The sequence below is a fragment of the Vibrio sp. FE10 genome, assembly GCF_030297155.1.
Classification (GTDB): domain Bacteria; phylum Pseudomonadota; class Gammaproteobacteria; order Enterobacterales; family Vibrionaceae; genus Vibrio; species Vibrio apostichopi.
The window spans coordinates 1,038,086-1,268,771 of record NZ_AP028067.1; the positions used below are offsets into that span (position 1 = coordinate 1,038,086).

At 44.0% G+C, this 230,686-nt stretch carries 211 protein-coding genes, 7 tRNA genes, 1 other RNA gene and 5 pseudogenes (2 of these 224 cut by a window edge); 132 read left to right on the forward strand and 92 right to left on the reverse strand.

All coding sequences use genetic code 11. From position 1 onward, the window contains the following. On the reverse strand, positions 1-1,477 hold the 5' portion of the coding sequence (locus QUF19_RS04680; protein ID WP_286296733.1) for an MFS transporter. The gene continues 398 nt to the left of window position 1, outside the view; 1,477 of the gene's 1,875 nt are visible here — the first part of the coding sequence; it begins with the start codon at positions 1,475-1,477; the stop codon falls past the left edge of the window. A gap of 17 nt (positions 1,478-1,494) precedes the next feature. Next, entirely contained in the window at positions 1,495-2,085 is a 591-nt protein-coding gene (locus QUF19_RS04685; protein WP_017110059.1) for a TetR/AcrR family transcriptional regulator, read from the reverse strand. 197 nt (positions 2,086-2,282) lie between these two features. Here QUF19_RS04685 and QUF19_RS04690 point away from each other — a divergent pair, with 197 nt between their 5' ends. The 3 genes from QUF19_RS04690 (at position 2,283) to QUF19_RS04700 (ending at position 5,944) form a co-directional block, all read left to right on the forward strand. After that, positions 2,283-3,191, forward strand: coding sequence for a Tim44 domain-containing protein (locus QUF19_RS04690; protein ID WP_286296740.1), 909 nt, complete (start codon positions 2,283-2,285; stop codon positions 3,189-3,191). Positions 3,192-3,394: 203 nt separating this feature from the next. Continuing rightward, positions 3,395-4,414: a Gfo/Idh/MocA family protein gene (locus QUF19_RS04695; protein WP_286296745.1), complete on the forward strand. Its 1,020-nt coding sequence runs from the start codon at positions 3,395-3,397 to the stop codon at positions 4,412-4,414. After that, positions 4,415-5,944, forward strand: a complete 1,530-nt coding sequence (locus QUF19_RS04700) for an SgrR family transcriptional regulator (protein ID WP_286296750.1) — start codon at positions 4,415-4,417, stop codon at positions 5,942-5,944. It begins immediately after the preceding gene. A gap of 125 nt (positions 5,945-6,069) precedes the next feature. Here QUF19_RS04700 and QUF19_RS04705 read toward each other — a convergent pair. The 7 genes from QUF19_RS04705 to QUF19_RS04735 form a co-directional block, all read right to left on the reverse strand. Further along, positions 6,070-6,154, reverse strand: a tRNA-Tyr gene (locus QUF19_RS04705). A gap of 102 nt (positions 6,155-6,256) precedes the next feature. Then, a tRNA-Tyr gene (locus tag QUF19_RS04710) sits at positions 6,257-6,341 on the reverse strand. 102 nt (positions 6,342-6,443) lie between these two features. Next, positions 6,444-6,528: transfer RNA gene (locus tag QUF19_RS04715), tRNA-Tyr, on the reverse strand. 101 nt (positions 6,529-6,629) lie between these two features. After that, positions 6,630-6,714, reverse strand: a tRNA-Tyr gene (locus tag QUF19_RS04720). Between the two features lie 102 nt (positions 6,715-6,816). Next, positions 6,817-6,901, reverse strand: a tRNA-Tyr gene (locus QUF19_RS04725). Between the two features lie 102 nt (positions 6,902-7,003). Next, positions 7,004-7,088: transfer RNA gene (locus tag QUF19_RS04730), tRNA-Tyr, on the reverse strand. Between the two features lie 101 nt (positions 7,089-7,189). Further along, positions 7,190-7,274 (reverse strand) — tRNA-Tyr (locus tag QUF19_RS04735). Positions 7,275-7,824: 550 nt separating this feature from the next. Between QUF19_RS04735 and QUF19_RS04740 the strand changes: the two genes are divergently transcribed. Together QUF19_RS04740 and vexH are read left to right on the forward strand one after the other, a co-directional pair. Continuing rightward, on the forward strand, positions 7,825-8,922 hold the full coding sequence (locus QUF19_RS04740) for an efflux RND transporter periplasmic adaptor subunit (RefSeq protein WP_286296751.1): 1,098 nt from the start codon (positions 7,825-7,827) through the stop codon (positions 8,920-8,922). Further along, the gene (vexH, locus tag QUF19_RS04745) at positions 8,922-12,035 is read left to right on the forward strand and encodes a vibriobactin export RND transporter permease subunit VexH (RefSeq protein ID WP_286296754.1); all 3,114 of its coding nucleotides are present in this window, start codon (positions 8,922-8,924) and stop codon (positions 12,033-12,035) included. Before QUF19_RS04740 ends, vexH begins: the two co-directional genes overlap by 1 nt. Positions 12,036-12,249: 214 nt before the next feature. Here the strand turns inward: vexH and QUF19_RS04750 are convergent, their stop codons facing one another. Next, complete coding sequence (locus tag QUF19_RS04750; protein ID WP_286296755.1) at positions 12,250-12,573, reverse strand: DUF1244 domain-containing protein; 324 nt, start codon at positions 12,571-12,573, stop codon at positions 12,250-12,252. Positions 12,574-12,865: 292 nt separating this feature from the next. Between QUF19_RS04750 and QUF19_RS04755 the strand changes: the two genes are divergently transcribed. The 4 genes from QUF19_RS04755 to QUF19_RS04770 all read left to right on the forward strand — a co-directional run bounded on the left by QUF19_RS04755 (position 12,866) and on the right by QUF19_RS04770 (position 15,391). Next, positions 12,866-13,786: an IS5 family transposase gene (locus QUF19_RS04755; RefSeq protein WP_010430770.1), complete on the forward strand. Its 921-nt coding sequence runs from the start codon at positions 12,866-12,868 to the stop codon at positions 13,784-13,786. A gap of 179 nt (positions 13,787-13,965) precedes the next feature. After that, the gene (locus tag QUF19_RS04760) at positions 13,966-14,469 is read left to right on the forward strand and encodes a hypothetical protein (RefSeq protein WP_286296758.1); all 504 of its coding nucleotides are present in this window, start codon (positions 13,966-13,968) and stop codon (positions 14,467-14,469) included. 16 nt (positions 14,470-14,485) lie between these two features. Then, positions 14,486-15,034: a DUF3332 family protein gene (locus QUF19_RS04765; RefSeq protein WP_286296761.1), complete on the forward strand. Its 549-nt coding sequence runs from the start codon at positions 14,486-14,488 to the stop codon at positions 15,032-15,034. Between the two features lie 84 nt (positions 15,035-15,118). Continuing rightward, on the forward strand, positions 15,119-15,391 hold the full coding sequence (locus QUF19_RS04770; protein ID WP_286296764.1) for a hypothetical protein: 273 nt from the start codon (positions 15,119-15,121) through the stop codon (positions 15,389-15,391). Positions 15,392-15,490: 99 nt separating this feature from the next. Here QUF19_RS04770 and QUF19_RS04775 read toward each other — a convergent pair whose 3' ends face one another. Then, entirely contained in the window at positions 15,491-16,558 is a 1,068-nt protein-coding gene (locus tag QUF19_RS04775; RefSeq protein WP_102266338.1) for a PLP-dependent cysteine synthase family protein, read from the reverse strand. 129 nt (positions 16,559-16,687) lie between these two features. Between QUF19_RS04775 and QUF19_RS04780 the strand changes: the two genes are divergently transcribed. Together QUF19_RS04780 and QUF19_RS04785 are read left to right on the forward strand one after the other, a co-directional pair. Then, positions 16,688-17,161, forward strand: coding sequence for an Lrp/AsnC family transcriptional regulator (locus QUF19_RS04780; protein WP_017105254.1), 474 nt, complete (start codon positions 16,688-16,690; stop codon positions 17,159-17,161). Between the two features lie 72 nt (positions 17,162-17,233). Further along, positions 17,234-17,899, forward strand: a complete 666-nt coding sequence (locus QUF19_RS04785) for a hypothetical protein (protein WP_286296786.1) — start codon at positions 17,234-17,236, stop codon at positions 17,897-17,899. 123 nt (positions 17,900-18,022) lie between these two features. On the opposite strand, the gene tesB is transcribed toward QUF19_RS04785, so the two are convergent. Further along, positions 18,023-18,883 (reverse strand): acyl-CoA thioesterase II, encoded by an 861-nt coding sequence (tesB, locus tag QUF19_RS04790; protein ID WP_192890227.1) that lies wholly within the window; start codon positions 18,881-18,883, stop codon positions 18,023-18,025. Positions 18,884-19,051: 168 nt separating this feature from the next. On the opposite strand from tesB, the gene QUF19_RS04795 reads away from it, so the two are divergent. Further along, complete coding sequence (locus QUF19_RS04795; RefSeq protein ID WP_102266342.1) at positions 19,052-19,492, forward strand: YbaY family lipoprotein; 441 nt, start codon at positions 19,052-19,054, stop codon at positions 19,490-19,492. Positions 19,493-19,593: 101 nt separating this feature from the next. Here the strand turns inward: QUF19_RS04795 and QUF19_RS04800 are convergent, their stop codons facing one another. Beyond that, positions 19,594-19,896, reverse strand: coding sequence for an MGMT family protein (locus QUF19_RS04800; protein WP_102266343.1), 303 nt, complete (start codon positions 19,894-19,896; stop codon positions 19,594-19,596). 51 nt (positions 19,897-19,947) lie between these two features. Here QUF19_RS04800 and QUF19_RS04805 point away from each other — a divergent pair, with 51 nt between their 5' ends. The 5 genes from QUF19_RS04805 (at position 19,948) to QUF19_RS04825 (ending at position 24,725) form a co-directional block, all read left to right on the forward strand. Beyond that, positions 19,948-20,691, forward strand: a complete 744-nt coding sequence (locus tag QUF19_RS04805; protein ID WP_017110050.1) for a VP0952 family biofilm-associated protein — start codon at positions 19,948-19,950, stop codon at positions 20,689-20,691. 244 nt (positions 20,692-20,935) lie between these two features. Continuing rightward, an RNA gene (gene ffs / locus QUF19_RS04810) (signal recognition particle sRNA small type) lies at positions 20,936-21,032 on the forward strand. A 138-nt stretch (positions 21,033-21,170) separates the two neighbouring features. Beyond that, entirely contained in the window at positions 21,171-21,794 is a 624-nt protein-coding gene (locus QUF19_RS04815; RefSeq protein ID WP_239929125.1) for a Tn7 transposase TnsA N-terminal domain-containing protein, read from the forward strand. A 2-nt stretch (positions 21,795-21,796) separates the two neighbouring features. Next, positions 21,797-23,662, forward strand: coding sequence for a Mu transposase C-terminal domain-containing protein (locus QUF19_RS04820; protein WP_286296804.1), 1,866 nt, complete (start codon positions 21,797-21,799; stop codon positions 23,660-23,662). Beyond that, on the forward strand, positions 23,631-24,725 hold the full coding sequence (locus tag QUF19_RS04825; protein ID WP_286296806.1) for a TniB family NTP-binding protein: 1,095 nt from the start codon (positions 23,631-23,633) through the stop codon (positions 24,723-24,725). The genes QUF19_RS04820 and QUF19_RS04825 overlap by 32 nt, the downstream gene beginning before the upstream one ends. A gap of 3 nt (positions 24,726-24,728) precedes the next feature. On the opposite strand, the gene QUF19_RS04830 is transcribed toward QUF19_RS04825, so the two are convergent. Next, positions 24,729-25,037: a helix-turn-helix domain-containing protein gene (locus QUF19_RS04830; RefSeq protein WP_286296807.1), complete on the reverse strand. Its 309-nt coding sequence runs from the start codon at positions 25,035-25,037 to the stop codon at positions 24,729-24,731. A gap of 101 nt (positions 25,038-25,138) precedes the next feature. Between QUF19_RS04830 and QUF19_RS04835 the strand changes: the two genes are divergently transcribed. From QUF19_RS04835 to QUF19_RS04845, 3 genes are all read left to right on the forward strand, one after another. Continuing rightward, complete coding sequence (locus QUF19_RS04835; RefSeq protein WP_286296811.1) at positions 25,139-25,684, forward strand: VspR family transcription factor; 546 nt, start codon at positions 25,139-25,141, stop codon at positions 25,682-25,684. Next, positions 25,678-27,060, forward strand: a complete 1,383-nt coding sequence (locus QUF19_RS04840; RefSeq protein WP_286296814.1) for a DEAD/DEAH box helicase — start codon at positions 25,678-25,680, stop codon at positions 27,058-27,060. Before QUF19_RS04835 ends, QUF19_RS04840 begins: the two co-directional genes overlap by 7 nt. 401 nt (positions 27,061-27,461) lie before the next feature. Further along, positions 27,462-28,283, forward strand: a complete 822-nt coding sequence (locus QUF19_RS04845) for a hypothetical protein (protein WP_286296816.1) — start codon at positions 27,462-27,464, stop codon at positions 28,281-28,283. Between the two features lie 599 nt (positions 28,284-28,882). Here the strand turns inward: QUF19_RS04845 and QUF19_RS04850 are convergent. Continuing rightward, entirely contained in the window at positions 28,883-29,119 is a 237-nt protein-coding gene (locus tag QUF19_RS04850; RefSeq protein ID WP_286296820.1) for a hypothetical protein, read from the reverse strand. Positions 29,120-29,133: 14 nt separating this feature from the next. Further along, entirely contained in the window at positions 29,134-29,346 is a 213-nt protein-coding gene (locus QUF19_RS04855) for a hypothetical protein (RefSeq protein WP_286296822.1), read from the reverse strand. A 441-nt stretch (positions 29,347-29,787) separates the two neighbouring features. Between QUF19_RS04855 and QUF19_RS04860 the strand changes: the two genes are divergently transcribed. From QUF19_RS04860 to QUF19_RS04870, 3 genes are read left to right on the forward strand one after another with little or no spacing between them, the layout of a single operon-like run. Then, positions 29,788-30,141 carry a hypothetical protein gene (locus QUF19_RS04860; protein ID WP_286296824.1) on the forward strand — a complete coding sequence of 118 codons (354 nt, stop codon included), beginning with the start codon at positions 29,788-29,790 and terminating at the stop codon, positions 30,139-30,141. A gap of 34 nt (positions 30,142-30,175) precedes the next feature. Beyond that, the gene (locus QUF19_RS04865) at positions 30,176-30,412 is read left to right on the forward strand and encodes a hypothetical protein (protein WP_286296827.1); all 237 of its coding nucleotides are present in this window, start codon (positions 30,176-30,178) and stop codon (positions 30,410-30,412) included. Then, positions 30,405-31,766 (forward strand): hypothetical protein, encoded by a 1,362-nt coding sequence (locus QUF19_RS04870; RefSeq protein WP_286296830.1) that lies wholly within the window; start codon positions 30,405-30,407, stop codon positions 31,764-31,766. The genes QUF19_RS04865 and QUF19_RS04870 overlap by 8 nt, the downstream gene beginning before the upstream one ends. A gap of 345 nt (positions 31,767-32,111) precedes the next feature. On the opposite strand, the gene QUF19_RS04875 is transcribed toward QUF19_RS04870, so the two are convergent. Then, the gene (locus tag QUF19_RS04875; protein WP_286296832.1) at positions 32,112-32,903 is read right to left on the reverse strand and encodes a hypothetical protein; all 792 of its coding nucleotides are present in this window, start codon (positions 32,901-32,903) and stop codon (positions 32,112-32,114) included. Between the two features lie 257 nt (positions 32,904-33,160). Then, entirely contained in the window at positions 33,161-34,372 is a 1,212-nt protein-coding gene (locus QUF19_RS04880) for a hypothetical protein (protein ID WP_286296834.1), read from the reverse strand. Positions 34,373-34,790: 418 nt separating this feature from the next. On the opposite strand from QUF19_RS04880, the gene QUF19_RS04885 reads away from it, so the two are divergent. The 17 genes and pseudogenes from QUF19_RS04885 (at position 34,791) to tnpC (QUF19_RS04965) (ending at position 54,389) form a co-directional block, all read left to right on the forward strand. Beyond that, positions 34,791-36,002: a TniQ family protein gene (locus QUF19_RS04885; RefSeq protein ID WP_286296835.1), complete on the forward strand. Its 1,212-nt coding sequence runs from the start codon at positions 34,791-34,793 to the stop codon at positions 36,000-36,002. A 2-nt stretch (positions 36,003-36,004) separates the two neighbouring features. Continuing rightward, positions 36,005-38,092 carry a type I-F CRISPR-associated protein Csy2 gene (locus QUF19_RS04890; protein WP_286296837.1) on the forward strand — a complete coding sequence of 696 codons (2,088 nt, stop codon included), beginning with the start codon at positions 36,005-36,007 and terminating at the stop codon, positions 38,090-38,092. Positions 38,093-38,098: 6 nt separating this feature from the next. Further along, entirely contained in the window at positions 38,099-39,130 is a 1,032-nt protein-coding gene (csy3, locus tag QUF19_RS04895) for a type I-F CRISPR-associated protein Csy3 (RefSeq protein WP_286296840.1), read from the forward strand. A gap of 9 nt (positions 39,131-39,139) precedes the next feature. Beyond that, positions 39,140-39,745 carry a type I-F CRISPR-associated endoribonuclease Cas6/Csy4 gene (cas6f, locus tag QUF19_RS04900; RefSeq protein WP_286296841.1) on the forward strand — a complete coding sequence of 202 codons (606 nt, stop codon included), beginning with the start codon at positions 39,140-39,142 and terminating at the stop codon, positions 39,743-39,745. 609 nt (positions 39,746-40,354) lie between these two features. Beyond that, complete coding sequence (locus QUF19_RS04905; RefSeq protein WP_286296843.1) at positions 40,355-40,609, forward strand: hypothetical protein; 255 nt, start codon at positions 40,355-40,357, stop codon at positions 40,607-40,609. 1,230 nt (positions 40,610-41,839) lie between these two features. Continuing rightward, positions 41,840-43,051: a multidrug effflux MFS transporter gene (locus QUF19_RS04910; protein WP_269995611.1), complete on the forward strand. Its 1,212-nt coding sequence runs from the start codon at positions 41,840-41,842 to the stop codon at positions 43,049-43,051. Then, positions 43,051-43,983 (forward strand): hydroxymethylglutaryl-CoA lyase-like TIM-barrel protein, encoded by a 933-nt coding sequence (locus QUF19_RS04915; protein ID WP_286296850.1) that lies wholly within the window; start codon positions 43,051-43,053, stop codon positions 43,981-43,983. Before QUF19_RS04910 ends, QUF19_RS04915 begins: the two co-directional genes overlap by 1 nt. A gap of 2 nt (positions 43,984-43,985) precedes the next feature. Then, positions 43,986-44,735 carry an alpha/beta fold hydrolase gene (locus QUF19_RS04920; protein WP_269995615.1) on the forward strand — a complete coding sequence of 250 codons (750 nt, stop codon included), beginning with the start codon at positions 43,986-43,988 and terminating at the stop codon, positions 44,733-44,735. Next, positions 44,732-46,909 (forward strand): isocitrate/isopropylmalate dehydrogenase family protein, encoded by a 2,178-nt coding sequence (locus tag QUF19_RS04925; protein ID WP_286296856.1) that lies wholly within the window; start codon positions 44,732-44,734, stop codon positions 46,907-46,909. Before QUF19_RS04920 ends, QUF19_RS04925 begins: the two co-directional genes overlap by 4 nt. Beyond that, entirely contained in the window at positions 46,903-47,580 is a 678-nt protein-coding gene (locus tag QUF19_RS04930; RefSeq protein ID WP_269995619.1) for an RraA family protein, read from the forward strand. Before QUF19_RS04925 ends, QUF19_RS04930 begins: the two co-directional genes overlap by 7 nt. Further along, positions 47,577-48,455, forward strand: coding sequence for a DUF6282 family protein (locus QUF19_RS04935; protein ID WP_286296859.1), 879 nt, complete (start codon positions 47,577-47,579; stop codon positions 48,453-48,455). Before QUF19_RS04930 ends, QUF19_RS04935 begins: the two co-directional genes overlap by 4 nt. Before the next feature lie 304 nt (positions 48,456-48,759). Continuing rightward, on the forward strand, positions 48,760-48,903 hold the full coding sequence (locus QUF19_RS04940) for a hypothetical protein (protein ID WP_286296861.1): 144 nt from the start codon (positions 48,760-48,762) through the stop codon (positions 48,901-48,903). Between the two features lie 234 nt (positions 48,904-49,137). Next, positions 49,138-50,609 (forward strand): annotated as a pseudogene (ltrA, locus tag QUF19_RS04945) (group II intron reverse transcriptase/maturase). 223 nt (positions 50,610-50,832) lie between these two features. Then, positions 50,833-51,144: an IS66 family insertion sequence element accessory protein TnpA gene (gene tnpA / locus QUF19_RS04950; protein ID WP_286296862.1), complete on the forward strand. Its 312-nt coding sequence runs from the start codon at positions 50,833-50,835 to the stop codon at positions 51,142-51,144. Continuing rightward, on the forward strand, positions 51,141-51,494 hold the full coding sequence (gene tnpB, locus QUF19_RS04955; protein WP_286296867.1) for an IS66 family insertion sequence element accessory protein TnpB: 354 nt from the start codon (positions 51,141-51,143) through the stop codon (positions 51,492-51,494). The genes tnpA and tnpB overlap by 4 nt, the downstream gene beginning before the upstream one ends. Positions 51,495-51,645: 151 nt before the next feature. After that, positions 51,646-52,839, forward strand: coding sequence for an ISL3 family transposase (locus tag QUF19_RS04960; RefSeq protein WP_286296869.1), 1,194 nt, complete (start codon positions 51,646-51,648; stop codon positions 52,837-52,839). A gap of 14 nt (positions 52,840-52,853) precedes the next feature. Further along, positions 52,854-54,389 (forward strand): IS66 family transposase, encoded by a 1,536-nt coding sequence (tnpC, locus tag QUF19_RS04965; protein WP_286298820.1) that lies wholly within the window; start codon positions 52,854-52,856, stop codon positions 54,387-54,389. A 324-nt stretch (positions 54,390-54,713) separates the two neighbouring features. Here the strand turns inward: tnpC (QUF19_RS04965) and QUF19_RS04970 are convergent, their stop codons facing one another. Further along, on the reverse strand, positions 54,714-55,319 hold the full coding sequence (locus QUF19_RS04970) for an autotransporter outer membrane beta-barrel domain-containing protein (protein ID WP_286296872.1): 606 nt from the start codon (positions 55,317-55,319) through the stop codon (positions 54,714-54,716). Between the two features lie 80 nt (positions 55,320-55,399). Continuing rightward, positions 55,400-56,236 (reverse strand): annotated as a pseudogene (locus QUF19_RS04975) (IS5 family transposase). Between the two features lie 596 nt (positions 56,237-56,832). On the opposite strand from QUF19_RS04975, the pseudogene QUF19_RS04980 reads away from it, so the two are divergent. Both QUF19_RS04980 and tnpC (QUF19_RS04985) read left to right on the forward strand, forming a co-directional pair. Continuing rightward, a pseudogene (locus tag QUF19_RS04980) lies at positions 56,833-57,249 on the forward strand (ISL3 family transposase); the annotation flags it as partial. Between the two features lie 14 nt (positions 57,250-57,263). Beyond that, a pseudogene (tnpC, locus tag QUF19_RS04985) lies at positions 57,264-58,736 on the forward strand (IS66 family transposase). Between the two features lie 303 nt (positions 58,737-59,039). On the opposite strand, the gene QUF19_RS04990 reads toward tnpC (QUF19_RS04985), so the two are convergent. Both QUF19_RS04990 and QUF19_RS04995 read right to left on the reverse strand, forming a co-directional pair. Next, the gene (locus tag QUF19_RS04990; RefSeq protein WP_102434281.1) at positions 59,040-59,801 is read right to left on the reverse strand and encodes a transporter substrate-binding domain-containing protein; all 762 of its coding nucleotides are present in this window, start codon (positions 59,799-59,801) and stop codon (positions 59,040-59,042) included. A 250-nt stretch (positions 59,802-60,051) separates the two neighbouring features. After that, the gene (locus QUF19_RS04995; RefSeq protein WP_286296883.1) at positions 60,052-60,684 is read right to left on the reverse strand and encodes a LysE family translocator; all 633 of its coding nucleotides are present in this window, start codon (positions 60,682-60,684) and stop codon (positions 60,052-60,054) included. A gap of 90 nt (positions 60,685-60,774) precedes the next feature. On the opposite strand from QUF19_RS04995, the gene QUF19_RS05000 reads away from it, so the two are divergent. Then, on the forward strand, positions 60,775-61,692 hold the full coding sequence (locus QUF19_RS05000) for a LysR family transcriptional regulator (protein ID WP_286296886.1): 918 nt from the start codon (positions 60,775-60,777) through the stop codon (positions 61,690-61,692). 33 nt (positions 61,693-61,725) lie between these two features. Here QUF19_RS05000 and QUF19_RS05005 read toward each other — a convergent pair whose 3' ends face one another. Beyond that, positions 61,726-62,064 (reverse strand): hypothetical protein, encoded by a 339-nt coding sequence (locus QUF19_RS05005; RefSeq protein ID WP_286298821.1) that lies wholly within the window; start codon positions 62,062-62,064, stop codon positions 61,726-61,728. Positions 62,065-62,311: 247 nt separating this feature from the next. Here QUF19_RS05005 and QUF19_RS05010 point away from each other — a divergent pair, with 247 nt between their 5' ends. The 5 genes from QUF19_RS05010 (at position 62,312) to QUF19_RS05030 (ending at position 65,539) form a co-directional block, all read left to right on the forward strand. Beyond that, positions 62,312-63,145 carry an AraC family transcriptional regulator gene (locus QUF19_RS05010; protein ID WP_286296889.1) on the forward strand — a complete coding sequence of 278 codons (834 nt, stop codon included), beginning with the start codon at positions 62,312-62,314 and terminating at the stop codon, positions 63,143-63,145. A 104-nt stretch (positions 63,146-63,249) separates the two neighbouring features. Further along, positions 63,250-63,978: an AzlC family ABC transporter permease gene (locus tag QUF19_RS05015; RefSeq protein ID WP_102268972.1), complete on the forward strand. Its 729-nt coding sequence runs from the start codon at positions 63,250-63,252 to the stop codon at positions 63,976-63,978. A 2-nt stretch (positions 63,979-63,980) separates the two neighbouring features. After that, on the forward strand, positions 63,981-64,310 hold the full coding sequence (locus QUF19_RS05020; RefSeq protein WP_102434275.1) for an AzlD domain-containing protein: 330 nt from the start codon (positions 63,981-63,983) through the stop codon (positions 64,308-64,310). A 50-nt stretch (positions 64,311-64,360) separates the two neighbouring features. Further along, the gene (locus QUF19_RS05025) at positions 64,361-64,666 is read left to right on the forward strand and encodes an NIPSNAP family protein (protein ID WP_286296901.1); all 306 of its coding nucleotides are present in this window, start codon (positions 64,361-64,363) and stop codon (positions 64,664-64,666) included. A gap of 81 nt (positions 64,667-64,747) precedes the next feature. Beyond that, complete coding sequence (locus tag QUF19_RS05030; RefSeq protein WP_286296904.1) at positions 64,748-65,539, forward strand: ribonuclease H family protein; 792 nt, start codon at positions 64,748-64,750, stop codon at positions 65,537-65,539. Between the two features lie 142 nt (positions 65,540-65,681). Here QUF19_RS05030 and QUF19_RS05035 read toward each other — a convergent pair whose 3' ends face one another. Further along, the gene (locus QUF19_RS05035) at positions 65,682-66,827 is read right to left on the reverse strand and encodes a glycosyltransferase family 4 protein (protein ID WP_286296906.1); all 1,146 of its coding nucleotides are present in this window, start codon (positions 66,825-66,827) and stop codon (positions 65,682-65,684) included. A 307-nt stretch (positions 66,828-67,134) separates the two neighbouring features. On the opposite strand from QUF19_RS05035, the gene QUF19_RS05040 reads away from it, so the two are divergent. From QUF19_RS05040 to QUF19_RS05070, 7 genes are all read left to right on the forward strand, one after another. Next, positions 67,135-68,061 (forward strand): glycosyltransferase family 2 protein, encoded by a 927-nt coding sequence (locus QUF19_RS05040; RefSeq protein WP_286296909.1) that lies wholly within the window; start codon positions 67,135-67,137, stop codon positions 68,059-68,061. 15 nt (positions 68,062-68,076) lie between these two features. Then, on the forward strand, positions 68,077-69,513 hold the full coding sequence (locus tag QUF19_RS05045) for a lipopolysaccharide biosynthesis protein (protein WP_286296912.1): 1,437 nt from the start codon (positions 68,077-68,079) through the stop codon (positions 69,511-69,513). A gap of 113 nt (positions 69,514-69,626) precedes the next feature. Beyond that, complete coding sequence (locus tag QUF19_RS05050; RefSeq protein ID WP_434784914.1) at positions 69,627-69,965, forward strand: hypothetical protein; 339 nt, start codon at positions 69,627-69,629, stop codon at positions 69,963-69,965. Between the two features lie 130 nt (positions 69,966-70,095). Continuing rightward, positions 70,096-70,710: a LysE family translocator gene (locus QUF19_RS05055; RefSeq protein WP_286296919.1), complete on the forward strand. Its 615-nt coding sequence runs from the start codon at positions 70,096-70,098 to the stop codon at positions 70,708-70,710. A gap of 21 nt (positions 70,711-70,731) precedes the next feature. Further along, complete coding sequence (locus QUF19_RS05060; RefSeq protein WP_286296924.1) at positions 70,732-71,712, forward strand: phosphotransferase enzyme family protein; 981 nt, start codon at positions 70,732-70,734, stop codon at positions 71,710-71,712. Between the two features lie 36 nt (positions 71,713-71,748). Next, positions 71,749-72,525, forward strand: coding sequence for a phosphotransferase family protein (locus QUF19_RS05065; RefSeq protein ID WP_286296928.1), 777 nt, complete (start codon positions 71,749-71,751; stop codon positions 72,523-72,525). A gap of 39 nt (positions 72,526-72,564) precedes the next feature. Next, the gene (locus QUF19_RS05070; RefSeq protein WP_286296930.1) at positions 72,565-72,999 is read left to right on the forward strand and encodes a GNAT family N-acetyltransferase; all 435 of its coding nucleotides are present in this window, start codon (positions 72,565-72,567) and stop codon (positions 72,997-72,999) included. A gap of 56 nt (positions 73,000-73,055) precedes the next feature. Here QUF19_RS05070 and QUF19_RS05075 read toward each other — a convergent pair whose 3' ends face one another. From QUF19_RS05075 to QUF19_RS05090, 4 genes are all read right to left on the reverse strand, one after another. Continuing rightward, positions 73,056-73,523, reverse strand: coding sequence for a DUF3429 domain-containing protein (locus QUF19_RS05075; protein WP_286296933.1), 468 nt, complete (start codon positions 73,521-73,523; stop codon positions 73,056-73,058). Further along, on the reverse strand, positions 73,520-74,065 hold the full coding sequence (locus QUF19_RS05080; RefSeq protein WP_286296936.1) for a glutathione peroxidase: 546 nt from the start codon (positions 74,063-74,065) through the stop codon (positions 73,520-73,522). Before QUF19_RS05080 ends, QUF19_RS05075 begins: the two co-directional genes overlap by 4 nt. Before the next feature lie 97 nt (positions 74,066-74,162). After that, positions 74,163-75,485, reverse strand: coding sequence for an ABC1 kinase family protein (locus tag QUF19_RS05085; RefSeq protein WP_286296938.1), 1,323 nt, complete (start codon positions 75,483-75,485; stop codon positions 74,163-74,165). A 398-nt stretch (positions 75,486-75,883) separates the two neighbouring features. After that, a complete protein-coding gene (locus QUF19_RS05090; RefSeq protein WP_286296941.1) occupies positions 75,884-76,270 on the reverse strand; it encodes a thiol-disulfide oxidoreductase DCC family protein in 387 nt (128 codons plus the stop codon). Positions 76,271-76,432: 162 nt separating this feature from the next. On the opposite strand from QUF19_RS05090, the gene QUF19_RS05095 reads away from it, so the two are divergent. The 4 genes from QUF19_RS05095 to QUF19_RS05110 all read left to right on the forward strand — a co-directional run bounded on the left by QUF19_RS05095 (position 76,433) and on the right by QUF19_RS05110 (position 80,379). Further along, on the forward strand, positions 76,433-76,990 hold the full coding sequence (locus QUF19_RS05095) for a YceB family lipoprotein (protein ID WP_286296942.1): 558 nt from the start codon (positions 76,433-76,435) through the stop codon (positions 76,988-76,990). A 223-nt stretch (positions 76,991-77,213) separates the two neighbouring features. Next, positions 77,214-78,776, forward strand: coding sequence for a glutamate synthase-related protein (locus tag QUF19_RS05100; RefSeq protein WP_286296945.1), 1,563 nt, complete (start codon positions 77,214-77,216; stop codon positions 78,774-78,776). 249 nt (positions 78,777-79,025) lie between these two features. Continuing rightward, positions 79,026-79,832: an arylamine N-acetyltransferase family protein gene (locus QUF19_RS05105; protein WP_286296947.1), complete on the forward strand. Its 807-nt coding sequence runs from the start codon at positions 79,026-79,028 to the stop codon at positions 79,830-79,832. 19 nt (positions 79,833-79,851) lie between these two features. Further along, positions 79,852-80,379, forward strand: coding sequence for an NADPH-dependent FMN reductase (locus QUF19_RS05110; RefSeq protein WP_286296950.1), 528 nt, complete (start codon positions 79,852-79,854; stop codon positions 80,377-80,379). Between the two features lie 89 nt (positions 80,380-80,468). Here QUF19_RS05110 and QUF19_RS05115 read toward each other — a convergent pair whose 3' ends face one another. After that, positions 80,469-81,281: an enoyl-CoA hydratase/isomerase family protein gene (locus QUF19_RS05115; RefSeq protein WP_286296952.1), complete on the reverse strand. Its 813-nt coding sequence runs from the start codon at positions 81,279-81,281 to the stop codon at positions 80,469-80,471. 130 nt (positions 81,282-81,411) lie between these two features. Here QUF19_RS05115 and QUF19_RS05120 point away from each other — a divergent pair, with 130 nt between their 5' ends. Together QUF19_RS05120 and soxR are read left to right on the forward strand one after the other, a co-directional pair. Then, complete coding sequence (locus QUF19_RS05120; protein WP_286296954.1) at positions 81,412-82,371, forward strand: LysR family transcriptional regulator; 960 nt, start codon at positions 81,412-81,414, stop codon at positions 82,369-82,371. 102 nt (positions 82,372-82,473) lie between these two features. Continuing rightward, the gene (gene soxR, locus QUF19_RS05125) at positions 82,474-82,914 is read left to right on the forward strand and encodes a redox-sensitive transcriptional activator SoxR (protein WP_048658223.1); all 441 of its coding nucleotides are present in this window, start codon (positions 82,474-82,476) and stop codon (positions 82,912-82,914) included. A gap of 17 nt (positions 82,915-82,931) precedes the next feature. Here the strand turns inward: soxR and QUF19_RS05130 are convergent, their stop codons facing one another. Next, positions 82,932-83,696: a carbohydrate deacetylase gene (locus tag QUF19_RS05130; RefSeq protein ID WP_286298822.1), complete on the reverse strand. Its 765-nt coding sequence runs from the start codon at positions 83,694-83,696 to the stop codon at positions 82,932-82,934. Positions 83,697-83,976: 280 nt separating this feature from the next. Between QUF19_RS05130 and QUF19_RS05135 the strand changes: the two genes are divergently transcribed. Together QUF19_RS05135 and QUF19_RS05140 are read left to right on the forward strand one after the other, a co-directional pair. Further along, positions 83,977-84,357, forward strand: a complete 381-nt coding sequence (locus QUF19_RS05135; RefSeq protein ID WP_239847104.1) for a VOC family protein — start codon at positions 83,977-83,979, stop codon at positions 84,355-84,357. Between the two features lie 137 nt (positions 84,358-84,494). Then, on the forward strand, positions 84,495-84,914 hold the full coding sequence (locus tag QUF19_RS05140; RefSeq protein WP_286296970.1) for a globin: 420 nt from the start codon (positions 84,495-84,497) through the stop codon (positions 84,912-84,914). A 114-nt stretch (positions 84,915-85,028) separates the two neighbouring features. Here the strand turns inward: QUF19_RS05140 and QUF19_RS05145 are convergent, their stop codons facing one another. After that, the gene (locus QUF19_RS05145) at positions 85,029-85,796 is read right to left on the reverse strand and encodes a hypothetical protein (protein WP_286296972.1); all 768 of its coding nucleotides are present in this window, start codon (positions 85,794-85,796) and stop codon (positions 85,029-85,031) included. Between the two features lie 137 nt (positions 85,797-85,933). Between QUF19_RS05145 and QUF19_RS05150 the strand changes: the two genes are divergently transcribed. Beyond that, positions 85,934-86,323 carry a DUF4345 domain-containing protein gene (locus QUF19_RS05150; RefSeq protein ID WP_286296976.1) on the forward strand — a complete coding sequence of 130 codons (390 nt, stop codon included), beginning with the start codon at positions 85,934-85,936 and terminating at the stop codon, positions 86,321-86,323. A gap of 9 nt (positions 86,324-86,332) precedes the next feature. Then, positions 86,333-87,835, forward strand: coding sequence for an arylsulfatase (locus QUF19_RS05155; RefSeq protein ID WP_286296977.1), 1,503 nt, complete (start codon positions 86,333-86,335; stop codon positions 87,833-87,835). Positions 87,836-87,904: 69 nt separating this feature from the next. Here the strand turns inward: QUF19_RS05155 and QUF19_RS05160 are convergent, their stop codons facing one another. The 4 genes from QUF19_RS05160 to QUF19_RS05175 all read right to left on the reverse strand — a co-directional run bounded on the left by QUF19_RS05160 (position 87,905) and on the right by QUF19_RS05175 (position 92,938). Next, positions 87,905-88,930: a LacI family DNA-binding transcriptional regulator gene (locus QUF19_RS05160; RefSeq protein ID WP_286296979.1), complete on the reverse strand. Its 1,026-nt coding sequence runs from the start codon at positions 88,928-88,930 to the stop codon at positions 87,905-87,907. 275 nt (positions 88,931-89,205) lie between these two features. After that, positions 89,206-90,282: a porin gene (locus tag QUF19_RS05165; RefSeq protein WP_286296981.1), complete on the reverse strand. Its 1,077-nt coding sequence runs from the start codon at positions 90,280-90,282 to the stop codon at positions 89,206-89,208. Positions 90,283-90,481: 199 nt separating this feature from the next. Then, positions 90,482-91,498 (reverse strand): nuclear transport factor 2 family protein, encoded by a 1,017-nt coding sequence (locus QUF19_RS05170; RefSeq protein WP_102456875.1) that lies wholly within the window; start codon positions 91,496-91,498, stop codon positions 90,482-90,484. A gap of 144 nt (positions 91,499-91,642) precedes the next feature. Continuing rightward, a complete protein-coding gene (locus QUF19_RS05175; RefSeq protein WP_016787966.1) occupies positions 91,643-92,938 on the reverse strand; it encodes an MFS transporter in 1,296 nt (431 codons plus the stop codon). Positions 92,939-93,286: 348 nt separating this feature from the next. Between QUF19_RS05175 and QUF19_RS05180 the strand changes: the two genes are divergently transcribed. After that, a complete protein-coding gene (locus tag QUF19_RS05180) occupies positions 93,287-94,828 on the forward strand; it encodes a sodium:solute symporter family transporter (RefSeq protein ID WP_286296995.1) in 1,542 nt (513 codons plus the stop codon). 26 nt (positions 94,829-94,854) lie between these two features. Then, the gene (locus QUF19_RS05185; RefSeq protein ID WP_286296997.1) at positions 94,855-96,225 is read left to right on the forward strand and encodes an L-serine ammonia-lyase; all 1,371 of its coding nucleotides are present in this window, start codon (positions 94,855-94,857) and stop codon (positions 96,223-96,225) included. Between the two features lie 117 nt (positions 96,226-96,342). Here QUF19_RS05185 and QUF19_RS05190 read toward each other — a convergent pair whose 3' ends face one another. Continuing rightward, positions 96,343-96,828 (reverse strand): Lrp/AsnC family transcriptional regulator, encoded by a 486-nt coding sequence (locus tag QUF19_RS05190; RefSeq protein WP_016787969.1) that lies wholly within the window; start codon positions 96,826-96,828, stop codon positions 96,343-96,345. A 122-nt stretch (positions 96,829-96,950) separates the two neighbouring features. Here QUF19_RS05190 and QUF19_RS05195 point away from each other — a divergent pair, with 122 nt between their 5' ends. Further along, positions 96,951-97,550: a LysE family translocator gene (locus QUF19_RS05195; RefSeq protein ID WP_017092547.1), complete on the forward strand. Its 600-nt coding sequence runs from the start codon at positions 96,951-96,953 to the stop codon at positions 97,548-97,550. Positions 97,551-97,702: 152 nt separating this feature from the next. On the opposite strand, the gene ahpF is transcribed toward QUF19_RS05195, so the two are convergent. Together ahpF and ahpC are read right to left on the reverse strand one after the other, a co-directional pair. After that, complete coding sequence (gene ahpF / locus QUF19_RS05200; protein WP_286297000.1) at positions 97,703-99,295, reverse strand: alkyl hydroperoxide reductase subunit F; 1,593 nt, start codon at positions 99,293-99,295, stop codon at positions 97,703-97,705. A gap of 229 nt (positions 99,296-99,524) precedes the next feature. Further along, the gene (gene ahpC / locus QUF19_RS05205; RefSeq protein WP_017078889.1) at positions 99,525-100,082 is read right to left on the reverse strand and encodes an alkyl hydroperoxide reductase subunit C; all 558 of its coding nucleotides are present in this window, start codon (positions 100,080-100,082) and stop codon (positions 99,525-99,527) included. 505 nt (positions 100,083-100,587) lie between these two features. On the opposite strand from ahpC, the gene QUF19_RS05210 reads away from it, so the two are divergent. The 5 genes from QUF19_RS05210 to QUF19_RS05230 all read left to right on the forward strand — a co-directional run bounded on the left by QUF19_RS05210 (position 100,588) and on the right by QUF19_RS05230 (position 105,903). After that, a complete protein-coding gene (locus tag QUF19_RS05210) occupies positions 100,588-101,079 on the forward strand; it encodes a VOC family protein (RefSeq protein ID WP_054546732.1) in 492 nt (163 codons plus the stop codon). Positions 101,080-101,383: 304 nt separating this feature from the next. After that, positions 101,384-102,760 carry a uracil-xanthine permease family protein gene (locus QUF19_RS05215; protein WP_286297011.1) on the forward strand — a complete coding sequence of 459 codons (1,377 nt, stop codon included), beginning with the start codon at positions 101,384-101,386 and terminating at the stop codon, positions 102,758-102,760. A gap of 348 nt (positions 102,761-103,108) precedes the next feature. Beyond that, on the forward strand, positions 103,109-103,861 hold the full coding sequence (locus QUF19_RS05220) for a PDDEXK family nuclease (RefSeq protein WP_286297012.1): 753 nt from the start codon (positions 103,109-103,111) through the stop codon (positions 103,859-103,861). A gap of 76 nt (positions 103,862-103,937) precedes the next feature. Next, complete coding sequence (locus tag QUF19_RS05225) at positions 103,938-105,149, forward strand: PDDEXK family nuclease (RefSeq protein ID WP_286297014.1); 1,212 nt, start codon at positions 103,938-103,940, stop codon at positions 105,147-105,149. 301 nt (positions 105,150-105,450) lie between these two features. Next, positions 105,451-105,903 (forward strand): septal ring lytic transglycosylase RlpA family protein, encoded by a 453-nt coding sequence (locus tag QUF19_RS05230; protein ID WP_286297015.1) that lies wholly within the window; start codon positions 105,451-105,453, stop codon positions 105,901-105,903. Between the two features lie 118 nt (positions 105,904-106,021). Here the strand turns inward: QUF19_RS05230 and QUF19_RS05235 are convergent, their stop codons facing one another. From QUF19_RS05235 to istA (QUF19_RS05245), 3 genes are all read right to left on the reverse strand, one after another. After that, positions 106,022-106,429, reverse strand: a complete 408-nt coding sequence (locus tag QUF19_RS05235; protein ID WP_353505922.1) for a DUF2938 domain-containing protein — start codon at positions 106,427-106,429, stop codon at positions 106,022-106,024. 99 nt (positions 106,430-106,528) lie between these two features. Then, positions 106,529-107,251: an IS21-like element helper ATPase IstB gene (istB, locus tag QUF19_RS05240; protein WP_286291966.1), complete on the reverse strand. Its 723-nt coding sequence runs from the start codon at positions 107,249-107,251 to the stop codon at positions 106,529-106,531. A 10-nt stretch (positions 107,252-107,261) separates the two neighbouring features. Next, positions 107,262-108,794 carry an IS21 family transposase gene (istA, locus tag QUF19_RS05245; protein ID WP_286291968.1) on the reverse strand — a complete coding sequence of 511 codons (1,533 nt, stop codon included), beginning with the start codon at positions 108,792-108,794 and terminating at the stop codon, positions 107,262-107,264. A 400-nt stretch (positions 108,795-109,194) separates the two neighbouring features. On the opposite strand from istA (QUF19_RS05245), the gene QUF19_RS05250 reads away from it, so the two are divergent. After that, positions 109,195-109,584 (forward strand): helix-turn-helix domain-containing protein, encoded by a 390-nt coding sequence (locus QUF19_RS05250; protein WP_102533585.1) that lies wholly within the window; start codon positions 109,195-109,197, stop codon positions 109,582-109,584. Between the two features lie 185 nt (positions 109,585-109,769). Beyond that, entirely contained in the window at positions 109,770-110,783 is a 1,014-nt protein-coding gene (locus QUF19_RS05255) for a manganese-dependent inorganic pyrophosphatase (protein WP_286297018.1), read from the forward strand. Positions 110,784-110,937: 154 nt separating this feature from the next. Here the strand turns inward: QUF19_RS05255 and QUF19_RS05260 are convergent, their stop codons facing one another. From QUF19_RS05260 to QUF19_RS05310, 11 genes and pseudogenes are all read right to left on the reverse strand, one after another. Further along, entirely contained in the window at positions 110,938-111,693 is a 756-nt protein-coding gene (locus QUF19_RS05260) for an FRG domain-containing protein (RefSeq protein ID WP_286297019.1), read from the reverse strand. Between the two features lie 27 nt (positions 111,694-111,720). Beyond that, a complete protein-coding gene (locus QUF19_RS05265; RefSeq protein ID WP_286297021.1) occupies positions 111,721-112,521 on the reverse strand; it encodes a restriction endonuclease in 801 nt (266 codons plus the stop codon). A gap of 131 nt (positions 112,522-112,652) precedes the next feature. Then, complete coding sequence (locus QUF19_RS05270) at positions 112,653-112,991, reverse strand: hypothetical protein (protein ID WP_286297023.1); 339 nt, start codon at positions 112,989-112,991, stop codon at positions 112,653-112,655. A 680-nt stretch (positions 112,992-113,671) separates the two neighbouring features. Beyond that, positions 113,672-113,935: pseudogene (locus tag QUF19_RS05275) on the reverse strand (GNAT family N-acetyltransferase); the annotation flags it as partial. Position 113,936: 1 nt separating this feature from the next. Beyond that, entirely contained in the window at positions 113,937-114,395 is a 459-nt protein-coding gene (locus tag QUF19_RS05280; protein WP_286297026.1) for a pentapeptide repeat-containing protein, read from the reverse strand. A 117-nt stretch (positions 114,396-114,512) separates the two neighbouring features. Then, a complete protein-coding gene (locus tag QUF19_RS05285) occupies positions 114,513-114,905 on the reverse strand; it encodes an ArsR/SmtB family transcription factor (protein WP_008221742.1) in 393 nt (130 codons plus the stop codon). A gap of 76 nt (positions 114,906-114,981) precedes the next feature. Then, a complete protein-coding gene (locus QUF19_RS05290; protein WP_286297029.1) occupies positions 114,982-115,917 on the reverse strand; it encodes a permease in 936 nt (311 codons plus the stop codon). A 431-nt stretch (positions 115,918-116,348) separates the two neighbouring features. Further along, complete coding sequence (locus QUF19_RS05295) at positions 116,349-116,774, reverse strand: rhodanese-like domain-containing protein (RefSeq protein ID WP_286297031.1); 426 nt, start codon at positions 116,772-116,774, stop codon at positions 116,349-116,351. A gap of 74 nt (positions 116,775-116,848) precedes the next feature. Continuing rightward, complete coding sequence (locus QUF19_RS05300) at positions 116,849-118,297, reverse strand: FAD-dependent oxidoreductase (RefSeq protein ID WP_286297033.1); 1,449 nt, start codon at positions 118,295-118,297, stop codon at positions 116,849-116,851. A gap of 80 nt (positions 118,298-118,377) precedes the next feature. After that, positions 118,378-119,787: a cation:dicarboxylate symporter family transporter gene (locus QUF19_RS05305; protein ID WP_286297034.1), complete on the reverse strand. Its 1,410-nt coding sequence runs from the start codon at positions 119,785-119,787 to the stop codon at positions 118,378-118,380. Between the two features lie 259 nt (positions 119,788-120,046). Further along, on the reverse strand, positions 120,047-121,309 hold the full coding sequence (locus QUF19_RS05310; protein WP_286297035.1) for a metal-dependent hydrolase family protein: 1,263 nt from the start codon (positions 121,307-121,309) through the stop codon (positions 120,047-120,049). Between the two features lie 302 nt (positions 121,310-121,611). Between QUF19_RS05310 and QUF19_RS05315 the strand changes: the two genes are divergently transcribed. The 3 genes from QUF19_RS05315 to QUF19_RS05325 all read left to right on the forward strand — a co-directional run bounded on the left by QUF19_RS05315 (position 121,612) and on the right by QUF19_RS05325 (position 125,008). Continuing rightward, positions 121,612-122,091, forward strand: coding sequence for a hypothetical protein (locus tag QUF19_RS05315; RefSeq protein WP_286297036.1), 480 nt, complete (start codon positions 121,612-121,614; stop codon positions 122,089-122,091). A 380-nt stretch (positions 122,092-122,471) separates the two neighbouring features. Then, positions 122,472-123,953: a serine protease gene (locus tag QUF19_RS05320; protein ID WP_286297038.1), complete on the forward strand. Its 1,482-nt coding sequence runs from the start codon at positions 122,472-122,474 to the stop codon at positions 123,951-123,953. A gap of 398 nt (positions 123,954-124,351) precedes the next feature. Beyond that, positions 124,352-125,008, forward strand: coding sequence for a hypothetical protein (locus tag QUF19_RS05325; protein WP_286297041.1), 657 nt, complete (start codon positions 124,352-124,354; stop codon positions 125,006-125,008). A gap of 115 nt (positions 125,009-125,123) precedes the next feature. On the opposite strand, the gene QUF19_RS05330 is transcribed toward QUF19_RS05325, so the two are convergent. Next, the gene (locus QUF19_RS05330) at positions 125,124-126,878 is read right to left on the reverse strand and encodes an amidohydrolase (protein WP_286297043.1); all 1,755 of its coding nucleotides are present in this window, start codon (positions 126,876-126,878) and stop codon (positions 125,124-125,126) included. A 124-nt stretch (positions 126,879-127,002) separates the two neighbouring features. Further along, positions 127,003-127,179, reverse strand: coding sequence for a hypothetical protein (locus QUF19_RS05335; protein ID WP_286297045.1), 177 nt, complete (start codon positions 127,177-127,179; stop codon positions 127,003-127,005). A 52-nt stretch (positions 127,180-127,231) separates the two neighbouring features. Here QUF19_RS05335 and QUF19_RS05340 point away from each other — a divergent pair, with 52 nt between their 5' ends. From QUF19_RS05340 to QUF19_RS05350, 3 genes are all read left to right on the forward strand, one after another. Continuing rightward, a complete protein-coding gene (locus QUF19_RS05340; protein WP_286297047.1) occupies positions 127,232-128,194 on the forward strand; it encodes a helix-turn-helix transcriptional regulator in 963 nt (320 codons plus the stop codon). 149 nt (positions 128,195-128,343) lie between these two features. Further along, positions 128,344-128,862 (forward strand): lipocalin family protein, encoded by a 519-nt coding sequence (locus QUF19_RS05345; RefSeq protein ID WP_102433755.1) that lies wholly within the window; start codon positions 128,344-128,346, stop codon positions 128,860-128,862. 109 nt (positions 128,863-128,971) lie between these two features. Then, entirely contained in the window at positions 128,972-129,499 is a 528-nt protein-coding gene (locus QUF19_RS05350) for a cytochrome b (protein ID WP_286297051.1), read from the forward strand. Between the two features lie 144 nt (positions 129,500-129,643). Here QUF19_RS05350 and QUF19_RS05355 read toward each other — a convergent pair whose 3' ends face one another. Beyond that, positions 129,644-130,018, reverse strand: a complete 375-nt coding sequence (locus QUF19_RS05355; RefSeq protein WP_286297052.1) for a hypothetical protein — start codon at positions 130,016-130,018, stop codon at positions 129,644-129,646. 48 nt (positions 130,019-130,066) lie between these two features. Continuing rightward, the gene (locus QUF19_RS05360; RefSeq protein ID WP_102433752.1) at positions 130,067-130,372 is read right to left on the reverse strand and encodes a monooxygenase; all 306 of its coding nucleotides are present in this window, start codon (positions 130,370-130,372) and stop codon (positions 130,067-130,069) included. 182 nt (positions 130,373-130,554) lie between these two features. Between QUF19_RS05360 and QUF19_RS05365 the strand changes: the two genes are divergently transcribed. Further along, complete coding sequence (locus QUF19_RS05365) at positions 130,555-131,466, forward strand: LysR family transcriptional regulator (protein ID WP_286297054.1); 912 nt, start codon at positions 130,555-130,557, stop codon at positions 131,464-131,466. 22 nt (positions 131,467-131,488) lie between these two features. Here QUF19_RS05365 and QUF19_RS05370 read toward each other — a convergent pair whose 3' ends face one another. Further along, positions 131,489-132,103 carry a TetR/AcrR family transcriptional regulator gene (locus QUF19_RS05370; RefSeq protein ID WP_286297055.1) on the reverse strand — a complete coding sequence of 205 codons (615 nt, stop codon included), beginning with the start codon at positions 132,101-132,103 and terminating at the stop codon, positions 131,489-131,491. Between the two features lie 204 nt (positions 132,104-132,307). Here QUF19_RS05370 and QUF19_RS05375 point away from each other — a divergent pair, with 204 nt between their 5' ends. From QUF19_RS05375 to cyoE, 7 genes are all read left to right on the forward strand, one after another. Beyond that, on the forward strand, positions 132,308-133,423 hold the full coding sequence (locus QUF19_RS05375) for an efflux RND transporter periplasmic adaptor subunit (protein ID WP_286297057.1): 1,116 nt from the start codon (positions 132,308-132,310) through the stop codon (positions 133,421-133,423). An 8-nt stretch (positions 133,424-133,431) separates the two neighbouring features. Then, positions 133,432-136,530, forward strand: coding sequence for an efflux RND transporter permease subunit (locus QUF19_RS05380; protein WP_286297059.1), 3,099 nt, complete (start codon positions 133,432-133,434; stop codon positions 136,528-136,530). Positions 136,531-137,286: 756 nt separating this feature from the next. Continuing rightward, the gene (gene cyoA, locus QUF19_RS05385; RefSeq protein WP_286297060.1) at positions 137,287-138,183 is read left to right on the forward strand and encodes a ubiquinol oxidase subunit II; all 897 of its coding nucleotides are present in this window, start codon (positions 137,287-137,289) and stop codon (positions 138,181-138,183) included. A gap of 5 nt (positions 138,184-138,188) precedes the next feature. Next, positions 138,189-140,264 (forward strand): cytochrome o ubiquinol oxidase subunit I, encoded by a 2,076-nt coding sequence (gene cyoB / locus QUF19_RS05390; RefSeq protein ID WP_286297062.1) that lies wholly within the window; start codon positions 138,189-138,191, stop codon positions 140,262-140,264. Beyond that, entirely contained in the window at positions 140,236-140,871 is a 636-nt protein-coding gene (gene cyoC / locus QUF19_RS05395; protein ID WP_076671315.1) for a cytochrome o ubiquinol oxidase subunit III, read from the forward strand. Before cyoB ends, cyoC begins: the two co-directional genes overlap by 29 nt. Beyond that, positions 140,871-141,182 (forward strand): cytochrome o ubiquinol oxidase subunit IV, encoded by a 312-nt coding sequence (gene cyoD / locus QUF19_RS05400; protein ID WP_016786088.1) that lies wholly within the window; start codon positions 140,871-140,873, stop codon positions 141,180-141,182. The genes cyoC and cyoD overlap by 1 nt, the downstream gene beginning before the upstream one ends. An 8-nt stretch (positions 141,183-141,190) precedes the next feature. Beyond that, a complete protein-coding gene (gene cyoE, locus QUF19_RS05405) occupies positions 141,191-142,060 on the forward strand; it encodes a heme o synthase (protein ID WP_286297068.1) in 870 nt (289 codons plus the stop codon). Positions 142,061-142,196: 136 nt separating this feature from the next. On the opposite strand, the gene lepB is transcribed toward cyoE, so the two are convergent. The 6 genes from lepB to QUF19_RS05435 form a co-directional block, all read right to left on the reverse strand. Beyond that, complete coding sequence (lepB, locus tag QUF19_RS05410) at positions 142,197-142,844, reverse strand: signal peptidase I (RefSeq protein ID WP_286297070.1); 648 nt, start codon at positions 142,842-142,844, stop codon at positions 142,197-142,199. Then, a complete protein-coding gene (locus QUF19_RS05415; protein WP_286297072.1) occupies positions 142,831-143,073 on the reverse strand; it encodes a hypothetical protein in 243 nt (80 codons plus the stop codon). Before QUF19_RS05415 ends, lepB begins: the two co-directional genes overlap by 14 nt. Positions 143,074-143,462: 389 nt before the next feature. After that, positions 143,463-144,536: a helix-turn-helix transcriptional regulator gene (locus tag QUF19_RS05420; protein ID WP_286297075.1), complete on the reverse strand. Its 1,074-nt coding sequence runs from the start codon at positions 144,534-144,536 to the stop codon at positions 143,463-143,465. Positions 144,537-144,994: 458 nt separating this feature from the next. Further along, positions 144,995-145,984 (reverse strand): efflux RND transporter periplasmic adaptor subunit, encoded by a 990-nt coding sequence (locus QUF19_RS05425; protein WP_286297078.1) that lies wholly within the window; start codon positions 145,982-145,984, stop codon positions 144,995-144,997. Next, positions 145,984-146,616 carry a magnesium transporter gene (locus tag QUF19_RS05430; RefSeq protein ID WP_286297081.1) on the reverse strand — a complete coding sequence of 211 codons (633 nt, stop codon included), beginning with the start codon at positions 146,614-146,616 and terminating at the stop codon, positions 145,984-145,986. The genes QUF19_RS05425 and QUF19_RS05430 overlap by 1 nt, the downstream gene beginning before the upstream one ends. Before the next feature lie 562 nt (positions 146,617-147,178). Next, on the reverse strand, positions 147,179-148,144 hold the full coding sequence (locus QUF19_RS05435) for a hypothetical protein (protein ID WP_286297084.1): 966 nt from the start codon (positions 148,142-148,144) through the stop codon (positions 147,179-147,181). Between the two features lie 397 nt (positions 148,145-148,541). On the opposite strand from QUF19_RS05435, the gene QUF19_RS05440 reads away from it, so the two are divergent. The 4 genes from QUF19_RS05440 to QUF19_RS05455 all read left to right on the forward strand — a co-directional run bounded on the left by QUF19_RS05440 (position 148,542) and on the right by QUF19_RS05455 (position 152,149). Continuing rightward, complete coding sequence (locus tag QUF19_RS05440; RefSeq protein WP_286297086.1) at positions 148,542-149,477, forward strand: LysR family transcriptional regulator; 936 nt, start codon at positions 148,542-148,544, stop codon at positions 149,475-149,477. A gap of 204 nt (positions 149,478-149,681) precedes the next feature. Beyond that, complete coding sequence (gene gloA, locus QUF19_RS05445; protein WP_048658258.1) at positions 149,682-150,059, forward strand: lactoylglutathione lyase; 378 nt, start codon at positions 149,682-149,684, stop codon at positions 150,057-150,059. Between the two features lie 14 nt (positions 150,060-150,073). Continuing rightward, positions 150,074-151,171, forward strand: coding sequence for an alkene reductase (locus QUF19_RS05450; RefSeq protein WP_286297094.1), 1,098 nt, complete (start codon positions 150,074-150,076; stop codon positions 151,169-151,171). A gap of 111 nt (positions 151,172-151,282) precedes the next feature. Then, positions 151,283-152,149, forward strand: coding sequence for a DMT family transporter (locus QUF19_RS05455; RefSeq protein WP_286297095.1), 867 nt, complete (start codon positions 151,283-151,285; stop codon positions 152,147-152,149). Positions 152,150-152,267: 118 nt separating this feature from the next. Here the strand turns inward: QUF19_RS05455 and QUF19_RS05460 are convergent, their stop codons facing one another. After that, positions 152,268-152,696 (reverse strand): MarR family winged helix-turn-helix transcriptional regulator, encoded by a 429-nt coding sequence (locus QUF19_RS05460; protein WP_286297097.1) that lies wholly within the window; start codon positions 152,694-152,696, stop codon positions 152,268-152,270. A gap of 17 nt (positions 152,697-152,713) precedes the next feature. After that, the gene (locus QUF19_RS05465) at positions 152,714-153,355 is read right to left on the reverse strand and encodes a cytochrome b/b6 domain-containing protein (protein WP_286297098.1); all 642 of its coding nucleotides are present in this window, start codon (positions 153,353-153,355) and stop codon (positions 152,714-152,716) included. A 150-nt stretch (positions 153,356-153,505) separates the two neighbouring features. Here QUF19_RS05465 and QUF19_RS05470 point away from each other — a divergent pair, with 150 nt between their 5' ends. Beyond that, positions 153,506-153,928 carry a cytochrome c gene (locus QUF19_RS05470; RefSeq protein WP_286297102.1) on the forward strand — a complete coding sequence of 141 codons (423 nt, stop codon included), beginning with the start codon at positions 153,506-153,508 and terminating at the stop codon, positions 153,926-153,928. A 120-nt stretch (positions 153,929-154,048) separates the two neighbouring features. On the opposite strand, the gene QUF19_RS05475 is transcribed toward QUF19_RS05470, so the two are convergent. The 5 genes from QUF19_RS05475 to QUF19_RS05495 all read right to left on the reverse strand — a co-directional run bounded on the left by QUF19_RS05475 (position 154,049) and on the right by QUF19_RS05495 (position 157,938). After that, a complete protein-coding gene (locus tag QUF19_RS05475; RefSeq protein ID WP_286297104.1) occupies positions 154,049-155,191 on the reverse strand; it encodes a BamA/TamA family outer membrane protein in 1,143 nt (380 codons plus the stop codon). 298 nt (positions 155,192-155,489) lie between these two features. Beyond that, on the reverse strand, positions 155,490-155,984 hold the full coding sequence (locus tag QUF19_RS05480) for a peptidylprolyl isomerase (protein ID WP_286297106.1): 495 nt from the start codon (positions 155,982-155,984) through the stop codon (positions 155,490-155,492). A gap of 223 nt (positions 155,985-156,207) precedes the next feature. After that, positions 156,208-156,807: a thiol:disulfide interchange protein DsbA/DsbL gene (locus QUF19_RS05485; RefSeq protein WP_286297110.1), complete on the reverse strand. Its 600-nt coding sequence runs from the start codon at positions 156,805-156,807 to the stop codon at positions 156,208-156,210. Positions 156,808-156,894: 87 nt separating this feature from the next. Then, positions 156,895-157,227, reverse strand: coding sequence for a hypothetical protein (locus QUF19_RS05490; protein ID WP_286297111.1), 333 nt, complete (start codon positions 157,225-157,227; stop codon positions 156,895-156,897). Positions 157,228-157,329: 102 nt separating this feature from the next. Continuing rightward, positions 157,330-157,938 (reverse strand): TetR/AcrR family transcriptional regulator, encoded by a 609-nt coding sequence (locus tag QUF19_RS05495; RefSeq protein ID WP_102433730.1) that lies wholly within the window; start codon positions 157,936-157,938, stop codon positions 157,330-157,332. Between the two features lie 292 nt (positions 157,939-158,230). On the opposite strand from QUF19_RS05495, the gene QUF19_RS05500 reads away from it, so the two are divergent. After that, on the forward strand, positions 158,231-159,187 hold the full coding sequence (locus QUF19_RS05500; protein WP_286297113.1) for a glycosyl transferase family protein: 957 nt from the start codon (positions 158,231-158,233) through the stop codon (positions 159,185-159,187). A 107-nt stretch (positions 159,188-159,294) separates the two neighbouring features. Here QUF19_RS05500 and QUF19_RS05505 read toward each other — a convergent pair whose 3' ends face one another. After that, positions 159,295-159,591 (reverse strand): hypothetical protein, encoded by a 297-nt coding sequence (locus QUF19_RS05505; RefSeq protein WP_286297114.1) that lies wholly within the window; start codon positions 159,589-159,591, stop codon positions 159,295-159,297. Positions 159,592-159,755: 164 nt separating this feature from the next. Further along, positions 159,756-159,989, reverse strand: a complete 234-nt coding sequence (locus QUF19_RS05510) for a hypothetical protein (protein ID WP_102433727.1) — start codon at positions 159,987-159,989, stop codon at positions 159,756-159,758. Positions 159,990-160,290: 301 nt separating this feature from the next. On the opposite strand from QUF19_RS05510, the gene QUF19_RS05515 reads away from it, so the two are divergent. From QUF19_RS05515 to udp, 4 genes are all read left to right on the forward strand, one after another. After that, the gene (locus tag QUF19_RS05515) at positions 160,291-160,707 is read left to right on the forward strand and encodes a CBS domain-containing protein (protein ID WP_017109961.1); all 417 of its coding nucleotides are present in this window, start codon (positions 160,291-160,293) and stop codon (positions 160,705-160,707) included. Positions 160,708-160,904: 197 nt separating this feature from the next. Continuing rightward, positions 160,905-162,368, forward strand: coding sequence for an MATE family efflux transporter (locus QUF19_RS05520; RefSeq protein WP_286297118.1), 1,464 nt, complete (start codon positions 160,905-160,907; stop codon positions 162,366-162,368). Positions 162,369-162,536: 168 nt separating this feature from the next. Continuing rightward, positions 162,537-164,885, forward strand: coding sequence for a zinc/cadmium/mercury/lead-transporting ATPase (locus tag QUF19_RS05525; RefSeq protein ID WP_286297119.1), 2,349 nt, complete (start codon positions 162,537-162,539; stop codon positions 164,883-164,885). Between the two features lie 283 nt (positions 164,886-165,168). Then, the gene (gene udp, locus QUF19_RS05530; RefSeq protein WP_286297120.1) at positions 165,169-165,927 is read left to right on the forward strand and encodes a uridine phosphorylase; all 759 of its coding nucleotides are present in this window, start codon (positions 165,169-165,171) and stop codon (positions 165,925-165,927) included. Positions 165,928-166,150: 223 nt separating this feature from the next. Here the strand turns inward: udp and QUF19_RS05535 are convergent, their stop codons facing one another. Then, a complete protein-coding gene (locus tag QUF19_RS05535) occupies positions 166,151-167,317 on the reverse strand; it encodes a DUF1887 family protein (RefSeq protein WP_286297122.1) in 1,167 nt (388 codons plus the stop codon). A gap of 198 nt (positions 167,318-167,515) precedes the next feature. Further along, positions 167,516-169,507 (reverse strand): methyl-accepting chemotaxis protein, encoded by a 1,992-nt coding sequence (locus QUF19_RS05540; RefSeq protein WP_286297124.1) that lies wholly within the window; start codon positions 169,505-169,507, stop codon positions 167,516-167,518. 276 nt (positions 169,508-169,783) lie between these two features. On the opposite strand from QUF19_RS05540, the gene hinT reads away from it, so the two are divergent. The 7 genes from hinT (at position 169,784) to QUF19_RS05575 (ending at position 176,371) form a co-directional block, all read left to right on the forward strand. Then, on the forward strand, positions 169,784-170,134 hold the full coding sequence (gene hinT, locus QUF19_RS05545) for a purine nucleoside phosphoramidase (RefSeq protein ID WP_004736268.1): 351 nt from the start codon (positions 169,784-169,786) through the stop codon (positions 170,132-170,134). A gap of 275 nt (positions 170,135-170,409) precedes the next feature. Next, positions 170,410-171,801 carry a COG3014 family protein gene (locus tag QUF19_RS05550; protein ID WP_286297191.1) on the forward strand — a complete coding sequence of 464 codons (1,392 nt, stop codon included), beginning with the start codon at positions 170,410-170,412 and terminating at the stop codon, positions 171,799-171,801. Then, positions 171,801-172,184, forward strand: a complete 384-nt coding sequence (locus tag QUF19_RS05555; protein WP_102433721.1) for a YcfL family putative periplasmic lipoprotein — start codon at positions 171,801-171,803, stop codon at positions 172,182-172,184. Before QUF19_RS05550 ends, QUF19_RS05555 begins: the two co-directional genes overlap by 1 nt. Positions 172,185-172,322: 138 nt before the next feature. Then, positions 172,323-172,913: a penicillin-binding protein activator LpoB gene (gene lpoB / locus QUF19_RS05560; RefSeq protein WP_017107631.1), complete on the forward strand. Its 591-nt coding sequence runs from the start codon at positions 172,323-172,325 to the stop codon at positions 172,911-172,913. A gap of 154 nt (positions 172,914-173,067) precedes the next feature. Continuing rightward, entirely contained in the window at positions 173,068-173,922 is an 855-nt protein-coding gene (locus QUF19_RS05565) for a phosphotransferase (RefSeq protein ID WP_286297194.1), read from the forward strand. A gap of 108 nt (positions 173,923-174,030) precedes the next feature. Continuing rightward, positions 174,031-174,570, forward strand: a complete 540-nt coding sequence (gene ycfP / locus QUF19_RS05570) for an alpha/beta hydrolase YcfP (protein WP_286297197.1) — start codon at positions 174,031-174,033, stop codon at positions 174,568-174,570. Between the two features lie 511 nt (positions 174,571-175,081). Continuing rightward, complete coding sequence (locus QUF19_RS05575) at positions 175,082-176,371, forward strand: NAD(P)/FAD-dependent oxidoreductase (protein WP_102433718.1); 1,290 nt, start codon at positions 175,082-175,084, stop codon at positions 176,369-176,371. Between the two features lie 116 nt (positions 176,372-176,487). Here the strand turns inward: QUF19_RS05575 and QUF19_RS05580 are convergent, their stop codons facing one another. From QUF19_RS05580 to QUF19_RS05595, 4 genes are all read right to left on the reverse strand, one after another. Next, positions 176,488-177,033, reverse strand: a complete 546-nt coding sequence (locus tag QUF19_RS05580) for a GNAT family N-acetyltransferase (RefSeq protein ID WP_017107634.1) — start codon at positions 177,031-177,033, stop codon at positions 176,488-176,490. A gap of 136 nt (positions 177,034-177,169) precedes the next feature. Next, positions 177,170-177,937 (reverse strand): peptidoglycan binding protein CsiV, encoded by a 768-nt coding sequence (locus QUF19_RS05585; RefSeq protein WP_102551555.1) that lies wholly within the window; start codon positions 177,935-177,937, stop codon positions 177,170-177,172. Positions 177,938-177,999: 62 nt separating this feature from the next. After that, positions 178,000-181,461 (reverse strand): transcription-repair coupling factor, encoded by a 3,462-nt coding sequence (gene mfd, locus QUF19_RS05590; protein ID WP_286297209.1) that lies wholly within the window; start codon positions 181,459-181,461, stop codon positions 178,000-178,002. Positions 181,462-181,467: 6 nt separating this feature from the next. Beyond that, on the reverse strand, positions 181,468-182,037 hold the full coding sequence (locus QUF19_RS05595) for a hypothetical protein (protein WP_009847150.1): 570 nt from the start codon (positions 182,035-182,037) through the stop codon (positions 181,468-181,470). A gap of 227 nt (positions 182,038-182,264) precedes the next feature. Here QUF19_RS05595 and lolC point away from each other — a divergent pair, with 227 nt between their 5' ends. From lolC to lolE, 3 genes are read left to right on the forward strand one after another with little or no spacing between them, the layout of a single operon-like run. Then, positions 182,265-183,473: a lipoprotein-releasing ABC transporter permease subunit LolC gene (gene lolC, locus QUF19_RS05600; RefSeq protein WP_286297219.1), complete on the forward strand. Its 1,209-nt coding sequence runs from the start codon at positions 182,265-182,267 to the stop codon at positions 183,471-183,473. Next, positions 183,466-184,158, forward strand: coding sequence for a lipoprotein-releasing ABC transporter ATP-binding protein LolD (lolD, locus tag QUF19_RS05605; RefSeq protein WP_017083246.1), 693 nt, complete (start codon positions 183,466-183,468; stop codon positions 184,156-184,158). The genes lolC and lolD overlap by 8 nt, the downstream gene beginning before the upstream one ends. Further along, positions 184,159-185,403, forward strand: a complete 1,245-nt coding sequence (gene lolE, locus QUF19_RS05610) for a lipoprotein-releasing ABC transporter permease subunit LolE (protein WP_286297227.1) — start codon at positions 184,159-184,161, stop codon at positions 185,401-185,403. Between the two features lie 198 nt (positions 185,404-185,601). Here the strand turns inward: lolE and QUF19_RS05615 are convergent, their stop codons facing one another. After that, complete coding sequence (locus tag QUF19_RS05615; protein WP_102433713.1) at positions 185,602-186,114, reverse strand: DUF2062 domain-containing protein; 513 nt, start codon at positions 186,112-186,114, stop codon at positions 185,602-185,604. A 215-nt stretch (positions 186,115-186,329) separates the two neighbouring features. Here QUF19_RS05615 and QUF19_RS05620 point away from each other — a divergent pair, with 215 nt between their 5' ends. The 11 genes from QUF19_RS05620 to pyrF all read left to right on the forward strand — a co-directional run bounded on the left by QUF19_RS05620 (position 186,330) and on the right by pyrF (position 197,700). Beyond that, positions 186,330-188,441, forward strand: coding sequence for a DNA internalization-related competence protein ComEC/Rec2 (locus QUF19_RS05620; protein ID WP_434784920.1), 2,112 nt, complete (start codon positions 186,330-186,332; stop codon positions 188,439-188,441). 31 nt (positions 188,442-188,472) lie between these two features. After that, positions 188,473-190,221, forward strand: a complete 1,749-nt coding sequence (gene msbA, locus QUF19_RS05625; RefSeq protein WP_102308050.1) for a lipid A ABC transporter ATP-binding protein/permease MsbA — start codon at positions 188,473-188,475, stop codon at positions 190,219-190,221. Positions 190,222-190,235: 14 nt separating this feature from the next. Then, entirely contained in the window at positions 190,236-191,243 is a 1,008-nt protein-coding gene (gene lpxK, locus QUF19_RS05630; RefSeq protein WP_286297242.1) for a tetraacyldisaccharide 4'-kinase, read from the forward strand. After that, the gene (locus QUF19_RS05635; protein WP_004736429.1) at positions 191,224-191,403 is read left to right on the forward strand and encodes a Trm112 family protein; all 180 of its coding nucleotides are present in this window, start codon (positions 191,224-191,226) and stop codon (positions 191,401-191,403) included. The genes lpxK and QUF19_RS05635 overlap by 20 nt, the downstream gene beginning before the upstream one ends. Further along, positions 191,403-192,149, forward strand: coding sequence for a 3-deoxy-manno-octulosonate cytidylyltransferase (gene kdsB / locus QUF19_RS05640; RefSeq protein ID WP_076671356.1), 747 nt, complete (start codon positions 191,403-191,405; stop codon positions 192,147-192,149). The genes QUF19_RS05635 and kdsB overlap by 1 nt, the downstream gene beginning before the upstream one ends. 278 nt (positions 192,150-192,427) lie before the next feature. Beyond that, positions 192,428-193,108: a (d)CMP kinase gene (cmk, locus tag QUF19_RS05645; protein WP_017107644.1), complete on the forward strand. Its 681-nt coding sequence runs from the start codon at positions 192,428-192,430 to the stop codon at positions 193,106-193,108. A gap of 106 nt (positions 193,109-193,214) precedes the next feature. After that, positions 193,215-194,885 carry a 30S ribosomal protein S1 gene (gene rpsA / locus QUF19_RS05650; protein WP_017057038.1) on the forward strand — a complete coding sequence of 557 codons (1,671 nt, stop codon included), beginning with the start codon at positions 193,215-193,217 and terminating at the stop codon, positions 194,883-194,885. Between the two features lie 121 nt (positions 194,886-195,006). Further along, complete coding sequence (gene ihfB / locus QUF19_RS05655; RefSeq protein ID WP_010439923.1) at positions 195,007-195,291, forward strand: integration host factor subunit beta; 285 nt, start codon at positions 195,007-195,009, stop codon at positions 195,289-195,291. A 129-nt stretch (positions 195,292-195,420) separates the two neighbouring features. Continuing rightward, positions 195,421-195,693 (forward strand): LapA family protein, encoded by a 273-nt coding sequence (locus tag QUF19_RS05660; protein WP_017057039.1) that lies wholly within the window; start codon positions 195,421-195,423, stop codon positions 195,691-195,693. Positions 195,694-195,705: 12 nt separating this feature from the next. Further along, a complete protein-coding gene (gene lapB, locus QUF19_RS05665) occupies positions 195,706-196,881 on the forward strand; it encodes a lipopolysaccharide assembly protein LapB (RefSeq protein WP_029225966.1) in 1,176 nt (391 codons plus the stop codon). A 123-nt stretch (positions 196,882-197,004) separates the two neighbouring features. Next, positions 197,005-197,700, forward strand: coding sequence for an orotidine-5'-phosphate decarboxylase (pyrF, locus tag QUF19_RS05670; protein ID WP_286297302.1), 696 nt, complete (start codon positions 197,005-197,007; stop codon positions 197,698-197,700). 118 nt (positions 197,701-197,818) lie between these two features. On the opposite strand, the gene miaE is transcribed toward pyrF, so the two are convergent. Together miaE and QUF19_RS05680 are read right to left on the reverse strand one after the other, a co-directional pair. After that, complete coding sequence (gene miaE, locus QUF19_RS05675) at positions 197,819-198,613, reverse strand: tRNA isopentenyl-2-thiomethyl-A-37 hydroxylase MiaE (protein WP_269194707.1); 795 nt, start codon at positions 198,611-198,613, stop codon at positions 197,819-197,821. A gap of 104 nt (positions 198,614-198,717) precedes the next feature. Further along, complete coding sequence (locus QUF19_RS05680; RefSeq protein ID WP_286297305.1) at positions 198,718-199,482, reverse strand: DNA repair protein; 765 nt, start codon at positions 199,480-199,482, stop codon at positions 198,718-198,720. Between the two features lie 322 nt (positions 199,483-199,804). Between QUF19_RS05680 and cysB the strand changes: the two genes are divergently transcribed. Both cysB and QUF19_RS05690 read left to right on the forward strand, forming a co-directional pair. Continuing rightward, complete coding sequence (cysB, locus tag QUF19_RS05685) at positions 199,805-200,779, forward strand: HTH-type transcriptional regulator CysB (RefSeq protein ID WP_102433705.1); 975 nt, start codon at positions 199,805-199,807, stop codon at positions 200,777-200,779. Between the two features lie 210 nt (positions 200,780-200,989). After that, on the forward strand, positions 200,990-202,192 hold the full coding sequence (locus QUF19_RS05690; RefSeq protein WP_286297308.1) for a methyltransferase: 1,203 nt from the start codon (positions 200,990-200,992) through the stop codon (positions 202,190-202,192). A gap of 88 nt (positions 202,193-202,280) precedes the next feature. Here QUF19_RS05690 and QUF19_RS05695 read toward each other — a convergent pair. Both QUF19_RS05695 and ald read right to left on the reverse strand, forming a co-directional pair. After that, a protein-coding gene (locus QUF19_RS05695; protein ID WP_434784918.1) for an IS3 family transposase occupies positions 202,281-203,521 on the reverse strand; the annotation gives its coding sequence in 2 pieces (ribosomal slippage) (positions 202,281-203,149 and positions 203,149-203,521; 1,242 coding nt in all). A 146-nt stretch (positions 203,522-203,667) separates the two neighbouring features. Beyond that, positions 203,668-204,792, reverse strand: coding sequence for an alanine dehydrogenase (ald, locus tag QUF19_RS05700; protein WP_017107652.1), 1,125 nt, complete (start codon positions 204,790-204,792; stop codon positions 203,668-203,670). Between the two features lie 156 nt (positions 204,793-204,948). Between ald and lrp the strand changes: the two genes are divergently transcribed. The 5 genes from lrp (at position 204,949) to serS (ending at position 212,416) form a co-directional block, all read left to right on the forward strand. Further along, a complete protein-coding gene (lrp, locus tag QUF19_RS05705; RefSeq protein ID WP_004734558.1) occupies positions 204,949-205,443 on the forward strand; it encodes a leucine-responsive transcriptional regulator Lrp in 495 nt (164 codons plus the stop codon). Positions 205,444-205,606: 163 nt separating this feature from the next. Next, complete coding sequence (locus QUF19_RS05710) at positions 205,607-208,711, forward strand: DNA translocase FtsK 4TM domain-containing protein (RefSeq protein WP_286297333.1); 3,105 nt, start codon at positions 205,607-205,609, stop codon at positions 208,709-208,711. Between the two features lie 238 nt (positions 208,712-208,949). Continuing rightward, a complete protein-coding gene (gene lolA, locus QUF19_RS05715; RefSeq protein WP_029222615.1) occupies positions 208,950-209,546 on the forward strand; it encodes an outer membrane lipoprotein periplasmic chaperone LolA in 597 nt (198 codons plus the stop codon). A 64-nt stretch (positions 209,547-209,610) separates the two neighbouring features. Then, entirely contained in the window at positions 209,611-210,966 is a 1,356-nt protein-coding gene (locus QUF19_RS05720; protein ID WP_282570375.1) for a replication-associated recombination protein A, read from the forward strand. Between the two features lie 142 nt (positions 210,967-211,108). Further along, positions 211,109-212,416 (forward strand): serine--tRNA ligase, encoded by a 1,308-nt coding sequence (serS, locus tag QUF19_RS05725; RefSeq protein WP_102433702.1) that lies wholly within the window; start codon positions 211,109-211,111, stop codon positions 212,414-212,416. A gap of 109 nt (positions 212,417-212,525) precedes the next feature. Here the strand turns inward: serS and QUF19_RS05730 are convergent, their stop codons facing one another. From QUF19_RS05730 to bioA, 6 genes are all read right to left on the reverse strand, one after another. Further along, on the reverse strand, positions 212,526-214,193 hold the full coding sequence (locus QUF19_RS05730) for a response regulator (protein WP_286297354.1): 1,668 nt from the start codon (positions 214,191-214,193) through the stop codon (positions 212,526-212,528). A 175-nt stretch (positions 214,194-214,368) separates the two neighbouring features. Next, positions 214,369-215,091: an IS21-like element helper ATPase IstB gene (istB, locus tag QUF19_RS05735; protein WP_286291966.1), complete on the reverse strand. Its 723-nt coding sequence runs from the start codon at positions 215,089-215,091 to the stop codon at positions 214,369-214,371. A gap of 10 nt (positions 215,092-215,101) precedes the next feature. Next, complete coding sequence (istA, locus tag QUF19_RS05740; protein WP_286291968.1) at positions 215,102-216,634, reverse strand: IS21 family transposase; 1,533 nt, start codon at positions 216,632-216,634, stop codon at positions 215,102-215,104. Between the two features lie 167 nt (positions 216,635-216,801). Further along, the gene (locus QUF19_RS05745; RefSeq protein WP_286297356.1) at positions 216,802-217,926 is read right to left on the reverse strand and encodes an EAL domain-containing response regulator; all 1,125 of its coding nucleotides are present in this window, start codon (positions 217,924-217,926) and stop codon (positions 216,802-216,804) included. Next, a complete protein-coding gene (locus QUF19_RS05750; protein WP_286297359.1) occupies positions 217,923-221,339 on the reverse strand; it encodes an ATP-binding protein in 3,417 nt (1,138 codons plus the stop codon). The genes QUF19_RS05745 and QUF19_RS05750 overlap by 4 nt, the downstream gene beginning before the upstream one ends. A gap of 378 nt (positions 221,340-221,717) precedes the next feature. Continuing rightward, the gene (gene bioA, locus QUF19_RS05755) at positions 221,718-222,995 is read right to left on the reverse strand and encodes an adenosylmethionine--8-amino-7-oxononanoate transaminase (RefSeq protein WP_286297361.1); all 1,278 of its coding nucleotides are present in this window, start codon (positions 222,993-222,995) and stop codon (positions 221,718-221,720) included. Positions 222,996-223,155: 160 nt separating this feature from the next. Between bioA and bioB the strand changes: the two genes are divergently transcribed. From bioB to bioD, 4 genes are read left to right on the forward strand one after another with little or no spacing between them, the layout of a single operon-like run. Beyond that, positions 223,156-224,208, forward strand: coding sequence for a biotin synthase BioB (gene bioB / locus QUF19_RS05760; RefSeq protein WP_114633222.1), 1,053 nt, complete (start codon positions 223,156-223,158; stop codon positions 224,206-224,208). Continuing rightward, on the forward strand, positions 224,195-225,406 hold the full coding sequence (gene bioF, locus QUF19_RS05765; RefSeq protein ID WP_286298823.1) for an 8-amino-7-oxononanoate synthase: 1,212 nt from the start codon (positions 224,195-224,197) through the stop codon (positions 225,404-225,406). The genes bioB and bioF overlap by 14 nt, the downstream gene beginning before the upstream one ends. Continuing rightward, positions 225,407-226,210 (forward strand): malonyl-ACP O-methyltransferase BioC, encoded by an 804-nt coding sequence (bioC, locus tag QUF19_RS05770; RefSeq protein WP_286297368.1) that lies wholly within the window; start codon positions 225,407-225,409, stop codon positions 226,208-226,210. Next, the gene (bioD, locus tag QUF19_RS05775) at positions 226,207-226,890 is read left to right on the forward strand and encodes a dethiobiotin synthase (protein WP_286297371.1); all 684 of its coding nucleotides are present in this window, start codon (positions 226,207-226,209) and stop codon (positions 226,888-226,890) included. Before bioC ends, bioD begins: the two co-directional genes overlap by 4 nt. A gap of 112 nt (positions 226,891-227,002) precedes the next feature. Here bioD and QUF19_RS05780 read toward each other — a convergent pair whose 3' ends face one another. Next, positions 227,003-227,170 (reverse strand): hypothetical protein, encoded by a 168-nt coding sequence (locus QUF19_RS05780; protein ID WP_286297373.1) that lies wholly within the window; start codon positions 227,168-227,170, stop codon positions 227,003-227,005. A 277-nt stretch (positions 227,171-227,447) separates the two neighbouring features. On the opposite strand from QUF19_RS05780, the gene htpX reads away from it, so the two are divergent. Beyond that, positions 227,448-228,311: a protease HtpX gene (htpX, locus tag QUF19_RS05785; protein WP_102270769.1), complete on the forward strand. Its 864-nt coding sequence runs from the start codon at positions 227,448-227,450 to the stop codon at positions 228,309-228,311. 314 nt (positions 228,312-228,625) lie between these two features. On the opposite strand, the gene purB is transcribed toward htpX, so the two are convergent. After that, on the reverse strand, positions 228,626-229,996 hold the full coding sequence (purB, locus tag QUF19_RS05790; RefSeq protein ID WP_286297380.1) for an adenylosuccinate lyase: 1,371 nt from the start codon (positions 229,994-229,996) through the stop codon (positions 228,626-228,628). A 143-nt stretch (positions 229,997-230,139) separates the two neighbouring features. Continuing rightward, positions 230,140-230,686, reverse strand: the 3' portion of a protein-coding gene (gene hflD / locus QUF19_RS05795) for a high frequency lysogenization protein HflD (protein WP_004734565.1). Its footprint extends 71 nt past the window's final position; only the last 547 of its 618 coding nucleotides appear in the window; the start codon falls outside the window, past its right edge — the gene reads right to left on this strand; the stop codon is at positions 230,140-230,142.

Consider the following 230,686-nt stretch of genomic DNA (forward strand, 5'->3'; position numbering starts at 1 on the left):
ATGGTGGGAGCTTGGCGTAATCTTCTTCCATCACAAAACGGATTAAGCGAGGGCAAACGGCGCTCAGCAGTAATGCATCCATATAGCTCACGTGATTACAGACGATCAGCGCACCGCCTTTTTCTGGTAAGTGATGCAGGTTCTTATGCTTCACACGGTACATGGTGTGAGTCACTACCCAAGTGAAGAATCGGAAAGCATAGATCGGCACCTGATAAAACAGAGCAAACATAACTAAAGTATTGAACACCGCGAGTAGAGCGAACAATTGTGGAATTGAAAACTGTAGAATACTCAGGAACACGATACCAAGAACAGCGCTTCCCACCATGAACAGTGAGTTGTAGATGTTCAAACCTGCGATAACTTGCGCTCGCTCATTGGGTTTGGCTCTAAACTGCATCAAAGAGTACAAAGGCACGATGAAAATACCACCCGACATGCCAAGCATCAGTAGATAGGCAAACAGAGGCCATAATTCTGAGTAAGAGATGAAGCTTTTGAACGAATCGAATTCAGGAAGTGAATCTGGTATCGAAACGGCCATCAGAAACCCGAAAATAGAGATGCCTAGGCTGCCCATGGGCACAATGCCGATCTCAATTCTGTGGTTGGATAACTTGTCACAAGCCAATGAACCAATGGCAATACCGACTGAAAACAGTGCTAATAAAAACGCGACAGCGCTTTCCGTGCCGTTTAGGTAAACCTTGGTGAAGTTGGGAAACTGAGTGAGATAAGTCGCCCCTAAGAACCAAAACCAACTTATCGCCATCAGTGCTTGGAACGTAGGTCGATCTTTCTTAGCAATCGCGAGCGTTTGGCGTGTCAGTGTAATAGGTTGCCACTTCACTTTTAGGTTAGGTGCATTGCTTGGTGCTTCAGGGATAAAGTGACTGGCTAAATAACCGAGCACCGCAAACGTTACGATGCAGACTGCGGCGATCAGCTTTGAATTCTCTTCTGAGGCAATGATTCCGGCGCCTAAGGTACCGATCAAAATAGCTAAGAAGGTGCCAGTCTCGACCAAAGCGTTACCAGAAACCAGTTCTTTCGATTCTAACTGCTGAGGAAGTAGGGCGTATTTTACGGGGCCAAAGAAGGCACTTTGTGTTCCCATTAAAAACAGTAATAGCAGCAGAATCGCGTAGCTTTCGTAGATAAAACCAATGGCACCCAGTGACATGATCACGACTTCAAGCAGCTTAACCTTACGAATGAACCAAGATTTTTCGTACTTGTCTGCCAAGACACCCGCTAAAGCAGAAAAGAGAAAGAAGGGCAGGATAAAAAGACCAGCGGCCAAGTTAATGAACAAATTGCTGGAAATTGGCAAGGTGTCTACGCTTGCAAAGGCAACAAAGAGCAGCAGGACATTTTTGAAGATGTTGTCATTAAAGGCTCCCAAAAATTGGGTAATAAAATAGGGTAGGAACCTTTTTTGGGCTAACAGCGAGGATTGGCTGTCATTGTTCATTATCTGTCCTTCGATGATTACCAGTTGGTGAGGTAGTTTGAGATTAGGTTATTAATCAGTTCTTTACCATCAATAGGCTCAGAAGCGAAAAATTTATCATCAACACTCAGCAGGGTTATTCCGTGAACACCAGACCATAACACGCGGCTTGCTTTCACAACTTCACTTTCGGTGTGTTCAGGCGCAATGGCCATTAATAATTGCTCTAGCATGCCCGTCATTTTATCGATTCGATTGGATTGCCACTCAGGAAGGTTTTCACCATTCATGTTGTGCTCGAAGATAAGTTGCCAGCGATGAGGATTTTTCTGTGCGTAGTCGTGGTAGCAATAAGCGAGGTTGAATAACGCTTGCTGTGGGTTGCTTGATTTCTCTACGGCTGATGCAGATTCAGAGGCGAGTTCGTCTAGTGTTTGAGCAACAACGTGCAAAAGCAACAGGTTATAGTTACCAAACACATTCACTAGAGTACTTGGTACATACCCAATCATATTGGCGATTTTGCGTAAACTTAACTCGTGATAAGAGTGCTCTTCTAGGAAGTCCGTCACCGTCTTTAAGGTGAGCTGAACCAGTTGTTCTCGAGTGTGATCGTTTCTTCGTGCCATGAGTAGTATCTAGTAAATGAACATCGTTCAATATTTTAATGCTGCCCCAGAGTGCCGTCAATCCTTTAGCTACATTAGTAAACAATTAATAACCGCAATATTATGATACATGTGTAAACGCAGTGAATATTTCATTGTTCTTTGTTAACGAGTATGATTAAGGTGTCGAAAGATAAAGAAACCTATAAAGGATAATAATGAAACGATTTTTCTCACTAGTCGCGATCCTGTTGGTAACAGTCGCGGTGACGCCAATCGCGGAAGCGAAAAAGTTTGGTGGTGGTAAGTCATTTGGCAAAAGCTTTAAAACGGCTCCAGCACCAAAACAACAAAATACGAATTCGATCCGACAAGATCAAACTGGTAAGAACACAGCAGCTAACTCTAGCAAGAAAGGCCTTATGGGTGGTCTGCTAGGCGGTTTACTTGCTGGTGGTCTATTAGCTGCGTTCTTCGGTGGCGCATTTGAAGGTATCCAGTTTATGGATATCCTGATTATGGGTCTGATTGCTTTCCTTGCGTTCAAATTCCTACGCGGAATGTTGGGGGCGAAGCAAGGCTCCATGAACCAGCAGAATGCACGTGGCCAACAGCCGGCATTCGGCGGCATGGGTCAGAACAAGTTTGAACAACCGCAGCAAAAGCCAAATGTTCATAACTTCGAGCAAGCACAACCTCAATCTCAAGGCGCTGCTGGCGGCTTTGGTTTTGGTGCGCAAAGCGATGTTCCACACAACTACCCACCGGGCTTTGATCAAGCAGCTTTCATCAATGGCTCGCGTGAGCACTACCGTACACTGCAAGGTGCATGGAACCACAACGAATTGAATACAATTGAAGAATACGTTTCTCCAAGCCTATTCGAAGACCTGAAAGCTGAGCGTGATAAGCTTTCTGGTGATCAACATACAGACGTAATGTACGTTGATGCTGAAATCGTTCGTGCTGACCATGACGGTAGCAAGGCTCAATTAAGCCTACAGTTTAGCGGTCGTTACCGTGATACTGCGGATGGTGTTGAAGAAGATATCACAGATATCTGGCACTTAGAGCGTGATCTAACTACTGACAATGCACCATGGCTCATTGTTGGTATTCAAGGTTAATCTATACTAAATACCATTCAATTTAGTCTTTGAATCAAACGCCTACTGAGCAATCAGTAGGCGTTTTTTATGGAAAGAAAACGGTAATTTCCCTTTCTTTGTCAGCGGGTGAGATAAATCATGAACAGGTTGGGTTATTTGTTCTCTATTTCATTGAATGAGTTCTGAGTAAACTGATACCAAACAATTGATTAGGTAATATGATGAGCGAAAACACAACGTCGGTGAAATGGGGTATTGCTGGTTTAGGCAACATAGCGAAAAGGTTCGCAACCGCACTCACTCAGCACTCTGAATATGGCGAGCTTTACGCTGTCGCTTCTAGGGACTCTGAACGAGCAAACGCGTTTGGTCAGAACTTTGATTGTGAGTTGAGTTATGGTTCTTATGAAGAGATGGCCAACAACCCGGATGTGGACGCAGTGTACATTGCCACAGTTCATCCATACCACAAACCGCTAGCGGAGCTGTTTCTGAGTCACAAAAAACATGTCTTGGTAGAGAAGCCTGCGTTTACTAATCTCACGGATTGGTTGGCAATGAAAGCTTTAGCTGACAAAAATGGGGTCTTGTTATTGGAAGCGATGAAAACTGTGGCATTTCCAGCGTACCGTGAGCTCAAATCTTATCTTGTTGAAAACAATCTACAGATTACCTCGATTGAAGCTGGGTTTGGCAACGAACATGACTATGATTCCAACTTGTTTATATTTAACCCAGATCTCTCGGGTGGTGCGACACTTGATGTTGGGGTTTATGGACTGTGGTTTTACTATGATTTATGTCGAAGCCTAGGCGTAACGCCTTCAGAGCCTAAGGTTGATATGTCGAGTATGTACAAGCAATCGAATGTGGATACCGATTCTCTGTTTACGTTCTCTCAAGGTATTGAAGGGAAAATATCGGCGTCTATCGTTTCTAATTTACCTCGCTCTGCCACATTACGTGGGCCTGAACTAACGATTACGATCAGAGACAAGTGGTGGAACCCAGAGACCATAGACATTGAATATCAGGGCACAAAGCACACCATTCAGCATAAAGTTGCGGGCAATGGTTTCGAATTCGAGATTGATCATATGTCTCAGTTGGCACGTGATAACAAGACTGACTCTGATGTTCTACTTTCTGATGTCTCCTTACAGGTTATCGAGACAATGGAGCGAGCATTGCTGAATGCAGGCTTCGGACACCTCACTAAGATAAAGACTTCAGAAAAATAGATGGCAAACAAAAAGCGACAACTCGAACTTTATGAACAGATATTTCAGGCGTTTGGCCCTGGAACCTCGCGATGTCAGATCAGTCAATTAGCGGCGCTGTTATTCGTCAGTGAGCGTCATGTTCAAACCATTATCAAAACGATGGTAAGGGAAGGTTGGGTCAAGTGGCAGGCGAGTTCAGGTCGCAACAAAAAAGCGTTATTAACATGCCTCGTTGAACCTATCGATGCGTGTTATACGCTGGTTCGTGAGTTGTCAGACGCGGGTAGTGTGGAGCAAATGCTTCCAATACTGAGTTTTGGTGGAAGGGATGCTGGTCTAGAGCTGCAATCGTTTTTAAGTCATGCCAATCAAGTCGCGCGTCGGGCCTATATCCCATTTCATCGAAAGCTAGAACAACTCCATCCTCATAAGGTGCTCCGACGAACTGAGCGCTTTTTAGTGAGCCAAGTGTGCCAGCGCCTTACGTATGTAGAGAATGACCAAACTGAGAATAACCAAGCAGGGAATGACCAGGCTAAGAATAGCCAAGTTCGAGGTGATTTGTCTTATCACTGGCAATCAAATGAAGATGCGACAGTGTGGCGCTTTCAAATTCGCAATGACGTGCATTTTCACGATGGCAGCCTTTTATTGAGCAAGGATATTGTTCGCTGCCTTCAATCTTTGACTCAGAGTGAGCATTGGCGTCTTGGCTATCAGCATGTAGCCGCCGTGGATCTCTATTCAGAAAATACAGTGGAAGTGCGTTTGAGTGAATCGGACTGGCATTTACCAAGGCTTTTGTCTCGCACTGAAGCGTCAATATTTCAAACGTCGATATCTGGAAAGCTTAATGGATCTGGTGCTTTTTCTCTCGATGTTTTCTCAGAGAACATGCTCCGCCTCAGTCGTAATAAGCTCTATTCACATCATGTGTCTATTTTGAATAGTATCGAGCTGTGGGTGTACCCAGAATGGGCAACGAGTAAGGTATGCGCTGAAAACAAGCTGTGCCTTGAAATGCCTGAAAAAACCAGTGCCGTACCGAGTGAAAACTATTCTACATTTTTGAAGATCCAAGCCCCAAGTCAGACTAACGAAACAACCCAAACAGTGACGGTTGAAGATACATCGGAATGCCAAAAACTTTTTACAAGCCTTGCTTCACCTGATGATAGTTCGGTGTTAATCGAATACGGAAACTATACCAAGATCGACGGAGTGGTGTTGTGCAGTCTTATTGACGAAGGTGATCCGTTGAGCGCTTGGCTTAGTTTCTTATCTCGCTTTCCGTTTTCTACTCTCAATGTAGATTCGCAGATCTTGGAGACGATTCGAACGTATCTTTCGTTGATTCGTCAGCAGCCTGATTTCAGTCGTTCGCTAGCCATACTAGCTGAATGCCGTCAGTGGCTGTCTGAGGTAGGTATTGTTACTGAGCTTAAGCATGAAGCGTTTGGATTAGAAGTATCAGAGCGGATACAAGGCGTACAAGTGAATGGTTTTGGCTGGTGTGAATTGAATAAATTATGGATTTCAGACAGTTAAGCACTGACGGTTAAAGAAAGTGATAAATCAGAAATAAGTAATCAACAAGTCAGAAACCAACAAGCCAGAAACGAAAAAAGCCAACTCAATAAGTTGGCTTTTCGATTTTCCAATTAAGGAGAATATGGTGGAGGGAGACGGATTCGAACCATCGAAGGCAGTGCCGGCAGATTTACAGTCTGCTCCCTTTGGCCACTCGGGAACCCCTCCAGGGTGTGTCTTACTCTTCACAAAGCAAGCCTAAATTGATGTTTTCCCATAAGCCCATCAACTAGGTTGTTCTCTTAACTCTCGAAAGAGGTAAGAAGAATATGGTGGAGGGAGACGGATTCGAACCATCGAAGGCAGTGCCGGCAGATTTACAGTCTGCTCCCTTTGGCCACTCGGGAACCCCTCCAGGGTGTGTCTTACTTTTCACAAAGTAAGCCTAAATTGATGTTTTCCCATAAGCCCATCAATCAGGTTGTTCTCTTAACTCTTAAAAGAGGTAAGAAGAATATGGTGGAGGGAGACGGATTCGAACCATCGAAGGCAGTGCCGGCAGATTTACAGTCTGCTCCCTTTGGCCACTCGGGAACCCCTCCAGGGTGTGTCTTACTTTTCACAAAGTAAGCCTAAATTGATGTTTCCCATAAGCCCATCAATCAGGTTGTTCTCTTAACTCTCGAAAGAGGTAAGAAGAATATGGTGGAGGGAGACGGATTCGAACCATCGAAGGCAGTGCCGGCAGATTTACAGTCTGCTCCCTTTGGCCACTCGGGAACCCCTCCAGGGTGTGTCTTACTCTTCACAAAGTAAGCCTAAATTGATGTTTTCCCATAAGCCCATCAACTAGGTTGTTCTCTTAACTCTTAAAAGAGGTAAGAAGAATATGGTGGAGGGAGACGGATTCGAACCATCGAAGGCAGTGCCGGCAGATTTACAGTCTGCTCCCTTTGGCCACTCGGGAACCCCTCCAGGGTGTGTCTTACTCTTCACAAAGTAAGCCTAAATTGATGTTTTCCCATAAGCCCATCAATCAGGTTGTTCTCTTAACTCTTAAAAGAGGTAAGAAGAATATGGTGGAGGGAGACGGATTCGAACCATCGAAGGCAGTGCCGGCAGATTTACAGTCTGCTCCCTTTGGCCACTCGGGAACCCCTCCAGGGTGTGTCTTACTCTTCACAAAGTAAGCCTAATTGATGTTTTCCCATAAGCCCATCAATCAGGTTGTTCTCTTAACTCTCGAAAGAGGTAAGAAGAATATGGTGGAGGGAGACGGATTCGAACCATCGAAGGCGGAGCCGGCAGATTTACAGTCTGCTCCCTTTGGCCACTCGGGAACCCCTCCAGGGTGTTTTTCCTAACTCATAATGGATAGGCTAAAGAGATGTTTTTCCCAACGCATCTCTCAAGTGCGGAGCGCATCATAGCAAACACGTTAAACCTGTAAAGAGTTTTTCTTATGGTTTTGTGTTGAATGCTGCCTTTTTGGGCAAAGATGGCGAAAAGTACGCATATTGCTCGGGAAGTGAACATCTGTACTAAGGTTTACGTATTAATAGGTAACGCCTTGAGGTAACTGGCTTTCTGTATTGTGTTTGGTTTGTGTAATTCGCTAAGAAACGTAAATGGAATTTAATCTAGATTTACACTTCTTGACGTTACAGCATTCATCAGTTGATAGAATACGGTTAATTTCATTTATAGATAATAATACCAATCGTAGTAAATCAAGGTGTCATCCTAGTTTGTTAAAATGCTCGATAACGGCGTTAGAATTTTTGATTGTAGAATAACTACTTATCGAAAACCCTGCCTTGTTCTCAAGCCTTTTTCCTGCGCTATTTCTGACCACTTACTCACTGTGATTGGTATAACCTTACTTGCAGACCATTATTATGAAGCGTAAATCTGTTTTAACCCTGCTTAGCTTGTCTATTCTTATGGCGTCTCCAGCCGCACTAGCAAAACGTCAGGGGCCTAGCACTGTAACGGTTGTTACTGAGCAGGTTGATATTCACCAAGTTAGCCAATCTCTTTCTCTGGTTGGTAAGTTAGAAGCCGAGCAATCTGTGATCATTACTTCTGAAGTAGCGGGCAGAGTTGACTCTATCAACATCAAAGCCAATCAAGATGTGACTAAAGGGCAGATGTTGGTTCAACTAGATGACGACAAAGCCAAGGCCGCGGTTGCAGAAGCTCAAGCGTACCTAAAAGATGAGAAACGTAAGCTCGCGGAATTCCAACGACTAGTGAAACGTAATGCGATTACGCAAACTGAAATTGACGCGCAGAAAACCAATGTTGAAATCGCCAATGCTCGATTGGCGGCTGCAAATGCCAACCTTAAAGATCTTCATATCAGCGCACCTTTTTCTGGCACGGTTGGTTTCATCGACTTTAGCCGCGGTAAAATGGTGACATCAGGCACTGAGCTTGTGACCTTAGATGATTTGTCTGTGATGCAGTTAGATCTTCAAATTCCTGAGCGTTACCTTTCTAAATTGTCTAAAGGTATGACAGTAACGGCTCGCACCAGTGCATGGGGTGAGACTCAGTTCACCGGTACTGTGGTTGGTATTGATTCACGTATCAACGCTGAAACCTTGAACTTACGAGTTCGTATCCACTTTGATAACAACAATGATTACTTGAAGCCAGGCATGTTAGTGGCCGCGGATATGGATTTCCCACCAGTCGAAGCACCGATTATCCCTGTTCAAGCGTTGGAGTACTCGGGTACGAAACGTTTTGTTTATGTGATTGGCGAAGATAATAAGGCAACTCGAACAGAAGTGTTCTTGGGTGCACGTATCGATAACGAAGTCGTGATTGATAAAGGCATCGAGATTGGTCAGAAGATCGTGGTGCAAGGTATTGTGAACATGCGTGATGGTGTGTTGGTTCAAGAACTTGCCGTTAATCGCCCCGCTAAACCTGACGGCGATACCGCTAATCTTGATGGTAATACCGCAACTCAAGAAGGTGCGAACTAATGTTGTTATCTGATGTTTCTGTAAAGAGACCAGTAGCGGCTATCGTATTGAGCTTGCTCTTGGTTGTATTTGGTATTGTATCGTTTAACAAGCTTGCTGTTCGTGAGATGCCTGACATCGAAAGCCCAGTAGTATCGATCAGTACTCGCTATGAAGGTGCATCAGCCACCATCATTGAAAGCCAAATAACCTCCAATCTTGAAGACCAGTTATCAGGTATCAGTGGTATCGATGAGATCGAGTCCACGACGCGTAACGGTATGTCGCGTATCACGATTACTTTCGAACTGGGCTACGACCTCAATACGGGTGTCAGTGATGTTCGTGATGCGGTAGCTCGTGCGCAGCGTTCGTTGCCCGATGAAGCCGATGACCCGATTGTTTATAAGAATAACGGTAGTGGTGAAGCCTCGGTATACATCAACCTAAGTTCAACCGAGATGGACCGAACGCAGTTAACCGATTACACCGAGCGTGTCTTGATTGACCGCTTTAGTTTGATTTCTGGTGTGAGCTCAGTGGACATCTCTGGTGGCTTGTACAAAGTAATGTACGTGAAGCTGAAACCTGCTCAGATGGCTGGTCGTGGTGTTACTACCTCGGACATCACTTCTGCGTTAAACAGTGAGAACATTGAAAGCCCGGGCGGTGAAGTTCGTAACGATGCGATTGTTATGTCGGTTCGTACAGCTCGTTCGTATACCCAAGCTGAAGATTTTGAATACCTAGTAGTTAAACGCGCCTCTGATAACACACCTATCTACTTGAAAGACGTAGCGGATGTTTACATTGGTGCTGAAAACGAAAACTCGACCTTTAAGAGTGACGGTGTTGTTAACGTTAGTATGGGCATTGTGCCTCAGTCAGATGCGAACCCACTTGAGGTTGCTGACTTAGTCCATAAAGAAGTTGAAGCGATTCAAAAGTTCTTGCCTGACGGTACTCGTCTAGCGGTGGATTATGATTCAACGGTCTTTATCGACCGTTCGATCTCGGAGGTATACAGCACACTCTTTATTACGGGTGGCTTGGTTATCCTCGTGCTTTACGTCTTTATCGGCCAAGCACGTGCAACCCTGATCCCTGCGGTGACGGTGCCTGTATCTTTGATTTCATCATTTATTGCGGCGTACTACTTTGGTTTCTCTATCAACCTGATTACCTTGATGGCACTTATCCTGTCTATCGGTTTGGTGGTAGATGACGCGATCGTGGTAGTAGAGAACATTTTCCACCACATTGAACGCGGTGAATCGCCACTGCTTGCCGCTTATAAAGGGACACGTGAAGTTGGCTTTGCGGTAATCGCAACCACGCTAGTTTTGGTAATGGTGTTCCTACCGATCTCGTTTATGGATGGCATGGTAGGTCTTCTGTTTACTGAGTTCTCGGTATTGCTGGCGATGTCGGTGATCTTCTCGTCTGTTGTGGCATTAACGCTAACACCAGTTCTGGGCAGTAAGATTCTAAAAGCGAACGTGAAACCAAACCGCTTCAATCGATTTGTTGAACGTGTGTTTGGCAAGCTAGAACTTGGATACAAAGCGGTATTGCGTCGTGCTCTAAACTGGCGTTGGGCTGCCCCAATCATCATTATTGCGTGTATGGGCGGAAGTTATGGTTTGATGCAACAAGTGCCTTCGCAGCTGACTCCACAAGAAGACCGTGGCGTTATCTTCGCGTTCGTTCGTGGTGCCGATGCAACCAGTTACAACCGCATGTCTGCCAACATGGACATCGTTGAAGAGCGCTTAATGCCGTTGCTTGGCCAAGGTTTCTTGAAATCATTCAGCATTCAATCGCCAGCGTTTGGTGGTAATGCGGGCGACCAAACTGGCTTCGTTATCATGATCCTAGAAGATTGGGACGAACGTGATGTCACGGCGCAAGAAGCCTTGAACGAAGTTCGTAAATCTTTGAATGGCATTCCTGATGTGCGTGTATTCCCATTCATGCCAGGCTTCAAAGGTGGTTCAAGTGAGCCAGTTCAATTCGTACTGGGTGGTTCTGACTACACTGAGCTTCAGAAGTGGGCAGAGCTCTTAAAGCAAGCAGCTGAAGACTCTCCAATGATGGAAGGTGCGGACATCGATTACTCTGAGAAGACACCAGAGTTATTGGTTACCGTAGACAAGCAGCGTGCAGCTGAGTTGGGTGTAAGCGTATCAGACATTTCAGACACGTTAGAAATCATGCTGGGTGGCCGCAGTGAAACCACTTTCGTTGACCGTGGTGAAGAGTACGATGTTTACTTGCGTGGCGATGAGAACAGCTTCAACAACGCGAACGATTTAAGCCAAATCTACATGCGAACTCAGTCAGGCGAGCTAGTAACGCTTGATACGCTGACGCACATTGAAGAAGTGGCATCATCGATTCGTTTATCGCACTACAACAAGCAGAAGTCGGTCACCATCAAAGCGAACCTAATGGAAGGTTACACGCTGGGCGATGCTCTTGATTTCCTTGATGAACAAGCGATTGAGAAGCTACCGGGTGACATCTCAGTTAGCTACTCTGGCGAGTCTAAAGACTTCAAAGAGAACCAATCGAGCATCTTAGTGGTGTTTGCGTTAGCGATGTTGGTGGCGTACTTGGTATTGGCCGCGCAGTTTGAGAGCTTCATTAACCCGCTGGTGGTGATGTTCACCGTACCTATGGGCATCTTTGGTGGCTTCTTAGGTTTGGTGTTGATGAGTCAAGGGCTCAACGTCTACAGCCAAATTGGTATGATCATGTTGATCGGTATGGTAACTAAGAATGGTATCTTGATCGTAGAGTTTGCTAACCAACTTCGTGACCGTGGTATTGAGTTTGAAAAGGCGATCATTGATGCTTCGGCTCGACGTTTACGTCCAATCATGATGACCGCATTTACCACGCTAGCAGGTGCAATTCCATTGATTACCTCAACAGGCGCGGGTTATGAAAGCCGAGTAGCGGTGGGTACGGTTATCTTCTTCGGTATGGGCTTTGCGACTTTGGTTACTCTGTTCGTTATCCCTGCGATGTACCGACTGATTTCTGGCTCTACGCGTTCTCCTGGTCATGTGGAAGCGGTTCTAAATAAAGAACTCAGCCATGATAACGTGGGAAGAACCTCTCACGGTTAGTCGGCAAAAACGAAGGGCTAGACTATAGAAAGTTGTTATAGCCCTTAAGTTTAAAGCTTGATAAAGAAAGCCCAGTAACTGGTGTCCAACTATTGGGGGTCAGTTCATTACTGGGCTTTTTGCTTGCTAAATATTGCTGATTGAAAGTAAGAATGCGTTCAATCGACAATAAAAATTCGCTCAGAATACGAACTTTTATTTGGTGTTCAATTTCTTAATTTTTTTTCGCTTGGCGAGCTTCAAATGCGGCCAATTGTTCAGGCGTCGCTTTCGGTTGATGGTTAGCTTTCCAATCATCGTAAGTCATGCCATAAACACGTTCACGTGCATCGTCTAAATCTAAATCGACTCCCATCATTTCAGCTTCTGCTGCATACCATTTGCTAAAGCAATTTCGGCAAAAGCCAGCCAAGATCATTAGGTCGATGTTTTGCACGTCTTTATTGTTGTCTAGATGAGATAATAGGCGACGAAATGAAGCTGCATCTAGCTTGTCTTGTTCTTCTTGAGTTAGTTGCTTGTATTTGAATTCAGCCAAAACTCTTTCCTTTTCAAGTTAATGATTATCCTTAATTAGAGTCTACACGGCTGCGAGATTGACGCCAATACTCATTCACTGGTTTGAGTATGTACCCCTCAGATCTCAAGGTTCTCATAAGATAATAAAATTACAACTAGACCGATCGGTCTGTGTTGTGTATTATTCATTCAACACTTCAAATTAGACAATCAGATCATTGAAGCAGTAAACGGCTTTGTTGCGTAATTCAATGGAACTAAATCAAGAACCTACGATCTGATCAGCTACGTTCACTCTATCTCGTAGCCCTATGCCTAAACCACGTTACAAAACAACCAACTGGAAGCAATACAACCAATCACTCATTAACCGTGGTTCTCTGACCTTTTGGATTGATGAAGAAGCAATAAGCGGGTGGGCGCAAAGCAAACAGAATAAGCGCGGGAGGCCGCGTCGGTTCAGTGATTTAGCTATCACGACAGCACTTATGGTCAAACGAGTTTTTTCTATGCCATTGAGAGCGCTTCAAGGATTTATCGACTCGATATTTAGGTTAGCTCATGTACCGTTAAGTTGTCCGCATTACACCTGCATCAGTCGTAGAGCCAAGCAAGTTGAGGTTTCATTTAAGACTAAAGCGAGAGGAGCAATACAGCACCTAGCTATTGATGCTACTGGCCTTAAGGTTTATGGCGAAGGTGAATGGAAAGTCAAAAAACACGGGACGGATGGCAAGCGTAGAGTCTGGCGAAAGCTTCATATTGCCGTCGATACCAACACTCATGAGATCATTGCCGCCGAGCTAAGTTTATCGACGGTTACAGATGGAGAAGTACTCCCGAACTTACTGAAACAAACACGCCGAAGTATCCTTGAGGTGTCTGGTGATGGCGCTTACGACACGAGAGCGTGTCACGCTGCTATTAAGATTAAGGGGGCCATTGCGCTTATTCCCCCAAGAGAAGGAGCAGCCTTCTGGGAGCGTGGTCACCCTCGAAATATTGCCGTGGGTTGTCAGAAGTTATACGGCTCAAATAAGTATTGGAAAGAGCGGTATGGATACCACAAACGTTCACTCTCAGAAACGGCGATGTATCGAGTTAAACAGTTACTAGGAGGACGATTGAGCTTAATAAATTATAATGCACAGGTGGGTGAAACTTACGCGATGATAAAAGCGTTGAACAAGCTTACTGGATTAGGTATGCCTGAAACTTGTCGTATTGACTAAGAAATACGCGAAATGGGGCTGCTCTGTCTCTAAACTGAATTACGCAACAAAGCCCAACGAATGCAGAAAATGTAGAACAAGAGGCACAATCTGAAAATAATTATCACAGCCAAGATGTCCGAAATGTTCAAAGTAGTATTAAAGCTGGATACGATACACAAGAGTTTGATCGATATGACGTGAATATAATAGGCGTTGAAGCTACCTATGGTATTAATGATAAAGCTAGCATCGGTTTAAGCTACGATACTCTTGATATTGACTTTGGTAATGATATTTTAAATGACCATTCTGATAGAGAAGATGTCATTACACTATCTGGCCAATACAATATTTCAAACAACATTGTTATTGATGGTGAGTGGAATATCTCTGGAGACTACGACAATCTTACAGTCGGTGGTAACTACGTCGCTGATGCTGGCTTTGGTGTATGGAACGTGGGTGCCAACTATTCAACTGGTGATGTGAGCGACGGCTTTGACCTGGAAGCGGGCGTTTTGGTGCCATTTGGTAACATGTATTACCGCGGTGATTTTACTTACTTCTTGGATTCTGATGTCGACACTGTGTTTGAAAATGCTCTGGGTTGGACTAACGGCAATGTTGATGTGAATGCATCCGTAACTATGTATGAATTTGATGATACCTCTGTTGGTATTGAATTCGGTTACTATTTCTAAGTCGTAGGTAGATGAAATGAAAATTTTTAGTAAAAATAGCTCAATCAAGCTTGCGGGTATCCTGTTACTTGCCCCGATTCTTAGCGGTTGTGTCGGTAGCAATTTCACGACTAAAAAGTTAATGGAATTCAACGTAAAGGTTGTTGATAACCGCTATGCACGTGGCGGTGTTAACTTCTTATTGGCACCCGTTTATGGCTTTACAACATTGGCTGATTACTTCGTTATTAACTCAATTGAGTTCTGGACGGGGTCAAACCCTTTCGACGGCACTCCGCATATCTTTGATAGTAAAGTCGAGACAATGATTGATATTAACGGTGATCTCGATCCTTCATTGCGTGATGCACCGATTGATCCTCTGACGTACCAATACATTGAAGACAGTCACATAAGAACCATTGACGAAAATACTATTGAGATGGAAGTGACTTATGTTGACGGCACTTCTTCAACGGTAACCGGCGTGAAGGAAGGTGCAAACGTTCAGTACTTTGTTGATGGTGAGTTTGTCTCTGAAACCTCTGTAGAGGCGTTATCAGAAGCATTTGAAGTGAGCTCATAATCATCCATTGTTAAAGGGAACGTTATTGTTCGCCTATTATTTCCAAACATTTACGATTAATAATGAAGCTTTCAGGATATTAATATGAATCAATTTGGCGTGACTGGTTTTATTGTGAAAAGTAGCCTTACTAAAAATAACATTCAACCTGTAGATGATATATCTTATCCGGGATGTAGCTTTTTAGTGCAAACAGATAACTTTCTAGTGTCATGTTGTTCATTAGATAAATATATTCATAATGCGTTTGAAACTCTGTTTAACACAAAAGGAAAAGTTAAACTGGAAGGGTTTTTGTTTGTAGATACTTATAGTGATAATGCGTCTTTGTCCGTAGAGACAAAAATAACACAGTAATAGCGATTAATAAGCGTCTTAATAGGGGCTTGTTATAAAGAAAAAGGACGAAGTTAACTTCGTCCTTTTTTGTCATTGTAAAATTGTCAGTTAATGAACTTAAGCCAATTCACCGGTTTGCGAGAAAGCTTCTAACTTCGCCGCGTACGGTTGTAGGTCGCCAATGTTGTTGTTCACCCACTCATCATTGAAGTAAGTGTCTAGGTAACGCTCGCCGCTATCACATAGTAAAGTCACGATAGAACCTGTTTCGCCACGCGCTTTCATCTCACTTGCCAGCTGAAGCACACCATACATATTCGTACCCGTTGATGCGCCCACCTTACGACCTAGAATGTCAGACAACCAATGTGTCGTTGCAATGCTTGCTGCATCTGGGATTTTACGCATTTCATCAACTACACCAGGAATGAAGCTTGGTTCTGCACGTGGGCGACCAATACCTTCAATTTTGCTGAATGTGTTGCCTTTCACGTTCGCATTGCCCGTTTGGAAGTATTCGTGGAATACTGAGTTTTCAGGGTCGACAACACAAAGCTTGGTTTCATGTTGTTGGTAGCGAATGAAACGGCCGATTGTTGCTGAAGTACCACCCGTGCCTGGGCTCATTACTACCCACGTTGGAACTGGGTGATCTTCCATCTGCATTTGATTGAAAATCGAGTTCGCGATGTTGTTGTTACCACGCCAGTCAGTTGCGCGTTCTGCGTAAGTAAATTGGTCCATGTAGTGGCCATTCAGTTCTTCAGCTAAACGACGAGACTCATCGTAAATCTCATCTGAGCGATCAACAAGGTGCGCTTGGCCGCCGTAGAATTCAATCTGCTCAATTTTTTTCTTCGCTGTGCACTTAGGCATTACCGCAATAAACGGAAGACCAAGCAGGCGAGCAAAGTACGCCTCAGACACAGCCGTGCTGCCAGATGAAGATTCAATAATCGTTGTTTCTGGGCCAACCCAACCGTTACAAATCGCGTATAAGAACAGAGAACGCGCTAAGCGGTGCTTCAAAGAGCCTGTTGGGTGTGTGCTTTCATCTTTAAGGTAGATATCAATGCCTTCGATGCTTGGAAGGTCTAGCTTGATAAGGTGCGTATCCGCTGAGCGTTGGTAGTCCGCTTCAATTTTACGAATCGCGTTGTTAATCCATTGATGGTCAGTGCACATAAGCGTTCTCCTGATCTTGTGTAGGAATTTCTTGTAATTGGTATGGTTATAATTTAGCTAGAATTCGAGAGAAAAACTTTGCCATATTTGCTTTGTTTTGACTAAAATGTAGAAAATTATTCTATTTAAATGCGATTTGGTGAAAGTGTGATAGATGCCGTAGATAAAAAGATATTAAGTTTGCTGCAAGAAGACAGCACGCTGTCATTGAACGATATTTCAGAGGCAGTCAACCTAACAACCACGCCCTGTTGGAAAAGACTGAAGCGTCTTGAAGAGAACGGTATTATTGAAAAAAGAGTGGCGTTGCTGAACCCTGAGAAGCTTGATCTTGCTTTTACCGCGTTCGTATTGGTGAAAACAAGCAACCATTCTCATGAGTGGTATGGCCGCTTTGTGAATACTGTGTCGGACTTTCCAGAAGTGATGGAGTTCTATCGAATGGCTGGCGAGTATGATTATATGATGAAGGTTCAGGTTAAAGACATGAAGTGCTTTGATGACTTCTACAAGCGCTTGGTGAATAGTATTGATGGTATCTCGAATGTGACCTCGACGTTTGCCATGGAACCATTGAAGTACACAACAGCACTGCCGCTGTAAGTTAAATCTAGCCTCACGTTACATCTTGTCTCAGTTTAGACATCGCCTCTGCGATAAAGAAAAGGATTATTCATGTTTGCAAAAATCTCTACCGCGATCCAATTGGTGTTAGCCGTCGCCATTTTTTATTTAGGCTACACCATCTATTCGTTTACCAATAAAGTCGGTGAGATCGTCGATACTTATCCGCAGGTTATCGAAGACTTATCGGGCCTCACCAAAGGGTTAAAAGTCGAAGAGATGTTAGCGTTTGCTGAGCATGTCAGTGAATTGGCTCCTCAGGTGTTAAGCACCGTCGACGAAGTCAGAAAGACCATCGATGAAGTGAATCAAACCGTTTCGTCTGTTGATGGAAAAATTCCCGCGATTTTGGATGAAGTGAAAAACGTTCGTACCGAAGTCGAGCAGGTAAGAACTGAGGTTATCCCGCCAGCATTAACTGAATTAAAACGATACCGTGTCGATGTGATGCCACCGATGCTTGCCGAGAGTAAGTCTTACCGTCAACAAACCATCCCAGTGATTGTGGCTGAATCTGAAATGCTAAGAGCGGAAGTGCCGGGTATTTTGGCGCAAGCGAATTTGTTAGCCGATAAGAGTAAAGAATTAGCTCAGGGCGCTGCAGAAGGCGCAGTAAAAGGTGTTGTGCTATCGCCATTCAATCTACTGCGAGACGCGAGTGATGGCATCAAAACGCGAGTACAAAGCGAATTCGAACCTACGCTCGAAGCTGAATAGAAGTTACTGATTCTGAGCAACAGCTTTTCGTAGCGTAATAAAAAAGAAAAGGGGCTAGGTATCAAACCTAGCCCCTTATTATTTGATGGTGCATGTGTTGTGTTTGTAAAAAGCGTCGACTCATTACTTAGTAAAGCGCATCACACCTTCTTGAACGGCTGTCGCTACTAGCTCACCTTTTTGATTGAAGATCTCGCCACGAACTAGGCCGCGAGTGTTCGCTGCCGTTGGGCTTTCAATCGCATAAAGCAGCCATTCATCCATCTTGAATGGGCGGTGGAACCAGATCGAGTGGTCAATCGTCGCCACTTGGAAGTTTGGCGTCATGATTGAAACTTCATGTGGGTGCAGTGCCGTAACCAAGAATCCCCAATCCGATGCGTAAGCAAGCAGGTATTGGTGAATGAGTTGGTTATCTGGCAACGCACCATTCGCTCTCACCCAAAGATACTGCTTTGCTTCGGCCTTTTTAGGCTTCAGCGGATTAACGACAGTAACAGGGCGCATCTCGATCGGCTTTTCGCCACAGAAAGTCTTACGCAGTTTCTCTGGTAAGAACTCAGCAATATGACTCGCTAGCTCAGTTTCAGAGGCAAAATTTTCTGGCCCAGGGATGTTTGGCATTTCATTTTGGTGTTCAAAACCTGGTGCATCACCATGGTAAGAAGCCGTGAGGTAGAAAATAGGGCGGCCATTTTGAATCGCTTTAACACGGCGCGTGCTGAAGCTGCGTCCATCTCTTAGGTTCTCAACATCGTAAATGATTGGCTTTTCAGGATCGCCGGGGAATAGAAAATAACTGTGGAACGAGTGAACACTGCGGTCGTCTTGAACAGTATAACGGGCAGCGGAAAGCGCTTGCCCCAATACCTGACCGCCGTATACCTGTGGCAGGCCAAGGTTCTCACTTTGCCCACGGAATAAACCTTCTTCCAGTTTCTCTAGCTGAAGTAAACTTAGTAATTCTTGTAAAGGTTGACTCATCGCCAGCATTCCTCTTCGTAAAATGGGTGTCAGATTATGGTGCTAATCATTTAGCTTAGTCAGATATCTGTCAATAAATCATAGGGTTTCAAGACAGAATATGAAAGCTCTCTTATAATTGGTGGGTAGATTTGCCGAGTCCGGCAAACATGTTGAGAGAAATTGAATATGAAAAAGGCTCTAATTCTTATTACGTCTTTAGTATCGTTTGGCCTACTTGTTGGTTGCCAAGCAACATCAGAAACGAAGACTTCTCAGGAAGTGGTTGCAGAGAACGCTCAAGTGATTTCAGGAACAGTAAGCTATCGCGAAAGAATTGCATTGCCCGAGAATGCAGTGGTTACCGTAACGCTAGAAGATATTTCACTGGCTGACGCACCATCGACCGTTATCGCGACTCAAGAATTCACTACTGATGGTAAGCAAGTCCCGTTCGCATTCGAGTTGAGCTACGATAACAACAAGATTCAACCAAACCACCGTTACAACATGCGCGCAACGATTCATGTTGACGGCAAACTACGTTTCACAACAGACACGATTAAGTCAGTGATTACCGACGTAGAAAACACGCAACAAGCAGACCTACGCTTGGTTGGTGTTCGTTAATTAGAAATGGATGCCAATATTAAGGCATCTTGGTTAGTTGGTTAGTTGGTTAGTTGATTAGCTAATCCGTCTACTCGCTAACTAGGTGATTAATGGCAGCTCTAGGGCTGCCATTTGTATATTCTGAGTTTAACCCTTCCTGCATCACTCACTTCAATCCCTTCTTCGACCAGATGCTTCTTCTGGCGATCAAACGAATCACCTTTCAAAGATATCTCCCCCTTACTATTGATCACCCTATACCAAGGCAGTTTGCTACCTTCTGGTAAGTTACCTAATGCTTTACCGACATGTCGTGCATAACCCGGAAAACCTGAAAAACGTGCTATGTCTCCATAAGTTGTTACTTTTCCATATGGAATTTGGTGAATCACTGCAAAGATTTGGGGCAAAAATTGGTCCATACTAAAAATTCCTAGTTCATTAATACCACGGATCGGTAGAAGGAGAGGGCTATGGTATTTTCAACGTTTCAGTTCTTGATAACCACATTATTAGCCGTTGTTTGTGCGAGAGCAATCAGTTTAAGTGAGGGAGATATCCCAGTGCTTGCAATGGTCATCCCTGCATTATGGATATTACCGCAGGGCGGAATTGCAGGATTAGTTCTGTTGGTTTCCATGACGACTTACGGTTTAACGCTGCCCCTACAACCCATCACGCTCTCTGTTAGTGCGTGGGTGCTATTCCCATTATTGATGGTGGTCTTTTCAAAACGCAGTAGCTTGTCGGTTGTTATTATTTCGGGATTAATTGTCGCGACCCTACAAGTCGGGATCATGGTGACTCAATCCGCGGGTAAGCTTGATGGCGCACCTTGGATTACCACACTGCAAACCTTGTCGATCATCATGATTTGGTGGGCGGCGAATCACCTTAAGCCAGCCAGCCGACACAGCTGGTGGTCATTAGGCTTGATTCTTCCATTATGGATGGCCGATTTACCTTACGCGGCTTTGGTTGCCTTATGTGTTACAGGCATCATGGCATCGATGGAAACCCTCACTCGCTTGAAAACCTTCCGTTGGAATAAGTTATTGTGTTGGACATTGCCGACAGTTGGTTTTGCCGCACTAGTGATTACACCCAGCATTGAGGTACCAAGCCCTGTCTTTGTGGTGTGGTTATGTTTGTTGGGCACCGCATGGATGACAGACTACATCATCCGCACGGAAGAGAACGAAGACGCCGACCTCTAGCTGAAGTGAATGGTATTCTGCTTGCAATGATAAAAGCGAGCACATGTGACTTGAATGAATGTGTTATGAAACAAAGACAAAGCTGATGCTTTATCCGACAGTTTTACGGTGTGTTGGGTAAAGGGTAATCACTTAAACCACATTTGTTTAAAAAGAGTCGCTTTGTGCTTGCAATGGTTGCTGCGATGCTTAATAATCCAATCACTCTTTGAGGCAAGCCTCTTAGAAAAAGAATCTATGGAGGCTCTGGTCCTCCCGCAACACTAACTTGTGAACTCGGTCAGGCCTGGAAGGGAGCAGCCGCAGCAGGCGACGTGTGTGCCGGGATGTGGCTGGGGCTTCCACCCATATGAAGCCTGCAATATATGTTCGCATAAATTGCAGGCTTTCTTCATTTCTGCATCATAAGTCTTCATATTTGCACCATAAGTCTTCATAGTCTATTTTTTGTTGTAGGTTTACAACAAAAGTGATTTGCTATGTTCGATCAAACCAAGAAATCATCTTACGTACACAACATCTGTAAGTTCATGAGCTTGAAGAATGATGCTGTTGTTCGCACTCTCTCCATTTTGGAGTTCGATTTCTGCTTTCACCTCGAATATAACGCAAACATTAAAAGTTTTACCTCTCAACCTTTTGGCTTCCACTATCAATTCAATAATCGTAAGTGCCGATATACCCCAGATTTTTTAGTAACAGATCACAACGAGCAGTCAACCCTCTTCGAAGTAAAACACTCTAGTCAGATTCTCAAACCTGATTTCAGGAATAGATTTGAAGAGAAACAAAGAGTTGCGTTGAATGAGTTCAACAGACGCTTAGTTTTGGTTACTGAGAAACAAATTAGAATGGGTCCGACGTTAGATAACTTTAAGTTACTACACCGTTATTCCGGATTGCGAACCGTGACTGAGTTTCAAAAGCTAGTATTGGCGTTTATTCAACGAAAACAAATGGTGCAGCTACAAGAGGTGTCTTTGTATTTCGGTTTATCGGAGCAAGACACACTTATCTCTACTCTTCCTTGGATCTCTTCGGGGCAAATCAAAACAGACCTCAACAATATTGGCTTTGGCCTCGAAACCTACGTTTGGTGTTAACTATGCCATCGGACTCTAACAACATATTTGGGTTCTTTGATGAATTTGAGGCTTCAGAGGGAGAGTCTCAGCAGCTTCCAATAGAGCTAATTCATGAACCTATTGAAATCTCCTCAACTATTGATTCTCAATCACCGAAGGTACAGCAAGAAGTTATCCGTCGTATCAAAATCATCGCGTTCGTAGAGAAGCGTTTAAAAGGCGGATGGACCGAGAAAAACTTGAACCCTCTCTTAACTCTTGTGGAATCGGAATTACAACTCATTCCCCCGAGTTGGCGAACTTTAGCAACTTGGAAAAAATCTTACTTTGAAGCGGGTAAAGACCCATGTGCGCTTATTCCTAAGCATACGTTTAAAGGCAATCGACAAAAAGAGTTCGATTCTCAATCTTTAGTTGATGAAGCAATTAACAGCGTATACCTGACTCGTGAACGCTTAAGTGCTGCTGAAGCATATCGATACTATAAGAGTCGAGTGATTCAATTAAATCGTGGGATTGTCGAGGGGAAAATAAAACCAATTGCCGAACGTTCTTTTTACAATCGAATACACGACTTACCTCCTTATGAGGTAGCGATTGCAAGGTTTGGTAAACGATACGCAGACCGAGAATTTCGCTCGGTTGGTCAGCAAGTAGTTTCGACCAAACCAATGGAATATGTCGAAATTGACCATACACCAGTCCCAGTAATTTTGATTGATGACGAGCTAGATATTCCTTTGGGACGCCCCTATCTGACGATGCTATATGACCGCTTCAGTAAATGTATCGTTGGGTGCAGTATCAACTTTAGAGAGCCTAGTTTTGACTCTGTCAGGAAGGCGCTATTGAACTCGCTACTAGATAAGAACTGGGTCAAACGAAGGTATCCATCTATTGATAATGCATGGCCTTGCCACGGTAAGATTGACTGTTTAGTTGTCGACAATGGTGCCGAGTTTTGGAGCCAAAGCTTGGAAGATTCGTTACGGCCTCTAGTGTCTGATATCCAATACAGCCAAGCCGCTAAACCTTGGCGTAAGTCAGGGATCGAAAAGCTGTTTGATCAGATGAACAAAGGGTTAGTGAACGCACTGCCTGGAAAAACGTTCACCAATCCTACTCAGCTACAAGATTACAACCCAAAGAAGGATGCGGTGGTTAGAGTTTCTGTATTTCTTGAATTACTTCATAAATGGATTGTCGATTATTACCACATGGCACCAGATTCAAGAGAACGTGATATCCCATACCACAAGTGGAACCAATCGGAATGGACTCCCTCCTACTACGTTGGTGCTGAGAAGGAGCAGTTGAGAGTTGAGCTAGGTTTGCTTAGACACCGAACTATTGGAGTGGCAGGGATCAGGCTTCATAACCTACGTTATCAGTCCTCCGAACTTATTGAATACCGTAAATATTGGGCATCTAACAATGGCAAAAAGCTGTTTGTTAAGACCAAAACAGACCCTTCAGATATCAGCTACATCCATGTTTACCTAGAATCGGAAAAGAGGTACATAAAAGTTCCAGCGGTAGACAACAGTGGATATACAAAAGGACTGTCCCTTTTCGAACATGAGCGCATACAAAAAGTACGCAGGCTTAACACTAAGCAGCTTGCTGATGATGAGGCGCTTGCGGATACATTTCTGTATATGAAGAAACGTATTCAGGAAGAAACCGATAGATTCCGCGGTGCAAAAAGCAATAAGGCTAGCTTGCCTAAAACGGGCAATACTTCGAAATTAGCAAAGTTTAATGATGTGGGCTCAGACGGACCAGGCTCAATCAATACGACTCCAGTAAAACAAGAAACCACGGTAGTGTTCGATGTCTCAGAGCAATTATCTGATGATGATTTTGAAGATATTGAGGGGTATTAATTTGAACTTAACGTCTAGTCAGTTTGAGCAGCTAAGATCCTTTGAAACCAGCTTTATCGAGCACCCTGCGATAACTGAAATCTACTCCATTTTCGATCAACTTCGTTTTAATCACTCCCTTGGCGGTGAGCCGGAGTCTTTCTTGTTAACTGGTGAGGCCGGAAGTGGAAAGACGGCTTTGATTAACAGCTATCTATCACGCTTTCCGTCGAGTTGCACTTGGAGCAAACAACCTGTTCTTAGCACCAGAGTGCCAAGCCGCATAAATGAACAGAACACGCTTATGCAGTTTTTAGTCGATTTAGATGGAAAGTCTGGGGGAAGAGGTACTCGACGACGTAATGAAATTGCTCTTGGTGAGGCTGTTGTAAAGCAACTCAAACGTAAATCTGTTGAGCTGATTATCGTCAATGAAATTCAAGAGCTTGTGGAGTTTTCTACAGCAGAAGAAAGGCAAGCTATTGCTAATACGTTCAAATATATAAGTGAAGAAGCAAAAGTCTCGTTTGTGCTGGTTGGTATGCCGTATGCTGATGTAATAGCGACAGAGGCACAATGGAATTCGCGATTAAGTTGGAGACGAAAGATTAACTATTTCAAGCTGTTGAAAGCTAAAAGCCATTCGAATGGAACGGTATCTTATAATTTTGACTTGGAGCAAAAAAAGCACTTTGCTAAATTTGTTGCTGGTTTGAGTGCGAGAATGGGCTTTGATGAACCGCCAGTGCTTACAAAAAATGAAGTGTTATATCCTTTGTTTGTTATGTGTAAAGGGGAGTGCCGAGCGTTGAAGCACTTCTTGAAAGACGCATTACTTATGAGTTTTAATGAGAATGCCGATACGATAGACAAAGCGCTATTGTCGCGCACGTTTTCATTTAAGTTTCCCTACTTGGATAATCCTTTTAATTGTCCTGTAGAGAAGCTTCGTCTTCATCAAATTGACTCTGGATCGTCTTACAACCTAAATGCCATTACTTCAGAAGATAAGATACTAGCTCCACGATTTACGGATGCAATTCCGTTGAGCATGTTATTGAGCAAAAATGGACTTAGAGCTTAAGTATTACTTCTCGCTCTTTAGGTTCTCCAGTAACACCGTCTTCTCTTCATCACTCATCTTATCAATTGCGCATGCTAACTCAGCGCTCAATTCGCTCCTACAGAAAAAGTAGTTTAGCGGCACATCTAACTCCTCAGCCATACGTTCAAGCGTACCAATATCGGGTACATGTCTGCCTTTCTCGTAATGATTCATACGACCGCTAGCAGAACTCTGCTCCATACCAATTTTCACCCCTAAATCTTTTTGGGTGATCTTGGCTTTTTTACGCGCAGCTTTGAGCCTCGCTGGGATGGGGTTGTCTTTTTGCACTTACACATTTCTTTTCAACCTTTAGATAACTTAGATTGTCTAAGTTTTACTGATTTTTGTATACTTAGCAATCCTAAGTTTTTATTGCGTGCAAGAGTCACATGAAGAAAGTAACCAGAATTAACCATCACATGTTTAACCTATTGATTGAAAAAGGGATGGATAACTTCTCCGTCACAGAAGCTAGGGATGCTTTGCTAAACAGTGTTTCAACCTTTCCGAGCAAGGACGACGCTCGAAAGTATGTTTATAAGCAACTTCTATCATTTGAGGAGAAAGGGTGGCTTTCTGTTATTGGGGCTCGTAGAGACAAACGCTACCATCAAACTAACGAATTCAAAGCGCTCACAATTGAGCCTAGATCGGCTCGAAATAGGAAAGCTAAGGTCGATTCAATAGCTGTTCAAACTCCAGAGTGCTCTCTAAATGCACTAGAGCAAGAGAAGAAGCTGCATGAAGGCGAACTGGCGATTACTCTAGGTGAAATAGAGGAATATCAATCGTTGTTAACGCGTTTCCCAAACAACAAGCAAGATATGCAGCCGCTATTTAATGCGGCAAGAGAGCGCTCAGCCAAGCTATTAGGCCGAATTAATGCACTAACCAACTGGATGCAAGTCGCCCAAAGCAAGGCTCCACAATGTTAAGAGCATGGCAAGCCGAGTGCGCATCTCTAGCCATCGAGAAATTTACGTCAAACAAGCATTCACACTTCTTCTGCCAAGCGACTCCTGGAGCGGGTAAAACCGTTATGGCCGCCGAGGTCGCGGGTCGGTTATTTGAACAAGGCATGATTGACCTAGTGCTGTGCTTCTCGCCCTCTCTGACTGTTGCTGAAGGGATGCAAAAGACCTTTTCATGGAAGCTCGAATGTTCCTTTAATGGAGGTTTGGGTTCTCTTGGGGGCTCTTACACCTATCAATCCATCCGTTTTTTAGATGAGAACTTCTGGAACACAGTCAGTAAATATCGAGTCTTAGTCGTATTTGATGAGATCCACCATTGTTCGTTTGATGACGAGGGACGGTCAAATTCATGGGGGTTAGAAATTGTCTCAAAGATCCAAGGCTTTGCTCGTTATACTCTGGCGCTGTCGGGTACTCCTTGGCGTTCTGACCGACTACCGATTGTCATGGCTGAGTATTCCGACCCCGATGGCAAGGTTGTTTGCGATTACCAATACAGTTTGCAACAGGCCGTTGAAGATAAAGTATGCCGCCGCCCTAAAATCGTTTTAATAGATAATGAACACCTGAGTGTTAAGGCTGGCAGTGACAATCAACATTTCGCCTCTATTCTTGATTGCCTTAAACAATCAGATGTGTCTTATCAAAGTGTCATTCACAACGAAGACGCTATGAATTACATATTAAATAGTGGTTGCCAAAAGCTAGCGCAGATAAGGCAAGAGTCCCCAAGTGCTGGAGGCTTGGTGGTCGCATCTTCTATTAAGCACGCTAAAGACATTCAAAAGCGACTTGTTGAGCACTTTAATCAATCAGCATGCTTAGTGACTTATCATCATGATAATCCGTTAAATGAAATTGAGTCTTTTCGTCACTCAACGGTTCAGTGGATAGTCAGTGTTGGGATGATAAGTGAAGGAACAGATATTCCAAGGCTGCAGGTTTGCTGCCATATGAGTTCGGTAAAAACGGAACTGTACTTCAGGCAAGTACTCGGGCGAATTTTAAGAATCAATGATTCACCCAACCAAGAAGCGTGGTTGTATACCTTTGCCGAAGAAAGTTTGATTGGGTTTGCTGAAAGAATTGAGCAGGATATTCCTGATAGCTGCATGTACATTAAACAAGATAACAACATACCGAGTGGTGTTGATGAAATACGCCTGCCGTCAAGCACTGTATCGGAAAGCGTTCAATCTAATCGACCCCAACCAAGCTTACTCAGTTGGGGAGAAACTTCAGATATGATGGATTCAAATAATGCAGGGTTCACTTTAGTATTTGATGAACTGAGGTTAGGCCAATTTAAACAGCGAGTTATCGCTGCATTTATCTAAATAGATTCCGCTTCAATCTCTTTCAGTGTTTTGCCTGTAGCACTTCTCCAGTAATCGGGTCCGCTGCAAGGGTGACCAAGTAGTACTGCGGCGGCTTGAGGTACTCTCGGCTCCAATAATTTGTGCCCTATATAATCAATAACATTACCGCTCGGTGATCACAGACATAGTAGACACGTTTGAAACAAACTTTTGGACATAAGTGACTTACGCCCCGTAGAGCATTCTAACTTTTGGGGTTAATTCTAATATCGAAGCCACTCAACTAGGCCACATTTAGTTGACCAACACAGGCGTCTTCTTGACGTAGATTAGGCTAGTAGAACTCACCACATAAGCGTGAGGTTGCATAGTGGAGAATGTTAACCTAAAGTTTTATCTTTAATGTGAAAGGAGGAATTATGAACAGCATCAAGCATACTTATTTAATCGGACTTAATTTTGGGAAAGAAAAAATAAAATGGAAGGATAATGGAAGCGACATTGATAACTCAAAGGGTAACATTGAATATGGACAAATTATGCAGTTTGAAAATTACGACAAAGAAAAGGCAAGAGTGATTTTGTTATGTCGTAAGCTTAAGGGAAATGTCGAACGCAGTTATTTTACCGGACGTCAAGCGCAGCTATATGATGAGTTCAATAATAAGACGAATTTAAACCGAGCATTGATATTGAGTTACGGTTCGAGTGATGCACTTGTGGCCGCCCAACAAATATACCGAGAGTCTTTCGGTAGGATTGAGGCAGATATAAAGGAACAAGAAGCATTAATGGTTAACATTATCAAAAATAGCTTGGGGCTTTTAATGACATTTGGATTTTCCAAGGTGACAGCTGAAACCATAGCGAAAGAAATTTCAACTAAAACAGTTGAAACCATCATGTCACAGAAAGACGCTAAAGACTTGGTGTTAAGTCATTGTGAAAAGCCAGGCAATATAAACTCATTTGTTTGGTGGTATATTGAAAAAACTTCAACGAACAAACTGAATCGAGAGCGGGAAGCTCTGACGAATATGTACAATAACCTAATTTACACTATCAATTTTTTAAAATCTAACGTAGACACTGACTTCAAGTCTGTTGAAGTCGAACAGTACTATTGTGGGGCAATTGCTAACCTAATTATGGCTACGGAAAGTCTTAATTACGCATGTTATGAACGAACAGGGAACTGGATAACTACATCGAAAGTAAATCAGGAAGTTTTATACACTTGATCATTAATGAAGCACTTCCCTACGAATTATGTATCCCATTTGCGCTTTTAGGATCTATCAAAATGACTGATTCTATAAAGTATATTCAGAATAAAGATATGTCTTGGACTAAAGTTACATCAGAAGAGTTGGTATAGCTGAGTCTCGTGACTTGTATTTGGCAGGGTGGATTTTACCCACCCTGCTTTCGTGAGCACTTAACGCCTTCCCCCTTACCCCTGCATCAAACCAAGTGCTAGGAACTTCCATTGTTAGTTCCCCCGATGGATTGATCTGCACCATCAATACTGTACGCTACGTTAAGCGACTTTCCATACCTTTAGTTATCTATGAATTGCTAATTTAGGAGAAGCTGTAGCTCATTTATGTCCAAAAATCGGTTTCAGCAGGAGCAGTGCTACCCCCTCCCACAAAAGTTGCAAACTTTATTGTCAGTGTTTCGATCTTAGTTGTCCACCGACAGCTGATAATGCATCGGTTGGCACTGGTGCTGTCCATGCAATAATGAAGCTAACGACACCACTTAGGCCAAGAACTACAGTGAGAATAATCCCTAACTTGATTTTCCAATCAAAGAAGTAAAAAACATCTATTTTCCCTTAGCAATGTTTTAGTGTTCTATCGTGATACTTCATTGTTGCAGCGCCAATAGATAATGTGCTGACAGCAAAGAAAGCAAACCAACGATAATTTAGATATTTGGTTACGGCTGATAGTGCATCGGTTGGTACTGGTGCTGTCCACGCAATAATGAAGCTGATTACGCTACCTAACATAAGAGCAACGGTAATAATTATTCCTGCCTTAACTTTCCAATCAAAGAACTCAAAAAACATGATGTATTTTCCCTCTAGTTACCTTTGCTACGTTGAAAACCTAATTGGTAGGCCGCAACGAGCGCCGCATGGTTATGATGGTAGCCTCCATCATAACCACAGTTAGCATCATCAAAACCGCGCTCGTATGCATTATAGAGTGCTTCAATTGACTTGTTGTTTACTTCTGCATCTTCATCTAAGTGACTAATAATTTTCAATAATTCCGCAGTAGTCGGGATCGCCATATTTTCCCTCTATAATGAAAAATCTTCTAAGTTGCATCGGCATTACTGAGTAATATTTTTGTATTCTTTTCTCAAAGTTCTCAACATCTTTTATTCCCTATCCTTTCAGGCATTAACAAAATCCATTAGGTTTTGATATTCGCTAATTACCCTAATTACCCTAATTTCCTATCACATAATTACAGTCTGAATAATCTTACAATACTTAACACTCAGCGCTGAAGATTTAGTTACTAAAGTCACTACCACATTACTTCTGTCTGCAGACTGATTCAATTGGGCAAAACTAGACTCCAAGCTCAATTTTACATCGATAAAATGCAACACACCACTCTGAATTCGATTGCATATCATAAAATAACCTAATAAATTTGACTTTTATATTTCGATTAAACAATACTTGAATCGCTATGTAACTTATTAAAATAAAAGGAATTAACTATGAGTGATATAAGTGGAAAAGCTTCGTTTGATGTAAAGTACAATGATGATAAATACGAATTTTCGACTGAGATCCCAGAAAAATCCAGCCCTGACAATCCACTAGAAGTCTCGTTAACCCCTGAGGGTAAAGATCCTGTTTTATCTGTGGAGTATGGAGATGAAAACAACTTTGAAATTTCTGCATCATTGCCAAACATGTTTGGACAAGAAGGTGGATTTCAAATAGGGAATTTTTCTCTTGGGCTCAAGAAAGGCGCAGTAAAGGCCCAAGAAGATAATGGAAGTAGTCAAAGTAAGAATACCCCAGAGCAAGATGAAAAAGGCAAAAAAGATGAGAATGCAGCTGCTTAATCAGCAAAAGTTATAGGATAAAAAGGGCTTCAAATTGGATAATATCAGCTTTTCATTCGATATTGGCTTCCTAGATGAGCTTGCCAGTGTAGAGATCGATACAGCACAAAACTCTCCCGGCTTGAAAATCGTTCACCCGGAAACCGGCGCAGTTATTTTTTCTATAAAAGAGGGGGATACTGAAAATGACTCCGGTACTGAAATCGAGTTTGAAATCCCTTTTGTATCCAAGCACACGCTAAAAATCACGGGCGAGGTACAAGGTGACTGATGTACTAGATCAGTTTAATACCGTATGCGACTGCTTTTTTGAGCGTGACATTTCGGATTCCCCCGCAAGCAGTGATCAGTTAAGCGGTATTATTTCCTGCGATGTAAAAACAGGTAATATATTAACGACAGTCGCTTTAGAAGTCGGAAAAGAATATTCCGGGCATAGCGACCCTAACATTGTGATCCGGCCTCAACTTGTGAACGATGACATGAATGTATCTTCCATCATTTCATTCTATACAGGGGAGTCATATTCATTTCCGAAGTGGTGTGAATTCCTAGATATATCTATTCGAAAACTCCAACTGAAACTTCATTGTGGTCGCCTTGCCCTGATTGCCTCTGCAGAGCTGGCTGAGAGTAAGGTAGCATACCCTTTTCCCGGAGAACTCATCAAGATCACGCTATGTGCCGAGTTTATTCCGCCGAGTACTTTGAAGGTTTGTATACTGACTTCTGTCGAAGACCCAAATGATCCGACTCAAATGGTTTTTATCAGTTACTGCAAAGGTGATGACTGGACACCGAAACGAAGAAACCCAGATCCAAATGAACCGCCAACGAAGTTCCCCCCTTTCCCAACCTCGCTCATTCCTGTTTTTGCTCCTGATTTGTGTAAAACAGAAGAAACAGGGGATGGACTAATACATATACTAGATCAAGCAATAGTTGCCGCATCGTCTGCAGGATACCAGCTCGTAGCCACTTTACAGGCCTTGTTCTCTATTGGAGCTTCTGTGCCCGAACTTTCGGAATCACTCATTCGCTACAGCGCTTCATTAACCCTACTTCAAATTTATAATCTACTAACTCCTATAAAGGGGGTCGATACTACCGAACCTGGTTTTCTTGGAGACATAATACGGGGAGCAGAAGCCGCTTCAACAGATGAGCCGAATGAAGATCAGCTAGCCGAATTAATGGCTAACGGGGTCTGCGATATCAAAACATTGTCCAATGCCCTGTATCTTGCCAAACAGACTGGCTCCACCCCTCTTACAAACAGGGAGCGTGATGAAATTCTAAAAGAATGCAAACATGCAGCGGTGCGTGTACTTAAAACAAGCAAGACAGCAAGTAGGTTGGTAGAGGAAGCGAATAATATTCTGGGTACGGATACGGTCAAAACTTTAAAATCAGGGAATACACCTATTACTCAAGAAAGTGTAGAGGAGGCTGTAAAATCACAACTCCAAGACGGGCTAGTAAATGGAGTCTCGGATTCAGTTGTTGGAACCGGAACTGAAGTAGCAACGGAAGCCACTGAGGTTGCAGTTGAAGCGACTGAAGGCTCAGAGGTCCTTGGGGCAGTTACTGAAGTGGCCGAAGCTTTGTTAGTTTTCTTATTATAGTTTGGATAACATTTAAGCTGACATGTGAACTCATATTTATGACGAGAAAGCGGTTGGTAATGTTGACTCTAACAACCCAGAGACTTCTGTGATGAATAGCGAAATCCAGCACAAGATTGAAAAAGGAATAAGTGATACTTAGGTAGTTGAATTAATTTCGATTCACATAATTGATGATATGGATGCTGGACAGCAACTATTGGTAGAGATCAAATAGCTGATATCACTGAACAAAGTTTGAAACTCACTTTTGGACAAAAGTGTGTTGGGTATTTTCCGAGACCGAAGAATGAAGCATTAGTTCAAGTATGGAAAAAATAAGGGCCTCCCTTGTTTCTGTTCCAATTAATCCCCAACTTCACCATTTTTGATCGCAAAGAGAGTTACACCTTCATCAAACAAATCTAGTTCTGAGGTATATAAAAGTCCTCGTTTACTCCACACTTTAAAGCACTTCATGCTGTAAGTTTCGTTGCGTATTGAGAATTGCTCTAGTGCCGCAGTTAATCTTAATATACGAAGAATAGACATTCTAAGGTTTGGTTTAACATCATCAAGAATATTCACCCAACCATCATCAAGGCTTTCACCATAATCGTTATCACATTCAACTAAGTGGGAAGCCATGATACTCCTACTTCTAATGTAAAGAATGGCTTGGATTAAGATTTCTAGGTGCTCTGTCGCTAAAGCATCTTCCGGTTGGGCATGTTCTAGAAAAAAATTTATAATCTGAATTTGATCTGATATGAGAGATGTGTCGAATGGCGATAACTCTGTGCGATCTTTAATGCTAATGCGAAGTTGACTGGCGTAATTTAACAATTGGTTTTGTATCACTTCAATGGCGCCATTCAGTCTCAATTTGGCTATGGTTCGTTTCCTTCGTTCCTGGCGTAACTCGGTCTGTCGAGTTGCATAGATAGCGAATAAGGCGGCTACGAAAGCAATAACCGCTGCATTGAAAGATTGCCATATTTCCCAAGTGTTTAAGAGATTTTTCCAGCGATCTATTTCTCCATTGAGTGGAAGTAATAATGGCTCAAATATCATGAAATATACATAGGCTACCAGTATAAAAAGAAGCAAAGCCCGACACATGATATTAGAAAACAGCCGATCAATACGATCTATCATCCGTACTTACCTTAATAGAAACTTCGAACTCGTAATGTCCCAGTTTACTAGACATTACACAGAGGAGAAAAACTAGCTCAAACCACCCACTATGACTTGTGAGGTTGAACGTTACTGGCACGAAATAAGGCACTTTCGAGTTAGAAAGTACCACGGGTAATAATTCAGCCTAAGAAGGTTTTGGACAAGTGAGTTAGAGGGCTGCGCTAACTCGTTTCGTAGATATTAGAAAAAATATCTTGAGCCTTGAACGCTTGTTAGGTTTTTTCTTTTTCAAAGAACCCCTGCTCAAACAGCAGTTTCGTAGTTGTCGCATTATATAAATGTTCAGCTGTAATAACTTCTAACTGGGTATGAGTAATACCCCGTAACTCAGCTTTATATGCCTCCGCTTCCTTTGTTTTCGTGGTCATTTGTAAGGACATATATGATGGATACTCTTTACCATCAAAGTTTTGATACCTGTTTGCCCAAAAAAGTCCGGCTGCCATTGCAGAACGAATTGTCAAGTAACCATAGCCCAGTAGAATCGATTCACGCACACTTGGCTCCCAGACAAAGGGGGTAGCCTTTGCCATTAGTGAACAAAAGTACTCATGAATAAAATCATCTCGAATTACTGGATGAGGATGAACACCTTTGACTTCATGAAATTTATCTAGATATCCGTTACCGCAGAACCTATTGAACATACAAGTCATAGAACAAAGTAATAAATACATGGAATTGGGTCCATAGAAACCCTCACGCTCCATATACCGAACAGTAAGGTTTAACCCTTCAATATCAGCTAAAATTTCTCTAGATTGGCCTCTAAAATCCGGCTCCGAGAAATCGCCAACAACTTCGTAGTACTCAATGTTTTCGGATGTGTCCCCTTTTAATTTATAGTGGCACTGGATAAGGTGAGATAGTTCATGAAAAAACACCCACGAAAGCATCAGTTCGAACATAAGAAACCTAGCAGGTAGAGTCTTGATTATGACATCCAGCCTTTCTTCGCTCATAAGCTCAGGGTTTTCGTCAGCTATTTTTTTATACTCCTCTATCCAAGGACCTGAAAAAGTAGCACTAAGAGGGCTAATTTCTTTTGATGTTAGAGTAGGAACTCCTGCCTCAAACTTAAACTTAGCCCCTTTAAACATACCCCAATTTTTATTCTTAAAATTTTCAGTGCTCTCAGCAATTTTTTCTGAATAGATAGGGAACACTAACGCATCTCGGTAGATTTCTTGAATCATCCCAAAATGAATAACAACATTAGGGTTCAGTGGTGATAGCCTATTTACAATTGCACCAGCGTTTACAGACTCTTTTAAAGGAGTACTAGTCGTTAACTTTCCACCTAAAGGCGCATAAATTTCTTCGTTAGCCCAAGAAGTTAGCCTATTTAAAACTAACTTCGCTAATTGCTCCATCAAACCAAAATCTAAACACTCGTTTTCATATATGGATTCAATATCGTCCATTAATTCCTCGCCAACTAAAAACCTAACGCTTTTTATACGGGTTTTGGCCGTTTTTGTCGCCCTATAATGCAGCCTTTCCAATCAAAGTTCAATTAACAATCAATAGGTTAACTAGAGGTGTTAAGTATTGGACCGCCAAGTGATGCATAATTTTGAAAAAGCTTGACTAGGCACTTAATCGAATACCTACAGGTAAGGCAAAAGTACGGTCTAAGGATTTGACTAGATATTCGAGCTGGGAAGGAATGGGGCAGAATTTTCCTAGCTCTTTCGCATCATAGTTGTGATAACCAAGCGATTCTGTCGTATTTTGAATGAGTTTATAGGCGTTTTTGTAAAATATGTTGGCCTCTATGGTTGCAATGCATGAAATATCTCCGATACTAAAACTTAGAAATTCTAAGTTTGGTGGTGGCATGTGAAAACGGACATTCAACTTTACCCTGACGAATCGCTCGAAAGCTTCTTGTTGCGTTTATCGCAAGAGCAAGGTTACGAGCGATTTTCTCATTTCGCCGAAGATATCTGGTTCGACACCATGGATCAGCATGAGGCGATTGCCGGTGTTTTCCCCTTAGAGCTAGAACGAGTCAATATCTACCACGCTCAAACCACAAGCCAAATGCGGGTGCGTGTGCTTATCCACCTTGAGAACCAATTAAAGCTCAACAACTTTGGTGTACTGCGTCTAGCGTTATCACATTCAAAAGCTCAATTCTCTCCGCAATACAAAGCTGTTCATAGATTTGGTGTTGACTACCCTTATGCTTTTCTTCGCAAACGCTTCACGCCTATTTGCCCTCTGTGTATTGGTGAAGCTCCCTACATTCGCCAGCAGTGGCAATTTATCTCTCACCAAGCTTGTGAGCATCATGGCTGTAAACTGGTTCATCACTGTCCTGAGTGTAAGTTGAGACTTGAATATCAAAGTACCGAAGGTATTAGCCAATGTGAGTGTGGTTTTGGACTCCGAAACTCGCCAGTCAAAGATGCGCCAGAGGCTGAGGTATTAGTTGCTCAATGGTTGTCAGGGAATGATTCAAAACCCTTGGGATTACTAAAAGGAGAAATGACGTTATCTGAGCGCTATGGCTTTTTACTTTGGTATGTAAATCGTTATGGCAATATCGATGACTTCAGTTTCGAATCATTCATCGAATACTGTGACGCTTGGCCAACGTCATTGTGGCAAGACCTCGATGTTTTGAAAGAAAAGGCAGAGCTCGTCCGAGTAAAAGATTGGAAGAAGGTGTTTTTCAATGAAGCCTTTGGTGCTCTGCTTAAAGATTGTCGCCAGTTACCCAGTCGGCAGTTGAGTCACAATATCGTGCTTGCACAGGTGTTAGCTTACTTTACACAGCTAATGGCAACAGTATCTTCAAGCGCGAAAGGAAATATCGGTGATGTACTGCTCAGCCCCTTAGAAGCTTCTACATTGCTCTCTTGTACAACGGATGAAGTGTATCGGTTGTATGAGTTTGGTGAGATCAAAGCCGCGATCAGGCCAAGAATGCATACAAAGATTGCGAGTCATGAATCAGCGTTTACTCTGAGAAGTGTCATCGAAACAAAGTTGACTCGAATGAGCTCTGAAAGTGATGGTTTAAGTGTGTATCTACCTGAGTGGTAATTATGACGAAATTAAGTGACTTATTAACAATTGAAGACGAAGCAGTAAAGCACGCTACGCTAAAGAAGATGTTCATGCCCTATACGGAAGATGTGTGTGTTGAAGGGTGTGAAAAAGAAGCGTTAACGATTTTGCTCAATCTCAGTTCAAGCCATCAAGCGGATAGATGCTCGGATTGGTTGGATGTAGCCCGTGCTAAAAGGTATTTAAAAGCGGCTGAGAACCTAGAGGCGTCACTTGATGAAATCAAATGGTTCCACACTCATAATCTCAAGTTTCCAGACTGCCGAGTTAAAGATCAGCGGATAATTGCACAACCTCTTGCGACAACCGAGGCGTTTATCTCAAGCACAGTATTAGAGCAACGCTTAGGGTGGTCGCATAACTCTGCAGTGTATCGCCACATATTATGGTTATTGAATCCTTTTTGTTGGCAATCACAGCCTGTATGTATTCTTTCTCTTATTCAGCAAGAAAACCCAATTTGGCTCGAATTACTTAAAGAGTTTGGTTTAGGCACTAAGTCACTTGCTCGCTTACAAAACACAATGGCAGAACAGCTACCTGAAAATAGCTTCCCTGACAGTGTTAGCACTTACAGCAAGCAATTACGGTTTCCATGGGGGGATGATTATGTTTCAGTCACGCCAGTGGTCAGTCATGCCATCCAAAGTGAGTTAGAGGTGAGATCGAGAAGTCGAGAAAGTAAGCTCAGCTTTGTGTCTTCATCGCTGCCAAACTCGGCAAGTATCGGGAATCTGTGTGGCAGTTTAGGTGGGCATATGAAAGTCCTAAACTATCCGCTAGACGTTAAACCGGCACAGGGTGGGACGTTACCTGAAAGTCGCAAAAAGAGTGGCCGCTACTTTGATGACTATCAGGTAACTAACGCCAAAATTTGTCAGGTGTTAAATCACTTAATTGGATCAGAACCATCAAAAACACAGAAGCAAAGAGAGAGCGCTCGTAAGGTTAGAAGTAAGATCTTACGGAAACAGATTGCGTTGTGGATGCTGCCATTAATTGAATTAAGAGATATCGTTGATGCTGATCTTAATCAACAGCAATTGGAACATGATGACACTTTAGCTCAAGCCTTTTTGGTGCGACCAGAATCGGGTCTAGGCTCTTTAGCTAGTGAATTTAACCGTCGCTTGCATCTCACGTTTCAGAATAATAGGTATGCCGCAAAGTTTGCCTATCATCCTAAGCTTATGCAGGTCGCCAAAGCCCAAATTGTATGGGTACTTGAACAACTTAGTAAACCAAATGGCAATGAAGATAAGGTAACGGGTGAGCAGTATATCTATTTGTCATCAATGAGAGTGCAAGATGCGGTCGCAATGAGTAGCCCATACCTGTGTGGTGCTCCTTCTTTGACGGCTATTTGGGGGTTCATGCACCATTATCAAAGAGAGTTTAATAAGCTAGTTAATTGTGATTCCCCGTTTGAGTTTTCGAGTTTCTCTTTTTATGTTCGAAGCGAGAACATTCAACCGACAGCGAAGCTTACCGAGCCCAACTCAGTCGCCAAAGCACGAACGGTTTCTAACGCGAAGCGACCAACTATTCGTAGTGAACGATTGGCGGACCTAGAAATAGACTTAGTTATCAGAGTCCACAGTGACAGCCGAATTTCAGATTTTAAGACCGCGCTTAAAACGGCACTTCCCGTTGCTTTCGCCGGAGGGGCATTATACCAACCACAGCTCTCGACACAGGTTGAGTGGCTTAAGACGTTTACCAGCAGGAGTGAGCTTTTCCATGTCATAAAAGGGTTACCAGCATATGGGCGATGGTTATATCCAGGTGAAAACCAGCCGAGTGATTTTGATGAACTAGAGCGTTTTATTACTAAAGACGCTGATAATTTGTTAGTTTCCATCGGCTACCATTTGTTAGAGCATCCAACTAAACGGTGCAACTCAATCACCAGTTGTCACGCTTACGCAGAGAATGCGATAGGGCTTGCTAAGCGAGTAAACCCGATAGAAGTACGTTTTAGTGGAAGAGATCACTTTTTGAACCACGCCTTTTGGTCGATAGAATGCAGTAGTGAAACTATTCTTATAAAAAACTATAGGGATTAATCGTTTATGGAACTTTGCACTCAGCTAAACTACGTTCGATCACTCTCTGCTGGCAAAGCATATTTCTACTATCTATCTAAAAGTGGTGAGATGTGTCCCCTTGAAATTGATAGAACTAGGTTGCGCGCACCAAAAGGTGGTTATGCAGAAGCATTTAAAGGGGGCAAGTTCGTAAAAAAGAATGTTGCTCCACAAGATTTAGCTCACTCCAATCCTCAGTTCATCGAAGAGTGTTATGTAAAGCCAGGTGTCGATGATATCTATTGTGCATTCCCCCTTCGAATTCGAGCCAATTCTCTAACCCCAGATATCTGTAGTGACGATGAAGTGCGCAGTAAACTTTCGTTACTGGCTAATACTTATAAAGAGCTCAATGGGTATCAGGAGCTCGCTCATCGATACGCAAAGAATATACTGCTTGGCCGTTGGCTTTGGCGCAACAGAGAGTGTCGAAACCTGTCGATAGAAGTGACCACCAGTGATTCGCAAACCTTGATTGTAGAAAACGCAACAAAGCTTTCTTGGTATGGTCATTGGGATGAGGCTTCAGCAGAATGCCTAGAAAAGCTCACAGCCTATTTGATGCGAGCGCTATCTGACCCAACCGAATATTTCTATATGGATGTAAAAGCTAAAATTGGAGTTGGTTGGGGAGATGAGGTTTACCCAAGCCAAGAGTTTTTAGATAGCCGAGAAGATGGTGTTCCTACTAAGCAGTTAGCTACCGTAGAATTCTTGAACGGAAAGGAAACTGTTGCTTTTCATGGTCAAAAAATTGGTGCTGCGTTGCAATCGATTGACGATTGGTGGCATCAAAACGCAGATAAACCATTAAGAGTGAACGAATATGGGGCAGATCGAGAATACGTTATAGCAAGGCGACACGTGTCCCATGGAAATGACTTCTATCAACTGCTCAGAAATACAGAGAACTGGATTGGAAGTATGACAGCTTCTCAAGTCATCCCAAATGATGTGCACTTCATCATGTCTGTCTTGATCAAAGGCGGCCTATTCAATTGTTCTAAAGCGAAGTAAGGGATAGATATGACTAAGCGTTACTATTTCTTAATACGTTACATACCTGTACAAGCAGACCATGAATTATTGGCAGGACGGTGTATATCCCAAATGCACTTGTTTATGGTCAATAATCGACAAGCCATGAATAAAATAGGTGTGAGCTTTCCCGACTGGAGTGATGTTACGGTTGGTCAAACCATAGCTTTTGTTGCCGAAGATAAAGAGATGATGGTTGGACTCTCTTTTCAGCCCTATTTCTCTGTGATGGTAAATGAAGGTTTGTTTGAGATTTCTAGTGTTTGTGAGGTGCCTGACACTGCGGTAGAGGTGAGGTTTACCCGTAACCAAACGATCGGGAAAAGTTTTCTGGGCTCCAAGAAACGTCGAATCAAACGTAGCATGGCGAGAGCCGAACTATCTGTTATTGAACCATTGTTACCAGCCACTAATGAAGAGCGAGTCATCGATAGTTTTCATCGAATACCAATCTCCAGCGGTTCATCTGGAGAAGATTATATTTTGTTTGTGCAAAAGGAGCTCGTTAGTGAGCACACTGCAGCAAACTTTAACAGCTATGGCTTAGCCACCAATCAAGAAAGAAAAGGGACGGTACCTGAGTTACGTTTTTAAACCCATTTTCTAAAGCTCTTTTTTAGAGAAGTAAAAACAAGGGCTTACAGAAGTAAGAAGAAAAAGGGTATTTTGATGAATTGTGACTTTAAGCATGCAGAATCAGATGGTTAGAGACTATATTCTACAGTGTCCTGTCGAATAGGCAGCTAAGAAAGATGGTTATTTCGAATGTAAATCCGAAAGTGGTGTCCTGCCGAATAGGCAGCTAAGAATAGGCCAGGAAGAAAGCAACCAACCTGCTGAACAAGCAGCTAAGAATCTAAACCATCAAGTTTATGCTTGATGGTTTTTTTATTTTAAAGTTAGTGAGAACAATACCGGTTCGCCTTCAGCACTTGTGTATCATGCAGACGTTTGATTTACAGGTTATTTTTGGAGGCTAATTATTCTCTTTACCTCCCCGTATTCTTATATGAATAGCCACATCGCAAGTTGCGATGCGCAGGTTGCGATGTGAGGTGAAAGCTAATTTGAATATTGCTTTACGAGGAAGATAACTAGCTAATTCACACTCCATGATGGGTTTCTAAATACGTTCTACATTACGGCTAATCCTCATTATGCTATAAGTGATCTAATGCTATTTTTTGAATCGAGAAGCGACTTATGAGCAAGAAAAAATTATCAGAAAAAGAGCTGCTAGAGGGGGCTACACTTGATACCTCCCATGTTGATGAACTTGCAACTGTTTCATCGACTGAGTTGAGACAAAAACAGTCAGGACGCGACTATAAAGCTGCTTTGAAGAGAATTGAATTCTTGTTTGATGTGGCTTCCCCCGGAACACCCGAAGGTAATGAGCTTGAAAAGCTAATAACTTGGGTTGAAGCGTATGAAGAAGAGCACTTCCCATTTAAGTAAGATAGACCTCTGCTTACTCACCTTTGTCCAGAGTATTCATTGGTTGAATTTTTACCCGTGGCACTTTCTAGCTTGAAAGTGCCCCAAGGCGTGTTTCATCATAGACCAAAGTTGCGGTCATTCTGATACTCATTGATCAGCCAACTACTTGCTATAAGTATAGGTCGATAATAACGGCTACGTACTTCCTGCCTTAATGATGTCGTTTCGGCGTTTCATACTCGCGGCAACCGTTTTTTCAACGCGCTTGCTTACATTTTCTTCAAGTTCTTTTTGAGTAGTCCTGCACCATCATGTTCCTTTTTATCAGCAAATATTTCTCGAACTTTGCTATCAAGCTGCTTGCGTTTGTCATTACATGGGTTGACTTTATGGAGATTAGCAGTCCAATAATAAAACCTACTTAAAGCCCCACCCCCTCCCCCCCAAAAAAAAACACCTTAGCCATACGAATAATCCTATATTGCATCATATGTTCGAGCATCAAATCATAGCAATTTGCTTTAGATTTTTCGCTAAGGAGGTGGGACATTTTTACCATATCTAGTTCTTCAGATTGCTCAGGAAATAATCGTTTGAGTCTGGCATTTTCAAGGAAAGAATTCTTTCAATATCGCTGATTTTAGAGTCTTTTTTGACGGCTTTACGCCATCTATAGATTTTAGATTCATAGAACGATAGTTGTCGTACAGTTGCAACGACACTGCCTAACTCCGCTTACTTAAGCGCTTCGTCTCAACTTCAGGTGCACTTTTGATTCGTATTTTCTTAGTTGCCATTGTTCACTTCGTTAGTGAATGTACTCACTTAACTCATTGTCCAAAGCTTCTGGAGACAATCATTTCTCTATATTACGTCTATTTATATGATTTTAATATTGATTATCATTCGCATTTTAAATGTTAACTTATGTTAAATTTGAAATCTTATTTTTCGCCTGTGTTAAAAATGTAACAAGAGTGTATAAATAATGAGAAATCACTTTCATAGTGCTCTTGTTCATATTCTTGTTGGCTAATATCGTGTGTTGGTTTTAAGGAATCAAATTTGAATAAGCAGCAGAAAGTGGCTGGTAAGCAATACGTCATAACTTACTTGATCTTGGTAATATTTTGATTAAAAGCGATATTTCTGTGTTTTTGGCTAAAAAAGCAAAGATAAATCGTGTTCATCCTTAAGGTTAATAGGTAAGTACAATGGTAAATAAATTAGCATTAAGAGTAATTTAAATTGAAAAATAAGCCATCAACATCATTCCTCATCTTTATTTGCTTTTTGTCAATTGGTGGGCTGATATCTACAGATATATTTTTACCTGCAATGAAATCTATGGGGGATTTTTATCAGGCAACTGAAAGCGACATTCAAAGCGCAATTGCAATTTTTTTATTTGGTATTTCTATATCCCAACTTATATATGGTCCACTTTCCGACAGCTTTGGCCGAAAGAATATTTTGTTGATTGGACTTGCTATCTGGCTTGTCTCGACTTTAGGGATATTCGTATCAACGTCTGTGGATCAACTTTACTTACTCCGATTACTCCAAGGGATAGGAGCATGTGCGGGTATCACGATAAGCCGAGCTATCATGAGCGACCTTTACGATCGAGAGCAGGCGGGGCAGCTATATCTGATTATTTTTCCTTTTGTGGGAATGTCTCCAGCAATAGCTCCTATGTTGGGGGGGCAATTAGCGTTCTATTTTGGGTGGAAGTCATGCTTCTTATTTATGTCATTATTTATAGCTATCACGATTTTACTTACTTTGTTTCGTTTTAGTGAAAGTTTGCCTAGCGAAAAACGCATACCTTTTCATCCTGTAACCCTATTTCGCAATATATTGGCAGTGTTGTCTCATCGCCGCTTTCTTCATTTCGCACTGATACCTTGTTTTGCTTATGCCAGTTATTTTGCCTATATAGTGGAGTCACCATACTTATTTAGTTCTATGGGGCTCTCAGTAAATCTTATTGGGTATACCTACATAACACTCTCTTTGGCTTATGTATTGGGTAATCTTGCTGCTAAGAAAATTAGTCGAAAAATTGGGACTGAGCGTACCATTCAGAAAGGTTATCTAATTTTTATGCTGGGTGGGTTCATGTTTGCTCTCCAGATGTTGATCAGTCCTTCACCTATTGTCACCAGCATACTATCAATTTCCATACTGACCTTCGGAAATGGCTTTCTTTTACCACTGGGTACTGCTAATGCAATTGCAGCTAAACCTGAACTATCCGGTACAGCCTCTGGTGTGATGGGCAGCTTACAACTCGGTTCTGCAGCAATTGCATCACATTATATTGGACAGTTTTCGAATCACGACTTACACACCACTGGACTGATCATTGGAGGGGTATCCCTGCTTGGTTTTGTCATATATCAACTAGGACAGCTTCAGTTCAATCTACAGCTACAAACAAAAGGTAATATAAAATAATGATTAATAACATTGATGTCACACTGCGTGACGGCGGTTACCAGAATAATTTTAACTTTTCCTTACAATATGCGATTACCCATGTAAAAAGGGTCGCGGATAGTCAAATCGAATGGATTGAAATAGGCTACAGGAATGGATCTTTTAAACCTATCTCGAATATCGGAATAACCGGGCGAGGAGAAAACGAATATATACGTGAGATTCACAATGCTGTACCACATGCTAATCTTTGTATGATTGCCCATGCTCATAACATTTCATATCAGGATATAGATGAAATGAAAGAGGCAGGTGTAGGTATGCTACGTTTATGTCTCAACGCTAGTAGTGCTGAAGCAACGTATGACTATGTTCAGTACGCTAAGCAAAGAGGTTTCAAAGTATGCGTTAACGCGACCCGTGTCAGCCAATTGTCAATAACAAGTTTAGTTGAATTAGCTTGGAAAGCTGAGATGGCTGGAGCGGATGTGTTCTACCTCGCTGACTCTAATGGAAGTATGACGCCAGAATCGGTCACTAGCTACGTCTCGACACTAAATAATACGACCAACATGCAGATTGGTTTTCATGCTCATGATAACTTGTCTTTAGCGATGTCAAACAGCATTGCAGCATATAAAGCGGGGGCAAGGTTTATTGACAGTTCTCTAGATGGTATGGGTAAAGGTTCAGGTAATCTGAGTCTAGAAAGCTGGATTTCTTACATAAATAATCTCAATTCGGATAACAGATATATTCTAGAGTATATCTTCGAGCAACTCGAAGGTCTGAAATCCGATCAGAGCTTTTCAAGTTCAGAGCACTGTATTCTAGATATGATTCTTGGAATGAAAAACCTTAGTGTGGAATACAAATCTCACCCGGACCTTAATAACATTCGTGATATTGGTTTCGCTTTGCGAGTCGCTGGCGAATTACAGAAGGTTTAGTCATGAACGTTGTATATTTTTCTCCTGAAGTGAGTTCTTCCCTGCTAAAGCAGGCTGTTGTTCTATCGCCGGTTATGCCAGTTTGGGACAAAGGAGAGTTTTGCTTACCCCTAACACAACATTTGAATCAGGCAGGCTATTGTGTCGCTGTAATCGACACCTTGTCGGTTTGTACCACTGATGAAGCGAACACATCCATCGAAGAGATAAAGCAAGCAATTTTGAAGGTGTCTGCTAACTCAGAGCTCCTACTGTGTGGTTTTGCGCTTGGAGGGGCTTTAGCTCAGTGTGTTGCTGCTCATCTACCTTCAGTGAGTCACTTGTTCTCGGTCTCTGGTCCGGGGCAGCAGACAATAGAACTAACTACCAAGCTAGGTGAATTGATCGCAAAACTCCGTAATTGTGAGCTTCCTGACGCCCTTGCCCAGCTTGGCCAATGGGTGGCTCCAACTGGCACGTTTGTTGAGATGATTCCTGCACCAGCTGCGTGCGATCATGAATTAGCTACACAAAGGATGTTGAATGGCTTCACATTGCTCCGAAGGCTAAATTCTAGGAATCATCTAGAGGCGTTTAAAGGCCGATGCTTATTGATGGTTGGCGATAAGTCTCAGATGGTCACGGCCTCTAATCAAATCTGTATTGAGAGAGAGGGGTATGAGATTGTTTCTATTCATAATGCAGGGATGCGCCCATGGGCAGACAATCCAAAACAGGTCGCTAAATATTTAACCCAATGGATTTCACTATGAAAAAAATACAAATACTGGTCTTGCCTGGTGATGGTATTGGTCAGGAAGTCTGCGATACCACTTTACCTATTTTGAATAAGCTCAACTTACCGATTGAACTATCGTATGGTGATATTGGTTGGCGGTGTTGGGAAAAAGAAGGCAATACTGTTCCCGAAGAAACGTGGTCTCAGATCCGTCAATCAGATGCTGTCTTGTTGGGTGCAGTTACCAGTAAAGGAAAATTTGAGGCGGAGAAAGCACTACCAATTTCGTTACAAGGTAAGGGACACCCTTACATATCACCTGTTATCCAACTTAGACAGAAGCTTGGTTTATACGCAAATATCAGACCGATACGTTATGTTACCGGTGACCGAAAACCTTTCAATTTGTGTGTAATACGAGAAAACACTGAAGGGCTTTATGCGGGGTTTGATTATCTTGGTATACCGGAACATGCTCAAGGCTGGCTAATACATGAAAACTTGACATATCATGGACCAGATCAAGCTGCTTGGAGTGTTAGGCTTCAGACTCGTTATGGATTAGAGAGGTTGTTTGAACAAGCCTTCAATTATGCGATAAAGCACAGCATGCGACGCGTAACGTTTGCAGATAAACCTAATGTGATGCGTGAAAGTGGACAATTTGCTAAAGAGATTTTCTTTGATATTGCGGACCGTTATCCTTCTATCGAGGCGGATATCCATAATGTCGACGCAGTGGCATTATGGCTAGTGAAAAAGCCTCATGAATTTGGCGTCATTGTAGCTGAGAACATGTTTGGTGATATTCTATCTGATTTGGCGGCAGGAGTTATGGGGGGGTTAGGTCTGGCACCGAGCGCCAATGTTGGTTCTGATATCGCTTATTTTGAGCCCGTACACGGGAGTGCACCAAAAATGGCAGGGAAGAACAAAGCGAATCCTTGTGCCATGTTCTTAACTATAGCTCTTATGTTGGAATACCTTGGTTTTAATACTGAAGCAGCGCGTGTTGAAAAGGCGGTCAAACATGTTATGCGTGAGAGAAAGCAGATTAGTTACGACTTTGGTGGGAGTGCTTCGACTCGGGAAGTTGCTGAAGCTGTAATCCGCTCGTTAACTGACAAACAGACATCCAACCGAGCTGCACTGATCACTATAGGGGATGAACTGTTGGCGGGTAAGTGTGTCAATACGAACTTAACCGACCTGAGTAAAATACTGGTGAACAATGGTTACGAGGTTGCTAATCAGTCCGTTTGTGCTGATTCATCCAGTGATATTGAAGAGAGTCTCAATAGATTAATTGGCGACACAGATTTAGTGGTTGTTTGTGGTGGGTTGGGCCCGACATCTGATGACAGAACACGTTATGCGATAGCTAAGGCTTGTGGTCAGCCTCTAGTACATAATGAACCAACTTGGCAATATATCCAAAAGAGGCTGAACGGATTTGGTGTACCCGTCGATGAGTCGAATCGCGTCCAAGCACTGTTTCCTGAGCACTCAAAGATCCTAGAGAATACACGTGGCACAGCGGCAGGCTTTTCTCTTTCTCTCAATAACACTCATATTATCGTTTTGCCAGGTCCACCTAGCGAAGCGACAGCTATTTTGCAAAATGCGATTTACCCACGTGATTGTGTCCAGAATGCCCGAAAGCGGTGTCAATGGATGCTGTTAGGTATCAGTGAAAGCGAAGCAGGCTCGGTTATCGAACAGCATTTAGCAAGCTATCATGGTGACATTCATTATCTGTGGAAATATCCTTATGTTCAAATCGAAGCTTTATTTGATGAAAGCAACGAGCCTCCACAGTCGGTCATTGATGATCTTGAAGGTATTTTGAAGACTTTCCTTGTAAGCAGAGATCACACTACAGCGGGTGAAAAACTAGCTGTTGCTACTGCTTTTATACAATGGTCTGGTGAAGATGAAAAACTCCAGAATCTTGTAGAACAATGGGGAGGTAACTCAGTTGGGGAGCCACAGGCGGCAATCCATTTGACACTCGCTCCCCCTCTCCAAGAGATTTCGGATAAGAAGCAATATCAAGGAGTAGCAACATTACGTTGTGTGACCTCAGAGGGAGAGTCGAGTGACATTCATTTCCCTTGTCGCGGTCCCGAAATAGAACTGTTTATTCAAGAGTATGCTGCTTGGTTTGCCTTGAAACAAATAAATCAACGAGAGGTTTTACCATGCTGACTTTAAAAGAACTCGAGATAAAAGAACGTTTGAATCGTATAGATACGGCTAGTGTATGCGATGCGCTAGACAGCCTTTCTTTAGTTGGTGGATTGCAGGGCATTAAACCAAGGACACCGGGAACCATAATGGCAGGCCCAGTCTATACAGTTCAGTATGCACCGATCGAGCGTGATACTGCTACGTTTCTCAATGCTGGCAACTATATCGATGAAGTACCTGAAGGATATGTGGTATTGGTCGATAATCAAGGTCGCCTAGACTGTACGAGCTGGGGAGGGATTTTGACTTCGAAAGCACAGAGAAAAAATATTGCTGGAACCGTTATTTATGGCTCGGGCAGAGATATCCGTGAAATCCAAAACGCCAACTATCCGCTTTTTTCTACAGGTATATATATGGTCTCTGGGAAAAATCGAGCGATAGTCGCCCACAGGCAAGTTTGCATAGAAATTCATGGTGTTTCAATTTACCCAGGTGATTGGCTCTTTGGGGATGACAATGGTGTTGTGGTGATACCAAAAGACCAACTGGAAGAAACTCTCTATCGTGCCGAGAATACAGAACAAACGGAAAAAAAAATCTTAGACGCTATAAATTCAGGTGAAACTCTAGAAGCGGCACGTGCGCAATATAGTTATTCGACTCCGTGGGAGGTTTCAAAGGAATGAGTGAATTTGAGCAATATTGGGAAAGCAGGCTACGTTTTGTTGATGTCCATTATCACGCCTCCCCAGATAGCTTTGAGCGGCGTTATCATGCTGTAGAAGCAGGCCGATTATACGCGCGTTATGGTGGAGGGTGTGTGCTTAAAAATCATTTAGGTAGCGTAACGGCTCTAGCAAGTATTTGTCAGCAGATGGAGCTACCTGTATTTGGTTCCATTGTACTCAATGAAATTGCCGGGGGGATCTGTACTCAGCCAATTAAACAAGCGTTATGTCAGTATCAGTTTCCACATCAGGGAAGACTGTTGGTGCATCTGCCGACTGTAGTCACATCTTCCCACCGTAGCGTTATGAGCCGGAAAATGGCTAACAATAGTGTGGAAAATTTTGCGCAAGTACCACTGAGAATCGTTGGTAATGACGGTAAACTGCTTCCTGCTTTACAGTCATTGCTCCACTTTTCTCAAGAACAGGATATTGTCATTTCCACTGGACATGCCTCTCGCGAGGAGATATATAGCTTGCTTGAACAAGTAGATAAAATGGGAGGGGGGTGTCGTGTGATGCTCAATCAGCCAGCTAACCCGATAACAGGAATGGTTGCTGAAGAGCTTATATCGTTGGGGCACCATGATTGGTTATATATAGAGCAAACGGCTCTGACCGTTCTGTTAGGCTATCAGAGCTTTGAGGATTTTTCAGTGGTATTATCTTCTGTCCCAAACCTACTTTACAGTTCAGATTTGGGGCAATCCTGTCAGATAGACATTCCTGAATGGCTTAAGCAATCCAAGATGTGGTTCGAGAAGATAGGGCTATCGAAATCACGTCAGAAAGATATTTGTCTCCATACGCCACTAACAATGCTGGCGCCTTAATTGGAGTTTAGGGCGTTGATATTTTGGGTTGACTATGGAATGGAGTATCAACCTTCCTCATTTCAACTATCAAAGCTAGAGCAAGCCTCTAGCTCATTCTTGTCTGTGCGACCTGAGGTCGTATGAAGCGTTGTTCACCGCTTAACGAGTGAACCATCTGTATCACCAGATGAACCTACGAGCCTGAATAAAGCAGCGGCTTGGACAATGTAACGAAACTTGGCCGTTGGGCTGAGTGGGAAAAGAATCGTGAGAGGACGTTCCTCCTGAAAACCACAATTCGGGTAAGTGCTAGGTAGTCAGTATGATGAACGTATGTGAATCCATTCAAGGTGCGTTATATGGTGAAGCAGCGGAAGTGGTTAATACGCTGTGGCCAAAAGGCAACGAGAGTTGGAAAGAGGTTGGACAGTACTTTTTCGTGGTCGCCGTACTCTCCGCACTATAGTGGGCATCTAAGCTGGCATTTTACGTAACATACGGAACAGGGTAAGCCTGTATCACTCCCTTTGGGAAAGCCTTTGTGGCCGATAGTGATGCAGGTATAGGAGGTCGGAAAAAGCGAAAGCTACATTGTAATGATGCAGATACAGACTTATGTCTGATCACGAAAGTGAGCCCACTTCCGACTGGTCTCCCATTGCGAGAGAATTTGAAGAACTTTATTCAAGGAGAAAAGCAAATGGTGATCTCGAAAGAGATTAGTGCATCTTCTGACGGCGCTCAATGGCAGTCCATCGACTGGAAATCCGTTGAAGCACACGTATTGAAGCTTCAAATGCGTATCGCAAAAGCAACGAGAGAAAAGAAATACAGTAAGGTGAAGTCCTTACAGTGGCTCTTGACTCATTCTCGCTCAGCCAAGCTTCTTGCGGTTAAGCGAGTCTCTCAGAATAAAGGCAGTAAAACGTCTGGAATAGACGGTGTCACCTGGAACACAGATGTACGCCGTATGAAAGCAGTCAATCAACTGAGCCGCAAGGCTTACTCTGCAAAACCACTCAGACGTATCTACATCCCCAAAAGAACGGTAAGCTCAGGCCATTGGGTATTCCATGCATGATTGATAGAGCGCAACAAGCCCTCCACCTTCTAGCATTAGAACCAGTGTCCGAAACGCTTGCCGACCTCAATAGCTATGGGTTTAGGCCAAATCGCAGTACGGCTGACGCCGTCAGTCAGTGTTTCAAATGTTTGGCTCTAAAGCGATCGGCGAAATGGGTTCTTGAGGGAGATATTAAGGCTTGCTTCGACAAAATCGGGCATCAATGGCTTATCGACAATATCACGGTTGATAAACGTATGTTAGAGCAATGGTTAAAGTCTGGCTATGTAGATAAGGGTCTGTTCTATGATACCGATGAGGGTACACCTCAAGGTGGAATAATATCTCCAACCTTGATGCTAATGACTCTCGTGGGAATAGAGCAACAAATAAAATCTATAGCTCTGAAAATGGGGGCTAAGGCCAACTTTATTGGTTATGCGGATGATTTTGTGGTCACCTGCTCTTCAAAGGAAGTGCTAGTGAACGATATTAAACCGTTGATCGCTGACTTTCTGGCAGAAAGAGGGTTAACCCTCTCCGAAGAGAAAACGAAGGTCACTCATATTGATGATGGCTTTGACTTTCTGGGTTTCAATCACAGGAAGTACAAAGGGAAATTGCTCATTAAACCGAGCAAATCTAACACGCTGTTATTCCTTAGAAATCTACGTGAACTTATTAAAAAGCACGTAACCATCCCTGTTAACGATCTTATCAAGTTGATAAATCCGAAACTTAGAGGGTGGGCGAATTACTATCGCCACTGTGTTGCTAAACAAGTATTCGGGTATGTCAGCCATAAACTATTCCAAGCGTTATGGCACTGGGCAGTTAGACGTCATCCAACCAAGTCCAAAGACTGGGTTGTTCATAAGTATTTTCTCAATCGTAAAGGCCAGTGGCAATTTCACGGTTGGCAGAAAATCATGGACATGGACTGTCACTTCAATCTGTTCCAAATAGCTAAAGTGCCCATCGAGCGACACGTAAAAATCAGGAATGCAGCGACCCCTTTTGACCCTCAATACCAAGAATATTTGATGAAGAGAAAATCTAAAAGGCTAGCTCGTAACTCTTGGAAAGAGCCTGTCCCGACTGCGTTATAAGTTGCTGGGTATCAATGATGCCTTAGTGGAGGCTTGAGCCGTATGCAGTGAAAGTTGCACGTACGGTTCTTAGAGGGGCGGCACTTGGTAACAAGTGTCATCTACTCGACAAAAGTGTGTTACACATATGTACACGATGTATTGTAAGCGCTCCATAAACCCCGCATTCTAATCGCCTAACACGAATTATAAGATCAAGTCTCCAACCATGAGGAGATTTGAAATGGGAAAACGACACACTAAACAAGAATGGCAAACGCTTATCGAACAATCTGAATCGAGTTCATTGTCAACGATCGCATTCTGTAAGCTCAATGACTTCAATCCCTCAACGTTTTATGCTAAGCGCCAACAACTCAAAAAAGCGGATGTATCTCAAGGCTTTGTCCGAGCAGAGGTCGTCGAAAAGACAACGAAATACCAAGCTCAAATAGCAACCGCTAACATGACCCTTCTCGTCAGTGATGTTGAGCTGAGTATTCCTCAAGGCACGCCTGCAACCTACCTAGCAGAGCTCATCGGGGCGCTGTCATGAAACGCATGCTGAGCGCCCCAGACATTTATCTGTATCGTGAGAGCGTCGATTTTAGAAAGTCCATCAATGGCCTCGCTGCAATTATCGAAAGTGACACCGATTTACCCTTGGGGAGTGGCGCACTGTTCCTGTTCACCAACAAACAGCGCGACAAAATCAAAGTGTTGTACTGGGATAAAACAGGCTTCGCCCTCTGGTATAAACGCCTCGAAAAAGCCAAGTATAAGTGGCCTTCAAAAGAGAGAAATAAGGTGTTTACCCTGACTCAATTTGAGCTTGATAGACTGCTTTCTGGTTTCACAATTATCGGTCATGAACCAGTCAAAATAAACGATTTTACAATGAGTTAATCGATAATAAAGCCTTATATACCAAGCGTTAACGGCACAGTTTTAATATAATAAATGGTTCATCGCGGATTAGCGGGAACTAAAAACAAAAACGGTAGTAAGTGATATGGTTTAGTCGCCAAACAAAAATCATACACAAACTACCGTTTTCATGCCGAATCATACTTTCCTATCTTCATTCTGGGAAGGCTTTAAAATAGTAAAGTCTCACCAGACAGCATCACTTATTACACTGACTCTTAAACCTAACTCTGAGGCTAAATGCTTTTGCGGTCTTGAAGCCGAGGCTATCCATGAGTATCAATGGCGTCATGTGAAAGATGCCATGCTGCTCAATGTCCCTGTTGAACTTTCCGTTCAAACTCGAAGGATTAAGTGTCGTGACTGCGGCATAAAAACAGAGTCTCTATCTTGGTTGGAGCCTTATGCTCGTATAACGAAGCGCCTAAAAAACTATATAGAACAACTACTGCCTCTTCTTCCCATTAAGCATATCTCCCAGTTAACGAGCGTTCATTGGCACACCATTAAAGAGATAGATAAACGTCGACTTCGCCAAGTGGTACCGTCAGTGAAATGGGAGGAGTTAACGCAACTCGTCATGGACGAGTTCGCCATCTTTAAAGGGCACCGATATGCCACAGTCATCGCTGATGCTAAGACTCACCAAGTCATTTGGATAGGGTTAGGCCGTAGCCGTAAGGACATACGACCGTTCTTCGAACAGTTAGGCAAGCATGGCAACAAAATCGAAGCGGTCGCGATGGACATGAATACGGCTTTTGACCTTGAAGTTCAAGCGCACTGCCCGAACGCAAAAATCGTTTACGACTTATTCCATGTTGTTGCTAAGTTCGGTCGTGAGGTGATGGATAGAGTCAGAGTCGACCAAGCTAACAAACTCAAGCAAGATAAAAAAACGAGGCAATGGGTCAAGCGCTCACGCTGGGTATTGTTGAAAAATAGAAGCAACTTAAATCCACGGCAAGATAGCTACCTTACCGAAATATTGAATATCAATAAAGACTTAATGACCACTTATATACTCGGCTCACAACTCAAAGAGCTTTGGTATTGTGAATCAGAAGCACATGCTAAGGGGCTCTGGGAGGTATGGTGGGCACAAGTGCAAGAGAGTGGAATTAAGCCATTGAAAGAGTTCGCACGAAAACTGAGGCCTTATCTTCACGGCATTATTGCATCGGCAAGTTACCCGTTAAACACCTGCACACTAGAAGGGATAAACAACAAGATAAAGCTAATCAAGCGAATGGGGTATGGATATCGAGATACAGACTACTTCTTCTTGAAGATAAAAGCGGCTTTCCCCGGAAAGCCGCGATGAACCTAATAAATGCCATGAAAAAGACGCCAAATATCAACCCGGAAAGTCAAGATATTGCCGAGCTACAAGCGATGGTAGCCGCTCTGATATCGGAGAAAAATGAGTGGAAAAAAGAGCGCCAATCGCTGCTTGAACAACTCAAACTTGCCTTCGACCGCCAGTTCGCTAAACGCTCGGAGGCGTTAAAGCCTTACGATGAATCACAAGGTGACCTGTTCAACGAAGTGGAATGTGAAGCCGCTAAGGAAGAAGAGGTTGAGGTGACAACGACGACCACAACGAAGAAACGTGGTAAACGTAAACCACTTCCAACGACCTTGCCTCGAGAGGTTATCGAGCTCGATTTAGACGACCACGAAAAGCAGTGTTCATGCTGCAATCATAACCTGCATAAAATCGGTGAAGACCGCAGTGAGAAACTTGAGTTCTCACCAGCCGTACTCAAAATGCTGGAGTATGTCCGTCCTAAATATGCTTGTCGTCAGTGCGAGCAAACCAAAGACAATAGCCGCATCGTTCAAAAGCCAGCACCACATAGTATTATCCCTAAGAGCTTCGCGACAGAAAGCTTGCTTGCCAACATTATCCTTGGTAAATACCAATACGCGATGCCACTGTATTGGCAAGAGTCGCTGTTTACTCAGTCGGGTATCGAGCTATCACGCACCACGATGGCAAGGTGGGTTATCCAAGTCAGTGAGAAGTTCGCACCACTCTACGCAGCTTTAAAAGAACACTTACTTCAACAAGTGGTGGTTCAGGCAGATGAAACGCCGCTCAATGTCCTCAAAGAAGAGAAACAGTGTTACATGTGGCTCTACTGCTCGGGCGTAGACTCGCCAGGTGCCGTACTCCCTAATGTGAAAAATATCGCCTTGTACGACTATCAAAACAGTCGAGCGAGGGCGTGCCCTATTGCCTTTTTAGGCAGCTACAACGGTTATCTACAAACCGATGGCTACGCGGCTTATGATGGACTTCATCAAATGACCAATGTGGGGTGCTTAGCTCATGCTCGGCGCAAGTTCATGGACGCTAAGAAGCTGCAAGGCAAAGGTAAGTCGGGTAAGGCCGATAAGGTGCTGGCTAAAATCCAAAAACTCTATGGGATAGAATCACGTTTAAAAGGTGCGTCTGTCGAAACACGAAAAGCAGAACGTCAACTGCATGCCAAGCCGATACTGGATGAGCTTTACGAGTGGATGACGACTCAACAAGTGCTAGCGTCTAGCCCGCTGGGCAAGGGGATAAAATACACGCTCGGACAATGGGCAAAGTTCATTCGTTATATCGACGATGGTCACTTATCTATCGATAATAATCGCGCTGAACGCGCAATTAAACCACTGGTCATTGGTAGAAAAAATTGGTTGTTCTCTGACACACCAAACGGTGCTGGTGCGAGCGCGATGCTTTACAGCATCGTCGAGACCGCGAAAGCCAACGGTCTTATCCTCTACGACTATCTGGTCAAGTGCATGAAAGAGTTGGCGAAAGCAGAGCCTGATATCGACGCACTCCTACCTTGGAACATGCCAAAAACGGAATAGTCCACCCTCCCCGAATAGTGTTCAGAATGAAAGATACAGCCTTAGTTGGCGGTATCTGCGTAGATATTAGAAAGTCAACGAGTCGATTTAGAGACGCTTACGGAACTTCTAGTGTGTCAGCTGCACGCGTCAGGTTCATGGTAAGCCACCATGATAAAACCCATACATCGACACTAGTATGGCTGCGTCAACCGCCATTAAAGGAAAATGCTAAACATATATCGCCTTTGAGCTAGGAGCACATTGCATTAACTGGTGAGTACCGTTGGCCAAATCCTTAACGTAGGGTAATTTACTAATTCCCTGTCTACCCTTTAACTGAGATCAGAAGTGATATTGGATATTTGTTATTAATGCAACATCATCTTCTATTTTTACAGTTCTATAAACATAATTACTTGAAAGATTTTGTTGTTCATGGGTAGTTAAAGAAATTTCACCTCCTAGACTCCAGTTTTTTGCAAATTTATAGTCTATACCTGTTTGTACACCTCCGATCGTGCCGTGTATATCATTTAAGTCGTTATCAAAGGCAAATTCATAGCCCATATGCACCCCAGTAGTCCAGCTCAACTTTTCAAAGAGTGGTAAAATATAATCGTAATTTATAGAGATAACACCGAGATCGACTCCTTCAGGAGCATCGTCCGGTTTGATATCATCGTAAACAAAACTCATTTTTATACGGTGGTTATTATTTATAATTACACCAGAATTAAGACCGACGATAGGTTGAGCTCTTAAATCGTAGCTGGAAGTCTCAACCCCCTCATAACTTCCTGTTAAATATTGTCTTTGCTGTTCTAATTTCCCACTAATTCGAGTTCCAACGTCAAGTCCAACAAAGTAATTATAATTGTCAGATGCATTGGCGATAAATGGTGTGCTAACAATCAGAGCTACCAGATTGTTTACTAGTATATTTCTCATAATTTTCTCTTTTGATAAATTTAACCGGCATTGTTGCTCAAATCAGCTTGAGGTTCAACGACGCCATATTTGACTAATAGTTAGCTTCTAACAGGCATACCTAGTCCTATGACTTTGTTTATAGCTTTGACATTCGCCATGATTTCTCACACTTGAACGTTGTAACATCTCAAGCTCAATTTACCGCTAGTTAGTCCTTTATATCGAGACATTGCAGTCTCAGATATTGAGCGATAGTAGTAACCAGACTCAGATTTCCACTCCGTTATTGTTCCGTTTTCAAGAGCCTCTACAGCTTCATTTCTGGGATGCCCACCTTCCCAAAGAGCCGCATTCTTTCGAGGTGGTATCAACGGAGTACAGCCCTTATTTTTCAGAGTCTCATGGCAACTTTTTGTGTCATATGCTCCATCAGCCGATACTGTATGGATCTTTCTACGTAAAGGGTTGAGTAATGTTGGCAGCACTTCGTTATCGCCAAAACTTACAAAACTGACTTCTGCACGAATAACCTCATGAGTTTCTACATCAACAGCTAAGTGCAGTTTGCGCCAAGTTCTGCGTTTTGCGGCACCGTGCTTTTTCACTTTTCATTCACCCTCGCCAAAAACTTTGAGACCAGTCGAGTCAATGGCTATATGGCGAATATCTCCTTTGGATTTATTGCGATATTTGACCTGAACTGTCTTCGAGCGTTTGCTGATACAGGTGTAGTCAGGGGACGTCAGTGGAACATCCAATAGCTCAAAGATAGAATCAATAAAGCCTTGAAGAGCACGTAATGGCAGAGAGAAGATCCCCTTAATCATCAAAGCAGTTTCAATCGCGGTATCAGAATATTGGAAACCTCTACCGCGCTTGCACAGAGCCTTATTGTATTCCGCCCAGTTAGTTATCTTCTTTTCCGCTTTACCTATGTCACCACCGTTCTAACTACCATAAAGGATCACAGGACTTGGAAAAGGTTCAACTGATTTAAGCAATAACGCCAATTTAACCTGTAAAAACAACCGATAAATCATATTTATAATAGACTACATCATCAACCCTGGCTTACCAGGAATATCAATTATAACCTTTTATTATCACAGAAGGCTTGAACACCCTATGGAGGTGCTTGTGGTTTTGTTGCGTAATTCGACGGAAATAAATAATGAAATTGCGATCTGATCAACCACGTCATCTAGCGATTACAATTGAGCTCATGGTGAGGCGAATGTCAAGGTAAGGGTGGCAAGAGTTGAGTGGCTTTGTTGACGCGCTCATTAAATCATCAATTTTGATTTGAGCGTGTCTTCCTTTAGCCTTGCCATATATCTTCATATCTAGCTCAATAACCACGCCTTACAAATACAACGAATCCAGACGTCATAATTTCAAAAAGCCCACCTATCGGTAAACCAATTATGCCGAATACAACCTAAGTCTGCGTGATCGGGGGACGCATTGATATCTGGTTACCCGACGACATTATAGAGAACTGACAAACTGAGCAATGCACTTACGATGGCACTGGGTCAAGCGCTCACGCTGGGTATTGTTGAAAAATAGAAGCAACTTAAATCCACGGCAAGATAGCTACCTTACCGAAATATTGAATATCAATAAGGACTTAATGACCACTTATATACTCGGCTCACAACTCAAAGAGCTTTGGTATTGTGAATCAGAAGCACATGCTAAGGGGCTCTGGGAGGTATGGTGGGCACAAGTGCAAGAGAGTGGAATTAAGCCATTGAAAGAGTTCGCACGAAAACTGAGGCCTTATCTTCACGGTATTATCGCATCGGCAAGTTATCCGCTCAACACCTGCACATTGGAAGGGATAAACAACAAAATAAAGTTAATCAAGCGAATGGGGTATGGGTATCGAGATACAGACTACTTCTTCTTGAAGATAAAAGCGGCTTTCCCCCGAAAGCCGCGATGAACCTAATAAATGCCATGAAAAAGACGCCAAATATCAACCCGGAAAGTCAAGATATTGCCGAGCTACAAGCGATGGTAGCCGCTCTGATATCGGAGAAAAATGAGTGGAAACAAGAGCGCCAATCGCTGCTTGAACAACTCTAACTCGCCTTCGACCGCTAGTTCGCGAAACGCTCGGAGGCGTTAAAGCCTAACGATGAATCACAAGGTGACCTGTTCAACGAAGCGGAATGTGAAGCCGCTAAGGAAGAAGAGGTTGAGGTGACAACGACGACCACAACGAAAAAGCGTGGTAAACGTAAACCTCTACCTAAGACTTTGCCTCGTGAGGTTATCGAACTCGATGTAGACGACCATGAAAAGCAGTGCGCTTGCTGCAATCATAGCCTGCATAAAATCGGTGAAGACCGCAGCGAGAAGCTAGAGTTCACGCCTGCTGTACTCAAGGTGCTGGAATATGTCCGCCCTAAATATACGTGCCGCGAGTGTGAGAAAACAAAAGACAATAGCCGCATCGTTCAAAAGCCAGCCCCGCAGAGTCTTATCCCTAAGAGCTTCGCGACAGAAAGCTTGCTTGCCAATATCATTATGGGTAAATACCAATACGCGATGCCACTTTATCGCCAAGAATCACTGTTTACTCAATCGGGTATCGAGCTATCACGCACCACCATGGCAAGGTGGATTATCCAAGTCAGTGAGAAGTTCGAACCTTTATATGAAGAGCTGAAAGACCATCTTCTTCAACAAGTAGTGGTTCAAGCGGATGAAACGCCGCTTAATGTGCTCAAAGAAGAGAAACAGTGTTACATGTGGCTCTGCTGCTCGGGCGCCGACTCACCCGAAACCGCACTACCGAATGTGAAAAATATCGCCTTGTACGACTATCAAAACAGTCGAGCGAGGGCGTGCCCTATTGCCTTTTTAGGGAGCTACAACGGTTATCTACAAACCGATGGCTACGCGGCTTATGATGGACTTCATCAAGTGACAAATGTGGGGTGCTTAGCGCATGCTCGGCGAAAGTTCATGGACGCTAAGAAGCTTCAAGGCAAAGGTAAGTCGGGCAAGGCCGATAAGGCGCTGGCTAAAATCCAAAAACTCTACGGGATAGAATCACGTTTAAAAGGTGCGTCTGTCGAAGAAAGAAAAGCAGAGCGTCAAGCGTATGCCAAACCGATACTGGATGAACTTTACGAATGGATGACGACCCTGAAAGTGATAGGCTCTAGTGCACTAGGTAAAGCAATAAAATACACGCTCGGACAATGGCCAAAGCTCATTCGTTATATCGACGATGGTCACTTATCTATCGATAATAATCGCGCTGAACGCGCAATTAAACCGCTGGTCATTGGCAGAAAAAATTGGTTGTTCTCTGACATACCAAACGGTGCAGGTGCGAGCGCCATTCTTTACAGCATCGTCGAGACCGCGAAAGCAGAGCCTGATATCGACACACTCCTACCTTGGAACTTCAAACATTAGTAATATCGCCCCGTGGGTTCGTGGGGCGCATACGATGTATTTCGAAGAGTTGACCGGAGTGTGGTAATTTTACTACGTTGAACCTTAGTCATTGTTCAAATTTGCAGACTTTCGATGCAATGTTATGCGAACTTATGCTGCAAATAGTATTGTAAGTCTTTGATGGTTGGTTCGAGTTATGCTGACTTATCCTGCAATCATCACCATATAAAAAGCCGCTCTTAATGAGCGGCTTTTTGCTGTCTGAAGCTTTTTAAAGTGAACAACAGTTCGCAATTAGTTTAGTTCACACGGCATACCAAACTATTCGTAAATACTGTATGAAAAATACTTACTTGCGATTTTTTGATGCTGACCATTGTCGATCAAGCGTTGTATACCGTCATCAATAAGATCTTTGAGTTCATTATCTTGTTTTCGTACCGCTACCCCAATACCACGACCGAACCACTTTTCTTCTGTAAATTTAGGGCCTGTAAAGTGATAGTCTTTACCCTGATCAGTTTCAAGAAAGCCCGCATTGAGCCCCATAGAACCACCAAACACGGTATCGAGACGGCCGTTGAGTAAATCGGTAAAGGCTTCGTCGAATGAGCCATAACGTTTAATGTCTACATCAGGGTAGATTTCAGAAAGGTACTTATCACCGATTGTTGCACGTTGAACCCCGATAGTTAGGTCATTCAAGCTGTCGTCATTCATATTGATCTCTCGATCTTTCTTCATCACGAAACGAGTTGGGACTTTGGCGTATGGGATGGTGAAGTTAACTTTCTTTTCACGCTCTTCGGTAATCGTCATTGCTGCAATTATCGCATCGTTCTTACGACTCAAGAGCGAAGGGATAATACCGTCCCAATCTGTTTTGGAGATGATGCACTTTACCCCTAATTCGATACAAAGCGCGTTGGCTAAATCGACCTCAAAACCTTCAAGCTGACCATCTTGCGTTGTCCAGCTAAATGGTGGGTAAGCTCCTTCAACAGTAAAACGAATTTGCTTCCAATCCTTTGCGTATGTGAACACAGAGAAAACACTGACGAATGCAACAAGTATCCATTTCATTTGTTATTTCCTTATAGTAATAATGGATACTGATAATTAACTACTTGTTAACATTTTTCAATGCGAATACATATTGATGTGAGCAAAGGCATGCATAGTAATTAGTTAGCCCCAGTTCTATTGCCAGAAGTACTGTTAGCGTATTTAAGGATGTTAAATTAGTTATCCTCTTAATCTGCAGGCAGCATTACAGCAGACGATTTTTCCTCTCAAATGAAATCCAATTTATTTTTTTCCTTTACTGGCTCGACTAGAGGTTGGATCTGTGACTTGTTACTGCGAGTGCAATGGCTGCAGTTAAAAGCGCTGAGCCACCGATTTTATTCAGGTACGTTGGGCGATCTTGCATAAACCCAAGAAGCTTCTTGGCAGATATGGCGTAAATCATAACCCACGTAAAATCCAACACTGCCATTGTGGGGCACATCACCAACATTTGTGATAACAAAGGTTTGGTTGGGTCAATGAACTGGGGGAAGAATGCGGTGAAAAACACAATCGCTTTGGGGTTGCCTGCTGCAACGAAGAACCCACTTAAATAGAGTCTGTGGCCTGAAATCGCGGTGGGTGAATTGTTGACGATTTGTGCTTCACACTCAGGTTTATCAAACAACATCTTGATACCCATATACAGCAATGTTGTGACCCCAAGCCACTTGATAACGGCGAACGCTAGTTCAGACGCTGACATTATGACGCCAAGTCCAATTGCAACAATGATCATCTGTATGAAGTTTGCTGAGATATCACCTAGTGCCGTAAAAATAGCTTTATTAACGCCATATTTCATTGAATGAACGACTCCCAACAAAATGCTGGGACCTGGCGTCATAGTTAAGATAAGTGAAGCGAGGCAGAAGGTTAGCCATGTTTCTATAGTCATTTGTTTTCTCCGGGTGACTAGTCTCTATTTTTCGGAAAAAGTAGTCTGCTAGCATAGAGATAGATATCAAAATAACTTGAGGTTATATAAATGGTTGAAGACTTGGAGAGCATTCCATCATTAGTTCCTAAATTACTTCTACAGCTAATAGCGCTCGGAAGTATCACTGATGCCGCTCAGGTATTAGGAGTCAGTCAACCCGCTGCGAGCAAAGCACTTCGACGTGCTGAAGATGTGTTAGGTTTCGCTTTAATTCGAAGAGACAGTCGTCCGCTACTGTTAACTGAGGAAGGAAGGCTAATTGCTCAATTCGCTAAACAGCAAGAATTGCAGGGCGAAGTGCTATTAAGACAGCTTCGACTTATTCAAAAAGATGGTGCTGGACAGGTGAAAGTGGCTTCTTTTGGCGCATCCGCTTCCACGCATATTTTACCTAACCTAATTCATGCGATCAGCCAACACTTACCTCAAATTAAAATTGAAATAAGCGAGTTTACTGACGAGGGAGCATTATTGGCATTGCGAGAGGGGCGCGTAGATTTTGCAATCGCGGTTGATAAAGAGTATTTGGATCTAGATATCATCCCAGTTTTTACTGACCGTATGGTGGCTTTAGTTCATGAAGATGACCCTTTATCCCAGTTGCCAGTTTTGTCGGCTGTGGATATCGAAGACCGAGATTTTATATTGAGTAAAGGGGGCAGCGAGGCGCTCATTAGAGAATGGTTTAAGCTATCAAAATCTCGCCTTAAAGAAAAACACACCATTGTTCAACTGACCTCGATACTTGCTTTGATTAGAGCGGGCTTAGGTGTTTCTATTGTTGCAGAGCTTGCCGTTCCAGAATCTCATCCCAGCGTAAATGTTATTCCTCTTGCGCCGGAGTACCCTCGTAATATTTGTGTAGCGAAAAGAAGTGGTTGTTTTTCTTCGAATGCAGCAAGGTTAACTTGGGAGTTTTTGAGTAAAAATAGGTCACACAGTTACCTAAGCAAACGAGGTAATTAACTGCGAAGAGATGCTTATCTATCATTGCCTTATTTAATTAGCAGGCAGCACCACCGCAGACGCTTCTTCCTCTGAATCTTCTTTGTCTTCGACTTGTTCGGCTACCCAATCAATTGTCTTTGTTAGATAAAGCTTGTTGGTTTCGATATCACACCAACTCTTTGATAATCCTCTTCGATTAAACTCACTGCCAATTGCTGCCAGTGTTTGGTTGCTCGAGCGCCCGTAATACAAGGTGTCGCACAGTTGCAGGTTCGACATCGATTGTGGGTATGTATTAACCGACGAGGAGTTCATACTTAGCGCTTTCGACTGGTTGTGAGTACAGCCAGTGAGGCTTAAGAAAAAGATCAATGCTAAGGTTTTCTTCATCATATTTCTGAACGGTTGCTAATGGTTGGCGCGAATTATGGACATGATTAAGCCACTGATTTGTCAATTCTTCGCCAAGTACCTGCACAGCATGACTTTGCTCGCAATTAGAAAATAATATCGAGCGATTTAGTTCAACGACCAAAAAACGTATTAACGGCCAAATGCGCAATTTTGTACAAAAGCTGAAAGAGCCTATAGAGTAGACTGATAAGTCGCTCGATAATTAACAGGCTTGGGAATTGTTATGGAGAACAAGAAACGTTCTAAAGAAAAGGCCGAATATAAGATCACAGAAGAACTCGGTGGCCTTGAAATCCTGAATGCTGAATACGAAAAGCAGAACTTCTCACGCCATAGCCACGAGGGCTACACACTTGGTGTTATTGAGCAGGGTGCTCAGCGTTTCTATCGAACGGGCGGGCATCATATAGCACCACAAGATGCCATCATTCTGGTGAACGCCGACGAAGTTCACAGCGGACACTCAGCCACTGAAGGTGGTTGGGCGTATCGTGCGATGTATCCACTTCCTGAGCAACTCGCCAAAATCACTCAAGAGCTTAACTTACCGAATTATGGCGCGCCTTATTTCCCAAGAGCGGTGGTTGAAGATCCTGAACTCGCTAACCAATTAAGGCTAGTGTTCAATGCGATTGATGAATCGGATAATCGCTTGTTACGAGAAACCTTGATGTACGGGATGTTGGTTAAGCTGATTAGTCGACATGGGAAATCGAGCCTTAAGCCTCAGCTAGATGGTAAAACTCAGCGTCAGCTTGTTCTGGTTAAAGAGTTCTTAGATGATTTTCCACAAGCCGATGTGTCTTTAGAAGAGTTGTCTAAACTGGCGGCTTTAAGCCCGTTTCACTTAGTGCGTTCTTTCCAAAAAGAGTTTGGTCTTCCGCCACATGCGTATCAGATCCAGTCTCGATTGAGGCTTTCTCGCAAGTTATTGAAGCAAGGACATGCTATTTCAGATACCGCTCAAGAATGTGGTTTTCACGACCAAAGTCATTTTCATCGACACTTTAAAAAAGCCAACGGCTACACGCCGGGGCAATACATCAAAATGCTTTAGGTGTGGGTGGTGAATGAGGTCACTAAATCGAGCAAGTTTGTACAATCGAACCCACTCAGGTGTTTTTACATTGAATAGTCAATGTGAAGAGAGACAAGAATAATATGGATAATAAAAAAATGGATAGGCGCACTCAGTTATGGAAAGGCGTTTTAGCCGGAATGCCTTTGAGTATCGCGGTGATACCGTGGGGGATTCTTGCGGGCTCATACGCAATAGATGCCGGATTGAATCAACTTCAAGCACAAGCGATGTCAGCGATTCTTTTCGCAGGCTCAGCACAACTGGTCGCGGCAGGCATGTTTAAAGCGGGTATTGGCCTCGGCACCATGTTATTAACCACCTTTTTTATCACCTCAAGGCATTTTTTATACAGCGTATCGATGCGTGACAAAATCAGTCATCTTCCGGCTCGCTGGCGGTTATTGCTCGGCTTTTGGCTCACCGATGAACTGTTTGCGATATGCAGCGGACAATCTCAGCAAGAGTTTAATCGTTGGTACGCGGCGGGTGTGGGCGGCGGTTTTTATCTGGTTTGGAATATCGCGAGTTTCGTCGGTATTGTCGCAGGAAGTCAGATTCCGTCACTCAATGAAATTGGTCTCGACTTTGCGGTGGCAGCGACCTTTATTGCGTTAGTTTTTCCATTAATCAGAACATTGCCTGTTGTCGTATGTGTGGTGGTTTCATTGGTCACCTCGGTCGCGATGTCGGTCAACAATGTTGAAGGCGGGCTGATGATTGCAGCGATTGCTGGCATGTTAGCGGGCTTTTTCAGCGAGTCATTTCAAGAACGAAACAATGGCAATAAGCCAATCGCGGAGGGTAAATAGAGATGATTTGGTTAACGATATTACTCATGACGGCGATTGTGTTCTTTAGTCGGTATCTGTTTCTAGAGCCCGCTATCCCACTTCGCTTAAACCAAACAGCGCGACGCTTGCTACGTTATTCAAGCCCAGCGGTGCTGACTGCGATTTGGGGGCCGATTGTGTTTGCACCAGAACAAACATTTTGGCCAAGTCTCGAAAATCCTTACTTGATTGGTGCGGTGGTGACAGGCTTATTGATATGGAAAACAGGTAATGTGCTGCTAACGATAGGCGTCAGCATGGCGGTGTTTTTGTTCTACAACCTTGTCGCGGTTGATTTCCTTTTCTCTTGATTCCCAATATTGATTTTATGTTTCACCCGTAATTTAAGGGCTATATAAATATGATTACTTGTTATGTTCGATATGTGATTGATCCTAAGAAGATAAAGGCGTTCGAGACCTACGCAAAAATGTGGATTCCTTTGGTGGCTAAATTTGGCGGTCAACACAATGGTTACTTTTTGCCATCAGAGGGTGCGAACAATATCGCGTTGGCACTGTTCTCTTTTGATAGCTTGGCGGCTTATGAAGAGTATCGTACTCAGTCGCTAAATGATCCTGAGTGTATCAAAGCCTTCGAATTTGCTGATGAGGTCGATTGTATTGTTAGTTATGAACGTAGCTTCTTTAGACCTGTTTTTGATTGATTGACCTTGCAACGTATGGCGTGGTGACTTCTAATGTATTGATTCACTATTTGTGTATTTAGGTTCTGGTAAGGAGTTAATTTGGCTAAGAAGTATTATGTGGTTTGGAAAGGTCGTACACCGGGTATTTTTACCACTTGGAATGAGTGTAAGTCGCAAGTTGATGGTTTTGCTGGTGCGAGATATAAATCGTTTCCAACATTAGGCGAAGCTGAGTCTGCTTTCGGCGGTAAAGCATCTTCTGCGTCTAGTTCTGCTTCAACATCTGGATCTTCATCGACCAAGCCAAGTGCTGCGGGTAAGCCTAAGAAAGCGAAAGTCCCGCCTCTTTCTGAGCAGCAAATCGCTGAAATGCCTTTCGATATCAAGATATACACAGATGGCGCTTGTGAGCCGAATCCTGGTGAAGCGGGAACTGGCTTAGCGGTCTACTTGAATAACGAGTTAACCGAGTTGTGGTATGGCTTGTATCAGCAGGTTGGAACCAATAATACAGCAGAGCTGCATGGCTTGAAGCAAGCGTTTATTCTCGCTAAGGAAAAGCTGAAAGCTGGTTTATCTGTCGCGATTTATTGTGATTCTAAGTACTCGATTGACTGCATTACCAAATGGGCAACAGGCTGGGAGAAAAAAGGTTGGACGAAGTCGGGTGGTGAGATAAAAAACCTCGACATCATCAAGCCCGCGTATGCACTTTACCAAGAGTTGGCTTCTCAAATCACCATTTACCACGTTAATGGCCACGTCGGTATTGAAGGTAATGAGCTTGCCGATCGAATGTCTATTGTGGCGATTGCTTCTAAAGAGCAAGACTTGAGTCGATATACTGAAACTGACGATCTTACTGAGATCTTAGCTTTGCGAGCGGGTTAAGAAGGATGGATAGTTAGAATATGACTATCGAAGCGTTACAGTATGCATCAATGTAACGCTTTGTTCTTGGTTCCTGCCTCATTTTATGAGGCTTATTTCTTATTTCTTATTTCTTATTTCTTATTTCTTATTGCTTATGGCATTAAGCTGGGTTTTCTATCCAGTGAGACAGTTGCTGAGCTTGCTTCAACGAATTAAAACTCTCTTCCACTCTTGTTCTTGCCCTCATCCCCATCTCTGTTTTGTCATTGCAGCTCAATTGCGCAAAACGCTCAATTGCTTCTCTTAATTCCTCAACGTTTTTCTCGCTAACCACAAACCCTGTATCTGGAGTGACAATCTCCTTACAACCCATGATATTGGTGGTAATCACGGGGGTTCCAACGGCCATCGCTTCTTTAAGTACCAATGGGCCTGTGTCGACACAACCGGTTGCCGAGAAGCAGAACGGTGCGATCAAGCTATCGTAATTTGGTAGGTTCACTTGCACCCATTCGTGGGGCTTAGCTCCTAGAAAATTGACGTGTTGAGTTAAACCTTGTTGTTCAACTTGTGCTTTTAATTGTTGTTCTAAATCGCCAGTGCCGACGATGTCGAGATGAATGTCGAGAGGTTGTGCAATCGGTGCTAATGCATCAATAAGATGGTGAATGCCTTTTTGTTCAACTAATCGGCCAAGGAAAACGAGGCGAAGTTGCTTAGCGTCGGTTTTGGGGTGTAGTTGGAACTGTTTAGTATTTACACCACAGTGAAGGAGCTTGATATTCCCTTTTGCCATGTTGTTGAAATCGGTGAGCATGTCTTTGCAGACCGCAACCACAAAGTCACTCGATGAAATCTTGTGTTCAATATCGTAAGCAAACTCGTAAACATCATGGCCATGGGCAACAAACGAACAAGTGATGTTGAGAAGCTTGGCGGCGACAATCGCATGTGCGGTGGTGTGTTGACAAAAATGCGCATGAACATGGTTAACGTCTTTTTCTGCGAGTTGTAACGCCAGCTTAAATCCATAAGCGAAAAGTGAATTTTTAGGCATGCTACTTTGCTTTGAAACAAACGAAAGCGCTTTTACAAAGCCGATCCAGTTGATGCTGGTTATCTTGCCTGCCCGAACATCCTTGCCAATTTTTATGATGTCATAGTCGAACGACTTTTCGCTGTCCTCTATCTTGAACGTCATCACGCAGACGTCGTGCCCACAGGCTTTGACAGAGTCGACTTCAGTTTGAATGAAGGTCTCACTGAGGACAGGATAAGTAGGCGCTATAAATGCTACTTTTTTCATTTTTTGCTCCCTTGATGAAGGCCACTATAGTCAACTAAGCAAAATACGAACCAAGATCAAAGAGTGTTTTAGGGGGGGGATTATAGAGGAAAGGGGATGACTTTCTTATGGTTATCGCGAACGTCGGGCTGGGTTTCTCAAAATGGTAATCAAATTGGAATTTTGAGTTTCTCCGTTGTTCACGGCTCGTCGTCATTTTGCGAATAGGCGTGTAGCTCATTGATATGAAAGCAATCCAGTAGGCCCAAGCTCTCGGCACAGAACATGCAGTAATAGCGATATAACGTATAAATGTGAGAACGTCATTATGGCTAAAGTGAGTATCATTATTCCTACCTACAACTGTTTGGACTATCTACCGAAAGCCATTGGTAGTGTGCTTAAACAGACGCATCAAGACGTCGAGCTGATCATTATCGATGATAATAGCAGTGATGGGACGTCGACTTATCTTGCGACGATACACGACGAACGTATTGTTAAAATCTCAACATTGGGCGTTGGTGCTCCTCAAGCTAGGAACTTAGGTATTGAGAAAGCGACGGGCGAATACATTGCTTTTTTAGACGCTGACGACTTTTGGTTTCCAGAAAAAATCGAACGACAACTTGAGTTCCATCAGCGCTACCCAGATCTCGCAATGAGCTTCACTAACTACGAGCACCTCACTGAAGATTACCAAGTGATTGTCGACTGCTTTGGTTATTGGTCGCAGTTTCAAGACCAAGACGAGATGTTTATCAATATCGAAAACCCATTAGAGTTCATTATTGAAAATAACGTTATTGGTACCTCAACCGTCATGGTGAAAGCCGACGTGTTCTCTCAAACCAACAGTTTTGATGCCGATATTAAGTATGGGGAAGATTGGGAGTTATGGCTTCGAATGAGTGAGAATCATCAGATTGGTGTGTTGAACTCGGTGCAGGTTGGCTACCTAATGAGATCCAGTTCTGTCACTCAAACGGAAAGCCTCAAATTGAGAAACCTACAATCCATAGAGTCCATTCTTCAGCATTACCAAAATAACAGTCAACGATGGAACCTACCATCTTCTAGTTTCAAGATCGCAAAGGCGAGAATACTTGAGGGTTACGCTGACTACTATCGAGGTTTACAACTGGACAGACAGGCGGTTGCCTTCAGTTTTCGTTCTCTGATGATGGCTCCACACAAGCGAACGTTACGACACCTTATTGGAGACTGTAAGAGTTTCCTAACGCCAACTTGGTAAGAGATAGGTGACTCTATGGGTTCGTTAAAACAGTCTGCTTATTACGCCATTGGCATTGTGATGATGAAAGGGATCTCATTGGTGATGATCCCGTACATTACCCACAAAATGACGTTAGCAGAATATGGTTCTTTAGAAGCGATAGTGTTGTTGGCCGATATCGGGACGATACTTTTTAGCTTCGGTATCGTAGACGCCATGTATCGTTATGTGGGTGTCGCCGAAGGTGATGAAAAGAAAAAGCTCGTATCGAACTGCTTCACGTTAAGCGTATTGGTGTGTGTGCTTGGCGGAGCTTTAATTGCTCTCAGTATGCCGCTATTGATATTTATGCTGCCGGTCGAGTTTCAGGCGTACCAAATTCTCCTTCTCCTTATCCCGGTCATGCTCGACGGAGCGATTTCTATCCCGCTGACCTTAATGCGAATGAACGCGTTGGCGAAACGTTTTTGCTTACTTAATGTCTTGAAAGCAGGTGTTCAAGCCACAATGACTTTTGCATTGCTTGAGGCCGGATATGGGATTGATGGTGTGTTGATCTCAGCGGCGGTATCTAGCGTGTTGCTCGTGGTTTGTTTGGTGCGTTATCAGTGGCAAGAGATGGGAACCTTTGGCTGCTTCAAATACTCAGCCAAGATCTTAAAGTTTGGAGTGCCTGCTTTGATGGGTGGCGCTTCAATGTACATGATCACAGGGTTAGACCGTTGGGTGATGGCGAGCTTTGTTGGGGTGGAAGAGCTGGCGATTTATGCGGTCAGCGGCAAGTTTGCATTGCTGCTTGGCTTACTATTACAGCCTTATGCGCTTTGGTGGTTCCCAAACCGTGTCGCTATGCTTCAACAGCCGGGTGGTAGTAAAAAGTGTGCAGATAGTGCTTTAGTCGGAGTGAACTTCGCGATTGTTTTGGGCTCTTTGATGATTCTAACGGTGCCCGGTTTTATCTCTTTAATTTTGCCAAGCAGTTATCACTATGCAGGGACTCTGGTTGTCGCCTTGCTTGCCATTAGCGTTATTAAAAATGCAGGTGATTACCTTAACCTTGGTTGTTTCAGTGGCGATTCGAGTCAGTCGCAAATGTGGGTTCAAGGAGGGTGCGCCACCTTGGCTGCCATCGGTTATTTTACGGTGACACCGATATTTGGTGTGGGGGGCGTTATCTTCGTTCTTTGCGGCACGTATACCTTACGATTGTTGCTTCTATATTTTGTCAGTCAATCGATGGAATATTTGCCGTATCAACACAGTAAATGGGTAACCGCGGTCAGCATCGCTGTCGTAGCGATCGCCTGTGACCGATTTCTTGGTTTGGCACTCGCTAATGTTCATGACTTTGTTTTAGGTATCTGTGTTGCTCTAATCACGCTGGTGGCCTTTATTAAATACTCGGTCATCGTTATTCCTCAAACGCTGCTTGATAAACTTACGCTCGGTAAGCACTCACATGTTAGCTAAAAGCAGAACATTGGAACTATGAAGGATTTCGAGAGGCCAGTGAAAATTCAAATAAACACAATAAAACACTGTTCACAATCTTTTTGATTAGATAGTATTTATAGATTCAATGAATGCTAACTATGGAAAGATATATGAATAAGTGGATGTTGCTCTTCTCTTTGTTTTCAGTGGCCTCATACAGCGCCTCTGATTTTTCAACGGAGGAGGTTCTGTCTCCTGACTTCAACCCGCCGGAAGTTTCCTTGCAAGATCAGCAAAATATCGTGTGTGCTAGCGTTGTCTGCAATTCCACCTCCAATCCTCAGGCTGTTCCTATGGTTGGTGAAGTGCCGGAGCGCGAACCAAACCAAACAATGGAAACCATTGCCAGTGCCATTTATTTCGTGGGTGAAATAGGCTTTGCGGATAATCTATCCGACCCCGAATATGAAACGCTCTCTGAGAACTAATTGAGAGGAGGTAGCAAAGGATTGGTACTTCTTTTTAATGCAGTGACAAAAGATATTAAATGCTGTTATAAAAGATAAGATCTTGTTTAACGATTTTATAATTACGGCATTTGGCAATTAGGAAGCACTAATGGAAATCTGGAAGTTACTGCTGTTTATCCCAGCTTGTTTTGCGCTCAATATGACTCCGGGCCCAAACAATTTGTTATCAATGAACAACGCCCGTTGTTATGGATTTCAAGCGGCTTTCGTCGCGGGATTAGGACGAATTACGGCATTTTCTGGCATGATCGCGTTAGCTGCATCTGGTCTGGCTGTTGTTCTTTATACTTCTGAAGCCTTGTTCTTCCTTATCAAGCTTTTTGGCGCCATGTACTTGCTGTGGATTGCGTTCAACCTATGGCGTTCACAAGCCAGCCCAGTAGCGGACATTGAACGAAATAAGAATTGGTTTGGCCTTGTTAAACAAGAGTTCGCACTTGCCGCTGGTAACCCAAAAGCGATACTCATCTTCACTGCCTTCCTACCTCAATTCGTAGATGTCACCGCAAATGTAAACACGCAATTCTTTATGTTAGGAAGCACTTTTCTTGTGTTAGAAATGCTCGCGATCTCTATCTACGCGGCGTTTGGCTTATACCTAAGAAATTGGTTTTCAAAACCTCAAATGGCCAAGCGTTTCAACAAAGCATGCTCTGTTTTTCTCGCTCTATCGGGTGCGAATCTATTGGTTAGTCGACAGTAACGAATTAAGGTATAAAGCGATATGGTGAACGCGGATATACTTTCTCATTGGATAGAAACCAAACGTCATGCTTCGTTAACTGAGGTTACTCACGGAGCAACTAATTCGGTGTATAAGGTGGGTTCAAAGCCAGCTTTATTTTTGAGGAAATACCGGACTCGTGATGCTAGTCGTATCAAGAACGAGCACGAACTGTTGTTCTTTCTATCTCAAAAAGTCCCAACTGTGGTTTTGCCGTGCCTTACTTCAAATGGTCAAAGTTTTGTTAAGGCCAAAGGTGAATACTACGCGTTGTTTCCTGAGGCTCACGGTTCGTTGATTGAGAAGCTCGCTTTGACAGACACGCATGCATTCGAAGCCGGTGCTACTCTCGCAAAGCTTCATCGCCAGTTGAGCCTCTACCCTCGAAATGGATTGCCAAATGAGATGTTCCCAGTTATCCAACTGTCATGGAACAGAGAGCTATGGCTGCAGCGTCTTGATAAGATCATTGCTGCTATCGAATCAAAAGGGGAGCAAAACGTCGAGGATGAATGGGCGCTACAGAGGTCTATACAGCAACGTAGTTTTCTAGCGAGTAGCCAAAGTGTCCACTCTTATGAGACCAAAACCGAGCGAATACTGATTCACGGTGACTTCCATCATTATAATCTCTTCTTTGATAAGCGTTCTAAAGTGAGCGGTATTATCGATTGGGACTTGGTTCAATACATGCCTCCTGCCTACGAAATAGCCCGGGGTTGCATGTACATGTTTGATATGGATGTTAAGAAATCGGTCGAATTTGTTGGCGGTTACTTGTCCATTAATGAACTTTCAAAAGCGAGTATTAGTGATGGAGTTTGTGCTTGGGGCATTTTTGCTGACCACCATATCTGGGCGTTGGAAGAGGTTTATTTAAAACAGAACCTAGCCGCTCGTAAATTCATACCTCACAAGAACTTTTTACCTTTTGAGCAGCAATGGTCATTGATAGAGTCGCACTTGGTAAACAAGCGATAAAGGTCAGGCGTTGCATTGTAATCTGAGGGAGATCTAATGAGTACCCAAGACCTATCTAACATGGGTTCTGCTCGAGTATCTATAGAACAACTTAACGGTGGACCTTGTATTCGAAAGCAAGGTGCTGGTGGCGTAGAGATTTCCTTCTATCAACATGCCGCTCAGCAGTTGTCTGGTGTGCACAGTCCCAAATTGTTGGCTGTTGAAGGGGATGATTTATATATCGAATACATTCCCCACTCTTTAACACTAAATGAGCTTCAAACGACTTCAGAGGTGTATCAGCAACTTTCTCGTATTCACCAGTCTCAATATGTTCCGAGCTTTAAAGTCAAAGAGCATTGCTGGCACATAAATGAAACCGAGACTGCATTCGCCTCTCTGAAACTACCTCAAATAACCCAAGACAGTTTGCTGCGTATTCAGCAGCTTAGTGATGTTTTGTTTGACCATAAAACCTTAGTTTCTGGCGATGCCAACGAAGGAAACTGGGGGAGAAGAGACAACGGTCAGCTGGTGTTATTTGATTGGGAGCGTTTTGGTTTTGGCAGCCCTGCGATAGATTTGGCTCCGCTCGTTTCCCGAATGGGAACTTTGCCAGATTATGAGCGCATTGTAGATCAGTACCTTTGCCATAACACCTTGATTCCGCGTGAAGATTTAATAAAGCAATTGATCATCGCGAAAAGCTGGATCGTAGTCGAAGTCACGAATATATTGGTCACGCGTAACAACCCTGAAGCTTCGAAATACATTCATTGGTTTAGAGAGCAATTGCCAACTTGGTTGGCTTTAGTTGAAGGCAGATTGTAGTTGAAGGGTGGTTGTAGTCATCTCTATAAAGGTCTATCTATGAATATTGTCTGTGCGGAAAAACAAGAATTGGCTGATATCTACCAGCTTGAACATGCTTTGTTTGGCGACCATGCCTATCCGCAGTTTTTCTTTCGTCAGGCATTTGATTGCTGGGGGAAGGGCTTATTGGTGGCGAAACAAGATTCGCAGGTTGCGGGTTATGTGTTGATGACACCGACAGACAAGCCACAAGAGTATTGGGTTCTGTCACTGGCCGTTAATGGTCACTATCGTGGGATGGGAATTGGTCGTTCATTGATGGAACAGGCGATAGCGACACTGCTTGAAGAATCCAAGATATTGCTGACAGTGGATCCCAATAATGTATCGGCTTGTGCGCTTTATGCATCGATGGGTTTTGTCACGATCAAAGAAGAGTCGAATTATTTTGGCGATGATGAGCCACGATTGGTGATGCAACTCATCATCTAGTGTTTTGTTAATGCTGTTTATCCCAAATCGCATACCTTGATTAAAGACTCACAGAGCTAGGTCAACATCACGATACCGTGCATCAACACCACGCTAGAAGTGAGTCGAGTTCTCATGTCAAAGTAGCCATCCGGGCCTTCGCTTTGGTTTTCTTCTCTCATCGACCTTTCCGCTCGCCAAACTGCGATGTAACCGATAATAAGAATCAGAGTGGTGAGAAACTCTTGCTGCTCACCGAGTAGCACCGCTAGCCAAGCTGCCAACACAGTAACATTGCTCAGAACTAGAGCCTTGTTGCTGGATTGGTTTTCGAAGTTCTCTATTCCATTTCCCCACAAGATTCCCGACAAAAAACTCAATATGACCACGCTGTAGGTGATGAAGAGTGTCTCGCCACTCAGGCCTAGGAATCGGCTGTCAGTCAGAGACAGCAGTAGGCCAAATAGAAACGGGATTAGCCCCATGTAACCTAGCTTGGCCATGGTGTTGCGTGTTTGAGTTGTCTCCATAAAATCTGACCTCATAACTGCTGCTCAATTGCATTTTTGAGTGTCGCACTTACAGGTGATGTCGAGCTAGGGAAGGTTGCCACCACTTTGCCTTCTTTGCTGATCAGGAATTTGTAGAAGTTCCACTTGGGCGTTACGCCTGCTTGTTGTTGAATTTCTGCAAACACAGGGTTAGCGCTACTGCCAGACAGCGAAGCTCGAGCCATCATAGGGAAGGTAACACCGTAGTCGAGATAACAGACTTTAGCCGATTTCTCTTCGCTTCCTTTGTCTTGGCGAAAATCATTACTTGGAAAGCCAACAACCGTGAAACCTTGGTCCTTATAGGTCTGATGCAATTGCTCTAGCTGTTTAAATTGTGGTGTGAAACCACATTGGCTGGCCGTGTTCACAACCAAAAGGGTCTTGCCTTGAAACTCTTCACACAGCTCTATCTCTTCGTTCGAATTTAACAAACGTTGTTTGCCGTTGAGTATCTCAGGGCAACTGGATGCAAAAGCGATAGAGCTCGTTAGGCTTGTAATCAGGGCGGTGGAGCAAAGCAGTGAAGGTTTCATAGGTTTGGCTCATTTTAGTTGGCGTAACTGTTAGTACTCTTGCGCAGGACGAAATGATCACTCTGCTAATCATTAACCGCCACTATTTATGAACTAATCAAATGTCATCGCTGAAAAGATATGGAGCGACCAAACGACTTATGTTCACCCTTGCACCAAGGCGAGCGGCTAACAGATACATGCCACCAATTTTGCGGTGTAGGAATAGGGCGTCTGCTGGCGGTGTATGCCAGTACTCTTGTTCCATGCTGAGTATAGTTCCGGCTTCGCGTAGCTTTTGAGCGAGTCCACTGGCTTTAAAATCGTACTCTTCGTCGACTAACATAGGTTCACACGCCATTGTCACTAAGTTAAGAATGGCTTGGCGCTGATCGGGGAGAATCGTCTCGCTAAAGAACCCTATCTGTTCGAGCGCCTTGTTGAGTCCTTGTTCATCGTGATTAATCACAGAGGTAAAGGCCGAACGATAGCCATCACTGAAGCGGTCGCTGTATTCACGCGTTGCCCCAAAATCTAACAGCCCAATCTGGCGCGTGTTTTCAACGTAAAGGTAGTTGGCGAAGTTGGGGTCGGTTTGCACCATCTTAAAATCGAACAACTCTTTGAACATGAGTTCGAGCAAGCTGCGCATCACAAAATCACGAGTGCTTTGATCGTAACCTTCTATTTGCTCTATCGATACGCCTTCAATGAAGTCCATCGCGAGCACCGATTCTGAAGACATTTGAGGATGAATTTTAGGTACAACGAAGTGAGAGTGTTCTTTGAGCGCATGGTAGTAACGTGTCGCGTAGTCAGCCTCGCGGGCATAATCCGCTTCATCATGGAGCTGTTTCTTTGCTTCTTCTAATAAGCCTTTGTAATCGACAGACTTGGGTATTAACCCAACGATGTTAAGCAGCGTGCCTACATTGTCCACATCACTGTCGATGCTTTTTCGAATACCTGGATATTGGACTTTTATGGCAAGTTTGTCTCCCGCATCACTGTAGGCTTGGTGAACTTGTCCGATGGACGCACTGGCGATAGGTTTAAAGTTAAAGGAAAGGAATTCGGTTTTCCAGTTGCTGCCGAGTGAGCTTTCTAACACTTGGTTGAGCTGCTTTGTTGGCAATGGGTCGGCGTCTGAGCGCAGGCGAGAAAGAATGTCGGCGAGTTCAGGTTCGAGGACATCGCCAGCGTCCATTGATAACATTTGGCCAAGTTTCATCGCTGCACCGCGCAGGTGTGCGAGTTGGTCAGTCAGGCGAGCAATGTTCTGCGGCGTGAGCATTAAGTCTTTTGCTTTCGGCCTGTTGCCTTGTGCAAGTTGCTTGGTGCCTTCCGTTATCACATTGCCCGCGACCCTTGTCGCCAGCGAGGCAAACTTACTAAATCTAGAAATGCGATGTGTGGGAAGGTTTCTCTCTTTTGCCGACATAAAGGTTCTCTCTGGGAATTGAGGTTGATACCAATCGTAGTAAATAACTGTTCACCCTAGCTTGTTAAAAAGCCCGATAACGTCGTTAGATTTTTTGATTGTAGAATAACTACTTATCCAAACTTCTTGTCGAAAAGAGCCACCTTGTTCTCTAGCTTTTTTCCTGCGCTATTTTTGAACACTTACTTACTGTGATTGGTATGACTACAAAGTTCTATCAATCATTACACAACCTCATGTTTTGTTGTGATAACTTGTCTCGTGGAACAGTAAACAAAATTAATAAGGACAAAACATGAAGTTTATTTGGTTGAAAGTGGCTGTCACTGTATTGGTATTCGCAGCACTGTTTGGCATTGTTTATTACAAAGTCGCCAGCGGTATATCTTAGTCCGACACTATTTGGTGCAGCTGTTTCCGTTGCAGCGTGACTTTCCTGTTAGCCAGAAAGAGACTTTATATCGGTTCTTGGCAAACCGTAGATAACACCAATCTGCCATTGGCTTAAATATCGCCCAGCGCAATGGGGCATATAGCCAACCTTTGCCTACCAGCTTCCACGCTTGATAAGTCACGTCCAAACCCAGCAGTAATTTTCCGTTCTCATCGAGTGCATGCAAAATCGTATTGGCTGCCTCTGCATCTATCTGCGGGTAGTCTGAAAATGCTTCACTGTAGATATCGATGGTTTGAATCTGATTTTTAGTATCAGATTTAGCCAGAGCCGCCATCTCTTTCGCACAAAGTGGACATGTCCCATCGTAAAATATCGTTAATGCAGTCATTGTTTTTCTTACTTTTTTCGTCAATACCAATCTATACGACATCACCAATTAGGTGGATCATTCTGCCCAGTTATCCGACACTGTCATTGTGAGAACTATTTTACAGTATCATCTAGAGGTAACATCCGTTCCATGCATTTACAAATTAAGAGCCTATCTCCAATGACAACAAAGTTAATGAACCGTTTCATAATAGCTATGACTGCCCTGATGCTAAGTGGTTGTGTTAGCTACAGTGTGACTGAGCAAGAAATGACGAACTACCTTCAAGATTCGGTGATGTTAGAGCAGGAAGTGGGTGTACAAAACGTTATGTATGCGCAAGTCGCTGTCGATGACTTAGCGGTGCAGATTGGTCGAGCTGATGCCGAGCGTGTTTCTGTTCTGGCGAACACCAATGCAAAGGTTCAGGTGTTCAACATGCCTAATATGGGGTTGGACTTGGACATCGAATTCAGTGCAGTCCCTGAATACGACAAAGAAAGTGGTGAGGTGTATTTAAAGTCACTGCGACTAGAGCGCTTTGAAGAGAAGGGAAAGCAGCTTTCTCCTGAAATAGAGAAATTACTCAAACCCGCCGTGTCGATGATCGGCTTTGCTTTGTCTCAGTCTCCGGTATACAAACTGGACAGTAATAAAGTGCAAGAGTCGTTGATTAAGTCATCGGAACCCAATCTGGTGATTAAAGACAATAAACTGGTTATCGAGTTATTCGATTAACCTTTTCGTTTTAGCTTGGACTAAGATTTGAACATAATGGCTGCCGATCAGGTGGCCATTTTTGTTTGTGTTGAGTCGGTCATGCCTGCTTTTAGTCGGTTTACTCACCTTGTCTATCTGTCTCATTTATTGAATTCGCCGCGTATCTCACCTTTACTTTACTCTTGTGAGCAAGTCATCGCTTCAGTCATCAAATGATAAAAAAGAAAAAGGTGAACGAACTATGAAGAGTCCAGTAATAGCGGATAACAAACCCGTCAAAGTCGAGCTGACAGAAGGCGAAGAGTATTACTTCTGTACCTGCGGGCGGTCTAAAAGCCAACCTTTTTGCGACGGTTCCCACTCAGGTACTGGCTTTAAACCAAAAAGCTTTGTCGCGGAAGAGAGCGGAGATGCTTACCTTTGCCGCTGTAAATATTCGAACAACCTCCCTTTTTGCGATGGCACTCATAAACAATTCACCGCAGAGCAAATAGGCCAAGAAGGCCCCGGTGTTCATGTCCAATCTGCGGCTCCCGAAAGCTCGCCAGCCGCAACTGCAACTAAAGAAGAACCCACGGTCGAGTTCATTCATCAACTGGCGCGCGATGGCTTATCTAAGGTCGGACATCACGGGCCAATGACCTCAATGGGTGTGCCAAGGTACTTGTTACCTCACTGGGATGATATTCAAGTGATGGTTGCACAAATGGCGACTAAGCCTTTGTTGGAAAACGTGCCCGTCGGTACTGAGCTTGTTATTGGGCCGAAAGCGAAAAAGCCGCTCAAATTGAACATCTCCTTGTTTGTGTCCGATATGAGTTTTGGCTCTTTGTCTGAAGAAGCGAAAGTCTCGTTGGCGACAGGCGCAGAACTCGCAGGGACGGGCATCTGCTCTGGAGAGGGCGGCATGTTACCTGAAGAGCAGGCCGCCAACTCTCGCTATTTTTATGAATTAGCCAGTGCCCAGTTTGGTTACGATGAAGCTAAGCTCAAAAACGTTCAAGCCTTCCACTTTAAAGGTGGGCAGGGTGCGAAAACCGGAACGGGCGGTCATCTACCGGGGGCGAAGAATATTGGTAAAATCGCTGAGGTGCGTGGCATTGAAGCCGGCACAGCTGCGATTTCTCCACCCACCTTTGTCGATCTAAAAACGGTCGAAGATTTCAAAAAGTTCGCCGACCGAGTTCGTGAGTTGACGGGCGGTATCCCGATTGGCTTTAAGTTAAGTGCTAATCATATTGAAGAAGACATTCAGTTTGCACTCGATGCCAGTGCCGATTACATCATCTTGGATGGTCGCGGTGGCGGTACAGGGGCGGCGCCAGAGATGTTCCGTGACCATATTAGTGTTCCTACCATTCCAGCACTCGCTCGCGCCAGAGCTTATCTCGATAAACAAGGGGTCAGTGACAGAGTTACATTGATCATCACAGGCGGCCTACGAGTGCCGATGGACTTTGTGAAAGCGATGGCGCTTGGCGCGGATGGTGTCGCCATTTCAAACAGCGCCATGCAGTCGATAGGTTGTGTGGCGGCGAGAATGTGTAACACCAATAACTGCCCGGCAGGAATCGCAACTCAAAAAGCCGATTTGCGCCAACGCTTAAATGTGGAAAAAGCCTCGAACCAACTCAAGAACTTCTTCGAAGCCTCGACGGAGTTAATGCAAGTGATGGCGAGAGCGTGCGGCCATGATCATTTGAATCAGTTTAACCCTCACGATTTAGCAACATGGAATCGCGAGATGGCGGAGCTATCGGGTGTTGCCTATTCAGGTGTCAGTCCGTTGAATCAATCTAAGTAAATAACACATCAATAAAGCACACCCACAGCATTTTGGGTGTGCTTCTTTTTGTCTATGTAATACAAGCTCATATTTTTTCTGCGGTAATTCACTGTTTTACAGCCGCTTTGTAATTATTTCCTACTTATTGAAAATATCACTTTACCTCAAGTTAACTTGAGGTTTTATCATCTCTCCCGAACTTAAGAAATCACCTGTTTTGTTGTGAGTTAATCACGATAAGGCAATAAAAAGAGAATAGGTTGGGATATGGAACAGAGAAATATTAACGAATACTTTTCAAGAATCGGTTTGCCAGAAACAACGGGTGCAACCATCGAAAACCTAAAAGCCATTCATCAACACCAACACCGAAGTATCCCTTTTGAAAACTTTGATGTGATTAATGGTCAACCTATTTTGCTTTCTCAAGAGGCGCTTCATGAAAAGCTGGTGGTTAATCAACGAGGTGGCTACTGCCAAGAGTTGAATGGGCTGTTGCTGAATGTGTTAAGCCACTTGGGCTTTGAAGCCAGAAGCTTGCTTGGTCGTGTTCATTTAGCGGGTGAGCCAACAGGGCGCAGCCATCGCGTGACCATGGTGACCATTGAAGGCAAGCAGTGGCTGGTGGATGCTGGCTTTGGTACCTTTACCCCTCGCGCTCCACTGCTACTAGAAAGCAACCTTGAGCAGAACTCTGGTTTACAAAATACCGACTTACAAACCTTCCGCTTCATCGAAGATGAACTGTATGGCTTGCTACTGCAGATAAAGCAGGGTGAAGAGTGGATGAATGTATACAGCCTAGACATGACGTATGTGTGCGCCAACGATTTAGAGTCGAGTAACTTCTTCACATCAACCAGCCCGAAATCGATTTTTACGTCGAACTGTATTGCGGCACTGCCGATTGAAGACGGGATCGTCACGCTACTCAATCAAAAGGTCAAAGTGACGAAAAACGACTCAACAGAAGAGTGGTTGCTTGAAGATGAAGCGTCTTACTTTGCTGCCCTACAAACCTACTTTGGGCTGACGCTCGATGTACCTTTTTCAACTTTAAAGAAATGTTTCTAACCGAATTCGAGGATAAAGAATGAAAGTATTAGCGATTGGCGCGACCAACAGTACAACATCAATAAACCAACAACTTGCCGCGTATACCGCAAGCTTAGTTGAGGGTGCTCAAGTCGAAGTGCTCGATCTCAATGATTTCGAGATGCCAATTTATAGCGAGAAAAGGGAACAAGACTCGGGTGTTCATCAACATGCGAAGCGCTTCTTTGACAAGATCGGAGAATCAGATGCGGTAGTGATCTCCTTTGCTGAATACAACGGCTCATACACAGCCGCCTTTAAAAATGTATTTGATTGGGCATCGCGCATTGATATGAAGGTGTATCAAGGCAAACCTGTGGTCATGCTCGCGACATCGCCGGGGTCTGGGGGCGCGACCTCGGTGCTGTCTTCTGCGGTCAATTCAGCACCGTACTTTGACGCCGATGTGAAAGGCTCGATGTCAGTACCAAGCTTCTACGATAATTTCGATATGGAAACGGGAGAGATGACCAACCCAGAAATGATTGAACACCTCAAGATGATCATGAATAAAGTCGTTCGATAAACTTCTACTCAGTGAATCAATCAAAGGTGAGTGAATAGAACGCAAAGCGAAAAGACAGCCACCATTTAATGGCTGTCTTTATGTGGGTTCTAGTTTGATAACTCAGCAGCAGTATCGGCGAAGATACCTGGCATATCTTTAGCTTCACGCTCTGTTTGACCGCCATGTTTTAGAAATGCACCAATGATAGCCGCGGTTTTTTGCTCTTTTGCACGCTCTAGGAAGTATCTTAGTTCTAGCTCTGCGCCCGCTTGCTCATCTTTGATTGAGGTGGCGATGATCTCTTTGTACATCACGATGTCACGTATTTCTAATTGGCTGATCACGCCTAGTGTGGCCGCTAAGAAACCGTCTAGTTCCGCTCTTGGGACAAACTGCGTAATGATGTTACGGATCTCTGCTTGTTGAGCTGTAAAATCGTTGCCGAGTAGTAATGCTTGTAGCGCTTTGTTTTTGCCCATGCGTCTTGCAAATTGCACTGCGCCTTGGCCACCGGTTGGGATGTTTACATGAATTTCTGGTTGTGCGAACGCTGAGTTTTCAGTGCCATAAGCAAGGTCACACGCCATTACAAATTCATTACCGCCCCCGCGAGCGACACCGTCAACCGCAGCAACAGACACTTGTTTCATCGCTTTAATGTTCTCGATCATGTGGTTGAATTCAATTGAACCTGCTTGTCCACCTTGTGTACCGTTGATCACATTGAGATCTAAGTGAGCCAAGAAGAAGCTCTCGTTCAATGATTTAAATACAACCACCTTGGTATCACGATCATCTTTTAATGAAAGAACAAATGCGTTGATCTCATTGATCAAGTCGAAAGTCAGCACGTTCACTGGTGGGTTGTTGATTGATACCGTTGCAATGCCATTTGAGTTAGTCACAGATAGTAATGTCATGGGGTTTTCCTCTAATAATTTGGGACTGAATGTTGTCTCCGTTATGTGCAGCTACTATAAATCTGTAATAAGATGAGAAAAATAGTCATATTGGCACTTAATTGGTGCTCTAAATGCAACAAAGGTCGTTATGGATATCTCGAGTCGTTTATTATTGTTACTTGAAGTGGTTGAGCTGGGTTCGTTTGTCAAAGTCGCTGAGCAAAGAAATGTCGACCGTTCTGTTATCTCAAAGCAGATCAGTCGTCTTGAAGAAGAACTCGATGTTCGCTTGTTGAATCGCACAACACGCTCTCTATCTTTGACGGCGGCTGGCAATGAAATGGTCAATCAAGCGCATCAGCTACGAGCGTTGTTGAATGACACACAACGCTTGGCACAGAACTATCACTCAGAGCCACGTGGTTTGTTAAGAATCACTAGCTCAGCCATGTTTGGCAGACAATATGTGCAACAGGCGATATCTGTTTTTCAGAAGCAATATCCGGACGTAGACTTCGAATTACGACTCGAAGATCGAGTTGTCGATATGGTCAAAGAAGGGTTTGATATTGGTTTCCGAATTGGCAAGCCAAAGAACTCAAGCTTGATCAGTCGTAAGGTTGCTCGAAGCAGACTCTTGATCGTGGCTTCACCTGAGTTCATTGCTCAGCATGGAGAGATCAATACGATTGAGAAGTTAGAATCATTACCTGCAACGATCTATGCGGCGCCAGGTTTACTGATTGATCAGTTTTCGTATGTCGACCAACAGGGCAAGGCACAGCTCTTTCAACTCAATGCGACTTACAAAGTGAATGATGTTGAGATGATTCCTAAAAGCGCAGTGGCAGGAAGTACACTTGCTGTGGTGACCGCGCAAATGCTGACCGATGAAATCACCAGTGGGCAGTTAGTCCCGATCATGACTCACCTTCAACTGGATGATTTCGGTACTTTCTATGCGGTGTATCCACATCGAGATGCCCCGATTAAAACCAAGCTGTTCCTCGACACATTGAAGTCGATAGTAGGAGAAGATGTGCCTATTTGGGAACAGAACATTCCAGGGTTTGAGTCCATGTACGGCAATACCTTAGCCAAAATCTAAGTGAGGTCACAAGGGCTGAACTTAAACTTAAGATTAACTTTAGCTATACTTAATTTCATGGATTGGAATGGCTAGATAACCGAACAAGGGAAGTGAACGAAGATGAAAAACGTCGTGTATTTAACGATTGGTCAACTTTCGGAGCGAAGCGGTGTCGCTCCTTCAGCGCTGCGCTTTTATGAAACCAAAGGGCTGATTGCTTCGATTCGCACTAATGGCAATCAACGTCGCTATCAATCTGCGATGTTACGACGAATTGCCCTGATTCAAGTCGCGCAGTCGATTGGTTTTACGCTTGAAGAGATCACTGAAGAGTTGTCTACTTTGCCAATGAACCAGACCGCGACTAAGCGTGATTGGGAGCGAGTCGCGAAGAAATGGCAAGGACAACTCGACAGCAAGATGGCACAAATCCGCTCGCTACAAGAAAACTTAACCGGCTGTATCGGCTGCGGTTGTTTGAGTATGCAGAAGTGCCACTTATTAAACCCTGAAGACATTCTGCATGACCAAGGGCAGGGTGCTCAACGCATCGTTGATTAGCCCTGAATTAAGATTCCCTATCTGAGAGCGTTGAATCCAATACATTCTATTTGGTTGTCGTTAAGCCACTGCTTGAGTTCTGGGCTAGTGAGAAGTTGATGCTCTTCCACTCGTTTGTCGCTGTAGCTAGACAGTGACTTTAGCTCTTTGCTCGCAGAAAGCGCTGGATGACACATCAACTCGATGGTGCCGTTGGGCATTGCGGTTTGGTAGCTCATTAGCAAGTCTTGTAAGCCTGCTAGCGAAACTCCCTCGTCAAAAAATCGCATGTCGAAAGCGTCAGGTGTTGCTACCGAAAGCGACTCTTGCCCGCTCAAAATGTTGTCGATACGTCTTACTGGTAAGCCAATTTGATTGACGGTTCGAGTAAATGCCGCCTTGAGTGGCTTAAACACACCCCCGAAGTGATGGCTATCGATGTGGTTGATCGTCAAGCCTGCCGTAATGGCGGCCTGATATTGCGCGTTGAGTTCAAGTATCACTTCTTCTTCGACGACATCCATTTTGTTGAACAAGATCGCTTTATCTAAAAAGTAACCTTGGTTATCCACCAAACTTGGCACTCGTTCTGGCGAGGTGATCGGCTTGCCCGCTGTTACCGTAAAGTGCAAGCCTAGTTCCGGAACCAAGCCTTGATGATAAAGTTCGATGGCGTGTTGTGTTCCCGGTTGGTTCATCATGATGGTGGTCGATTTGACTATGCCCGCTTTAAAGCAGTCGACGATGCCATGGTTCACGCTTTCAGTGAGGCCGAAATCATCGGCGTTGAGTATCAATTTCATCATGACCTCTTATTAAAAATTTTGGATTAAATATCTTGAATGAGCTCAACTGTCATCGATCTCATTAGCTGCTAATAAAATGCCACACTAAGCGAGTCGATGAGCAAACGCAGGCATGAAGTCTAAGTTCTCACGAATCGTTTCTAGTAAAGCTTCATCGATGTGCGATCCTGAATCGACGATTGGGTTAGGCTGCAATTATGACCGAATAGCGTGCCTAGACAAACACGAATTATAGGTCTAGTTTAGGTGGTTCTTTCAATAAAAGAAGAGGTTAGTTATGTTCAGCCATGTTTTTCTTGGAACCGAAGATATTGAACGCGCGAAGTCTTTCTATGACCCAATCATGAAGGTGCTCGGTTACAGCGAAGGTTCTGTTGACCCTAAAGGTCGTTGCATTTACGTGAGCCAAACGGGCGTATTAGGTTTAACCAAACCGATTGATGGTCAGCCTGCAACGCACGGCAATGGTATGACGATCGGCTTCCTAGCATCTTCTCCTGAGCTAGTGGACGAATGGCATCGTGTTGGCGTAGAAAATGGTGGTACAAGCATTGAAAACGGTCCCGGAGCGAGAGGTTCTGACGAACGTCGCCTTTACATGGCTTATTTGCGCGATCCTGACGGAAACAAGATCTGTGCAACTCACTTTATGCCGTAGTTTGCCTGATGCCACAGTTTAACTTATGCCATAGTGGCGTATAATTAGGTTGTGTTGATTGTTCAGAGTTGGTGAGTCACGGCTCTGAACTTGTCAGTTTTCCTGAAGACTCGCAAATATTGCAAAGGACTTGCCAGATGAAACCAAACGAACTGTTTTATGAGAGTTTCGAACGTTGCAGGATCGACCAAGAATTCCTGGAAACATTCTTGGCTGACTTCTGTGAGCATAACCCTAGGTTTTCAGAGCGTTTTGAAAACATAGGCTTAGAGCAACAAACTAAGATGCTCAAAGCCTCGATCATTTTGATTTATAACTCTTCTGGTTTGCCAAGCGTGCGGAGCTCCGTAAAAAGACTCGGCAAACAGCATAAAGATCTCGGCATGGATATCTCTGAACAAGAGCTCAACGAGTGGTTTAATTCATTGCTTAATACGGTCAAACAATACGATCCTCATTATGATGAGAGCGTAGAGCAAGCGTGGGCACAGACTCTCGAAGCTGGCCTAACGATCATGAAGAAAGAGTGTGTCGTTCCGAACACCGTAGATAAATAGCACTGTAAACTGAACGCTCTGCAAGTCGTTAAAGGTAAGCCTCCATATATCTCTAGTTGGAAGTGGCTTACCTTTTTTATTCTCAATAGTGAATCGATTTAGAAATACATAGCCCTAGAAGTGAGCAGCCCAGCCGACTAAGAAACCTTGTGTGGCCGTATCGTATTCAAAAGTGCCTTTGTTTTCGTAATCAACCCAAGTGGATTTGTAGGCGAGGTTTAAATCTGACCAATCGTTAATCTGGTAACGAGCGCCAGTTAACAATGAACTGGTGAAGTTGGTGTCACTGCCAAGCCCCATGTCTAAACTGGTATGTACTGTCCAATTTTTATTGAGTCCTTTGGTCCATCGAATACCGACAAGATAATCTACCCAATCTTCATCCAAAGACCTTGAATTGAGGGGTGTGCCGTTACTTGTATAGAGTTTCGAATCAATATCGTTATCCCACCAACGTATCCCGATCATATAGTCAATATTGCCAATATCGTATTGGTAACGCTTGAAACCTTTTGCTTCTAACACACCTTGCCTAATCTCAAGTTTGCCATTGAGAATACCAGCATTACCGATAACCGAATTGGACTTAGCACTGAGCTCCATGAAGCTGTAATCAAGGTAGTAACCCCATTGATTGTCATAAATCCCTTCAAGGCGGAGCATCGCGCCCATATCTAAATTATCCATGATGAATGCTGGGTCAACATCGACATCGCTAGAGAGGCTTCCAATGGTGGTGTCACCACGAATATTCAGAGCTTGAGCATAAATCTCAATGCTGTGTTGCCATTTTTTTGTATTCGTTTCTGAGCCTGCTTCTTGAGCGTTAACGGTTGAACTGGCAACCAACATTGATGCGATTAAGTAGCGCCATTTAGCCATATTGATATCCCTATCCGGTTTAAAGAACACGCATTATAAATGTATGTATTAGCTATCCATTTTCCACATATGCAACTTGTATATCTCTGATTGTAGACTATGTTTTTTCTAAAGAGCCAAATTTTGAGAGTAAGGATATGAAGCCACAAAGTATTTTCTTGTTAGTCGCGGTTCTGGGCTTAACACCCATTGCATTGTCTTACGGCTTTGCACCGGCTATTTCTATGAATTACCTTTTCGGGATCGATGCGAGTCCGATTAACGTGACACACATATTTCGCGCAGTGATGGGGCTTTATTTGGCGTTGGCTCTGTTTTGGATCGGTGGCGCATTGATCAAAAAATATCGACTGCCTGCGTTGTACAGCTTGGTGGTCTTCATGTTGGGTTTAGCTGCGGGCCGAGTCATCAGCTTGGTATTGGATGGCATGCCGCATTGGCTACTTTTCGTCTATCTGATCTTGGAGCTGGGCTTTGGTTTAGTCGGTTTAAAAATGATTCATAAAGAGCAATCTGAAACGGTATAAGGACATTTTATGAAAAGGATTTTCCATCTTGTCATCTTGAGTGTGTTGAGTAGCTTTTCGCTATCCGCATGGTCAGCTCAAGAGCAGCCAAATATCTTTGTTATCTTCACCGATGATGTGGGTATTTCAAACCTAAGTGCGTATCACAACGGCGTGATGAGCAGTGAAACACCGAACATCGACAGCATTGCTGAGAAGGGCATGCTACTTACCGATTACTACGCCCAACCATCGTGTACCGCGGGGCGTTCTGCTTTCTTAACGGGGCAATTACCTGTGCGAACAGGCATGCACTCGGTTGGGTTACCGGGTGGCCCTGTGGGTTTAAGTGCCGATACTCCAACACTTCCAGAGATGCTTAAGAGCATGGGTTACATGACGGGGCAGTTTGGTAAAAACCACCTAGGCGACCGAGATGAATTCTTACCGACAATGCATGGCTTTGATGAGTATTGGGGTTGGTTGTATCACTTGAATGCGATGGAATACACCGAAGATCCAGATTGGCCAAAAGATGGATCGTTAGATGCCTTTGCGCCTCGTAACGTGATTTATTCCAGAGCGGATGGAAAAGGCGGACAAACCATTGAAGATGATGGTGCACTGTCGATTGATCGTATGCGTACATTGGATGATGAAGTTAACAAACACACGATCAACTTCATCGAAAGAGCGGTTGAAGCCGAGAAGCCATTCTTTACTTGGTATTGCCCATCACGCGGTCACGTATGGACGCACCTTTCTGAAGAGTATGAAGCCATGCTTGGTCAGAACGGGTGGGGACTGCAAGAAGTGGTGATGAAAGACCTTGATGATCACGTTGGCGAGATGCTTGCCAAAATGGAAGAGCTCGGCATTGCAGATAACACCATCATCATTTTCACGGCCGATAATGGCCCTGAAATAATGACATGGCCAGATGGTGGTATGACACCATTCCATGGCGAAAAAGGTACAACATGGGAAGGGGGCGTTCGTGCTCCTGCACTGGTTAGTTGGCCGGGTAAAATCCCAGCGGGCAGTGTCGGCAATGGCATCTTTGACGGCATGGATTGGTTACCAACACTGATTGCAGCGGCGGGTGGCCCAACAGATCTGAAAGAGAAAATGCTGAAAGGTCACGATGGTTTTAAAGCACACCTTGATGGTTATAACCAAGTCGATATGTTGACGGAAAAAGGCGACTCGAATCGTAAAGAGATTTACTACTACGAGCGAGACAAGTTGCAAGCGGTTCGAGTGGGTGATTGGAAAGCGCACTTCGTAGTACAGAACCACGGTTGGAGTGGTCCGAAAGAAGAACTCAACGCACCGTTACTGTTCAATCTGCGTCGCGATCCTTACGAGCGAGCCGCTGAAGAATCAGGTATGTACTTGAAGTGGATGGGTCAGAAAATGTGGGCATTTGGCCCAGCTCAAGCTGCGATTCAGCAACACTTAGCGACCTTCGAAGAGTGGCCTCCAGTAACTCCAGAGTCTCCGGCAGAGAAAACCGGTGGTGTTGGTAATTAGTTAAATATCATAAAAAAATCCCGCTCACACTGAGCGGGATTTTTATTTGAATGCGTATTAACGTTGTTTCTATTTTAGCGTCGTTTTTCGTTCGATGAACTTCACTGGCACCATCAGCTTAACCAAGCTAGTGTCTTGCTCTTGAATCTGGCTAACGACAATTTTCACAGACTCACGGGCAAGGCGTCTGAAATCTTGCTTGAAGGTGGTGAGCTGGTAGTTCAACCACTGAGTTTGAGGAATATCATCAAAGCCGATCACTTGTAGATCTTCTGGAATGCGCAAGTTGAACTCTAAGCGTGCCACATCCATTACTGCCATCGCTAGGTTATCTGTCGCGCAGAAAATCGCTTGAGGATGTGTGGGTTCTGAAAACAGAGTTCGAATGGTATCGAGTGCATCAAGGTAGTCATAGTCAGCTTCAATCACTCGGGCTTGCTTGCCCGTCAGGTCTTCGAATTCTGAGCAAAAGCCCGCTTCACGTTCGCCGTTGGTGTAAGTAGGTACGTTACCCGTTAGATAAATAGCGGACTTGGTTCCTACGCTATGTAAATGCTGAGCAGCGACTTGGCCTGCTGCGTAGTTATCACTCACTACATGGCTACTTTTGGTACCTTCAACCACACGAGCATACTGAACGATAGGGATATCGAACTCTTCACACTCTTCATAAAGCGACTTGTTGAACGTTGCAGAGGCTGCAATCACGCCATCAACACGATATTGAAAGATGTTAGGAATCGAGTGGTTGTCATTACCATCAACCTGCCACGGAATAAGCACCGCAGAATAGCCCTGTTTTTGTAACTCAGTAGAGATGAGTTGTAGGGTTTTCATGTGAATTGGGTAATCAGCATCAGGGAAGACCAAACCAATCAACTTAGATTCGTTGGTGGTTAGGCTTCGAGCAAAGGCATTCGGGCGATAGTTGAGTGCTTTTGCGGCTTCGAATACTTTCTGCTTGGTCTTTTCAGACACCGAACTGCCCGGAACAAATACACGAGAAACGGTAGATTGAGAAACGCCAGCCAGTTTAGCGACATCTTTTGAAGTAACGGTTGGTTTTGACGCCGAGGAGTGTTTTGGTGAGTTCATAGACCATGCTTGTGAGCCAAATTAACAGTCCACAGAGTACCATATTTAGGTACGTACTCATAAAGCAATAATAAGGAATGATATGAAAAATAAGGAATATTGATCATTCTGAATTAAATGTTGGGTATAACCCATTGCTTGTGTTGAATAAAACGTGCACTTATAAAAAAGCTCTGCGTAACAGCAGAGCTTTAGATTACGAATTGACTCATTAAATGAGTAACATACCGCAAAGCCGCTGGCTACTTAAGTCATAAGCCACAAGCGGTAAGCTATTAGAAGTAGTAACGAATACCCGCAGCGAATTGGTCGTCGCTGTTTTCGTAACGGTTACCCACTGACTTGTCGTTACCATTATCGAACTGGTATTCCGTCCACACCAAGAACTTGTTCTTCTTAAAGTGGTACTCAAGGCCAGGGATGATTAGCTGACGCTCGTAGCCATTAGCGTTGTCGTCTGTGTCCGTTAAGTAGTTAACGTTAAAGGTTGGACGCAGGCCGTTTTCAAAGTGGTAGTACGTGAAGAATTCAGCACCACGGTGGTCGTAGAATTCCGCTTGGCTGGTGGTTTCCCAGTTTGAGCCTTGGCTGTAGGTGAAACCGACAAATAGGCCATTATTGGTGTAGTTCACACCTAATAAACCGATGCGCTGTGTGTCGCCATCTTTGATGTTTTTCACACCGGCATCGACATCATCAAATTCGTTCTGATGGTAAGCCAAACCAATCGTTAGGCCATCCATAACTGTGTATAGCGTTGACGCGCCCATACCGTTTTTCAGGGTTGCTGTTAAACCATCTGCAAGGCCAACATCTTCACGAGTTGTCTGGTAAGTGAAGCCGTATTTCCAGTTGTCGCTGATGTTGTTACGGTAAGTGATTGAGTTCTCAGCTCGACCTGTACCTGAAGCAATACCCCAGTCAGACAGGTTGTAGTAGCCTGAACCACGTGAACCAAATACACGCCCCATATCGGTGAACCAAGCCACATCGTAGAAGGTAGACCACTGCTTAGTACCCGCAGCAATCTTGCCGTATTTGTCGTGCTCTACGCCAGCGTATAGAAGTCGGTCGTAAATATTGTCGCCGTTAGCTCCTGAGTTGTAACCCCATTCGGCATGGCCAAAGCCAGTCCAGTCGTTGTCTAAGCCCATTTGGCCTTTAAGGCCGAAACGAGAACTACCGCTGTTCCATTCGCCATTGTGATCGCCGCCTTTGTCTTGGTAACGAACGTCAAAACGGCCATCTAGAGTAAGGCTATCGCCCGCGTCATTGGTAAAAGTATGTGCAGCAAAAGCAGAACCCGAAGTAAGTGCTGTCAGGATCACTGCTGAAAGAATCGACTTTTTCATTGTTATTCTCTTTATTCGAGCCGTAGAAAGCCGCCGTGCTTTCAAGCCCGTTATATAGGTAATGGTTTGGCAGGGTGTGCCCATCCGTGAGGCACAAGTTGGTTATCTTGGGTGGAGCAAGTTGCCGAGGGCGAGAAGGAGCCCTCGGCAGTCATGCCTGCCTAGCGTAGGTAAGGACTAGGTAGACAATAGGACATGGTTACAGCGTTGGATTCATGATAGATGAAGTACGTTCGAACACGTCCAGACCTTGCTGTTGTAGCCAGTAAGGAAGGTCGATAAGAACCCAGTTCTCAGACAGTTTGTCGCCGTCACGGTAGTACACGTCAACCACTTGCATGTTTGCGCGAACTTCGCCGCCAGTCATACCTAGGAAACCGCCCGTTGGTGTGTTTGATAGGTTTGGCCAACCGAAGAAACAAGAGAAGTTACCTTCAGCGAAACGACAAACGTGGCCGTTGAACTTCTTGTCTTTCAGGTTATTACGGAAAGGAAGTTGGTGCTGTTGCTGGTAACGAGGAATCGTGTAAGACGCGCCGATACCACATGGGCCGTACCAAATCATGTCTTTTGACCAGCTCTTCGCGAGTACTTCTGGTGGGCAACCCATCGCGCCGCTGTCGTTAAGTGCAGAAAGGTCATCAACCATCTTGTTCACTAGAGCAAGCGTTGCAACGCCTTCTTCCGGAGCCGCATCTTCAAACAACAGACCATCGTGGTTACGTGGACCAGGGTAAACGAAGTGCTTACCAGTTGATGGTGGAAGTGGGTAGCAACCCGCTTGATCCATCATGCCTAGTAGGTCTAGGAACAGGCCAGTCTTAGTGATTTTGCCATCAACCACACAGTTAAACTCTGCGTAGCGAACGTTCATGATCTTGCCAGTAGGGCGCATGCCTAGGTATTCAGCGTCGAACAGACCCATGAAGTGACCCATGCTCATTACCCAAATTTCATCTGGGTTAACTTCGTTGTTACCGCCGATGAAGATGTCTTGACGACGCTGCATGCGTGTCATTGACTTCATCATTGGAGCCCAGAATACGTCTGCCGCAGCTTGAGCGCCTTCTTGCTCACGGAATGGGTAAACACCACGCCACAAGTAATCTTCAGAAGTGTGTGCTTTTAAAACTTCAGCAACGTTTTCGTGAGTAGCGTTTTCCATTGCGTCAAAGTAGTCACGAACAATGCGTTTAGCTTCTTGATATTTAGACATAGTAAATTCTCTTTTGTGTTGTCGAGCCAACATTCGGAACAGGACTCGATTTGGATTTGGTTACCGGCTGACTGCTCAGCCGGATTGATGTTTATTTCGTATCTTTAGAGGTTTTCAACTTTTAGAGGTTTCAACTAAAGGGGATTAAGCTTTTGCTGCTTCCGCTTTTTTGCTCTTGTCGAAAATGCCGCCTTTCAATGTTTCTGGCAGAGATAGCCACAGTAGACCGGCCAGAATCCATACGATTGGTGAACCCCACATTGCTGTCGCAAGGTCGCTGCGCTCTTGGATGAATACCAATACCATTGGAGCCCACATGCCGATAATACGACCACCGTGGAACAGAGCTGCACCGAAGCTACGTAGGTGAGCTGGGAACAATTCAGAGAAGTAACCACCCCATACTGCAGAAGCAGACAGACCGAAGTTGTAGATAAGACCTAGGATAGCCAGCATGTTTAGGCTGCCGATCATCACGTCGCTTGGTGCGACGAAGAATACTGAAGCCATGACACCCGCAAGGATGAAACCAAACGCGTTCACTTTACGGCCGTATTTATCGGCGATTGCACCCCATACCCAAGCACCGAATAGAGAACCGAATGCAGAGATAGAGAAGATGATTCCGATCGTTGCACCGTCGAATTGACGAACGTCTTTTAGGTACGTTGTCACGAAGCCAGAGAAGAATTGGTAGCCGTAGAAGTTAAGGCCAGCCAGTAACAAACAGGTAATCGTTAGCTTGCGGTAAGGCGCGCTTAACATTTCACCCCAAGAACCTTTCTTCGCTGGTGCGTTTGACGCTTCAGCAGCGGCTTGCTCTTCTTCACCGTAGGCGATCACTTTCTTGTCGCTAGGCAGGATGAAGATCATCAATGCAGCAGCAACCAGAGGAGGAATACCACCTACCCACATTAGGCTTTGCCAAGGAGCGTCGATGCTAGAAATGAATGCTGCATACGCACCCATTGCCATTAGAGCAACCGAGAACATAGAAGAAGCGAATGCCGTTAACTTACCGCGAACGCTTGGTGTAAATAGGCCAATCATCAGGCTTACTGCTACTGTGAAGTAGCCACCTAAAGAAATACCGATGATGAAACGCATTGCTGCCCACATCGCGTAGTCAGTAAACATCATGTTGATGATGGTTGCGCCACCATTCAGTGCGGTGATGACAATAAGAGTCGATTTCTTACCAAAGTTTGATGCCACCCATGCACAGCTTAGGGCACCAATCAGTGCGCCAACCGACTGCCATGTATAGAACTGAGCGGTATCCGCTAAGTTAATACCATCGTACGCATCAACGATGTAGGGGCGTACGTAGTCAATAATTACAAAGTTATAACAATAGAAAAAGTAGCCAACTAGAATTGCTAGATAAGCAGCTACCCTTTGAATCATAGGAACTTCGCTCATGTGTTTTTTAGTAGTCATGACCGATAAACCTTTATTTTTTATAGGGTGTTTTTAGTTTTGATTATTGTGCAGTGGTTATTGATGTTCACTACACCGTCTTCGTTTCGAGAGAGATAATAGAATTTTTGTGGTTATTAGATCCGTGATCAAGGTCAATTTTAAAATGAGTGCGTACCCATTTTGTGTATTTTGGTGATCTGGATCTCATTAGATCGTGAATTTGCGCTGATCAGGACGTTTTGAGCGTTTATTCATCTATATTAGTGACAATACTCACACTTACTGTGGGTTTTTGAGGGAATATATCCAATTTTAAGTACTATTGGCGGCGAATGATTTGCGAAATACAATAAACGGAATCTAAAAATGGTTACGTACTCAAGTTTTGTGGTTATTGCTCTTTATGTGCTAACTACTTTATTTATCAGCTACTTAGTGAATAAGCGTTATAGCGTTGGTGGCGACTTTTCGACTGGTGGAAAACAGTTTGGTTGGTTTACGGCAGGTGTGTCGATTCTTGCAACCTACATCAGTGCGATGACGTTCGTGGGCATGCCGGGCTGGGTTTATAGCTCAGGCATGGAAGCAATGAGCGTCCATTTGAATTACCCAATAGTGATTTTTTTCGCTGTGGTTTTCTTTGTCCCGGTGTTTTACAAACTCGGCCTTACCTCGATTTATGAATACCTAGAGCACCGCTTCGGCGTTGTTGCTCGCACGATCAACTCTATCGTGTTTATTGTGGTTCAGTGTATTTCGGCAGGGGTGATTTTGTATGCGGTTGCACTGATCTTGGTGCAAGTGTTGCCGGTGAGCATCTCCGAGGCAATCATCTACATTAGCTTGTTTACCGCTTTGTATACCTATGCAGGGGGGATCTCGACCGTCATATGGACAGACATGTTGCAGTCAGCGGTGTTGATCATCGGCAGTATTGCTATCTTTGCCTTATTGCTAATGAAGATTGATGCGGGCGAAGTGTTGTCTCCTGAACACCTGAATATCATCAACCTCGATTTCGACTTGGGTGTTGATACCACTTTGTGGGCGGGTGTGGTGGCCGTGAGTTTCTTACATCTAAGTGTGTACGGCACTAACCAATTGATTATTCAAAGAACGCTGGCGACCAAAAACGTTAAGACAGCACAAAAATCCATGCTGCTTTGTGGTTACGGCGCGTTCTTTATCTACCTGTTTTTCTCGGTAATGGGCGTTCTACTGAGTGTCTTTTATCAAGACCAAAGCTTTGAAAACAGCAATGAAGTGATTCTCGATTTCGTGTTTAACCATACCAACCCCATCATTGTTGGTTTGGTGATATCCGCGCTGTCTGCAGCAGCGATGTCGACACTGGATTCCACTTATAACTCAATGGCGACTGTGGCAACGTTCGATTTCTATAAGCGCTTTTTCCGTAAGAAAGCCTCTGACGCACATTATGAATCGGTCGCCAGAAAAATGAGTTTAGTTGCTGCGGCTTCGGTTGTTGTACCTGCTTTGTTGGCGGTGTCTAACGAATCTGTGCTTAAGACGATTGCCAGCCTGACCTCCATTTTTGTTGGTATTCGCCTTGGCTCTTTCATCCTTGGTTTGTTCTTTAAAAAGGCAAATGAGAAAGGGGTGATTGCAGGCAGTGTTGGCAGCGTGGCTGTGGTGTTTATTGCTAAATACATTGGTATCTCTTGGCCTTGGTTTGCCTTGATTGGCACCGTAGTTTTCCTCGTGTTAGGAGTTGTTGTGAGTCGTTTCTGGGGAGAAGTGACAGAGCAACAAAATGAATTTATAGCCAAGCAGAAGCACTTGTTCGCCAAGCCTACTGCGAGTCATTACGGCTTGTTGGTGTTCGCTGTTGTGACAATCGCTGCTTGTACTGTTATCCCTGATTGGCTCTATGCCGCTCTTTCTTAATTGACCGACTCTTTACTGGTATATCTATGTTATCGATCTTTGATATCTACAAAATTGGTGTGGGGCCATCGAGCTCACACACTAACGGCCCAATGATTGCGGGTTTCCATTTCACTCAATTGGTCGCGGATAAAATCACGGAAGTGGTTCGTGTTCAGGTCGATCTTTATGGTTCGTTATCGTTAACCGGAATAGGGCACCATACCGACAGAGCAACCATCTTGGGTTTGCTCGGCAATAAGCCAGACACGATTAAGATCACCAGCGCTAATGAAGCGATGCGCCTTGCTATCGACAGTGGTGAAATGCAGCTGAGTGGCCATCACACCATTGGCTTCAATTATCAAACCGACATGCTATTCCACGAAGATAATCTGCCTTTGCATGAGAACGGCATGATGATTACCGCGTTCGATCAAAGCGGTAATGTGATTGTTGATGAAACCTATTACTCCATTGGTGGTGGCTTTATTGCAACCGCGGATGAGCTGCAAAACGGCACTCAAACCCAAGCCGTAGAAGTCCCTTTCCCATTCAAAAATGCCGATGAAATGCTGCGAAAAGCAGAAGACAGCGGCATGAGCTTGGGTGGCATGATTCTGAAAAATGAAGCGGCTTTCCAAGGCGATGATGTTATCTCAGAAAAAGCCGATCAAATTTGGCGAGTAATGACTCGTTGCATGGAACGCGGATTTGAAACCGAAGGTATTCTTGATGGCGGTTTGAACGTCACACGTCGAGCGCCAAACTTGTTGAAGAAGCTTGAAGCTAATGCGGCGGTTGAAAACGATCCAATGGAAATCATGGACTGGATTAACTTGTTTGCTTTTGCGGTTAGCGAAGAAAATGCAGCTGGCGGTCAAGTGGTGACATCACCCACCAATGGTGCTGCGGGTGTGATTCCTGCGGTATTGATGTATTACCATCGCTTCATTAAAGAACTCGATACCAAGCAACTGAAAGATTTCTTAGCGGTATCAGGCGCGATTGGTATTTTGTACAAAACCAATGCTTCCATTTCTGGCGCGGAAGTAGGGTGCCAAGGTGAAGTGGGTGTGTCATCTTCTATGGCGGCAGCAGGTTTAACGGCATTACGTGGTGGCAGCAATGAGCAGATTTGTATTGCAGCAGAGATTGCGATGGAGCATTCACTCGGTATGACATGTGACCCGATTGGTGGCTTGGTACAAGTGCCATGTATTGAACGAAATGCGATGGGTTCCATGAAGGCGATTAATGCTTCACGAATGGCGCTCAAACGTAACAGCAAGAGCCTGATCTCATTAGATAAAGTGATTGCCACTATGTATCAGACGGGTAAAGACATGAATAAGAAGTATCGTGAAACGTCTCTAGGTGGTTTGGCACTGATTCACTTAGCTCACCCTTGTGAATAGAAAGCGTAAATAAATAACATCCGTTTCAAAATAACAAAGCCCAATCCCTAAGTTTTAGAAATCTAAGGAGCTGGGCTTTTGTTTTGTTTAAAGAAATGTTCGGTCAGGAGAAGCGAACTAGTCTTCAAGAGGCAGCAGATAGCTGTTTTTCAATTCTTTAACCGATATGTTGGATTGAAGCGCGCTCACGCCTTTGACTCGCCTGATCGAGCTAATACGCTCAAAGTACTCTTCCAAATCTTTAGCCAACACTTGCACCATGTAGTCAGCACCACCTGCAATGCAATGACACATCGGAATCCAATCGGTTACTTCAACAAATTCTTCAAACGGTTCGGTGTTTTCAACCTCGTGGTTGCCTAGAGTCACTAAGGTAAAACCTGCTACGTGCAAACCTAACTTCTTGCGGTTTAGCTTTGCGGCGTAACCATCGATATAGCCAGTCTCTTCCATACGTTTCCAGCGGCGCCAGCATGGGGTTTCACTGAGGTTAACCTTTTCAGCGAGCTTACTGTTGCTCATGCGACCGTCTTGTTGGATGTGTCCTAAGATGGCGATATCTGTGTCATCTAACACTTCTTTAGTGGATTCTTTCTGTTTCATGGCTATTTTAGATAAGTCGTGCTCAAATTTGCATTAATATTAGCCTATATAGCAATTTAATTCCTAGTCGAATCTGTAAACTCTCTCCGTATAAATACTTTACTTATTAGGAGTGAGAGGAAATGAGCTCTCAGTTAATGCTGGCGTTCTTGCTGTTTTCAATATCTATTGCAATTACACCTGGGGCAGGAAATATCGCATTACTTGGGATATCAAGTCGTTATGGATTTGCCGCGACTTTACCTTTTATATCTGGAAACGCTTTTGGCATCATCATCGTACTGGCGGGTTCTAGCGTCGGTTTGGTGAGCCTATTCACCCTTTATCCAGAGCTATACAACATTTTGAAATACGCGGGCGCGGCTTACTTGCTGTTCATGGCGTGGTCGATTGCGAATATGCAAATCGAAGAAAGCACCGTCGACAATCGCTCGGGCTTTATGTCTGGCGTATTGGTGCAGGTGTTGAACCCTAAAGGTTGGATTGCTTCGTTAACCGTGTTTTCACAGTTCATCACTCCAAACGCAGACTACCTGATTCAAGTGGTGACCATTATTGCTGGTATGGTGATCACGGGCGTACCGTGCATGTTGGTGTGGGCGTATTGCGGCACCATGCTTAAAAAGCTACTGCAATCACCGAAGCAGATGATGTTTGTGAACCGTTGCTTGGGCGGAAGCTTAGCTATGGTGGTTGCCTTTATGCTTTATCAACCTGCATAAAGCGTCGCTACAAATAAAAAAACCACTCCTAAATCCATAGGAGTGGTGTCTAAAAATCGACTAAGTCGTTAACAATAAAGTATTAAGCTAACAAATATTTAAGGAATCTTGAGTTAAAAGCTTTTAAGCCTAAAAGCTTTTAAATATAAAGGTTAAGCCGTTTCAGCCTCTTTAACCGGAGCTGAGTTACGGATTAGATGGTCAAATGCGCCTAAACTTGCTTTTGCACCTTCACCCATCGCAATGATGATCTGTTTGTAAGGTACTGTCGTTACATCACCCGCTGCAAATACACCTTTCATTGATGTTGCACCATGAGCGTTAATTTCAATCTCACCACGTGGTGACAGCTCAACTTTTGAACCCTTCAACCATTCGCTATTTGGCATCAGGCCGATTTGAACAAAGATACCCGCTAGTTCGATCTGTTTAAGTTCATCGGTGTTGCGGTCTTTGTATTCCAAAGCCGTTACTCGGTTGCCATCGCCAATCACTTGCGTTGTTTGCGCCATCTTGATGATTTCGATGTTTGGCGTTGCGTTTGCTTTGTCGATAAGCACTTGGTCGGCACGCAGTGTGTCTGCGAATTCAAGTACGGTTACGTGTTCAACGATACCCGCCAAATCAATCGCTGCCTCGATGCCTGAGTTACCGCCACCAATAACCGCTGTTTTCTTACCCTTGAACAGTGGACCGTCACAGTGTGGGCAATAAGCAACGCCTTTGTTGCGGTACTCTTGCTCACCCGGAACGTTCATTTCACGCCAGCGTGCACCCGTACTTGTGATGACGGTGCGAGCTCGCAGTGTTGCGCCGCTTTCAAGTTCAACGTGGATGTAGCCGTCTTTTGTATCTTCAGCCGCGATGATGTTAGCCGCGCGCTGCTCAGTTATTACCTCAACGCCGTACTCTTTTACGTGCTCTTCTAGGCTAGCCACTAGCTTAGGGCCCGTTGTTGCTTTTACTGAGATAAAGTTCTCAATCGCCATGGTATCCATCACTTGACCACCGAATCGGTCAGCAACCACACCGGTGCGAATGCCTTTACGTGCTGCGTAGATAGCTGCTGAAGAACCCGCAGGGCCACCACCGACAACCAATACATCAAACGGTGCTTGTTCGTTTAGGTTGGCTGCTTTCTTTTCTGCAGCGCCTGAATCAACTTTGTTGAGGATTTCAGCCAATGACATACGTCCCTGACCAAATAGCTCACCGTTAATGAATACGCTCGGTACCGCCATGATGTCGCGAGACTTCACTTCTTCTTGGAACGCAGCGCCATCAATCATGGTTGTCTTAATTAGCGGATTAATCGCTGACATCATGTTGAATGCCTGAACCACTTCTGGACAGTTTTGGCACGATAACGAGATGAAAATCTCTACATTAAGCTCTTGGTCTAATTCTTTAATTTGCTCGATTACGTCAGCTTCAAGCTTGATTGGGTGACCACCACTGTGAAGCAGTGCCAGTACCAGTGAGGTGAACTCGTGACCCATTGGTAGACCTGCGAAACCGATCGCAGTGCCTTTCTCTTGGTTCACGACCTGCATGATAGGGCGGCGAGTGCTTGCGCTGTCATCTCGAACTACTTCAATTTTATCAGTGAGAGAGGCGATATCATTCGCCAGATCTTGAAGTTTGTTTGCGGTATCGCTGTTATCAAGGCTCAGCACTAACTGAACATTGGTTTTTAGGTTTTCTAGGTATGCTTTTAGCTGCTGCTTCATTGCTTGATCTAACATAATCGTGCCTGCTCTTAAATTCTGTGTCTTGGTATTGACCAATACCTTCTTGCTGAAAAAGGAAAAATAAAAAGGGGGCGCAAGTCGGCAAATATTGTGATGTTGATGGCTTGAAAGGGTGGCGCGCAACTGCCCTTTAGGAGGGGGGCCGAAGCGCGCCTGTAGAACCGTTTAACTGTTCTGTTTTACTTGTTCTTTCTTAGCAGTTCTTGTTTGAACTAGGCTTTGATTAAATCTTGCCTACTAGGTCTAGAGATGGCGCTAGAGTCTCTTCGCCTTCTTTCCATTTAGCTGGGCAAACTTCACCTGGGTGAGCGGCTACGTATTGTGCTGCTTTAACCTTGCGCAGTAGGTCTTCAGCGTCACGGCCGATACCTTCAGCAGTAATTTCCATTGCTTGGATAACGCCTTCTGGGTCGATTAGGAACGTTGCACGGTCTGCAAGGCCCTGACCTTCACGCATAACGTTGAAGTTATTTGTGATGTTGCCTGTTTGGTCGCCTACCATGAAGTATTCGATAGTGCCGATTTTGTCAGAAGTATCGTGCCATGCTTTGTGAGAGAAGTGCGTGTCAGTTGATACTGAGTAAACTTCTACACCGCGAGATTGAAGCTCTGCGTATTTGTCTTGTAGGTCAACTAGCTCAGTTGGACATACGAACGTGAAATCTGCTGGGTAGAAGAAGAATACAGCCCACTTGCCTTTAACGTCTTGCTCAGTGATTTCTACGAATTCGCCGTTTTTGAATGCTGTTGCGTTGAATGGTTTGATTTCTGTGTTGATCATGATGCGACTCTCTTTCTAATTTGTAGTGTTTAACGCTATCCCGCGTCGATGGAGATATATTGCATTCGCACCGGAAATTAGTGAAATCGGACATTTCTATAGATTCAATAGGCAAATCCTATCTTTGATAGAAGAAGGCTATCGATAAAAGCTATCAACAGAAGTTATCGACAAAACTTATCAACAAAGCTTATCAACAAAAGCGATCAAAGTGGGCAGCGCTCTATTTGGGTAGCTATGCTCTTTAGGTTGTTCTCTATTTAGGCTTATCTCTATTCACGCAAGCCTCTATGTATCTATTTATCTATATGTAGGCAAGGGCAGGTGTGGCTTCTTTAAGGGAGCTGAGATCTCTGTAAATCAGTAAATAACAAAAAATTATCATTAATATAATTTATGATAATTTCATTTAATCAAGCCATCTCCCTATACTCTCTTCATCGAAACGAAATACCGAAGCTAGTCTTCGAAACACACAGAATTAAAAACGAATTTGGAGCAAGTTATGAAAATGAATCACGTAGGCCTAATGGTTGGCGATATGGACAAAGCGGTTGAGTTTTACACGAAAGCTTTAGGTCTAAGAATCGTAATGAACAACACCAAAGTAATGGAAGAGCGCGAATCAGCAATCGGCCGTATGTGTATCGCAGTATTTGGTGAAGGCTTCAAAGGCTTCAACATTGCACACCTAGTAACTTCAGATGGCATCGGTGTTGAGCTGTTCGAAATGAAAGATCGTCAAGAGCGTCACGAAGTTGATTTCTCTCGCCTAGGCATCTTCCACTTCTGTCTACAGCTTCCAAAAGAGCAGTTCCATTCAGCAATCAAGCGTGTTGAAGAGTATGGCGGTAAGGTTCGTATGGACATCATGCGTTACCACCCAGAAGACGAACTAAAACAAGCACAAATGGTTTACCTAGAAGACCCGTTTGGGAACCTATTCGAATTCTACTCGCACACATACGAAGATACATACGCGACTGATTACGAGTAATAGCGTTACTGCCTTCTATAGGTAGAAAAACCGAAACACCCCCTAAAGAGGATTGGTAGAGATACCAGTCCTTTTTTTGTGTCTGCGGTATTTGGTTAGAGGTAACGAGTAAACTAGAGCAAGTGAGTGCTTTGTGTGTTCTCCGCTGCACTAAAACAAGCCGACAGTGTCGCTCTATAGTGCAGCATTGGCTTGATCGAAAGCTTAACTGATTGATAAATATAATGTTAAACCGTTGGCATATATGTTGCTCTATTGCCTTTATGTAAATTGTATACAATAAAAAATACATAAAGGAAGTCACATGGAACAGAACAGTGAATTGATCTACGGATTAGACGATCGACCATCAGTCAAAGCAGCCAGCTACGCAGCGCTGCAGCATGTATTAGCCAGCTTTGTTGGCATTATCACACCCACGCTCATTATTGGCGGTGTCTTAGGATTAGGTGAACACATCCCTTATTTGATCAGCATGGCATTGATGGTGTCTGGGGTCGGTACCTTTATCCAAGCTAGAAAAATAGGGCCAGTCGGCGCAGGGATGATCTGTGTCCAAGGAACCAGCTTTGCGTTCTTAGGTTCCGTACTAGGCGCGGGTTTTCTGGTGAAAGCGAATGGAGGCGGGCCGGATGAAATGCTCGCTACCATTTTCGGTGTCTGCTTCTTTGGTGCATTTGTTGAAATCGTCCTATCGCGCTTTATCGAAAGACTCAAAGTCGTTATCACGCCTGTTGTTACCGGCATCGTTATCACGACGATTGGTGTCTCTTTGATTAAAGTTGGCGTCACTGATATCGCTGGTGGTGTTGGTGCAGAAGATTTTGGATCAGGAAGCAACCTGATGCTGGGTGCGATTGTGCTCGGAACCATAGTGGCACTTAACCTTAGCAACAACACCATGGTAAGGCTGTCGTCGATTTTAGTCGGTCTGGTTGTCGGGTGGGGCGTTGCTATTCTGATGGGCAAAGCGCCAATGGTTTCTTTTGCATCGCAGCCGCTATTGAGTATTCCTGTTCCGTTTAAATATGGTTTCGCTTTTGATTGGCAAGCATTCCTGCCGATTGCTTTTATCTACTTGATTACCGTTATTGAAACAACCGGTGACCTTACCGCTAACAGTATGTTTTCAGGCCAACCAGTCAAGGGGCCAAAATACATCAATCGACTCAAGGCGGGCGTGCTAGGTGACGGTGTGAACTCGCTTATCGCCGCAGTATTCAACACTTTTCCAAACACGACTTTCAGCCAGAACAATGGCGTGATTCACTTTACGGGGATTGCGAGTCGCTACATTGGCTACTTCATCGCGGCCATTCTTTTTCTATTAGGGCTATTTCCTATCTTAGGCGCGGTATTAATGACGATTCCAAAGCCAGTATTTGGCGGGGCGACATTAGTCATGTTCGGCACAGTTGCTGCAGCGGGCATCAAGATTATTGCTAGTGAGAAGCTGGATCGCCGCAGAATCATGACGATTGCCATTTCATTAGGTTTAGGCCTTGGGGTCATGCTAGTACCGGATTTATTAAAAGAAGCACCCAAGCTAGTGCAAAGCATATTTGGCTCGCCAGTCACGATGTCGGGTGTTGCTGCTCTGGTGATTACTGGGCTGATGTCTCTGGTTCCAGAAAACAAAGCCCAGCCTGTGGCAAGTTCGGTACAAACCAGTAAAGCGTAACTTATACAGCTGCGAAGAAGCGTACGTGACTGATTATGAGTAATAGCGTTATCTATCTACCATAGGCAGAAAAACGAAACATCTCTAAATGAGGATTGGTAGAGATACCAATTCTTTTTTGTGTTTGGCTAATATTAGGGAGAAGTATTCTGAGGGCTGGGTTCGTTCAAATGGTTGTTTTTTATTGTATGGCTGGGAAGTTATTTTTTGACTCTTTCAACTGGTTAAGAGTTTTTGTTTCTAGATGAAGGAAATGGCTTAGAAAGTAGAAGAGCAATGGCAACTAACTAAAATATCAATATCGAACTAAACTTCCTTAACGTCATTGGGTTAAGGGGGTAGTGTCTAATGAGAAGAGAATTTGAGCGATGGATGGTTAAGCAAGAGCGTAAAAAGCCAAATACTTCTTACCAATATGCTCAGGCTATCGAGAAAGTATCAAATCATTATTCGACACATACTCAGCAGAATATTGATTTATATAGAATTCTAGATACTGAGCTTTTATGGAACATTAAAGAAGATTATTCCATGCACGGGAAGTTTAGCGAGTTCGGTGGGAAAGGAAATGGGACGATTAGAAATGCTGTGGCCACTTATTACAGATATAGAATGGAGTGGGCAGTAAACTCATCTTTACCTAAAGATATTGAGGAAGAGGATAGCTCGACATCATCTGGTTGTGAGAGTAGCGATACTTCGGACGATAAGTATTTTAATTTATCTTATGAGCGTGATTTACAATCATCCATGATTCTTCAAATCGATTCTCTTTTCCCAGAATATCAAATATATGGTGGTGATACTTTAGAAGGGGTGGAGTTTGCCATTAATGGAAAAAGAATAGATATTCTTTTAGAGCATCAATTAGACAAGACATTTTTAGCTCTAGAATTAAAAGCAGGAATAGCTGATTTTAAAGTGTTTGGTCAAGTCGCGATGTATCTAGGGTTACTAGAAGAAAGATTTCCTGACCGGAGCTGTAAAGGAGTGATTGTTTGTGGTCAAGTCGATGAGTCATTAGCTCTTGCTTGTAAAATGAGTAATAGGGTCGCTTTAAAACAGTATGAAATGCAACTTGTACTAAATGATTATAAATAGGACTCCATTTAAATATTTAAGACATTTTCATACATTCGACTTAGCTTAGTTTAGGTATCAAATTTGAGGGAAAGATATGAATGCTGGCTACTCCCCTATTGTTGTTGCTCCTGATAATAGTACATCTGTTCTCCAGCGGGTCAATATCCTGGACAATAGCTATTACAATGAAAGGTGGCTCCAAGAACTGATATTCAATAATGAGCGATTACTACCTCTTTATGAGGTTGAACCTGATTACATAGGTGCTTTCCCAGTATGCATGGAGTTATCTACACGTTCCGGTAGGATTGACTGTCTACATGTTACTAGTACCGGACGATTAGTTATAACTGAAGTAAAGTTATATCGAAATCCAGAATCAAGGCGAGAAGTCATGGGGCAGATTCTGGATTATGCGAAAGATCTTGTGTCTATGGATTATATGATGCTCGATGAGAGTATCAAAAAAAGCACAAACGGCCGTTCCCTCTATGATTTCGCTTGTGAAATCGACCCTCAGATATCCGAAGCCAATTTCGTTGATGCTGTACAACGTAATTTGAAACGAGGGCGTTTTCTTTTACTAATTGTCGGTGATGGAATCCGAGAAGGAGCATTTGATATCAAGGAGTTTTTAAACCAAAACGCATCAATGGAATTTGCATTTGCGATGGTTGAAATGCGTGTGTTTCATATGAATGACAAGCATTTTCTTGTGCAACCGGAGGTCTTACATAAAACGAATATAATTCAAAGGCATGTTATCTCGATAGAAAATCACTCGAGTGAGCATGTAGTAGAACTTATCGAGGAAGCCCCTGCTCAAGACCCTCCATCAATGCAGAAAGCCAAAGATCGTTCTGAACTTAATGCAACATTCTGGCGTGTATTTCTCGATAACATCAAACTAAATGATAAGACTCAACCTCTTCCTACTACGTCAACCCAAAGTCATCTCTACTTTCAGTTACCGCCTTCGACTTCAGTTAGTTGGATTACAGTATATAAGCTTGATAATCGAGAGGTTGGTGTATTTGTCCGTTTCGCTAAAAGCCCTCAAGGAGAGAAGCTTTATCAAGATATACAATTAGCCAAGAGTTTTTTTCAAGAGTCATTAATGGGAAAGGCGGTTTGGATAGATACAGAGCGAAAAATCGTCTTACCCAAGATGAAGATCAACTTAAAAGACCGTGGTAATTGGAAAGAAGCTCATGAATATTATCAGACTCAACTCAATATTTTGATTGATGAATTGAGGCCTCTTCTTAAGCGTATGGTATTTGATGACAATTTTGACACCGACTAAATTGAGCGCCATTCTAATTATTCAAGTGAAAAAGGATTGGTAGAGATACCAATCCTTTTTTGTGTTTGTGTGTTTGTGTGTTTTTGGCTAAGTGGCTATATCTACATGAGGTGATTGAGAAATATACAATTTTAAGGCGTTGTTAAAGTTGACGTTTTGACGATAAAACCTTTCATGAATATGACGGAATAAAGCGTTGTTCATGAAAACATTGCGCCATCATACCGAATGGTAGCCTTGGCTGAGCAGTGACTATACTCAGCATTATATTGCTCACCAACAACAACGAAAATAGAGAAACATGCAGAGATTAGCGCACCCACATCATATGAAAAAATTACATATTATCTTTACCGCTCTTATTCTTATGATATTAGCCGGATGTACCTCAACGTCGGCTGTCGGCAGTTCCAAAACAAAGGAATATGCCAAGTCACATGCTCTTGCTGGTAAAGCTTCTTGGTATGGCGATAAATTCCATGGAAGGCTCACAGCAAGTGGTGAGACGTATAATATGAATGCGAATACTGCTGCTCATAAAACCTTGCCATTCGGGACTATCGTGAGAGTGACCAATACAGACAATAACAAGTCTGTTGATGTGAAAATTAACGACCGAGGCCCTTACGTCAATGGCCGAGTGATCGACCTTTCGCACAAGGCATTTGCAAAAATCGGCAATGTTAAACAAGGCACCGTGCCTGTCAAAATCGAGATTGTTGACGACAGCAATACCTTTAGGTACAAACACTAGAACCTGCTCTTAGCCTCCCTTTTTTGGGGAGGCTAAGTGACTGGAAGTTGGACAACTATTTATCAATCAACGCATGACTTATTCATGGATTAAAAGACATAAGTCATGAATAAACCTTTCAGCCATTAGTCACAATCGTTACTAGCAAAGCACTCCAGAATAAACCGATTCCGTATGTGCTATGTGCCAACAAGCTTAAGGATCGTGCTTTCCAAGGTTTTGGGCTTTTACTTGCCGCTATCCCGAAGCCAAGGCAAGGTTGAATGACAAAGAATGGAAAGGCCAAAGTTACAATACCAGTCAGTAAAGCCGGAATTAACCTCGGTTCTGCTAGCCATTCTTCTCCCCAAATAAAGATGAGAACCAGCGCAAAAACGATACCTATCAAGTAATGCAATATCCATCCTAAAACCTTCTCTCCTTTCACTTCTGGTGTCGCCATTATAGGGTTATGAAAAAATTGCCCTTTGGATATTAAAACGAACCAACGAGCGACCAGTGCGTAATCAAGTGATGGAATCCCCAACTGCGTATTTCGGCTGATGTGACCCCTAGTTTCGTTTTTAATCGACCACCTTTTTAAGCCTCTCTTTTCTCTTCCTTAGTTTTACTCCAAGTGGTCGATTTAAGCCAGTTTTCTCATTGATTCCCCTCGTAACTCGATTCTATGACTTTGATGAACCAACCTATCTAAGATCGCATCAGCGATCGTCGAGTTGTCGATCATCTCGTGCCATTCTTTTACAGGTAGTTGGCTGATAATGATTGTACTGCACTCTTGGTATCTATCTTCTAGCACTTCGAGAAGATTACTTGCATGCTCTTGGCTGAGTTTTTCCATTCCCCAGTCATCGATAACCAACAGTTTTTTCTTAGACAAGCTCAGTAGCAGCTTTTGATAGCTGCCATCAAGGCGGCTACTACTCAGGTCATCAAGTAAACGATTTAGGCGATAATAACGACTTGGGCAGTGTTGCTCACACGCCTGCTCGGCGAGCGCACAAGCAACATAGGTTTTACCTGCACCTGTTGCACCTGTAATCAGGACATTCTGTCGCTTTTGTAAATAAGTGCCTGATAATAACTCTCCCATCATTGCTCTTTTTAAGCCTCGTTCTGGGCGGTAGTCCAGTTGATTACCGCTAGCGCTTAGGCGCAGCTTGGCTTGCCGTTTAAGTCGTTGGATTTTGGTTTGATCTCGGTTCACTATCTCATGATCAAGGATGAGTCCTAACCTTTCTTCAAAGCCAAGTTCAGCATAGGTCGCGGGGTGTATCCTTTGCTGTTCCAGTGCATCAGAAGCATGACTTAGGCGTAGTGATTTTAACTGTTGGATTATTGCGTCCATATTGTTTCTCCTAGTGGTAGTAGTTGGAACCACGAACATTAGTGTGTTTAAGGTTTGGGGTATCAGTGGAAGGCTGAGAGAGAGTGCCTTCTCGATGGTTCTTCAATAAGTTTTTGACGAAGCCAAGGTATGGCTTCTCTGTCACTAAGGCATCTCGGCAAGCTTGTTCTAACCGTGCGTCTGAGTGCTTTTTGGCAAGACTTAGTAACCCAAAGCAACTTCTAAAGGCCAATGCTTCATGCTCTGGGCGTTTGAGCAACATCTGAGTCAGTTCACCTGTGGCTGGCCCAATAGATTTTCCCCAACGGATAAAACGCTCGGGTGTCCATGATTGGTATTGATGGTTGCTTGGCATATGCTCGTAAACGGTAGAGAGACCATATTCTTTTTGGCTTGTGCAGTGGTGAGCAACAATGCTCCCTTTGTGGTAGATACGTATTATTTGATGCGTTGCTTCAAGCTCAACTTGTTGCCCAACAAGTTGGTGCGGCACAGAGTAGAAGTGCTTTTTATATTGAATGTGATAATCAGGGGAGACGGTTGCTCGTTTAGTTTCGATATACACATATGGTTGCGATGGCAGTGGTTTTAACGCTGGACGGTCAACTTTGTTGAACAAGTCATGTCGATTGACACCAAGCTGTTTCATCTCTCGTTGGTTTAAGTCATGCATCAGCTTTCGGATAGCCAGGTTCAGCTCAGCCATTGTATAGAACACTTGGTGGCGAAGGCGCATCATTATCCAGCGCTCTACGATGAGAACTGCGTTCTCAGCTTTGGCTTTATCTTTAGGCTTGTAGGGCCTGGCTGGCATCACAGCAACGCCGTAATGTTGTGCCAGTTTTCGGTAGCTCTCATTGAGGATAGGGCTATGACAGTCTGCTTTCGTTACAGCAGATTTCAGATTATCAGGTACAAGTAGATTCGGAGCACCACCAAAGTGATTAAAGGTATTCACATGAGCCATGAGGAAGTGTTCAAGCCCTTGGCTCTCACTCGCCTCGACATAGGTGTAATTTGACGCTCCTAAAGTGGCGACAAATACCTGAGCATGTCGGCATTCTCCTGTATCTGGATTCACAACAGGGATCGTTGGGCCACAGTAGTCAATGAAGAGCTTGTCACCAGCATGGTGAAGTTGGCGCATACTGCGTTTTTGTGTCTTTAGCCAACGTCTATACAGTTCGCAGAACTGTGTATAGCCATAGGCTTTGTCTTGATGCTGATGACAATACTCTTCCCAAAGCAAAGCTTTAGTCATCCCTTTACGCTTCAATTCTAAGTAGCAGAGAGTGAAATCAGGCATCACTTTATGCTGAGAAGATGAGCGACCATCAAACAAAGCTTGGGTGACTTGATTTTCATGATGAGTCTCTTCCAGTGGCCACGTGAGGCCACTGGATTTAAATCGGGATAGATGCTGGGATACAGTGGAATGAGCAATATTGAGGCAAGCGGCGATCTGTCGATTAGAAAGATTGCACTCGTATCGGAGGCGTAAGATTTCCTTAATTTTATTCATTGGCATTCTCTTTTTCGGCATGATTTATCCTTAGTGCTCTCAACATGAAAGACTCAGGTTAAACCTATTGATTTAAAAGAGAAAAGAGGTTTATTTCGGTAAATCGACCATCGATTTCGGAAACACACCGAAAAGTGGATGATTAAAACCGAAATGAGTGGTTGGTTAAAAACGGATTTGGTGGTCGATTAAAACCGAAATAGGCGGTCGGCTAGCTCCGAAATATGCACCCCAACAACTTTTTTTGAATCCAAGCCCACATATCCATAGCTAAAGTGCCACCAATACCAATCAATATGGCTTGTAAGTAAACTGAAGTGTCCACTTGAAATTACTCCTATATTTTGTACTTTATTTAAACATTGTTATATTCACAGGCACGTTACCACTTGAAGTCGACTTTAAGTCAAGGATGCATTTTATGGATATTGCAGAAGTCTCTAGGGAGTCTGGACTAGCTCCTTCAACGTTAAGATATTATGAGAAAATAGGTCTTATTCGTTCTAATGGAAGAAAAGGGTTAAGGAGGCAGTACTCACCAAAGGTATTAAACAAATTAAATGTTATTTCCCTTGGGCGTATTGCTGGATTGTCACTAAATGAAATATCAACGATGTTTGATACATCAGATGAATTGGCAATTGACCGCGCGTTATTGATGCAGAAAGCCGAAGACGTTGATATTCAAATTAAACGCCTGAAAGTAGTACGTGACAGCCTTAAACATGTAGCGACTTGTCCACAACCGTCTCATTTAGACTGCTTATCATTTCAGAAATTGATGAAATCAGTTAAACGCTATTTCGCTTAAAACTTGTAAGAATGGAGCTTCAGTGAATACATTTTTTGGCAAAGCAGGTTAGCTCGGAACTCAAAGAGAGGAAAATTACATTTCGTTACTTACTGAAGTAAATCTGAAACATCGCTGACACGGTTCTGAAATTTTTGATGGCTAGCTTATGGGGTTCTAAAACGAATCCAAATAAGGAAATACCCGTGAAGCTAACACCTGTCGTTGCCGCCGTAATCATGTCTTTCAGTTCAGCAAGTTTTGCTTTTAGCTTGCAACAATCTGCCAATGAAAACAGTGAAGATCTTGTATGGACGGGGCACCTTAGCCCAGACAGCGACACGGTAATGTCTGCAATGCTCGCGGCTCATATTTATGGTGGTACGGCGACAGTACCAGAGCCAATCAACCCTGAATCGACGTTTATCTTGAACTACTGTAATGCAGAATCGCCACGAGTAGAGACAGATTACTCTTCATACCGAGTAGGGCTGGTGGACTTCAACCAAGTGACTCAATTAGCGCCAACCATTGACCAAGCATCTATTGTGGCAGTGGTCGACCATCACGCGATTGGAGGCTCTCCAATTAACACACCGCAGATTGTCGAGATGGATATCCGAGGTTGGGGTTCAGCTGCAACTATTCTGGCTGACAATGCTGAAAAGCTCGATGTGAAATTACCTAAACACCTCGCTTGTGCTGGCTTGGGTGCGATTCTTTCTGACACTGTGGTATTCCAATCAGCAACGACGACTGAGCATGATCGTGAATACGCAGAGAAGCTGGCGAAGGTTGCAGGCATTTCAGATATCGAAGACTTCGGTCAACAGATGTTGATTGCTAAATCAGACCTTAGCCACCTTTCTTCTGAAACCATTCTGACGCTAGATTACAAAAACTTTAAGTACGGTGGCAAACAGGTGGGTATCGGCGTTGCTGAAACACTAACGGCTCAACAACTGATTGACCGTAAAGATGAGCTTTTGGCAGCGATGAAGTCTTATAAAGAAGAGAACGGTTTAGACCATCTGTTCTTCTCAATTACCGACACTAAGAACAAAGAAGCGAACCTATTGTGGGTGGACGAAAGCGACTATCAAGTCATCAAGTCTGCTTTCAACGCTGAACCAACCAGCGACATGCTGACTTTGGAAGGCGTCACTTCTCGTAAGCGCCAGATTGGCCCTGCAGTTCAAAAGGCAATTGAGCGCTTGTAAGTAGAAAGAGAATTTGGGAGAGGGATTGGTAGAGATACCAATCCCTTTTTGTTTTTGGGCGTTTAAATTAGATTTGGACAAAAGCACGTTAGAGTATGGATTCTAACGTGCGAGATTTGGATTAGAAAAAGTATCTTGAAACCTTAAAAGCTTGTTATAAGCCACCCAGTTGCGATTGCATATATTCAGGTGCCTTTTCAAGATCTAACGGTCGAGTTGTATGATTGTAAAATTCTGTTTTAAGTGATTTTGCAATACCATCGAGACCAGGGTAGATAGTTGATTCATTAATACCTAATAAACTAAGTTTTGACTGAATTTGAGGCTTTAACTCACCAGGTATAACAAATTTATGCAACTTGTCAGTGTCAAATGCTTTTCTGGGTTCGTGATGAACAGTAAACAAGCCAGCTTGATTGACTACACGTTCTGAGATGCTTGGCCCATAGAACTCCAATGTTTGAGTTAGATCAAGTGGGTCAATATGGTAACTCGAATCTATGTGTATATGACTTATAAGGCCGTACACCGCACAGTTACTCAGGGGCTTTCCTCCATATAGTTCTTCAGGAGAGTGAGCTGTAGCAAAGTACAACGCAATTAGAGGATTAATACTCCAATCTAAAAGTCTTGTAGGTAAACCATAGTGTTGAGCCAAGCTAAGCCATTCCCAGTCATTTGACGGTTGACACTGTACTCGCAGCGCACTCTTCATCTTGAATTGCTCTAATAACGCCTTTTCTCTATCAAGCTCCTCGCTCGAATCTTCGAGTAGTGGCAGGCGACCGACAGAGGGAATCAATTCATATTCAGAGTTCATTACTCCTCGAAAAACCATGTGGTTCTCTGGGACAAATCGTGTGGCAAACGAAAAGACTTTTTCTATCGTATCCAGACTATAATTTTTCATGTTGCCTCTCTGGCTTATACCGCCCTATTAGCTATCATTTTCGGCAATATACATGCCTTTGGCCATCATTTTTGACGGAGTTTCATCACTACTCAAATACAAGATACAGTCTGGGTTATAGTCTCCATTTTTATGCATTTCCCACTCCGATGCTAACAGCTTTGCCTCGAAGTGATTAAAATTGAGGTTTAACCAGTTTTGCAGTTGCTGAAAGTTGTCAGCAAACAATTCTCCTTGGTGTTCTTTATGTCCTGTATCAAGAAATATTGGATAGTTTTTATCTGATGCTGCCATCAACGCTTTACGTGCTACACCCAGTAACATTTGACCTGTAAATCTAAACTCATGGTCAACTAAATGATGACGAAGGCCGTATTTAATTCGAATTTTTTTGGAATGAGACCAATATCTATTTTCTAGCAAATCCAAACGTGTTTCGTAAGTTTTGAGAATTTCAGATTCAACAAAGCCTTTAGTTTCTTCTTTCAGTTGGTCGAAAGTCAGCAACTTTATATTTGTATTATTTGCAGCTTCTATAGCACCAATTTGAAACCCGCTACTAGAAACTATAAAAGCTTTATCTACCCCTAAGTCTTCAGCAATGCTTCTTAGTGCAAGTACATGTCCCTTGTTTACATTGCGCTTCCAATGTTTAGCTTCGATTATCCATTGTAAATCAATGCCTAGGAATTTAGTTTTTACATACACGTCTACATCATGTTCGGTTCTTACACCTTTCAAACAAACGTTGGTTTCCGATTCAGCACCGATAGACCTAAAATGCTGGCATATCTGTTCTTGAAATAAATACCATTCTTCTTGTCGCATTAATTACCTTTATCTCCAAGTTTGACTCTGACGGCTAACGCTTTGCTAAGCGGCAATAAAATAGCTGGCTAAAATTAGCGATGAACGAGCAAAAGCTAGCTGTTTTTTTGTTCGTTTTAAGCTAACTTTATCTATTCACTTATTTCAATAAGGTAGCTGTGGTTATAAATACTTTTAGGTGACTTACCTTTAATTGAGAGTGCCTCTGTCACTTCACTAAAGCTGAAATCCTGCCATCGGGCAGAAACGTCCCAATGTACGCCTTTTCCTTCGAGTTCATCAATTGTGACTTTCGAATCACTACTCATACGTGAAAAAACAACGTCAGTATTGATATTAAACTTTGTTTGTTTTGAGCCATTTATATAAATACATACATTTAAGTTTTTAGTGACTGAGCCATCAGTATCATTAAAGTAAATACCGAAGTGATCACAAGCAACCATAAATTCTGAAAAACTGTTGGACATAGTTATTTCCTTGATAAAGCGAGCCGTAAAGGCAACTAACATTCTTAATAACAGGCATTCTTGTTTTTCTGCTTGCCTGACGTCCCACAAACTTATCATAAATAATTAAAAGTTAAGGAAAATAAATCGCGATGTGCATTCTTTTCTCTCATTAAAACGAGCTAGCGTGTTATCACTCTTTAACAATGCGAATTATCCAGTGATATGAAAAATAAAGACTTGTTAATGTACTGTTTAGATGCACAGGAAAAGGTCGTAAAGGTGGCAAGTAAATCAGTCATAAACTTATATTAGATTTTGTAGGTAAAACTCACACTCCTAGATTCTGTAGAATATTTAATCTAACTCACTTTGTGGGAAATCCGTGTTAGCTCATAACTAAATCCCCTCCTAGCCTCCCCTTAATCAGCATCTTCGATCCATTGTGGTTCGTGAGAAGGGGAGGAACAGAATGCCGATCGTTACATACGCAGTTACACATTCAGCGCCAAAGAAGATTCTCCCCCTCGGTGCAGCTCTAAAGGGGCTGATGAACTTAACATGAGGGGGAGTTAGAGGGGGAGGGTGTTCGAAATCAGCCTGACCGCACGGGATATCAACGCTCTCAATTCAGAAAAGCATTACGCTTCACCCAAAAAAATGGAACGCCCGAGCGTTCCATTTTTCGTATCTGATTTATCTTAAACCTGCTCGCTTGGGTGTCCCCACATTAGCTCGCTTGCGTAAGGGCCAGTGACGCTTGAGGTAGATTCACCTACGCCGTCTAATGCGCCAGGGGTCAGTGCTTTAGCGAACCAGCACTCAAGTGGTGCAAGTGTTCTTACTGGTGGAAGCACGTTGTGTGGCGTGTTGTAGCGGTTGCCGTAGTGGAACGGTTCGCCCATCACGAAGATAACGTCAGCGTCGAGTTGTTTCTCGGCTTCTTCCATTAATCGAGTCGCGTGGTTATTGCTTACCTAACGAGGCCGCGAAACATTCTTGGTTAGGGTTACGCAGTTTGATGATGGTGTTGCTTGGGTCGACACGGTTCAGGACGTTATCGTTCAGATTGGCGTGACTGAAATCGGTACGAAATAGATCCGCGCGATACAGATCGACGTTGAGCATTTGCGCATGACTCATGTCTGCGTTTCGTAAATCAGCATCACGGAACGTCGCGTTGTTCAGATTCGTGTGGCTGAAATTGGCGTAGGTGATGTCAGCCTCATTCATGTTTGTGCCTGATAAATCGGTGCCACTAAGGTTGGCTCGGATTAGGTTGGCACAACGCAGGTCTAGGTTTTGAAGTGCTAGGTGGCTTAGGTCGGCATTACGTAATTGCGCTCGTTCGCCGCCTTGGTTTTCTAGCCACAGTTTGTGTTGTTCAAGAATAGAATCAAGCTCTTGCTGAGTGTAGGTATTCATAATTCACACCACCATTTTCAAAAGGGATACTGATATTGGGTATCCCTTTGTTTCGTCTCTCGCTGTCTCGTCTTTTGTTATCGTGCTTCTATCTATTGAGCTTCTTTCTGTAGAGAGCTAGCTAATCTTGCTGTGCCATATTTCGCTGTCTGGGCCGACAACGCATTCGCCATCAACTCGCATTGATAAACGAATCAGGCAGCGTTTGACCACTTCTTTAAAATCGTCTTCAGGCAAGTGTCTTACTGAATCAACCAAGGCTTTGCAGTGCGGAGCGGTTTGCTCTTTTAAGGTGTAGAACACCCACTTGCCTTTCTTCTCATGGTTGAGCAGGCCAGCTTTGTAGAGCATTTTTAGATTACGAGACACGTTGTATTGAGTTTCACCAATGATGTCCATTGCTTCAGCCACAGCCATGCATTCATCCACATGCAGGAACAACCAGAACAATCGCAGTCGATTGGGTTCTGATAAGGCTTTTAGCGAATCAATGTATTTTTCATCCATCATGGTTTTACCCTTCCAACTGAGTAGCGCCACTCTTTATGAGCGGCGCGAAGTTTTATTTTGTTCTGAGTAACCGATTTTACACAACGTATTGGAAGATAGCGCCACCAATGATGGCTGTCGTTAAGACGATTCCTACAAACGCGATTACGGCTTTTCTTTTTAGAACTGCAGATACTAGCGCGATTTCAGGCAAACTGGCACCTGTACCGCCAATAATAAGTGCTAATGCCGCGCCTAAGCCCATTCCTTTAGCAATTAACACGTTAAGTAGCGGAATTGCCATCTCGATACGTAGGTAAAGCGGGATACCAATCAATGAAGCGACCACGATAGATTGGAAGCTGTCACCACCTACGTATTTCTCTACTAAGTCTGCTGGCAAGTAAGCTGCCGAGAATCCACTGATCGCCGCACCCAATAGTACATACGGGATGATTCGCTTGAACAAAGCCCAAGCTCCGCCCATTGCATTACGCATTCTCGATGCTGAAGAAGGAGCCGCGCCACAAGTGTTGCCCGTGTTTTTGCTATTACTTGAACCTGAGCAGCCTTTGCCTTTGGTGTCTTCAAGCTCAGCACCACGTTTGATCTCGTTTCTCCAAGGAGATTTAGAAATCAAGTAACCACCAAGAACCGCAGCGGTAAAGGTCACCAAGAAGTACACCACGGTGATCTTCAATCCGAACGCGGCGTACACCATCGCCAATACGATGAAGTTACACAATGGCGCTGAGATGATGAAGCTCATCACAGTACCTAATGATGCACCCATCGACGCCATTGCCATGGTTACCGGAACCACGGCTGCGCTACAAAATGGGGTCAACATTCCGAACAATGCGCCCAACAAGGTTCCCCATTTATCGTGTTTGGTCAGCGTCGCTTGGAGTTTATCTTGAGGGATATACTCTCGCATGATGCCAGTCAAAACCGACACAATAGCGATGATAACGACCAGACCTTTGGCCACATAAAAGAACTCATTTAACGCAATAACTAATTTAGCATCCACAATTGGAATCTCTAGCAAGTGAAAAGAGGCTGAATCATATACACACATGCACAATCGTGCAAGTGTGTATATTCAAGTTGATTGAAAATAGACTAGGTTAAGCGTGCTTGTGGCTTATGGTTTTCTTCAGGGGTAATTGTGTCTTTAAGAGTTTTAACTTCTAAAAATCAATAGCTTAAATTCTTCATGCGAGGCGAGATATAGATGATGAAAGTAAGACAAATTATTTGAAAAATAATAATGAGACAGTGGGGATGTATGGGTTATTACGGGCATTACATTCTGTGAATGCGAGGCAAGCACAGAATATAACGTCGAGTATCACCGGGCAGGATCGACACTAGAATACATACTGAGTAGCAGGAAGTAGCGTAGGATAGTTAAGCGCTACGCTCGATTTAACTCAGTACGATTTTATTGAGTTGGATGTTTTATTTAGTTGGCATTTCAATGTCACCTGATTGCTCCGCCCAAGCAGCAAAGCCACCTGCGAGGTTTTTAACGGGTTTTAACCCCATCTCCGCGGCCATCTTGGCAGCGTAAAGAGAACGCAAACCGTGGGCACAATAGAACACGTAGGTTTTGTCTTGGTTGAATACTTTATTGTGTGCGGGGCATTCTGGATCAATCAAGAATTCCAGCATGCCTCTTGGGCAAGTAAAAGCGCCGGGAATAATGCCAAGCTTGTTTCTTTCTTCGGCTTCTCTCACATCGACAAACACGTAGTCATCAAGTGTGTTTTGCTTGTCGTCGCTACCATTGAATAGCGCTTTTGCTTCTTCTACCGACATATCTTCAACGACTTGGTAGGCTTCTTCTTTTAGGGCTTTAATGCCTTTAGTAATGGTTTGTGCCATGGTTTCCTCTCTCATTAAATTGGGTGATGGTGATGGTGATTAAATTAAGTGCATTTTATTAAGTTAGATGACGGTTATTTCGCAACATTGCCCGCCACATTCAGCGCGTCCCATGTTCGTGCAAAAGGAGGCGCGTAGCTGAAATCAAGGTAACCCAATTGTTGAGTCGTCATGCCTGCAGTAATCGCAACGCCTAATGCATTTAGCCGACCTACCGCGCCTTTCTTGCCGACAATTTCTCCACCTAAAAGGCGTTTAGATTCAGGGTCGTAAGCAAGTTTTATCTTGATGTCTTCTTGGCCGGGATAATAATCCGTTTGGTTCTTGTCATTAATGACAGAGGTACTGGTTGGCACTGCATATTGGTTTGCCATCCAATGAGAAATGCCCGTGCTAGCAAGCTCGTAATCAAGTACTTTCAAAGACGATGAACCTAAGAAACCATCGAGGAAGGTCTCTTTGCCTGCTAATCTGTCGGCCATCATTCGAGCCTGTTTATTGGCCGTGGTGGCAAGTGGCAAATACACGGGCTGATCGAGCGCTAAGTGATGAACCGTCGCGCAGTCACCTACGGCGTAAATATTCGCTACGGGTGTCGCCCCAAACTTATCGACTAACAAAGCGCCGTTAGGGAGCTTTGGTAGATCAAACAATTCGGTATTGGGTTTGAAGCCAAGCGCCAGAATTACGATGTCGGCTTGAATCGTGGTGTATTCAGGTTCCGCCGTATGGCTAGTGGCTTCGTTGGTGTAATTGGTCGCGGATTGAGTTTTGCTCACCGTAAGCAGATAACTCGTTTTCTCATTATTTCCTTCGCCGCTGTCTTTTGAAGCAAAACGCTCGATGTGTTCGACTTGGGTATTGGTCAGCAGGCTGGTTCCTGTGTCACGAATGGCATCTTCGACGTCGGAGATCATCTCTGGGCTGAATTGGCGGTTCATGATGTGCGCTTCGCGCTCAATAATGGTGACGTCTTTTCCTAAGTCATGTGCCGCATCGAACATCTCTAATCCAATAAAACCTGCACCAATGATTGCAACGCGAGGTTTATCTACTGCGAGCATGGCTTGTTTCACGGCAACGCCATCTTCCATGCTAGTGAGTGTGTAAACATGTTCGGTGTTATTCGAATCAGCACGTTCATGATTACCCACACGGAAAGAGGTCGCGAAGTCTGGAATTAAAGGGCGCGCACCTGTTGCAATGATTAACTTATCAAATGGAATATCTTGTGATTCGCCTTGCGTGTTGACTGTGATGATTTGCTGAGCAGCGCCCACAGCGACAACCTCAGTATTGATGCGAACATCGAGTCCGGAATCGATGGCTTGTTGCGGCGTGCGAGAGATCATGCGATCTGTATTTGGGAACTTGTCGCCAACAAAGTAGGGCAAGCCACACGCACCAAATGAAAGGTAGCTGCGTTTTTCAATCACGATAACGTCATCTGTAGGTTGGTTTCTTTTGTACTTGGCAGCAAAGCTCATACCTGCGGCACTGCCACCTAAAATTACGATTCTCATAGTGGTACTTCTCTTATAAGGGCGCGGCATTCGCACCCAGTGTTGATTTGGATGAATTTGAATAACTTGAGTGATTTGTTTTAAGCCGGAATCTCGTTGTTGGTTGTATTCGACGGGGATTGTACTTTGTACTGTTCTGTATTTAATGAACCGTTAGTTTTGGCAGTCAGCACGCCAGATAACATCGAACCTGAGATGTTGAGAGCGGTACGCGCCATATCAATCAAGGCTTCAATCGAGACCAGTATCGCGACAATTGTGATGTCTAGTCCCATGATGGTTAGCACGGCAACCGCTGCGAAGGTTGCGCCGCCACCGACGCCTGCAATACCGAATGAAGCAATAGCAATCACGGCGATAAGTTGCAGAACAAAGCTAAGGTCAATTGGGATACCCATTACTTGCGCTGCCATGATGGCGAGCATTGCTGGGTAAATACCGGCACAACCGTTTTGGCCAATACTGGTACCGAATGTCGCCGACATATTGGCTGTTTCTTCATCCACACCAAGGCGTTGAGTTTGTGTTTCTACGTTTAGTGGAATGGCGGCCATGCTTGAGCGAGAACCGAAGCCGAAGACCAATACAGGCCAAGATTTTTTCGCGAATATCTTCGGAGACAAACCAAATAAGCTTACAAGCACAAGGTGAACAACAAACATCACTGCGATTGCTGCGTAGCTTGCGATAACGAATCGCCCCATTTCTGAGAGTGCGAATAAATCGTTGTTCATCATGAATTTGGTCATCAAAGCGAACACTCCATAAGGGGTAAGCTTTAATATTTCTCGCACCATTGATAGCACGACTTCTTTCGCTGCATTGATGAAATCAACAAAACTTTGTACTTTTTCTGGCTTACGCTTTTTCACTTGTAGGATGCTAAAACCAAGGAACATACCGAATAGAACCGTCGACAGTGTTGAAGTTCTTTCTGCACCCGTAAGCATTTCAAAAATATTGGCTGGGATGATAGACAACACCAAGCTAGTAAAGGTGTTGTTAGACATCAGTTCTTGAGTCGAAAGCAAGCTGTCACTGCGCGCTTCAATGGCGGTGTTAGTCCCCATTGCAGAAACCAAGCTGTTCGCGTCGATATTGAATACGTAGATACTCGCAATACCGATGATCGCCGAGATAGCCACTGTGAAAATCAACACACCGATGACTTTCGGTGCGATTTTCGAGAGGGCGCTGGTGCCTTCTACGTTCATGATGGAAGCTGTCATCGCAACAAACACCAGTGGAATCACTATCATCTGCAGTAGCTTGACGTAGCCATTTCCGAACAGAGAAATTAACTCAGAGAACTGTAGGCCAACCGCGCTGTTTGTTCCGAGTGCTATTTGGATAATGCCACCAAAAAGAAGGCCGCCAGCCAGTGCGCTAAGCACACGGAAGTTGAAGCTTTTCTTCTGCTTTTTAAAGCGAGATAACACGACGTAAAAGCCGAGAAAAATTGCACCCAGTGCCAGTAAGGTAAAGCTCATTTTAAGCTCCTAAATCTACATCTAATAAAGTCACTGGAGCGAGGCGAGAAACGTGTGTGAGGTGGTGTTTTACCAAAGGAGCACACAGTTTGAAGCGTTGTCCAGTGAAGGAATATCTGTAAGACGAAGCTTGATAAAAAAAGACGGTAAAAAATCTCAATTAATTTTCAAATAAGAAAACGGTGCTATGACGAATCCGCCATAGCACCGTTGTTTGTTCTGATCTTTAGGTTGTTTGTTCTAATTTTTAGGCTTTTGATTAAAGGCTGTTTTTATACACTTTGCCGTCTTTCATGATCAGCTTTTGTGTCTCTGTGTTGGCCACACATGCCACGCCTTCCAGTGGGTTACCGTCGATAATCAATAGGTCGGCATACGCACCTTCAACAATCTGACCTAGCTTGCCTTCTTGGTAAGGGTGTTGGTAAGTCGACATTTCGAACAAGCGTCCGCAGTTTGATGTCGCCATGCGAAGCGCCGTGATGGTATCGAACACTTGCTCAATCGCACCAAGCTCATTCAGTTGAGTGGCATGGACGTAGGTTTCGCCAACACAGTCGGTACCAAAGGCGATGTTTTGGATGTCGTATTTCTTAATCAGTTCTGCCGACTTAAACATGGCTTTCCCCACACGCTCTGTCTTGCGGTATGTCTCTTCGTTCGGCAGCGGAATTTTGCGCTCAACAATCAGTGAAGAGGTAAAGTAAGACGGAATCACCCAAATGCCTTTCTCTTTGATGATCTCGGCAATGTCGTCATCCATGATGGTCGCGTGTTCGAAAGACATCACGCCTGCTTCTGCTGCTCGGCGCATTGCATCTGAAGTGTGGATGTGCGCGGCAACATAAGTACCGTAATCAGAAGCGGCCTCAACGGCGGCTTTCATCTCGTCTGATGTGAATTGGAGTGTGTCTAGCGGATCAAAGGTTGAAGATGCACCACCGCCTGCCATGATCTTGATTTGTGAAGCGCCCATAAACAGTTGCTCACGTACTGCTTTCAATACTTCTGAGCGTCCATCTGCCACTTTCATTGCGCCTTGCTTCATCATTGGCGAGTCTTCGTGTCCGTTAGCCAAACGTTCTTGCGCTTGGTTTTGACGGTAATCGGAGTGACCACAGGTTTGAGATATCGCTGCCATTGAAGGGAGAATACGTGGGCCAGTTGCGTAGCCATTATCGATACTTTTCTTAAGGCCAAGCGTGTTACCCGCCACATCACGAATGGTGGTAAAGCCGCGCATCAGCATCTCTTCTGAAATCTTCGCCGAGCGAATCGCCACTTCTTCACGAGTCATGGTGTCAATGACATTAAAAGGTGCAGATAGCGTGATATGAACGTGCGCATCAATCAGGCCAGGCATTACCGTGCCACCTTGAGCATCAATGATTTCATCCGCTAACGTTGCATCAACCTCGCCAATTTGAGTAATCAAGTTGTCTTCAATAAGAAGTGATACGTTCTCGATTAGGTTGTTATCAACACCGTTAAATACGTTCGCGTTAGTGATTAGCTTTTTCATAGTCTGCACCTTTTGGAAATGAGTGTGTGTCGCTGATGGGGTCATCATATGGGGCCCAGCATTTGAAGAATGGCCATTTGGTGACAAACAATGACGAGACTTATCTTTTGGTGCTTTTCTATATTTTTAAAAATTGCTTTATAGAGGAAAGCTAATTATTGGCGTGAGAAATGATCAATCGATAAAAACTAACAATTTTGAATGGAATGGTTGTGGTGTCATCAAATGGTAAGTTTTGCTCCGATTCGAACGCTAAGATGTATTTCAAATCGAGACTACTTATCCAATTAGAGAGAAACAGAATGACTAAATCAGACAAAGTTTACGGATTCAATACACCACAACGTCTATTCGTAGGTTACACGTTAGCTGTGTTGGTGGACTTAGTGGTCCTTAACTTCTTTGATGAGTACTGGGATTTCGTAAATATTGAGTCTTTTACTATCTCTCTGATTGCCGCGGTTCTACTGCAATTACTGTTGAAGCTGTCTATTGGTTTAGAACATAAAATTGCTGAGCACTTTAAGAGCAAACCGGGTACAGCACCTAAAGTCTACCGAGCAATCACGACTTACATCATCTTGGTGGGTTCAAAGTTCGTGATGCTAGAAGCGATTAACTTACTGTTTGGCGAGAAAGTGAGCTTTACTGGCCCTTGGAATGGTGTGGTGGCGTTCTTCGCCGTGGTATTTACGATTCTGATTGCTGAAGTGATTGTATCGAAGATCTACTTTGCACTTGATGATAAACAAGAATCAAACTTGAAAGAAAAGACAGCTTAAGTATAAGTAGAATTGAACATAGGGGAGTTCGGAATGAACCCTCAATTGAAAAGGGTTGGCAGTGTTGCCAACCCTTTTTTAGTTTTGTATTAACCGCCAATCAAAGTACACAATATCACGCAAAGAGCTCTGCCGAATCTATCTTCAGATTAGCAAAAACCATAACAACGCCATGATTCCTTTTCGTTTTACTTAGGACGCTATGGTGTACAGGTACTTTACCGAGAACTGGCGAAATAGAGTGCTATCTCATTGAAATCCATAAACTGTCGTTAGTGTCGATATTTCTTTACTCAAAACTAAGTATGCATTTTGTGTCATATGTGTTTTTTACACATATGTTTGTGAAGGGAACACCACAAACCGATAAAGGAAATCCAATGAAAGTAATCTTATCTAACCTTGGGCTTGCGATAATATGGTTCTTTTCTTCGCTCGTTAATGCACAACTAAACCTTTCCGTTCAGCCGTATCCTCCCGTTCAGCCACATATTCCTGTTATTGCCGATGAAGTGAAACATCAGTTGTCGAACCAAGAGTTGGTTGAGACATCGGGTGGTACACACACACTGCAACTTGAACATGCTGGTGCGTCATTCATTAAGCTTCACTTCAAGTCTCTTAATGTACCGAAAGGCAGCGTGTTACGTCTTAAGTCAAATACCAGTAGTGAGGTTGTGGAGTACCGTGACAGCCAAATAGACTGGTTTGCTCAATCGATTTCCAATGATTCTGTCGTCATTGAATCAATCTCCAATTCAAACGGGCAGCATATTCAGTTTGAAGTTGATTACTATATGGCGGGGAAAAGTGCAGACGAAGAGGCCTTAGCGACGCTATCTACTTGTGGTGTGAATGAACGCAAAGATGTTGCTTGCTGGGAAGACTCTCACGCAGAAAAAGTGGCTTGGGCAACGCCCGTTGCAAGGCTGCTCATTAATGGTCGCAGCTTGTGTACCGCGTGGCGTGTAGGGCCAGACAACCATATGTTCACTAATAACCATTGTGTCGCATCAGAGTCTGAGTTGAGAAATACCGAGGTATGGTTTAACTATCAGCGTCGTACATGTGATGGTTCTATGGCGACAACGGTTAAAGTGATGGGGAATAAAATACTCAGCACCGATTATGACCTGGATTACACGCTGTTTACCGTCGATGATTTTTCAAAGATAGCGTCGTTTGGTTATCTAGGGTTAGACGCTCAAGAGCCGATGTTCGGTGATGGGATTTATATTCCTCAACACGGAGCGGGTAATCCGAAAGAGCTTGCCATTGAGAGCGATCAAAATGGTTCAGGGTTGTGTCAGATCGATGTGGCTTCAGCGAATGGCCGAGGGTCAAATACGGATACTGGTTATTTCTGTGACACGATTGGAGGTTCGTCTGGGTCACCTGTTCTGCGAACCGATAACAACAAAGCCATTGCTTTGCATCATTTCGGAGGCTGCGAAAATCAAGGCGTGAAAATCAGTAAAATTTGGCCATTAGTGGCTTCGCATTTCAATGACGCGCTACCTAATGGCTCGGTTGGTGAGCCGAAGAATGAGATCCCAGAAGTGACTTTAGACAATTTAGTGTCTGATATCGCACTGACTTCAGGCGACCAAAAACTGTTTGTACTTAAGGCGGCGAATCGTACTGCTGGTGTTACCGTTACGATTAAGTCTGGTGTTGGGGATGCCGACCTATACATTCGTTCAGGACTGCAGCCAACCAAAAGTGACTACGACTGTCGCCCGTATCGTTCCGGTAACTTCGAGTCTTGCGATGCACTTAAGGTTGATGAAGACCTTTACATTATGATTAACGCGTTCCGCAGTTTCTCTGGTGTGTCTCTTTCTGTGTCGCAATCTCAATAATCATATTTAACTCGACAACTCGATAACTCTATCTATATAACGGTCATTATCGAGCCAATACGTTAGACTAAATTAATAATTAAAAGACGAGTCATATAGGTTCGTCTTTTTTATTTTGGTAATTAAACAGAATGATTAATAATTTTCAATTTGGTTTAAATATTGATTAGTTAATGCTAGTGAAATGTAGATGTTCTTTAAATAATCATCTTTCCCAATTAACCCTTACATTTCTGAGGTGTTGTTAGTTCTAGAAGGAAAATATACCTGATGGCAAACCTTAACATTCATAAAACCAATCATTGCTTTAATCAAGATCACAAATATCAATAAGCGCTGTGTTGCATATTTTATTTTTGAGTTATTTTCCTGCCGCCAATCATAAAGGAAAAATAATAATGAAAAAAACAATAGCGTTAGTGTCTGTAACCGCCTGCCTAAGTCCGTTTGCTTATGCTGATAATAGTAACGTTATCACCGGTGAATCGCCTGAAGGTGTCTACGTTCAATACCAATCGATGAATCAAGTGACTGAATCGATGAAGCAAGATGGCTTTACGTTGCATCGTTGTGGGATCAACACGCTTCGCAATAACATCCAAGCAAATCAAGGCTTGGAAGTCCCACATAGTCAGATCCAATGTGTGTATTCAAAACCGGGTCAATCAACGAGTGATGAGTCTGAGCTAATCTATTGGCACCTGAATGTGCTTTACAGCATGGAGAATGAGAACTTCATTGCTGAGAGTGAATTTGCAGAGCATTATACCAGCGAGATCTATACTCATAGCCCTGAATATCTTCTAGATATTGGCCCGCATTATTACCGTCAACGCTCTAAAGTGGAAGCGTTGGGAATGAAAGTGGGTGAGTGCAACCTACAAAAAATCTATTACTTTAGTGCGCCTACGGAAGAGTCATACTTATCAGATATAGCATCTTGCCCTGTATATAAGGCTGACGGTGAGCTTTCTGGTAATATTACAGTGGAAATTAATCATACTCCTGCTAATTTAGGTTACAGTGAGCGACTTGTTAATTTTTATGCAATTTAATAAATGACCGTATAGTTAATAATATAAAGCTAGAATCGTATGCGCTTATTAAGTTAAGTCACATTTAATAATTAAAAAGGGTTGGTATTAATACCAACCCTTTTTCGTCACCCGTTTATTTTGAACCGTCGTAAACTACATCCCCACGTAACACTGTCATCAACACCTGTGTTTTGGCTATTTGTCTTGCCGATACTGTAGTGATGTCTCGGTTGAGAATGGCGAAGTCAGCCGATTTCCCCACTTCAATAGAGCCAGTGATGCCTTCAATCCCAAGGCTCTTAGCTGCATTGATCGTGTAAGCGTCGATAGCGGTGTAGATATCGGTTAGGCCGGTTTTACCCATGAGTAAGCTGTTCGCGATGCCGACCAAAGGGTTGATGTCGTGTACGTTCCAGTCACTGCTCAAGGTGATATTGGCGTCGGTTTTGAGTATCGCGTCTAGGTTCATCATGGCTTTGGCGCGGCGAGCACCAAGGAAGGCTTCGGCCCATTGGTGTTGATGTTTGGCTATGTAATCAGACCCGACTTGGAAATCTGCCGAGACATTGAGTTGCTTGAAGCGGGGAACATCTTCATCATTGATTAACTCAATATGGGTTAAGGTATAAGGTTTTTGTGAGCCTTGTTTACGCACGCTTTCGATTGCATCAAGGGATTCACGAACCGCACCATCACCAATCGCATGAATGTGCGCACTAAAACCAATTTCATCGAGCGCGCTGAGCCACTCTTTCATCTGTGCTGGTGGAATGTAGTTCAAGCCATTCGGCGACTGCGGCAGGTAAGTATCCAAGTAGGGTGCGAGTGTTTTTGCAGTGCCATTAATGAAGATGCCATCGCTGTACATTTTGACCTGATCGACCAGTAGCAGACGGCTTTTATCATTGGAATACATCTTTTCGAATACTTCGAGCTGAGACGGGATCGCCATTGATGGGTAAACCCAAGGGCGCAATGACACGCGAGCAGTCAAATCTTGGTTTTGCTCTGCTTCTAGCCAAACGTCATACCAACTGCGTTTCCAGTACATTCGGCCGTCACCTATGGTGGTAATGCCGTGTGCAGCGGCTTCTTCAAGTCCGAACATTAAGCCTTGATAGCTTTGTTCAAAGAGCTCGCTTTGGCTGTTCCAAGCCATCTCCATGATTTGGTCGCCAGCATTATCCAATAAGATGCCGTTAAGCTTTCCGCTATCAGAATCTTTTAAATAGGCACCGCCTTGTGGATCTGGCGACTGCTGGCTGATTCGTGCGATTTTCAGTGCTTTTGAGTTGACCCACATCGAGTGCGAGGTTTGCTCCATGATTACCACGGGGCGGTCTGGAAAAATACTATCGATGATCTCAAGTGGTGTGTATTCAGAGTCGCTGTCGAGTGTCGACTCCAGAGAAAAACCATAACCCATTAGCCAACTTCTGCCATCGGTTTCGGCATTGATTTTACACGCTTCTAAGTAAGGGATTTGCTCTTCGAGTGTGGCTTCAGAATCCAGTTCGCAATTACCACCCAGCTCTGAGGCGGCTTCGAAAACATGGTTATGATTATCAATGAAGCCTGGAAGAACAAAGGCATTCTCCAAGTCGATGACATCGGTACTCTGCCCTTGAAAAGCTTTCGCTTGCGAGCGTTCGCCAATGAAGATGATTTTGCCTTTATGGGTAACGATCGAGTCCGATTCGCGATGCCCGTAGATGTCGGCATTAGTGAAGATCTGGTCTGCGGTTTGGCTATTCGTCTCTACTTGATTTTGAATAGTCGGTTGGCTTTGAGCAGCTGTGCTGTCTTGTGCAAGTACTGGCGAAATAGTGCCTAAGCTAGCGAGTAATGCAATCCATGCAGTGCGTGGCAAAGTGAGCTTGTTGTTCATTCTTATATTTCCCATGTTCCACTGTTTAATAAGTATAGAAAGCGAGTGGCCAGTGTGAAACTCTACATGAATGACAAATAAAAACTGCTTTTAATCAACAAGCTGTCGTTTGAATGAGCTTTATTTACGACTCTTGTATTAGGCTGTTACGCAGATCTTTTTTGTATTCTTCATGAGAGTTATAGCCATAAAGTTTCCAAGTGTTCTCACCTTTAATGTTGTGGTTGTAGGTGATCTCGCCTATCCACTGCTGACGAGTGGCAAGAATCATAGCGCGGATTTTTAATAATAAAGTGTCCATAGTTGCTCTCCTGGTTAAGTTCACTTGCAGTATATTTAGCGGTGACAACCGGATGAGTATCGTTAGCGCAATGTTCAATACTTTTCAGTCAATGTTCTCATTTGAATGGTTTGATGCGTATACTTTCAATATTAAAAAGTCACTGAGCATCGCAATGAAAGGTTACTTGGAAAAAGTGCCACAACGAATTGGCACGTCATGGCGCTATAAGAAAATTGTCGAGAACAGTAAAAGCTATGGTTGGCACCGACATGAAGAGTACGAGATAGCGATACATCGTCACTTTGCTGGCCATAGTTTCATTGGGCATCACCAAAGCGATGTGTTTCACAACCACATGATTTTGGTGGGGCCAGATTTGCCTCATGCTATTTATTCAGAAGAGAGTGCAGACGACTCACGAATATGTGAAACGCATGTGGTTTGGTTTCGTAAAGATTGGATAGAGCAATTAATCGCGTGCTGTCGCGAGCTCGAACCGCTGCGCGCATTGTTGGAAGATTCAAAGAAAGGTCTGCAGTTTTCGCCCGCTACCGCAGAGAAAGCGACGGAATTGTTGAACAAGGTGATGGACGAGCCACCACATCAACAACTGCTAATCTTGTTTTCTTTGTTTGCACTATTGCTTGATGACCAAGACGTGGTTCAGTTGATTAACCCTGTCTTTAATGCGGGGGACGAAGATGAGGTCAGCGATAAGCTGGATAAGATTGAAGCCTTCTTGGTGAATAACTTTATCCGTGATATCTCGGTTAACGACTTAGCCAGTCACCTATATATCAGTGAGAGTAGTGTTAGGCGGTTATTTCAAAAGCACTATAATGAGAGTTTTAGCCAACGGTTAAAGAAAATTAGGCTCAATGTGGCGTGTGATTTATTGCTCAACACCTCGTTGCCAGTGAATTTGATTTTGGAAAAAGTGGGATACGACAACCAAGCCAACTTCAATCGTCAGTTTAAATCGTATAAGCAAGTGACACCGACTCAGTACCGGTCAGCAATGAAGCATCACTGATTCATTTGCTGACGAAACGATTCACATAAGCTTCTGAATAATTTACTGTTATATGAACCATATAAACGGATTTAACGTATTACCAAGGATGTAAGTTAAGGCTCTCACATGACTTACTCGAATTACTATTAAAACAAGTCGAGGTTAGGATGAAGAAAATATTATTGCTGCTGAGTGTCATCTTATTGGGTGGGTGTGTCGGCATGCCTGAAACAGTAAAGCCCGTTCAACAGTTTGAATTGGATAGATACTTGGGCAAATGGTACGAAGTGGCTCGTTTGGACCACTCGTTTGAGCGAGGCCTCAATAGTATCAGTGCTGAATATAGCCTGCGTGACGATGGCGGCGTGAAGGTGATTAACCGTGGCTATTCAGATGAAGATGGCGAATGGAACGAGGCGGAAGGCAAAGCGTATTTTGTCGAAGGCAGTGATCAGGGTTATCTGAAGGTGTCATTCTTTGGTCCATTCTATGGCGCTTATGTGGTGTTTGAATTGGACAAAGAGAACTACCAATACGCGTTTGTTTCTGGCCCAGACACCGATTACTTATGGCTACTTTCTCGAACCCCAGAAGTTTCGTCTGAGGTAATGGAGAAGTTTACAAAGATGTCTAAAGAGCGCGGCTTCAATACTGACGAATTGATTTATGTGGAGCACTCAAAATAACGGTATATAGCGGTTAATTGGTCTTTACGTAACTTTACGTAAAGACCATGTTAAGTGTAATGATAATGAGTCAAAATAACATCTAGGTCAGAGACATAGAGTGGTCATTATGAATAAATCATTATCGAAACAGACTGTTATTTTCCATTGGCTTACCGGCATTTTGTTTATTGCTGTGTTTGTTATTGGGCTTCAATTCGAAGACATGCCGCGAGGCCCCGAAAAAGGCGAGTTAATGGGGCTGCATAAATCTTTAGGTTTGATTGTTTTAGTTGTCGCACTTTCACGCTTTGTATGGCGTATGAAAGAAGGGGCGATTGCTAGCGTTGCTGTGTTAACGAGAGCACAAGAAATTGCCGCGAAAAGCATCCATCACTTCTTACTGCTGGTGACATTGGCGATGCCAATCTCTGGTGCTGTGATGAGTGTGGCGGGTGGACGTGCATTAGAGTTATTCGGCATTGAGTTGATTGCTGCAGGTGAGAAAACGGAATGGTTGCAGTCTGCAGCTTCTTTCGTTCACGTTAATGCGGTGAACTTGATTATGGTGGCGTTTGCTCTGCATGTGTTAGGTGCATTGAAACACCAATTAGTGGACAAAGATGGCACACTGAGCCGCATGCTTGGTCGCTCATAGTTTAATAGTGAAAAGCAAAAACCAGACACCAAGATTACTTCTTATTTAGTGAACCTAACTTTGGTCTTGATAGAACGGTGAATACAAAAACACTCGGCATGTACCGAGTGTTTTTTTGTTTGTGCTACCTGAAAATCATACTCACTAAGCTTGCTTGCGAACCTGCAATACGCTCAATACTGATAGCGAAAGGAAGAACGCGGGGTCGCTCCAACCAAAGCCAACAAAGATACCGGTGAAAGCCGCATACAGTGTGATGATCGCACCCAGCATATTGGTAATAACCAAACCTTGGATGAGCTTTTTGGCGCTGATTCCCGCTTCAATATCTCGCAGTAACCATGTTATCGCTGCAATACCACCAAGGAAGATACTGGTGTGTTGAGATAGAAAGTAAGCGTACTTGTCATTAATTTCCACGCCGTACATAGGCCACATGACCGTTGGTAGGAAAAACAACGCGAAGGCAAACCCTGCGTAAATGATGCCGTGTAGGCTTAAAAACGTTTTATTGTTCATTTGTTCTCTCTCTATCTCGTGCCTTTCGCTAATTATTCATTCATTCCATTAGCCGTTGATTGGGCCTTTGTTAATGGTAGTTAATGGCTGGTTTACGTCAAAAATCACGCCGCGTACTTCTTCTACGCCCATCTCTTTCAAGCGAGCGGCATGCATGGCTAGGTAAGTTTCCGCACTGAGTTGATCTTCAAAAAGGTAGACGCCACCGCCCAGTTTTTCGGCTTGGTTTTCTGTCCAGATTTTCCAGATCATGCCCGGTTCGTTGTTGATAGACTTGGCTAGGTCAACGAGTGCGTTCGACATCTCTTCACCGAAAGGGCCTGAAAATTCAAAATCAACTTGTAGTAGTTTCATGGTGTTTCTCCGTTTAACAAATTTCGTTTAACAAAATCCGCTATAAAAAATAGGTGTTTAAGACAAACAAGCCATTCTCGTTTGTTGTTGAGATTTATATTGCCTGTTGAAATAGATATTACCTGTAAAAAACAGACAGAAAAGTTCATAATATTGCCATTAACTGTCAGGATTTTAGACCGATGAGATTAAAGACCACCCTAGACCAATGGCAAACACTCTATGAGATAGACCGCGCTGGCAGCATTCAGGCGGCGGCACTGCAATTGAATAAGAGCCACACCACGCTGATTTATGCGTTGAGAAAATTGGAAGACCAGTTGGGTGTGTCTTTGGTTCAGGTTGAAGGGCGAAGGGCTGTATTATCGGAAGATGGCAAAGCCTTATTGCGTAGGGCGAGCAGCATGCTGGAACAAGCGCGAGAACTAGAGCTGATCAGTGAGCAGTTAGCAAAGGGTGTGGAGTCTGAAATTGTGGTCGCGGTTGATCACTTATGCTGCCTTGAACGTCTTTATAAGCCGATGGCTGCGTTTATGGCAGAGAACAACACCACCTCAATCCAAGTGGTAGAAACATCGCTATCTAAAACCACTGAAATGGTTACCCAAGAACGAGCCGATGTTGCCATCATCAACCTGCCAATTACCAATTACTCGGCTGAAGCTTTTGGGTTCACTAAGATGGAGCCCGTTGTAGCGAATTCGCATCCGTTAGCTAGCATGTCATCCATGTCGCTCAATCAGCTGTCGTCTCTTCCACAAATTGTAGTGAGAGATTTAGGTGCTCAAGCTAGTCAAGGCAGTAAAAATCTGGGTGAGAAAAAGGATGTGGGTTGGTTGAAGTCGAGCCAGCGTATTACGGTCGATAATTTCGACCATGCATTTGGTGCGGTAGAGCAGGGTGTTGGGTATTGCAGGTTACCTAAACATATTGTCGATAGCCGAGGAAGTGACAAGCTTGCGGTATTGAATGTAGAAAATGGCAGTGGTTATCAAGTGCCGCTGCATCTGACTCTGCCGAAAGGTGCGAAGACAGGTCCAGCCGCAAAACGTTTCTATGAGTTACTTCTTGAGTCAGCTTCTAATGCGAGCTAACGGCGACATGAACCTTGAACGATTAACGAGGCTGATTGCCGTTCAAGAATAGTGCGACACATTCACGAGTGTAGTGAAGTCTTTCTTCTTGTGACTCTCCGCTATCGTGTCCGAAGAATCCCCAATACGCCGATTTGCCGTGAAACATCAGCAACAGTTGGCGTGCAGCAATGGTTGGTGAACTTGATGTTGAAAGCGTTAAGTCACCCGAATCTATTTTCGACTGTAAATAATCAGCGAGTAACTTAGTGGTCTTCTGTGGCCCTGTTTCTAAATAAATAGAGGCTATCTCTGGATGTGTGTTGGATTGGCTAACCGCATTCTGAAAGGTCTGTCTAGATTGCTCATCAAGTAACAAATCTTGAAACTTCACACCAAACTTCACCAATTCTTCTTCCAAAGTGGCATTCATATCAAAGGCTGCAGGGCTCAGTTCGCGCTCTGCACATTTGGTTTGCATACAGGTTTCGAAAAGTTCGTCTTTGTTTTTAAAGTGAGAGTAGACCGTTTGCTTTGAAACGTTCGCTGCTTTCGCTATCTGATCCATATTGATCTTGAAGCCATACTCAGAGAAAAGCTGGCTTGCTGCGGTTAAGATCTGCGATCTCTTCTGTTCACTCTTGATGATTTTAGTCACGTGCTGTTTCTCGTTACTTGCTTGGTACTTGGTGTTGCTCAGTTCAATGCATTTCGTTCTGCGCTAAGCATTATGCTTTTTGTGATGGTTTTATCAATCATTAACGATGAAACTTATTTTTAACATAATCAAACTAGACAGTCTAGTTTGGTTTAGTTAGTCTAAAAAAAGAACATGATTGAGTACTGCATAGGAACAGTGAGTATGTATAAATTGATGAAGGGAAGTGCGGTGGCGTTGTCTCTATCGGCTTTTCTTGTTGGATGTGGCGAAAAGGAACAAGCCCAAGAGTCGGTTGATTCAACCGCTGAAGCGGCTTCGAGCGTCCAAACCATTTTAACTGTAGAAACGATGGCCTTGGCGCTGTCTTCCTCTTATGCAGTGCAGCGTGAATATGTGGGTGTGGTTAAGGCGGGTCAGCAGGCTAACCTTGGTTTCGAATTGGCCGGAAAAGTAAATGCGATTTTAGTGGATGTCGGTGACACAGTAACCGAAGGTCAACCGTTAATCCGGTTAGATACCCAACTGCTGCAGACTGAATCTAGCCAATTGAAAGCACAAGCCGAAGAAGTGAAAGCTCAACTGAGTCTTGTGGCCGCGAACTTAAAGCGTCAGCGCTCATTGAAAGCAAAGGGCTTCAGTGCTGAGGCGGAAATTGATTCGTTAACCAGTGAACAGCGCGTGTTGCAGGCGAACTTACTGCGTATTGACGCCTCGGTAAAAGGCAATGAATTGAAGTTAGTTAAGTCGACGGTTCGTGCGCCTTATTCGGGCACTATCGCAACGCGTTTTGTGTCGTTGGGTGATGTGGTGAATGTCGGTAATCCTACTCTTACATTGCTTGCTTCAGAAGGCAAAGAAGCCTTTATCGGTATTCCTGCTCATCAGATGCAAAAAGTAACCTCGCTTTCTAAGCCAAGTATTCGTGTCGGGCGAGATGATTTCGCTGTGACTCTGTTGAATCCGGGTGCAATGGTGGATACGCAATCTCGCAGTGTCGGCTTACGTTACCTTTTCCCTGAGCAAGCGTCTGTTTTAGAAGGTCAGCTTGCTTACCTTAAGTTTGACGAGCAAATCGATGATCAAGGTTATTGGGTGCCGTTAACGGGTTTAATTGATGGATTACGTGGTGTGTGGAACATCTTCGTGGTGGGTGAAGACAATAAAGTAGAGCGCCGAAGTGTTCAGGTTCTGTTTGCTAATAACCAACAAGCCTATGTCAGCGGTGCCATTACCGAAGGCGAGCAGGTGATCGCGAGTGGTCTACATCGCTTGGTTCCAGGTCAAACCGTGAAGCCAGCCAACGTGACGGCTGAATAGGAAATAGTATGAAAATCATAGAGACTATTTCCAATACTCGACTGCTTATTTTAATGACTGCGCTGCTCATGGTGAGTGGTATTTCTGCGTTCATGACGCTGCCTCGCGCAGAAGACCCAGTCATCATCAACCGTTACGCCAACATTACCACCAGTTTCCCCGGTGCCAGTGCCGAGCGTGTTGAAACCTTGGTTACTGAGGTGATTGAGAACAAGCTGCGTGAGCTGAGTGAAGTTAAACTCGTGAGCTCAACCTCAAGGCCGGGCGTGTCTATTGTCACGCTAGAATTGAATGACACCATCACCGAGCCAGAGCCGGTTTGGTCTCAAGCTCGTGACAAACTGTCTGACATCGAATCCATTTTACCTGCGGGTTCTCATTCTCCCGATCTCGACAGCGACCATACTTACGCTTTCACCACCATCGCATCTCTGACTTGGTCAGGTGCAGGCGAGCCAGACCGTTTAACCCTTGGGCGTTATGCCAAAGAACTTGCCAAGCGATTACGAACCTTGTCGGGAACTGAATTCGTTGATGAATACGGGATGCCTCAAGAAGAAATCCAGATAAGTCTACGAACGGCTGATGCCGCAGCGCTTGGGCGTTCGAGTGCTAATATCGCCGAATCGTTAGAAGGGGCAGACGCTAAGAACTCGGCGGGTGAATTGGTCAGTGCTTATTCTCGTTTTGGTTTAGAGATTGAATCGGAACTTGATTCCATTGAACGTATTAAGCAAGTCCCAATCGCGACTGACAGCAATGGTCACATCATTCGTATGGAAGACATTGCTTCGGTGAGGCGTGGCGAGAAAACTCCCCAAGATCAGATTGCCATTATTGATGGTGAGCCGGGCGTGATTGTCGCAGCAAGAATGCATCCTGATCTTCGTGTCGATAATTGGACATCACGAGCGAATGCTCTTATTGAGGAGTTTCAACAAGAGCTGCCCAGCAATATCGATGTCACCGTGTTGTTCAACCAGCAAGGTTATACCGAAACACGCCTAAACGACTTAGGCAAAAGCTTGATGATCGGTTTTGGCTTGATCTTGATTGTGCTGTTCGTGACCTTAGGTGTGCGTGCTGCAATATTGGTGGCGATTTCGTTGCCACTGACTTCACTGCTTACATTGTCGATCATGAAGATGACCGGTGTGCCAATCAACCAGATGTCAGTCACGGGTTTAATAGTGGCACTCGGGATCATGGTAGATAACGCGGTGGTAATGGTCGATACCATTCAGGCGTATCGCTTGAAAGGGCAGCACAGAGCAGAAGCGACCATGAATGCGTTGAAGCACTTGTGGGTGCCTTTGCTGGGTTCAACATTAACCACGGTATTGGCGTTTGCGCCGATCATTCTGATGCCGGGTGCATCGGGTGAGTTTGTGGGTGGTATTGCGATTACGGTGTCGTTCTCGTTGATCGGTTCTTATGTGATTTCGCATACCTTAATCGCAGGCTTAGCGACCAAGTTACTGCCGAAACAACTCAGTGATGTGGATAAGAAAGGGCAACATCATTGGTATATGACAGGCTTAAGAATTCCTGCATTAACACGTTGGTTCTCATCTTCTGTTCGCTTTGGTGTCACGCATCCAATCATTACTATTGCTTTGGTGTTGTTGGTTCCGTTTACTGGCTACTGGAGTATGTCTCAACTGACTGAGCAGTTCTTCCCGCCATCAGACCGAGACATGTTTGAGATTCAGGTGTACATGCCGCCTCAAGCGAGCATTTATGCGACCAAAAATACCTCTGAAAAAATAGACGACATCATTCATCGCTATCCAGAAGTGGAGCGCATTGATTGGCTAGTGGGCGCGAACTTCCCATCTTTCTATTACAACTTACAAGCAAGACAAAATAATGCGCCTTACTTCTCACAAGCGATGGTGAAAACCGAGAACTTTGACCAAGCCAATGCGTTGATTCCAGAACTGCAAAAGGTGTTAGATAACGAGGTACCGGAAGCACAAATCTTGGTACGAAAGCTTAATCAAGGGCCTCCATTTACTGCGCCCGTTGAGCTGCGTGTTTATGGTGAAAACCTCGATACATTAAAAGCGATTGGTGAAGATGTTCGCTTGATTCTGGCAGGTGTACCTCATGTCACTCACACGCGAGAAACATTGCAGCCGGGTACACCTAAGGTGTGGTTGAAGGTCGATGAAGACACTGCGAAACTTAACGGTATCTCACTCAATCAGTTTGCTGGCATGCTGCAAACTACGCTAACAGGCCGTGAAAGTGGCTCAGTGATTGAGGGCAGTGAATCGGTACCAATCCGTGTTCGTGTCGCGGATGATGCGCGTGAAAATCTAGCGCATTTAAGCAATATTCGCTTGCCGATCAGTTCTGATGTTTACTCAACGGGGATTAATGTTTCAACTCTGGCAGAGCTTGAACTGACGACCAGTCGCGGTGCGATTACTCGTCGTAACGGGCAGCGTGTGAATACCATTGAGGGTTACATTGAAGCGGGTGTCTTGCCTCAAACTGTCCTTAATGAGTTCCAAAAACGCTTAGAAAGCTATGAGATGCCATCAGGTTACACGATTGGTTTTGGTGGTGAATCGGCTGAGCGTGACAATTCAGTCAACAGTCTTATCTCGAATGTCGCCGTTGTGGTGGTATTGATGGTGTTGGTAGTGGTGATGTCGTTCAACTCGTTCCGAATGAGTAGCATCATCTTCATGGTGGCAGGATTGGCTGGTGGCCTAGGGCTGTTGTCGGTGTGGATCTTCGGTTATCCGTTTGGCTTTACGGTGATCATCGCCATGCTCGGGATTGCGGGCTTAGCGATTAACGCTGCCATCGTGATTCTGACGGAATTGAAACTCGATGAACAAGCTTCATCAGGCAATGTGGATGCGGTGGTAGAAGCTGTGATGTCGTGTACGCGTCATATCAGTTCGACAACGATCACGACGGTTGGCGGCTTTATGCCACTGATCATTGCTGGTGGTGGCTTCTGGCCTCCGTTCGCGGTCGCGATTGTCGGCGGTACCGTATTAACCACGCTTATTTCTTTCTACTTTGTGCCTGTGGTTTATCATTTGATGACTAAAAATCAGCGCAAGGAAGTCGTGACTCCAACAGCCTAATCTCTCTTAATGACTATTACTCCTCTCCCTTGAGGGGAGTAATACCCGCTTAAAACATATCTTAATATCCCCAAAATCGGCTTTTTATCTTCATCTTTGACCGTTTTTTGCTGCACATAGCTGACATTATTATCATGAAAATCAACGTGTCATTCGAGTGCCTGATGGGTTGTTATCTCTAGTGATATCTTTTGTAAATACCTTTGAAATCGTATGTGAATTCATAAATTTGATGATCGTCACACTTTGTTTATTTCGCTCTTTCTAATGTAATCCAACATTGTTGTTTCTATTGCTTGTTTACTTTTCTCTCTCCCGTTTCCCCTTAATCCTTTTCCGCACATGGCTCAACTCGTGTGGCACGCCTATGTCGTGCGTCTGAATTGCGTCAATTTTCCATATCTCACTTTCATAACTGGAAGGTTAGTTTCCAAGTTTGTTTGGTGAGCTTTCAATTTCAACTCCTCATAATGCGCCAAATGTAACAATGTATTTCAAAGTGTAACAATTAAGTCATATTTTTTGTGTGGTTTTAACCGTGCGGCAATGTTTCGACTGCGCAGCACTGCCGTTATAACTTGGCAGTTCAACGGTTCAACTATCGACTGTTCAACTGTCTACTGTTCAAGATAGTGGCTAATTCCGTTTCGCTTTGAGATGCGTCGTTTCACATGCTCAACACATAAATATTCTAATGACCATGACAACCAGTACTCGGGCGTTCGTTCTGAGGCTGGATAACCATCGAGAAAGTTAATGGAAGCTTCAAGATATAAACGCATTTTATCGAGAGCAAATCTGTCGAGGATTGGTTTGGTGGGAACCGTCCTGATGCTCGAAGGATGTAACTCCGCATTGCTCGACCCAAAAGGTAGCGTTGGCGTTCAGGAAAAGGAGCTGATTATTACGGCTCTGTTGCTGATGCTGATTGTCGTCATCCCTGTGATTCTGATGACCATCTACTTTGCCTATAGATACCGCGAAAGTAATACCACAGAAGAGTATGCACCTGACTGGGCGCACTCAACCAAGATCGAAGTGGTGGTATGGACGATTCCAATCATCATCATCGCGATTCTTGCCACCATCACTTGGCGTTCAACACACGAACTGGAGCCTTCCAAGCCTCTGGAAAGTGATGTGCAACCTATGGTGATCGAAGTGGTCTCTCTGGACTGGAAATGGCTGTTCATCTATCCGGAGCAAAACATTGCGACGGTTAACTATGTGGCGTTCCCGAAAGATGTACCGGTGACGTTTAAGCTGACTTCAGACAACATCATGAACGCGTTCTTTATCCCGCGCCTTGGTTCGCAGATCTACGCGATGCCGGGAATGGTGACCAAGCTGAACTTGATTGCTAACCATGAAGGTGACTTCAAAGGTTTTGCATCGAACTACAGTGGTAAAGGGTTCTCTCAAATGAAATTCACTGCATCAGCTATGCCTGACCAAGTGGCGTTTCTAAATTGGGTGGAAAAAGTGAAAGCTAGCCCAGACCGTATTGAAGATTGGGATCAGTTCCGTTCATTGGCTGCGCCAAGTGTTGCTGAACCTGTGACTTTTTTCTCCAGTATCCCACCATTTTTATTCACTGATGTCGTGACCCAGCACCCTGGTTCAATGAACTGTTTGCCGGAAACCCAAGGATAATCGTCATGTTTGGAAGATTAACTCTAGACTCAATTCCCTACCACGAACCCATTATTTTATTCACCTTAACCATGATCGCTTTAGTGGGCGGTTTAGTGGTGTATGCGGTAACAAAAGCAGGTAAGTGGCAATACCTTTGGAATGAATGGTTTACGTCTGTAGACCACAAAAAATTGGGCTTCATGTACATTGCTGTGGCAATGGTGATGTTAGTTCGTGGCTTTGCCGATGCGGTCATGATGCGTAGTCAGCAATTGCTTTCTGCAGCCGGTGAGACAGGCTATTTACCGCCACATCACTACGACCAGATCTTCACGGCTCACGGCGTGATCATGATTTTCTTCGTTGCGATGCCTTTGGTTATCGGCCTGATGAACATCATCGTGCCGCTGCAAATTGGTGCTCGTGATGTTGCATTCCCTTATCTGAATAACCTGAGCTTCTGGCTGTTTGTGGTGGGTATCATCCTAACCAACATGTCACTGGGCTTAGGTGAATTTGGCCGTACGGGTTGGTTGGCGTATCCGCCGCTTTCTGGCATTGAGGCCAGCCCGGGAGTCGGGGTCGATTATTGGATCTGGGCGCTGCAAATATCCGGTGTGGGTACCACATTAACGGGTGTGAACTTCTTCGCGACCATTTTGCGCATGCGTACTCCGTCCATGCCAATGATGAAGATGCCAGTATTCACTTGGGCATCTCTGTGTGCCAACATCCTGATCATCATCTCTTTCCCAATCCTAACGGTAACCATCGCGTTACTGACTTTGGATAGATATATCGGCACGCACTTCTTCACCAACGACCTTGGTGGCAACGTGATGATGTATGTGAACCTGATTTGGGCATGGGGACACCCTGAGGTGTACATCCTAATCTTGCCTATCTTCGGTGTGTTCTCTGAAGTGACGGCAACCTTCTCTCGTAAAAAACTGTTTGGTTATACCTCACTGGTATGGGCGACAGTTGCTATCACCATCCTTGCGTTTGTGGTTTGGCTACATCACTTCTTTACCATGGGTTCTGGCGCCAACGTGAATGCCTTCTTCGGCATCGCGACCATGATTATCTCTATTCCAACCGGGGTTAAGATCTTCAACTGGCTATTCACCATGTACAAAGGACGTATCCGCTTTACCACGCCAATGATGTGGACGGTGGGCTTCCTAATCACCTTTACCGTTGGTGGTATGACGGGCGTATTGATGGCGGTTCCGGGTGCGGATTTCATTCTGCATAACTCGGTATTCCTGATTGCTCACTTCCACAACGTAATCATCGGTGGTGTTGTCTTCGGTTGTTTTGCTGCGATTGGTTACTGGTTCCCGAAAGCGACCGGTTTCACTCTGAACGAGCTTTGGGGTAAACGCGCATTCTACTGTTGGATCATTGGTTTCTTGATGGCGTTCTTGCCGCTTTACGCTCTGGGCTTTATGGGCATGACGCGTCGTTTGAGCCAAGACATCAACCCTGAATTCTTCCCACTACTGGCGGTTGCGGCTGCAGGTACGGGCGTGATTGCGATGGGTGTTGTTTGTCAGTTCGTGCAGATTTACGTGAGTGTTCGTGACCGTGACCAAAACCGAGATCTAACCGGTGACCCGTGGGGCGGACGCACATTCGAATGGGCAACGTCTTCACCACCGCCGTTCTACAACTTTGCAAAACTGCCTAAGGGCGATGAGATCGATTCGTTCTGGTATCAAAAGCAAAGTGGTGAGTTTGATCCAACTCAGGAAGAAGAATACGAACGTATTCACATGCCGAAGAATACACCGACAGGCATTTATGTGTCTGCATGGGCGTTGGCATTTGGCTTCGCAATGATTTGGTACATCTGGTGGCTAGCGGCGGCAAGCCTAGTGGGCATCGTGGTGACGTGTATTCAACACAGCTACAACGACGATGTGGACTACTACGTGGAAGTTGAAGAGATCAAAGCGATTGAAGCGGCTCGACGTGCACAGCTTGAAGAAGCGAAGAAACAGTCAGTGAAAGGCGACAACTCTGGTCGTGGTAACAGCGCTGACGGTGATAACAACAAAAATAAAGATGATTTGGAGACGACGTATGCAAGCTAATACTCCGTCACACACTTATGATCTTGCACATTCGCATGATCATCACCACGAAGCTGCGGGCAACAAGTTGTTTGGCTTCTGGGTTTACTTGATGAGTGACTGTGTCCTGTTTGCCACGCTTTTCGCGACTTATGCCGTGCTTGAGAGTGGCTCTATTGCTGGGCCTACAGGCAAAGACATCTTTGAACTGCCGTTCGTGTTTGTCGAAACCATGATGCTGCTGTTCAGTAGTATCACCTTTGGCTTTGGCATGATTGCAATGAAGCGCAAAGACGTTACTGGACTGAAGCGATGGATAAAAGTTACGTTCGTATTGGGCTTAGCCTTTATCTGTATGGAAGTGTATGAGTTTCATCATTTGATTGCAGAAGGCTATGGCCCTCAAGAGAGTGCATTCCTTTCGGCGTTCTTTACCTTGGTCGGCACACACGGTTTGCACGTAACGTTCGGTCTGATTTGGATGGCGGTGGCATATCACCAGCTTTCAACTAAAGGTTTGAACGACAACATGTCGATGCGTTTCCAGTGCCTGAGCTTATTTTGGCACTTCCTTGATATCGTTTGGATTTGTGTATTTACCATCGTGTACTTAATGGGGGTGATGTAATGGAACAGCATCTAGACAGCGGTGCAACGGATTACGTGAAAGGCTTTATTGCGTCACTGATTCTAACCATTATTCCGTTCTACATTGTGTGGGCACATGCGCTGCCAAGCACTGAAACTTACGTGATCTTGTTCGGTTGTGCGTTGGTACAGATCTTTGTGCACTTTAAGTACTTCTTGCACATGGAAGCGAAATCGTCCGATGGGCGTTGGAACTTGGTCTCACTGATGTTTACCGCCATTGTTGTATTGATTCTTATCGCTGGCTCGGTATGGATCATCTACAACATGAACGTCAACATGAAGTTGTAGGCTAGGGTATGCTGAAAAGTTATTTGTCTATTACCAAGCCGGGCATCATTTTCGGCAACCTGATTTCTGTTGCGGCGGGGTTCTTCCTCGCCGCGAAAACAGAACCAGCCAGTGCGATGTTGTTACTGACAACGTTAGCGGGTGTAGGGTTTGTGATTGCATCAGGTTGTGTGGTGAACAACATCTTTGATCGAGATATCGACCAGAAAATGAAACGAACCCAGAACCGTGAATTGGTTCAGGGCAATATCAACACAGACGTCGCATTTATCTATGCGTTAGTCATGTTGTTGGCTGGCACGGCGTTGCTGTTTCAATTCGTTAATCCTATGTCTGCGGTGGTGGTGTTGCTTGGCTATGTGTTTTACGTCTTTTTCTACACCATGTGGTACAAGCGTAATTCCGTTTACGGCACCTTAGTGGGCAGTATTTCTGGCGCGGTTCCGCCGCTAGTTGGCTACCTTGGTGTCACGAACTACCTGAGCTTAGAAGCCGTTCTATTGTTCATCATGTTCTGTTTATGGCAGATGCCACACTCGTATGCAATTGCGATGTTCCGCATTCAAGACTACCGCGATGCAGGCATTCCTGTGTTACCAGTCAAAGAGGGTGTCGACAAAGCACATCAGCATATGAAAGCGTATGTGGTTGCTTTTGGCGCAGTTGCTCTGGCGTTGTTCTTACTCGGAGAAGCGGGTTATGAATACTTAGTGGTGTCGGCGGCGGTTTGCTTTATGTGGACCAAAGTGACATTTCGCAAAGTCGATTGCCTCAACTACATTCAGTGGTCAAAGACCGTCTTCAAGGTCTCTCTGCTGGTGGTGATGAGCATCAGTGGCGTCCTCGGGCTAGAACTGATTCCACTGCCTTTTTTGTGAGGTAAATCGAGCGCAAGCCAAAAACCGAGCCATGTTGAATAGCTCGGTTTTTTTTGCTTATTTTTGAAAGCTCAAAGCTCAAAGCTCATAACTTATAGATTATGGCTTTGGTTGAGAATTGATAGCAGGGAGCTTTCTAACATGTCCTGTGGAAAGGCGTATAGCTAGTTGCCATTGTTAATGAACAATTGAACTTACGATTGCCATTAGCGACGTTGAGTAAAACTTTGTTATATACACCATTGACGCTGTTAATATCGACATAACCAAAACTCTCATAGGTTGAGTCGTATGAGTAGTCTCGGTTATCGCCTAAAACAATTAATTTTCCTTCAGGCACATGCCAAGTAATACTGTTTTCAAGTATGTTCGAATCTTCTTTGAGATACCTAACATTATATTGGCTATTACCTATTTGTTCTTTTATATAAACGTATCCATTCTCTTTTTTAGTCACTCCATGTGATACCTTAGTATGATTAATATAAAGTTCGCCATTGTCTAATGTGATGGTATCTCCAGGTATTCCAATAACTCTTTTTCTAAAGGTTATACTTTCACTTCGGTGTTTAGGTGGGTGTTGAAATCTAATGACATCGCCATACTCTGGTGTATATCGACCAGGTCGAACGCCACTTACTGTTGTCCAGTATTTTCCCTCAAAGGTAGGCGCCATACTTAATCCAGTATTGGTATTGATCGAGCTAGAAAAAAAATAAAATAGCACGAATATCCAGAACGCAAGCGAAGTCGATACCGAAAGAAGGACCTTAAAGCTCTTCATAACGGTTTCTCCGACTGCAATATCTTTCAGCAAGCATGGTGATACTGTAGTTTGCTATAACAAATGAGCAATAAAATAGCCCTAAAACTACAATGATTTCAATGATGTCATTGAATCCACCAGAGAATAGATTTTTACAGAGTGAGTAGTAGAGAAACAAGCTGAAGCCTAGAAAAGTCGCAGCTATTGCCAGCAGAATCCATTCTACCTTTGATAAATTACGGTTCATTACTTTTACACCAAGAAAAATAAAATTACAGGTAAAGCAAGCAGTCGGCTAAATATTTTTAAAGGTCGATACCAATAAAAAGGAAGACGATGTACTAAGCTGTTTGATTTATAATTTAGGTGATAAAGCTCATCAATAAATGATCTTTTTATATTGTCTATCACAGTTAAGCCTAATTGTTTTTTATTTAGAATGGTATTGTGGCAACAAAACCTGACATTTTCTGTCTAAATCAAAGAAATCACTAAATTTAATATATTTGTAATAATGTAAAAGTATTATTTATCTTGATTATGTTTTTCGTTTTAACATAACTAACAATAGTTATTTTTTATTGAATTAATATTGGATGAGCCAATATTGAACTTCATATGTGGTGATGTTTAAATCTAATGGGCATAAACGTTCATTGCGTGTTTAATGTCGTGTATTACATCCGTACGTAGTTTGAGCGGCTTTAAAATTTCAACGCAATCGGCGTTGTTAATGAGCCATCTTTTGAAATCTACGCTATCACGAGCTTGAGCCTTTACAATGTAATGACTATGAGCGGTCTCTTCTATACTCTGACATTCACTGAGTTTGTACTCGTCGACAAACCGGTTGTTCCCATCTGTGTCTCTTGTCATTTTTAACAGCACTTCATAGGTTTCACCACCATTGACCATTTTTCCATTACTTGTCGAAAGGTAAGTTGTAAGGCAAAAGCTTTCTTGGTTACCCATTGAAAAACTCTGACCTGGATGAATTTCAACATGATCAATATTATGAACTGTGTACGTCCGATATTCGCTGAGCATCGAACTGCTCTCAGCATTTTTTCTATAGCGCTCTCGGCCGACAAGATAGAAGGCTTTTTGGTACACAAATGATGCATAAGGGTCGACTTCACATCGGCTTCCTTCATATTCAAAAGAGATCACTTGACGGCTTTCTAACGCACTTTCGAGCTCACATAACACTGTGTAATCGGCTATAGGCGCAACGACATCATAACCGCTGACTTGCATTTTAAAAGGTGCGGTATTTGACACGTTTTTGGCTCTAGAGAGCAGAGTTAACGCTTCGCTTAACTTGGCGCCTGCCGACGGAAGAACACGTTCAAGTACTTGGTTCCCTATGGTGTTTAGGATTGAGATAGATTCATTCAATCCGGGATTCACGTTGAAATCTGCATCCGCCTTTACTTTATAGCGAGCTTTTGATGCGATCCCTTCTCGTATCAAGAGATCATTATGTCCATTTGGCCCGTCTCCTTGAATGCCGTGATATTTGTAGACTGAATCCAAGATGCGCTCTGCCCACTTTTGTTGTGCTTCTTTAGAAGAACCGCCACGATAGTAAAAAGGCTCTTTTCGAACATCATTAAGATACTCTTTGGGGGTTAATCCCTGTTCTTTGATTGAAAGTAAATTGAGGCAGTGTAAGTAACAATAAAAGTCACCGAATGCTTTTGCAGACACGTTATCCCTCCATCTCTAATTGATATTTATCGTATTTAAGCATAAATTTTTTTCGAAGAATGGCAGAGAATCACACTTTTCGTGTGTGATTAGATTAAACAGGTTGTTTTTAAATCAATTTTATAGCGAATTTTGTAACCATTTGTAATTAGTGTGTTTTTTGAACGAAAACAGATGTCTTATTGTTAGAATTAAAACATTGCTCCCATAAATACCTCGCCATTTTGGTTGTTATAATTGTTTGTCTGTGATTTATGTTTAGGTGTTTTAAGCTAGATGCAAATAGGGTTTAGTTAATACTGTCTTTTTATACTGAGGAAGGAACCGGTGGGCTGTTTCTTTTGAGGACTTTTATCCGGAGTGTAGGGCTTTATGAGGATATGTGCGCACAAGAAAAATACCCCGACCAGCGGGGTATTTTTGTTTGTCTTTTATTTAACTGTTAGTGAGTAACTTGTTTACCAAGCGCCCAGGTAAGACTTGTACGATTGTAGGCGAACGGTTGCTGCGCCAATTACGTCAATGAAGCCCCAGAATGGATGCGGCTTCTCAGCTGAAATCCAAGCTGATCCTGCTGCGCCAATTGGGATGTTGTAACCTTCTGGCTCGAAGATTTCGAGTACGATAGTACGGCCTAGGCCATTACCATTTTGCACAACGTGTTGGCCAACGCTTTGTGGTCCTTGAAGTGGAGAAATACTCGACTCACCTGTACCTGTGGTAAAGCTATGAACTTTGGCTCTGAATACGTGACCAGGGTAAGCATCCACAAAGAACTCTGCAAAATCACCTACTTGAACATAGCCGTAAGTTTGATCTGAGATACGCATTTCTAGGAACTTTTTGCTGGTGTTGTAAAGGTGCATGTTACCCATCACAGAGCCTTCAGCAATGTTAACTATCGATACTTGACCGTCAAATTCTGCTTTGATGGTTTTCTTCTCTTGCGCCCAGTTTACTTTCTGTAGATCGGCTTTTAATGATGTCAGTTCAGCATGCATCACGCGAAGGTCTGAGTTGTATTTTTCCACGTCACGCATGTTGAAGATCTCAGGCGATGTTTCTGCACGATCTAAATCGCGAGACATCTGTTTGATCTCTTCTTCTTTTTGCACGATCTCAGACTCAATCTTCGCTTTGTCTGCGGCTGAGTCGATATCGACTAAGGTGTAAATGACATCGCCTTTCTTAACGATTTGGTTGTGATCAACAAACACTTCATCAATTTGCTGGCCAAAGATTGGAGACATCACAGCGTGTGGCGCTTTAACCGTTGTCGAATTGGTCATATCGACCGGAGCCCATAGGCGAGACACGATAGCCAATAAACCTAGAATCACGGCACCGCCAATCGCAGCCCACGTGTAGTTCTTAATGCTCTTTTTTAATGCGCCAGTCGCGAACAGGGACCATACAATCAGAATGTATGGGATCATCATCTCTTTCATTATGCGGCCTCTTTTCCAGTGGGTGTCTGTTCAGACTCTGCTTTTTCTGTTGCTTGTTCGGCGGTTACTTTGCTGTCGTCGCTTGTCTTGTTCTCGTCTTTGGTTGGAGCTGTATCTGTTTTAGCAGACTCATTTCCAGCAGACTCATTCTCAACAGACTCGCTCCTAACTGATTTAGGTTGAACACCGCGACGAATCACATCACTGATCGATTGACCGATGTGTTTCCAGTTAGCGAGTGCAATAACCAGTGCGATTACCCAGAAGGTTTTGCTAATGAACAAGCCACAAAGAGAGAGTGCGAAGACAATTTGTACGTGAGCACTTTTGTGTTCTTTCGCTTTATGGACACCGACTTCGTGTACCTGCCACATGCCGTATATCGCAGCAAGAACTACAGCCATCGTTACGGAAAATAGATAACCGGAGAAGAACTCAGTTTGGAAGAACGTCATCATCATTTCGTTCGGATGGTTATTGAACTGAGAAAGATCGATGTCTTTAGAGTGGATTTTACCCATCGGAGCGAGCACCCAAGCGCCTGCAAACATGAGTGCCATAAATAGACAGAACTTGATGAGAACCATCACCACAGCCCAGACTTTCTGCAGAACAATTTTAAGGAATTTCATATCTCAACCTAAAAAGTAAGGAGAGAGAACGTGCAGCCGAGAGGCAAGACTTTTAGATGGCATCTGAAAGGGTGTTGAATATCGGTCAAAGCGATGACGTTGTGATAAACAAAAGTAATAGATAACAATTAAAAATCGATTCGCCACAACTGGCCACGAATTCTCAAAAATACAGGGCTAATTAGACCTGAAGAAATCATTCTTAAAGTAACGTTAACCATTGTGAGAATAGGTTTGCATTGGTTTTTGGAACATCCTCCGTGATGCGCGCAACGCGATTTATCTACACATTTATAGGTGTGCTGTTTAGGTTAAGAATTGATTTGTTGGCCGAATGATAGAAAGTGTTATAGGTGGTATCTACCGGAGAATCCGATTTTGAATTATCGTAATTACGATAGATGGGTGGGGGATTGGATGAATAGACACGTTTATTTGAATAGGCTCAAACTAGGGAGGTAAATTTCGTTGATTAAATTGGCTTGGATCATAGAAGTGAGTAAAAAAATCGTCAGGAAGACTGGCCAAAAAATATGAAAAAATTTGACCAGCGTCAGGGGTGTTATTTGAATGGGTTCAGCGTAACTGGAGCAACGAAGAACTTTAGATTCCAATCTGGCGAGTAGGGAACGTATTCTGATGGGTTCGTTGCGCCAACATTCGCATCTGGCTTCATGACGTAGTATTGAAGTTCAATCCCCCAACGCACAGGCATTGGGCCAACTTTAAACATGTCGATGTAACCAAGGCCGACTGGCACAGTGAATCGGTCTGAGCCGTCCTTTTCCCAATCGATTTGAATGTTGGGTGTCATGCCGATCAATGCTGTGTTGCTCACTCGATAGTTTAAGAAGTATTGGATATCCGCTTGGTTGGTTGATTCGGTTACGCTGTCGCTGCCACCCACATCCCACCATTGCTGAGCAAGAATACCGACGTTCCAACTATCAATGTTCATTGGTTGTCCAGTTTCTTTACCTAACCTTGCCACTAGAGCAGCAGGGCCTACTTGCCATTTATCTTGAGTTAAGCCATCAGTGCCGGTTGGTGCAATCATGGTCGGACCCACACCCCAGATAAAGCCATCGTCACGGTTTGGAGCTGCAAGAGATAGGAATACTGTATCGCCCATACCGTTTGTACGACCTTCAAAGAAGTCACCGTCTTCGCGATCACCTGGTGCACTGTAATGGTTAGCGACGATTCTGTTCACCAAGTTCCATTCACCATCCATAATAGGGACAGGCATTACCGGTTGAAAGCTGAAGCGGTTCTGCATCTCATGGTGGCCATCTTCTTTCTCTAGGAAGGTGTAGTCATTTTGAGTGATCAGCATCCACACATCCGATACTGGATTTGCCGATTTCTTTGCGGCTTCTTCAACGGATAGTTTTTCTTTAACGGGCCGTTTTTCTGTAATAGATAGCTTTTCTGTAACAGATAGATTTTCGGCTTCAGCAAGAGCCGAACCTGAGTAAGCCACTGCCGCGCAACTAAGAAGTAACGGGAGTATTTTATTGTTTTTCATTTTCTATACCGTGGGTCGTTTTAATGTCCCGCTATTGTAGAGTTCAAAATGGGAATGTATATAAACCGTACGGGGACACAGTGTCACGATAAGTGAGACAATTTGAGCGATGTTGTGTTGAATCGGTCGTTAAATGTCGTGAAAATCTGACGGAGAGTAAAAGCGATTTAAGAATTGTCTCAAGATACGATATTGGCGTTCGTCATGAGTCCTGTTCATACGGTTGGCCACGATAGCCGCGAGGTGTTTAAGTGGTATTTTACTCATCAAATGGAAGCGCTCTACTGTACCGCATGCTGTTTCCTTCTCAGTTTTGTTTCTCGATGGGCGTCGGTTGTTTCATTCTATCGGTTTTACGATAAGATAATTAAATCTATCGCCTAATGAGTACAGAATCATGAGTAATGACATTCCGAACTTTAACTTATTAGCTGTATTTTGTGCGGTGATGGAGCAAGGCAGTTTGAGTAAAGCCGCTGATCATCTTGGCACCAATCAGTCGACCATTAGTACGGCATTGGCACGTTTGAAGGCAGAAATAGGACAAGAGTTATTTGTTCGTAAGGGAAGAGGAGTGGTGCCTACCGCCTATTCTCAAAGTTTGTATGAACAAGTTAAAACACCGATCCAAGAGCTTAACGGCGTGTTTCAAGGCATGACATTGTTTGATGAAGCCTCTACAGAGCGCAGGTTTGTGGCTTCGGTTCCAGAGCATTTGCAGTGGCTGTTGCTCAACCGGTTTTCTCAGTTGCCTAACCAAGGACTCTCCCTAGAGGTCTATGATCAACCGGATACTGATGATCAAGTTCACGAAGATCTCCTGACTCAAAAGTTTGATGTGATGATCGACATTGTGTTGCCTGAGCATCCCAGCACGGTTAGCGAAAAGCTCTATGACAGTGAGTTTGTGATTGTTTGTCGAAATGGACACCCGAGAATCAAAGGCGAGATCACCGAAGCGCAGTATTTGAGTGAGCAACATGCAGTCTTGGCTAGGACGCGTCGCCAAGTGAGAAGCTTGAGCCACTACACCTCATTAGACTTATCTCGACGTAAGATTGTGATTCACGGCAGTTCTTTGTTCAATAATTTACTGCTGTGCAGTCAGTCTGATTACATCACGGTTGCGCCGCTGTCATTGGCGATTCAGTTTAAGGATCGTTTTGATTTACAGTTATTCAAACCACCTTTCGATTACCAACCGATCTCTCATTACCTCATCTGGTTGAAAAAGCAGAATAACGATCCGGCACATAAGTGGTTCAGAGAGCAGGTCATCAATACCACGAATGACATGTCTAAAGCGCTCAACAGTTGGCGTTCCGCTTTCTGATTGCACCCCTGCCTTTCGCTTGTCAAATACCACCCATAGCAAATCATCTGTATTAAGTTCGTCATAACAAAAAATTATCACAATGAGAATTTTTGATAATTTCATTTATTTGCTGTCAGTCCGTATATTAACCCTAAGAAAGAAGTGGATAACCTCCGCTCACGATTATATCGGCTCACGTTGCTGGGCTAAAAAGGGTGAAATATGAAATTCCTACACACAATGATTCGAGTTGCTGATCTAGATAAGTCTATTGAGTTCTACACCAAGGTATTGGGTATGAAAGAACTTGAGCGCCATGACAATAACGATTACCGCTACACCTTAGTTTTTGTTGGTTACGAGCAAGGCGGCACAACCATCGAACTGACTCATAACTGGGATACCAACGAATACGAAATGGGTAACGCTTTTGGCCATTTAGCATTGGGTGTGGAAGACATTTACGCGGCGTGTGACAAGATTAAATCGCTGGGTGGCAATGTGACTCGCGAAGCGGGTCCAGTAAAAGGCGGTTCAACACACATCGCTTTTATCACTGACCCAGACGGCTACCAAATCGAACTGATTCAACTAGGTTAATCGAGGAAATGACAATGACAAACGCACTATTTCAACCAATTCAACTTGGTAACATCGAACTAAAAAACCGTATTGTTATGCCTCCGATGACTCGCTCTCGTGCAACGCAACCTGGTAATTCAGCAAACGAAATGATGGCGGCTTACTACGCTCAACGCGCTTCTGCGGGTTTGATTGTGGCAGAAGGCACACAGATTTCACCATTGGGTCAAGGTTACGCTTGGACACCAGGTATCTACTCTGAAGAGCAAATCGCGGGTTGGAAAAAAGTAACCGATGCAGTACATGAAAAAGAGGGCGTTATTTTCGCTCAACTTTGGCATGTAGGCCGTGTAACACACCCAGATAATATCGGTGGTGAACAGCCAATCTCGTCTTCTGCGATGAAAGCGGAAAACGTAAAAGTCTTCATCGATAACGGCACTGATGAGCCGGGCTTTGTTGATGTGGTTGAACCTCGTGAAATGACCAAAGAAGACATCAAAGAAGTGGTTGAGCAATATCGCCAAGCGGCGCTTAATGCAATCGAAGCTGGCTTTGATGGCATTGAACTTCACGCGGCAAATGGCTACCTGATTAACCAATTCATTGATTCTGAAGCAAACAACCGTACCGATGAATACGGTGGTTCAACTGAAAACCGCCTACGTTTCCTCGGTGAGGTGGTTGAAGCTATGGTTGAAGCGATTGGCGCTGAGCGTGTTGGTGTTCGTCTTGCTCCGTTTACTTCGCTAAATGGCACGGTTGATGCGACGCCTGTAGAAACTTACACAGCAGCGGCAGCATTCCTAAATCTGTACAAGATCGTTTACCTGCATATCGCAGAAGTAGACTGGGACGACGCGCCTGAAACGCCAAAAGCATTCAAAGCCGCCGTTCGTGAAGCGTTCAAAGGTGTTCTGATTTATGCAGGCAAATACGATAGCGAACGTGGCGAGCAAGCAGTTGCTGAAGGCGTAACAGACATGGTTGGCTTTGGTCGCCCGTTCGTTGCGAACCCTGATTTACCCGCTCGTATTCAAAATGGTTTTCCGCTGGCTCCGCACGATCCAAACACCTTGTTTGGTGGTGCTGAAAAAGGCTTAACTGATTACCCTGAATACGCAGGCTAAAAACTGCTGCCTGAAACAGAGTATTGAGATAGTATCTCGATCCTGTTAAGAGTTTATAAAAAGCAACCTTGCAGAGTCAGGTTGCTTTTTTTGTTATTGGATCGAGTAAAAATGATGAACGTAAAAGCAATGCGTGGCGAGCTTTACCTCTTGTGTGCCACTTTGCTGGCGGGTGTTGGGTGGATTGCCTCTAAGCTAGTGGTTATGGAAATGCCTGGGCCAGTGTTCATTGGTGTACGATTTTTCGTGGCGAGCCTGATTTTACTGCCATTCTGTATTCATCATATTCGCAAGCTAGCTCTCAAGCAGATCCTGTCGCTTTGTGGCGTTGGTTTATTGTTGTCAGCCTCATTGCAGGTATGGGTGTTTGCGGTCTCAGTGACAGAAAGCTTGTCGGAAGGGGCATTCATCATGAGCTTGGCGATGATCATTGCGCCATTTGTCTCTTGGATTCTGTTCCGAGTTAAGCCTAATCGTGCATTTTGGAAATCATTTCCTATCGCGATCATGGGTATGTTACTGCTTACCCTAACCAACGGTTGGCACGTTGAACAAAGTCAGATTTACTTCCTATTGGCTTCAATGTTGCTCTCTGTCCATTTTGTGATGAATAAGCGCGTTATTACTAACATCAAGCCAATTGCTTCGATTTGCGTACAGCTTTTTGTGGTGGGTATCAGTGGGATGGCGTTTGCGTCTATGACCGCTCAACCGGAGTTTGAAATCACCAAAACGCTCATCTTCTGGTTTATTGTGTCTGCTGTTATCGCGACTTCTATTCGTTACTTATTGCAAACGGTAGGGCAGCACTCAGTGAACATGGAAGTGGCGGCGCTTATCATGATTCTAGAGCCAGTCTGGACACTATTACTCAGTGTCAGCATGTTGGGAGAAACGGTAGAAATGCAGAAATTGTTGGGTGGGGCCGTGATTATCGGTTCACTGTTTTGCTATATCAAATGGTCGCGAAGAAAATAAAACCCTCGTTTAAGGCGAGGGTCTATTGATGTCTAGTTTCTAAGTGCTTTCATCTGCGTGAGCTAATGAGCTAATGAGCTAATGAGCTAATGAGCTATTGAGCTATTAAGTTATTGAACTAGACAGCGGCGACCATTTTCTTAAGTAAGCCGATCATCTGTTGTTGCTCTTGTGCATCAAGCGCTGCCATCAGTTCTTCATTCAACCTAACTGGGATGGGTATTAACACTTCTTCAAGTGCTTTACCTTTCTCTGTTAGGTAGATTCTAAAAGAGCGTCGGCTGTGTGGGTCAGCTCTACGTTCTACCAGTTCAAGCTTTTCCAACTTATCTAATGTTCGTGTTGTCGTTGAGTTTTCTACTTTAGACTTCGCCGCAATATCACGCTGGGTAACCCCTTCTTCTTCCCATAAACACATCAAGGTTGGCCACAATGCGATGCTTAAGCCGTGTTTCTTTAACTCAAGGTCGAAATCTTTGGTCGCTTTGTTGGCGATCACATTGATCATCCATCCAAAACTATTCTGTCTATCAAACTCTTCTGGCATTCGTTAGTCCCTAATTTTTATGACATAACAACTATTGCCATCGTAACTAATACCGACGCAATTAGCACCAACAACGCTTTTCTATTTGATGAAAAAGCCAATTGAGTGCCATTTCCGAAATGAGCGGTGGATAACGATTGATTTTGTTTGCCTGTGATCATAGCGAGAACCAAAGGCTTTGAGCGCAGTTTGTAGGTCAAGATAGCCAATAAATGCAGCACGACAAAAGCGATTAACATACGTGCGGCAATGGCATGAAGCGTGACGAATAGGTCAAAGACATCGTCTGTGATGATGACTTCTGAATACGGCAATGTGTCGAAGAAACCCGCCATCCCGAGGCCAGTCATGCATTGGACGAACAACGTAGTGATCATGCCTACAACCATCCAAGCACCTAGAGGATTGTGCCCCGGTTTAGGTTGAACTCGGCCTCGTAAGTACTGCCAAGCAGAGCGAGGAGAACTAACAAATTGCGAAAAACGGCTGGTATCACTGCCAATCATTCCCCAGATCAAGCGCCACAGAATCAAACTAAACAGTGCTAACCCTAAATATATGTGCGGGCCATTGCCACTAAAGCCAGATACAGCAAGGCCAATAAACAGAGCGGCTTGCAGCCAGTGATAGAGTCGAGTCGGTAGATCCCAAATTTTCATTGTTCAGTTTCCTGCTTGTCATTTTCAAAGTGAGGTTAATTTACAAGACAACAGTTGCGCACGCAACAGTTGTTGTGTAAATTAAATGCATCTCATCGATTACGATTGAAAACTCAACAAATCAACCGACCAATGAACAGGAATGACACTATGAAAAAACTGACTATCGCTTTACTTATCGCCGTGCCAGTAATGGCTGTTGCTGCAACTGAAGCCGTGAACAATCGCCAGCAGGCTTTTAGCTCAATTGAAAAGCTCAATAAACAAGTGTCTTCAGAATTAGGAAACCGCAATGCAGATTGGAAGAAGGTTGAGGAGTTAAGCCAGAGTTTGGTTGAGCACGGAATCGTATTGAGTAACAGTTTTGCGCTGAGTGACACGGGCGGTAAGGCAACAGAAGCGGTGTGGAGTAAGCCTGAGAAATTCAATCAACTGATGTTACAGATGAACCAAGGTTTTACAGAGTTAAAGCAAGCGAGTGTCGAACAGAACCTTAGCAAGGCTGAGCGTGGGTTAGATGCGGCCAATAACACATGCCGAGCATGTCATCGTACTTATCGTTCACGTTGGTAAGTCATTTTGAGGTGCTTAAAAACAACAAAGCCTGTGCGAATCGAATCGCGACAGGCTTGATGCTGTAAGTAAATAAGTAAATAAGTAAATAAGCTAGAGCTTAGCTGAAATTTGGTTAAATTATATGTTTTCACCCAAACTAAAATACGCCAGAACTTCATCTTCGTTGTTGTAGGTGAAGTCCATGCGCACGTTGATACGTTCTTGGCGCAATAGTCGATAACGTAATCCGAGGCCAACCATGGTCAGAAGATCGCCATCATCAAAGCTATGATAAGGGTCTTTCGGGTTGAGCCTTTCACCAAACACCTTGCCCACACCAGTTAAACCAACGACGGCTACGTTATTCAAGAAGTTAATCGATGAGCCAGAAATAGAGTAGCGGTATTCCATCTCAAGGTTGGTCATGTGCGAGGCGATATGATCCCCTGCGACAAAACCCCGTTGAACGTTTCGCCCTTGTCGACCATAAGTACTGTATGCGCTGCTTGGTGCATTTTCTGCATCGAGTAGGTATCGAGTCACCCATCGGCTTGCGATGATGTGATTGTCGTTGTGCGTCAAGCTGTAGAAAAAACGGTAGTCAGAAAACAGCGAAGAGTAGGTGGCATCTTCATCATTGCCTAACCAAGCGCCATGATCTTCATAAGTCAGTTCAAACAAGAAGCCGTGATACGGATAGTAGTAATGCTCTCTTTCGTCCCATAAGAATGAAAGTTTTGCTCCCATGTCTGCTTCATACTCTTCATTAAACCCTGTGAGTTTAAGCAAAAGATCATCGCGAGGCGTCTCCCCTAGATAGCGAGCGGTAGAGTAATTTAACCCAGTGCCCAGATAAATGTTGTCGTAAACCTTAAAATAAAAATCACCATCGAAAGCGTATTCTTGATGGTTGGTATCGACAAGATCAACCAGTGTTATGTTGGTGCTAGAGAAGCCTATTTCACCAGTGAACCGCAAGGAATCACCGTTTAATAACAGGTCAGCATTACCTTTTATGTAGTAGCTGTCGTTCTGGGTATAAGTCAGGGTTGCCGATAAGGTTGATGCGTTTTTGGTTTCACCATCTGCGTAAAAATTGTAGATAGGAACAACTGAAATCCCAGTATCGACGCTTGGATCGTAGAAGGGGATAGCAATGACACGAAATTGGTCATCCAGTTTAGGTTCTTGTGACTCTCGCGTATCAACTTCAATAGCTGAACTGGAGAAACTGGCAACAGTCGAAAGAATGGCTGTTGTCAAAAAAGGGTGTCGAGTCATGTATGGTGTTACGTCCAATGTATAGTGAATCGCATTCAACTTTCATAGTCGGCGAGCGGCGATAATAACACGTCACGAATACTGATTAATAGCAGGAGAACGGTAGGTATTGGAAATATACCGTACAAAAATAAGTGCAATTGATAACATGGACATTAAAAATGGTGAGAGGGGATCTCACCATTTGAGGTTGTTTCTTGGTGGCCGATTGTGGCGGCTTAGTCGCTAGATCTATAGTTAAACCGTTAGCTATAAAGCTCAGTCGTCAGTCATACCATTTAGTCGTTAATAGTAGCTTTTAGTCGTTAATAGTGACTTTTGAAATCACGATATCTTCGCACGGCACATCTTCGTGTCCCCAGCGAGTGGTCGTTGGAGCGACAGCAATCTTGTTAACCACGTCCATGCCTGCCGATACTTTACCGAACACTGCGTAACCCCAACCTGCGTTGCTGGTCGCGGTATGATCAAGAAAATCATTGTCGTCAAGGTTGATAAAGAATTGGGCTGTTGCTGAGTGCGGTGCGTCAGTGCGAGCCATTGCCACAGAGCCAATCACGTTCTTTAATCCACGGTTTGCTTCATTGACGATAGGTGCGTGAGTTGGTTTCTCTGTCATGTCGATAGTGTGTCCACCACCTTGAATCATAAAGCCTTCAATCACGCGGTGAAACGTGGTGCCTTCATAGAAGCCTTCTTGGCAGTATTTAAGGAAGTTTTTTGAACTTACTGGCGCTTTTTCAAGGTTGAGTTCGATTTCGATGTCGCCAAAGTTAGTGGTAAGAGTAATCATAAAGTTACCTAATGTTGAAGTACTGCTGAGTCGTGAATGACCAAATATGGTTGCAGTATATGAGAAATAACAGCGGATGCCAGTGCACAGTGATTCTGATGTGTATTCAAGGGTGATTTGAGTGATCTTCAAACATCTGTTCTCAAGCTCACTTCACACATATAGACAAGAAAGCCAGCGAACAGGTCGCTGGCTTTTGAGGTTTAAAGTCTTTCGCTTTTGATTAAAGCGTCAGAAGATAGTTCACCAGCTGGTTGTACTCTTCATAGCTGGTGATTTTTTCTGGTTTTACGATGTACTTGTTGTTAACCAGTACGCCAGGAACCCCTGTTAATGTGCTCGCATCAAACTCTTTATCAAAACGTTTTTGCATTGAATTCACTGCAAAGCCGTTGTAAGCCGCATCGAACTTCTTCGCATCAATGCCATTATTGATGAACACTTGGCGCAGTTCTGATTCATCTTTTGGCGTTTGTCTCATCTCGTGGATTTGAGCAAACATTGCCGGAATCATGCTTTCTTCTGCACCCAAAGCAACCATGGTGGCGTAGGCTTTCGCCATAGGTACTGCCATGTCGTTACCCATAAAGGCAACGTGTACTTTTTGGAATTCTGCCGATTCTGGAAGGTCTTGTTTAAGGTATTTGATTACCCCTTCAAACTTGTAACAGTGCGGGCAGTAAAACGAGAAAAACTCAGTCACGACGGGCTTGTCGGCTTTTGCTACATCAAGAATCTTATAGTGAGTGCCTTCTTCAAATTGAGCGGCATTAATAGAAGCGCTCATCATCAGAGCTGCGAATAGGCTAAATAGCTTTTTCATTGGGTAATTTCCTAAATTCGGATGTCATTGTGTACAGCGATAACGCCGTTTATTGTGGTGGCAGGTTGTGCCAAAAAGGACAAACGATTAAGAAATAGGAGGGCGGTATGGCGCTTTTGGCGACATGATCGCTTTGTGTGAGGGTTCTTTTTCGATTAAAGCCAACGACTCGATTTGAGTGTCGAATGTCTCAGAAACGATGAGTGGTGGCATTTTTAACAAGCAGACTGAACCGCAACAATGATGTTCAATGTTGGGTTGTGCTGTTGAATAAGGTGTTGAGGTGCTTATGGACGTTGATAGATTTTGAGATGCCAGCGCAACATTGTTACTCGCGATGCTATCCACACTGATGGAGGCCATTAACATAGCGAATAGCATGAAAGCGTGTACCCAAATTTTACTGATCAACTTTGGCATGAATTCTTAGTCTTGGTAAACGAGTAAAGCAAGCGAATCATACCTCACTCGTTTGTGCATCTCTAATCAAACCCAACAAAACTTAGCCGAGCTCAACATTTATTACGCTTGATACTGTTTCAGGAACATCTCGACACTGGAACTGATGATTACTTGTTTATGTTGTGCATCGGGTGAGGGCGCATGACCAATGATCTGTGGCCAAAAGGCAAACGACTTGAGCAGAGCAATAAACTGAGTCGAGGCAAACAATGGATCGAGCTCCACTAAGCGGCCATCCGCCAATGCGGCTTTTATCCAGATAGTTAGGCCACTTTCAGCTTGGGAATATTTCTCCATTGCCTGACTTGCCAGTTCTGCGTTGTGGAAGTATTCCGAAAACAGCACTCGAGATAAGTCGATGAAGCCTTCTGATTCTAAAAGCTCAAGTTCTTGATTGGCAATTGAAGCGAGTTGTTCAGCAAGTGGTTGTTCCGCTTGATATGGGAAGTGGGTCGCCGCGAGCGTTTTGCTCCAAATACTGTCGAGAATCTCATCTAGCAACAGCTCCTTACTGGCGAAATGATTGTAAACCGTGCGCTTAGAAACTTCTGCTCGGCTAGAGATCTTATCCATGCTAGTGGCTTTGTAGCCATGCTCGGTAAACTCTGCGATGGCAGCGGCCACGATAGATTCGCGTTTTCTTTGGCTCAGTGTTTTTTTTACAGTCATCTGGATACTACTCAATATGTGCGGTTAGCATTGCTTACGCCAATTTTACACCACGAAGTTTACTTTTAGAACACCAGTGAGTTTCCTTTTCGAATTCCGTTACCTTAACGGTTGCGTTAACTATTAGCTCGGATAAGGGAAATGGATAGCTTTGAGAGTAGGGTGGATAGCTATGAGAGTAGGGTGGATAGCTATGAGAGTGATTGAATCGCTTTTCAACGCGCTATGGGTGTCATAGAATCGAAGAAGGATTGAATTTTTATTGTTATCGACGGAAGAGAATTAACAGTCAATGAGTAGTATTTTAGAGTGTATTCGTACTGTTGGACGAGGGGAAAGAGGGCGTAAGCCTTTATCGTTCGAACAAGCCTATCGCATCATGGATGAGTATTTAAGCGGAGAGGTCGGAGACGACCAAATGGCTATGCTACTGATGTTAATTCGTGTGCAAAATGAAACCAATGAAGAGATCGCAGGCTTTGTAAAAGCTTTCCAATCTCGCGTGCCTGATTTGGGTGCGGATATTGATTGGCCTTGCTACGCCGGTAAGCGTAATGATACCGCGAGTGGTAAGCCTTGGAATTTGCTGGCGGCAAAAATCTTAGCTGACAATGGCTACAAGGTATTGATGCATGGCTATATGGATAAGCCAAGCGGTCGCACACACGCAGAGACTCATTTGGAGTTAGTGGGTGTTCGTCGTGCGGAAGACCCACAAGATGCAAAACAGATACTAGAAGCGGATGGTATTGCTTATTTGCCTTTGGCGAATTTCGCACCTGAAGCTCAAACCATGATTGGCTGGAAGCACCGCTATGGTCTACGTACTCCAATCAATACTGTGGTTCGTGCATTGAATCCAGGCGGTGGCCGTTTAGGTTTGCGTGGCAGTTTCCACCCAGGTTTCCCACAACTTCATGCAGAAGTTGAGAATGTGATTGGCAATAAATCCCACTCGGTGATTTCATTCAAAGGCATGAACGGCGAGTCGGAATACAACCCTAAGGTTAGCCAAACGGTGTGGATGAGTTCTCCTGATAAGGTTGAATCCTTCTATTGGGAAGAGATGATGAACTCTGATATTTCATTGCCGAGTGAGTGTGTTCTAGGTACGCCGGAAGATGAGATGGAATTGATGGCAAACACTGTTGTCGACAGCATGACGGCGATTCTTTTCGCTGAAACGCACGATAAAACCGAAGCCTACACAAAAGCCATCCGCCTTTGGGATGCGTATTGTGCTCGCTAGCACTTGGTCATAAGTGTATAGCGGTTCTGAGAGTTATTTAGAGAAGGTCAGCGATTGCTGGCCTTTTTTGTGTCTGGCTGCTTCTACTCGTGGGCAAGTAATAAACGCTACTTTACTCGCATCAGTCGATGCATTTTGTCTTCAAATTTCAATTCAATCACTTGTGATATCTTCATCTTTTCTACACGTTCTAACATCGAAGGCTGATAGTGGCGTTTCTTCATCCATTCTAGCGGCTCACTGAAACCATCTTCATTAATCACAAATGACTGATCGGTAATGGAGTCTTCAAAGATGTGTATTACCCAGATGCGGGACTGGAAATCCAATAGATCGCCAAAGTAGCTTTTTAGCTTAGATAAAGAGTGAGCGAGATAGGTTTGAGATGAACGAAGCAAAGTCATAGTGGGCCGTTTGGATAAGAGTAAAGCGGGTAACCAAAGTCGGTAACCTTGGCTACTCGGCATTACTTGGGTTACCACTCAATAACTGCTCATAAAATACGGTATTCATGTGTCATTGACAATACTCCGCAACCTTATCGACGGTGGCATGAGTGATGAGTCGGCTATTTAACGAATAATCCGAAGTCGATCTCTTGTTCTCTTTGGTATTTGACCAGCTTCACTTTCAAGTTGTGTTTTGAGGCCAGATCAATAGCCAAGCTAGACATTCGTTTTATCTCATCAGCGCAACAAGAGATCAGTGGTTTCTCTTCATTATTGATGGTTGCAACCAATGTGTTCTCGGTTCCGTCTTTTCCTGAATAGATGTACGCGTACATGCTCTTGTTGTGTTGCATAAAAGGCCCAATTGTAACTTTTAAATTATTTATTTGGTGCAGGTTACAGGATTGGTTCATTCAGGCTAGTGCTCTTAAGTAAGGTTAAGAAAGAATAAGTAAGGCTTTGTAAGGGCTCTTTTTTTCTTTTTTTTGACTCATAAAAACACGCTCGAGCCTTTTACCGTCTCGTTTTAGGGGCTTGTAAGGTTTTACCTATCAATAAAATTGTTGAAATCCATTTAGTAAAATCAAGATTTTAGACAACAATTAAGTTAACGAGATAGAAAAGAACTATCGGAAAGTATTTAGGGAGAACGCAATGCATTCAATAAAAGTGAAAGATTACATGACGCAGCAGGTTGTGACATTCACTCCTGATATGCCGTTAAGCCTAGCGTTAGATCGAGTGATGAAGAGTCACCATATGGGTGGCCCTGTTATCGATGAAACAGAACAAGTGATTGGGTTTTTATCTGAGCAAGATCTACTAGAGAAGTTGGTTAAGGTGAGTTACTTCTGTCAGGACACACACATTGTAGGTGACTGCATGTACCAAGAGGTACTGTCCGTGTCACCTGAGCTATCCATTATTGAGTTGGCTGACATGATGCAAGTAGGTAAACCAAAAGCTTACCCGGTTATCGATAATAGAAAGCTGGTTGGGATCATCACTCGAACCGATGTTTTAAGAGCAATCGGCAAGAACCTGGATGAATGTTTCAAACATCCTGTATAGTAGTGATAAGAACGATTATTTTTCTCAACACCAACAATTGACAAAAGGCGCACTAGCGCCTTTTTTCTGTGTAGAGCTTTTCTGGGTAGGTCAGGTTTTGTAAGTAAGCTTTTATAGACCTGTTTTTGTAGATCGGCATTTGTCTATCCCAAGCCTATTGAGCTCTAGTGTGTGGTGTTTCAGCTTTTGGAGGTTTCATGTCAAATCAAACTGCAAAGTTTGTAGAAGGTTCAACGATGCGCCACATATTGGTGATGTCGGGAGCTGGCTCTGTCGGTTTGATGGCGTTGTTTGTCGTCGATTTACTCGACATGCTGTTTATCAGTATGCTCGGTCAAGTCGAATTGGCGGCGGCAGTGGGTTTTGCAGGTACCTTAACTTTCTTCTCAACCTCAGTGTCGATTGGTACCTCTATTGCAATGGGAGCCTTGGTTTCTAAAGCGATTGGCTCAAAAAATAGAGACCAAGCCCGAAACTTAAGCACCAGTATCATGCTGACCGCATTTGTGATTAGTTCAACGGTTACCGCGATCATGTTTGCGCATATCCCAGAGCTATTGGCCGCGATTGGAGCCAAAGGTGTGGCTGCCGAACGTGCACAGGCCTATCTGCAAATCTTGTTGCCGAGTGGGCCACTGTTAGCGTTGGCCATGGCTGCGGGGGCAGGTTTGAGAGCTGCTGGGGATGCCAAGCGTTCGATGTGGGCAACCTTGTCTGGTGGTATTGTTAACGCAATCTTAGACCCTCTCTTCATTTTTGGTTTTGGCTGGAATATCGAAGGGGCTGCGATTGCTTCTGTTATTGCGCGTTTCTCAGTTCTCTTTTTCTCACTGTATCCGTTAATACGCAGCCATCAGCTAGTGGCTCCGCCCTCGATGGTGCAGTGGCGTCTTAATATTCGTCCGATTCTTGCGATTGCTATTCCTGCAATTATTACCAATACCGCTACACCTATTGGTAATGCGATTGTTACCACGGGTATTGCCCAATATGGCGAAGATTTCGTTGCTGGTTTCGCGGTGATTGGCCGTCTGACTCCAGTGTGTTTCGCGGTGATATTTGCGCTTTCTGGCGCTGTTGGCCCAATCATCGGGCAGAACTTTGGTGCTGATCGAGTCGACAGAGTGAAAGAGACGCTGAATAACTCCTTGTTGGTGACCACGGTTTATACCATCGCTGTTTGTATTCTTTTGTACTTGGTTCAAGACTACATCATTCAAGGTTTCAGCCTACAAGGTGATGCGGCCATTATTGTCGAGGCTTTCTGTACCTATGTTGCTTTGACCTTCACATTCAATGGCGCACTCTTTGTCGCTAATACGTCGTTTAATAACTTAGGTAAACCGCTGTATTCAACGGCGTTGAACTTAGGCAAAGCGACATTAGGGACTCTGCCATTTGTTTATTTAGGATCGCAGTGGTATGGCGCTCTGGGCGTATTGTATGGTCAGGCGTTAGGTAACATCGTATTTGGTCTGCTTGGTATTTTGGTATTGCGTTATCATGTTGCTGAACTGATGGCGGGATCTCAAATCGACCCAGTCGAAGACGATGTATCGATTGTCAGCTTGAACACTCAACCTTTCTGTTCGCATGATGCGGTTCTGATTGATGATGTATCAGCGAATAGAGAAGAGGCTACTGAGCTTAAGCCGCAGTAACACTATGTAAGAACATCAATGGCTTTCGATAAAAAATCGAAGAGATTGATAACTTCTTCTTGACCTTGGAGTTACCTCCAAGGTTTATACTTTTAAGGAACTTAAGGTTTGGTTGCTCATTCTACTGGCAACCACCTTAAGGCTTTTTGAGTATTAAGGAGATACATTATGTGCGCAAAACATGCAGCGTGCCGCTCAACAAAAGTGGACGTTCAACCGCAAGCGACTGGGGTGACCTGTTCTAGTCCTAAAATTACCAGCATTACCGCCGCAGGCTCGTCATCATCATGCTGCAGTTCTACAACGGCTTCTGCATCAGCAGATGGTTGTTGTGGTTCAGACAGTGGAGAAGAAGACCGGCTACCCTTAACTGAGTCTCTTAACGCCCAATTTTCCAAAAGTTGGTTGGTCTCGGGAATGGACTGTCCAGCTTGTGCTCGAAAAATAGAAAAAGCAGTCAGTAACATCGAAGGTGTTATTGAAGCTAAAGTTTTATTCGCTACCGAAAAGCTTGTTGTTAAATTCGATAGTGAAAATCTTGCTGAAACCATCGAACAAGTCTCTATCAAAACGGGCTTCCCATTGACGGAAGTGGGTTCCAAGAAACAAAAACAACAACCAGAGACCTTTTGGCAAGCTCATATCCAACCTAATTGGCAGATTATAGCGATTGCAGTCTCTATGCTGATCGCCGCCTTACTTAAAAGTTCACAGCCTCAACTGAGCGAAGGCTTATTCGTCGCTACCTGTTTACTTGGGCTTTATCCTGTTGCTAAAAAAGCGGTTCAACTTGCCCGTTCAGGGACACCTTTTGCAATCGAAACACTAATGAGTGTCGCAGCTCTTGGCGCTCTATATCTTGGTGAAACCGCAGAAGCCGCGATGGTTTTATTATTGTTCTTGATCGGTGAACGTTTAGAAGCTTTTGCGTCGTCGAGAGCAAGAAGTGGTGTTCAAGCCTTAATGGCACTCGTCCCGGAGAATGCGACCAAGATTATTAACGGCGAACGTGTTGAAGTAGAAGTTAGCGATCTTGTTCCTGGCGATGTCATCGAAGTTGCAGCTGGCTCTCGCCTGCCTGCTGATGGCCAGTTAATCACCGATGCTGCAAGCTTTGATGAAAGTGCTTTAACGGGCGAATCTATCCCAGTTGAACACATCGAAGGTAACAACATCATGGCTGGCGCCGTGGTGGTTGATAAAGTCGTGCGTATTATGATTACTTCAAAGCAGGGCGAGAATGCGATTGACCGTATTCTACACCTGATAGAAGAAGCCGAATCTCGCAAGGCACCACTGGAGCGCTTCTTAGATAAATTCAGCCGTTGGTACACCCCATTGATGATGGTTGTTGCGCTGTTGGTGATCATCACGCCGCCACTGTTGTTTGCTCAACCTTGGGAAACGTGGGTTTATCGTGGCCTAGCCTTATTACTGATTGCTTGTCCTTGTGCATTGGTTATCTCTACGCCAGCAGCAATTACTTCTGGTTTGGCAGCAGCCGCAAAACGCGGTGCGCTGATCAAAGGCGGAGCGGCACTAGAACAGCTTGGTAAAATTCAAACTATTGCTTTTGATAAAACGGGCACATTGACGGAGGGTAAGCCTCAGGTTACCGATATTCAGCCTCTATCTGATTGGCAGCAAGACGCAATGCTACGCGTAGTGGGTGCAATTGAAGTGGGTTCTACTCATCCATTGGCGCAGTCACTGGTTGCCAAGGTCAAAGAGTTGAACATTGAAATTCCAGAATCTCAAAATAAGAAGGCGTTGATCGGCAGTGGTGTTGAAGGCGATGTTGATGGTGTTAAATACCAAGTTCTCGCACCGTCTAAAGTCTCGTTTGACCTCGCTTCTGAAGTAGTGGCAAAAGTTGAAGCCCTTGAAGGCGAAGGAAAGACGGTGGTTCTTGCTCTAGAGGTTACACATCAAGAAGAGCTTCAAGAGCAAGCGACAGTGATTGGTCTGATTGCTTGGCAAGATACCTTGCGTAGTGATGCGAAAGTTGCGATTGAACGACTGAACGATCTGGGCATTCAATCTATCATGCTGACGGGTGATAACCCGCGCAGTGCGGCAGCGATCAGTCGCAAAATTGGTATGCAATACAAAGCGAGCCTACTGCCAAGCGACAAGGTGACCTATGTTGAAGAGTTATCTCAACAGTCGCATGTTGCAATGGTCGGTGACGGCATCAACGATGCGCCAGCGATGAAAACCGCTAACGTGGGTATCGCTATGGGTGGTGGTACTGATGTTGCGCTTGAAACGGCAGATTCAGCACTAACTCACAACCGTTTAACTGAGCTACCCGCGATGATTGAACTGTCGCAAGCGACCATGAATAACATTCGCCAAAACGTCGCACTTGCACTTGGTTTGAAAGGTGTGTTCTTGGTGACCAGCTTACTGGGTATTACCGGTTTGTGGGTTGCGGTATTAGCCGATAGTGGTGCGACGGCATTGGTCACATTGAACGCACTGCGATTGCTGCGATTCAAATCTAAAGCGGATTAAGCACTTCTAGCTCATATCCACTATTTTGATGCCAATAAACGCCTTTAGTCTTAATAAGCTAAAGGCGTTTTTTGTCTCATTAGTATGCAACGTAGGCGTATGGATTGCTTATTTTTGTGATGCCAATCGGTTTTTCGTGAAACTTGAAATCTTGTTGCGATCATTGGTGTGACGCGCGTCACTTCATTTTGTAATGAGCTTGGTTAGAGTGTGTTCGTACCCCACGAATTTACTATGAGCTTAAATAAGGGTAAAAAGCCCAATAAGCCAAAAGGAGCGAACTATGTCTCAAGCTGTTTTCCATTTAGGTGTTACTGAAGCAGATCTTAACGGTGCTACTCTTGCGATCATCCCTGGTGATCCTGCTCGTGTACAAAAAATTGCAGAAGAGATGGAGAATCCAGTATTTCTTGCTAGCCATCGTGAATACACACTTTACCGCGCAGAACTAGGCGGCAAGCCAGTTGTTGTATGTTCAACAGGTATCGGTGGTCCATCAACGTCTATCGCTGTAGAAGAGTTAGCTCAACTGGGTGTTCGCACTTTCCTTCGTGTTGGTACTACTGGTGCTATCCAACCACACGTAAACGTGGGTGACATGATCGTTTCTACTGGTTCTGTTCGTCTAGACGGCGCTAGCCTGCACTTTGCTCCAATGGAGTTCCCAGCAGTTGCTGACTTTGAAGTAGCAACAGCAATGAAAGCGGCAGTTGACGAATCAGGTGCAACAGTTCACATGGGTGTAACGGCATCAAGCGATACGTTCTACCCAGGTCAAGAGCGTTACGACACGTTCTCTGGTCGCGTTGTTAAGCGTTTCCAAGGTTCTATGCAAGAATGGCAAGACATGGGCGTTCTAAACTTCGAGATGGAATCTGCAACACTGCTAACTATGTGTGCAAGTTCTGGTCTGAAAGCAGGTTGTGTTGCTGGTGTAATCATCAACCGTACTCAAAAAGAGACGCCTGATCACGAAACGCTAAAAGTAACAGAAGCTCGTTCAATCAAAGTGGTTGTAGAAGCTGCTCGTAAAATGCTTTAAGTTTTAAAATGCATTAAGTCTGTTTCCAAGATTTAAAAATGGCCGCATCGAATGATGCGGCCATTTTTTATGGGGCAAAGAAATCAGAAACATAAATAGTTAAAAGATGAAAACCGATCGAAACCGATAAATAGCTAGAGAACAAAAAAGGCGAGTGACTTAATCGTCATTCGCCTTTTTAGATTTACTTAAGAGCGTTCAGCTCTCAAGAGTCTATTGGTTGTTAGCACTCTAAATCTTCATCACCACCGGCTGCGGTAAACCATGCCGTTAGGTGTGTTTTCAGATCCTTCAATTCGTCAGGACCAATCAACGCAAGGCCAAGGTCTTCAGCTCGTGTGATGTCATTATGACGAAGAGGGCGGAAGCTCACCAGCATAGCACGTGCTTGTAGGCCACCTAATAGGTCTCTCAACGACTCCAGCTTGTACAAGGTGTCATCACCATCATCACGCATGCCTTTGGTCTTACATTCGATGATGTGGAGCTTATTGTTCACGACAGAAGCAACATCAAGCTCATTACGAACTTCACGCTCACCTAATTGGCGGTAAACTTGAACATTCAAAGAGCGATCTTGAATGGTCGGCATGTCATCTTGGATTTGTTTAACTGTGCTGTGAACCAGAGTCTCTAGCCATTCGCCGTTAGAGAAACGTCGTGCATCTTCATTGGCAAACGTCAAAATACCATTGTCATAAGTGGCAATCTTCGCTTCAACTAAATCACTCAATAACATGTTGAGCTCTCGGTAACCTTGTTGTTTTTCAGACAAGCCAACATCGAGCTTCTGTTCTTTACGGCAGGTTGTTGCAAGGTAGTTCAATGTTGCGAGGCCTGGGCCTAACTCTAATGCGTTACTTGCCCAACGTTCGCCCAGTTCATACAGTTTCTGATCAAGTTGCGGAGACAGTTGTACATCGCTGAATTCACCACGAGCACCAAACACTGTTAGGTAGTCGTCGATGGTAATACGGTCTTGTACTTGTGCGTCTTCTTTGCCACTTGGGTATAACCAGCACAGCTTGTCACTGTTCGGTTCAACCACAAAGATTGGCCAGTGGTAAGTGCGGAACACTTCGTACACAGAAAGTAGGCGGTGACGAAGGCCACAACTCGCGTTGAGTTTCACTTCTTCACCACGAGCTTTGAGGTCTTCGGCAAGGGTTTGGATAGAGGCTTTAATCGCAGATGTATTTACGAGGGTTGGAATCTCGAAAAACTCACTGGTAATGTCGCGCTTCTGCAAAACGCTGTCTAAGCGTTGGTACATACTGACTTGATTCTTGTCGCCGATAAACACGATATGAGTGCTGATCGTTCGGTTATCGAGTAGTGGAGTGATCAAGCGAATGGGGTCTTGATCGATAATGCCAACATGAACAGCCATATAAATTCCTTAATAGCGGCTCGCTCATAAAGGTGAAAGAAAAAAACGGGAAGCAGCAAGCCTTAATAATCATATAATGACAAAGATCATAAAAAACAAGGGCAACCCTTGATAAAAGTTGCCCTTGTTCAAATAGTTACCACTATTGGGTAATAAGTCCCAATATTTTCACTAAATATCTATCAATTTCTCAGCTACCTATAGCTTGAATTGATGAACTAAATCACCTTGCTGATTTGCCAGAATCGTTAGGTTTTGGCTCGCTTCTGCAATCGATGACATTGCTTGATAACTTGCATCTGCAATGTGGTTGATGTCTTCGATGTTGCGCGCTATATCGCCAGAAGTTTCACTCTGCTCAGCGGCTGCTTGAGAGATATGTGTACTCATATGGCTGATTTCTAGAATCAATGCTTGGATTTCTTCCATGGCACTGTTTGCGCTTGAAGCTTGTTGAACCGACATGTCCATATCGCTCATACAACTTTCAATGACGTTGCTTGCCGTTTTCGAACTTGATTGCAGGTTACTGATCATCGTCTCGATTTCAGACGTTGATTGTGTCGTCTTCTGTGCAAGCACTCGAACTTCATCGGCAACCACGGCAAAACCACGACCTTGTTCACCGGCACGCGCCGCTTCGATCGCTGCATTTAGTGCGAGTAGGTTGGTTTGCTCGGCAATCCCGCGGATAACATCGAGAATAGAACCAATCTGGCTACTCATCTGTTGTAGTTCGCCTACCGCACCTACAGATTCGGTCAAGCGGGCCTCAAGTTGGTTAATGGTACTGATGTTGGTGTTCATGATTTGACGACCAGATTCAGAAGCTGATTCCACTTGTTGAACCATGGTTAATGAGCTTTGCGCACTGTTTGCCACTTCTTGTACTGAATGAGACATTTCTGTCATCGCAGTCGCGACAGTTGCCGTTTGTTCGCGTTGGCTGTTCAGTTGAGCCTGCGTTTCTGTAGAGGTTTTTTGGTTTACGCTGGCAGTCTTAGTTAAGTCATCGGAAGCGTCATTCAGCTTCACCAGAATATTGCGTAGATTGTCGGCTAAGGTGTTGATGTGACGGCTCACTCGGCTGAATTCGTTGTCATAACGAATATCGATACGCTGAGTCATATCGCCTTCAGTCAGGCCTTCTAATGTGCCTAGAATGCGAGTTAATGGCTCTCTTACACTGTGTGCAATGTGGTAACCAATCGCGGCTGCAAATACGGTAACAACAATACCAATCGCAATTGCGTTGAAGAGGCCTTTGTCGTAGATGCTACTTGCGTCAGCTAAAGATGCGTTGAGTTGCTCTTCAGCAGTCACGTTGAATGAATCCAACACCGCCATCGCTTGGTCAACTTCAACGGCTAGGTTTGCGATGTTGACGTACAGCGCTTGTTTCGCTTGCAGGTAGTTGTTGTGTTTATCTAGTACGCCGCCTTTCTGGCCAACGTCTTTGGTGAATTTCTGAACCGATTCATCGAAGACATTTTTAAGCGCAGGCAGTTGTGTCGCTAAACCACGGTATGCGTAGTTTAGGTGAGTCACGGCCTTCTTGTTTTGGTTTACGGCTTTTTGCACGAATGCCACATCAGAGCTTGCTAGCGCATCTGAAGTGATTACTTCAGCGTCTTGTAGTTTGATGAAGTAGCTTTTCGCCATAACTTTTACAGAGATGCTTTTTTGGTCGGCAACGTACTCTTTCATTCCGACTGTTAATTCAGAATGTAAGCGCTGGAAATCACGCGATGCTTTTTGTACTTGTTCTTGTGCTTCGAACATTGCCACATAGTTGGTCATCGCTTCTGCGGCTTCAGTAAAGTAGCGCTCTTCCATGGCTCTTAACTGAGTAATACGCTCAACGAGAGTGATGTTGTCTTCACTCGCGGCTTCTAATCTTCCTAATACTTCAGAGAAAGCGTCTTGTGATTCGGCAAATGTTGAACGCATTGCAGCCATACGTTCAGCGTTTTGTGTGGTTAAGAAGTCTTTGAATGACTTATCAGCAGAGAGCAATTGGACACTTGTTTGATTTGAAAGCGCAACAAGCGGTAATGAGGTTTCTGAGACACTCTCAAAATTGCTGTGTATCTGATTCATGCTGTTCATCATGATGGTTATCGTGACTGCGAACATGATGATGATCAGTGCGAAACCAGCGTACATACGCTTGATCACAGATCCCTTCATGGCTTTCTCCCTAATAAAAATGCAGACCTAATGTCAGGTCAAAGTAAAACTAACAAAATTGTCAGCATTCTATTGAGCTCCGCTTACGCATTTTATGACGCACTCGTCAAAAATAACGCTCGGTTATAACCAATATGCCATTCTTGAGAGCTAAGACTCGTTTTCTTTGATTTGAACGGTGTTTTTTATTATGCTTTAGAGCAGATTTATTGTGGTTTGATGCGGCATAGCGCATACTCAAAGCATTAAAAATTCAATGTTTTATCGGAGAGAAACATGGCTGAAGAAACCATTTTTAGTAAGATCATCAATAAAGAAATCCCAGCAGATCTGCTATACCAAGACGACTTAGTAACGGCATTCCGTGATATTAATCCTCGCGCTCCTAGCCATATCCTAATTATCCCTAACAAGCTGATTCCAACAACCAACGATGTTGAAGTGGAAGATGAAGCAATGATGGGACGTATGTTTACTGTTGCCCGTAAGTTAGCGAAAGAAGAAGGCATCGCAGAAGATGGTTACCGTCTTATCGTGAACTGTAATTCTCACGGTGGCCAAGAGGTTTACCATATTCACATGCACTTAGTGGGTGGCCGTCCGCTTGGCCCTCTTTTAATGAGCTAATTAAAAGGCTAATGCGCTAACGAAAAAGTTAATGAGCTCGTTAATACAAGTTAATGGGTTAACTAACATAAACAGCCAGTTGGAAAATTTGTTGTTTGTATGCCAACTTTAAGTTTTATCTGTTGTCTGAATATCGGCATCACCTAGGCAGAGCTAAATTAAGCAGGTAACAACTTGCCTGAGATCCTTTTAACAACACGTTTCGTTTTGATAATGAGACTACGGTCAACAGACCCTAACAAAGTTGGCATTTTAAACATGCACGGAGACGATAAGTGAAGCAACAGTTAAGATTCGCTTCCATTGCCCTATTATCGGCGTTGACCGCGGGTTGTGCGAGTATGTCTGCAGGTAGCCTGTTCAGTCATTACAGCGCGCAAAACAAAGATATCTATCAAGCAGTGAAATCTGGGGATTATTCAGAGGCTCAACAAGAGTTACCAGATTACGTAGCAGGCGATATCCTTGATAACTTTGAAAGAGGCAGAATTAATCTGCTGGATCAAAAATACCCTGAGAGTAAGTCTTCGTTTGAATTGGCTGATCAGGCAGTAAAAGATCAACAAAGCAAAGCCGTGATTTCTATTTCAGACAGTGCAACCAGTGTGGGTGCGTTGGCTGTGAACGATAATATTACCGAGTATGTACCGCCTGATTACGAGTTAGGCTTTCTTCATCTCTATCTCGGTTTAAATTATCTCAAGAAGAACGACTTAGAAGGTGCGGTGATCGAAATGCGTCGCGCCAACCAAGTTCAAGAACAAGCGAAGAAGCAACGTGAAGCTGAATTAGAAAGTGCAGCCAACGATGCGAAGAAGCAGGGTTTGTCTGCCAATGTGGGTAGTATCCTTGCGAATTACCCAGACGCGGGTAAAAAGCTGCAGTCAGTACAAAACGCGTATCTGATGTTTTTATCGGGTCTGCTTTATGAAGCTTCAAACGACTTAAACAGCGCTTATGTAGACTATCGACGTGCTTTGGCTGTGATGCCAGAGAACCAAGAAATTATTGATAGAACGATGGCAACAGCCGCTCGTTTAGGAATGCGACAAGATTTAGCGACACTTGAAAAACGCTACAAACAATCTTCTAAGATTGGCAGCGGTCAAGGCCGTGTGATTGTGCTTCAAGAGCAGAGCGCTGTTCAAGCCATGGACAGTTGGCGTTTAGATTTACCTATTTATGACAGTCGCGATCAAGGTGCAATATATTCTCTGGCGCTGCCATATTACCCGAGCCAAAACGTAGAGCGTTTTTCTGCCTTACGAATCAGTGGGCAGCCGTTACAAGAACACTTGATCACGGATGTAAACGCGATGGCTCAAAACGATTTATCTGAGCGCATGACGAGTATTGTTATTCGCCAAGCACTGCGTGTCGTCGCGAAAGATCGCATTCGTAAAGAAGCGACCCAAGGCAACGATGTGGGTAACATTCTGTTCAATGTCTGGAATACCTTTACGGAGCAACCAGACACGCGCAGCTGGCAATCTTTACCTGCAGAGATCAAGAGCAGCACGTTTGTAGCAAACAGCGGTCAATATACGTTAGAAGCGGGTGCTAAAACGTATGACTTTGATATTAGAGAAGGGCAGACCACCTTGGTTTGGATTTCTCGACAAGGCAATAACGCAACAATGTGGCATAAACAGCTAGGGAGGCTGTAATGAAAAAGTGGTTAGTGAGCGTAGCAGCGGTCATCGCTCTGGCTGGTTGTGCTGATAACACAGCAGGCGTAAGGGTTGATAGCCTAACTCAAAACGTATTCTTTGGTGACAACGTGCTAGGCAGTCGACTTGTAGTTGATGATATCCGCACTGATCAAATTGATGGTCACACAAGAGGTATTGTTCGTTTAAACAGTAACTATAAAGGCGATCAACATATCCTTTATCGTTTCTACTGGTACGACGATGCTGGGCTTGAGGTCAACCTAAAGCAAGGCCCTTGGAAGCAAGCGATTGTTCGTGGCTTTGAAAGTATTTCGTTGTCGGAAGTGTCGGTAAACCCGAAAGCAACTCAGTTCCGAGTCCAGTTCCGAGAGCAGTAAGCTCTACGAGAATAGATATAGTTAAAGTGAGCTCGAGTTAATATCGATTCGGGCTGCAGTAAGCGGATTTATTGATTCGCTAACATAAGAATTTAAGAGTGAGGGTAACCCCGCTCAGTGATAAGTTGAGGAAACAAAATGAAAAAGAGTGTCATTGCGCTACTAGGTTTAGCGGTTATTTTAGGCGGTTGTTCAAACAAGGTAAGCTACGGTGATGCACAAGCAGTAGAAACCACAACAATCGATTTCGGTTCAACAGATCTTCAAACGATTGCTGGCGAAATGGTCGATAGCATGATGGCTTCTGGTTCTGTTTCTTACATCACACGTGAGCAGCGTCCAATCGTATTCGTAGAACGCATCAAGAACAAAACCAGTGAGCACATCGATACTGAGTCAATCACTGACACGATCAGTACTAAAATGCTGAACTCTGGTAAGTTCCGTTTCGTTGATATGGACCGTGTAGAGTCTGTTCGTGACCAACTGAACTTCCAAAACAATGATGAGCTAGTAAACCAAAGCTCAGCAATCCAGTTTGGTAAAATGGTTGGCGCTCAGTACATGTTGTACGGCAACCTATCAAGCATCGTGAAGAAAGACGGTAGCGATGAAGACGTATACTACAAAATGACCATGCGTCTAATGGATCTTGAGTCTGGCTTAATTGAATGGGCTGATGAGACTGAAATCCGTAAGCAACAATCTAAGAGCCTACTGGGTCTTTAATCTCGCTTACTTGCCAACCAAACGCAGCCGGTAAAGACAGCGTTTGATTTGGTCACACGCCAATGCAGTACATGATGTGCTGTTAATAAAAGACACTGGCTTTTGGTCAGTGTCTTTTTTGTAGGGAAATGGAAACGTTTATAGGGAATGAGCAATGGCAATTTTTTCTTGGCCTGAGGCTAAGCATCTTGATACCAGTTTGAGTTCGCTGGATGGTTACTTTTCTGAGCCACCGGTTAGAGCACAGACGCTGACAGGCGGTTTGACCAATCGATGTTGGAAGTTGGTGTTAGCCGATGGCACTGCGTATGTTTGGCGTCCAATCACACCGATCACCAAAGCCTTCTTTATCTCTCGTCATGAAGAGTATCAAGTGCTTTCCGCAATTGAGCGTCTAGGTATTGGACCAAGTCCAATAGTGGTTAATGAGCAAGGCTTATTGGTTGAATGGATTGCGGGTGAGACTCTTTACGAAGGCTTAGAGCTTGATGATTTGTTGAAGACTCTGATCTCGGTGCATTTGGTTAATACCGCGCGATTGCCGCTCCAACCGTTCAGTTTCACAGCGCGAGTCGATCATTACTGGCTCCAACTTGATGCGATTCATAAGACTGAAACCTGCACCAAGATTTATCAAGAGTGGCGCGTGGCTCCAAGTATCCCAAGTGTTGACCTGTCTTTGTGTCATTTTGATCTCGGTGGCTATAACCTTGTGAAGAACCAAGATGGGATTAAGATCATTGACTGGGAATACGCGGCGCTAGCAGACCCGAGGCTCGACTTGACCTTAACGATTGCGGTTGCTGAGGTGCCAGTTATCGAAGCGGTCAATAAGTACTGTCAGCTAAGAGGTATTCATGATGTTCAGCCTTGGCTTGATGGCGTAGAGGCTTGGTTGCCACGAAGTCGAATGATGGCCATGTTGTGGTATTTACTGGCACATCAACTCTGGGGAGATGAAAGTTATCTGCGCGAAGCTGAGTTATTGAGTCACACTTTCTGTCGCTAGGATCACGTTTAGGAAGTGAAAAATATAATTTCGTTGGTGTTCCCTTTAAAACCTTATTTTTCATGTTAGATTAATTAAAACGTACCAATATTCAACAGGGAGGTACTAATGATTATTTATCTACATGGCTTCGACTCAACTAGCCCGGGCAATCACGAAAAAATACTGCAGTTGCAATTCATTGATGATGACGTTCGTTTCATCAACTACAGTACTTTGCATCCAAAGCACGATATGCAGCATCTTCTTAAAGAAGTGCATAAAGTGATAGAACAATCTGATGATCCACATCCCATTATCTGTGGTGTTGGTTTAGGGGGGTTTTGGTCAGAGCGTATTGGTTTCTTATGTGGGATTAAGCAGGTGGTTTTCAACCCTAATCTGCAACCAGAGAACAATATGGTGGGTCGAATTGACCGTCCTGAAGAGTATGAAGATATTGCGACTAAGTGTGTCGCTCAGTATCGTATGAAAAACAAGGGACGCTGTTTGGTTGTGTTGTCTCGTGAAGATGAAATTCACGACAATTCGCGAACGGAAGCTGAACTCGGGGATTACTACGAGGTAATCTGGGATGAAAAAGAGAGTCATAAATTTAAAAAGATCTCTCAACATCTTCAAGCAATGAAAGCGTTTAAAAACGCCTAATTTACCCTTCTATTTTATAAAAGCAGCACTCATTTGAGTGCTGCTTTTTTACATCTGAATCCTAGAAACTGGCATTGATAAAACAGTTGTATATGTTTTATCGATGAGTTTACGCATTTATCGATAAGCTTGCGCAAACGTTAACTAATTATCCCCGAATCCTCATTGAGGGTAAGGATTTTTGTTGCGGTCATCTTATTGCTATATATAATGTTCCCAAGCAAAATATTTTGATAAATATCAAGAAAAATTGAGAGCGAGTGATAAAACTTGCCCATTATTTGTGCTCTACCTCTCAGGTAGTCACCTTTTTTATCCACGTGAGCAAAGCGACAAGCCAATGTTTGTTGCTTGTAATCCCTCTCACTACTCGGTGAGCTGTCGTTATTCTTTTTCGCGGTTATCCAATTTATAACAGCCTTCGCATTTAAGGCCGAGTAGATACATAGAATTTATCGGTTGGAGTAATCGAGCCGAACCCCATTTATTCATTTTGTAGAGGATTGTCATTGTGACAAAAATTATCGTAGTAGGCGGTGGTGCTGGTGGTTTAGAACTAGCAACTAAGCTAGGCCGCACTTTAGGTCGTAAAAAACGTGCCCAGATTACTCTGGTTGACCGTAAAGCAAGCCACCTATGGAAACCATTACTTCATGAAGTAGCAACAGGTTCATTGGACGAAGGTGTTGATGCATTAAGCTACCGCGCACATGCAAAAAACCATTACTTCGATTTCCAAATGGGCAGCCTGAACGACATCGATCGTGAGCGTAAAGTGATTGCACTGAGCGAACTGAAAGATGACCACGGTGAATTGCTGATGCCAAGCCGTGAACTGGAATATGACATTCTAGTAATGGCAATTGGTTCAACGTCAAACGACTTCAACACTCCTGGCGTTCGTGACAACTGTATTTTCCTTGATAGCCCAGAACAAGCTCACCGTTTCCGTACGGAAATGAACAACCAGTTCTTAAAACTTCACGCTAAAAACGGTCAAGGCACCGTTGATATCGCGATTGTTGGTGCTGGCGCAACAGGTGTAGAGCTGTCTGCTGAGCTTCACAACGCTGTGAAAGAGCTTCGTACTTACGGTTTTGGTGATCTAGATTCAAGCAAGCTGAACGTTAACCTTGTTGAAGCGGGTGAGCGAATTCTTCCAGCTTTACCACCTCGTATTTCGAGCGCAGCGCATTCTGAGCTAACTAAGCTTGGTGTTAACGTGCGTACTAACACTATGGTGACTCAGGCTGATTCTGAAGGCCTAACAACCAAAGATGGCGATAAAATTCCAGCGCAAATCATGGTTTGGGCTGCGGGTATCAAAGCACCAGATTTCCTGAAAGATATTGGTGGTCTTGAGACTAACCGTATTAACCAATTGGTTGTGAAAAACACACTGCAAACCACGCTTGATGACAACATCTTTGCTATCGGTGACTTGGCACAATGTACACAAGCGGATGGTTCATTTGTTCCACCTCGTGCACAAGCGGCTCACCAAATGGCAAGCTGCGCATTCAGCAACATCATTGCTAAACTGAACGGCCGTGACTTGAAAGATTATGTCTACAAAGACAAAGGCTCGCTTGTTTCACTAAGCCGTTTCTCTACGGTAGGTAGCCTGATGGGTAACCTGACTAAAGGCTCAATGATGGTCGAAGGTCGTATTGCTCGCGTGGTTTACATCTCTTTGTATCGCATGCACCAAGTCGCGCTTCACGGCATCATCAAAACGTCATTAATGATGTTGGTAGGCCGAATCAACCGTGTGTTGCGTCCAAATCTAAAGCTGCACTAATTAATTGGTGATTTTCAGCGAATAAAAAAGAGCTCTTCGGAGCTCTTTTTTGATCGTGTCGATGACGTGCTGTTTTAGGCTTACTAAAGAACTAAAGAACTAAAGAACTAAAGAACTTAAGAGGTTGGAGGTAACACGGAATAAACCACGCCGTCTTTTGGCTTGCCGTTAAAGATAAAGCGGTTCTTGGCAATGGTTTCACGTTCTGCGCCACACTTCTCAATCAGCCTTTGGCTTGGTAGGTTTTCTGTATCGCAAACAATCTCTAAACGCGTTAGTTTGAGTTGTGCAAAGCAGAATTCAAATAAGGTCAACATTGCTTCTTTCGCGATCCCTTTCCGTTGAAATTCGTCGCCAACCCAATAGCCTAAACTGGCCATATTGAAGGTATGGTAAAGCTCATTGATTGCCACCATTCCAACCAGTTGATTGCTGTGGCGTTCAAAAATACCAAACCCAAACGCGTCTGCTTTTACCCAATTTAAGCGGGTAGCCAGAATGAATTTCTCGGCTTCTACAATAGAGAACGCATCGTGGCACCAGTCTACCCAGGGAAATAAGCTAGGAGATGTTTGGATCAACCGAGAAAACTCTGGAGCGTCTGTCGCTTCAATAATTTTGAGGCTGAGGTGTTGAGTATTTATCTGGAAGTCAGGGCTCATAAGAAATACCGAATTACATGTAAGTACTGAATAAAAGATTCAGTACAAAATAAAGAGAGATAGCACTTAATAAAACGCCCTCACTAGGAGGGCGGATTGAATTGTTTGTGTAATTATAGCCGAATCGGCAAGTAACTTACTGAGCTACACGTCTAACTTGAATCACCATGCCCAGAAGTGGGTGATCAAGGTAGTGAGTTTCTGTACTACGCATACGACGCTTTTGATCCATGCGGTAGCTCTTAAGGAATTCTTCTACCTGCACTGTCGGTGAGATCTCAGTTAAGTTGCCCACTTGAACATTGCTGTCTGCACCGCTTACTGGTGTGTCTAACTCAATAGGCTGTTCTTTCAGAGTCACTTCACGAACGCTTGGCGCTTTTAAATCTAGTGTGGTTTCAGCGTATAGGTAATGCTGCACGTAGATCTGTAGCTTGCCGTCTAGTTCGTAGAGTGGCTTATCAATGGTCTCTTCTTTGAATCCATCGGCACTGCCTGCAGTGATAACACCTTTCTCAGAACCATCTGCATTGAAATCTTTAGAGAAGTCTTTGCCTGCTTGAATATGGAAAACAGGTGCCGAGCTCTTACCTTGGTCGCCTTGACGCCAAGCGGTATGCATCAGAACTTCAAAGCCCGCGTGCTTACGCAGTTTATCTTTCTGAGGCGTTAGCTTGTACTCTGAGTAAGGCAGCATTTGTACGCCTTTCTTTGAGCGGTATTGGGTATCTTGAAATGAACCAACGCGCTCAAGTGAAATCTTCGGCTGAGTGTTCGGCCAAGACTCGTTGACTTTTTCTGCATCAACTGCGCGCTTGAAAATGATCACTTCTATATCAAATTGTCTCTGAGCCAAACTTGGCAGTGAGACGAACAATAGTAGCAGTGGGATCAGTCTTTTCATTTTTACTCCGTCTTCCAGCCGCTGTTACGGCTGGATAATTTATATGTGCAGTGGATTGGGTTTTATGCCGAAGGCAGCAAGTTCTGTCTGAATTCGCCCAATAAATCACTAACAAATTGAATTCGTTTCCGTCTGTCTACCAATGGTATCGTAAACTTGAACTTTGTTGGTCCTTCCATTGAAAACTTTTGCGGTTGGGATTGCAATAGTTTAACAAGGTAGGCCGGGTTTATGTCAGCATCTGGGTAGAATTCTAAGAATCCGCCCTTGTCGTGAGCTTCAATTTTCTTCGCCTTAATCGACGCTGCGGCTAATTTTAGCTCGGAAACTGATAATAAGTTCTTGGTTGCATCAGGAAGACTACCAAAGCGGTCGATAAGCTCAACTTTCAGCTCTGCCAGCTCATCAGTGTCACTGACGCTCGCAATACGTTTATAGGTCGATAATCGAGTATTGATGTCTGGGATATAGTCATCTGGCAATAACGCAGGTAGGCGCATTTCTATCTCAGTTTGCTCACGCAACAGATCATCAAGAGAAGGTTCTCGACCTTCTTTCAATGCTTCAACGGCCTGCTCAAGCATTTCCATATACAGCGTAAAACCAACCGATTGGATCTGACCACTCTGCTCATCACCCAACAGTTCACCCGCGCCACGAATTTCTAAATCGTGAGTCGCTAGGGTAAAGCCAGCGCCCAGATCTTCCAAAGAGGCAATCGCGTCTAATCGCTTAATGGCATCTTTGCTCATCGCTTTCGGGTGCGGTGTTAGCATGTAGGCGTATGCTTGGTGATGCGAACGACCCACACGACCACGTAACTGGTGCAGTTGCGCTAAACCGAGATTGTCGGCTCTATCCATCAAGATGGTATTGGCTGTCGGAACATCGATACCGGTTTCGATGATGGTGGTACATACCAACAGATTAAAACGCTGATGATAGAAGTCGTTCATGATGCGTTCTAATTCGCGCTCTCGCATTTGACCATGAGCGACCGTTACACGCGCTTCCGGTATCAGCTTTTGTAATGACTCTGCGGTTTTCTCAATCGTATCAACTTGGTTGTGTAGGAAGTAAACCTGACCACCACGCATGATTTCACGCAGTACCGCTTCTCTTACTACCGCATCGTCACTCTCGCGAACGAAGGTTTTTATCGCTAGGCGTCGTGCTGGTGGCGTTGCTATGATCGACAGATCGCGCATGCCACTCATCGCCATATTCAGTGTTCGTGGAATAGGCGTTGCGGTTAGCGTTAGGATATCAACATCGGCACGCATCGCTTTCACTTTCTCTTTCTGACGTACACCAAAGCGGTGTTCCTCATCGACAACCAGCAAACCAAGGTCTTGGAATTTAATTTCACTCGAAAGCAGTTTGTGAGTACCCACCAAGATATCAACCTTACCGTCAGCGACATCTTGCATGATTAACTTCTGCTCTTTGGCTGATTTGAATCGAGACAGAACCTCAACACGGATCGGCAAGTTGGCGAAACGGTCTCGGAAGTTTTCGAAGTGCTGTTGAGCAAGTAGGGTAGTCGGTACTAATACTGCGACTTGTTTGTCGTTATCGGTACACACGAACGCGGCACGCATTGCGACTTCTGTTTTACCAAAGCCCACATCACCACACACCAAGCGGTCCATGGCTTTTGCTTGGCACATGTCAGACATTACAGCATTGATTGCCATCGCTTGGTCGTCGGTTTCTTCAAATGGGAAGCCCGATTTGAAGGTCGCATATTGACCGCGGTCCAATACAAATTTGTAGCCAGGTTTGAGCTCACGCTTAGCGTAAACATCAAGTAATTCTGCGGCAACATCACGGACCTTTTCAGCGGCGCGTTTACGAGCTTTCTGCCATGCTTCGCCACCGAGTTTGTGCAGTGGTGCAGAATCTTCAGCACCACCTGAATAACGGCCAATCAAGTTCAGAGAAGCAACCGGCACGTATAACTTGGCATCGTTTTGATACTCAAGTGTCACGTATTCGGTTTTCATGCCACCGGCTTCAAGTGTTTGCAAGCCGATATAGCGGCCAATACCGTGGTCGATGTGAACAACCGGTTGACCCGGTTTAAGTTCCGCTAAGTGACGGATTACGGTATCGCTGTTAACGCTTTTCTTGTCTTTCTTGCGACGCTGTACAACGCGGTCGCCTAATAAATCACTTTCACAGATAAGAGCGATGCTTTGCTCTTTCTGGATAAAGCCGTGTTCAGCCGAACCTAATATGAGGCTGAACTTGTCTTTGGCTTTAATGGCCGCATCCAGGTTTTCAACTTCACTTGGTCGTACTTTAATGCCACTGAGTAATTCACTCAGGGCTTCACGACGACCTTCAGACTCAACCGAGAAAACCACTTTACCTGCGAAGGCTTCCGTGAATTTTCTGAGATTGGCCAGAGGCTCTTTGTTTTGATGCTGAACACTCAAGTCTGGCAGTGATGCAACCGGTAGGTTGATGCGGCCAGCTTTTTCTTCAATCGTGTCTAAGCTCAGATTCACTTGTGGTTTTTGCTTAAAGTGAGCGAATAGCTCATCTTTTTTTAGCCACAATTGCTCTGGACTCAATAAAGGTCTTAATGGATCAACGCCACGCTGTTCGTATCGGTGAGCAACGTCGGTAAGGAAAGCATCAACAGCTGTTTCTACGTCACCAAGAACCAAGAGTTGCGCTTCATCGGCAACGTAATCGAATAAGGTTTCGGTGTGGTCAAAAAACAGCGGTTGCCAATATTCAATACCTGCAGGCCAGGTACCTTTAGAAACTTGCATGTAGACAGATTCTGGTTCACGACGCGCATCGAATTGCTGACGCCAGCGAATTCGGAAATCTTCGATTGCGCTTTCTGAGGTTGGAAACTCGTGTGCTGGCAGTAATCGGATCTCAGAGATGTCTTCGATAGAGCGCTGATTTTCAGGATCGAAAGTACGGATCGTGTCGATCTCGTCATCGAAAAAGTCGATACGATATGGGTCTTTGCTGCCCATCGGGAACAAGTCGAGAATGGAACCTCGGCTCGCATATTCACCCGGGCCAAACACTTGGTCTACGTAGCGATAGCCTGATTTTTCGAGTTGAAGGCGCAGCTTCTCTAACGAGTAGAGGTCGCCGGTTTTTACCATTAAGGTATGCTGCAACAAGAAGTCACGCGGCGACTGACGTTGTAGTAGTGTGCTGATCGGAACGATCGTGATGCCATCTTTTAACGTTGGCAGTGCATAAAGTCGCGCTATACGGTCAGAAATTATCTCTTGGTGTGGTGAGAAGCTGTCATATGGCAGTGTCTCCCAATCAGGAAAGAGCGCCACTTCATGTGACGTAAACTGCTCAATTTCTGATTGAAGCTTGAGTGCGATCTGAGGATCGGGCACCGCAAGTAAAGTATGGCTGTTATGTTGCTCCGCGAGTTTAGCAATAGCAAGCGCGAGAGATGAACCAACTAGGTTACCGATGTGTTTTTTATCACCGGCGCCTTTGAGCTTAGGTAGTGTAAAAATGGATTGTTTTGTCATGTCTATTTACTTGTTATCTCGTTCTAGAGAGCGTTGACGTAAGAGCTTTTGTTGTTGATGAAGTGCAGCCTTGATCAGCAAGTCTTGGTCAGTATCACGAAGATGAGCATATTTGAATTTGATTTCGAAGCCTGAATCTTTAGGTTCGCTAGCGAAGACTTCCGCGTAGCAATAGATAGCGGCGGCAGGGTGCTCGATGAAGAGCTTGGCTTTAACTAAGCGACCCGCTTCGATATCTGTTTTTGAAAAACAAGAGAACTGACTCGCACCAAATGAATACGTGTGGGTACGAAATTGTTCATCATCTTGTTGCGACAACATAAAGCTCAACAAGAGGTTTAATTTAGAGTTCTGTGCATCCAATAAACTGATGACATTCTTCAAGTCGCTGTTTTTCAGTTCGTTGCGAGCACTGTCGGCTAATAGGTCCAATTGGCTAAACTCACTTGCCACAACAAAAGGGGCAGGAATCTCCGATTCGAACTGAATCTGAGAAGGTAAAGCGAAGTTGCTGTCCATTGGCTCAATATTAGCGGTAAGGCTGTGGTGAACGGTGAAAAACTCTTGTTCTGTCATGCGTTAGTTCCTTGAAGTGATCTATTGATTATCGCTATGTGGCCGCAGTAATCAAGGTCAGTTAATTGAAAGTCTCAAATAGTTGTTTGAAAGTTGGCTATTTGACAAGGTTCTGTTTTTCAAGCCTAACTAATTGAGTTAATTCACTCTATATTTTCAATTAACCCCTACACAGTAACGGCAATACCCGTTACATTAACCCGCATCTCCTTTAGATGGTTCAAAGTATGTTTCATCCTATTTCATTGTTTGTTGGCCTGCGTTATTTGAAAGGCCGTTCAGGTGATCGCTTTAGCCGTTTTGTTTCTTATATGTCGACGGCCGGAATCACCATTGGTGTGCTGTCTTTGGTTACTGTTTTATCGGTAATGAATGGATTCGAAGCGCAGTTAAAAGACCGAATTCTTGGTGTACTTCCTCAAGCCGTTGTTTACGAGCAAGGAGGCACAACGTCACTTTCTGCTCAAGCGCCTAGCTTTGCGGAGCAAATGTCGCTCAATGACCACGTTGAACCTATTGTTCGTAGTGAAGCGGTGATCCAAAGTCCTGCTCAGTTATCTGCGGGCCTGTTAATCGGTATTGAGCCCAATTCCGATGACCCTCTTCAGAATCATTTAATTGCTGGCAGACTGTCTTCACTCCAAGCTGGTCAGTATCAGCTTTTCCTTGGTCATACCTTGGCAAGAAACTTGAAAGTGTCTATGGGTGACAAAGTTCGCTTAATGGTCACCAGTGCCAGCCAATACACACCACTAGGTCGCATACCTAGCCAGCGAAATTTCACCGTAGCCGGTATTTTTAATACGGGTTCGGATATTGATGCTCAGTTGATGGTCACACACATTCAAGATGTAGGACGTTTGATGCGTTATAAGCCTGATACGATTTCAGGCTGGCGACTGTTTTTTGATGACCCGTTTGAAGTCGCAGATTTATCGAACACCCCGTTACCGGAAGGTTGGGTGTGGAGTGATTGGCGTGACCAACGTGGCGAGCTTTTCCAAGCTGTTCGTATGGAAAAAAATATGATGGGCTTGATGCTGGGGCTGATCATCGGTGTTGCGGCGTTTAATATCATTTCTGCGCTGATCATGGTGGTGATGGAGAAACAATCAGAAGTCGCCATCTTAAAAACGCAAGGCATGCGTGATGGTCAAGTCATGGGTATCTTCATGGTTCAAGGTGCAAGTAGCGGTGTGATCGGCGCGTTATCTGGTGGCATTCTTGGCGTGATCTTAGCTTCGAACCTCAATACTATTTTAGAGGCGATGGGTGTTGCTCTGTTCTCATTTGGTGGACAACTGCCAATATTGATTAACCCAATCCAAATTGCGGTTGTTGTGGTTTTGGCTATTGCACTTAGCCTTGTTGCGACTGTATTTCCTTCTTATCGTGCATCTTCTGTGAAACCTGCTGAGGCCCTTCGTTATGAGTAATTTTCTTCAATGTAATGATATCCGTAAAACGTACCGCGAGGGTTCGTTGGATACCGAAGTCCTCAAAGGTGTCAGCTTCGAAATCGAAAAAGGTGAGCTGGTTGCAATCATTGGTACCTCTGGTTCTGGTAAAAGTACGCTATTGCATATTTTAGGGGCATTGGATGATGCTTCCGACGGCAGCGTGAGTTTTCTCGGGCAGGACTTAGCGTCTTTGAGCTCGAATAAGCAGGCGAAGCTTCGTAATCAACACCTTGGTTTTGTATATCAATTCCATCATCTTCTTTCGGATTTCTCGGCGCTTGAAAACGTAGCGATGCCGTTGCTAATTGGTGGTGAAAAGCCTGCTAAAGCAAAAGAAGAAGCACAACGTTTGTTGGATAAAGTCGGGCTAAGTCATCGTGTTGATCACCGACCTTCGGAGCTTTCTGGTGGTGAGAGACAACGTGTGGCGATTGCTCGAGCTTTAGTTAATAAACCGGCTTTGGTGTTGGCGGATGAACCGACAGGTAACCTTGACCACAACACAGCGCTGTCTATTTACGATTTAATGCGTGAATTGAACCGCGAATACGATACCGCTTTCTTGGTTGTAACCCATGATGGTGAACTTGCGGGCAAGATGGATCGCCAACTGCACATGCAAGACGGTTTGCTGGTTAACGTAGAAAAAGAGGAGAGTTAAGTGTTTTCTTCTTTATCTCTATTGATAGGCGGCCGATTTAGTCGGGCGAAACAACGAGACAAGATGGTTTCGTTTATCTCTCTGTCTTCTACGATCGGTATCGCTGTCGGCGTCGCGGTGATCATCATTGGTTTATCTGCGATGAATGGCTTTGAGCGTGAACTGCAGTCACGAGTACTTTCTGTTATCCCGCATGGAGAATTCGAGGGAGTCAATGAACCTGTGACACGTTGGGAGCATGTGATCGAACAAGCGACCCAACATGATGATGTTGTAGCGGCGGCACCTTATGTGAAGATTACCGCGCTTGCCGAAAAGGGCAAAGAGTTAAAGGCGATTGAAGTTCGAGGCGTTGACCCACAACTTGAGCAACAAGTATCTAGCCTATCGAGTTTTATCGATAAGCAAGCTTGGAGCGAGTTTAAGGCAGGGCAACAACAAATCATTTTGGGCTCTGGCGTGGCCAATGTACTCGGCGCGAAAGTCGGTGATTACCTGACTCTGATGATCCCGACGGTGAATGGGTCGGTGAAGGTTCAAGCACCTAAGCGTGTTCGAGTCAAAGTAGTTGGTTTGCTGACTCTTAATGGCCAAATAGACCACAGCTTGGCTCTTATCCCTATTGGTGATGCGCAAGTTTACGCAAACCTAGGCGACGCAGTGACAGGGGTTTCTTTAAAAGTGACCGATGTTCTGAACGCAAACTCGATTGTGCGTGAAGTTGGCAACCAGCTTGATGTGTACGTGTACCTGCGTAGCTGGCAACAGAAGTTTGGTTTCTTGTATCGAGATATCCAGTTGGTTCGCACCATCATGTATCTAGTGATGGTACTGGTTATTGGTGTGGCTTGTTTCAATATTGTTTCGACTCTAATGATGGCAGTAAAAGACCGAGCATCAGAGATCGCAATATTAAGAACCATGGGCGCATCGGACGGCCTTGTGAAACGCATTTTTGTTTGGCAGGGCGTATTCTCAGGCGTGTTAGGTAGTTTGGTGGGCAGTGCAATAGGCGTGTTAGTCGCGCTTAACCTAACCACGATTATCAAAGGGCTTGAGAAGCTTATTGATCACCAATTTTTGTCCGGTGATATTTATTTTGTCGACTTCTTGCCTTCGCAACTCGATATGACAGATGTGGTTGTCGTTTCTGGTACTGCTATTGTTCTGAGCCTAATGGCTACGTGGTACCCAGCATCACGAGCGGCCAAGCTCAACCCAGCAGCGGTGCTTAGTTCGAAGTAATGCTCTGAGTAATACGTCATGGCATGATTTGCTATGTACAACTGACACAAACAAAAAAGGATCCCTGATGGGATCCTTTTTTATTGAATTCAAACTGCATTTCTTACGACTTTGGTTACATACCAATATTGCAGAGAGCCGATGTTGTTCTGATTTCTCATAGTGTGAGTTTCAATTCACCCACGCCTAACGATAGCTTCAGTACCTTGCTTGTCGTTTCTTCCAACTTCTTACGACTGAATAACGCCATAACCCGCGAATACCAAAGTAGCCAATCATCGCAGAGATAACACCACAAATCAGACAACCTAATAGGAATGGAGGTCCGATGGTGCTCATTTGCGCCAAGATGAAATCCCAAGACAATTCAAAGTGGAAAGCTTGAGGCGGCACATGCATAACAAATGCGCCTACTTTATAAGCAAAGTAGAACAGCACAGGCATAGTCACGGGATTACTGATCCAAACCAGTGCGACAGACAGCGGTAGGTTAACACCACATGCAACCGCAAGGCCTGCAGACATAATCATTTGACTTGGTAAAGGGACAAACGCCATGAATAACCCAACAGCGAACGCGCCCGCCGCAGAGCGACGATTAAGGCACCATAAGTTGGGGTTGTACAAAACATTGCCAAAAATTTTCAATGCTTTCTGACGCTTGATGAGCTCATGGTCAGGCATAAATCTTTTGATAAACTTTCTTGGCATAGGAGGAAGCTACTCTCTTGTTTAACACTTGGTTCTTAATTTCATTTGCTGCGACAGTTGTGTCTGCCAGCTTTTGGCCTGTGATGCCACATTGGGTTTGGGCATCATTAATGCTGTTGTTACTTTTCGCATTAATAAAGTATAGCGTTTTCCGGTGTGCAAGAGGTCCAGTAACTGCATTGATACTAGTTATCTGCCTTGGAAATGCAATCGAAATACAAACGAGTCAGTTATTTCAATCTGGCCAGAATATTACCATAAATGCTTCGGTTGTTAGCCTTTTTAGTGAAAATAGCCATGGTTTTGAAAGCGTAATAGTAGTTAGATCAATTGGCGGCGAAAAATTAATCTTTCCACAATTGATAAAATTGCGGCTGTTTACCCCTTTCAAGCTAACGCTTGGAGATAAGGTTCATCTCTCGGTGTCAATGAAGCCGGTTTTTGGAAAACTCAACGAGGCCGGGTTTGATTTAGAAAAGTATCTGTTCAGTGAAAGAATCGTTGCTAATGCTACCTATCAAGCCGGAACAGGCTTTAGCATTCATTCTAGTACAAACTTACGCGCTCGATGGTTTGAAAGGACGCTTACAACGATCAGTCAGCTGGATAACTCTGATCTGATTGTGGCGTTGAGCTTTGGTTATAGAGAATTCATTCAATCACAGCGCTGGGATTTGCTTAAGAGCAGTGGGCTTGTTCACTTAATGGCGATCTCAGGGTTACACATTGGCATTGCTTTTGGAATCGGTTACCAGCTTGGGAGAGTCGTTAGGTTAGGGGCATCGTATTTAATTTGGCTTCCGACTGTTTTTGGTCTTGGGCTCGCGTATTTTTATAGTTGGTTTGCAGGGTTTACTTTGCCAACGCTTAGGGCGCTAACCATGTGCATCATTGGGAGCTATTTCCTTTGGCGAGGTCAAAATATCAATTTGATTCGATATGTGGCCTTGAGTCTCTGTGTCGTGTTGTTAATTTGGCCATTTTCGGTACTTTCAAGTAGCTTCTGGCTCTCATTTGGAGCGTTGGCAGCCGTTCTTTATATTGCTTCCAATACTCATCTTTCTTCTTACAAAAGCCCTCTACTCACAAAATTCTTCAAGCTATTTAAAATCCAGTTAATGCTGACGTTGTTACTGGCTCCTTTTTCAATGCTGTTCTTTCAAGGGTTCAGTTTGGTCTCGGTGTTATACAACTTTTTCCTCTTACCTTGGGTTTCGATAGTGACGATTCCTTTGCTGTTCTTAGCGATGTTTATCAGCTTAATCTTTGAATTAATTTGGGCTGAGAACAATATCATTGGTTATTTGTGGGCTCTGGTGGATTTATCGCTCACACCCGTTGTTTTCGCTCTCCCTTTTTCTGAACGTTTTTGGCTCACGGTTGATGATGAACTTGCTGCTTTGTTCGTGTTTTTCATTTTTCTATTGGGTATTTTACGTCATTACTTCCATCGTAGAATGATGTTTTTTGTCAGTGCTGTATTTGTTTTGTGGTGGGAATTTGGAAAGCTTAAACCAGAAGTGATGAGAGTCGATGTTTTAGATGTTGGACATGGCTTGTCGGTTGTTCTTCAAAAAAATAACCGGATTGTTGTTTATGATCTTGGTAATGCTTGGCCGGGCGGCTCTGTAGTCGAGTCGCTATTGATACCTACGGTAGAAAGAAGGGGAATCAAGGAAATTGATGGGGTGATTGTCAGTCATTTTGATTCTGACCATGCTGGTGGATATCAGGCATTACTTTCTTACTATAACCCTAAATGGATACGCGCTAGCCAAAGACTTAAACCTCCAGTCTCGCTCAGTAGTCAGTCTACGTTTAATTATCAAGCTTGTGTTATTGGAGAGTCTTGGCGTTGGCAAGATGTTGAGTTTGAGGTGTTGTGGCCGCCCAAAAGTGTTGAAAGAGCATATAACCCTCATTCATGTGTTGTGCGCATCTATGAGCCAGGCACGGAGTTTTCTATGCTTCTTACCGGAGATATTGAATTGGTCAGTGAGTGGTTACTTGCACGCGAAGCTACGCGGCTCAAAAGTGATGTGATGTTGGTTCCCCATCATGGTAGTTCAACCTCTTCCATTGCTCGATTTATCGAGGCTGTTTCTTCACAGTTAGCTATCGCTTCATTGTCTAAAGGAAACCAGTGGGGGATGCCTAGCCAATCTGTCGTCGACCGCTATCGAGAGGCTGATAGTACATGGTTAGATACGGGCGAAAGTGGACAAATAACCATCACAATCAGTAAGGAAGGTTGGAAATATCATACGATTAGAGAACATCAGGGGAGGCAGTGGTATAGGCAGATGCTCCGTAAGGGAGTAGAATAGATAGATTATTGTGAGAAAATTAAGCGATTCTATGTCAACAGAAACAGATGAAACCACTTGGGTCACATTTAAAAGACTTTGGACTTATATTCGACTGTATAAGGCTGGCCTTGGTGTTGCGGTTATTGCGCTTATTATAAATGCCGTCTCTGATACTTATATGATTTCATTACTAAAGCCATTACTTGATGAAGGCTTTGGTAACGCTGAATCTGACTTTTTACGCACGCTCCCTATTATTATCTTTGCCATGATGTTCATTCGTGGTGTGAGTGGCTTCGTATCAACCTATTGCTTGAGTTGGGTCTCTGGCAACGTGGTGATGGAGATTCGACGTAAAATTTTCAGTCATTTCATGCACATGCCTGTGTCTTTCTTTGATAAAGAGCAAACGGGCGCACTGCTATCTCGAATTACTTACGATTCAGAGCAAGTCTCTGCTGCAACCAGTAAGGCTTTGGTCAGTATTGTTCGTGAAGGTGCCAGTATCATTGGCCTGTTGACGCTGATGTTCTGGAATAGTTGGCAGTTGTCTTTGGTGTTGTTTGCGGTTGCACCAGTTGTCGCTTGGGCTATTACTGTCGTCTCTAAGCGATTTCGAAAGATCTCTAAAAACATGCAAACCAGCATGGGTCACGTGGCTTCTTCAGCAGAGCAAATGTTGAAAGGTCACAAGGTGGTACTAACTTATGGTGGTCAAGACCTAGAAAAAGGTCGTTTCGATTCTGTTAGTAATCAGATGCGTCAGCAAAGTATGAAGTTGGTAACAGCTCAAGCGGCTGCAAATCCGATAATTCAAATGATAGCGTCTATTGCAGTTGTGACAGTGTTGGTCCTAGCTAGTTTTGATTCTATTCGTGCTGAGCTTACTCCCGGTACATTTACAGTTATCTTCTCTGCGATGTTCGGTTTAATGCGCCCATTAAAAGCATTAACTAGTGTGACATCTCAGTTCCAACGCGGTATGGCGGCGAGCACCACTCTATTTGGTTTGATGGATCTCGAGACAGAACAAGACAAGGGTACATTGAAACCTGCAACCGTAAGCGGTGAAGTTGCTGTAAAAGATGTGACGTTTACTTACGAGGGCGCAGAGAAACCAGCACTTGATAAGGTGAGTTTCAATATACCGAAAGGTAAGACGGTAGCGCTGGTCGGGCGTTCTGGTTCTGGTAAGAGTACCATTGCCAACCTATTTACTCGTTTTTATGATGTGGATTCAGGAACCATTGAACTTGATGGGCACGATATCCGAGATTATGAGCTGAAAAATCTTCGTGAACATTTTGCTCTTGTTTCTCAAAATGTCCATCTGTTCAACGATACGGTCGCCAATAACATTGCGTATGCAGCCGGTGAAGTTTACTCACGCGAACAAATTGAACACGCAGCAAAACTTGCTCACGCCACTGAATTTATCAAAGATATGGAAAATGGCATCGATACGATTGTTGGTGAGAACGGTGGTAATTTATCTGGCGGTCAAAGACAACGCATTGCGATTGCACGAGCGTTGTTAAGAGAAGCGCCAGTTCTGATCCTAGATGAAGCAACATCGGCTTTGGATACAGAATCAGAAAGAGCTATTCAATCTGCTTTAGATGAGCTACAAAAAGATAAAACGGTACTGGTTATTGCACACCGACTATCAACGATTGAGCAAGCTGACGAAATTTTGGTTGTAGACGATGGGCATATTGTTGAACGAGGTCCGCATGCTGAGTTAATCGCACATGACGGTGCTTATGCTCAATTACACCGAATCCAGTTTGGCGAATAAAATTAGGCTTCGTTTTGATCGAAAAAATTTGGTTTAACAATCACCCGTTAAAATACCTTCTATGGCCACTGTTGTGGCCGTTGAGTCTGTTGTTCAAAATGATCAGCGGTCAACGTCGCGAAGCGTATCTCTCTGGGAAAAAAGAAACCTATCGCCCACCTTTGCCTGTGATCGTTGTTGGTAATATTACCGCGGGTGGCAATGGTAAAACTCCAGTGGTTATTTGGTTGGTTGAGATACTCCAAGCCAATGGTTTCAAACCTGGTGTGGTTTCTCGAGGGTATGGCGCGAAAGCCCCTAGTTATCCGTTAGTGTTGGACGAGAACACACCTGCCGAACATTCAGGTGATGAACCACGGTTGATTCGAAAGCGAACGGGTGCGCCTGTAGCGGTTGACCCTATCCGTGCAAATGCAGTGAAGGCTTTGCTGAACGAAGGTGTTAATGTCATTATTACTGATGACGGCCTTCAGCATTATGCCCTTGAACGCGATATTGAATTTGCGGTTATCGATGGTGCGAGACGCTTTGGTAGTGAATGTCTCATTCCTTTAGGGCCATTAAGAGAGCCTATATCACGCTTAGATACCGTGGATTTTTTGGTTAACAATGGCGGTAAACCTCAAGGCCGTGAATTCTCGATGTCTCTACTACCAAGCCAAGCTGTTAATCTTAAAACTGGTCAGAAAATGCCAGTAGAAAAATTACAGAAGCTGGTGGCTTTTGCTGGTATTGGTCATCCACCGCGCTTTTTTAAAACATTAGAAGATCTTGATGGTGATGTGGTTTTCACACAGGGTTTCGCCGACCATCAAGATTTTGATAAAGATGAACTTCATGCCTTAGCAAAGAAAGGTATGAACATGATTATGACAGAAAAAGACGCTGTTAAATGCGAAGACTATGCGCAAGAAAACTGGTGGTATCTTCCAGTTTCTGCACAGTTTGATGAAGATTCGCAACAGCAAATTTTAAAAAGAATAAAAGAGGTTATGGAATACTATGGATCACCGTCTGCTTGAGATCGTTGCTTGTCCTGTATGTAAAGGTAAACTAACTTTTGACAAGGATAAGCAAGAGCTTGTTTGTAAAATTGACCGCCTAGCTTACCCAATCAAAGAGGGGATTCCTGTTCTTCTGGAGCCTGAAGCTCGCACCGTTTCAATGGATGAGGGTAAGTAATGTCGTTTACGGTTGTCATTCCGGCAAGATACCAATCGAGTCGTTTGCCAGGGAAACCATTGGCTGATATTGGTGGAAAGCCGATGATCCAATGGGTTTACGAACAGTCAATGAAGGCGGGCGCTGATAAAGTTATTATCGCTACCGATGATGCTAGAGTTGAGAAAGCGGCTAAAGCATTTGGTGCAACCGTTTGTATGACATCTCCGAATCACGAATCAGGTACAGAGCGTTTAGCTGAAGTGATTGAAGTGATGAACATTCCCGATGACCATATTATCGTGAATGTTCAGGGTGATGAGCCTCTTATCCCACCTGCGATCATTAATCAGGTTGCAAATAACCTGGCGAATAGCACAGCACCAATGGCAACGCTAGGTGTAGAAATTACTCACGCTGATGAAGTGTTTAATCCTAACGCTGTGAAAGTAGTAACGGATAAAGAAGGTTACGCACTGTATTTTAGCCGAGCAACGATTCCCTGGGATCGAGATGCTTACGCGAACAATGGTACAGCCGCGGAATCGCCTTTGCTGCGTCATATTGGTATCTATGCTTACCGTGCGGGTTTTATCAATACTTACATCAATTGGGAACCAAGTACCCTTGAGCGTATTGAGTGCCTAGAGCAACTACGAGTGCTGTGGTACGGAGAGAAAATCCATGTAGACGTTGCAGCTGAAGCACCTGCTGCTGGAGTTGACACGCCAGAAGACCTAGAAGCCGTTCGCGCCATTATTGGTTAAGCTTTTTTGAGCGACGACTTCTTTGCCCTACAAAAATACAAAATTACAGAGCCTCGCTTATTGCGGGGCTTTTTTACGTCTACAGAACGTATATGTGTGTTTTATTGAACTAAGCGAGGGGATATTGAGTCGGTTGCATTCCCCTATGCATCATCAACTCTGAATTATCTGAGAATTACCTCGCTCGACTTTCAATTTTTCTTTATAATATGCCGCCTATAAAGTAGTGGCGATCTGCTAGTACAGAATACAACTTACGACAAAACGTGGAGTAAAAGATGCCTTCTCAAAGCCCAGTGATTACGGTTGATGGACCAAGTGGTGCAGGTAAAGGTACCCTGTGTATGTTACTAGCAGACAAGCTAGGTTTTCATCTTCTAGACTCAGGTGCGATCTATCGCGTACTGGCTTTAGCGGCAATTCACCACGGTGTAGATACTGAATCGGAGGATGCTTTGGTACCGCTTGCTACTCACCTCGATGTACAGTTTATTGCTGAGGGTGACTTGGTTAAGGTTATCTTGGAAGGCGAAGATGTTTCTGGTGAACTTCGTAAAGAAGAAACTGGCATGGCTGCTTCAAAAGTAGCGGCTTTACCTCGCGTTCGTGAAGCACTACTACGTCGTCAGCGTGCTTTTAGCGCTGCTCCTGGTTTAGTTGCAGACGGTCGTGACATGGGAACCGTTGTATTTGTTGAAGCTGAAGCGAAAATATTTTTAGATGCAAGTGCTGAAGAGCGTGCGAACCGCCGCCTTAAACAGTTGCAAGAGAAGGGGTTAGATGTTAAATTTGACGACCTTTTGAGCGAGATCCAAGAGCGAGACGACCGAGATCGTAATCGCCCAGTTGCGCCATTACGCCCAGCTGAGGATGCGCTTGTGCTTGATTCTACTTCGATGAACATCGAACAAGTAGTAGAAAAAGCACTACACTATATTGAATCGAAACTGGCTGGGTAATTTCGCCGAGCTAGTACGAACGTTGGTCGCAAGGATGATGACCGGCGAATTTATCAACCCCATGCGGTAGGATACCCATGGACGTTTAATTATTGAAGATTAAATAATGACTGAATCTTTTGCTCAACTCTTTGAAGAGTTTCTATCTGAAACTGAATTCCAACAAGGCAGCATCGTTAAAGGTACTGTAGTAGCTATCGAGAACGGTTTCGTTCTTGTAGATGCTGGTCTTAAGTCTGAATCTGCTATCCCTGCTGAACAATTCAAGAACGCTGCTGGCGAACTTGAAGTTGAAGTTGGTGCTGAAGTAGACGTAGCTCTAGACGCTGTTGAAGATGGTTTCGGTGAGACTCAACTTTCTCGTGAGAAAGCTAAGCGTCACGAAGCTTGGATCGTACTTGAGAAAGCTTGTGAAGAAGCTGAAACTGTTGTTGGTATCATCAACGGTAAAGTTAAAGGCGGTTTCACTGTTGAACTTAACGGTATCCGTGCTTTCCTTCCAGGTTCTCTAGTAGACGTACGTCCTATCCGTGACACTGCTCACCTAGAAAACAAAGAGCTAGAGTTCAAAGTAATCAAGCTAGACCAGAAGCGTAACAACGTTGTTGTTTCTCGTCGTGCTGTTATCGAATCTGAAAACAGTGTTGAGCGTGACGAACTTCTTGAAACTCTACAAGAAGGTACTGAAGTTAAAGGTATCGTTAAGAACCTTACTGACTACGGTGCATTCGTTGATCTTGGCGGTGTTGACGGTCTTCTACATATCACAGATATGGCTTGGAAGCGTGTTAAGCACCCATCAGAGATCGTTAACGTTGGTGACGAAATCCTAGTTAAAGTTCTTAAGTTCGATCGTGAGCGCACTCGTGTTTCACTAGGTCTTAAGCAACTAGGCGAAGATCCATGGGTAGCAATCGCTAAGCGTTACCCAGAAGGTCACAAGCTTTCTGGTCGTGTTACGAACCTAACTGACTACGGCTGCTTCGTTGAAATCGAAGAAGGCGTTGAAGGTCTAGTACACGTTTCTGAAATGGATTGGACTAACAAGAACATCCACCCTTCTAAAGTTGTTAATGTTGGCGACGAAGTTGAGGTTATGGTTCTTGATATCGACGAAGAACGTCGTCGTATCTCTCTAGGTCTGAAACAGTGTAAAGCTAACCCATGGCAGTCATTTGCAGAAATGCAAGCTAAGGGCGACAAAGTTACTGGTAAGATCAAGTCTATCACTGACTTTGGTATCTTCATCGGTCTAGAAGGCGGTATCGACGGTCTTGTACACCTATCTGACATTTCTTGGAACGCTGCCGGCGAAGAAGCTGTACGTGAATACAAGAAAGGCGACGAAATCTCTGCTGTTGTTCTAGCAGTAGATGCAGAGCGTGAGCGTATTTCTCTTGGCGTTAAGCAAATGGAAAACGACCCGTTCAACGCATACGTTGCTGACAACAAGAAAGGTGTTCTTGTAAACGGTACTGTAACTGCAGTTGACGCTAAAGGCGCTACTATCGAGCTAATCGAAGGCGTTGAAGGCTACCTACGTGCTTCTGAAGTTTCTCGTGACCGTATCGAAGATGCATCTCTAATCCTAAGCGTTGGCGACAGCGTTGAAGCGAAGTTCACTGGTGTAGACCGTAAGAACCGCGTAATCAACCTATCTATCAAAGCTAAAGATGAAGCTGATGAGCAAGAAGCAATGGCTTCACTGAACAAGTCTGATGAAGGCGCGTTCGGTAACGCAATGGCAGACGCATTCAAAGCTGCTAAAGGCGAATAATAGCTTCTCGTTAAGAGAATTATAGCTATCTAGCCAAGAAAGGAGCCGTAAGGCTCCTTTTTTTTTGCTTATTTTTCCGATAGGTCTATAATTTCTAAAAAGAAAACCAACGAGGGTAACTATGACTAAGTCTGAATTGATTGAAAGACTGTGCGCTGAGCAAACGCACCTTTCTGCAAAAGAAATTGAAGACGCTGTAAAAGACATTTTAGAGCATATGGCTTCAACACTAGAAAGTGGTGACCGAATCGAAATTCGCGGTTTTGGTAGCTTCTCTCTTCACTACCGTGAGCCTCGTGTTGGACGTAATCCAAAGACTGGCGACAAGGTAGAGTTGGAAGGTAAATACGTTCCTCACTTTAAACCAGGTAAAGAGCTACGTGAACGAGTAAATTCAGGATTGTAGTCTACTTATCGGAATTAAGAAAAGCGGCATACTATAATGTATGCCGCTTTTTTATGACCATAATATGGTGGTCTGATTAGTAATTTTCCTGCATAATCGTACAGCTAACCAACCAATGAGTGATGAACTATGAAAATTATAAAAATAGTCGCCGTTATCGCACTTTTCCTAATTGCACTGGCTTTAGGCTCTCAGAACCAAACCACTGTGAATTTCAATTATCTGCTAGCACAAGGTGACTTCCACTTATCAAGCTTATTAGGTGTTGTCTTCGTTTCAGGCTTTGGCCTTGCTTGGTTGGTCTTCGGTAATATGCACATGCGATCTCAGCTGAAAATTCATCGCTTGAAAAAACAACTCAATAAGCAATCAAAGCAGGTAGCTGCTGCTACTAAAGCTTAAAGGCTATATTTGATGTTAGAGTTACTGTTCTTACTTTTACCTATTGCAGCCGCTTACGGCTGGTATATGGGTAATCGTAATGCTCAGCAAGAAAAACAAAAGCAATCACACCAGATCTCCCGCCAGTATGTGACGGGTTTGAACCTATTGTTGTCGGACCAATCTGACAAAGCGGTCGATCACTTTATCGAACTGCTTCAAGTAGACAATGAAACCATTGATACTCACTTGGCCTTGGGTAACCTATTTCGCTCAAGAGGCGAGGTAGATCGAGCTATTCGAATTCACCAAAACCTTATCTCTCGTTCGGGGCTAACCCTCGATCAAAAAAACCTCGCACTGCAACAACTCGCAAAAGACTATATGGTCTCTGGTTTCCTCGATCGCGCTGAAAAAATCTTTGAACAGCTTGTAGAAGAACCTGACCATAAAGAGGGTGCTTTGCAACAGCTGGTCGCTATTTATCAGCAAACTCGAGAGTGGAACAAGGCGATCCATTACGGCAATATTCTCGTTAAGCTTGGTAAGAAAAAAAGAAAGATGCGTGCAACTGTTGCGCACTTTTGGTGTGAGCTTGCAATGCAAGAGCAAGCTGAGGGTAATCGCTCTAAGGCACTTCAGCATTTTAAAAAAGCGCTCTCTGAAGACCCTAAGTGTGTTCGAGCTAGTATTGCTCTAGGTAAGTTCCATCTAGCGAATGAAGATTACCAGAAGACGATTACCTGTCTTGAGTCTGTACTTGAACAAGATATCGATTTTATCAGTGAGGTGCTTCCAACCCTTGCTGAGTGTTACCACAAGCTTGGCCAAGAGGCTGAACTTGTTGAATTCCTAAAAGCCTGTATTCAGAAGAAAGCCGGTGTTTCGGCTGAATTGATGCTTGCTCAGTTGGTGGCTCATCACGAAGATGTTGGCTCAGCTCAAGAGCTGCTGACCAAGCAACTGGTTAAAAATCCAACCATGAAAGGCTTCTATCGATTAATCGATTACCATCTTGCTGAAGCAGAAGAAGGTCGTGCGAAAGACAGTCTGACCACTCTTCAATCTATGGTTGGTGAACAACTTAAAGTTAAGCCTCATTACCGCTGTCGTCAGTGTGGTTTCTCGACACACTCGATGTATTGGCACTGCCCTTCATGTAAAGGGTGGGGGACGATCAAGCCTATTCGTGGGCTAGATGGTGAATAGATTTGTGGTCATTGTTAGACCAAATTAATAATTGCAGCTTTCGGGCTGCATTTTTATGACTGTTATTTGTCGCTATTACTTGTAGTGATTATTTAAAGAAAGTTAACTGCGTTAGGAGATGAAATGAACGACCAAAAAATCATTGTAGCATTGGATTATGACAACCAAGCGGATGCATTAGCCTTTGTTGATCGTATTGATCCAGCATCTTGCCGCTTAAAAGTCGGTAAAGAGATGTTTACCCTGTTTGGCCCTGAATTTGTCCGTGAATTACATAAACGTGGTTTTTCAGTATTCTTAGACCTTAAGTTCCACGACATTCCAAACACATGTTCAAAAGCGGTACGTGCTGCTGCTGAGATGGGCGTGTGGATGGTGAACGTACATGCGAGCGGTGGCGAACGCATGATGACGGCTTCTCGCGAAATTCTAGAACCTTACGGTAAAGACCGTCCATTACTTATCGGCGTGACCGTGTTAACCAGCATGGAACAATCTGATTTGGCAGGCATTGGTTTGAACATTCAACCACAAGAGCAAGTAATGCGCTTAGCGTCTTTGACTAAAAACTCAGGCCTAGATGGCGTTGTATGTTCTGCTCAAGAAGCTTCATTGTTGAAAGGTGAGTTGGGCAAAGAGTTCAAGCTTGTGACTCCTGGTATTCGCCCTTTAGGCGCTGATGTTGGCGACCAGAAGCGTATTATGACGCCAGTTCAAGCGATTCAAGCAGGCTCAGATTACCTAGTTATCGGTCGTCCAATTACTCAAGCTGCAGACCCTGCAGCAGTACTTGCTGAAATCAACGGCACACTAGTATAAGTTTATCTGTAGATAGCGATACTGCGACACGAATGAAGAAGGCCAGCAATTTGCTGGCCTTCTTATTTATTGACGGGATATAAATTGGTTCGGAGCAGTTTGGCTTCCAATGCTGAGCTTAAACCGGAGCGCCGCTATGGAATTTGAAGTCACTGTCTTCTGACGTGATTAGGTCAGCTTCTACCTGCGCAAAGTGAGCAATACGCTCAGAAATATCTTTCCCTGCGATTTGCTCTGCTAGCTCAAGGTAATCTTGATAGTGACGCGCTTCTGAGCGAAGTAGAGAGACGTAAAATTTCTCCATGTCTTCTTCCAAGAAAGGAGCAAGCTTAGCAAAGCGTTCACAAGAGCGAGCTTCAATAAAGGCGCCGATGATCAGCTTATCAACCAGAGCGTCTGGCTCGTAAGTTTTCACTTGCTTGATTAAACCTTTAGCATAGCGACCCGCTTCAATCGGTTGATACGTCACGCCTTTCTTTACCATCAACTCCATAACTTGATAAAAGTGATGCAGTTCTTCTTTAATTAGCAGTACCATTTTATCAATCAGGTCAGCACCGTAATTACAGCCTTCTTTTGCTGTGATTTGCTTAGATACGTTACTTTTACCACGTAGAGACTCCAAGTCTCCGATACGACGATAAGCAAATTGCTCGTATGGCAAAATCCACTCATTCAGTTGCTTCGCGCTTTCTTTATCTACCGCATACTTACGGATAAGGAACAAAGCACTTTGAGCAGCCTTGAGCTCACAAAGCATGTGATCGCGTAAAATAATATGAAGGTTTTCAGGCTTCTTGGCTTCATCTATCCATGAATCCGGCGTTTCAGCTTTAAGAAAAGAGTGTATTGGGGCTAATAATTCTTGATACATGGTCGGGGCAAGTTTGTTGATAATGCGCGATTTTATCACAGCTCGTGAGATCTCCCTATACGGAGAAAGGAAATTCACTAGGCACAAAAAAGGCCGCCTATTTAATGTAAATGAGGCGGCCTTTTCGTGTTTGAGTTAGACGGTTACCATTTCTTCTTCTGACCGAAGAGGGCATCCATATCGTCGTCACGCTCTTTAGATTCCATTTGCTGTAAGTCTTGAGCATTTTTGTCTTGGCGTTTCTGATCAAGATCGTTCAACATCTGCTGAAGTTTTTCTTTTGCTTGATTAGAGTACGCATCGTTCTTAGTCGCTAAAGCATCAATGCCTTTGCGTAATAGCTGAATCGCCGTACCTGGTTGTCCGCGAGAAATCGAATCGTTAGCACGTTTGATCACGTTTTCAATATTGATACGAATCTGGATCGTTTCTAGGCGAGCATTTTCAACCACGTAAGCTTGAGTATCAAAGCGGCCTTTATTGTGTTCGTTACGAACCGTATCGCGAAGGCGTTTAACCAGTTTAAGCATCATGATTGCTTGTTTATCACTGCTAGGAACACGGAAAGTAGTACTTTCACCACCTTGGTAGTTCTCTTTTAGCTGTGTGATCTGCTGTTTTACGCTTTCGATTCGTTGCAGAAGCTGCTTATTTTTAGGGTCAAGTTGATACATGTTTTCAAGTGCATCAAGGATTCGGTTATTTAAGCATATAAGAAGGTCTTGGCTAAAAGGCATGTGATGAGCATTACCAATCAACTCTTCAGTTCCGTCAATAATGGTCAGATAACGAGAAGCTTCCTGTTTCTTCGCTGTTTCTACCTTAACTTTGTATTGAAGCATGATGTTGTAGCCTAAAACCAACACCAAAAGAACGGCGACTAAGGCGATTATTAAACCAATATTCATATATTTGTGTCTGCTTGTTGTTTTCTATAGCTAACTGGAGAGGATACACGATTCCATTGTGTATCGGCACTCGTAAATTGCAATTTCTGATTATCTCTTGTTGAGCGCAATCGGCAATCAAAATTTACCAACTAATGTATGAGAATGAGGAGTCGGTTGCAAAGCGATACTGATATTTTTGTTTGTTAACCTATAAAAACTCAATTTTTCTATCAATTTAGTGCATGAAGCGTTATAACTATTAATTATATTACACGAGACTATGACGCTCTCTTTGCAAATAAGTTAGCACATAAATGAGTAAAGGATTACGAGGTTAGATATGAAGTTACAGCAACTGAAGTACATTGTTGAGGTTCTAAACCATAACCTAAATGTGTCTGCGACCGCAGAGAGTCTATACACATCACAGCCTGGTATTAGTAAGCAAGTTAGGTTGCTAGAAGATGAGTTGGGCATTCAGATTTTCGAGCGTAGTGGTAAACACTTAACGCAGGTGACTCAAGCTGGCGAAGATATTATTCGTATCTCTCAAGAGATTCTCGCTCGTGTTGAAAGCATTAAAGCCGTTGCCGGTGAACACACTCATCCTGAAATGGGTACATTGAACATTTCAACGACGCACACCCAAGCTCGTTATGCTCTACCGGATGTGATCAAAGGTTTCACGGCGCGTTACCCTAAAGTGTCGCTTCACATGCACCAAGGCACGCCAAGCCAAATGTCAGAAGCGGTAGCCAAAGGCACAGCAAACTTTGCCATTGCGACCGAAGCACTTCACTTATATCAAGATGCGATTATGTTGCCTTGTTATCACTGGAATCGCTCGATTGTTGTCACCAAAGATCACCCTTTGGCGCAAAAGCAATTAGTGTCAATTGAAGATCTCGCCGCCTATTCTCTCGTGACTTATGTTTTCGGCTTTACTGGGCGCTCAGAACTCGATACCGCGTTCAACAAAGTTGGTCTAACACCGCGTGTTGTGTTTACCGCGACAGATGCCGATGTGATCAAAACTTACGTTCGAATGGGGATTGGTGTGGGCGTAATTGCAAGCATGGCGATTGATCATGAGCAAGACACCGACTTAGTAGCCATTGATGCAAGCCACCTATTTGGTGCGAGCACCACAAGCATAGGCTTTAGAAAGGGCACCTTCTTACGTTCTTACATGTTCGACTTTATGGAGCGTTTTGCACCACATCTAACTCGTCCTGTTGTTGAACAAGCTATTTCGCTTAAATCAAATGATGAGATTGAAGAGATGTTTAAGGATATTGAGCTACCCGTTCGATAAGTCCCAACCTTGTTTACCTAGATTTCTATTCGGTCTGTTATCAATTAACAGGCCGTTTTTCGTTTTAGCTTGGCCTGATGATAACGCTCCTTGAGAGTCCGCTGTTTTTTAGTGCTCCTTTTATATAACACCTTTTTATACAGCTTCTTTCTATGCTTCCTTTCTATTTATGTCTCTTGGCCCTACAATCCACGCATCATAGGGGGAAGCATGCATTCACGATTTACAATTCTCGACTCATTTTTGTTAGAGCACCAAGTCTATTGGCGTTCAGAGCCTTTTCACCTATGTCAAACTCAGCAACAGCCATGGGCTGATGTGAATCGTCCTCTTGTTGATTGGTTGGATAGTTTGAGTATCGAGAGAATTCAGACTCTCAAAGAACAACCGCAAGACTTGCTAGCTGAGCTTACGCGTTTCCTTCCTCAACTAGAGAAAGCCAACCAAAATATCCAGTTCAACCATACTGCGCTTGTTGGGCTCGATCTTCCGCGCGGAACTGCCGATGGTATTCCCGGTAGAAAGCTACAACAAATTGTTGCGATGGGAGAGGCTTCTCTTGAGCATCACCAAGGGCAAGAGTGGCTGGAGTGGTGTTCAGGCAAAGGTTTTCTCGGTCGAATCTTGGCTCAACAATCGCATCAAAAAGTCACCAGCTTTGAGTGGCAACAGTCACTATGTGATAGCGGTCAACAGATTGCAGATGCTCAAAAACTAGAAATGAGCTTTGTTCAAGGCGATGCTTTTTCAGCAAGCGCAGAGGCCGTGTTCAATTCAACTCAACACGCTGTCGCTCTCCATGCTTGTGGCGACCTTCATGTCGAGTTAGTGAAAAAGTCTGTTTCACATGGGCTTCCAGCAGTGACCATTTCTCCATGTTGCTACCATCTTATTCGCGATGAAACCTACCAAGCGATGTCATCTGTCGCGAGAAGCTCGGCATTAGTATTGAGCAAGAGTGATTTAAGAATTCCACTTCAAGAAACGGTCACTGGCGGTGAAAGAGTCAAGAGACATCGTCAATCAGAGATGAGTTATCGCTTGGGCTTCAGCCAATTGCTGAAAGCCGAACTTAATATCGATGAATACATCCCAGTACCGAGCATCAAAAAATCAGAATTATCTGAGGGTTTTAGATCCTTCTGCCTGTGGGCATCTGAAGCGAAAGAGTTACCACTTAGTGCGGATATCGACTTTGAATCCTATTTTGCTCAAGGCGAGACGCTCTTCTGGGAAATGGAGAAGTTGAGTTTAGTCCAACAAGTATTTAGACGACCATTAGAGATATGGTTGGCCTTAGATCGTGCTATCTATCTGCAAGAACAAGGTTATGAAGCTTCGATAGAAGAGTTTTGTGAGCGCAGTGCTACCCCTCGAAACCTGCTGATTCATGGTGTTAAGAGCAAACGTTAGATCAACGTTGACGAGCGTATAAGAAAGCTCGTTACCTACCTCTATTGAACAATAGGTATATGTCTCGTCCTAAAATACGTTGACGATTTTAGTAAGCCAGTAACGCAAGTTGCTGGCTTTTTTCATGCATCTTATTTGGCGTATTCATACCTAGGCTGAGATGTGGCCTCATTTCGTTGTACGTATATATTGACTCTTCAACAAGTGTTTTCAACTCGCGAAGATCTTTGCACTGAGTAAGCAAGAACTCTTGCTTGAGGATACCATTGACCCGCTCAGCTAACGCGTTTTGGTAGCAGTCATAACCATCAGTCATTGATGGAGTTATACCATGCTTTTTAAGTTTCTCTTGATAGAGGTTTGAGCAATACTGAAGCCCTCTATCTGAGTGATGGATTGTCGCATGACAATAACATCGAGTTTTTACCGTCATATCTAAAGCCTTCACAACATCGCTCGCTTTCATTTCATTGCTAACTTCATACCCCATGATTTTACGGCTGAAGGCATCGGTAACCAATGACAAGTAGTGAACGCCCTCGTTTGACTGAACATAAGTGATGTCGCTCACCAGAACTTCTTCTGGTTTTGACGGAACGACTTCTTTTAGCAAGTTCGGATGTTTTTTCATCCAGTGTCTGCTGTTCGTTGTTTTGGTGTAACTTCGTTTCGGCTTAACGAGTAAGCGCTCTTCTCTGAGGTAATTAAACAAAGCATCACGGCCAAGTTTTATTCCCTTAGCTATCAACTTCGGCTTCAGTAAGAAATAGAGCTTACGAGCTCCCAGCCGAGGCATGAATCGTCTTATCTCAAGCACCATCCCTTTCACAGGAGCAAGCACAGCCTGACGAGTGGTCTCACGCTTTTCTCTCTGATAGACACACTGACGAGATATATTGAGCAATGAACAAGCTTTACTTAAGCTTACTTTCTTCTCTTTTTGAAGGCTTCTTGCTCCTTCGCTATATACTTTTTTCTTAGCGACATCCCGTGCTCAGCATCAAGAATATCAACAACCCTATTGAGAAGAAGGCATCTGAGACGTTCATCTTCGAGTTCTTGTTCAAGTCGTTTTATTTTTTGGGCAGGCGTTTCATTCGCTCTCGGTGATTTAGGCATCGTGTTCTTCCTTGGGTTGGTAGTCCAATCCATTTTGCCATGCTTTCTTAACCAAGTAAGAACAGTCGAACGACCTTGTATGCCGTAAATTGATTGGGCTTGTTTATAGGTCATGTCGCCCTTTTCGATGGCGTCTACAACCTGTAATTTAAAGCCTAGTGTGTAATCACGCTGAGTGCGCTTAACGTGGTGTTTATTTGGAATGGTCATCATTAGTCCTCAATGTGTAAACACATTTCAGGACGGGACAATAGATACAAAAAAGCCAGTTCGACGATGTCGGACTGGCTTTTTAATGTGTGTTGTAACTGAACGCTTCAACGAGAAAATTTTACGCTCAGTTAGTCACTACATCACTAGTTAAACATTGCGATTGCTTCAGCGGGTGCTACGTATTCTAGGTCAAAGCTCTCTGCAACTTCTTTGCAAGTCACTTTACCGTGGATTACGTTTAGACCTTCTAGGAAACCTTCATCAGATAGAAGTGCTTCGCGGTAGCCTTTGTTCGCTAGCTTAACAATGTAAGGAAGTGTTGCATTGTTTAGTGCGTAAGTAGAAGTACGAGCAACGGCACCTGGCATGTTAGCAACACAGTAGTGAACTACGTCATCAACGATGTAAGTTGGATCAGCGTGAGTGGTCGCGTGTGAAGTTTCGAAACAACCACCTTGGTCGATTGCAACATCAACAACAGCTGAACCTGGCTTCATCTTAGCGATGTGATCTTTTGTAACAAGTTTAGGAGCGGCTGCGCCTGGGATTAGTACTGCACCAATCACTAGGTCTGCTTCTAGAACATGCTTCTCAATAGCGTCTTCAGTAGAATAAACCACTTTTGCGCGACCTTGGAATTCTTCATCAAGACGACGAAGCGTATCTACGTTGCGATCAAGAATGGTTACGTCTGCGCGAAGGCCGACAGCCATACGTGCTGCGTTAGCACCAACAACGCCGCCGCCAACTACAACAACTTTCGCTGGCTCAACACCAGGAACGCCGCCAAGAAGAAGACCACAACCGCCGTTAGATTTTTCTAATGTTTGTGCACCTGCTTGAATAGACATGCGACCAGCGACTTCAGACATTGGTGCTAATAGTGGCAAGCGACCCATATTATCTGTTACAGTCTCATAGGCTACGCAGACAGCTTTGCTCTTGATTAGCTCTTCCGTTTGTGGAAAATCTGGTGCAAGGTGTAAATAGGTAAATAATATTTGCCCTTCACGAAGCATAGCTCGCTCGACAGCTTGAGGTTCTTTAACCTTTACAATCATCTCTGCTTTCGCGAAAACGTCAGCAGCAGTAGGAAGAATGGATGCGCCTACAGCGATGTAATCATCGTCTGAAAAACCGATACCAGTACCGGCATTGGTTTCAACAAAAACTTGGTGACTATGTGAGATTAGTTCTCTCACGCTAGCTGGGGTCATACCAACGCGGTATTCGTGGTTCTTGATTTCCTTAGGTACGCCAATGATCATCCTGACTCCTTATTATATTATGGTTGTTTTATCTATGTGTAGGGTAATTCTGTCGAATTAATATCTAGTATAGATAGGTTCAGGTAGAATTTGATACCGAATATTAAAAAGTTGTAGTATATTTTTTTGCAAGGAAGTAATAAGGTGGAATAAAAAATGGCAGACAATTATAAGAAGCCGTCCAAGGAACTAGATCGTATTGACCGCAACATTCTTAATGAGTTGCAAAAAGACGGTCGTATCTCAAACGTTGAACTCTCAAAACGAGTAGGACTTTCTCCCACTCCATGTCTTGAGCGTGTTCGTCGTTTAGAACGTCAAGGTTACATTACTGGGTACACAGCATTGCTGAACCCACAGTACCTTGATGCTTCACTTTTAGTGTTTGTTGAAATTACTTTGAACCGTGGTGCGCCAGATGTGTTCGAACAATTCAACACCGCTGTGCAGAAACTGGATGACATCCAAGAGTGTCATTTAGTGTCGGGTGATTTTGACTATCTTCTTAAAACTCGTGTATCGGACATGGGTGCTTACCGTAAGTTGCTGGGTGATACGTTACTGCGTCTACCAGGCGTAAACGACACTCGTACTTACGTTGTAATGGAAGAAGTGAAACAAACTAATCAACTTGTGATTAAAACTCGTTAATCACAATTGGTGAAATGAAAGAAAGCGGACATTTGTTCCGCTTTCTTGCTTTCTGGAATTGGGTTTTTCTGTTTGATATGGTTAAATCAACAGTAGTTTCATGAAAACGAATGGCTCGTGCCGTTCGCTATGTTTTTATCCCGTTTAATTATTAAGTTGGTTTATGTTCAAGCAGAGCAGTAATAAAGTAGAAACAATCATTAAAACGAGTGAAGAGCCTCAGTCTCCTCGTTTGAATGGTTCTCAACGTCTCAAAGAGTGCAGCCTGATTTTGGGTGTTCTCTTCTCTATTCTACTTGCCGTTGCGTTATTAACTTTTAGTCCTGCAGATCCATCATGGTCGCAAACGGCGTGGGGTGGTGACATTCAGAATGCGGGTGGCTACCTAGGTGCATGGTTGGCGGATACGCTGTTCTTTGTGTTTGGTTCACTGGCTTACCCGCTACCTATATTAGTGACTGTGGCAGCATGGGTATTGTTCCGCAAACGTAATGAAGACGAACAAATCGACTTCATGTTGTGGGGTACTCGCTTACTTGGCTTAACCGTTCTTATTCTTACCAGCTGTGGTCTAGCGGATATTAACTTTGATGATATCTGGTACTTTTCATCAGGCGGCGTGGTTGGTGACGTATTAACAAGTCTTGCATTGCCAACGCTTAACGTCCTAGGTAGTACACTGGTTCTTCTTTTTTTATGGGGCGCTGGCTTTACTCTATTAACGGGTATTTCTTGGCTAAGTATCGTTGAATGGTTGGGTGAATGTGCGATTAAGCTGTTTACCTCTGCTGTTAATAAAGCACGTGGTGAAGACCAAGAGTTGCTTGAACCACAATTAAGAGAATCGGCAGACCGAGATTTAATCGAAGAACGTCAGCAGCATCAAGAACCGACTTACCGCGATGTCCCTGCTATAGAAGACAATAAAGAATCAACAGAGCAAGATCAGCTTGATCCTGCACTGAGCTTCTCTGCGACCAATGACTCTTCTGATGCTGCGAATGCATTAGACAATACTGCATCGCCGAAGCGTCATTACAATATTCATATGCCAGTCGATGCGCCGACTAAGCAAGAAGCTCCCATCCAAGAACAGCCTCAACACGTTGAGCAAGAGCCTATTCCTGCTGCACCCGCTTACCAAGCGCCAGAAGAGCCTTTAGAAGAAGGTGTCGAACGTTCTAAGCAGTTGAACGCGACTATTGAGCAGTTAGAAAATGCCGCTATGTATGAAGATGATCTTGCTGAGCAGGAGCAGGTTGATGCGCATGAATCTCAGATCGCGTACCAGCAATACATGCAGAATGAGCAACCAGCAGTTAATCCGACCGAAACGGTTGTTGAAAGCGCTGAGCCAGTCATGGATAGCTCACCAGAAATAAATAACGAGTTCGATGCGGAAGATGTTCAACCAGAATCTCTATACGCTTCGCCAATGGGTGAAATAGAAGAAACACCACAAGAATTCTCAACGCCTTTCGAGACAACGGAAGAGCAAAGCTTTGACCCTAATTCAGAGCTAGATGCTGAACCTATTTATAATGACGAAGAGCCACTTGCTCCGTCATCTTACGAACAAGAGCCGACGCAAACGACTGAGCAAAACCAAGAACCAGTTGTTGATCTTCCTTGGGAAGAGGTAACAGAAGAAGAACCTGTACATCCAGACCAAGACGTAGCTGCATTCCAAAACATTGTTTCTGAAGCACAAGCAAACATGGCTGCAGCGCAAAACCCGTTCCTCGTTCAGCAAGATGTTAACTTGCCTAAACCTGCAGAACCATTGCCAACACTTGAGCTGTTGTTCCATCCTGAAAAGCGTGAAACCTTCATTGATCGTGATGCGCTCGAAGCAATCGCTCGTTTGGTTGAATCTAAATTAGCCGATTACAAAATCAAAGCTGATGTGGTTGATATTTTCCCTGGTCCAGTTATCACTCGATTCGAGTTAGACCTTGCTCCGGGTGTGAAAGTAAGTCGAATTTCTGGTCTTTCAATGGACTTAGCACGCTCACTTTCTGCATTGGCAGTGCGTGTCGTAGAGGTAATACCGGGCAAACCTTATGTTGGTTTAGAACTACCTAACATGAGCCGTCAAACGGTGTTCTTCTCTGATGTGGTTGCTAGCCCTCAGTTCCAAGAAGCGAAATCACCAACAACGGTTGTTCTAGGACAAGACATTGCAGGTGAAGCGGTTATTGCTGACCTATCGAAAATGCCACACGTTCTTGTCGCAGGTACGACCGGTTCTGGTAAGTCGGTGGGTGTGAACGTGATGATCTTGAGTATGCTTTACAAGGCATCACCTGAAGACGTTCGTTTCATCATGATTGACCCGAAAATGTTGGAATTGTCTATCTATGAGGGTATTCCACATCTATTGTCTGAAGTCGTTACCGACATGAAAGATGCGTCTAACGCCCTTCGTTGGTGTGTAGGCGAAATGGAGCGTCGTTATAAGCTGATGTCGGCGCTTGGTGTTCGTAACATCAAAGGCTACAACGACAAATTGAAGATGGCCGCGGAAGCTGGTCACCCAATTCATGACCCATTGTGGAAGCCGGGCGACAGCATGGCCCCTGAAGCGCCATTGTTGGAAAAACTGCCTTACATCGTGGTTGTCGTCGATGAATTCGCTGATTTAATCATGGTAGTGGGCAAGAAAGTTGAAGAATTGATTGCTCGTTTAGCGCAGAAAGCGCGTGCTGCTGGTGTCCACTTGATCTTAGCCACTCAACGTCCTTCGGTGGATGTTATTACGGGTCTGATTAAAGCAAACATCCCGACACGTGTTGCCTTTACCGTATCGACCAAAACGGACTCTCGAACCATTCTTGACCAAGGTGGTGCAGAGTCACTGCTTGGTATGGGTGATATGTTGTACTTACCACCGGGTTCAAGCCACACAACTCGTGTACATGGCGCATTTGCATCTGATGATGATGTTCACGCGGTCGTGAATAACTGGAAAGCACGCGGTAAGCCAAACTATATTGAAGAGATTACTAACGGCGACCAAACCCCAGAAACACTATTGCCGGGTGAGAAGATGGAAGGCGATGAAGAAGTCGATCCTCTGTTTGATCAAGTTGTCGAACACGTGGTTCATTCACGTCGTGGTTCAGTTTCTGGCGTGCAACGTCGATTCAAGATTGGCTACAACCGTGCCGCACGAATTGTCGAGCAATTAGAGGCTCAAGGTATTGTAAGTGCTCCAGGACATAACGGTAATCGAGAAGTATTGGCGCCAGCGCCTCCAAAAGATTAGTTCCAATAGGAACTCATAACTATTCAGTCGGTCAAAACCAAAACATGACCGACTTATACCAATCGTAGTAAATAACTGGTCACCCTAGCTGGTTAAAACGCTCGATAACTGCGTTATAATTTTTGATTGTAGAATAACTACTTATCAAAAAATTACGCCTTGTTCTCAAGCCTTTTCCCGACGATATTTCTGATCACTTACTTACTGTGATTGGTATTATGATTTAACAGGACTATTGATGAAAAAAGTATTCGCACTTTTATTTATGAGCTTCTCAGTATTTGCTTCTCCGAAAGAAGAGTTGAGTAGCCGCTTGTCGCTGAATGCAGGCTTCAGCGCTGACTTCAAGCAAGTCGTAACCAGCCCTGACGGTGATGTTGTGATGGAAGGTGAGGGTACGGTAGAGATTGCACGCCCTAGCTTATTCCGTTGGGAAACCACTTTCCCTGATGAAAACCTATTGGTATCTGATGGCCAAAGCTTGTGGTACTACAGCCCGTTCATTGAGCAAGTGAGCATTTACTGGCAAGAACAAGCCACATCACAAACGCCTTTTGTATTGCTGACTCGTAACCAAGAAAGTGATTGGGACAACTACAACGTCGCGCAAACGGGTAACCAATTTACGCTAACGCCAACGGCAGTGGATTCTAATCAAGGCGATTTCCAGATTAACATCACCGAGAAAGGCATTGTTCAGGGCTTTAATGTGATTGAACAAGACGGCCAAAAAGGTGAGTTTACCTTTAACAATGTTGATTTAGGTAAACCTGCTGCAGACCGCTTTACTTTTGTGGCGCCGGAAGGTGTCGAGGTCGACGACCAAAGAAACTGATCCAAACTGGCAGATCGTTTGGTAGTAAGTCGATAGGCATTGATGCCATCAACGAATCAAGAGATTGCAATTGAGTAATTACAGCTTAGATTTTGCAGGGGACGAAGATTTTCGTCCCCTTGCTGCTCGTATGAGACCTGAAACTGTTGAACAGTACATCGGTCAGCAGCATATATTAGGTCCAGGTAAACCCCTTCGCCGAGCGTTGGAAGCGGGCCATATCCACTCCATGATTTTATGGGGGCCTCCGGGCACCGGTAAAACCACGCTGGCAGAAGTGGCGGCAAATTACGCCAATGCAGAAGTTGAGCGCGTATCAGCGGTGACGTCGGGTGTAAAAGACATTCGTATCGCCATTGAAAAAGCGCGTGAGAACAAGCAAGCAGGGCGTAGAACGATTCTATTTGTGGACGAAGTCCATCGCTTTAACAAAAGTCAGCAAGATGCGTTCTTACCTCATATCGAAGATGGCACGGTTACGTTTATCGGTGCGACTACAGAAAACCCTTCTTTTGAATTGAATAACGCTTTGTTGTCGCGTGCGCGTGTCTACAAACTGACTTCTCTCAATACAGATGATATCGCCCTCGTCATTCGCCAAGCGATCGAAGATAAACAGCGCGGGTTGGGTGATGTGACGGCTGATTTTGCTGATAACGTTCTAGATCGCCTAGCTGAACTGGTCAACGGTGACGCTCGTATGTCGCTCAACTATCTTGAGTTGCTGTATGACATGGCAGAAGACAACGATAAGGGCGAGAAAGCGATAACGTTGCAGTTGTTAGCTGAAGTGGCTGGTGAGAAGGTTGCTCGTTTCGATAACAAGGGTGATATTTGGTACGACCTAATCTCCGCCGTTCACAAGTCGATTCGAGGCTCTAATCCCGATGCTGCGTTGTATTGGTCGGCGCGAATGATTGCAGCGGGTTGTGACCCTTTGTATATCGTGAGACGTTTGCTGGCGATTGCTTCTGAAGATATTGGTAATGCTGATCCAAGAGCAATGCAGGTCGCAATGTCGGCTTGGGATTGCTTCACACGTATTGGCCCAGCAGAAGGGGAGCGTGCGATTGCTCAGGCGGTTGTCTATTTAGCGTGTGCACCTAAGAGTAATGCCGTTTACACCGCTTGGAAGCAAGCCTTAACGGACGCACACAATCTCCCTGAATATGAAGTGCCGCATCATTTGCGAAATGCACCCACAACTTTGATGAAGGACATGGGCTACGGGCAAGAATACCGTTATGCTCATGACGAACCAGGTGCCTACGCGGCTGGAGAAAAGTATTTACCGCCTGAAATGGGCGAAACACAATACTATTTCCCAACAAAACGAGGCTTAGAGACCAAAATTGGCGAGAAGCTAGATTATCTGGCGGATTTGGACGCAAAAAGCCCACAAAAACGCTATGAAAAGTAGTCTTTTTTGGATATCGTTACCTAGTCATAAAATTTATATTAAATCGTTAAAAATTGGTCGAAATAGCACCAGTTTTAGGGGTTTAGCAGTGATTCAGTAGCAAATTACTGAATATTCAAATAACTAAAGCATAGGATTAGCAATGCTGGATTCTAAATTACTTCGAGCTGAGCTGGATGAAACAGCGGCAAAATTAGCACGTCGAGGCTTCGCCCTTGATGTAGAGACAATTCGTGAACTTGAAGAAAAACGTAAGTCCCTTCAGATGAAAACTGAAGAGCTACAAGCGTTACGTAACTCTCGATCGAAGTCCATTGGTCAAGCGAAAGCAAAAGGCGACCATGAAGAAGCTGAGCGTATCCTTGCAGAAGTAGGCAACTTAGGCGCAGAACTAGACCAAGCTAAAGTAACATTGGCTGAGCTTCAATCTGAGCTAGAAACGATCACAATGTCGATTCCTAACCTTCCTGACGCAGAAGTGCCAGATGGTAAAGATGAAGACGACAACGTAGAAGTTTCTCGTTGGGGTCAACCTAAGACTTACGACTTCGAAGTGAAAGATCACGTAGATCTTGGCGAAATGTCTGGCGGTCTTGATTTTGCTAGCGCAGTTAAAATCTCTGGTTCTCGTTTCATCGTGATGAAAGGCAAATTCGCACGTCTACACCGTGCTATTGCTCAGTTCATGCTAGACCTTCACACTGATGAGCACGGCTACACAGAAATGTACGTACCGTACTTAGTGAACCACGATAGCCTCTACGGTACTGGTCAACTTCCTAAGTTCGGCGAAGACTTGTTCCACACAAGCCCGCTAACTGAGCAAGTAAGTGATGTACCGCTTAAGACGCTATCGCTTATCCCTACTGCGGAAGTACCGGTAACGAACATGGTTCGTGACACGATTACTGATGAAGCTGAACTGCCACTTAAGATGACAGCTCACACTCCATGTTTCCGTTCTGAAGCGGGTTCTTACGGTCGTGACACTCGTGGTCTTATCCGTATGCACCAATTCGACAAAGTTGAATTAGTACAAATCACTAAGCCAGAAGACTCAATGGCAGCGCTTGAAGAGCTAACAGGTCACGCTGAGAAAGTACTTCAACTTCTAGAGCTTCCTTACCGTAAAGTGATTCTATGTACTGGTGATATGGGCTTCGGTTCTGCGAAAACTTACGACTTAGAAGTCTGGGTTCCAGCACAAGAGACATACCGTGAAATCTCTTCTTGTTCAAACATGTGGGATTTCCAAGCACGTCGTATGCAAGCTCGTTTCCGTCGTAAAGGCGAGAAGAAACCTGAACTTGTACACACGCTAAACGGTTCTGGTCTTGCTGTTGGTCGTACTATGGTTGCTATTCTTGAGAACAACCAAGAAGCAGATGGCCGTATTGCTATCCCAGCAGTACTTCAGCCATACATGGGCGGCGTAACGCACATCGGTTAATGCCAATTTAGGTTAATCAAATTTAGATTAATCTGATTTGCCAAAATATTTAAAAGGCTTTGCTGTAATGGCAAAGCCTTTTTTGTATGTGGCCGTTGTAAAACAGAAGCTACATATAAGCAAAACTTGGGTTATTTACTTCATCGGCTTGCTTACATGCTAGATCGGCTTGTTTACAGGCTAATAGCGCTTTTCGGTAATAGTTTTGATAGTTGTTTTTTGTCAGCTCATCCATCGTATAAAGCTGGGTGATCACTTCATCACATTGCTTGATGATAGTAATCACTTGCTTAGCGCCCATTGAATCTGGCCAAATAACAGAAAGCAGTTTTACGATGTTCATACATACGTTCTTGATCATCGGGCAACGCCTGTGAATATCTAAGTAAGCCACGAGCACTAATTTATAATCTGATTGCCCCTGCTTAATACTGATGTTCTTCTCTTTAAGCCATTCCATCTTTTCTGAGTTACGATTTTTCATCTCAGCACACATCGTTATTTGACTGGAAACAACAGTCTCGTTTGCTGTTTTGATAATCAATAGACCACAACGATTTTCTGCGACTTTAAATTCGTTCTCACAACTCATTCTGTCCAACAACCAAGCATGGTGATAAATCACTGGGAATGCGTCGAAGTCATTTTTGTCGTGCAGTGCCGTTAATATTGTTACCGATTTTTGGTACTGCTTGGACTCCATCGCGATGTGAGCAGCGATAAGCGCCAAGTCAGTTTGCAAGCCTGATCGTGCCTCGGTCGGGATCTTCGAAATCAGGTAATTGACTTGATCCAAATTCGCTTGTTTATCGATGCCGTCAGACGCGCAATAAAGCAAAAATCGAATATGATTTAACTTCATATACAGGTTGTCACGAAAGGTGTCTCGATTGATCTGCACATAATTTTGATAGTGAAGCAGCGCTGCTTTTGAATCATTCACTGATAAGCATAGATTCGCGATCGCTAGCTCTCTTTCCGAGTTACCAGGGGTGAGTTCACTCGCCAACTTAAAGTGTGCAATCGCCGCAGGAACCTTGTTGCTGATCAGGTTGACCTGAGCTGCTTGGTCTCGATACAAGGTGCTGGTGGGCGCAGAATCAATCAAGCTTTCGATCATATGTTGTGCTTCGTTAAGCTGACCTAGATTAGCAAGGCTGTTCGCGAGCCCGGCTTGTGCCCAATCGAAGCTGCCTTCATCAAGTGCTTTCTCATAAACGCTCTTGGCTTCGTCGTAGAGCTTAAGTTTTGATAGAAAGCTTCCGCGAAATTGCTGAATTGTCGCGAAATACTCGGGATGGAATGCGACCAATTCTTCACAATATTCCAAACCCGCTTGGTAGTTGTTTTCTCTTTCGGCTTTATAGACATTTTGTAGAACGAGCTTCTTTTTCAGAGAGCTTGTAATACGTTGCTTCAATGTTTCTCGGTTGAACGGTTTTAATAGATAATTGTCAGGTCGAAGCTCTAAGATAGGGCGGATCGACAAAGCCGAGTTTTCGCCTGTGACAAGTATAAATATCCCGTCATCCTTTAATCTTTTCGACTGTTTCAACTCTTCAAATAGCTGTTTGCCGTTAATGGTATTACCAAAGTTATAATCGCAAATGATCACATCAAAGGTTGTGTCATTTGTGATGGTCATTGCTATGCGCGGAGATTTAGCAATGGAAATCAAACGTTCTGAGAAGCCAATATGGATCAGCATATTACGAATAGTTGAAAGTACTATCGCTGAGTCATCAACGATAAGGGCATTTAATTGAGTTAATTTCATGTTTATTTTAAATTATTTACTGACGTGAATTCTGAAAAGCTCGCAGGCTTTGAAGCAATAAAACCTTGGTACTTGGTTGCGTATTTCGGCTGATGTGACCCCTAGTTTCGTTTTTAATCGACCACCTTTTTAAGCCTCTCTTTTCTCTTCCTTAGTTTTACTCCAAGTGGTCGATTTAAGCCAGTTTTCTCATTGATTCCCCTCGTAACTCGATTCTATGACTTTGATGAACCAACCTATCTAAGATCGCATCAGCGATCGTCGAGTTGTCGATCATCTCGTGCCATTCTTTTACAGGTAGTTGGCTGATAATGATTGTACTGCACTCTTGGTATCTATCTTCTAGCACTTCGAGAAGATTACTTGCATGCTCTTGGCTGAGTTTTTCCATTCCCCAGTCATCGATAACCAACAGTTTTTTCTTAGACAAGCTCAGTAGCAGCTTTTGATAGCTGCCATCAAGGCGGCTACTACTCAGGTCATCAAGTAAACGATTTAGGCGATAATAACGACTTGGGCAGTGTTGCTCACACGCCTGCTCGGCGAGCGCACAAGCAACATAGGTTTTACCTGCACCTGTTGCACCTGTAATCAGGACATTCTGTCGCTTTTGTAAATAAGTGCCTGATAATAACTCTCCCATCATTGCTCTTTTTAAGCCTCGTTCTGGGCGGTAGTCCAGTTGATTACCGCTAGCGCTTAGGCGCAGCTTGGCTTGCCGTTTAAGTCGTTGGATTTTGGTTTGATCTCGGTTCACTATCTCATGATCAAGGATGAGTCCTAACCTTTCTTCAAAGCCAAGTTCAGCATAGGTCGCGGGGTGTATCCTTTGCTGTTCCAGTGCATCAGAAGCATGACTTAGGCGTAGTGATTTTAACTGTTGGATTATTGCGTCCATATTGTTTCTCCTAGTGGTAGTAGTTGGAACCACGAACATTAGTGTGTTTAAGGTTTGGGGTATCAGTGGAAGGCTGAGAGAGAGTGCCTTCTCGATGGTTCTTCAATAAGTTTTTGACGAAGCCAAGGTATGGCTTCTCTGTCACTAAGGCATCTCGGCAAGCTTGTTCTAACCGTGCGTCTGAGTGCTTTTTGGCAAGACTTAGTAACCCAAAGCAACTTCTAAAGGCCAATGCTTCATGCTCTGGGCGTTTGAGCAACATCTGAGTCAGTTCACCTGTGGCTGGCCCAATAGATTTTCCCCAACGGATAAAACGCTCGGGTGTCCATGATTGGTATTGATGGTTGCTTGGCATATGCTCGTAAACGGTAGAGAGACCATATTCTTTTTGGCTTGTGCAGTGGTGAGCAACAATGCTCCCTTTGTGGTAGATACGTATTATTTGATGCGTTGCTTCAAGCTCAACTTGTTGCCCAACAAGTTGGTGCGGCACAGAGTAGAAGTGCTTTTTATATTGAATGTGATAATCAGGGGAGACGGTTGCTCGTTTAGTTTCGATATACACATATGGTTGCGATGGCAGTGGTTTTAACGCTGGACGGTCAACTTTGTTGAACAAGTCATGTCGATTGACACCAAGCTGTTTCATCTCTCGTTGGTTTAAGTCATGCATCAGCTTTCGGATAGCCAGGTTCAGCTCAGCCATTGTATAGAACACTTGGTGGCGAAGGCGCATCATTATCCAGCGCTCTACGATGAGAACTGCGTTCTCAGCTTTGGCTTTATCTTTAGGCTTGTAGGGCCTGGCTGGCATCACAGCAACGCCGTAATGTTGTGCCAGTTTTCGGTAGCTCTCATTGAGGATAGGGCTATGACAGTCTGCTTTCGTTACAGCAGATTTCAGATTATCAGGTACAAGTAGATTCGGAGCACCACCAAAGTGATTAAAGGTATTCACATGAGCCATGAGGAAGTGTTCAAGCCCTTGGCTCTCACTCGCCTCGACATAGGTGTAATTTGACGCTCCTAAAGTGGCGACAAATACCTGAGCATGTCGGCATTCTCCTGTATCTGGATTCACAACAGGGATCGTTGGGCCACAGTAGTCAATGAAGAGCTTGTCACCAGCATGGTGAAGTTGGCGCATACTGCGTTTTTGTGTCTTTAGCCAACGTCTATACAGTTCGCAGAACTGTGTATAGCCATAGGCTTTGTCTTGATGCTGATGACAATACTCTTCCCAAAGCAAAGCTTTAGTCATCCCTTTACGCTTCAATTCTAAGTAGCAGAGAGTGAAATCAGGCATCACTTTATGCTGAGAAGATGAGCGACCATCAAACAAAGCTTGGGTGACTTGATTTTCATGATGAGTCTCTTCCAGTGGCCACGTGAGGCCACTGGATTTAAATCGGGATAGATGCTGGGATACAGTGGAATGAGCAATATTGAGGCAAGCGGCGATCTGTCGATTAGAAAGATTGCACTCGTATCGGAGGCGTAAGATTTCCTTAATTTTATTCATTGGCATTCTCTTTTTCGGCATGATTTATCCTTAGTGCTCTCAACATGAAAGACTCAGGTTAAACCTATTGATTTAAAAGAGAAAAGAGGTTTATTTCGGTAAATCGACCATCGATTTCGGAAACACACCGAAAAGTGGATGATTAAAACCGAAATGAGTGGTCGGTTAAAAACGGATTTGGTGGTCGATTAAAACCGAAATAGGCGGTCGGCTAGCTCCGAAATATGCAACTTGGTCATGCCAATAGTCTTCAAGTATTCAAGATCTTGTTGCTGCTCGACACCTTCGACAATACAAGAAAGGCCTAGGTTTTCTGCTAAATTGATGCAAGCTTTGGTTAGAATCTGATTCTTTTTGTTTTCGCTGATATTGTTTACAAAACTGCGATCCACTTTCAGCTCGGTGAATGGCAAGCTCGACAGTTGGGACAGTGACGCATAACCCGTACCGAAATCGTCAACCGATAATCCAACCCCTAACATGCTCAGTTTTGCGATGTTTTTATAGCAATACGCATCGAGCAAGATCGTCTCATGCTCCGTGATCTCCAGAGTCAGCAATGAAGGGTCAATGTTGTATTTGGCACATAAGCTCGCGACTTGATCGGCAATCTCAAGTTTCAATGTTGATTGCTCAATATTGATCGCGAAGTGGATCGGTTTACGCATTGATGAGATATCTTTCAGAGCCAGCTCAAGCAGTGTAAAGAAAAGTCGATCCATCAGTCCGAGTTGGCGCAACGTATCCATAAAATGGAAAGGGGTGAGTAACCCCAATTCAGGGTGCATAATGCGCGCAAGTACCTCAACACCAACCAGTGTCGCTTGTTCGACGTCATGTTGCGTTTGATAAGCGTTGGTGAACCATTCATTCTCAAAGGCTTCTAGCGTCTGTTGCTCATTCAGTTTAACTTCGGCTGGCAGAATAGATTTAGCGGTTTGGATACGCTTGTATGATGACAGCAAACGCTGGATATGCGCTTCAGCGACCGGTTTCGGTATCGCTTCGACTTCGTTATAACCAATCAGTTTGCACATACTCTTAGTTGAATCCAACGCAGCATCCGCCATCGCACTCAAAATGACGACAGTTTGTATTGAGCCCTGAGCTTCAGGGGAAGCCAATAACGACACGCCATCAATCTGTGGCAACTGAAGGTCGCAGAATGCAATATCAAAACGATGTTGCTTACATAGATCGATCGCGTCCTCGCCGTTGTAAGCGGTATAGACGTCATCAACGCTGTAGCGTTTGAGTAAGATCTGAATCTGTGTCGCTTGTAACAGCGAATCCTCAACGATGAGAATTTTCATAGTGAATCTAACCTGTTTATAACCGCTTGAGCTGAGGCGATGGCTAAATTCAGCTCTTCAATTATCTTGTGACAATACATGGGATCTTCCGCATTTTTCTCACATTCCTTTGCGGCATGATTTAAAGAATCTAAGCCGAGTAAGCTCGCCGATCCTTTAATTCTGTGTGCTATTGCTTTGATGTTTGGGTTTGGCTCTAGCAACATGGCTTTGTCTGAACTGAACGAGTCCAAAATGACGGTCGCCATTTGAAGCTGTTCCTCTGGACTGTAATTCTGTGCCCAAGATTGGTCGGCTTGAGCCATTTCTGTTTTCTGTTGAGGTAACAATTCCTCAATCGCACATGCAAGTTCTTCAAACGAGTAGGGCTTATAGATCACCTGATCCATACCAGCACGTTCTGCTTTTTCTATTACCAGTTTCGAGTCTTCCGCTGTACAACCAATAATGGGTAAGTGCTTAAACTTGTCGAGTGAGCGAATTATCTCAGTTAGCTGATAGCCATCCATGTTAGGCATATGGCAGTCAGTGATGATGATATCCACGAGCGTTTCGCTGTTCTCCAACTCTTCCATCGCTTCTTGGCCGTCTTTTACGATGACCGTCTTTAAACCAAAGCGCTTGAGCTGTTTGGCAAACAACAAGCGGTTAATTGGGTCGTCGTCGGCGATAAGTACCGTTCCGGTAAAGTGGTACTCAGACGCTGGGGCATGAGTAACGCTTGTGCCTTGAGAAGTGATATCGCTCATCAATAGATCTGGATACAGGTTCTGCCATTGTGTGGAACGTTCAATTGCATGGCTGTAATCATTCATTTGATTATCGACTTTCCAAGCTCTTAGCCACGCCAATATCTCTCTGTCTTCAGAGTGTATTGGGTTCACCACTTTGACTGGCGAAACTGTGCCTTTGATTGGCAAGCTAACCGTTACCTTCGTCCCCAGGCCCACCTTGCTTTCAATATTAAGTGCACCGTCCATCATGGTTACTAGACGTTGGACTACCGTGATACCTAGGCCTGTGCCTCCATAACGTCGGCTAATACTGTGGTCACCTTGTGCGAAAGGCTGAAACGCTCGCGTTATCTGTTGGTCAGACATACCACAGCCCGTATCGGTAATAGAGATCTGTAGTTGTTCGGTGGTCACCTTAATAGTGACGAGTACAAAGCCGTTTTCAGTAAACTTAATCGCGTTGTTCAATAGGTTATTGAGGATCTGAGTGACTCTCAGCCAGTCCAAGCTTGCGCTGGATATTGAGTTGACCTTCCAATCCAATTTGAAGTTAAGATTGTTGAGTCGCGCATTGGTCTCAAACGTTCGGAATATCGGGCACAACTCGTCATAGATGCTGCTCATCTTCGACTCTAAGTGAAGTTGATTCGCTTCCATTTTGGAGATGTCGAGAATGTCACTGACCAGCAGTTTTAATCGCTCGGCAGATAATTGAGCGTTGCTAAGAAGCTCCATATCATCTCGGTTTTCTATCTTGGTACTGAGCAGTTCCATAAGGCCAATCATCGCAGCGATAGGCGTGCGTAATTCATGGCTGACGATCGCTAAGAACAGGTCGCGAGCTTTTATCGCCTCTTGCGCTTTTTTGTTTGAGATCTCGAGCTCACGCTGTTGCTTCTCCCACCTTGTAAGATCGTCGAGTACAGTGATGACGTAAGGATCTGTCTCAGATGCGTTTGCCAAACACTGACGAATCACTCGAAAGTGCTGTTCGTCACCGTTGCAATCACATTTGATGGTGCTCCAAACACCTAATAGATTCCCGGTTCGTTCATCGTTCTCTTTTAGCCAACAAAACTCTGGGTTCTCTTGGTGTTGATGGGTAAAACAAGCAGCCATCTGTTTATCAAAGGCACTATTGGAAAGAACCAGTTGACCATTTTTATCGTGAATGGCGATAAGGCTCGGTAAGTTATCTAACAAGGTTGTTAGCCATTGGATCTGGTCATAGCTGCGCTGCTCAGACTGTTGAGCACGCGACAGCGATAGCGACAATCGACGAGTTTTCATCAAACCGAAGGTAATCAACGCGAAAATTACGCCAGATATTGCCAAGGTATACGCCACAATTCGTTCTTCACTGAACCCATATTGAGCAATGATGTTGTGGTGCTTCAACGTCAGGAGGTCAATTTCATTTTGTGTCGTTAGAGAAATCGCTGAGTCGATGACGCTCTGTAAGAACGATGAACTTGGATGAAAAATGACGCCCATCTCACGTTGCAACGAAACTTCTGCTGCTTGCGGAATGATGTTAAACAGCGCATCGTAACCATTAAAAATATAAAGGTTGGCGATACTTTTAGGGATATAGGCGTGCGTGATTGCTCCATTACTCATACCGTTAATAATGGCGTCCATGTCGTTGTAAATCACAGCGTCAGCCAAATGATCTTCTAAACTCGACTTTGGAATGAAGTAGCCAGTTCGATCCAAGATCGCAGTCTTCTTAACCGCAGAGTCGCCATTAACCTTAATCAGTGCCCATTGGAATGTCATGAAGGGCTTGCTGGCAATAAACTCCGTGGAATCCACATTCTCTACATCGAAGCCAGGTAAAAACTCGACATCACCATTCTTAAGCATATCGATGATGTCTCTGCCTTCTGGTGGCACGTACTCAAATTTCAGTCCAAGCTTTCTTGATATCAGCTTTATCGCGTCATGAATGAACCCCACCGCTTCTTGGGTGGTGGGATCAAAATATGAATATGGGTAGATCCCCTCTGTCACCGTAAAGCGGATAGGGCGCTTTCCATATTGACTCTGGATTATCTGGTTCACGAGATCATCGTAAAAATGATAGAACTGTTCTGAAGACAACTTGGCGATTTCATTCTCTTTATCACGAATGAATTTTTCTATGATGCCGTACATCACGCTGTCATTCTGGTTCATCATGATCTGAACTGGGAACCTTGGCAGATCTTGGCTGAAAGAGAGTGCACCCTGCCATTCACCCGGAGTCATTACCGAGTAGTAGCTTTGTACTGATATCAGATCTAGGATCGTCGCATCGGCAAAACCATTGGCGATGGCAGGTAACAGCTCAGAGGTGCTATTCACAACCATAGGATCTGATATGCCCTGCTGATTGAGCAGCTGACAAAATAACGAGCTTTTAATGCATACCCATTTTAATTGTTCGTGCGGTGTGTTTTTGGCGACGTCATCTCTGTACCAATACACATTTTGGATGTCATATAAGTTGTCTGAAAACTCAAACTGTTCCGCTCTTTTACGTGTTTCTGCAAAGCCGATAGTTAAATCAGCTTCGCCACTCGCAATGGCAGATAACAATGCTCTTGAAGAAAAGTATTCTTTTACCTCCACCTCTACATTTAAGTACTCTTTAAGCAGACCTTGGATGCTATCGCACGTGTCTTGATTTCGTGCCACGACAAAATCTTCCCAGACGTGATTAAACAGGTACATTGGCTTAGCAATGACTATCTTCTGTTTATTTAGGATATAGCTATGCTGAGCTGCACTTAATGTGAGTTCTTCAGCTGTACTGGAAAAAGAGAGTGAAGTTAGAGCGAGTAATAAGAGAAACAAAGTCTTCATAAAGTTAGCGAGCGATGAAAAGTCCCGCATTCTATGACGACATTTATTTAGCCACTAATACAATTTTTGAACTTATTTTTGTCGAAAGGATAAATAAGAATTGTGATGGTATATTTAATTATTTCCTTTTTTAACAGAGGGTTAATTTTAATAATTCAGCCCGTTCTTCACAGGCTGAATCGATGTTCTTTATATCGAAAGCAATAAGATCTATTTAAAACAATCAGGGCGATTAAGTGCTTTATCTATGGATGAAACAAGCTGTTCGATATGTTCCGGTTGGCTAATGAAGGGAGGCATCATATATATCAATTTGCCAAACGGGCGTATCCAAACACCTTGTTCAACAAAGTGAGCTTGGATGGTTTCCATATCGACAGGCGTGTGGGTTTCAACGACGCCAATAGCGCCCAACCAACGCACGTCTTTAACCAGTGCATGTTCTCGCAACGGTGGGAGCAACTCAGAGAAAAGCTGTTCGATCTGCTGAGTCTGATTTTGCCAATTGCCTTGCTCAATGATGGATAAACTTGCCGCACCGACTGCGCAAGCCAACGGGTTACCCATGAAGGTTGGCCCGTGCATAAAGCAGCCAGCTTCACCACCACATACGGTGTCAGCAACCTCTTTACTTGCCAGCGTTGCTGAGAGGGTCATGTAGCCCCCAGTCAGCGCTTTGCCTAAGCATAGAATGTCCGGTTGAATGTCGGCATGCTCACAAGCGAACAGTTTCCCTGTGCGGCCAAAGCCGGTCGCAATCTCATCCAAGATCAATAACACGTTGAATTCATCACACAGCAAGCGCACTTGTTTCAAGAATTCAGGGTGGTAGATGCGCATACCGCCAGCACCTTGAACGATTGGCTCTAAGATCACCGCAGCGACTTCTTGATGGTGTGCTGCCAGCTTTTCTCGAAAGCTGTCGATGTCATTAACATCCCATTGATCCCAAAAGCCTGTTTTTGGCGAATCGGCAAAAATGTGCTCCGGCAAAAAGCCTTTGTAGAGGCTGTGCATCGAGTTATCTGGATCGGTCACCGACATCGCAGCAAAGGTATCGCCGTGGTAGCCATCTCTCAGTGTTAAGAACTTTGAACGAGGTTGGCCTTTAGCGTGCCAGTATTGCAGCGCCATTTTGAGGCTCACTTCTACGGCTACCGAGCCAGAGTCAGCCAAGAATACATGTTCAAGATTACTGGGTGCTAGATTCAAAAGCTTCTTACATAAATCGATTGCTGGCTGATGGGTAATACCACCAAACATAACGTGTGACACCTTATCGATTTGGCTGTGAGCTGCAGCATTGAGCTCTGGGTGATTGTAGCCGTGAATGGTTGACCACCAAGAGGACATACCATCAATAATTCGTTTTCCGCCTTCTAATTCTAGGTAAACACCGTCTGCATTTGTGACTGGGTAGCAGGTCAGAGGTGTTAACGTTGATGTGTAAGGATGCCAGATATGCTGGCGATCAAAGGCGAGATCCATAGTAACTTCCATTCTTAGTGTGGTTAAAAAATAACCAGGTGTAAACTTTTGATATTATCAATGTGTTGACAGTCTAAAGCTTGTCGGTAGACTAGCCAAGCATAAATGCAATCTCTATTGATGGAGGTGCAATATCAAAAAAATAAAAAAGGATCGACACGTGGAAGTTCGTCATGACTGGACAGTTGCTGAAGTAACAGCGCTGCTTGAAAAACCGTTTATGGATTTAATGTTTGAAGCTCAAGTTGTTCATAGACAGTACCAAGAGCACAACCACGTGCAGGTGAGTACGCTTTTATCAATTAAGACGGGTGCTTGCCCTGAAGATTGTAAGTACTGCCCTCAAAGTGCTCACTACCGAACAGATGTCGACAAAGAACGCTTAATGGAAGTCGAGCGTGTTTTGGATGCGGCGCTAAAAGCTAAGAACGCGGGTTCGACTCGTTTCTGTATGGGCGCGGCATGGAAAAATCCGAAAGAGCGCGATATGCCTCACCTAACTGACATGATCAAAGGTGTGAAAGGCATGGGTCTAGAAACGTGTATGACACTGGGTATGCTAACGCCAGATCAAGCGGGTGAGTTAGCGGACGCAGGTTTGGATTACTACAACCACAACCTTGATACGTCTCCTGAATTCTACGGCAGCATTATTACTACTCGTACTTACCAAGATCGTTTAGATACCCTATCTCACGTGCGTGATGCGGGTATGAAGATCTGTTCTGGCGGTATCATTGGTATGGGCGAAAGCACCAATGACCGAGCAGGCCTTCTCGTAGAGCTAGCGAACCTTCCAGTACACCCTGAAAGTGTGCCAATCAACATGCTGGTAAAAGTGAAAGGCACACCGATGGAAAACGTCGATGATGTTGAGTCTTTCGACTTCATTAAGTTGATTGCGATTGCTCGTATCATGATGCCAATGTCTGCGGTTCGTTTATCTGCAGGTCGCGAGAATATGAACGAACAGATGCAAGCGATGTGTTTCATGGCGGGTGCGAATTCTATCTTCTACGGTTGTAAGCTACTGACTACGCCAAACCCAGACGAAGACACGGATATGCAGCTGTTTAAGAAGCTGGGTATCAACAGCCAACAGGTCGCTCAAAAACCTGACGAAATTCAAGAAAATGAACTGTTAGATCAAGTGGTGGAGCGCGTTGCTGCTCGTCCAACGAAAGATGACATGTTCTACGATGCCACTGTTTAAATCTCGCATCAAAAGTGCCCTTGCTCATCGCCGTGAGCAAGGGTTAACTCGTCAACTCAAGGTACTCGAAAACAGCAATAGCCCTTTGCTTAATAGTGAAGGTTCTCGCTTTATTAACTTTTCGAGTAATGATTACCTAGGCTTGGCAAACGATCCTGAACTGGTCGATGCATGGCAAACCGGACTTTCCCAATATGGTGCTGGCAGTGCGGCATCGCCATTGGTTACAGGCTTTAGTCCTGCTCATCGAAACTTAGAGGCTCAGCTGTGTGAATGGCTTGGCTTCGAACGTGCCATTCTCTTTAGTTCTGGTTTCAGTGCTAATCAAGCCTTGTTGTTTTCTCTGCTCGAAAAAGACGACTCTCTGTTGCAAGACAAACTTAACCACGCCTCCTTGATGGAAGCGGGGATGCTTTCACCTGCAACCATGAAACGCTTTAAGCACAACGACACGCAGCATTTAGAGTCGCTATTAAGCCGATCTCCACAATCCTTGGTCGTGACTGAGGGGGTGTTCAGCATGGATGGCGATCAAGCGCCTCTGAGTCAGATATCTAACCTGACAAATCAATACGACAGTTGGTTGGCGGTTGATGATGCCCACGGTATCGGCGTATTAGGTGATAAAGGGGCAGGGAGCTGCAGTGCGGCACAAATCTCCCCCGATATTTTGGTGGTGACCTTTGGTAAAGCGTTTGGTCTTTCAGGTGCTGCGATTCTTTGTTCGTCAGAAGTGGGTGATTATTTAACTCAGTTTGCTCGGCATCATGTGTACTCGACCGCGATGCCACCTTCACAAGCGGTGGCTTTGTCTCATGCGTGTCAGATGATTCAGACGCAAGAGTGGCGCCGAGAGAAGTTAACTGAGTTAGGTGCTCTCTATAAAGAGCAGATGAGCCGCGTGAAAGGTTTCATTGATACTCAGACTCCGATTAAGCCGTTTGTGATTGGTGAAGCTCAAGCTGCCTTATCTATAGCGGAAGAATTAAAGCGTAACCAAGTTTGGGTAACGGCGATAAGGCCACCAACCGTTCCGACAGGGACTGCTCGTCTGCGAATTACGTTAACGGCCAACCACAGTCAGACGCAGGTTCTTCAGTTAACTGACTCGTTGCTTCAAGCAATAGAGCGAAGCAACGACTCTGAAGGCAAACCAAGCATAGAATCAAGCGTTGAATTAAAGAAAGAGGCTCAGTAAATGTCACAAGAAGCAGTAGTGCATAATTACGTAGGCCAAGATAAGAGTGCGATTGCCGAAGCCTTCGGTAAAGCAGCAACAACCTATGATAAACACGCTGAGTTTCAGCGCGATGTCGGCCACCGATTATTGGATAAGCTACCGAGAGACCTCTCAGGTTTAAAGGTGCTTGATTTAGGTTGTGGCACTGGCTATTTCTCTGAGCAGATGGTGAAGCGTGGTGCTGAAGTGGTGTGTGCTGATCTTTCTGTTGGAATGTTAGAAAGGGCAGAGCAACGTTGTGGTGTATCGGTCTCTTTATATCAACAAGCCGACGCCGAGCAATTACCGTTTGAAGATGGGTGTTTTGACATCGTTTTTTCAAGCTTAGCGTTACAATGGTGTGATGATTTATCGTCACCTTTAAAGGAGATGAAGCGCGTTGTAGCGGCTGGTGGACGTGTGATTTTCTCAACTTTGCTTGATGGGTCACTGTTTGAACTGGAAAAATCATGGTCCAAAATTGACGCACATCAACACGTTAACCATTTTATTACAATCAATCAGGTAAAAATTGCGTTAGCGCAATCTAGCTGTACTGCTCATCAACTAGACTTGCCCACCATCACCGTTTGGTACGACACTGCGTTTGAACTGATGCGCGACCTTAAAGGTATCGGCGCTAATCACGTAAGTGGTCGCTCACAAGGTTTAACAAGTCGCCGCATGTTGCAGCTTGTTGAACGGGAATATCGAGAGTTTAAAAACCATCAAGGTTTCTTACCAGCAACATATCAAGTTTGTTTAGGGGTTATTCAATTATGATTGATGCATTATTCATTGCAGGTACGGATACCGAAGTGGGAAAAACTGTAGTTTCAAAAGCGATTCTTCAAGCTTTGGCTGCACAAGATTTATCAACAATTGGTTATAAGCCAGTTGCTGCAGGGTGTGAAGAATACTCTGAAGGGTTACGCAACAGTGATGCATTGCATCTTCAAGAAGCGGCGACGCAAGATGTTGCTTACGAAGACGTTAACCCGTACGCATTGTTACTACCATCATCACCTCATATTGCTGCAAAGCATGACGGTGTCGTGGTTGATGAAGCGGTATTATCAGCGAAGCTAGAACAGCATAAGCAAAACTCTGACATCGTTTTAGTTGAAGGTGCTGGTGGTTGGCGTGTACCGGTTTCAGATGACGAATACTTGTCTAGCTGGGTTAAGAAAGAGCAGCTTCCAGTGGTACTGACTGTGGGTATTAAGCTTGGTTGTTTGAGCCACGCTCTATTAACGGCAGAAGCGATTCGTGCAGATGGTCTAAACCTAGTCGGTTGGGTAGCGAACCGCATTAATCCAGGCACTGAACATTATGCTGATATTATTGCGATGCTTGAAGATAAGCTCGGTGCGCCGAAATTAGGTGAAATCCCTTACGTACCAAAAGCGAAGTCTAAGAACATTGGTAAGTACATTAATGTACAGCCATTGCTTGATCTGTAAGTTTCAAGTTATACGCGTTAAACAAGAAAAGGGCTGCGATTGCAGCCCTTTTGCTATTTTAAGCCTTTTGACCATACGTTTGTAAAAACGGGTCTTTTAAACAAGCTTGGGATTAATGTTCTTTTGCCAGTCCCATTAGTGCCTGTTGTGTTTCTGTGATTTTTGTCTGTGCCGTTTGTGGAGTTAGGATTCCAATCTGCTTTTTCGCTTCTTCTTCAGTAATCCCTAGGTGACAGCACAGTAAATCGATAGCCATTTGAGTGTTAGTACCTTCAACCATGATCGTTCCCTTTTTGTACATGGACTAGCCAATAAATCATCTGGAGTCACTGTAAACGGATTGTTATATCGACACCATACGACTTAGGTCTAATAGACTAAGATTAATTCGGACATGGTCTCGTAATCAAATGTTGCAATTTAATGCTTAACCTTGTTTTCTTAATCTAAGACTATATGTATAAGTAAGTATAAGTCTTCAAGGTTGGAATAAATTGCTGTCTGCCTTGTCTATAACAATAAGTTTTATAAAAACAGCTTTCATGCGGAGATAAGTAATGAAGCGAGTAATGTTGTTCCTTGCAACCAACCTTGCGGTTGTATTGGTACTAAGTGTTGTTCTTAATATTGTATACGCAGTCACAGGTATGCAACCAGGAAGCCTCTCAGGCTTGCTGTTAATGGCTGCGGTGTTTGGTTTTGGCGGCTCATTCATTTCATTAATGATGTCAAAGAAAATGGCGCTACGCTCAGTAGGCGGCATGGTCATTGAAAGCCCACGTAACGAGACAGAACATTGGTTGATGGAGACGGTAAGCCGTCAATCTCAACAAGTTGGTATTGGTATGCCAACAGTGGCGATCTACGACTCGCCAGACATCAACGCATTCGCGACGGGTGCTAAGCGTGACGATTCATTGGTAGCGGTATCAACAGGCCTGCTACACAACATGACACGTGATGAAGCTGAAGCGGTATTAGCGCATGAAGTGAGCCACATTGCGAACGGTGATATGGTGACAATGACGCTAATGCAAGGTGTGGTAAACACGTTCGTTATCTTCCTATCTCGTTTCATCGCCAACATTGTTGCGTCGAATGACAATGAAGAAGAGGGCGGCAGCAACATGATGGTTTACTTCGGTGTGTCTATGGTGCTGGAGTTGGTATTTGGTTTCTTAGCAAGCTTCATTACGATGTGGTACAGCCGTCATCGTGAATTCCATGCTGATGCAGGTGCAGCGCACCTAGTAGGTAAAGAGAAGATGATTGCAGCGCTTGAGCGTCTGAAGGTGAGCCATGAGCCACAACTAGAAGGTTCTATGATGGCGTTTGGTATCAACGGTAAGAAGTCTCTTACAGAGCTTCTAATGAGCCACCCACCGCTAGATAAGCGTATTGCGTCTCTACGTAACATGTAATTTCTAACACAAGCTACTTTCGTTAAGCGGCAATATGTATTCTAAAGGCTTCCTTCGGGAGGCCTTTTTTGATCTTGGTATCCAATACAGTAAGTACTGAGGGATAGGTGTCTGGTGATAGAGGGTTACTGGTGACAAAGCGTTACGATATGGAATGGATTATATCGCACGGACTGATATGTGTAGGGTAATAAGGAGGGAGTGCTTTGTATTATTTTGCTGACGGTTCTTATGATCAAGACACTTGGTTCCGCTCAACAAAAAGGCTTCCACATGGGAAGCCTTAGTCTATTCTGTGATTCGAAATTCGAATCTTACAGCTTGTCAGTTAGCTCGATTGCTTGACCGATGTAGTTCGCTGGAGTCATCTCTTTCAGGCGAACTTTCTCCTCTTCAGGGATCTCAAGACCATCGATGAATGCACGCATGCCTTCGCCATCTACACGTTTACCACGAGTTAGCTCTTTTAGCTTCTCGTATGGCTTTTCGATGCCGTAACGACGCATTACTGTTTGTACTGGTTCAGCCAATACTTCCCAGTTCTTGTCTAGTTCAGCAAGTAGCGCAGCGCGGTTAACTTCAAGCTTGCTAATACCTTTCAGAGTCGAAGTGTATGCAATGATTGCGTAGCCAACACCCACACCGAGGTTACGAAGAACCGTAGAGTCAGTAAGGTCACGCTGCCAGCGAGAAACTGGAAGTTTTTGTGCTAGGTGGCTAAATACTGCGTTAGCTAGACCAAGGTTGCCTTCAGAGTTTTCGAAGTCAATTGGGTTAACTTTATGCGGCATTGTAGAAGAACCGATTTCGCCAGCAATAGTCTTCTGTTTGAAGTGACCAAGAGCGATGTAGCCCCAAACGTCACGGTCGAAGTCTAGAAGGATAGTGTTGAAACGAGCAACAGCATCGAATAGCTCAGCGATGTAATCGTGAGGTTCGATTTGAGTTGTGTACGGGTTCCAAGTTACGCCAAGAGATTCAGTGATGAACTCTTCGCTGAACTGGTGCCATTCAACTTCTGGGTATGCAGAAAGGTGTGCGTTGTAGTTACCTACAGCACCGTTGATTTTCGCTAGGATCTCAACGTTTTCGATTTGCTTGTATTGACGTTCCATACGGTACGCAACGTTAGCCATCTCTTTACCCATAGTAGAAGGAGAAGCTGGCTGACCATGTGTACGAGACAGTAATGGGATATCACGGTACTCGTTCGCAAGTGCTTTGATAGCATCAATTACGTTGCGGATTTCAGGAAGAATCACAGTATCACGAGCTTCTTTAAGCATAAGCGCGTGAGAGGTGTTGTTGATGTCTTCAGAAGTACATGCAAAGTGAATAAATTCGTTTACAGCGTGAAGTTCAGGAACGCCAGCAACTTTCTCTTTCAAGAAGTACTCAACCGCTTTAACGTCGTGGTTAGTCGTGCGCTCGATCTCTTTGATACGTAGAGCATCTTCTTCACTGAAGTTAGCAGCTAGTTCATCAAGAAACTGGTTAGCTTCTGCACTGAACGCTGGTACTTCTTTGATTGCATCTGTAGCTGCAAGCTTTTGTAACCAACGAACTTCAACGATAGAGCGGTACTTTAGTAGGCCAAACTCACTAAAGATGCTGCGTAATGCAACAGTCTTGCTTCCGTAACGGCCGTCTACTGGTGAAACAGCAGTCAATGCTGACAGTTCCATGGTGTTCTCCTGAATTGAGTTTTCTAAATTTTGAGAGGTTTATACCAGTAACAATCTCAATTGTCACGCATATTGCGCAATCGTTTGCGTGAGAATTGTGTTGGTACAAAAAACAAGCTCGCGACGAGGCGCGAGCTAATAAATTACATGCGAGCTAGCAGGATTTGAGCCTGCTCGATCATTTTTTTGCGACCGAAGATAAGGTGGCGACGTTTGCCGCCAACTTGACGCCATAACACAGCGCTTCGAATTCCTGATAGCAGCAGAGCACGAACCTTGTGTTGGCTCGATGTCTGTTGAAGTACTGCTGGCGTACCAGAAACCTGAATACGAGGGCCAATAGGGCTCACTACATCTAAGTAGATGCTCGCAAGGTTGCTGATCATTTGCTCGTCAAACAGATCGAAGTGCTCAGTTTGACGCTCTGCAGTTTGAATACGATCACCAAGCTGTGACATTGAGTCATTGCGAGCAGAGAGTTTACGTTCAAGCGCCATCAAGCTGATGATGTAGCGAGTAATGTCGCTACCAGCAGGAGTACTGTCGATACCTTTTACTAAGCATTCAAGGCCTAGCTTTAGGTTCGCCTCACGACCAAATACACCCACAGTGTTCGCTGGGTTAGTATTTAAAATGGCATTGAGTGAAGCTTCGAAGGCATCTTTATCACAACGGCCGTCTTTCGCTACT

Bases quoted from the DNA above. Each gene is read 5' to 3' on its own strand.
- QUF19_RS05425 (WP_286297078.1), bottom strand. From the start codon at position 145,984: ATGAAAGAGATGATGATCCCATACATTCTGATTGTATGGTCCCTGTTC.
- QUF19_RS05220 (WP_286297012.1), top strand. From the start codon at position 103,109: ATGAGAAGAGAATTTGAGCGATGGATGGTTAAGCAAGAGCGTAAAAAG.
- QUF19_RS04915 (WP_286296850.1), top strand. From the start codon at position 43,051: ATGATTAATAACATTGATGTCACACTGCGTGACGGCGGTTACCAGAAT.
- QUF19_RS05190 (WP_016787969.1), bottom strand. From the start codon at position 96,828: ATGAAACAGAAAGAATCCACTAAAGAAGTGTTAGATGACACAGATATC.
- QUF19_RS04970 (WP_286296872.1), bottom strand. From the start codon at position 55,319: ATGAGAAATATACTAGTAAACAATCTGGTAGCTCTGATTGTTAGCACA.
- hinT (WP_004736268.1), top strand. From the start codon at position 169,784: ATGGCTGAAGAAACCATTTTTAGTAAGATCATCAATAAAGAAATCCCA.
- QUF19_RS05320 (WP_286297038.1), top strand. From the start codon at position 122,472: ATGAAAGTAATCTTATCTAACCTTGGGCTTGCGATAATATGGTTCTTT.
- QUF19_RS04780 (WP_017105254.1), top strand. From the start codon at position 16,688: ATGCGATTTGGTGAAAGTGTGATAGATGCCGTAGATAAAAAGATATTA.
- QUF19_RS05510 (WP_102433727.1), bottom strand. From the start codon at position 159,989: ATGCAACACAACAAGAGCATGTACGCGTACATCTATTCAGGAAAAGAC.
- ycfP (WP_286297197.1), top strand. From the start codon at position 174,031: ATGATTATTTATCTACATGGCTTCGACTCAACTAGCCCGGGCAATCAC.
- QUF19_RS05135 (WP_239847104.1), top strand. From the start codon at position 83,977: ATGTTCAGCCATGTTTTTCTTGGAACCGAAGATATTGAACGCGCGAAG.
- QUF19_RS04890 (WP_286296837.1), top strand. From the start codon at position 36,005: ATGACGAAATTAAGTGACTTATTAACAATTGAAGACGAAGCAGTAAAG.
- QUF19_RS05505 (WP_286297114.1), bottom strand. From the start codon at position 159,591: ATGACTTTGCTTCGTTCATCTCAAACCTATCTCGCTCACTCTTTATCT.
- QUF19_RS05585 (WP_102551555.1), bottom strand. From the start codon at position 177,937: ATGAAAAGACTGATCCCACTGCTACTATTGTTCGTCTCACTGCCAAGT.
- bioF (WP_286298823.1), top strand. From the start codon at position 224,195: ATGCCACTGTTTAAATCTCGCATCAAAAGTGCCCTTGCTCATCGCCGT.
- QUF19_RS05780 (WP_286297373.1), bottom strand. From the start codon at position 227,170: ATGGTTGAAGGTACTAACACTCAAATGGCTATCGATTTACTGTGCTGT.
- QUF19_RS04685 (WP_017110059.1), bottom strand. From the start codon at position 2,085: ATGGCACGAAGAAACGATCACACTCGAGAACAACTGGTTCAGCTCACC.
- QUF19_RS04925 (WP_286296856.1), top strand. From the start codon at position 44,732: ATGAAAAAAATACAAATACTGGTCTTGCCTGGTGATGGTATTGGTCAG.
- QUF19_RS05155 (WP_286296977.1), top strand. From the start codon at position 86,333: ATGAAAAGGATTTTCCATCTTGTCATCTTGAGTGTGTTGAGTAGCTTT.
- QUF19_RS05325 (WP_286297041.1), top strand. From the start codon at position 124,352: ATGAAAAAAACAATAGCGTTAGTGTCTGTAACCGCCTGCCTAAGTCCG.
- QUF19_RS04740 (WP_286296751.1), top strand. From the start codon at position 7,825: ATGAAGCGTAAATCTGTTTTAACCCTGCTTAGCTTGTCTATTCTTATG.
- QUF19_RS04960 (WP_286296869.1), top strand. From the start codon at position 51,646: ATGCCGAATCATACTTTCCTATCTTCATTCTGGGAAGGCTTTAAAATA.
- QUF19_RS05180 (WP_286296995.1), top strand. From the start codon at position 93,287: ATGGTTACGTACTCAAGTTTTGTGGTTATTGCTCTTTATGTGCTAACT.
- bioD (WP_286297371.1), top strand. From the start codon at position 226,207: ATGATTGATGCATTATTCATTGCAGGTACGGATACCGAAGTGGGAAAA.
- QUF19_RS05195 (WP_017092547.1), top strand. From the start codon at position 96,951: ATGAGCTCTCAGTTAATGCTGGCGTTCTTGCTGTTTTCAATATCTATT.
- QUF19_RS05460 (WP_286297097.1), bottom strand. From the start codon at position 152,696: ATGCCAGAAGAGTTTGATAGACAGAATAGTTTTGGATGGATGATCAAT.
- QUF19_RS05160 (WP_286296979.1), bottom strand. From the start codon at position 88,930: ATGAACTCACCAAAACACTCCTCGGCGTCAAAACCAACCGTTACTTCA.
- QUF19_RS05225 (WP_286297014.1), top strand. From the start codon at position 103,938: ATGAATGCTGGCTACTCCCCTATTGTTGTTGCTCCTGATAATAGTACA.
- QUF19_RS04880 (WP_286296834.1), bottom strand. From the start codon at position 34,372: ATGGACGATATTGAATCCATATATGAAAACGAGTGTTTAGATTTTGGT.
- msbA (WP_102308050.1), top strand. From the start codon at position 188,473: ATGTCAACAGAAACAGATGAAACCACTTGGGTCACATTTAAAAGACTT.
- cyoA (WP_286297060.1), top strand. From the start codon at position 137,287: ATGGAAGCTTCAAGATATAAACGCATTTTATCGAGAGCAAATCTGTCG.
- QUF19_RS05340 (WP_286297047.1), top strand. From the start codon at position 127,232: ATGAGTATCGTTAGCGCAATGTTCAATACTTTTCAGTCAATGTTCTCA.
- QUF19_RS05380 (WP_286297059.1), top strand. From the start codon at position 133,432: ATGAAAATCATAGAGACTATTTCCAATACTCGACTGCTTATTTTAATG.
- QUF19_RS05270 (WP_286297023.1), bottom strand. From the start codon at position 112,991: ATGTCCAACAGTTTTTCAGAATTTATGGTTGCTTGTGATCACTTCGGT.
- QUF19_RS05450 (WP_286297094.1), top strand. From the start codon at position 150,074: ATGACAAACGCACTATTTCAACCAATTCAACTTGGTAACATCGAACTA.
- QUF19_RS05465 (WP_286297098.1), bottom strand. From the start codon at position 153,355: ATGAAAATTTGGGATCTACCGACTCGACTCTATCACTGGCTGCAAGCC.
- ahpC (WP_017078889.1), bottom strand. From the start codon at position 100,082: ATGATCAACACAGAAATCAAACCATTCAACGCAACAGCATTCAAAAAC.
- QUF19_RS05305 (WP_286297034.1), bottom strand. From the start codon at position 119,787: ATGAGCTTTACCTTACTGGCACTGGGTGCAATTTTTCTCGGCTTTTAC.
- QUF19_RS05090 (WP_286296941.1), bottom strand. From the start codon at position 76,270: ATGACTGCATTAACGATATTTTACGATGGGACATGTCCACTTTGTGCG.
- QUF19_RS05415 (WP_286297072.1), bottom strand. From the start codon at position 143,073: ATGAACCGTAATTTATCAAAGGTAGAATGGATTCTGCTGGCAATAGCT.
- QUF19_RS05355 (WP_286297052.1), bottom strand. From the start codon at position 130,018: ATGAACAATAAAACGTTTTTAAGCCTACACGGCATCATTTACGCAGGG.
- QUF19_RS05520 (WP_286297118.1), top strand. From the start codon at position 160,905: ATGTCAAATCAAACTGCAAAGTTTGTAGAAGGTTCAACGATGCGCCAC.
- QUF19_RS04800 (WP_102266343.1), bottom strand. From the start codon at position 19,896: ATGGACCAATTTTTGCCCCAAATCTTTGCAGTGATTCACCAAATTCCA.
- QUF19_RS05010 (WP_286296889.1), top strand. From the start codon at position 62,312: ATGGAGAACAAGAAACGTTCTAAAGAAAAGGCCGAATATAAGATCACA.
- rpsA (WP_017057038.1), top strand. From the start codon at position 193,215: ATGACTGAATCTTTTGCTCAACTCTTTGAAGAGTTTCTATCTGAAACT.
- QUF19_RS05075 (WP_286296933.1), bottom strand. From the start codon at position 73,523: ATGAGGTCAGATTTTATGGAGACAACTCAAACACGCAACACCATGGCC.
- lpoB (WP_017107631.1), top strand. From the start codon at position 172,323: ATGAAAAAGAGTGTCATTGCGCTACTAGGTTTAGCGGTTATTTTAGGC.
- QUF19_RS05040 (WP_286296909.1), top strand. From the start codon at position 67,135: ATGGCTAAAGTGAGTATCATTATTCCTACCTACAACTGTTTGGACTAT.
- QUF19_RS05020 (WP_102434275.1), top strand. From the start codon at position 63,981: ATGATTTGGTTAACGATATTACTCATGACGGCGATTGTGTTCTTTAGT.
- QUF19_RS05230 (WP_286297015.1), top strand. From the start codon at position 105,451: ATGCAGAGATTAGCGCACCCACATCATATGAAAAAATTACATATTATC.
- QUF19_RS05070 (WP_286296930.1), top strand. From the start codon at position 72,565: ATGAATATTGTCTGTGCGGAAAAACAAGAATTGGCTGATATCTACCAG.
- QUF19_RS05165 (WP_286296981.1), bottom strand. From the start codon at position 90,282: ATGAAAAAGTCGATTCTTTCAGCAGTGATCCTGACAGCACTTACTTCG.
- QUF19_RS04940 (WP_286296861.1), top strand. From the start codon at position 48,760: ATGATGAACGTATGTGAATCCATTCAAGGTGCGTTATATGGTGAAGCA.
- lrp (WP_004734558.1), top strand. From the start codon at position 204,949: ATGGCAGACAATTATAAGAAGCCGTCCAAGGAACTAGATCGTATTGAC.
- pyrF (WP_286297302.1), top strand. From the start codon at position 197,005: ATGAACGACCAAAAAATCATTGTAGCATTGGATTATGACAACCAAGCG.
- QUF19_RS04990 (WP_102434281.1), bottom strand. From the start codon at position 59,801: ATGAAATGGATACTTGTTGCATTCGTCAGTGTTTTCTCTGTGTTCACA.
- purB (WP_286297380.1), bottom strand. From the start codon at position 229,996: ATGGAACTGTCAGCATTGACTGCTGTTTCACCAGTAGACGGCCGTTAC.
- QUF19_RS05525 (WP_286297119.1), top strand. From the start codon at position 162,537: ATGTGCGCAAAACATGCAGCGTGCCGCTCAACAAAAGTGGACGTTCAA.
- QUF19_RS04995 (WP_286296883.1), bottom strand. From the start codon at position 60,684: ATGACTATAGAAACATGGCTAACCTTCTGCCTCGCTTCACTTATCTTA.
- QUF19_RS05375 (WP_286297057.1), top strand. From the start codon at position 132,308: ATGTATAAATTGATGAAGGGAAGTGCGGTGGCGTTGTCTCTATCGGCT.
- QUF19_RS05745 (WP_286297356.1), bottom strand. From the start codon at position 217,926: ATGAAAATTCTCATCGTTGAGGATTCGCTGTTACAAGCGACACAGATT.
- QUF19_RS05300 (WP_286297033.1), bottom strand. From the start codon at position 118,297: ATGAGAATCGTAATTTTAGGTGGCAGTGCCGCAGGTATGAGCTTTGCT.
- istB (WP_286291966.1), bottom strand. From the start codon at position 107,251: ATGGACGCAATAATCCAACAGTTAAAATCACTACGCCTAAGTCATGCT.
- istA (WP_286291968.1), bottom strand. From the start codon at position 216,634: ATGCCGAAAAAGAGAATGCCAATGAATAAAATTAAGGAAATCTTACGC.
- QUF19_RS05060 (WP_286296924.1), top strand. From the start codon at position 70,732: ATGGTGAACGCGGATATACTTTCTCATTGGATAGAAACCAAACGTCAT.
- QUF19_RS05595 (WP_009847150.1), bottom strand. From the start codon at position 182,037: ATGACAGAACAAGAGTTTTTCACCGTTCACCACAGCCTTACCGCTAAT.
- QUF19_RS04690 (WP_286296740.1), top strand. From the start codon at position 2,283: ATGAAACGATTTTTCTCACTAGTCGCGATCCTGTTGGTAACAGTCGCG.
- csy3 (WP_286296840.1), top strand. From the start codon at position 38,099: ATGGAACTTTGCACTCAGCTAAACTACGTTCGATCACTCTCTGCTGGC.
- cyoD (WP_016786088.1), top strand. From the start codon at position 140,871: ATGGAACAGCATCTAGACAGCGGTGCAACGGATTACGTGAAAGGCTTT.
- QUF19_RS04875 (WP_286296832.1), bottom strand. From the start codon at position 32,903: ATGATAGATCGTATTGATCGGCTGTTTTCTAATATCATGTGTCGGGCT.
- tnpB (WP_286296867.1), top strand. From the start codon at position 51,141: ATGAAACGCATGCTGAGCGCCCCAGACATTTATCTGTATCGTGAGAGC.
- QUF19_RS05280 (WP_286297026.1), bottom strand. From the start codon at position 114,395: ATGAATACCTACACTCAGCAAGAGCTTGATTCTATTCTTGAACAACAC.
- QUF19_RS05495 (WP_102433730.1), bottom strand. From the start codon at position 157,938: ATGACTGTAAAAAAAACACTGAGCCAAAGAAAACGCGAATCTATCGTG.
- cas6f (WP_286296841.1), top strand. From the start codon at position 39,140: ATGACTAAGCGTTACTATTTCTTAATACGTTACATACCTGTACAAGCA.
- mfd (WP_286297209.1), bottom strand. From the start codon at position 181,461: ATGACAAAACAATCCATTTTTACACTACCTAAGCTCAAAGGCGCCGGT.
- lepB (WP_286297070.1), bottom strand. From the start codon at position 142,844: ATGAAGAGCTTTAAGGTCCTTCTTTCGGTATCGACTTCGCTTGCGTTC.
- QUF19_RS05580 (WP_017107634.1), bottom strand. From the start codon at position 177,033: ATGAGCCCTGACTTCCAGATAAATACTCAACACCTCAGCCTCAAAATT.
- QUF19_RS05470 (WP_286297102.1), top strand. From the start codon at position 153,506: ATGAAAAAACTGACTATCGCTTTACTTATCGCCGTGCCAGTAATGGCT.
- QUF19_RS05055 (WP_286296919.1), top strand. From the start codon at position 70,096: ATGGAAATCTGGAAGTTACTGCTGTTTATCCCAGCTTGTTTTGCGCTC.
- tnpC (WP_286298820.1), top strand. From the start codon at position 52,854: ATGAAAAAGACGCCAAATATCAACCCGGAAAGTCAAGATATTGCCGAG.
- QUF19_RS05330 (WP_286297043.1), bottom strand. From the start codon at position 126,878: ATGAACAACAAGCTCACTTTGCCACGCACTGCATGGATTGCATTACTC.
- QUF19_RS05110 (WP_286296950.1), top strand. From the start codon at position 79,852: ATGAAAGTATTAGCGATTGGCGCGACCAACAGTACAACATCAATAAAC.
- QUF19_RS04860 (WP_286296824.1), top strand. From the start codon at position 29,788: ATGAGTGATATAAGTGGAAAAGCTTCGTTTGATGTAAAGTACAATGAT.
- QUF19_RS05285 (WP_008221742.1), bottom strand. From the start codon at position 114,905: ATGATGGATGAAAAATACATTGATTCGCTAAAAGCCTTATCAGAACCC.
- QUF19_RS05045 (WP_286296912.1), top strand. From the start codon at position 68,077: ATGGGTTCGTTAAAACAGTCTGCTTATTACGCCATTGGCATTGTGATG.
- serS (WP_102433702.1), top strand. From the start codon at position 211,109: ATGCTGGATTCTAAATTACTTCGAGCTGAGCTGGATGAAACAGCGGCA.
- QUF19_RS05430 (WP_286297081.1), bottom strand. From the start codon at position 146,616: ATGAAATTCCTTAAAATTGTTCTGCAGAAAGTCTGGGCTGTGGTGATG.
- QUF19_RS04905 (WP_286296843.1), top strand. From the start codon at position 40,355: ATGAGCAAGAAAAAATTATCAGAAAAAGAGCTGCTAGAGGGGGCTACA.
- QUF19_RS05360 (WP_102433752.1), bottom strand. From the start codon at position 130,372: ATGAAACTACTACAAGTTGATTTTGAATTTTCAGGCCCTTTCGGTGAA.
- QUF19_RS05100 (WP_286296945.1), top strand. From the start codon at position 77,214: ATGAAGAGTCCAGTAATAGCGGATAACAAACCCGTCAAAGTCGAGCTG.
- QUF19_RS04755 (WP_010430770.1), top strand. From the start codon at position 12,866: ATGCCTAAACCACGTTACAAAACAACCAACTGGAAGCAATACAACCAA.
- QUF19_RS05215 (WP_286297011.1), top strand. From the start codon at position 101,384: ATGGAACAGAACAGTGAATTGATCTACGGATTAGACGATCGACCATCA.
- QUF19_RS05515 (WP_017109961.1), top strand. From the start codon at position 160,291: ATGCATTCAATAAAAGTGAAAGATTACATGACGCAGCAGGTTGTGACA.
- QUF19_RS04815 (WP_239929125.1), top strand. From the start codon at position 21,171: ATGTTCGATCAAACCAAGAAATCATCTTACGTACACAACATCTGTAAG.
- QUF19_RS05365 (WP_286297054.1), top strand. From the start codon at position 130,555: ATGAGATTAAAGACCACCCTAGACCAATGGCAAACACTCTATGAGATA.
- QUF19_RS05105 (WP_286296947.1), top strand. From the start codon at position 79,026: ATGGAACAGAGAAATATTAACGAATACTTTTCAAGAATCGGTTTGCCA.
- QUF19_RS05615 (WP_102433713.1), bottom strand. From the start codon at position 186,114: ATGCCAAGAAAGTTTATCAAAAGATTTATGCCTGACCATGAGCTCATC.
- QUF19_RS04695 (WP_286296745.1), top strand. From the start codon at position 3,395: ATGAGCGAAAACACAACGTCGGTGAAATGGGGTATTGCTGGTTTAGGC.
- QUF19_RS05315 (WP_286297036.1), top strand. From the start codon at position 121,612: ATGACTAAATCAGACAAAGTTTACGGATTCAATACACCACAACGTCTA.
- kdsB (WP_076671356.1), top strand. From the start codon at position 191,403: ATGTCGTTTACGGTTGTCATTCCGGCAAGATACCAATCGAGTCGTTTG.
- QUF19_RS05455 (WP_286297095.1), top strand. From the start codon at position 151,283: ATGATGAACGTAAAAGCAATGCGTGGCGAGCTTTACCTCTTGTGTGCC.
- QUF19_RS05035 (WP_286296906.1), bottom strand. From the start codon at position 66,827: ATGAAAAAAGTAGCATTTATAGCGCCTACTTATCCTGTCCTCAGTGAG.
- istA (WP_286291968.1), bottom strand. From the start codon at position 108,794: ATGCCGAAAAAGAGAATGCCAATGAATAAAATTAAGGAAATCTTACGC.
- ald (WP_017107652.1), bottom strand. From the start codon at position 204,792: ATGATCATTGGCGTACCTAAGGAAATCAAGAACCACGAATACCGCGTT.
- cyoB (WP_286297062.1), top strand. From the start codon at position 138,189: ATGTTTGGAAGATTAACTCTAGACTCAATTCCCTACCACGAACCCATT.
- QUF19_RS05025 (WP_286296901.1), top strand. From the start codon at position 64,361: ATGATTACTTGTTATGTTCGATATGTGATTGATCCTAAGAAGATAAAG.
- QUF19_RS05485 (WP_286297110.1), bottom strand. From the start codon at position 156,807: ATGAAAAAGCTATTTAGCCTATTCGCAGCTCTGATGATGAGCGCTTCT.
- QUF19_RS05145 (WP_286296972.1), bottom strand. From the start codon at position 85,796: ATGGCTAAATGGCGCTACTTAATCGCATCAATGTTGGTTGCCAGTTCA.
- QUF19_RS04920 (WP_269995615.1), top strand. From the start codon at position 43,986: ATGAACGTTGTATATTTTTCTCCTGAAGTGAGTTCTTCCCTGCTAAAG.
- QUF19_RS05565 (WP_286297194.1), top strand. From the start codon at position 173,068: ATGGCAATTTTTTCTTGGCCTGAGGCTAAGCATCTTGATACCAGTTTG.
- QUF19_RS04840 (WP_286296814.1), top strand. From the start codon at position 25,678: ATGTTAAGAGCATGGCAAGCCGAGTGCGCATCTCTAGCCATCGAGAAA.
- QUF19_RS05680 (WP_286297305.1), bottom strand. From the start codon at position 199,482: ATGAATATTGGTTTAATAATCGCCTTAGTCGCCGTTCTTTTGGTGTTG.
- bioC (WP_286297368.1), top strand. From the start codon at position 225,407: ATGTCACAAGAAGCAGTAGTGCATAATTACGTAGGCCAAGATAAGAGT.
- QUF19_RS05065 (WP_286296928.1), top strand. From the start codon at position 71,749: ATGAGTACCCAAGACCTATCTAACATGGGTTCTGCTCGAGTATCTATA.
- QUF19_RS04770 (WP_286296764.1), top strand. From the start codon at position 15,119: ATGAATCAATTTGGCGTGACTGGTTTTATTGTGAAAAGTAGCCTTACT.
- QUF19_RS05440 (WP_286297086.1), top strand. From the start codon at position 148,542: ATGAGTAATGACATTCCGAACTTTAACTTATTAGCTGTATTTTGTGCG.
- QUF19_RS04775 (WP_102266338.1), bottom strand. From the start codon at position 16,558: ATGTGCACTGACCATCAATGGATTAACAACGCGATTCGTAAAATTGAA.
- QUF19_RS04765 (WP_286296761.1), top strand. From the start codon at position 14,486: ATGAAAATTTTTAGTAAAAATAGCTCAATCAAGCTTGCGGGTATCCTG.
- QUF19_RS05140 (WP_286296970.1), top strand. From the start codon at position 84,495: ATGAAACCAAACGAACTGTTTTATGAGAGTTTCGAACGTTGCAGGATC.
- bioA (WP_286297361.1), bottom strand. From the start codon at position 222,995: ATGGATCTCGCCTTTGATCGCCAGCATATCTGGCATCCTTACACATCA.
- QUF19_RS05015 (WP_102268972.1), top strand. From the start codon at position 63,250: ATGGATAATAAAAAAATGGATAGGCGCACTCAGTTATGGAAAGGCGTT.
- QUF19_RS04785 (WP_286296786.1), top strand. From the start codon at position 17,234: ATGTTTGCAAAAATCTCTACCGCGATCCAATTGGTGTTAGCCGTCGCC.
- QUF19_RS05555 (WP_102433721.1), top strand. From the start codon at position 171,801: ATGAAAAAGTGGTTAGTGAGCGTAGCAGCGGTCATCGCTCTGGCTGGT.
- QUF19_RS05175 (WP_016787966.1), bottom strand. From the start codon at position 92,938: ATGACTACTAAAAAACACATGAGCGAAGTTCCTATGATTCAAAGGGTA.
- ahpF (WP_286297000.1), bottom strand. From the start codon at position 99,295: ATGTTAGATCAAGCAATGAAGCAGCAGCTAAAAGCATACCTAGAAAAC.
- QUF19_RS05080 (WP_286296936.1), bottom strand. From the start codon at position 74,065: ATGAAACCTTCACTGCTTTGCTCCACCGCCCTGATTACAAGCCTAACG.
- QUF19_RS04805 (WP_017110050.1), top strand. From the start codon at position 19,948: ATGGTATTTTCAACGTTTCAGTTCTTGATAACCACATTATTAGCCGTT.
- QUF19_RS05185 (WP_286296997.1), top strand. From the start codon at position 94,855: ATGTTATCGATCTTTGATATCTACAAAATTGGTGTGGGGCCATCGAGC.
- QUF19_RS04935 (WP_286296859.1), top strand. From the start codon at position 47,577: ATGAGTGAATTTGAGCAATATTGGGAAAGCAGGCTACGTTTTGTTGAT.
- soxR (WP_048658223.1), top strand. From the start codon at position 82,474: ATGAAAAACGTCGTGTATTTAACGATTGGTCAACTTTCGGAGCGAAGC.
- QUF19_RS04855 (WP_286296822.1), bottom strand. From the start codon at position 29,346: ATGGCGATCCCGACTACTGCGGAATTATTGAAAATTATTAGTCACTTA.
- lolA (WP_029222615.1), top strand. From the start codon at position 208,950: ATGAAAAAAGTATTCGCACTTTTATTTATGAGCTTCTCAGTATTTGCT.
- QUF19_RS04820 (WP_286296804.1), top strand. From the start codon at position 21,797: ATGCCATCGGACTCTAACAACATATTTGGGTTCTTTGATGAATTTGAG.
- lolD (WP_017083246.1), top strand. From the start codon at position 183,466: ATGAGTAATTTTCTTCAATGTAATGATATCCGTAAAACGTACCGCGAG.
- QUF19_RS05120 (WP_286296954.1), top strand. From the start codon at position 81,412: ATGGATATCTCGAGTCGTTTATTATTGTTACTTGAAGTGGTTGAGCTG.
- QUF19_RS05115 (WP_286296952.1), bottom strand. From the start codon at position 81,281: ATGACATTACTATCTGTGACTAACTCAAATGGCATTGCAACGGTATCA.
- udp (WP_286297120.1), top strand. From the start codon at position 165,169: ATGTCTCAAGCTGTTTTCCATTTAGGTGTTACTGAAGCAGATCTTAAC.
- QUF19_RS05350 (WP_286297051.1), top strand. From the start codon at position 128,972: ATGAATAAATCATTATCGAAACAGACTGTTATTTTCCATTGGCTTACC.
- QUF19_RS05535 (WP_286297122.1), bottom strand. From the start codon at position 167,317: ATGGCTGTTCATGTTGGCATTATCGATCAAGACCCCATTCGCTTGATC.
- cyoC (WP_076671315.1), top strand. From the start codon at position 140,236: ATGATTTGGAGACGACGTATGCAAGCTAATACTCCGTCACACACTTAT.
- QUF19_RS04825 (WP_286296806.1), top strand. From the start codon at position 23,631: ATGATGATTTTGAAGATATTGAGGGGTATTAATTTGAACTTAACGTCT.
- QUF19_RS05345 (WP_102433755.1), top strand. From the start codon at position 128,344: ATGAAGAAAATATTATTGCTGCTGAGTGTCATCTTATTGGGTGGGTGT.
- QUF19_RS05265 (WP_286297021.1), bottom strand. From the start codon at position 112,521: ATGCGACAAGAAGAATGGTATTTATTTCAAGAACAGATATGCCAGCAT.
- QUF19_RS05250 (WP_102533585.1), top strand. From the start codon at position 109,195: ATGGATATTGCAGAAGTCTCTAGGGAGTCTGGACTAGCTCCTTCAACG.
- QUF19_RS05690 (WP_286297308.1), top strand. From the start codon at position 200,990: ATGCATTCACGATTTACAATTCTCGACTCATTTTTGTTAGAGCACCAA.
- QUF19_RS04700 (WP_286296750.1), top strand. From the start codon at position 4,415: ATGGCAAACAAAAAGCGACAACTCGAACTTTATGAACAGATATTTCAG.
- QUF19_RS04930 (WP_269995619.1), top strand. From the start codon at position 46,903: ATGCTGACTTTAAAAGAACTCGAGATAAAAGAACGTTTGAATCGTATA.
- htpX (WP_102270769.1), top strand. From the start codon at position 227,448: ATGAAGCGAGTAATGTTGTTCCTTGCAACCAACCTTGCGGTTGTATTG.
- QUF19_RS04845 (WP_286296816.1), top strand. From the start codon at position 27,462: ATGAACAGCATCAAGCATACTTATTTAATCGGACTTAATTTTGGGAAA.
- QUF19_RS05210 (WP_054546732.1), top strand. From the start codon at position 100,588: ATGAAAATGAATCACGTAGGCCTAATGGTTGGCGATATGGACAAAGCG.
- cyoE (WP_286297068.1), top strand. From the start codon at position 141,191: ATGCTGAAAAGTTATTTGTCTATTACCAAGCCGGGCATCATTTTCGGC.
- QUF19_RS04835 (WP_286296811.1), top strand. From the start codon at position 25,139: ATGAAGAAAGTAACCAGAATTAACCATCACATGTTTAACCTATTGATT.
- QUF19_RS05490 (WP_286297111.1), bottom strand. From the start codon at position 157,227: ATGCCAAAGTTGATCAGTAAAATTTGGGTACACGCTTTCATGCTATTC.
- QUF19_RS04795 (WP_102266342.1), top strand. From the start codon at position 19,052: ATGAAAAAGGCTCTAATTCTTATTACGTCTTTAGTATCGTTTGGCCTA.
- QUF19_RS05050 (WP_434784914.1), top strand. From the start codon at position 69,627: ATGCTAACTATGGAAAGATATATGAATAAGTGGATGTTGCTCTTCTCT.
- QUF19_RS05730 (WP_286297354.1), bottom strand. From the start codon at position 214,193: ATGAAATTAACTCAATTAAATGCCCTTATCGTTGATGACTCAGCGATA.
- QUF19_RS05335 (WP_286297045.1), bottom strand. From the start codon at position 127,179: ATGGACACTTTATTATTAAAAATCCGCGCTATGATTCTTGCCACTCGT.
- cmk (WP_017107644.1), top strand. From the start codon at position 192,428: ATGCCTTCTCAAAGCCCAGTGATTACGGTTGATGGACCAAGTGGTGCA.
- QUF19_RS05130 (WP_286298822.1), bottom strand. From the start codon at position 83,696: ATGAAATTGATACTCAACGCCGATGATTTCGGCCTCACTGAAAGCGTG.
- QUF19_RS05150 (WP_286296976.1), top strand. From the start codon at position 85,934: ATGAAGCCACAAAGTATTTTCTTGTTAGTCGCGGTTCTGGGCTTAACA.
- cysB (WP_102433705.1), top strand. From the start codon at position 199,805: ATGAAGTTACAGCAACTGAAGTACATTGTTGAGGTTCTAAACCATAAC.
- QUF19_RS05480 (WP_286297106.1), bottom strand. From the start codon at position 155,984: ATGATTACTCTTACCACTAACTTTGGCGACATCGAAATCGAACTCAAC.
- ihfB (WP_010439923.1), top strand. From the start codon at position 195,007: ATGACTAAGTCTGAATTGATTGAAAGACTGTGCGCTGAGCAAACGCAC.
- QUF19_RS05710 (WP_286297333.1), top strand. From the start codon at position 205,607: ATGTTCAAGCAGAGCAGTAATAAAGTAGAAACAATCATTAAAACGAGT.
- QUF19_RS05435 (WP_286297084.1), bottom strand. From the start codon at position 148,144: ATGAAAAACAATAAAATACTCCCGTTACTTCTTAGTTGCGCGGCAGTG.
- QUF19_RS05635 (WP_004736429.1), top strand. From the start codon at position 191,224: ATGGATCACCGTCTGCTTGAGATCGTTGCTTGTCCTGTATGTAAAGGT.
- QUF19_RS05170 (WP_102456875.1), bottom strand. From the start codon at position 91,498: ATGTCTAAATATCAAGAAGCTAAACGCATTGTTCGTGACTACTTTGAC.
- QUF19_RS05085 (WP_286296938.1), bottom strand. From the start codon at position 75,485: ATGTCGGCAAAAGAGAGAAACCTTCCCACACATCGCATTTCTAGATTT.
- lapB (WP_029225966.1), top strand. From the start codon at position 195,706: ATGTTAGAGTTACTGTTCTTACTTTTACCTATTGCAGCCGCTTACGGC.
- gloA (WP_048658258.1), top strand. From the start codon at position 149,682: ATGAAATTCCTACACACAATGATTCGAGTTGCTGATCTAGATAAGTCT.
- istB (WP_286291966.1), bottom strand. From the start codon at position 215,091: ATGGACGCAATAATCCAACAGTTAAAATCACTACGCCTAAGTCATGCT.
- QUF19_RS05295 (WP_286297031.1), bottom strand. From the start codon at position 116,774: ATGGCACAAACCATTACTAAAGGCATTAAAGCCCTAAAAGAAGAAGCC.
- tesB (WP_192890227.1), bottom strand. From the start codon at position 18,883: ATGAGTCAACCTTTACAAGAATTACTAAGTTTACTTCAGCTAGAGAAA.
- QUF19_RS05540 (WP_286297124.1), bottom strand. From the start codon at position 169,507: ATGAAGGGATCTGTGATCAAGCGTATGTACGCTGGTTTCGCACTGATC.
- QUF19_RS05000 (WP_286296886.1), top strand. From the start codon at position 60,775: ATGGTTGAAGACTTGGAGAGCATTCCATCATTAGTTCCTAAATTACTT.
- QUF19_RS05005 (WP_286298821.1), bottom strand. From the start codon at position 62,064: ATGAAGAAAACCTTAGCATTGATCTTTTTCTTAAGCCTCACTGGCTGT.
- QUF19_RS05260 (WP_286297019.1), bottom strand. From the start codon at position 111,693: ATGAAAAATTATAGTCTGGATACGATAGAAAAAGTCTTTTCGTTTGCC.
- QUF19_RS05475 (WP_286297104.1), bottom strand. From the start codon at position 155,191: ATGACTCGACACCCTTTTTTGACAACAGCCATTCTTTCGACTGTTGCC.
- tnpA (WP_286296862.1), top strand. From the start codon at position 50,833: ATGGGAAAACGACACACTAAACAAGAATGGCAAACGCTTATCGAACAA.
- QUF19_RS05310 (WP_286297035.1), bottom strand. From the start codon at position 121,309: ATGAAAAAGCTAATCACTAACGCGAACGTATTTAACGGTGTTGATAAC.
- QUF19_RS05095 (WP_286296942.1), top strand. From the start codon at position 76,433: ATGACAACAAAGTTAATGAACCGTTTCATAATAGCTATGACTGCCCTG.
- QUF19_RS05500 (WP_286297113.1), top strand. From the start codon at position 158,231: ATGAGTAGTATTTTAGAGTGTATTCGTACTGTTGGACGAGGGGAAAGA.
- QUF19_RS05660 (WP_017057039.1), top strand. From the start codon at position 195,421: ATGAAAATTATAAAAATAGTCGCCGTTATCGCACTTTTCCTAATTGCA.
- vexH (WP_286296754.1), top strand. From the start codon at position 8,922: ATGTTGTTATCTGATGTTTCTGTAAAGAGACCAGTAGCGGCTATCGTA.
- QUF19_RS04850 (WP_286296820.1), bottom strand. From the start codon at position 29,119: ATGTTTTTTGAGTTCTTTGATTGGAAAGTTAAGGCAGGAATAATTATT.
- lolC (WP_286297219.1), top strand. From the start codon at position 182,265: ATGTTTCATCCTATTTCATTGTTTGTTGGCCTGCGTTATTTGAAAGGC.